This is a genomic window from Terribacillus sp. JSM ZJ617, from assembly GCF_044383785.1.
Classification (GTDB): domain Bacteria; phylum Bacillota; class Bacilli; order Bacillales; family Amphibacillaceae; genus Terribacillus.
Genome location: NZ_JBISEQ010000001.1, coordinates 461,373 through 692,058 on the forward strand (window position 1 = coordinate 461,373; position 230,686 = coordinate 692,058).

224 protein-coding genes, 2 riboswitches and 2 other annotated features (2 of these 228 only partly in view) are annotated in these 230,686 nt (G+C 44.8%); of the genes, 144 read left to right on the forward strand and 80 right to left on the reverse strand.

Annotation, left to right across the window (positions count from 1 at the left end; translation table 11 throughout):
• Window positions 1–379: the 3' portion of a solute:sodium symporter family transporter gene (locus ACH6C1_RS02275; protein WP_374074265.1), read on the forward strand. 1,412 nt of this gene lie to the left of the window's left edge; 379 of the gene's 1,791 nt are visible here — the last part of the coding sequence; the start codon falls outside the window, past its left edge; it ends in the stop codon at window positions 377–379.
• A 139-nt stretch (window positions 380–518) separates the two neighbouring features.
• On the opposite strand, the gene ACH6C1_RS02280 is transcribed toward ACH6C1_RS02275, so the two are convergent.
• The 3 genes from ACH6C1_RS02280 to ACH6C1_RS02290 form a co-directional block, all read right to left on the reverse strand.
• Window positions 519–1,511, reverse strand: coding sequence for a glycosyltransferase family 2 protein (locus tag ACH6C1_RS02280; protein WP_374074267.1), 993 nt, complete (start codon window positions 1,509–1,511; stop codon window positions 519–521).
• Window positions 1,512–1,524: 13 nt separating this feature from the next.
• The gene (locus ACH6C1_RS02285) at window positions 1,525–3,219 is read right to left on the reverse strand and encodes a DUF6044 family protein (protein ID WP_374074269.1); all 1,695 of its coding nucleotides are present in this window, start codon (window positions 3,217–3,219) and stop codon (window positions 1,525–1,527) included.
• 68 nt (window positions 3,220–3,287) lie between these two features.
• Window positions 3,288–5,645, reverse strand: a complete 2,358-nt coding sequence (locus ACH6C1_RS02290; RefSeq protein WP_374074271.1) for a putative bifunctional diguanylate cyclase/phosphodiesterase — start codon at window positions 5,643–5,645, stop codon at window positions 3,288–3,290.
• A gap of 126 nt (window positions 5,646–5,771) precedes the next feature.
• On the opposite strand from ACH6C1_RS02290, the gene purT reads away from it, so the two are divergent.
• The 4 genes from purT to ACH6C1_RS02310 all read left to right on the forward strand — a co-directional run bounded on the left by purT (window position 5,772) and on the right by ACH6C1_RS02310 (window position 10,381).
• On the forward strand, window positions 5,772–6,935 hold the full coding sequence (purT, locus tag ACH6C1_RS02295; RefSeq protein WP_374074273.1) for a phosphoribosylglycinamide formyltransferase 2: 1,164 nt from the start codon (window positions 5,772–5,774) through the stop codon (window positions 6,933–6,935).
• The gene (locus ACH6C1_RS02300) at window positions 6,932–7,273 is read left to right on the forward strand and encodes an avidin-fold protein (protein ID WP_374074275.1); all 342 of its coding nucleotides are present in this window, start codon (window positions 6,932–6,934) and stop codon (window positions 7,271–7,273) included. Before purT ends, ACH6C1_RS02300 begins: the two co-directional genes overlap by 4 nt.
• A gap of 82 nt (window positions 7,274–7,355) precedes the next feature.
• Window positions 7,356–8,750, forward strand: coding sequence for a vWA domain-containing protein (locus ACH6C1_RS02305; RefSeq protein ID WP_374074277.1), 1,395 nt, complete (start codon window positions 7,356–7,358; stop codon window positions 8,748–8,750).
• A 305-nt stretch (window positions 8,751–9,055) separates the two neighbouring features.
• A complete protein-coding gene (locus tag ACH6C1_RS02310) occupies window positions 9,056–10,381 on the forward strand; it encodes an MFS transporter (RefSeq protein ID WP_374074280.1) in 1,326 nt (441 codons plus the stop codon).
• On the opposite strand, the gene ACH6C1_RS02315 is transcribed toward ACH6C1_RS02310, so the two are convergent.
• Together ACH6C1_RS02315 and ACH6C1_RS02320 are read right to left on the reverse strand one after the other, a co-directional pair.
• Entirely contained in the window at window positions 10,378–10,731 is a 354-nt protein-coding gene (locus ACH6C1_RS02315; protein ID WP_095221317.1) for a hypothetical protein, read from the reverse strand. The two genes, ACH6C1_RS02310 and ACH6C1_RS02315, sit on opposite strands and share 4 nt — an antisense overlap.
• 182 nt (window positions 10,732–10,913) lie before the next feature.
• On the reverse strand, window positions 10,914–11,837 hold the full coding sequence (locus ACH6C1_RS02320) for a methyl-accepting chemotaxis protein (RefSeq protein ID WP_374075545.1): 924 nt from the start codon (window positions 11,835–11,837) through the stop codon (window positions 10,914–10,916).
• A 312-nt stretch (window positions 11,838–12,149) separates the two neighbouring features.
• On the opposite strand from ACH6C1_RS02320, the gene ACH6C1_RS02325 reads away from it, so the two are divergent.
• Together ACH6C1_RS02325 and ACH6C1_RS02330 are read left to right on the forward strand one after the other, a co-directional pair.
• Window positions 12,150–12,878: an AzlC family ABC transporter permease gene (locus tag ACH6C1_RS02325; RefSeq protein WP_374074283.1), complete on the forward strand. Its 729-nt coding sequence runs from the start codon at window positions 12,150–12,152 to the stop codon at window positions 12,876–12,878.
• Complete coding sequence (locus ACH6C1_RS02330) at window positions 12,875–13,198, forward strand: AzlD domain-containing protein (protein ID WP_374074285.1); 324 nt, start codon at window positions 12,875–12,877, stop codon at window positions 13,196–13,198. Before ACH6C1_RS02325 ends, ACH6C1_RS02330 begins: the two co-directional genes overlap by 4 nt.
• 48 nt (window positions 13,199–13,246) lie before the next feature.
• Here the strand turns inward: ACH6C1_RS02330 and garD are convergent, their stop codons facing one another.
• Complete coding sequence (garD, locus tag ACH6C1_RS02335) at window positions 13,247–14,776, reverse strand: galactarate dehydratase (RefSeq protein WP_374075547.1); 1,530 nt, start codon at window positions 14,774–14,776, stop codon at window positions 13,247–13,249.
• A 125-nt stretch (window positions 14,777–14,901) separates the two neighbouring features.
• Window positions 14,902–16,260, reverse strand: coding sequence for an MFS transporter (locus ACH6C1_RS02340; RefSeq protein WP_374074287.1), 1,359 nt, complete (start codon window positions 16,258–16,260; stop codon window positions 14,902–14,904).
• Between the two features lie 459 nt (window positions 16,261–16,719).
• On the opposite strand from ACH6C1_RS02340, the gene ACH6C1_RS02345 reads away from it, so the two are divergent.
• From ACH6C1_RS02345 to ACH6C1_RS02360, 4 genes are all read left to right on the forward strand, one after another.
• Entirely contained in the window at window positions 16,720–17,541 is an 822-nt protein-coding gene (locus ACH6C1_RS02345; protein WP_095221308.1) for an amino acid ABC transporter substrate-binding protein, read from the forward strand.
• On the forward strand, window positions 17,528–18,226 hold the full coding sequence (locus ACH6C1_RS02350) for an amino acid ABC transporter permease (RefSeq protein ID WP_374074290.1): 699 nt from the start codon (window positions 17,528–17,530) through the stop codon (window positions 18,224–18,226). The genes ACH6C1_RS02345 and ACH6C1_RS02350 overlap by 14 nt, the downstream gene beginning before the upstream one ends.
• 12 nt (window positions 18,227–18,238) lie before the next feature.
• Window positions 18,239–18,985: an amino acid ABC transporter ATP-binding protein gene (locus ACH6C1_RS02355; protein WP_366247969.1), complete on the forward strand. Its 747-nt coding sequence runs from the start codon at window positions 18,239–18,241 to the stop codon at window positions 18,983–18,985.
• A 120-nt stretch (window positions 18,986–19,105) separates the two neighbouring features.
• The gene (locus ACH6C1_RS02360) at window positions 19,106–19,873 is read left to right on the forward strand and encodes an SDR family NAD(P)-dependent oxidoreductase (protein ID WP_374074292.1); all 768 of its coding nucleotides are present in this window, start codon (window positions 19,106–19,108) and stop codon (window positions 19,871–19,873) included.
• A gap of 16 nt (window positions 19,874–19,889) precedes the next feature.
• Here the strand turns inward: ACH6C1_RS02360 and ACH6C1_RS02365 are convergent, their stop codons facing one another.
• The gene (locus ACH6C1_RS02365) at window positions 19,890–20,852 is read right to left on the reverse strand and encodes a LysR family transcriptional regulator (RefSeq protein WP_095221302.1); all 963 of its coding nucleotides are present in this window, start codon (window positions 20,850–20,852) and stop codon (window positions 19,890–19,892) included.
• A 127-nt stretch (window positions 20,853–20,979) separates the two neighbouring features.
• Between ACH6C1_RS02365 and ACH6C1_RS02370 the strand changes: the two genes are divergently transcribed.
• Entirely contained in the window at window positions 20,980–22,026 is a 1,047-nt protein-coding gene (locus ACH6C1_RS02370) for a 2,3-butanediol dehydrogenase (RefSeq protein ID WP_095221300.1), read from the forward strand.
• Window positions 22,027–22,060: 34 nt separating this feature from the next.
• Here ACH6C1_RS02370 and ACH6C1_RS02375 read toward each other — a convergent pair whose 3' ends face one another.
• The 3 genes from ACH6C1_RS02375 to ACH6C1_RS02385 all read right to left on the reverse strand — a co-directional run bounded on the left by ACH6C1_RS02375 (window position 22,061) and on the right by ACH6C1_RS02385 (window position 25,986).
• Window positions 22,061–22,993 (reverse strand): aldo/keto reductase, encoded by a 933-nt coding sequence (locus ACH6C1_RS02375; RefSeq protein ID WP_374074296.1) that lies wholly within the window; start codon window positions 22,991–22,993, stop codon window positions 22,061–22,063.
• Between the two features lie 113 nt (window positions 22,994–23,106).
• Window positions 23,107–25,305 (reverse strand): MMPL family transporter, encoded by a 2,199-nt coding sequence (locus tag ACH6C1_RS02380; protein ID WP_374074299.1) that lies wholly within the window; start codon window positions 25,303–25,305, stop codon window positions 23,107–23,109.
• 72 nt (window positions 25,306–25,377) lie between these two features.
• The gene (locus ACH6C1_RS02385; RefSeq protein ID WP_374074301.1) at window positions 25,378–25,986 is read right to left on the reverse strand and encodes a TetR/AcrR family transcriptional regulator; all 609 of its coding nucleotides are present in this window, start codon (window positions 25,984–25,986) and stop codon (window positions 25,378–25,380) included.
• Between the two features lie 111 nt (window positions 25,987–26,097).
• Between ACH6C1_RS02385 and ACH6C1_RS02390 the strand changes: the two genes are divergently transcribed.
• Both ACH6C1_RS02390 and ACH6C1_RS02395 read left to right on the forward strand, forming a co-directional pair.
• Window positions 26,098–27,033, forward strand: a complete 936-nt coding sequence (locus ACH6C1_RS02390) for an alpha/beta hydrolase (RefSeq protein ID WP_374074303.1) — start codon at window positions 26,098–26,100, stop codon at window positions 27,031–27,033.
• 162 nt (window positions 27,034–27,195) lie between these two features.
• Window positions 27,196–28,680 carry an aldehyde dehydrogenase family protein gene (locus ACH6C1_RS02395; RefSeq protein ID WP_366247961.1) on the forward strand — a complete coding sequence of 495 codons (1,485 nt, stop codon included), beginning with the start codon at window positions 27,196–27,198 and terminating at the stop codon, window positions 28,678–28,680.
• A 73-nt stretch (window positions 28,681–28,753) separates the two neighbouring features.
• On the opposite strand, the gene ACH6C1_RS02400 is transcribed toward ACH6C1_RS02395, so the two are convergent.
• The 3 genes from ACH6C1_RS02400 to pepT form a co-directional block, all read right to left on the reverse strand.
• Entirely contained in the window at window positions 28,754–29,359 is a 606-nt protein-coding gene (locus ACH6C1_RS02400) for an alpha/beta hydrolase (protein ID WP_374074305.1), read from the reverse strand.
• 14 nt (window positions 29,360–29,373) lie between these two features.
• Window positions 29,374–29,826: a MarR family winged helix-turn-helix transcriptional regulator gene (locus ACH6C1_RS02405; protein WP_374074307.1), complete on the reverse strand. Its 453-nt coding sequence runs from the start codon at window positions 29,824–29,826 to the stop codon at window positions 29,374–29,376.
• A gap of 102 nt (window positions 29,827–29,928) precedes the next feature.
• On the reverse strand, window positions 29,929–31,161 hold the full coding sequence (gene pepT / locus ACH6C1_RS02410; protein ID WP_374074309.1) for a peptidase T: 1,233 nt from the start codon (window positions 31,159–31,161) through the stop codon (window positions 29,929–29,931).
• Between the two features lie 110 nt (window positions 31,162–31,271).
• Between pepT and ACH6C1_RS02415 the strand changes: the two genes are divergently transcribed.
• The 4 genes from ACH6C1_RS02415 (at window position 31,272) to ACH6C1_RS02430 (ending at window position 35,226) form a co-directional block, all read left to right on the forward strand.
• Window positions 31,272–32,369: an NAD(P)/FAD-dependent oxidoreductase gene (locus ACH6C1_RS02415; protein WP_374074311.1), complete on the forward strand. Its 1,098-nt coding sequence runs from the start codon at window positions 31,272–31,274 to the stop codon at window positions 32,367–32,369.
• A 47-nt stretch (window positions 32,370–32,416) separates the two neighbouring features.
• Window positions 32,417–33,382 carry an alpha/beta hydrolase gene (locus ACH6C1_RS02420; protein WP_374074313.1) on the forward strand — a complete coding sequence of 322 codons (966 nt, stop codon included), beginning with the start codon at window positions 32,417–32,419 and terminating at the stop codon, window positions 33,380–33,382.
• Window positions 33,383–33,479: 97 nt separating this feature from the next.
• Window positions 33,480–34,730: an MDR family MFS transporter gene (locus ACH6C1_RS02425; protein WP_374074315.1), complete on the forward strand. Its 1,251-nt coding sequence runs from the start codon at window positions 33,480–33,482 to the stop codon at window positions 34,728–34,730.
• Between the two features lie 88 nt (window positions 34,731–34,818).
• Window positions 34,819–35,226 (forward strand): hypothetical protein, encoded by a 408-nt coding sequence (locus tag ACH6C1_RS02430; protein ID WP_374074317.1) that lies wholly within the window; start codon window positions 34,819–34,821, stop codon window positions 35,224–35,226.
• Window positions 35,227–35,297: 71 nt separating this feature from the next.
• Here the strand turns inward: ACH6C1_RS02430 and ACH6C1_RS02435 are convergent, their stop codons facing one another.
• The gene (locus ACH6C1_RS02435) at window positions 35,298–36,266 is read right to left on the reverse strand and encodes a cation diffusion facilitator family transporter (protein WP_095221278.1); all 969 of its coding nucleotides are present in this window, start codon (window positions 36,264–36,266) and stop codon (window positions 35,298–35,300) included.
• 18 nt (window positions 36,267–36,284) lie between these two features.
• Window positions 36,285–36,593 carry an ArsR/SmtB family transcription factor gene (locus ACH6C1_RS02440; RefSeq protein ID WP_095221276.1) on the reverse strand — a complete coding sequence of 103 codons (309 nt, stop codon included), beginning with the start codon at window positions 36,591–36,593 and terminating at the stop codon, window positions 36,285–36,287.
• 482 nt (window positions 36,594–37,075) lie between these two features.
• On the opposite strand from ACH6C1_RS02440, the gene ACH6C1_RS02445 reads away from it, so the two are divergent.
• The 3 genes from ACH6C1_RS02445 (at window position 37,076) to ACH6C1_RS02455 (ending at window position 42,929) form a co-directional block, all read left to right on the forward strand.
• Window positions 37,076–38,665, forward strand: coding sequence for a SulP family inorganic anion transporter (locus tag ACH6C1_RS02445; protein ID WP_374074320.1), 1,590 nt, complete (start codon window positions 37,076–37,078; stop codon window positions 38,663–38,665).
• A gap of 201 nt (window positions 38,666–38,866) precedes the next feature.
• Entirely contained in the window at window positions 38,867–40,741 is a 1,875-nt protein-coding gene (locus tag ACH6C1_RS02450; RefSeq protein ID WP_374074322.1) for a S8 family peptidase, read from the forward strand.
• Between the two features lie 109 nt (window positions 40,742–40,850).
• Window positions 40,851–42,929: a S8 family peptidase gene (locus ACH6C1_RS02455; RefSeq protein ID WP_483887688.1), complete on the forward strand. Its 2,079-nt coding sequence runs from the start codon at window positions 40,851–40,853 to the stop codon at window positions 42,927–42,929.
• 34 nt (window positions 42,930–42,963) lie between these two features.
• On the opposite strand, the gene uvsE is transcribed toward ACH6C1_RS02455, so the two are convergent.
• A complete protein-coding gene (uvsE, locus tag ACH6C1_RS02460; protein ID WP_374074325.1) occupies window positions 42,964–43,920 on the reverse strand; it encodes a UV DNA damage repair endonuclease UvsE in 957 nt (318 codons plus the stop codon).
• Between the two features lie 192 nt (window positions 43,921–44,112).
• Here uvsE and ACH6C1_RS02465 point away from each other — a divergent pair, with 192 nt between their 5' ends.
• The 5 genes from ACH6C1_RS02465 to ACH6C1_RS02485 all read left to right on the forward strand — a co-directional run bounded on the left by ACH6C1_RS02465 (window position 44,113) and on the right by ACH6C1_RS02485 (window position 48,061).
• Window positions 44,113–44,625, forward strand: a complete 513-nt coding sequence (locus ACH6C1_RS02465) for a DUF4178 domain-containing protein (protein ID WP_095221270.1) — start codon at window positions 44,113–44,115, stop codon at window positions 44,623–44,625.
• 23 nt (window positions 44,626–44,648) lie between these two features.
• Entirely contained in the window at window positions 44,649–45,317 is a 669-nt protein-coding gene (locus ACH6C1_RS02470) for a PspA/IM30 family protein (protein WP_095221268.1), read from the forward strand.
• A 95-nt stretch (window positions 45,318–45,412) separates the two neighbouring features.
• Window positions 45,413–46,063, forward strand: a complete 651-nt coding sequence (locus ACH6C1_RS02475; RefSeq protein ID WP_374074328.1) for a DUF4247 domain-containing protein — start codon at window positions 45,413–45,415, stop codon at window positions 46,061–46,063.
• 24 nt (window positions 46,064–46,087) lie between these two features.
• Window positions 46,088–46,483 (forward strand): DUF350 domain-containing protein, encoded by a 396-nt coding sequence (locus tag ACH6C1_RS02480; protein ID WP_095221264.1) that lies wholly within the window; start codon window positions 46,088–46,090, stop codon window positions 46,481–46,483.
• Between the two features lie 18 nt (window positions 46,484–46,501).
• Window positions 46,502–48,061, forward strand: a complete 1,560-nt coding sequence (locus ACH6C1_RS02485; protein ID WP_374074330.1) for a polyamine aminopropyltransferase — start codon at window positions 46,502–46,504, stop codon at window positions 48,059–48,061.
• On the opposite strand, the gene ACH6C1_RS02490 is transcribed toward ACH6C1_RS02485, so the two are convergent.
• The gene (locus ACH6C1_RS02490; protein ID WP_374074332.1) at window positions 48,055–48,498 is read right to left on the reverse strand and encodes an Lrp/AsnC family transcriptional regulator; all 444 of its coding nucleotides are present in this window, start codon (window positions 48,496–48,498) and stop codon (window positions 48,055–48,057) included. The genes ACH6C1_RS02485 and ACH6C1_RS02490 overlap by 7 nt on opposite strands.
• A gap of 145 nt (window positions 48,499–48,643) precedes the next feature.
• Between ACH6C1_RS02490 and ACH6C1_RS02495 the strand changes: the two genes are divergently transcribed.
• From ACH6C1_RS02495 to aguB, 4 genes are all read left to right on the forward strand, one after another.
• Window positions 48,644–49,324 carry a YitT family protein gene (locus ACH6C1_RS02495; RefSeq protein WP_374074334.1) on the forward strand — a complete coding sequence of 227 codons (681 nt, stop codon included), beginning with the start codon at window positions 48,644–48,646 and terminating at the stop codon, window positions 49,322–49,324.
• A gap of 59 nt (window positions 49,325–49,383) precedes the next feature.
• Window positions 49,384–50,199 carry a DUF2785 domain-containing protein gene (locus tag ACH6C1_RS02500; protein WP_374074336.1) on the forward strand — a complete coding sequence of 272 codons (816 nt, stop codon included), beginning with the start codon at window positions 49,384–49,386 and terminating at the stop codon, window positions 50,197–50,199.
• A gap of 77 nt (window positions 50,200–50,276) precedes the next feature.
• Window positions 50,277–51,308: an agmatine deiminase family protein gene (locus ACH6C1_RS02505; RefSeq protein WP_374074338.1), complete on the forward strand. Its 1,032-nt coding sequence runs from the start codon at window positions 50,277–50,279 to the stop codon at window positions 51,306–51,308.
• 5 nt (window positions 51,309–51,313) lie between these two features.
• Window positions 51,314–52,189 (forward strand): N-carbamoylputrescine amidase, encoded by an 876-nt coding sequence (aguB, locus tag ACH6C1_RS02510; protein WP_374074340.1) that lies wholly within the window; start codon window positions 51,314–51,316, stop codon window positions 52,187–52,189.
• 33 nt (window positions 52,190–52,222) lie between these two features.
• Here aguB and ACH6C1_RS02515 read toward each other — a convergent pair whose 3' ends face one another.
• The 5 genes from ACH6C1_RS02515 to ACH6C1_RS02535 form a co-directional block, all read right to left on the reverse strand.
• Window positions 52,223–52,549 (reverse strand): YnfA family protein, encoded by a 327-nt coding sequence (locus ACH6C1_RS02515; RefSeq protein WP_374074343.1) that lies wholly within the window; start codon window positions 52,547–52,549, stop codon window positions 52,223–52,225.
• A 68-nt stretch (window positions 52,550–52,617) separates the two neighbouring features.
• Window positions 52,618–53,517, reverse strand: coding sequence for a glycine betaine ABC transporter substrate-binding protein (locus tag ACH6C1_RS02520; RefSeq protein ID WP_095221560.1), 900 nt, complete (start codon window positions 53,515–53,517; stop codon window positions 52,618–52,620).
• Window positions 53,518–53,536: 19 nt separating this feature from the next.
• Window positions 53,537–54,286 carry an ABC transporter permease gene (locus ACH6C1_RS02525; protein WP_374074346.1) on the reverse strand — a complete coding sequence of 250 codons (750 nt, stop codon included), beginning with the start codon at window positions 54,284–54,286 and terminating at the stop codon, window positions 53,537–53,539.
• Between the two features lie 13 nt (window positions 54,287–54,299).
• Complete coding sequence (locus ACH6C1_RS02530) at window positions 54,300–55,271, reverse strand: ABC transporter ATP-binding protein (RefSeq protein ID WP_366247941.1); 972 nt, start codon at window positions 55,269–55,271, stop codon at window positions 54,300–54,302.
• A gap of 13 nt (window positions 55,272–55,284) precedes the next feature.
• Window positions 55,285–55,836, reverse strand: coding sequence for an ABC transporter permease (locus ACH6C1_RS02535; RefSeq protein WP_366247940.1), 552 nt, complete (start codon window positions 55,834–55,836; stop codon window positions 55,285–55,287).
• A 548-nt stretch (window positions 55,837–56,384) separates the two neighbouring features.
• Here ACH6C1_RS02535 and ACH6C1_RS02540 point away from each other — a divergent pair.
• The 3 genes from ACH6C1_RS02540 to ACH6C1_RS02550 all read left to right on the forward strand — a co-directional run bounded on the left by ACH6C1_RS02540 (window position 56,385) and on the right by ACH6C1_RS02550 (window position 59,303).
• On the forward strand, window positions 56,385–57,404 hold the full coding sequence (locus ACH6C1_RS02540) for a PTS sugar transporter subunit IIC (RefSeq protein ID WP_374074349.1): 1,020 nt from the start codon (window positions 56,385–56,387) through the stop codon (window positions 57,402–57,404).
• A gap of 97 nt (window positions 57,405–57,501) precedes the next feature.
• The gene (locus ACH6C1_RS02545) at window positions 57,502–58,449 is read left to right on the forward strand and encodes a bile acid:sodium symporter family protein (RefSeq protein ID WP_374074352.1); all 948 of its coding nucleotides are present in this window, start codon (window positions 57,502–57,504) and stop codon (window positions 58,447–58,449) included.
• A 110-nt stretch (window positions 58,450–58,559) separates the two neighbouring features.
• The gene (locus tag ACH6C1_RS02550; RefSeq protein WP_095221231.1) at window positions 58,560–59,303 is read left to right on the forward strand and encodes a ZIP family metal transporter; all 744 of its coding nucleotides are present in this window, start codon (window positions 58,560–58,562) and stop codon (window positions 59,301–59,303) included.
• A 194-nt stretch (window positions 59,304–59,497) separates the two neighbouring features.
• Here the strand turns inward: ACH6C1_RS02550 and ACH6C1_RS02555 are convergent, their stop codons facing one another.
• From ACH6C1_RS02555 to ACH6C1_RS02575, 5 genes are all read right to left on the reverse strand, one after another.
• Window positions 59,498–60,826, reverse strand: a complete 1,329-nt coding sequence (locus tag ACH6C1_RS02555; protein ID WP_374074355.1) for an ABC transporter substrate-binding protein — start codon at window positions 60,824–60,826, stop codon at window positions 59,498–59,500.
• A 19-nt stretch (window positions 60,827–60,845) separates the two neighbouring features.
• Window positions 60,846–61,601 carry a carbohydrate ABC transporter permease gene (locus ACH6C1_RS02560; protein WP_374075553.1) on the reverse strand — a complete coding sequence of 252 codons (756 nt, stop codon included), beginning with the start codon at window positions 61,599–61,601 and terminating at the stop codon, window positions 60,846–60,848.
• Between the two features lie 53 nt (window positions 61,602–61,654).
• The gene (locus ACH6C1_RS02565; RefSeq protein WP_374074358.1) at window positions 61,655–62,578 is read right to left on the reverse strand and encodes a carbohydrate ABC transporter permease; all 924 of its coding nucleotides are present in this window, start codon (window positions 62,576–62,578) and stop codon (window positions 61,655–61,657) included.
• A complete protein-coding gene (locus ACH6C1_RS02570; protein WP_374074360.1) occupies window positions 62,575–63,699 on the reverse strand; it encodes an ABC transporter ATP-binding protein in 1,125 nt (374 codons plus the stop codon). The genes ACH6C1_RS02565 and ACH6C1_RS02570 overlap by 4 nt, the downstream gene beginning before the upstream one ends.
• A 184-nt stretch (window positions 63,700–63,883) precedes the next feature.
• Window positions 63,884–64,135, reverse strand: a complete 252-nt coding sequence (locus tag ACH6C1_RS02575; RefSeq protein WP_095227770.1) for a GlsB/YeaQ/YmgE family stress response membrane protein — start codon at window positions 64,133–64,135, stop codon at window positions 63,884–63,886.
• A gap of 262 nt (window positions 64,136–64,397) precedes the next feature.
• Here ACH6C1_RS02575 and ACH6C1_RS02580 point away from each other — a divergent pair, with 262 nt between their 5' ends.
• Window positions 64,398–65,210, forward strand: a complete 813-nt coding sequence (locus tag ACH6C1_RS02580; RefSeq protein ID WP_374074363.1) for a glycerophosphodiester phosphodiesterase — start codon at window positions 64,398–64,400, stop codon at window positions 65,208–65,210.
• A gap of 35 nt (window positions 65,211–65,245) precedes the next feature.
• Here ACH6C1_RS02580 and ACH6C1_RS02585 read toward each other — a convergent pair whose 3' ends face one another.
• Window positions 65,246–65,386: a hypothetical protein gene (locus ACH6C1_RS02585; protein WP_176465621.1), complete on the reverse strand. Its 141-nt coding sequence runs from the start codon at window positions 65,384–65,386 to the stop codon at window positions 65,246–65,248.
• A gap of 197 nt (window positions 65,387–65,583) precedes the next feature.
• Here ACH6C1_RS02585 and ACH6C1_RS02590 point away from each other — a divergent pair, with 197 nt between their 5' ends.
• The 4 genes from ACH6C1_RS02590 (at window position 65,584) to ACH6C1_RS02605 (ending at window position 69,098) form a co-directional block, all read left to right on the forward strand.
• Complete coding sequence (locus ACH6C1_RS02590) at window positions 65,584–65,910, forward strand: MerR family transcriptional regulator (RefSeq protein WP_038563668.1); 327 nt, start codon at window positions 65,584–65,586, stop codon at window positions 65,908–65,910.
• Between the two features lie 490 nt (window positions 65,911–66,400).
• Window positions 66,401–66,509, forward strand: a riboswitch (SAM riboswitch).
• Between the two features lie 94 nt (window positions 66,510–66,603).
• Window positions 66,604–67,413 (forward strand): MetQ/NlpA family ABC transporter substrate-binding protein, encoded by an 810-nt coding sequence (locus tag ACH6C1_RS02595; RefSeq protein ID WP_095221219.1) that lies wholly within the window; start codon window positions 66,604–66,606, stop codon window positions 67,411–67,413.
• Between the two features lie 12 nt (window positions 67,414–67,425).
• Window positions 67,426–68,439 (forward strand): methionine ABC transporter ATP-binding protein, encoded by a 1,014-nt coding sequence (locus ACH6C1_RS02600; protein WP_374074366.1) that lies wholly within the window; start codon window positions 67,426–67,428, stop codon window positions 68,437–68,439.
• Entirely contained in the window at window positions 68,436–69,098 is a 663-nt protein-coding gene (locus tag ACH6C1_RS02605) for a methionine ABC transporter permease (protein ID WP_374074369.1), read from the forward strand. Before ACH6C1_RS02600 ends, ACH6C1_RS02605 begins: the two co-directional genes overlap by 4 nt.
• A 41-nt stretch (window positions 69,099–69,139) precedes the next feature.
• On the opposite strand, the gene ACH6C1_RS02610 is transcribed toward ACH6C1_RS02605, so the two are convergent.
• Both ACH6C1_RS02610 and ACH6C1_RS02615 read right to left on the reverse strand, forming a co-directional pair.
• Complete coding sequence (locus ACH6C1_RS02610; protein ID WP_374074371.1) at window positions 69,140–70,138, reverse strand: inorganic phosphate transporter; 999 nt, start codon at window positions 70,136–70,138, stop codon at window positions 69,140–69,142.
• Between the two features lie 10 nt (window positions 70,139–70,148).
• Window positions 70,149–70,766 carry a DUF47 domain-containing protein gene (locus ACH6C1_RS02615; protein ID WP_374074373.1) on the reverse strand — a complete coding sequence of 206 codons (618 nt, stop codon included), beginning with the start codon at window positions 70,764–70,766 and terminating at the stop codon, window positions 70,149–70,151.
• 185 nt (window positions 70,767–70,951) lie between these two features.
• On the opposite strand from ACH6C1_RS02615, the gene ACH6C1_RS02620 reads away from it, so the two are divergent.
• Window positions 70,952–71,248, forward strand: a complete 297-nt coding sequence (locus ACH6C1_RS02620) for a HesB/YadR/YfhF family protein (RefSeq protein WP_095221210.1) — start codon at window positions 70,952–70,954, stop codon at window positions 71,246–71,248.
• A gap of 40 nt (window positions 71,249–71,288) precedes the next feature.
• Here ACH6C1_RS02620 and ACH6C1_RS02625 read toward each other — a convergent pair whose 3' ends face one another.
• A complete protein-coding gene (locus tag ACH6C1_RS02625; protein ID WP_374074375.1) occupies window positions 71,289–72,533 on the reverse strand; it encodes a M20/M25/M40 family metallo-hydrolase in 1,245 nt (414 codons plus the stop codon).
• Window positions 72,534–72,745: 212 nt separating this feature from the next.
• On the opposite strand from ACH6C1_RS02625, the gene ACH6C1_RS02630 reads away from it, so the two are divergent.
• The 12 genes from ACH6C1_RS02630 to ACH6C1_RS02685 all read left to right on the forward strand — a co-directional run bounded on the left by ACH6C1_RS02630 (window position 72,746) and on the right by ACH6C1_RS02685 (window position 83,607).
• Window positions 72,746–73,552, forward strand: a complete 807-nt coding sequence (locus ACH6C1_RS02630; RefSeq protein ID WP_374074377.1) for a basic amino acid ABC transporter substrate-binding protein — start codon at window positions 72,746–72,748, stop codon at window positions 73,550–73,552.
• Between the two features lie 80 nt (window positions 73,553–73,632).
• Window positions 73,633–74,346 carry an amino acid ABC transporter permease gene (locus ACH6C1_RS02635; protein ID WP_095221204.1) on the forward strand — a complete coding sequence of 238 codons (714 nt, stop codon included), beginning with the start codon at window positions 73,633–73,635 and terminating at the stop codon, window positions 74,344–74,346.
• Window positions 74,285–75,007, forward strand: coding sequence for an amino acid ABC transporter ATP-binding protein (locus ACH6C1_RS02640; RefSeq protein WP_374074381.1), 723 nt, complete (start codon window positions 74,285–74,287; stop codon window positions 75,005–75,007). The genes ACH6C1_RS02635 and ACH6C1_RS02640 overlap by 62 nt, the downstream gene beginning before the upstream one ends.
• A gap of 377 nt (window positions 75,008–75,384) precedes the next feature.
• Window positions 75,385–76,161, forward strand: coding sequence for an ABC transporter ATP-binding protein (locus ACH6C1_RS02645; RefSeq protein WP_366247927.1), 777 nt, complete (start codon window positions 75,385–75,387; stop codon window positions 76,159–76,161).
• Entirely contained in the window at window positions 76,148–76,963 is an 816-nt protein-coding gene (locus ACH6C1_RS02650) for an ABC transporter permease (protein ID WP_095221199.1), read from the forward strand. Before ACH6C1_RS02645 ends, ACH6C1_RS02650 begins: the two co-directional genes overlap by 14 nt.
• A 10-nt stretch (window positions 76,964–76,973) precedes the next feature.
• Window positions 76,974–77,981, forward strand: coding sequence for an ABC transporter substrate-binding protein (locus tag ACH6C1_RS02655; protein WP_374074384.1), 1,008 nt, complete (start codon window positions 76,974–76,976; stop codon window positions 77,979–77,981).
• Between the two features lie 168 nt (window positions 77,982–78,149).
• Entirely contained in the window at window positions 78,150–78,950 is an 801-nt protein-coding gene (gene zupT / locus ACH6C1_RS02660; RefSeq protein ID WP_095221195.1) for a zinc transporter ZupT, read from the forward strand.
• 68 nt (window positions 78,951–79,018) lie between these two features.
• Window positions 79,019–79,969: an aminopeptidase gene (locus ACH6C1_RS02665; RefSeq protein WP_374074387.1), complete on the forward strand. Its 951-nt coding sequence runs from the start codon at window positions 79,019–79,021 to the stop codon at window positions 79,967–79,969.
• 114 nt (window positions 79,970–80,083) lie between these two features.
• Window positions 80,084–81,208 carry an ABC transporter ATP-binding protein gene (locus ACH6C1_RS02670; protein WP_095221191.1) on the forward strand — a complete coding sequence of 375 codons (1,125 nt, stop codon included), beginning with the start codon at window positions 80,084–80,086 and terminating at the stop codon, window positions 81,206–81,208.
• A 74-nt stretch (window positions 81,209–81,282) separates the two neighbouring features.
• The gene (locus ACH6C1_RS02675; RefSeq protein WP_374074389.1) at window positions 81,283–81,804 is read left to right on the forward strand and encodes a YfiT family bacillithiol transferase; all 522 of its coding nucleotides are present in this window, start codon (window positions 81,283–81,285) and stop codon (window positions 81,802–81,804) included.
• Window positions 81,805–81,903: 99 nt separating this feature from the next.
• Window positions 81,904–82,689 (forward strand): SDR family oxidoreductase, encoded by a 786-nt coding sequence (locus tag ACH6C1_RS02680; protein WP_095221188.1) that lies wholly within the window; start codon window positions 81,904–81,906, stop codon window positions 82,687–82,689.
• 18 nt (window positions 82,690–82,707) lie between these two features.
• Window positions 82,708–83,607, forward strand: coding sequence for an NAD(P)/FAD-dependent oxidoreductase (locus ACH6C1_RS02685; RefSeq protein WP_374074392.1), 900 nt, complete (start codon window positions 82,708–82,710; stop codon window positions 83,605–83,607).
• Window positions 83,608–83,845: 238 nt separating this feature from the next.
• Here ACH6C1_RS02685 and ACH6C1_RS02690 read toward each other — a convergent pair whose 3' ends face one another.
• From ACH6C1_RS02690 to ACH6C1_RS02705, 4 genes are read right to left on the reverse strand one after another with little or no spacing between them, the layout of a single operon-like run.
• Window positions 83,846–84,997 carry a mannitol-1-phosphate 5-dehydrogenase gene (locus tag ACH6C1_RS02690; RefSeq protein WP_374074394.1) on the reverse strand — a complete coding sequence of 384 codons (1,152 nt, stop codon included), beginning with the start codon at window positions 84,995–84,997 and terminating at the stop codon, window positions 83,846–83,848.
• Window positions 84,997–85,428: a PTS mannitol transporter subunit IIA gene (locus tag ACH6C1_RS02695; RefSeq protein ID WP_374074396.1), complete on the reverse strand. Its 432-nt coding sequence runs from the start codon at window positions 85,426–85,428 to the stop codon at window positions 84,997–84,999. The genes ACH6C1_RS02690 and ACH6C1_RS02695 overlap by 1 nt, the downstream gene beginning before the upstream one ends.
• Window positions 85,429–85,430: 2 nt before the next feature.
• A complete protein-coding gene (locus ACH6C1_RS02700; RefSeq protein WP_374074398.1) occupies window positions 85,431–87,521 on the reverse strand; it encodes a BglG family transcription antiterminator in 2,091 nt (696 codons plus the stop codon).
• Between the two features lie 16 nt (window positions 87,522–87,537).
• Window positions 87,538–89,028 (reverse strand): PTS mannitol transporter subunit IIBC, encoded by a 1,491-nt coding sequence (locus ACH6C1_RS02705; RefSeq protein WP_374074400.1) that lies wholly within the window; start codon window positions 89,026–89,028, stop codon window positions 87,538–87,540.
• Between the two features lie 316 nt (window positions 89,029–89,344).
• Between ACH6C1_RS02705 and motA the strand changes: the two genes are divergently transcribed.
• From motA to ACH6C1_RS02720, 3 genes are all read left to right on the forward strand, one after another.
• Window positions 89,345–90,142 (forward strand): flagellar motor stator protein MotA, encoded by a 798-nt coding sequence (gene motA / locus ACH6C1_RS02710; protein ID WP_095221177.1) that lies wholly within the window; start codon window positions 89,345–89,347, stop codon window positions 90,140–90,142.
• Entirely contained in the window at window positions 90,139–90,951 is an 813-nt protein-coding gene (gene motB, locus ACH6C1_RS02715; protein WP_095221176.1) for a flagellar motor protein MotB, read from the forward strand. The genes motA and motB overlap by 4 nt, the downstream gene beginning before the upstream one ends.
• Before the next feature lie 131 nt (window positions 90,952–91,082).
• Window positions 91,083–91,889: a hypothetical protein gene (locus ACH6C1_RS02720; RefSeq protein WP_374074403.1), complete on the forward strand. Its 807-nt coding sequence runs from the start codon at window positions 91,083–91,085 to the stop codon at window positions 91,887–91,889.
• Here the strand turns inward: ACH6C1_RS02720 and ACH6C1_RS02725 are convergent.
• Both ACH6C1_RS02725 and ACH6C1_RS02730 read right to left on the reverse strand, forming a co-directional pair.
• Window positions 91,881–92,672 carry a histidinol-phosphatase HisJ family protein gene (locus ACH6C1_RS02725; RefSeq protein WP_374074405.1) on the reverse strand — a complete coding sequence of 264 codons (792 nt, stop codon included), beginning with the start codon at window positions 92,670–92,672 and terminating at the stop codon, window positions 91,881–91,883. The genes ACH6C1_RS02720 and ACH6C1_RS02725 overlap by 9 nt on opposite strands.
• Window positions 92,673–92,802: 130 nt before the next feature.
• Window positions 92,803–93,735, reverse strand: a complete 933-nt coding sequence (locus ACH6C1_RS02730; protein ID WP_374074407.1) for a nucleoside hydrolase — start codon at window positions 93,733–93,735, stop codon at window positions 92,803–92,805.
• Window positions 93,736–93,833: 98 nt separating this feature from the next.
• On the opposite strand from ACH6C1_RS02730, the gene ACH6C1_RS02735 reads away from it, so the two are divergent.
• Window positions 93,834–94,778: a fumarylacetoacetate hydrolase family protein gene (locus ACH6C1_RS02735; RefSeq protein WP_374074409.1), complete on the forward strand. Its 945-nt coding sequence runs from the start codon at window positions 93,834–93,836 to the stop codon at window positions 94,776–94,778.
• 36 nt (window positions 94,779–94,814) lie between these two features.
• Here the strand turns inward: ACH6C1_RS02735 and ACH6C1_RS02740 are convergent, their stop codons facing one another.
• Window positions 94,815–95,069 (reverse strand): HPr family phosphocarrier protein, encoded by a 255-nt coding sequence (locus ACH6C1_RS02740; protein ID WP_038563758.1) that lies wholly within the window; start codon window positions 95,067–95,069, stop codon window positions 94,815–94,817.
• A 538-nt stretch (window positions 95,070–95,607) separates the two neighbouring features.
• Between ACH6C1_RS02740 and argC the strand changes: the two genes are divergently transcribed.
• The 7 genes from argC (at window position 95,608) to queF (ending at window position 102,333) form a co-directional block, all read left to right on the forward strand.
• Window positions 95,608–96,645 carry an N-acetyl-gamma-glutamyl-phosphate reductase gene (gene argC, locus ACH6C1_RS02745; RefSeq protein WP_374074411.1) on the forward strand — a complete coding sequence of 346 codons (1,038 nt, stop codon included), beginning with the start codon at window positions 95,608–95,610 and terminating at the stop codon, window positions 96,643–96,645.
• 14 nt (window positions 96,646–96,659) lie between these two features.
• Window positions 96,660–97,883, forward strand: coding sequence for a bifunctional glutamate N-acetyltransferase/amino-acid acetyltransferase ArgJ (gene argJ / locus ACH6C1_RS02750; RefSeq protein WP_374074413.1), 1,224 nt, complete (start codon window positions 96,660–96,662; stop codon window positions 97,881–97,883).
• Window positions 97,884–97,896: 13 nt separating this feature from the next.
• Complete coding sequence (gene argB, locus ACH6C1_RS02755) at window positions 97,897–98,697, forward strand: acetylglutamate kinase (RefSeq protein ID WP_374074415.1); 801 nt, start codon at window positions 97,897–97,899, stop codon at window positions 98,695–98,697.
• Window positions 98,690–99,868, forward strand: coding sequence for an acetylornithine transaminase (locus ACH6C1_RS02760; protein ID WP_374074417.1), 1,179 nt, complete (start codon window positions 98,690–98,692; stop codon window positions 99,866–99,868). Before argB ends, ACH6C1_RS02760 begins: the two co-directional genes overlap by 8 nt.
• 124 nt (window positions 99,869–99,992) lie before the next feature.
• Window positions 99,993–100,892: a formyltetrahydrofolate deformylase gene (gene purU / locus ACH6C1_RS02765; protein WP_374074419.1), complete on the forward strand. Its 900-nt coding sequence runs from the start codon at window positions 99,993–99,995 to the stop codon at window positions 100,890–100,892.
• Between the two features lie 12 nt (window positions 100,893–100,904).
• On the forward strand, window positions 100,905–101,795 hold the full coding sequence (gene rbsK / locus ACH6C1_RS02770; protein WP_374074421.1) for a ribokinase: 891 nt from the start codon (window positions 100,905–100,907) through the stop codon (window positions 101,793–101,795).
• Window positions 101,796–101,835: 40 nt separating this feature from the next.
• On the forward strand, window positions 101,836–102,333 hold the full coding sequence (gene queF, locus ACH6C1_RS02775; RefSeq protein ID WP_095221154.1) for a preQ(1) synthase: 498 nt from the start codon (window positions 101,836–101,838) through the stop codon (window positions 102,331–102,333).
• A 449-nt stretch (window positions 102,334–102,782) separates the two neighbouring features.
• Here the strand turns inward: queF and ACH6C1_RS02780 are convergent, their stop codons facing one another.
• On the reverse strand, window positions 102,783–103,790 hold the full coding sequence (locus tag ACH6C1_RS02780) for an NADP-dependent oxidoreductase (RefSeq protein ID WP_374074424.1): 1,008 nt from the start codon (window positions 103,788–103,790) through the stop codon (window positions 102,783–102,785).
• Between the two features lie 136 nt (window positions 103,791–103,926).
• Between ACH6C1_RS02780 and ACH6C1_RS02785 the strand changes: the two genes are divergently transcribed.
• The 3 genes from ACH6C1_RS02785 to ACH6C1_RS02795 all read left to right on the forward strand — a co-directional run bounded on the left by ACH6C1_RS02785 (window position 103,927) and on the right by ACH6C1_RS02795 (window position 105,841).
• A complete protein-coding gene (locus ACH6C1_RS02785; protein ID WP_374074426.1) occupies window positions 103,927–104,364 on the forward strand; it encodes a DUF2188 domain-containing protein in 438 nt (145 codons plus the stop codon).
• Window positions 104,365–104,504: 140 nt separating this feature from the next.
• A complete protein-coding gene (locus ACH6C1_RS02790; RefSeq protein WP_374074428.1) occupies window positions 104,505–105,416 on the forward strand; it encodes a DUF1002 domain-containing protein in 912 nt (303 codons plus the stop codon).
• A gap of 38 nt (window positions 105,417–105,454) precedes the next feature.
• Window positions 105,455–105,841, forward strand: a complete 387-nt coding sequence (locus ACH6C1_RS02795) for a RidA family protein (protein ID WP_095221146.1) — start codon at window positions 105,455–105,457, stop codon at window positions 105,839–105,841.
• 36 nt (window positions 105,842–105,877) lie between these two features.
• On the opposite strand, the gene ACH6C1_RS02800 is transcribed toward ACH6C1_RS02795, so the two are convergent.
• Window positions 105,878–107,101, reverse strand: a complete 1,224-nt coding sequence (locus ACH6C1_RS02800; protein ID WP_366247902.1) for an MFS transporter — start codon at window positions 107,099–107,101, stop codon at window positions 105,878–105,880.
• A 234-nt stretch (window positions 107,102–107,335) separates the two neighbouring features.
• On the opposite strand from ACH6C1_RS02800, the gene helD reads away from it, so the two are divergent.
• Window positions 107,336–109,648 carry an RNA polymerase recycling motor HelD gene (helD, locus tag ACH6C1_RS02805; protein ID WP_374074431.1) on the forward strand — a complete coding sequence of 771 codons (2,313 nt, stop codon included), beginning with the start codon at window positions 107,336–107,338 and terminating at the stop codon, window positions 109,646–109,648.
• Between the two features lie 39 nt (window positions 109,649–109,687).
• Here helD and ACH6C1_RS02810 read toward each other — a convergent pair whose 3' ends face one another.
• Window positions 109,688–111,121, reverse strand: coding sequence for an anion permease (locus ACH6C1_RS02810; protein ID WP_374074433.1), 1,434 nt, complete (start codon window positions 111,119–111,121; stop codon window positions 109,688–109,690).
• A gap of 305 nt (window positions 111,122–111,426) precedes the next feature.
• Entirely contained in the window at window positions 111,427–112,287 is an 861-nt protein-coding gene (locus ACH6C1_RS02815; RefSeq protein ID WP_374074435.1) for an NAD(P)-dependent oxidoreductase, read from the reverse strand.
• 103 nt (window positions 112,288–112,390) lie between these two features.
• Here ACH6C1_RS02815 and ACH6C1_RS02820 point away from each other — a divergent pair, with 103 nt between their 5' ends.
• From ACH6C1_RS02820 to ACH6C1_RS02830, 3 genes are all read left to right on the forward strand, one after another.
• Complete coding sequence (locus ACH6C1_RS02820) at window positions 112,391–113,389, forward strand: LLM class flavin-dependent oxidoreductase (protein WP_374074437.1); 999 nt, start codon at window positions 112,391–112,393, stop codon at window positions 113,387–113,389.
• A 63-nt stretch (window positions 113,390–113,452) separates the two neighbouring features.
• Window positions 113,453–113,565, forward strand: a riboswitch (SAM riboswitch).
• Window positions 113,566–113,669: 104 nt separating this feature from the next.
• On the forward strand, window positions 113,670–114,689 hold the full coding sequence (locus ACH6C1_RS02825) for an LLM class flavin-dependent oxidoreductase (protein WP_374074439.1): 1,020 nt from the start codon (window positions 113,670–113,672) through the stop codon (window positions 114,687–114,689).
• Between the two features lie 74 nt (window positions 114,690–114,763).
• Complete coding sequence (locus tag ACH6C1_RS02830) at window positions 114,764–115,354, forward strand: NUDIX hydrolase (protein ID WP_366247896.1); 591 nt, start codon at window positions 114,764–114,766, stop codon at window positions 115,352–115,354.
• A gap of 37 nt (window positions 115,355–115,391) precedes the next feature.
• Here the strand turns inward: ACH6C1_RS02830 and ACH6C1_RS02835 are convergent, their stop codons facing one another.
• Both ACH6C1_RS02835 and ACH6C1_RS02840 read right to left on the reverse strand, forming a co-directional pair.
• A complete protein-coding gene (locus ACH6C1_RS02835; RefSeq protein ID WP_374074441.1) occupies window positions 115,392–116,621 on the reverse strand; it encodes an aminopeptidase in 1,230 nt (409 codons plus the stop codon).
• Window positions 116,622–116,675: 54 nt separating this feature from the next.
• Window positions 116,676–117,182 (reverse strand): hypothetical protein, encoded by a 507-nt coding sequence (locus ACH6C1_RS02840; protein WP_374074443.1) that lies wholly within the window; start codon window positions 117,180–117,182, stop codon window positions 116,676–116,678.
• A 107-nt stretch (window positions 117,183–117,289) separates the two neighbouring features.
• Here ACH6C1_RS02840 and ACH6C1_RS02845 point away from each other — a divergent pair, with 107 nt between their 5' ends.
• Window positions 117,290–118,042 carry a 2OG-Fe dioxygenase family protein gene (locus ACH6C1_RS02845; protein WP_095221127.1) on the forward strand — a complete coding sequence of 251 codons (753 nt, stop codon included), beginning with the start codon at window positions 117,290–117,292 and terminating at the stop codon, window positions 118,040–118,042.
• A gap of 19 nt (window positions 118,043–118,061) precedes the next feature.
• Entirely contained in the window at window positions 118,062–118,571 is a 510-nt protein-coding gene (locus ACH6C1_RS02850; protein ID WP_374074446.1) for a GNAT family N-acetyltransferase, read from the forward strand.
• Between the two features lie 6 nt (window positions 118,572–118,577).
• Here the strand turns inward: ACH6C1_RS02850 and ACH6C1_RS02855 are convergent, their stop codons facing one another.
• A complete protein-coding gene (locus ACH6C1_RS02855; RefSeq protein WP_374074448.1) occupies window positions 118,578–119,126 on the reverse strand; it encodes a histidine phosphatase family protein in 549 nt (182 codons plus the stop codon).
• A 120-nt stretch (window positions 119,127–119,246) separates the two neighbouring features.
• Here ACH6C1_RS02855 and ACH6C1_RS02860 point away from each other — a divergent pair, with 120 nt between their 5' ends.
• From ACH6C1_RS02860 to ACH6C1_RS02880, 5 genes are all read left to right on the forward strand, one after another.
• On the forward strand, window positions 119,247–120,212 hold the full coding sequence (locus ACH6C1_RS02860; RefSeq protein WP_374075555.1) for a ring-cleaving dioxygenase: 966 nt from the start codon (window positions 119,247–119,249) through the stop codon (window positions 120,210–120,212).
• 189 nt (window positions 120,213–120,401) lie between these two features.
• Window positions 120,402–122,195, forward strand: a complete 1,794-nt coding sequence (gene ade / locus ACH6C1_RS02865) for an adenine deaminase (RefSeq protein WP_374074450.1) — start codon at window positions 120,402–120,404, stop codon at window positions 122,193–122,195.
• 141 nt (window positions 122,196–122,336) lie between these two features.
• Window positions 122,337–123,662, forward strand: coding sequence for a Na+/H+ antiporter family protein (locus tag ACH6C1_RS02870; protein ID WP_374074452.1), 1,326 nt, complete (start codon window positions 122,337–122,339; stop codon window positions 123,660–123,662).
• A gap of 62 nt (window positions 123,663–123,724) precedes the next feature.
• Window positions 123,725–125,125, forward strand: coding sequence for an amidase (locus ACH6C1_RS02875; RefSeq protein ID WP_374074454.1), 1,401 nt, complete (start codon window positions 123,725–123,727; stop codon window positions 125,123–125,125).
• Between the two features lie 180 nt (window positions 125,126–125,305).
• A complete protein-coding gene (locus tag ACH6C1_RS02880) occupies window positions 125,306–128,833 on the forward strand; it encodes a 5'-nucleotidase C-terminal domain-containing protein (protein ID WP_374074456.1) in 3,528 nt (1,175 codons plus the stop codon).
• A gap of 42 nt (window positions 128,834–128,875) precedes the next feature.
• Here ACH6C1_RS02880 and nhaC read toward each other — a convergent pair whose 3' ends face one another.
• From nhaC to ACH6C1_RS02895, 3 genes are all read right to left on the reverse strand, one after another.
• Window positions 128,876–130,273, reverse strand: coding sequence for a Na+/H+ antiporter NhaC (gene nhaC, locus ACH6C1_RS02885; RefSeq protein WP_374074458.1), 1,398 nt, complete (start codon window positions 130,271–130,273; stop codon window positions 128,876–128,878).
• A 109-nt stretch (window positions 130,274–130,382) separates the two neighbouring features.
• Entirely contained in the window at window positions 130,383–131,810 is a 1,428-nt protein-coding gene (gene aspA, locus ACH6C1_RS02890; RefSeq protein ID WP_095221111.1) for an aspartate ammonia-lyase, read from the reverse strand.
• Between the two features lie 25 nt (window positions 131,811–131,835).
• Window positions 131,836–132,831: an asparaginase gene (locus ACH6C1_RS02895; RefSeq protein WP_374074463.1), complete on the reverse strand. Its 996-nt coding sequence runs from the start codon at window positions 132,829–132,831 to the stop codon at window positions 131,836–131,838.
• Between the two features lie 161 nt (window positions 132,832–132,992).
• On the opposite strand from ACH6C1_RS02895, the gene ACH6C1_RS02900 reads away from it, so the two are divergent.
• Entirely contained in the window at window positions 132,993–133,325 is a 333-nt protein-coding gene (locus tag ACH6C1_RS02900; RefSeq protein WP_374074465.1) for a helix-turn-helix domain-containing protein, read from the forward strand.
• A gap of 32 nt (window positions 133,326–133,357) precedes the next feature.
• Here ACH6C1_RS02900 and ACH6C1_RS02905 read toward each other — a convergent pair whose 3' ends face one another.
• Window positions 133,358–134,191 carry an ABC transporter ATP-binding protein gene (locus tag ACH6C1_RS02905; RefSeq protein WP_095221107.1) on the reverse strand — a complete coding sequence of 278 codons (834 nt, stop codon included), beginning with the start codon at window positions 134,189–134,191 and terminating at the stop codon, window positions 133,358–133,360.
• A gap of 226 nt (window positions 134,192–134,417) precedes the next feature.
• Here ACH6C1_RS02905 and ACH6C1_RS02910 point away from each other — a divergent pair, with 226 nt between their 5' ends.
• Window positions 134,418–134,981: a nitroreductase family protein gene (locus ACH6C1_RS02910; RefSeq protein WP_374074468.1), complete on the forward strand. Its 564-nt coding sequence runs from the start codon at window positions 134,418–134,420 to the stop codon at window positions 134,979–134,981.
• Between the two features lie 39 nt (window positions 134,982–135,020).
• Here the strand turns inward: ACH6C1_RS02910 and phnE (ACH6C1_RS02915) are convergent, their stop codons facing one another.
• From phnE (ACH6C1_RS02915) to ACH6C1_RS02930, 4 genes are all read right to left on the reverse strand, one after another.
• A complete protein-coding gene (gene phnE / locus ACH6C1_RS02915) occupies window positions 135,021–135,833 on the reverse strand; it encodes a phosphonate ABC transporter, permease protein PhnE (protein WP_374074470.1) in 813 nt (270 codons plus the stop codon).
• Entirely contained in the window at window positions 135,830–136,621 is a 792-nt protein-coding gene (phnE, locus tag ACH6C1_RS02920) for a phosphonate ABC transporter, permease protein PhnE (RefSeq protein WP_374074472.1), read from the reverse strand. The genes phnE (ACH6C1_RS02915) and phnE (ACH6C1_RS02920) overlap by 4 nt, the downstream gene beginning before the upstream one ends.
• Window positions 136,618–137,400, reverse strand: a complete 783-nt coding sequence (phnC, locus tag ACH6C1_RS02925; protein WP_095221099.1) for a phosphonate ABC transporter ATP-binding protein — start codon at window positions 137,398–137,400, stop codon at window positions 136,618–136,620. Before phnC ends, phnE (ACH6C1_RS02920) begins: the two co-directional genes overlap by 4 nt.
• Window positions 137,401–137,536: 136 nt before the next feature.
• Window positions 137,537–138,463, reverse strand: coding sequence for a phosphate/phosphite/phosphonate ABC transporter substrate-binding protein (locus ACH6C1_RS02930; protein ID WP_095221097.1), 927 nt, complete (start codon window positions 138,461–138,463; stop codon window positions 137,537–137,539).
• 172 nt (window positions 138,464–138,635) lie between these two features.
• Here ACH6C1_RS02930 and ACH6C1_RS02935 point away from each other — a divergent pair, with 172 nt between their 5' ends.
• Both ACH6C1_RS02935 and ACH6C1_RS02940 read left to right on the forward strand, forming a co-directional pair.
• Window positions 138,636–140,213 carry a bifunctional metallophosphatase/5'-nucleotidase gene (locus ACH6C1_RS02935; protein ID WP_374074476.1) on the forward strand — a complete coding sequence of 526 codons (1,578 nt, stop codon included), beginning with the start codon at window positions 138,636–138,638 and terminating at the stop codon, window positions 140,211–140,213.
• 375 nt (window positions 140,214–140,588) lie between these two features.
• Window positions 140,589–141,431 carry a 3D domain-containing protein gene (locus tag ACH6C1_RS02940; RefSeq protein WP_095221094.1) on the forward strand — a complete coding sequence of 281 codons (843 nt, stop codon included), beginning with the start codon at window positions 140,589–140,591 and terminating at the stop codon, window positions 141,429–141,431.
• A gap of 96 nt (window positions 141,432–141,527) precedes the next feature.
• On the opposite strand, the gene ACH6C1_RS02945 is transcribed toward ACH6C1_RS02940, so the two are convergent.
• A complete protein-coding gene (locus tag ACH6C1_RS02945) occupies window positions 141,528–141,656 on the reverse strand; it encodes a hypothetical protein (RefSeq protein WP_374074480.1) in 129 nt (42 codons plus the stop codon).
• 109 nt (window positions 141,657–141,765) lie between these two features.
• Here ACH6C1_RS02945 and ACH6C1_RS02950 point away from each other — a divergent pair, with 109 nt between their 5' ends.
• The 10 genes from ACH6C1_RS02950 (at window position 141,766) to ACH6C1_RS02995 (ending at window position 152,198) form a co-directional block, all read left to right on the forward strand.
• Window positions 141,766–142,917, forward strand: coding sequence for a DEAD/DEAH box helicase (locus tag ACH6C1_RS02950; protein ID WP_095221093.1), 1,152 nt, complete (start codon window positions 141,766–141,768; stop codon window positions 142,915–142,917).
• 54 nt (window positions 142,918–142,971) lie between these two features.
• Window positions 142,972–143,183, forward strand: a binding site (T-box leader).
• Window positions 143,184–143,209: 26 nt separating this feature from the next.
• Window positions 143,210–143,454: a binding site (T-box leader), on the forward strand.
• A gap of 65 nt (window positions 143,455–143,519) precedes the next feature.
• Window positions 143,520–144,923 carry an anthranilate synthase component I gene (gene trpE / locus ACH6C1_RS02955; protein WP_374074482.1) on the forward strand — a complete coding sequence of 468 codons (1,404 nt, stop codon included), beginning with the start codon at window positions 143,520–143,522 and terminating at the stop codon, window positions 144,921–144,923.
• Window positions 144,904–145,506, forward strand: a complete 603-nt coding sequence (locus ACH6C1_RS02960; protein WP_374074484.1) for an anthranilate synthase component II — start codon at window positions 144,904–144,906, stop codon at window positions 145,504–145,506. Before trpE ends, ACH6C1_RS02960 begins: the two co-directional genes overlap by 20 nt.
• Window positions 145,487–146,506 carry an anthranilate phosphoribosyltransferase gene (gene trpD / locus ACH6C1_RS02965; protein ID WP_374074486.1) on the forward strand — a complete coding sequence of 340 codons (1,020 nt, stop codon included), beginning with the start codon at window positions 145,487–145,489 and terminating at the stop codon, window positions 146,504–146,506. The genes ACH6C1_RS02960 and trpD overlap by 20 nt, the downstream gene beginning before the upstream one ends.
• Window positions 146,503–147,285, forward strand: a complete 783-nt coding sequence (gene trpC / locus ACH6C1_RS02970) for an indole-3-glycerol phosphate synthase TrpC (RefSeq protein ID WP_374074488.1) — start codon at window positions 146,503–146,505, stop codon at window positions 147,283–147,285. The genes trpD and trpC overlap by 4 nt, the downstream gene beginning before the upstream one ends.
• The gene (locus ACH6C1_RS02975) at window positions 147,282–147,890 is read left to right on the forward strand and encodes a phosphoribosylanthranilate isomerase (RefSeq protein WP_374074490.1); all 609 of its coding nucleotides are present in this window, start codon (window positions 147,282–147,284) and stop codon (window positions 147,888–147,890) included. The genes trpC and ACH6C1_RS02975 overlap by 4 nt, the downstream gene beginning before the upstream one ends.
• 5 nt (window positions 147,891–147,895) lie before the next feature.
• Complete coding sequence (trpB, locus tag ACH6C1_RS02980; protein ID WP_374074492.1) at window positions 147,896–149,101, forward strand: tryptophan synthase subunit beta; 1,206 nt, start codon at window positions 147,896–147,898, stop codon at window positions 149,099–149,101.
• Window positions 149,094–149,873: a tryptophan synthase subunit alpha gene (gene trpA, locus ACH6C1_RS02985; protein WP_374074494.1), complete on the forward strand. Its 780-nt coding sequence runs from the start codon at window positions 149,094–149,096 to the stop codon at window positions 149,871–149,873. Before trpB ends, trpA begins: the two co-directional genes overlap by 8 nt.
• 176 nt (window positions 149,874–150,049) lie before the next feature.
• Window positions 150,050–150,955: an ABC transporter ATP-binding protein gene (locus ACH6C1_RS02990; protein ID WP_374074496.1), complete on the forward strand. Its 906-nt coding sequence runs from the start codon at window positions 150,050–150,052 to the stop codon at window positions 150,953–150,955.
• Window positions 150,948–152,198: an ABC transporter permease gene (locus tag ACH6C1_RS02995; protein ID WP_374074499.1), complete on the forward strand. Its 1,251-nt coding sequence runs from the start codon at window positions 150,948–150,950 to the stop codon at window positions 152,196–152,198. Before ACH6C1_RS02990 ends, ACH6C1_RS02995 begins: the two co-directional genes overlap by 8 nt.
• A 117-nt stretch (window positions 152,199–152,315) precedes the next feature.
• Here ACH6C1_RS02995 and ACH6C1_RS03000 read toward each other — a convergent pair whose 3' ends face one another.
• The 4 genes from ACH6C1_RS03000 to ACH6C1_RS03015 all read right to left on the reverse strand — a co-directional run bounded on the left by ACH6C1_RS03000 (window position 152,316) and on the right by ACH6C1_RS03015 (window position 155,772).
• Complete coding sequence (locus ACH6C1_RS03000; RefSeq protein WP_374074501.1) at window positions 152,316–152,744, reverse strand: VOC family protein; 429 nt, start codon at window positions 152,742–152,744, stop codon at window positions 152,316–152,318.
• A 131-nt stretch (window positions 152,745–152,875) separates the two neighbouring features.
• Complete coding sequence (locus ACH6C1_RS03005; protein WP_374074503.1) at window positions 152,876–153,640, reverse strand: NAD-dependent epimerase/dehydratase family protein; 765 nt, start codon at window positions 153,638–153,640, stop codon at window positions 152,876–152,878.
• 3 nt (window positions 153,641–153,643) lie between these two features.
• Window positions 153,644–154,099 (reverse strand): methylated-DNA--[protein]-cysteine S-methyltransferase, encoded by a 456-nt coding sequence (locus tag ACH6C1_RS03010; protein ID WP_374074505.1) that lies wholly within the window; start codon window positions 154,097–154,099, stop codon window positions 153,644–153,646.
• A gap of 53 nt (window positions 154,100–154,152) precedes the next feature.
• The gene (locus ACH6C1_RS03015) at window positions 154,153–155,772 is read right to left on the reverse strand and encodes an ABC-F family ATP-binding cassette domain-containing protein (RefSeq protein WP_366247862.1); all 1,620 of its coding nucleotides are present in this window, start codon (window positions 155,770–155,772) and stop codon (window positions 154,153–154,155) included.
• Between the two features lie 218 nt (window positions 155,773–155,990).
• On the opposite strand from ACH6C1_RS03015, the gene ACH6C1_RS03020 reads away from it, so the two are divergent.
• A complete protein-coding gene (locus tag ACH6C1_RS03020; protein ID WP_374074508.1) occupies window positions 155,991–158,171 on the forward strand; it encodes a DNA topoisomerase III in 2,181 nt (726 codons plus the stop codon).
• Window positions 158,172–158,204: 33 nt separating this feature from the next.
• Here the strand turns inward: ACH6C1_RS03020 and ACH6C1_RS03025 are convergent, their stop codons facing one another.
• Window positions 158,205–158,843, reverse strand: coding sequence for a LysE family translocator (locus tag ACH6C1_RS03025; RefSeq protein ID WP_374074510.1), 639 nt, complete (start codon window positions 158,841–158,843; stop codon window positions 158,205–158,207).
• A gap of 126 nt (window positions 158,844–158,969) precedes the next feature.
• Here ACH6C1_RS03025 and ACH6C1_RS03030 point away from each other — a divergent pair, with 126 nt between their 5' ends.
• From ACH6C1_RS03030 to ACH6C1_RS03080, 11 genes are all read left to right on the forward strand, one after another.
• On the forward strand, window positions 158,970–159,374 hold the full coding sequence (locus ACH6C1_RS03030) for an NUDIX hydrolase (protein WP_374074512.1): 405 nt from the start codon (window positions 158,970–158,972) through the stop codon (window positions 159,372–159,374).
• Window positions 159,375–159,478: 104 nt separating this feature from the next.
• On the forward strand, window positions 159,479–160,720 hold the full coding sequence (gene cypC, locus ACH6C1_RS03035; RefSeq protein ID WP_374074514.1) for a CYP152 family fatty-acid peroxygenase CypC: 1,242 nt from the start codon (window positions 159,479–159,481) through the stop codon (window positions 160,718–160,720).
• 39 nt (window positions 160,721–160,759) lie between these two features.
• A complete protein-coding gene (locus ACH6C1_RS03040; protein ID WP_374074517.1) occupies window positions 160,760–161,245 on the forward strand; it encodes an HXXEE domain-containing protein in 486 nt (161 codons plus the stop codon).
• 140 nt (window positions 161,246–161,385) lie between these two features.
• Window positions 161,386–162,639: an alcohol acetyltransferase gene (locus tag ACH6C1_RS03045; RefSeq protein WP_374074519.1), complete on the forward strand. Its 1,254-nt coding sequence runs from the start codon at window positions 161,386–161,388 to the stop codon at window positions 162,637–162,639.
• Entirely contained in the window at window positions 162,639–163,352 is a 714-nt protein-coding gene (locus tag ACH6C1_RS03050) for a DUF6320 domain-containing protein (protein WP_095221059.1), read from the forward strand. Before ACH6C1_RS03045 ends, ACH6C1_RS03050 begins: the two co-directional genes overlap by 1 nt.
• Before the next feature lie 640 nt (window positions 163,353–163,992).
• Window positions 163,993–164,295, forward strand: coding sequence for a lmo0954 family membrane protein (locus tag ACH6C1_RS03055; RefSeq protein WP_095221058.1), 303 nt, complete (start codon window positions 163,993–163,995; stop codon window positions 164,293–164,295).
• 17 nt (window positions 164,296–164,312) lie between these two features.
• Complete coding sequence (locus ACH6C1_RS03060; RefSeq protein WP_176465616.1) at window positions 164,313–164,477, forward strand: hypothetical protein; 165 nt, start codon at window positions 164,313–164,315, stop codon at window positions 164,475–164,477.
• 20 nt (window positions 164,478–164,497) lie between these two features.
• Window positions 164,498–165,121 (forward strand): PspA/IM30 family protein, encoded by a 624-nt coding sequence (locus ACH6C1_RS03065; RefSeq protein ID WP_095221057.1) that lies wholly within the window; start codon window positions 164,498–164,500, stop codon window positions 165,119–165,121.
• Between the two features lie 89 nt (window positions 165,122–165,210).
• Window positions 165,211–165,930 (forward strand): cell wall-active antibiotics response protein LiaF, encoded by a 720-nt coding sequence (liaF, locus tag ACH6C1_RS03070; RefSeq protein ID WP_366247851.1) that lies wholly within the window; start codon window positions 165,211–165,213, stop codon window positions 165,928–165,930.
• Window positions 165,927–166,970 carry a sensor histidine kinase gene (locus tag ACH6C1_RS03075; protein ID WP_374074523.1) on the forward strand — a complete coding sequence of 348 codons (1,044 nt, stop codon included), beginning with the start codon at window positions 165,927–165,929 and terminating at the stop codon, window positions 166,968–166,970. Before liaF ends, ACH6C1_RS03075 begins: the two co-directional genes overlap by 4 nt.
• Complete coding sequence (locus ACH6C1_RS03080) at window positions 166,967–167,599, forward strand: response regulator (RefSeq protein ID WP_374074525.1); 633 nt, start codon at window positions 166,967–166,969, stop codon at window positions 167,597–167,599. Before ACH6C1_RS03075 ends, ACH6C1_RS03080 begins: the two co-directional genes overlap by 4 nt.
• A 39-nt stretch (window positions 167,600–167,638) precedes the next feature.
• Here the strand turns inward: ACH6C1_RS03080 and ACH6C1_RS03085 are convergent, their stop codons facing one another.
• Both ACH6C1_RS03085 and ACH6C1_RS03090 read right to left on the reverse strand, forming a co-directional pair.
• Window positions 167,639–168,274 (reverse strand): YpmS family protein, encoded by a 636-nt coding sequence (locus tag ACH6C1_RS03085; RefSeq protein ID WP_176465614.1) that lies wholly within the window; start codon window positions 168,272–168,274, stop codon window positions 167,639–167,641.
• A gap of 14 nt (window positions 168,275–168,288) precedes the next feature.
• Window positions 168,289–169,194 (reverse strand): GDSL-type esterase/lipase family protein, encoded by a 906-nt coding sequence (locus ACH6C1_RS03090; protein ID WP_374074528.1) that lies wholly within the window; start codon window positions 169,192–169,194, stop codon window positions 168,289–168,291.
• Between the two features lie 217 nt (window positions 169,195–169,411).
• Here ACH6C1_RS03090 and ACH6C1_RS03095 point away from each other — a divergent pair, with 217 nt between their 5' ends.
• Together ACH6C1_RS03095 and ACH6C1_RS03100 are read left to right on the forward strand one after the other, a co-directional pair.
• Entirely contained in the window at window positions 169,412–169,609 is a 198-nt protein-coding gene (locus ACH6C1_RS03095) for a DUF2188 domain-containing protein (protein WP_374074530.1), read from the forward strand.
• An 80-nt stretch (window positions 169,610–169,689) separates the two neighbouring features.
• The gene (locus ACH6C1_RS03100; RefSeq protein ID WP_374074532.1) at window positions 169,690–169,941 is read left to right on the forward strand and encodes a hypothetical protein; all 252 of its coding nucleotides are present in this window, start codon (window positions 169,690–169,692) and stop codon (window positions 169,939–169,941) included.
• A 7-nt stretch (window positions 169,942–169,948) separates the two neighbouring features.
• On the opposite strand, the gene rarD is transcribed toward ACH6C1_RS03100, so the two are convergent.
• Complete coding sequence (gene rarD / locus ACH6C1_RS03105) at window positions 169,949–170,869, reverse strand: EamA family transporter RarD (protein ID WP_374074534.1); 921 nt, start codon at window positions 170,867–170,869, stop codon at window positions 169,949–169,951.
• Window positions 170,870–171,041: 172 nt separating this feature from the next.
• Between rarD and cls the strand changes: the two genes are divergently transcribed.
• Together cls and ACH6C1_RS03115 are read left to right on the forward strand one after the other, a co-directional pair.
• Window positions 171,042–172,481 (forward strand): cardiolipin synthase, encoded by a 1,440-nt coding sequence (gene cls, locus ACH6C1_RS03110; RefSeq protein WP_374074536.1) that lies wholly within the window; start codon window positions 171,042–171,044, stop codon window positions 172,479–172,481.
• A gap of 31 nt (window positions 172,482–172,512) precedes the next feature.
• On the forward strand, window positions 172,513–173,052 hold the full coding sequence (locus tag ACH6C1_RS03115) for an acyl-CoA thioesterase (protein WP_366247846.1): 540 nt from the start codon (window positions 172,513–172,515) through the stop codon (window positions 173,050–173,052).
• Window positions 173,053–173,092: 40 nt separating this feature from the next.
• On the opposite strand, the gene ACH6C1_RS03120 is transcribed toward ACH6C1_RS03115, so the two are convergent.
• Together ACH6C1_RS03120 and ACH6C1_RS03125 are read right to left on the reverse strand one after the other, a co-directional pair.
• A complete protein-coding gene (locus ACH6C1_RS03120; protein ID WP_374074538.1) occupies window positions 173,093–173,920 on the reverse strand; it encodes a methyl-accepting chemotaxis protein in 828 nt (275 codons plus the stop codon).
• Between the two features lie 95 nt (window positions 173,921–174,015).
• On the reverse strand, window positions 174,016–175,617 hold the full coding sequence (locus tag ACH6C1_RS03125) for an Eco57I restriction-modification methylase domain-containing protein (RefSeq protein ID WP_374074540.1): 1,602 nt from the start codon (window positions 175,615–175,617) through the stop codon (window positions 174,016–174,018).
• Window positions 175,618–175,857: 240 nt separating this feature from the next.
• On the opposite strand from ACH6C1_RS03125, the gene pdxK reads away from it, so the two are divergent.
• From pdxK to ACH6C1_RS03140, 3 genes are all read left to right on the forward strand, one after another.
• Window positions 175,858–176,667 carry a pyridoxine/pyridoxal/pyridoxamine kinase gene (gene pdxK / locus ACH6C1_RS03130; RefSeq protein ID WP_374074542.1) on the forward strand — a complete coding sequence of 270 codons (810 nt, stop codon included), beginning with the start codon at window positions 175,858–175,860 and terminating at the stop codon, window positions 176,665–176,667.
• Between the two features lie 66 nt (window positions 176,668–176,733).
• On the forward strand, window positions 176,734–178,626 hold the full coding sequence (locus ACH6C1_RS03135; RefSeq protein WP_374074544.1) for an ABC-F family ATP-binding cassette domain-containing protein: 1,893 nt from the start codon (window positions 176,734–176,736) through the stop codon (window positions 178,624–178,626).
• Between the two features lie 329 nt (window positions 178,627–178,955).
• Window positions 178,956–180,194 carry an aminopeptidase gene (locus ACH6C1_RS03140; protein ID WP_374074546.1) on the forward strand — a complete coding sequence of 413 codons (1,239 nt, stop codon included), beginning with the start codon at window positions 178,956–178,958 and terminating at the stop codon, window positions 180,192–180,194.
• Window positions 180,195–180,237: 43 nt separating this feature from the next.
• Here the strand turns inward: ACH6C1_RS03140 and recQ are convergent, their stop codons facing one another.
• The 3 genes from recQ to ACH6C1_RS03155 form a co-directional block, all read right to left on the reverse strand.
• Window positions 180,238–182,358: a DNA helicase RecQ gene (gene recQ / locus ACH6C1_RS03145; protein WP_374074549.1), complete on the reverse strand. Its 2,121-nt coding sequence runs from the start codon at window positions 182,356–182,358 to the stop codon at window positions 180,238–180,240.
• A 114-nt stretch (window positions 182,359–182,472) separates the two neighbouring features.
• Complete coding sequence (locus tag ACH6C1_RS03150; protein WP_366247839.1) at window positions 182,473–183,804, reverse strand: hemolysin family protein; 1,332 nt, start codon at window positions 183,802–183,804, stop codon at window positions 182,473–182,475.
• Window positions 183,805–183,927: 123 nt separating this feature from the next.
• Window positions 183,928–184,107 carry an SE1832 family protein gene (locus ACH6C1_RS03155; protein WP_095221023.1) on the reverse strand — a complete coding sequence of 60 codons (180 nt, stop codon included), beginning with the start codon at window positions 184,105–184,107 and terminating at the stop codon, window positions 183,928–183,930.
• A 64-nt stretch (window positions 184,108–184,171) separates the two neighbouring features.
• On the opposite strand from ACH6C1_RS03155, the gene ACH6C1_RS03160 reads away from it, so the two are divergent.
• Window positions 184,172–185,011 (forward strand): GNAT family N-acetyltransferase, encoded by an 840-nt coding sequence (locus ACH6C1_RS03160; protein ID WP_374074551.1) that lies wholly within the window; start codon window positions 184,172–184,174, stop codon window positions 185,009–185,011.
• A gap of 39 nt (window positions 185,012–185,050) precedes the next feature.
• On the opposite strand, the gene ACH6C1_RS03165 is transcribed toward ACH6C1_RS03160, so the two are convergent.
• The 3 genes from ACH6C1_RS03165 to ACH6C1_RS03175 form a co-directional block, all read right to left on the reverse strand.
• Entirely contained in the window at window positions 185,051–186,112 is a 1,062-nt protein-coding gene (locus ACH6C1_RS03165) for a bifunctional 3-deoxy-7-phosphoheptulonate synthase/chorismate mutase (RefSeq protein WP_366247836.1), read from the reverse strand.
• Between the two features lie 318 nt (window positions 186,113–186,430).
• A complete protein-coding gene (locus ACH6C1_RS03170) occupies window positions 186,431–187,639 on the reverse strand; it encodes an MFS transporter (protein ID WP_374074554.1) in 1,209 nt (402 codons plus the stop codon).
• Window positions 187,640–187,651: 12 nt separating this feature from the next.
• The gene (locus ACH6C1_RS03175; protein ID WP_374074556.1) at window positions 187,652–188,746 is read right to left on the reverse strand and encodes an AI-2E family transporter; all 1,095 of its coding nucleotides are present in this window, start codon (window positions 188,744–188,746) and stop codon (window positions 187,652–187,654) included.
• 173 nt (window positions 188,747–188,919) lie between these two features.
• Here ACH6C1_RS03175 and ACH6C1_RS03180 point away from each other — a divergent pair, with 173 nt between their 5' ends.
• From ACH6C1_RS03180 to ACH6C1_RS03205, 6 genes are all read left to right on the forward strand, one after another.
• Complete coding sequence (locus tag ACH6C1_RS03180) at window positions 188,920–190,638, forward strand: phospho-sugar mutase (RefSeq protein ID WP_374074558.1); 1,719 nt, start codon at window positions 188,920–188,922, stop codon at window positions 190,636–190,638.
• 259 nt (window positions 190,639–190,897) lie between these two features.
• Window positions 190,898–191,686 (forward strand): TerC family protein, encoded by a 789-nt coding sequence (locus tag ACH6C1_RS03185; protein WP_095221011.1) that lies wholly within the window; start codon window positions 190,898–190,900, stop codon window positions 191,684–191,686.
• Between the two features lie 116 nt (window positions 191,687–191,802).
• The gene (locus ACH6C1_RS03190) at window positions 191,803–192,258 is read left to right on the forward strand and encodes an OsmC family protein (protein ID WP_374074560.1); all 456 of its coding nucleotides are present in this window, start codon (window positions 191,803–191,805) and stop codon (window positions 192,256–192,258) included.
• Between the two features lie 30 nt (window positions 192,259–192,288).
• The gene (locus ACH6C1_RS03195) at window positions 192,289–192,702 is read left to right on the forward strand and encodes a Fur family transcriptional regulator (protein WP_374074562.1); all 414 of its coding nucleotides are present in this window, start codon (window positions 192,289–192,291) and stop codon (window positions 192,700–192,702) included.
• A gap of 109 nt (window positions 192,703–192,811) precedes the next feature.
• Complete coding sequence (locus ACH6C1_RS03200) at window positions 192,812–193,828, forward strand: metal ABC transporter solute-binding protein, Zn/Mn family (protein ID WP_374074564.1); 1,017 nt, start codon at window positions 192,812–192,814, stop codon at window positions 193,826–193,828.
• 192 nt (window positions 193,829–194,020) lie between these two features.
• Window positions 194,021–195,265, forward strand: a complete 1,245-nt coding sequence (locus ACH6C1_RS03205) for an aminopeptidase (RefSeq protein WP_374074566.1) — start codon at window positions 194,021–194,023, stop codon at window positions 195,263–195,265.
• Here the strand turns inward: ACH6C1_RS03205 and ligD are convergent, their stop codons facing one another.
• The gene (ligD, locus tag ACH6C1_RS03210; RefSeq protein WP_374074568.1) at window positions 195,266–197,050 is read right to left on the reverse strand and encodes a DNA ligase D; all 1,785 of its coding nucleotides are present in this window, start codon (window positions 197,048–197,050) and stop codon (window positions 195,266–195,268) included. It abuts the gene before it with no gap.
• Window positions 197,051–197,145: 95 nt separating this feature from the next.
• On the opposite strand from ligD, the gene ku reads away from it, so the two are divergent.
• Together ku and ACH6C1_RS03220 are read left to right on the forward strand one after the other, a co-directional pair.
• Window positions 197,146–197,994: a non-homologous end joining protein Ku gene (ku, locus tag ACH6C1_RS03215; RefSeq protein WP_095221000.1), complete on the forward strand. Its 849-nt coding sequence runs from the start codon at window positions 197,146–197,148 to the stop codon at window positions 197,992–197,994.
• Window positions 197,995–198,143: 149 nt separating this feature from the next.
• Window positions 198,144–199,103 carry an acyltransferase family protein gene (locus ACH6C1_RS03220; RefSeq protein WP_374074571.1) on the forward strand — a complete coding sequence of 320 codons (960 nt, stop codon included), beginning with the start codon at window positions 198,144–198,146 and terminating at the stop codon, window positions 199,101–199,103.
• 32 nt (window positions 199,104–199,135) lie between these two features.
• Here ACH6C1_RS03220 and ACH6C1_RS03225 read toward each other — a convergent pair whose 3' ends face one another.
• Window positions 199,136–199,873 (reverse strand): AraC family transcriptional regulator, encoded by a 738-nt coding sequence (locus tag ACH6C1_RS03225; protein WP_095220996.1) that lies wholly within the window; start codon window positions 199,871–199,873, stop codon window positions 199,136–199,138.
• Window positions 199,874–200,095: 222 nt separating this feature from the next.
• On the opposite strand from ACH6C1_RS03225, the gene ACH6C1_RS03230 reads away from it, so the two are divergent.
• The 3 genes from ACH6C1_RS03230 to ACH6C1_RS03240 all read left to right on the forward strand — a co-directional run bounded on the left by ACH6C1_RS03230 (window position 200,096) and on the right by ACH6C1_RS03240 (window position 202,305).
• Window positions 200,096–201,745, forward strand: coding sequence for an ABC1 kinase family protein (locus ACH6C1_RS03230; protein WP_374074573.1), 1,650 nt, complete (start codon window positions 200,096–200,098; stop codon window positions 201,743–201,745).
• 2 nt (window positions 201,746–201,747) lie between these two features.
• Entirely contained in the window at window positions 201,748–202,053 is a 306-nt protein-coding gene (locus ACH6C1_RS03235) for a phasin family protein (protein ID WP_374074575.1), read from the forward strand.
• A 111-nt stretch (window positions 202,054–202,164) separates the two neighbouring features.
• Window positions 202,165–202,305 (forward strand): hypothetical protein, encoded by a 141-nt coding sequence (locus tag ACH6C1_RS03240; protein ID WP_176465612.1) that lies wholly within the window; start codon window positions 202,165–202,167, stop codon window positions 202,303–202,305.
• On the opposite strand, the gene ACH6C1_RS03245 is transcribed toward ACH6C1_RS03240, so the two are convergent.
• On the reverse strand, window positions 202,279–202,488 hold the full coding sequence (locus ACH6C1_RS03245; protein ID WP_374074578.1) for a hypothetical protein: 210 nt from the start codon (window positions 202,486–202,488) through the stop codon (window positions 202,279–202,281). The genes ACH6C1_RS03240 and ACH6C1_RS03245 overlap by 27 nt on opposite strands.
• A gap of 146 nt (window positions 202,489–202,634) precedes the next feature.
• On the opposite strand from ACH6C1_RS03245, the gene ACH6C1_RS03250 reads away from it, so the two are divergent.
• Complete coding sequence (locus tag ACH6C1_RS03250) at window positions 202,635–202,952, forward strand: YwdI family protein (RefSeq protein WP_374074580.1); 318 nt, start codon at window positions 202,635–202,637, stop codon at window positions 202,950–202,952.
• 17 nt (window positions 202,953–202,969) lie between these two features.
• Window positions 202,970–203,338, forward strand: a complete 369-nt coding sequence (locus tag ACH6C1_RS03255; protein WP_374074582.1) for a DUF423 domain-containing protein — start codon at window positions 202,970–202,972, stop codon at window positions 203,336–203,338.
• A 31-nt stretch (window positions 203,339–203,369) separates the two neighbouring features.
• Here the strand turns inward: ACH6C1_RS03255 and gerQ are convergent, their stop codons facing one another.
• Window positions 203,370–203,858 carry a spore coat protein GerQ gene (gene gerQ / locus ACH6C1_RS03260; RefSeq protein WP_095220988.1) on the reverse strand — a complete coding sequence of 163 codons (489 nt, stop codon included), beginning with the start codon at window positions 203,856–203,858 and terminating at the stop codon, window positions 203,370–203,372.
• A 234-nt stretch (window positions 203,859–204,092) separates the two neighbouring features.
• Window positions 204,093–204,839, reverse strand: a complete 747-nt coding sequence (gene hemQ, locus ACH6C1_RS03265; RefSeq protein WP_374074584.1) for a hydrogen peroxide-dependent heme synthase — start codon at window positions 204,837–204,839, stop codon at window positions 204,093–204,095.
• Between the two features lie 262 nt (window positions 204,840–205,101).
• Between hemQ and pta the strand changes: the two genes are divergently transcribed.
• Window positions 205,102–206,076 (forward strand): phosphate acetyltransferase, encoded by a 975-nt coding sequence (gene pta, locus ACH6C1_RS03270; protein WP_374074586.1) that lies wholly within the window; start codon window positions 205,102–205,104, stop codon window positions 206,074–206,076.
• Window positions 206,077–206,189: 113 nt separating this feature from the next.
• Window positions 206,190–206,993: a YtvA family blue-light photoreceptor gene (gene ytvA / locus ACH6C1_RS03275; protein WP_374074588.1), complete on the forward strand. Its 804-nt coding sequence runs from the start codon at window positions 206,190–206,192 to the stop codon at window positions 206,991–206,993.
• A gap of 23 nt (window positions 206,994–207,016) precedes the next feature.
• Here the strand turns inward: ytvA and ACH6C1_RS03280 are convergent, their stop codons facing one another.
• Window positions 207,017–207,841, reverse strand: a complete 825-nt coding sequence (locus ACH6C1_RS03280) for a lipoate--protein ligase family protein (RefSeq protein ID WP_374074591.1) — start codon at window positions 207,839–207,841, stop codon at window positions 207,017–207,019.
• 184 nt (window positions 207,842–208,025) lie between these two features.
• Here ACH6C1_RS03280 and ACH6C1_RS03285 point away from each other — a divergent pair, with 184 nt between their 5' ends.
• On the forward strand, window positions 208,026–209,321 hold the full coding sequence (locus tag ACH6C1_RS03285; RefSeq protein WP_374074594.1) for an HD domain-containing protein: 1,296 nt from the start codon (window positions 208,026–208,028) through the stop codon (window positions 209,319–209,321).
• 12 nt (window positions 209,322–209,333) lie between these two features.
• Entirely contained in the window at window positions 209,334–209,837 is a 504-nt protein-coding gene (locus tag ACH6C1_RS03290; RefSeq protein ID WP_095220978.1) for a YwgA family protein, read from the forward strand.
• A gap of 38 nt (window positions 209,838–209,875) precedes the next feature.
• On the opposite strand, the gene ACH6C1_RS03295 is transcribed toward ACH6C1_RS03290, so the two are convergent.
• Window positions 209,876–210,610 carry a hypothetical protein gene (locus ACH6C1_RS03295; protein WP_374074598.1) on the reverse strand — a complete coding sequence of 245 codons (735 nt, stop codon included), beginning with the start codon at window positions 210,608–210,610 and terminating at the stop codon, window positions 209,876–209,878.
• 259 nt (window positions 210,611–210,869) lie between these two features.
• On the opposite strand from ACH6C1_RS03295, the gene ACH6C1_RS03300 reads away from it, so the two are divergent.
• Both ACH6C1_RS03300 and ACH6C1_RS03305 read left to right on the forward strand, forming a co-directional pair.
• Window positions 210,870–212,828 (forward strand): ABC transporter permease subunit, encoded by a 1,959-nt coding sequence (locus tag ACH6C1_RS03300; protein ID WP_374074600.1) that lies wholly within the window; start codon window positions 210,870–210,872, stop codon window positions 212,826–212,828.
• 49 nt (window positions 212,829–212,877) lie between these two features.
• Window positions 212,878–213,378, forward strand: a complete 501-nt coding sequence (locus ACH6C1_RS03305; protein ID WP_374074602.1) for a YwhD family protein — start codon at window positions 212,878–212,880, stop codon at window positions 213,376–213,378.
• A 41-nt stretch (window positions 213,379–213,419) separates the two neighbouring features.
• Here the strand turns inward: ACH6C1_RS03305 and ACH6C1_RS03310 are convergent, their stop codons facing one another.
• Complete coding sequence (locus ACH6C1_RS03310) at window positions 213,420–215,321, reverse strand: transglycosylase domain-containing protein (protein ID WP_374074604.1); 1,902 nt, start codon at window positions 215,319–215,321, stop codon at window positions 213,420–213,422.
• 43 nt (window positions 215,322–215,364) lie between these two features.
• On the opposite strand from ACH6C1_RS03310, the gene ACH6C1_RS03315 reads away from it, so the two are divergent.
• The 4 genes from ACH6C1_RS03315 to argS all read left to right on the forward strand — a co-directional run bounded on the left by ACH6C1_RS03315 (window position 215,365) and on the right by argS (window position 218,628).
• Window positions 215,365–215,505 (forward strand): hypothetical protein, encoded by a 141-nt coding sequence (locus tag ACH6C1_RS03315; protein ID WP_374074606.1) that lies wholly within the window; start codon window positions 215,365–215,367, stop codon window positions 215,503–215,505.
• Window positions 215,506–215,637: 132 nt separating this feature from the next.
• The gene (gene speE / locus ACH6C1_RS03320; RefSeq protein WP_095220968.1) at window positions 215,638–216,465 is read left to right on the forward strand and encodes a polyamine aminopropyltransferase; all 828 of its coding nucleotides are present in this window, start codon (window positions 215,638–215,640) and stop codon (window positions 216,463–216,465) included.
• Window positions 216,466–216,520: 55 nt separating this feature from the next.
• Window positions 216,521–216,961, forward strand: a complete 441-nt coding sequence (locus tag ACH6C1_RS03325; RefSeq protein WP_095220967.1) for a YwiB family protein — start codon at window positions 216,521–216,523, stop codon at window positions 216,959–216,961.
• On the forward strand, window positions 216,958–218,628 hold the full coding sequence (gene argS, locus ACH6C1_RS03330) for an arginine--tRNA ligase (protein WP_366247811.1): 1,671 nt from the start codon (window positions 216,958–216,960) through the stop codon (window positions 218,626–218,628). The genes ACH6C1_RS03325 and argS overlap by 4 nt, the downstream gene beginning before the upstream one ends.
• 42 nt (window positions 218,629–218,670) lie before the next feature.
• On the opposite strand, the gene ACH6C1_RS03335 is transcribed toward argS, so the two are convergent.
• Complete coding sequence (locus tag ACH6C1_RS03335; protein WP_374074609.1) at window positions 218,671–219,858, reverse strand: phospholipase D-like domain-containing protein; 1,188 nt, start codon at window positions 219,856–219,858, stop codon at window positions 218,671–218,673.
• Between the two features lie 275 nt (window positions 219,859–220,133).
• On the opposite strand from ACH6C1_RS03335, the gene rsgA reads away from it, so the two are divergent.
• From rsgA to prfA, 11 genes are all read left to right on the forward strand, one after another.
• The gene (gene rsgA, locus ACH6C1_RS03340; RefSeq protein ID WP_374074611.1) at window positions 220,134–221,192 is read left to right on the forward strand and encodes a ribosome small subunit-dependent GTPase A; all 1,059 of its coding nucleotides are present in this window, start codon (window positions 220,134–220,136) and stop codon (window positions 221,190–221,192) included.
• A 109-nt stretch (window positions 221,193–221,301) separates the two neighbouring features.
• Window positions 221,302–221,847, forward strand: a complete 546-nt coding sequence (gene rpoE / locus ACH6C1_RS03345) for a DNA-directed RNA polymerase subunit delta (RefSeq protein ID WP_095220959.1) — start codon at window positions 221,302–221,304, stop codon at window positions 221,845–221,847.
• Between the two features lie 179 nt (window positions 221,848–222,026).
• Window positions 222,027–223,634, forward strand: a complete 1,608-nt coding sequence (locus ACH6C1_RS03350; protein ID WP_374074615.1) for a CTP synthase — start codon at window positions 222,027–222,029, stop codon at window positions 223,632–223,634.
• A 142-nt stretch (window positions 223,635–223,776) separates the two neighbouring features.
• A complete protein-coding gene (locus ACH6C1_RS03355) occupies window positions 223,777–224,154 on the forward strand; it encodes a response regulator (protein WP_176465610.1) in 378 nt (125 codons plus the stop codon).
• A gap of 122 nt (window positions 224,155–224,276) precedes the next feature.
• Window positions 224,277–225,140, forward strand: a complete 864-nt coding sequence (locus ACH6C1_RS03360; RefSeq protein WP_095220953.1) for a class II fructose-bisphosphate aldolase — start codon at window positions 224,277–224,279, stop codon at window positions 225,138–225,140.
• A gap of 324 nt (window positions 225,141–225,464) precedes the next feature.
• Window positions 225,465–226,106 (forward strand): fructose-6-phosphate aldolase, encoded by a 642-nt coding sequence (gene fsa / locus ACH6C1_RS03365; protein ID WP_374074618.1) that lies wholly within the window; start codon window positions 225,465–225,467, stop codon window positions 226,104–226,106.
• A 62-nt stretch (window positions 226,107–226,168) separates the two neighbouring features.
• Window positions 226,169–227,455, forward strand: coding sequence for a UDP-N-acetylglucosamine 1-carboxyvinyltransferase (locus ACH6C1_RS03370; protein ID WP_095220951.1), 1,287 nt, complete (start codon window positions 226,169–226,171; stop codon window positions 227,453–227,455).
• A gap of 478 nt (window positions 227,456–227,933) precedes the next feature.
• Window positions 227,934–229,220 carry a transcription termination factor Rho gene (gene rho / locus ACH6C1_RS03375; RefSeq protein WP_093880588.1) on the forward strand — a complete coding sequence of 429 codons (1,287 nt, stop codon included), beginning with the start codon at window positions 227,934–227,936 and terminating at the stop codon, window positions 229,218–229,220.
• 135 nt (window positions 229,221–229,355) lie between these two features.
• On the forward strand, window positions 229,356–229,601 hold the full coding sequence (locus tag ACH6C1_RS03380; protein ID WP_038564035.1) for a type B 50S ribosomal protein L31: 246 nt from the start codon (window positions 229,356–229,358) through the stop codon (window positions 229,599–229,601).
• A 188-nt stretch (window positions 229,602–229,789) separates the two neighbouring features.
• On the forward strand, window positions 229,790–230,359 hold the full coding sequence (locus tag ACH6C1_RS03385) for a thymidine kinase (RefSeq protein ID WP_095220949.1): 570 nt from the start codon (window positions 229,790–229,792) through the stop codon (window positions 230,357–230,359).
• 192 nt (window positions 230,360–230,551) lie between these two features.
• On the forward strand, window positions 230,552–230,686 hold the 5' end (the start) of the coding sequence (prfA, locus tag ACH6C1_RS03390; RefSeq protein ID WP_366247804.1) for a peptide chain release factor 1. The gene runs 936 nt beyond the window's last position; the window shows 135 of its 1,071 coding nt (coding positions 1–135); it begins with the start codon at window positions 230,552–230,554; its stop codon lies off the right edge, out of view.

The window sequence follows — 230,686 nt, forward strand, 5'->3', positions numbered from 1 at the left end:
CATTCATGTCTACGGAATCTTGTTAGCTATCGAGGTTGTATTCATGCTTATCATGGCAAAAGTAAAACCATTGAAAGTGATCAAACCGGTCTTTTATGCGGAGAATGGGGAAGATCATCTTGTTCCTTGGAAGCACGCTATTCCTGTGTCCATTACGTTGATTTTCTCGATTGTCATTTTCTATGTCATTTTCTCTCCAATTGGACTGGCTTACGAGGAAGCTGCGGTTTCGAACTGGTTCTGGCCGGTTATCGCCATACTCATTGCGGCAAACGTTGTTCTTTATATCGTATCTATTAAAACTTGGCATCGGAAGTATCATAATTATGTTGAAAAGCAAACGGAGACTGCCCGTAAGACAAGACTAAGCGGGGATTGATAAAAGCAAAAAAGCCACTCAAATGAGTGGCTTTTTTATTGCTACTGAGCACACAGCAGCAAACAAAACAGAAATATTTTGGGGGTATCCTGTTTGTAAGACATTCTAACAGAAAAACTGCAGCAATGCAAAATATTTGTTAAGTTTTTGTAAAATGCGTACTGTCTTGCGGATGCATTTGCTTCAAAATACTATCAATTGTATATAAAGGCCGCTTTTTTACTTCTGCAAAAATCGTACCAATATACTCACCGATAATACCGATTGCCATGAGCTGCAAACCTCCGAGAAGCCAGATAGAAATGATCAAGGAAGTCCAGCCGGCATCGGGGTCACCAAATACTTTCTGGACAGCTGCATAGCAAGCTGCGAGCAAGCTGATAAGAAACAGACAAAAGCCAACCAATGCTATAAGACGGATAGGAGCAACGCTGAATGAGGTGATACCTTCAAAAGCGAAACTAAGCATCTTCTTTAGTGGGTACTTCGTTTCCCCGGCCAGCCGCGGTTTTCGCTCATAAGTCACAATATCGGACTTGAAACCGATTTGCGGGATGATACCACGGAGGAATAATTTTGATTCACCATAACGCGTCAACTCTGAAAGAGCCCGGTTATTCAGCAGCCTATAGTCGGCATGGTTGGAAATGAGTCTGATACCCAGCATCTCCATTGTCCGATAGAAGAGTGCAGCAGTATTACGCTTGAAACCGGTATCTGATGTGCGGTCATTGCGCACGCCATACACAATCTCGTAGCCTTCGAGATAACGCAGTACGAATGTACGGATGACAGAGATGTCGTCCTGCAAATCAGCGTCCAGCGTAATGACACAATCGGAATAATCCTTTGCATGGAGCATCCCAGCGAGAAGCGCTCGCTGATGTCCTGCATTAGCTGCGAGCTTTATTCCCGTGACGAACCGATTGGCTAGATGCTCTATTTTGATCAGCTGCCATGTATGGTCCTTGCTGCCATCATCCACGAATAAAATACTGCTTGCTGGTGATATAAGCTGCTCCTGCATCAAGGCAGCCAGTGTCGATGTGAGCTTAGAGCAAGTATCTGTCAAGATTTCTTCTTCGTTATAACAAGGAATCACTAATGTAAGGACAGGCAAAGATGTATTCAATGGATTCCCTCCTTTATGGTTGTACCCGGTATAGATGGACTTTCCAAGCAGAGTCGGCATGATCGAAACTTCGTTCATAGTGTAAATCATTCTCGGCCGCATTCTCGATCCAAACGGAAGACAAAATGAAGGCACCGCCAAGCTCTCGTAAAGCCTCTGCATTCAAATCAAGATTCTGGATGCTGCGGTCGGAATCTTTCCGAAAGTCATAATGCTTTCCTAGCTCTGCCGAAAAAATATACAGCCGGCTGCCCCATTCATCGAAGTAACGTGTCAGGTTCTTACTTTTTGCCAGCTCTCCTGCAATGACTTCACGGAACTGATGCTTGTAGGTCAAAGGGATAATATTGTTGTATGTATCGACAGTGTAGAAACCGTTGTATTGGGCAATAGCAGGATGCAAACCGATGCTTGCCACCTTATATGTGTCTTGAGACTTGCCGATATAGTCACGGATTTCCCGGAATTGATCGACAGCATAGAAGGCCTCGACAGAAGGTGTTTGCTTATATAGGCCATAAACGATCTCTTCGTTGGATAGCGCCAATACGACAAGCTGGAGACAGAGGCAGGCATACACAAAAACGCGTATGCTGCGCTTTCCAAGCCGCCATAGCAGGTAGCATGCCAACCCGAAACTAACATAAATTACGAGCGGACGAAGGAAATGGAACCGGGCAAAATTAAATGCAGAAAGTATATCGACATGTTCTTTTGGTATTCTCCAAATCTTATTGAACCAAAGGGCGTACCAAAAAGATAACAGCAAATTCAATCCGGTGAGGCCGAGATAAATGTTCATTGGCCTTGTCCGACCTCGACTGAAGAGGACCAGCAGCAAAGCAATCGTCAGTACAGGCAGGATCACAAAGGTGTGTAGTGTCATAACGTGATTATGCCCCAGCATAAAGTTTTTCCAGAACAAACGGAGTGTTTGAGCAAAATCCTGTCTCGAAGACACGAATTCAACACGATGCATCGTTTCGGAACCGGCAATCATTGTATAGACGAGCCGGTAATCCGTTGCCAGGAAAATAGCTGTCATCCAGATGATGCTTGCTAGGAATAGCAGATTCAGCCTGCGATACCGAAGCAGGTCGACCAGCCATACAATCCCCATGAGGGCGAGGAAGAAGAAAAATCCTAGAACGAAACTAGCATATAGCGGTAATAAGGTAATAGCAGTCCAATGCATCCAATTTGCTTTTTTGGATCTGATAGACAGGAAAGCCCAAAGTGCTAACGGGTGCCCCATAGTGCTAAGCATGCCGGAGGGCCAGAACGGTGTGAGAGCGAATGCTAGTGAAACGAGAGCTGTAATCCAATGCGCTTTGACATTCCGTATGACATGGGTGCGGAGCAGCAAATACATACCAAGAAACGCAATCAGTCGGGTAAGCAGCTGACTGATTGCGTAAGCGGTCATTGTCGGAAACCAAGCGTGCAGCCAAACGATGAGTGTCCATTCTGTGCCGACAGCATCCCGGGGCAGCCCCCCGATAATCTGTGGAATTACCGCATGGACGCCGCCGAACATTTGCCCGCTTTCAGCAAGTACTTTATACCAAGCCAGATTGGAGTCGAGATTATCATGTACCCGGATATGGGCGTGATCTCCCCGCAGGAATAGGGGAGAGACGAAGACCAGTATCGCTGCCACGCACAGCAAAATGGCTTTTTTGTCAGCATAGTTCCGCAATATTCCCACATCCTCCCAAAGTAATGCTGTTAGTATGCGGCAGCAGGAAAAGATCTATACAAAAAATACCCGGAATGCTAGGCATCCGCGGGTATTTGCAAAATATAAGCTGACTCAAAATCAGATTGGGGAAGCGGCTTGGAAAACAGATAACCTTGTACCTCTGTGCAGCCAAGTCCGCGAAGTGCTTGCAGCTGTGCTTCCGTTTCGACCCCTTCGGCTATTGTGTGAAGCTTGAGGTTTTCAGCCAGCGACAGGATGGTGGCAACAATGGATTGATTATACTCGATATGTTGAATGAACGTTTGATCAATTTTTAAAATATCGACCTGGAGTTTATCCAGGTAGTTCAAGGAACTATATCCTGTACCGAAATCATCGATACTAATCTTAACGCCTGTTTCGCGCAGTTTCTGGAGGGTGGAATTTATTTTGGTTTCGTTCTGCATGACAACACGTTCTGTGATTTCAAGCTCCAGCATGTTCCCATTCAGATTATAATGCTTCAGTCGCTCCCGAAAGAAACTAGAGAAATCATCCTGCAGGAATGTAATCACAGATACGTTGATGGAAATGCACGGGATAGTGCATTCGTCTGTTTCTTTCCGCCACTTCGATAAGCAAGCCATTACACGTTCAATAACACTGCGTTCAATTGCGACAATCAATCCGCTCTCCTCAGCAATCGGAATGAACACATTTGGAGGTATGAAGCCGCGCTCGGGGTGATGCCAGCGGAGCAGCACCTCCGCTCCGGTTATGGTACGTGTGAAGCTGTGGAACTTTGGCTGGAAGTACAAATCAAAAGCCTGTGTTTCGATTGCTTCCTGCAGCTCATGCTCAATCTCGAAACGAAGCACCTGTTTTTCTGCCATTTCCGGCTGAAACACAGTGTAATTATTTCCGCCGTTTTCTTTCGTTTGATACATCGCTATATCAGCGTACTTATAGAGATTATCCATGTCTTCCGCATGTTCCGGGAAGGAAGCAATACCGATACTTGCCTGCAATACGAGTTCATAATCCTGAAGCCGCATCGGCTGCCGGAACTGCTCGACAATGACTTGAGCCAGTCGATTGGAGGGCTTTCCAGGAACGATAAGCAGGAACTCATCTCCGCCGACCCGATTGACGGTGCCTTTGCCATCGAGGATTTTTTCCAGTCGATTTGCTGTTTCAATTAATACCTTATCCCCAAAGGAATGTCCGAAAATATCATTGATGCGTTTGAACAAATCGTAATCAATCAACAGAATACTGAAAGTGATGCCTTTGTCTGCATAGTCCTGCATTTGCTGCTGCATAAGGCGGCGATTGGGCAGTTTGGTCAGATCGTCATGATAGACAAGGAATTCAACTTGTTTGGCTGTTTCAATCATATGTGAGATGTCTTTGATGACGAGAAAGTAACCAACGATATGATGCTTCACAATAGTAGGTATGCCAGTTATGTGTACATCTTTTTGAACACCGGAACGGTTGACTAATTTAGTGTCCCATTGATGTGATCCGCCATTTTCAATAATACTTAGGTAATCACGGAATGTCTCCTTATCGAGGAACAGAGCCGCTGCATCCATCTTTGTGATAGTGTCCTCATCATAACCAGTCAAAAACTTGCTTTCTTTATTGGCATGCTGAATCGAACCATCACTCTTGACTGCCAATACAGCATTAGGATTGTCATTGAACAGTGATTGATAGAGCTGATGTGTCATCAGCAGTGCTCTGTTTCTATAAAGCAACGGAATGACAGTCAAGACTGTATTGGAAGTCAAAACGATAACTGTTGGAATTAAAAAGTGAAAGCTATGGGACGCTGCTGAATGATAAGAAGTCAAAGCTGCAAAGATGCAATAACCTAAACCGACAATGGCAATTCCTGACATCAGGCTTCCGAATGACAACAGCAGCTTGCTCCACTTCATTTGTTCTCCATTTGTGTACATATTGACGAAACGGAATAAGCTGAATATAGTCGATTGTGTCATAATTATGGAAGTAAGTACTTCTACAAGGTGGACATCACGCAAATCCGGATATAAGAAAAACGGTGTCATCATGTGCAAAAGATATATCAAAGCGGCCAATAAAAGGCTGATAAGCAAATCATGTTTGGTATTTCCAATAGGACTGCGAACGACAAGCAGAATAAGAGCACCGCTAATGGAACTTACACAAAAATTGAGTACGAAAAAAAGCCAGGTTGCTTGCGGCGCAGGATCCGCATCAATTGATAGGGTAAAAGAATATGTAGCCAGTACAGCACTCAAGCCAGTTCCTAATGATACTAGAATTACTTTCCAGGTACTGACTGCAGTCCGCATCATTTGCTGGCTCACATATAATACTAGCCTGGTGAGTACGCTTATGAGCAATACGCTGGTAATTGTATAAAGAAAATGGATACCCGGTATATCATTGATCGGAAGCAACGTTTTTCCTCCTGCGGCAAAAGTAAGGATTACCTGAATTGGACAGGCATGGTAACATAAGTTTATCAGATAAAGTCGAATCATGGCGCAAAACTTTTTACTAATTGCAACTCAGGAGGCGATAGTATGTATCAAACGAAAAAACTGCTGCTGCTCGGATCTGGAGAACTGGGAAAAGAGGTTGTGATCGAAGCACAGCGGCTCGGTGTGGAGACAATAGCGGTAGATCGGTACGACGGGGCTCCGGCAATGGCTGTTGCTGATCGCAGCTATGTCATCGATATGCTTGATCCAGAAAAGCTCAGACAGATCGTAGATTGGGAGAAACCAGACTTTATAGTTCCAGAGATCGAAGCAATCGCTACAGACGAATTGATTGAGCTGGAGAAGGAAGGTTATCTTGTCGTACCTACTGCAAAAGCTGCACAGCTGACGATGGATCGTGAAGGCATTCGCAGATTTGCTGCAGAAACATTGGATCTTCCGACAGCAGGCTATCGTTTTGCGGATACATATGAAGCATTTCAGGAAGCGGTAGAAGAGATCGGGTTTCCATGTGTTATCAAGCCGTTGATGAGTTCTTCTGGCAAAGGACAAAGTGTCTGCCGAAAAACAGAGGATATCGAACGAAGCTGGCAAATTGCCATGGAAGGCGGAAGGGTGCAGAAACCACGTGTCATTGTAGAGGAATTCATTCGTTTTGACGCGGAAATCACCCTGCTGACAGTCCGGGCGGTAAACGGCACTTTCTACTGCGAACCAATTGGGCACGAACAGGAAAATGGTGACTATATCGCTTCCTGGCAGCCGCATCAGCTGACAGATTATCAGCTGGAAGAAGCAAAGGAGATAGCCGAGCGTATCACAACAGGATTAGGCGGCTACGGCTTGTTTGGAGTAGAACTTTTCCTTGCTGGGGATCAAGTCTACTTCAGTGAAGTATCACCACGTCCGCATGACACAGGCATGGTGACAATGGTGACACAGCAACTGTCTCAGTTTGCCTTGCATGTACGGGCAATATTAGGCTTGCCGATTACAGAGATCAAGCTTGTGCAGCCTGGTGCAACTAGTCCGTTAAAAGCAGATACAGCATTGGAATCTTATCGTATCTCGGGTTTAAGAGAAGCGCTGCAGGAGCCCCAGACGCAGATCCGTGTCTTCCGTAAACCAGTGACAACAGTAGGCCGCAGAGTTGCTGTAGCATTATCCGTTGCTGAAACAGTGGAAGAGGCAAGGTTGCGCGCTGAACAGGCAAGGAAACGGCTTAAAGTGGAGGGACAGAAATGAATTATCATAACCTGACTTTCCGCGCTGTCACGAACACAGATAACGGAGAAACATCCAGTGAAACTACCTTTCATTATAGGCAAGAAGGTCAGATCCTTACTGCGGATTATGCGGGCGGATCAATTCTGGAAGGAAGGCTGATCGGCTTGGTGGAACCAGATGGGAAGCTTCGTTTCCGTTACCATCATATTAATGATCAATATGAGCTTCGGAGCGGGCAGTGTGTCTCCATACCAGAAATTTTGGCCGATGGCAGGATACGTCTGCATGAACAGTGGCAATGGATGTACGATGATGATTCGACAGGGCATTCCATCGTGGAACAAGTGACGGAGTAGTGGGGATTCTGTTTCATTAAACTTGAAACCTAGCTGGTGATGATTCGTACTGATAGCAATAGAGGAGAGGAGTGAAGTACGGATGAAAAACACTTCCATTTTTTTGCTTTTGGTTTCACTTATCCTATTGGCAGCATGCAGTTCGAATAGTGCTCCAGTTGAAGAATCTGCTGCTAAAGAGGTGACTGAAGAAGCAGACGGTAAATTGGATGTAAACGCGATACAGGAAGTCAGCACGGAAGGGTCGCTTTCAAAGCTTAAAGAACAACAGGGCGGAAAAGAGACTTCTGAAATTCCAATAGAAGCTGAAACAGCAAAAAACGAGGAAAACGTATCTGTAACTGACTTTGTTGATGCAGCGGTTCCATCCTTAAAGGAAACAATCGAGGCTGATGACGACCCTGAAACACTGCATAAGGCTTTAATAGCTTTTCTGGGAAGTCCGCATTATGGGGAAACGATTCAGGAGGCAGAAGATCTGGAGCCTTCTTTCGATGATCCGTATCTGCCGCAGCCGAAAGCTTCAGGAGATGCTGGTGCATCATCTGAAGCTGAAAACGCCATTATTTTGCTGGATGCCAGCTCCAGTATGCTTCTGGAAGTAGACGGAGAGCAAAAGATGAAAGTTGCCAAGGATGCTGTGAAGAGTTTCGCTAAAACACTAGGCAATTCAAGTAATATTTCCCTGATTGTCTATGGGCATGAAGGATCTGAATCAGATGCAGATATGAATGAATCTTGTTCGGGTATTGAAGAGGTATATGCCTCAGGTGCTTATGACAACGAGAAATTTAGTGAAGCAACAGATCAAATCGAGGCAAGAGGCTGGACGCCGCTGGCAGGAGCAATTGAAGAAGCAGCTGATAAAAGCAGTTCAATGGATGGTGCAACCGCCATCTATATTGTCAGCGATGGTAAAGAGACTTGCGGCGGTGATCCGGTTAAAGCAGCCGAACAAGCAGCATCGGATAAGACGGGCATTATTAATGTTATTGGGTTCGATGTCGATGAGGAATCGGAAAATCAACTTGCTGATGTAGCTAACGCGGGCAGAGGTGAATATTACGCTGCTAATAGTGCAGCAGATCTGCAAACTACCATTGAATATGAATGGCTGCCATCCAACTTGGACTTGGCATGGGCTCCTGTCAATATACCTCCGAATGGGTGGGAAGTAGGCGATGAATATGATCGCCAGCGGCAGGTACTCGCTAATATAACAAATATAATGGGTAATGAAGAGGTGCGGTACGAAGCTGCACTTACAAGACTTGCAAACGAGGGAGTCATCACAGAGGAAATGAGCGCTGCTGTATCGCAGCTTATCCAGGAACGCTTTGTTACAGCGAAACAAGAGTTGAGCAAACTGGAAGCAGAAAAGATTGACCAGGTAAATGAACGGCAAGAAGAGATCCGTGCCGAAGTAATGGCATGGGTAGAAGAAATGAAGAAGCTGAAGGAGAACGTCTCTCAGTGAAAGACACGGAAACAATTACGATATTGTTTCCGTGTCTTTTTGTATGCCGTGTTTAATGCCTAACCGTACCAATCGAATTAACAGGAAAACTGACAGTCAGCATGGCAATTAGTTCATAGAAGCTTTATCCTTTCTCTTTTAAACGAAAACGAAAGCGAATCACACATATCCACCAGCTTATAATTAACATTAATCAATCACAGCCGCATTGGAAGCAGGAACTTTTCGGCAAACTGTAATTTTTTTGTAAATAGACATGCGGGTAAACAAGCATGAGGTATAGTGGAAGAAAAAGGAGGTTTCCTATGGAAAGTAAACGTTTAAGGCGGACATCCGATCAAAACCGGGGCTTTGGTTTTTTGCTGTCTCTGCCTATTTTGTCGTGGGCTTTATATGACTTTGCCAATACGATTTTTTCATCAAATATTACAACCGTCTTCTTTCCATTTTATGTAACCGATACAATTGGCAGTACTGCAGAACTGGAACAGCTAGGCAATACGCTGATTGCCTATGCGAATGCACTGGCTAGCTTCTTTCTCGTCATCTTCTCCCCATTATTTGGGGTGTGGATAGACAAGACTGGTTATAAACAGCGTTATATCATCCGGTTCGCGGCGGTCTCGATTCTGTGTACAGTTTTAATGGGTTTATTTGCAGGGTGGGATTCGGAAAGAATGTTATGGGGAATGCCAGTACCGTTTGTAGCAACTGTTCTTGTATTTGTGCTGGCCAAGTTCTTCTATAACAGCAGCCTTATATTTTATGATGCGAAAATCAGTGATTTGGTACCGCGGAATCGTCTATCGACATTATCAGGGTTTGGTGTAGCTGTTGGTTATATGGGTACGCTTGTAGGCTTACTTGTTTATTTTTGGCTGGATGAAGGATACGAATATGTATTTCTTGCTACGGCAGGTCTGTATTTAGTGTTCACACTTCCGATTGTATTCTTCCTCAAAGAAAAAAAGTCGGTACAGAAACAGGCTAGTGTCAGTCCATTAACTGGTTATAGAGAAATTGTCGCCACCTTCAAGGAAATACGTAAGCATCAATCCATTTTTAGGTTCATGGTAGCTTATTTCTTTGTTAATGATGCGATAGCGACAACTATTGCTGTCATGAGCGTATATGCTGTCACGGTTGTTGGGTTCAGTTCAGGACAGTTCATCATTCTCTATCTTGTATCCACCGTTACGGCTATCATAGGTTCCTTTTGTTTTGGACAGATAGCTGGCAGGGTAGGTGCCCATCGATCATTCTCATTTGTGGCTTTAATCATGGTAATTGCTTTGACGATAGGAGTATTGGCAACAGCGGAATGGATGTTTTGGATAGCAGGCAGTCTTTTCGGGATTGCATTGGGATCAATTTGGGTTACATCGAGGATTTTAATTGTAGATCTATCTCCAGTTGAAAAACAAGGGCAGTTCTTTGGCTTGTTCGCCTTTTCGGGAAAGGTATCTTCGATCATCGGGCCGATGATTTATGGTAGTATTACGCTGGTTTTAAGGGGATACGGAGATTTGGCTAGCAGAATTGCATTGACCTCACTTATCGTGCTCACTCTGATAGGTCTGCTTGTCCATATGGCAAAAAAGAAAACTCCGGACGGGATGGCGGCGCGTTAACGCGTCCGCCATTCCTCCAGTGAATCTACGAAGGTGCCAGTAAAATGCACACTTCTTGCGATATTAAAAAGCTGTACTTTCGCTAAAATGGAAATTGGATTGATGATGACAATATTACGGAAACCGAGCTCGTCATATAACTTAAAAGCATCAGCAATTCGATAAACCAGATTCTGCTTTATTACATTCAAATGAATAAGGTCGACAATTAAGTCGTATTCGGTGGCTTGGATAGATCCGAATGTTTCATAAAGTGTCTCCATGAAGGCCGCGGATTCATTATTTTTAAAGAACCCTTCTGCCGTAATATGGAGCACTTTCTGTTTGTCATCAATCTCAAATTTATACATACTGAATTACTCCCCAAACTTCATTCCTTAACGGGATTTAAGCGTACTAGCTTTGCTGATTTATGTCAATTAACCATTCGCCCTCTTGGTAATCAGATGTTTCAGTTTCGACAAATAATACATGTGAGTATTATACTAGTCTACTTTTGGGCAGGTGAAAAAGCCCACAATAAAGCGGTTCTTTAAATAAGAAGGCTGAGCTCGTTTGCTTGTTTATCCAGATTCTGGGCTGCTTGCTCAAGGGTATAAAGTTCTTCTATAACCTCCTGAACTCGCAATTTACCATCCATACTCCGTTGCTGAGCCTGATGTGAGACAGATTCAATCTGATGAATATGCCCAGTCATCTTCCCAATATTCTCCTGAGCCTGCTTTGCTGCTTCTGCTGCTTGTGATGCCAGTTTCCGTACCTCATCTGCAACAACATTGAAACCTCTGCCATGTTCGCCTGCGTGAGCTGCTTGAATGGCAGCATTCAATGCTAGTAGATTCGTCTGGTTTGCAATGTCTCTGATAGTTTTGACAAGTGATTGAATAGAGCCTGCTTGTTTACTTAAGGCTTCCGCTGCATCGATATTAGCGGTCGTGGCAGCAACGATGGAATCGATCGAATCTGCAGCGCCGTTGTTTTTTTCGATACCGGAACCAGTGCGGGCACGAAGATGATTTGCCATTTGCTGCAGGTCGGATGTAATGGTCTTAGTTCCAATTTCTCGTGCTGTAATGTCAGTTGCAACTTTCAGGACAGCTTGCACTCCGCCATTCTCATCATGAACAGGCATGTATGTAGCTTCGAGCCAGATTACATCACCATTCCTTGCAATTCGCATGATCTTATCCTGGAAAGAATGACCACTGCGCAGACGGCTCCAGAACTGGTTATAATCTGTGCTATGGGCAAAATCCGGAGCACAGAATTGCCGGTGGTGCTTACCTGGCAGCTCTGTCTTTGGATAGCCTATGGTTGCAGCGAAGTTCTCATTAGCCCACAATACTTCGCCGAACGGCGTGAACTCTATCATAGCTAAAGACTTCTCTGCTGCGGTTAAAACGGCATTGTCATCCAGGACTTGTGTCGTAGATTGCTGGTTAATTTTTATTGTAATCTTCTCCTATTCTTTTTAGAACTAAGTATTTATACCCAGATTCTGCGGTTGGAAAACATATTATAGTTATATATATATCATCCTAAAAAAAGTTAATTCTGACTGATAATATACTTTGTTATTAATAGCGCATAGAGAAAGACTATGGGAATATATAATCTTGACTAGATTCATCGTAATCTATACAGAGAAAGAATATAATGCTAAGACTCTTTTTAGGAAGTTTTTAAGAGGCTTTGTGTTATTCCCATTAAGTACCTCCCTTTGATATACTGACAACCAATACTAGAGAAGTTTGAAGGTGAGAGCAGAATGGCCGATGTACAAGCATCTATTGGTGCGGAGGAGAATAATGATATTACTTTCAGGCAGGGGGTAAGAGATTGTGTCCCTACACTGCTTGGATATATCAGCATAGGTATTGCTGCTGGAGTAGTAGGTATTGCAGCAGGACTCAGTGCGCTGGAGGTAGTGTTACTGGCAGTACTTGTATATGCTGGGTCGGCTCAATTTATATTTGCTGCCTTAGTGCTTGATGGAAGTCCGGCTGCCGCAGTTATTTTAACGACCTTTATTGTGAATTTACGCCATTTTCTTATGAGCGCGACACTGGCACCGCATTTTACGCAGTATTCTGTTTGGCAGAACATCGGATTTGGCGTGCTGCTGACAGATGAGACTTTTGGTGTGGCTTCCAGCAAGGTGCAACAGAAGCGGAAAATGACGGCAAGCTGGATGAATGGGTTGAACGTGACAGCTTATATATGCTGGATTATTTCTTGTGCTTTCGGTGCATTGTTTGGTAATTGGATAGCAGATCCAAAGGCATTTGGTCTGGATTTCGCATTGACCAGTATGTTCATTGCACTGCTTGTTCTGCAGCTGGATGCAATTGAATCGACGAAATTAAAGCACTACATTCGGTTAATATTGTGTATCGTCATACTGATGATAGGTTTCTCATTTTTTGTCAGTTCCCATATGGCTGTACTGCTGGCTACCATTCTTGGCGCAACGATAGGGGTGGTGACGGAGAAATGAACGTATCTTTTTCCATGCTGCTGCTGATTGCAGCTTGTGCGGCAGTGACGATAGTACCGCGTGTATTGCCTTTTTTGATCATCAGAAATCTAAAACTGCCAGTGCTTGCCTTGAGGTGGCTGTCTTACATCCCTATATGTATACTGACTGCACTTGTTGTTTCGAATGTTCTAGGGGAAAACGGACCACTTTCCTTCGACTGGCAGGTCATCGCAATCATGATTCCTACCATTCTTTTCGCACTTTGGACCAAGAATCTATTATTTACAGTAATAATTGGTGTTGTGCTCATGGCTGGTTTGCGCTTTTTCATAGGATAAAAGAAAAACCCCGATGCTCTAGTCTCAATGCATCGGGGTTTTTCTCTTTCACGTAACTGGAGCAGGGTTGAATAGAGCTAGATCATTATGGGTTCCCCAATGATCTGCCCAGGTCTGTTTTCTTCCGCTTGCTACATCCAGTATAAAGTTGAAAATCTCCCAGCCAACTTCTTCTAATGTTGCTTCTCCAGTAGCAATTGTACCAGCATTGATATCAATTAAATCCTTCCATTGCTGGTGAAGGGCAGTGCGTGTTGATATCTTTACGACAGGGGCCATCGCCAGACTGTATGGTGTGCCGCGGCCAGTTGAGAAGAGCTGCAGGTGGATGCCGGAAGCGAGCTGGAGCGTACCGCAGACAAAGTCGCTGGCTGGAGTGGCAGCAAATAATAATCCCTTCGTTTCAGCACGTTCTCCAGGTGCGAGGACATCTGCAATTGTGCTTTGTCCAGACTTGGCGACAGAGCCTAAAGCTTTTTCTACGACATTGGATAAACCGCCTTTTTTATTCCCGGGTGACGGATTGGCGCTCCGATCTGCCTGACCAGAAGCTAAATAACGGTCATACCAATCCATTTCGCGAACTAGTTTTTCGGCAACTTCCTTGCTGGCGGCTCGAGGTGTAAGTAAATGGATTGCATCCCGAACCTCCGTCACTTCGGAAAACATTACTGTTGCTCCGGCGCGGACAAGCAAATCCGATGCATAACCAACGGCAGGGTTTGCGGTAACGCCGGAGAAAGCATCACTTCCGCCGCATTGTGTGCCAATAACCAAGTCAGAGACAGGACAAGTTTCCCGTTTTCTTTTATTCAGCATAGTTAGCTTTGCTTCGGCCTTTTCTATGATTTTGTCCACCATTGCATGAAAGCCTTGCTGATCCTGCAGCATAATAATATCCTCATCGTTTCCGCTAGGATTGACTCGTGATGGAATGAGTTTCTCACAGCCCAGACCGATGACTAGTGTCTCACCGCCAAAGTTCGGGTGATGGGCTAAGTTCTGTACAGTGCGAATCGGGATGATTGCTTCTGGTGCCTGGATAGCAACCCCACAGCCATACGCATGATGAAGACCGACAATATCATCCACATTTGGATAGTTCGGCAGAATATCCTGTTTCAGTCGCTTAACTGCGTGATCCATGACACCGACAACACATTGGACACTTGTTATAATGCCAAGTATGTTCTTGGTGCCGACTGATCCATCCGGATTCCGATAACCTTCGAATGTATACCCTTCCAATGAAGGAAAGTGGACAGCAGGAGCAGGGGAAAGAGAGAGTTCATCCAGCGGCGGTGGGGTGGGCATGAGCAAGTGACGTTCTTGGACCCAGCTGCCGGTAGGAATATCTGTTGTGGCATGCCCGATCACTTCACCGTAGCGGATGACAGGTTCGCCTGTTTGGATGGGCTGTAAAGAAATCTTGTGGCCTTGGGGAATGTGCTCCTGTGTGACAATATCATCTGCAATGGAAGTTCCGCCAGCAAGACCACCATCGGCAACTGCGATTGCAACATTGTCTTGTTCATGTACTTTAACAAAATAAGGGTTAGTCGTGGATTTCAATTGTATTCCTCCTCTTTTTGTAAGCGATTTCAATTAGAAGCAATAAAAAAGAATGGGACTATTTGTTATTTTGTATAATTGTATGACCATTAACGGATGCTGTCAATAGGATATGGAAGAAGCAGCCGAATTCATCCAGTTGCTTCTTCCAGTTGTTTTGAATAGACAGCTGTGATTAAGAAAGTCACTCCGGTGATGACGAGGACAATCATTAGAAACCGGAACCCAGGCAGCGACAAGTCAGAGCCGAATACAATCGCTAAGACAACAGAAGAAAGAATGGAACCAAGGTATCTGCATGTCTGGAAGAGGCCGGAGCTTGTCCCGACAATAGATTCTGGGGAAGCGTGCAGCATGGCTGCTTGCAAGGTGACATTACCTATGCCGTAGCTAATTCCAAGAAAAATGAGGACAGTACCAATGTTTCCGAGAGTCAGGTGCTGGGAGATGGCAGCTAATGTTGCGGTTCCGCCAATCATGAGCACAGAACCGACAATCGTAGGAATACTTGTACCGGAACGATCGATCCAGCGCCCCATCAAGAATGACACAAGCGTGCTTGCACCAGAAAGGAAAATCATCATCAAACCGCTCGTCTTCAGGCTGTAATGCAAAACATCCTGGAAGAAGCTCGGCAGTCCGAAGAAGAGACTGTAGTTGAATATGTTCAATAGTATGAACTGGATGTAGACAAGCGTCAGGCGTTTATTGCTCCGCAATAGACGGACGTCGATAAAAGGGAAGGCAGTGTGTAATTCACGCACAATGAATGCTGCAAGAAAAATAATGCCTATACCCAATGGCAGCAAATGGATGCCATGCTCGAAAGACAGCAGAAAGTACAATAGAAAGCTCATACCGATTGCAAATAGGATAATTCCAATGGTGTCGAGTTGTTTCCAGAACTCCCGGAAAGTGTAGTGCGTAGTTTCTGGATCCTTTGGGACAGCGAACCAAGTCAGCAGAAAGCTAAGCAAAATGAATGGAGCATTCACTGTAAAAATGGACTGCCAGCCAGCAAAGTCGATCAGGAATCCGCCGGCGGTTGGACCAAATGCTGACATGGACGAAGTGAAAATGGATAGTATGGCAAGTGCTGACGCTTGTTTCTCATGTATATGGGTACGCACAAGTGCCATACCAGCTGGAAAAATGGAACTGCTGCCAACTGCCTGGAACAGCCGCATGCCCAATAAAATAAGGAATGTGCCTGCAAATGGGGCACCAACAGCGGAAACAGCAACAAGCAGCAGGCCGATCAAAAGCATCTTACGCCGTCCAATAAGATCTCCGACCTTGCCGGCAATTGGAACAACAATCGCACTTGCTAAATAGTAAGTAGAAATAAGCCATGAGACTGTGGCAAAGCTTAGTGAAAAATCATGCTGGATAGCATGAAGTGCCAAAGAAATCATCGAAGAATTCAGTGGATTGAGCATTGTCCCTGTTGCGATAGCTGTCAGGAAAAGGCCGCGTTGCTTTTTATTCATTCCACTATACCGAAAGAGGCCTCTTTAATCAGGCCGATAGAAGGAAGAACGAATTTACAAGCAGCTTTATAGTTTTTTTTCACGATATTGGTCATGTCTGTTACCTCCAGCTTTCACTCTGGTGTTAATGTGACCATTCTGCGTTTTCTTTACACATATTCGCCTTCATGTACTTTCTTCCACATGGAATGAAAGCATTAGATGTTTAATTTGCCGCGAAATAAGTTCCATCCATTTGCTGGCTGGGTATTGTAACACGGAACGTCTTAAATTTCCTTTTGGGAGGATGTGTGGATTACTACTTGAATTAAGCGGAATGGAGAGCTGCAGTTACGTTTATAATAAGCGCATAGCATGTGATTTAATCCTGATTAGTTTACTCAGACTTTTTTCTTTACTTTTCCTGATGTTGGCCTTAAACTGATGAAGTTAAAAATTATAGAAAAGTGGGTTTGGTACATGAAGAAAGCACTATTAGGTCTACTATTTATGTCGATATTTGCAATTCTTGCTGCCTGTGGCAACGGAGATGATTCTGCTTCCGATTCTGGTGATAAAGGCGGCAACGCTGATCTTTGGCAAGAAGTTCAAGATAAAGGTGAAATTACAGTAGGAACAGAAGGAACATACTCTCCGTTCACATTCCATGATGATAACGGTGAACTTACAGGTTATGACGTGGAAGTGATGAAGGAAGTCGGTAAGCATTTGGGTCTTGAAGTGAAATTTGAAGAGACACAATGGGATTCCATGTTTTCTGGTTTGAACAGTGATCGTTTCGATGTGATTGCGAACCAAGTGGGTAAAGGGGAAAATGACGAACGTGTCGGTCAGTATGACTTCTCAGATCCATACACAAAATCTCAGTCTGTTGTCGTAACAGCTGCAGATAACAATGACATCAAATCGATTGAAGATGTAGAAGGTAAGACATCCGCACAGTCTCTAACAAGTAACTACAATGCATTGGCTACTGAAGCTGGCGCGGAAATTGAAGGTGTGGAAGGCTTGGCTCAATCCATTCAGCTGATTGAACAAGGTCGTGTTGACCTTACTTTCAACGATAAGCTTGCTGTGCTTGACTATCTGAATAATACGGATAAGGAAGCACCTGTGAAAATCGCTTTCGAAACTGGCGAACCTTCCGAGACATACTTCACATTCCGTAAGGATAGCGGTGAAATTGTCGATCAGTTCAACAAAGCACTTGATGAGATGCGTGAAGATGGTACATTAGCGGAAATCTCAACGAAATGGTTTGGCGAAGATGTTAACAAATAATATGGTATTCGGCGGGATTGTCATCCCTTGGGAGCTGCTGCAGCAGTCATTCTGGCCGATACTGATCGAGGGGATCAAAGTCACGATCCCCTTGACTCTTATTTCGTTCTTTCTAGGCATCATCATCGCACTCATCACGGCACTGGTTAGGATCTCGAATATCAAGCCTTTGCGGTGGATTTTTTCTATTTATGTCTCTGCTATCCGCGGCACACCGCTGCTTGTTCAGCTATTCATTATTTTCTACTTACTGCCGGAATTAAATATTATGATAGATCCTTATCCGACAGCAATTATTGCTTTTTCCTTAAACGTCGGAGCATATGCTTCGGAAATCATCCGGGCATCCATTCTCTCAGTTCCTAAGGGGCAGTGGGAGGCAGGCTTTACAATCGGGATGACTTATCGGAAAACATTGTTTCGTGTCATTCTGCCCCAGGCGCTGCGAGTTTCCGTACCGCCTTTATCCAATAGCTTTATTAGCTTAGTGAAGGAAACATCATTGGCATCTCAGATTCTCGTAACCGAGCTGTTTCGTAAGTCACAGCAAATCGGTGCAACGAATTTGGATCAGATTGTTTACATCTATATCTTGGCTGCCTTCATTTATTGGATCATCTGTTTTGTCCTGTCGCTGGCGCAGCACCAGCTCGAACGCAGATTAGACCGCTATACAGCAAGGTAAGGAGGGGTGGCTATGCTAGCAGTAAAAGGTTTAAAGAAAACTTTCGGTACAAATACAGTACTGAAATCAATAGATATGCAAGTGAATAAAGGTAAGGTAATCGCAATCCTTGGACCATCCGGTTCTGGTAAGACAACCTTGCTTCGCTGTCTGAATGCATTGGAAATACCGGATGAAGGTATTGTCGGCTTCGAAGACCATCAGGTCGATTTCGGCCAGAAGGTTAAACAGCAGGAGTTAATCAAACTGCGCCGTAAATCAGGGATGGTATTTCAATCTTATAATCTATTTCCGCATCGCACTGTTCTGGAGAATGTCATGGAAGGGCCTGTTCAGGTTCAGAAACGGGACAAACAGACTGTTAAAGCGGAAGCAATTGAATTGCTTGATAAAGTAGGATTGAAGGATAAAAAGGATCTTTATCCGTATCAGCTATCCGGCGGACAGCAACAGCGTGTAGGTATAGCACGTGCGCTTGCAATCAAGCCTGAATTGATGCTTTTTGATGAACCTACTTCAGCACTGGATCCTGAGCTGATTGGGGAAGTGCTCCGTGTCATGAAGGATCTGGCTAACGAAGGCTGGACGATGGTTGTTGTCACGCATGAGATTAAATTCGCACAGGAGATTGCGGATGAAGTCATCTTCATCGATGGCGGTGTCATTGTGGAGCAAGGACCGCCGGCGGAAGTTCTGTCTCATCCAAAAGAGGAGCGTACGCAGCGCTTCCTGCATCGCATTTTGAATCCTACAGAGTAACAGGAGAACATCATGTTCTCCTGTTTTTTTTGTAAAGTTATAAGCATTCTAATTGAAAATAGTAAGAAGGTTACCGATAATAAGTAGTGATAGTACATATTCTGAGAGGGGACTTAAGAGATGGAATTCAAAGATAAAGTGGTACTTATTACAGGCGCAGCAGGCGGAATTGGAATCGCAGCTGCTAAGAAATTTGCAGCAGAAGGAGCTAAACTGGCTCTTGTCGATCTTTCACAGGAAGCACTTGAGAAAGCTGCAGCATCCATTGATGCAGAGAAAATCTTGCTGGCAGCAAATGCTGCGAAAGAAGAAGACGTAATTGATTACGTGCAAAAAACGAAGGAACAGTTCGGCCGTATTGATGTGTTCATCAATAATGCTGGTATCAACGGAGAGTTCAAGAATATCGTTGATTCAACTGTCGAGAACTTGGAAAAAGTATTGGCTGTCAACGTTGTAGGCGCCTTCCTTGGATTGAAGCATGTATTGAAAGTAATGACAGAACAGAAGAGCGGCGCTGTCGTGAATACAGCTTCTAACGGCGGCTTGCTTGGTGCTCCAGGCATGAGTGCTTATATTGCTTCAAAACACGCCCTTATCGGAATCAATAAAACGGCAGCTTTGGAAGTAGCGGACTATGGCGTACGTGTCAATGCAGTTGCACCATCTGGTGTAGATACAGCGATGATGCGTTCTATAGAAACAAATGCAGCTAAAGGACATGAAGAAGAAGCTAGAAAAGGCTTTGAAGCGAGTGTACCGATGAAGCGCTATGCTACAGCGGAAGAGATCGCTGATTTGATGCTATTCCTTTCTTCTGAAAAAGCATCATTCATCACGGGTTCTTATTATCGAATCGATGGCGGACAAGGAACAACATCTGCTTAATTTTAAAACACGCCTGTCAAAGGACAGGCGTGTTTTTTATATGCGTGTATAGTGAAGGATCTGACTTTACGTGTAGCTCTTCCTTAGCAAGGATAGTTTCTTCCAATTCACGTAAGAATGTTCTAGCTACGCGGGAGAGTGTATTGTTTCCGTGATAGACATAGCCGAAAGAGTAGGTCTGAAAAAATGGCGGAGCAAAGTGAAGAAGTGTGATGTCTTTGCTTCTCGAAAGCTCAGCATCGGTCCGAAAAGCATAGTCAAAGCCGATATTGATAGCTGTTTCATTCTCAACCATATTTCGTATTGTTTGCACGTTGTTCGTGGTGAACAGGATATCGTATTGTAGCGATTTGAACTGGCGCATGAATGCCTGGATATAAGCGTCATTATAAAGAACGATCGGCTGCTTAACAAGCATCTCTTCCGTAATCAATTTTTCCTTAGCTAGCGGATGCCGGTTATTGACAGCTGTCACCATATGTCCATCAAGCAGTTTCTTAAAGACAAGATTACGATATTTTTGAACTTCCTTCTCTGTATAAATGACAAGTCCGATATCTACAGCTTCGGCATCAACTTTTCTCATGATACGCTGTGATGTGTTCTCAAATAATGAAGCTTTAATATTTGGATGAAGCTTGCGGAACTCAGAGAAAAGCTCAACTAAAATTTCCATTGGGCCAGGGAAACTTGCAATCTTCAGCTCTCCATTCAGAGATTCTGTATATGTCTCTGCTTCATCAGTGAATTCCTGCAGTTTCTCTAAGACAGCCTCTGCATGCTGTATAAGCTTGCTGCCTTCCTCGGTTGGCGTCGTGCCTGTGCGGGAACGGCGGAAAAGACTGATATTCAACTCTCTTTCCAGGTTGGTAAGTGCTTGGCTCAGTGCTGGGAGAGTGACATGCTGTTCAGCGGCAGCTGCTTTTAACGAGCCAGATCGTGCGATGGCTACTATATATTTCAATTGTTCGATAGTCATGTCGATCCCTCATTCATTTAGTTAAGCAAACGTTTATTTAAGTTAAATAACCCGAAATTTATTATAACATTTTCCAGCAGTATACTAGAAATGTAGAAATAAATGCTGCTAAAAGGGGATGGAACAAATGAAAGCATTACGTTGGCACAATCAGAAAGATGTGAGATTGGAAGAGATTGACGAGCCTGTCATCAAACCGAATCAAGTGAAAATGAAGGTTAAATGGTGCGGTATTTGCGGAAGTGACTTGCACGAATATCTTGGAGGACCGATTTTTATTCCAGTTGATAACCCGCATCCGCTGACTGGTGAAGTGGCTCCAGTGACAATGGGACATGAATTCTCTGGTGAAGTAGTTGAAGTAGGACCAGAAGTGAAAGAATATCAGGTTGGCGATCGCGTTGTTGTAGAACCTATCTTTGCAACACATGGACACCAAGGCGCATATAACTTGGACAAGCAAATGGGATTCCTTGGGCTTGCCGGTGGGGGCGGCGGCTTGAGTGAATACGTAGCAGTCGATGAAGAGCTGCTGTTCAAGCTTCCGGATTCTTTAAGCTATGAGCAAGGTGCATTGGTGGAGCCTTCAGCGGTTGCGTTATACGCAGTACGTTCCAGTAAGGTAAAAGCAGGGGACAAAGTAGCTGTATTCGGATGCGGTCCAATCGGTTTGCTTGTTATAGAGGCCTTGAAAGCAGCAGGTGCAACGGAAATTTATGCTGTTGAACTTTCACCGGAACGTCAAGCAAAAGCGGAAGAGTTAGGTGCAATTGTCGTCGATCCAAGCAAGGTGGATGATACAGTTGAGGAAATCAGAAGATTGACAGATGGTGGTGTAGAAGTTGCCTTTGAGGTAACAGGCGTACCAGTGGTCTTGCGTCAGGCGATTCAGTCTACAGATATAGGTGGCGAAACAATGATCGTCAGCATCTGGGAAAAACCAGCTGAAATCATGCCAAATGATATCGTGATTCAGGAGCGTTCTATTAAAGGTATCATTGGTTATCGGGATGTATTCCCGCAAGTGCTTTCCTTAATGGAAAAAGGCTACTTCTCAGCTGAGAAGCTTGTCACAAAGAAAATCAAGCTGGATGAAGTAGTCGAAGAAGGATTCGAAACCTTGATCAAAGAAAAGAACCAAGTGAAGATTCTTGTTCAATCTGAACAAGAATAAAGGAAAAGCGGATGCCTGAGCATCCGCTTTTTTCTTATCTGAAGATCTTGTCGATCGCTTCGATATCATCTGCTGATAGCTTCACGTCGAGTGTTTTCAGGTTATTCAGTACTTGTTCCGGACGTTTCGCTCCAGGGATGATCGCATCGATGCTGTCTCGTGTCAGGTACCAAGCGAGCACGACATGCGCAACCTCCGCATCCTTCTTATAAGCAATATCGCGCAGCTGATCAACTTTTTTCAGGTTTTGCTTGAACGTTTCACCTTGGAATAGTGGATCATTCGCACGCAAATCATCAAACGTCGTATTTTCGTCGTATTTACCGCCCAGCAAGCCAGATGCAAGCGGGAAGTAAGGTACGAAGGAGATATTATTTTCAGCTGTATACGGTAGAAGATCGTTTTCTGCCCCGCGTTTGAACAGATTATATTCAGACTGCAATACATCTACATAACCATCAATATTCGCTTCTTTCAGCTGTTCGATCGAGAAGTTGGAAACCCCGATGCTTTTGATTTTGCCTTGATCCTTCAATTCCTTCAACGCACCGACAGCTTCTGCTTTCGGTGTATCTTCGTCAGGGAAGTGGATATAGAACAAATCAATATAATCTGTTTGCAGGCGCTTCAATGCGCTATCCACAGATTCCTTCAAGAATTGCGGAGAGTTGTCCATCAGTGTTTCACCATTGATGATTTTGTGGGCTGCTTTCGTTGCGATTACAATGTCATCGCGTTTGCCGCTTTCTTTGATAACCTGACCGACAAGCTCCTCAGATCTTTCCGGACCGTAAATATAAGCTGTATCAAAGAAATTCATCCCATTTTCAATCGCTTGGCGGACAACCTCCTTGCCTTGATCCTCATCTAAGTTTGGATAGAGATTATGGCCTCCGACTGCATTCGTACCGACTCCAATCGGGTTAACATACAAACCGGATTTTCCTAATTGTACACGTTCTGTCATTTCTTGCTCAGCTCCTTTTTATAAGTCTGTCCTAACTGTAGCAAATAGACATGTGTATATGGAAAAGATTTGCTTGAAGAAAAGAAACGGGACAGCATAGCTGTCCCGCATTTTTAGGCATGCGCCTTTTGTTCATTTTCTTCTGTTTGCTGAATACGCTTCTTCCAAGGCCAGAAAGCCCATTTACCGAGAATCGCTGTTATAGCAGGTACAAGGAAAGGACGGACTAAGAAGGTGTCGAGCAGCACACCTATTGCTGTGATTGTTCCGAAATGGACAAGTATTTGAATAGGCAATGTCGTCAACACAGCAAATGTTGCTGCCAAAATCAGGCCGGCAGACGTGATAACACCGCCTGTATGTGCAACACCGTCAGCAATTGCTTGCTTAAGCGGCATCGTTTTACTTCGTTTCCAAATGCTTGAGATCATGAAAATGTTATAGTCTTCTCCAAGCGCAACAATGAACACAAAAGCATACAACGGGATAAAGCCTTGGATTGCTTCAACACCGAATCCGTAGTGCAGGATAAGCCAGCCAAGGCCCAATGCACTAAAGAAGGAGAGTAAAACAGTTGCGACCAAATAGATCGTAGCCGTGATTGATCGCAAATAGGTGAGCAAAAGTAAAGTGATGAAGCCGACAACGATTGGGATAACCCATTTTTCATCATGCTTTGTCACTTGCTGTGTATCATACTGTTCTGCTGTTTGACCACCAATCCAAACACTATCGGCATCTCCGGTTGTATCCGATACGGTTTCCTTTATGTCAGGTATGTGTGCCATTGCTTCATTTGAGTAAGGATTTTCATCCAGTTCAAGCTGGATACGGATCAGTTGATCGTTTGACTCTGACTGCTCCGGATCCATTACAGCAGCTGCATAAGGCAACTCTTCCAAGGCGCTCCGGACAGCCTCTGGATCACTTGTCTCAGCAAGGACGGAAACAGGTGCAAGCTCACCAGCATTTACGTGATCTGTCAGTATTTCAAATCCTTCTTTTGATGGCATATCATCCGGGAAGGATGACAGCGTATCATACGTATACGTGATACGGGATGAAATTCCGGCAAGAATTCCAAGTACAACAATTGTAATGATAGCTATCTTCCATGGGTGGCGAATGACAAGTCCGCCCACGCTATTGCCAATCTTATTGTGCGGTTTCTTCGTACGAACTGGCTTTCCTTTTTCTTTTGCGCGCTTCTCTTGCATATCTTCTGTTCTAGGGATGAACGGGAAGAAGGAGGCGCGTCCAATAATAGTGAGCAAAGCTGGCACGAGTGTAAGACTTGCAAGCAGCATAATAAAGATAGCGATTCCGAATGGAATAGCAAATCGATTAATCGATCCATAATCAGCAACAAGTAAGACTAGCATGGCAACGATTACGGTTAATCCACTCATGGCAATTGCTCCGCTCGCAGAGGAAAGGGACCGGACGATTGCTGTCTTCTTGCTCTTTATCTCCCAGAGATTTTCCCGGAAGCGAGTGATGAGGAATAAGCAGTAATCGGTACCAGCACCAAAGAGCAGTACAGTCATGATTGCAAGTCCCTGCGAATCAAATGAAATCAATTCGGCTTTTCCTAATGCACCAAGGATTGGGCTTATGACTAAATAAGCAAAACCTACACCGATAAGAGGCACGAATGCCAATATCGGAGATCGATAGATAACGAGAAGGAAGATAAGCACAATCAGTACGGTTCCAAATAGAAGTGTCGTATCTCCTTGAGAGAAGAGGCCGACAGCATCAACGGAAATACCGGCAGGACCCGTCGCTCGGACGAGCAGATCGCCGCTATTCAAATCTTGTCCAAATGGATTTTGCGTGAATGCTTCATTCGCTGTATCTTGGATTTTTTCAAGACCAGCTTCGACTGTCTCTGTTGCTGTACCATTATCAAAAAGGATCGGCATGACGAGCGTCGTACCGTCATCGGAAAGCTGTTCTTTTAATGCTGGAAGCGGAATATCCTGAAATGGTGTCACCGTTGCAGCTTCCAAGTCAGCTTCCTGCAAATCAGCGCTGAACTGCTGAATCGACTGCAGGTCTTCATCCGACAGCCCATCCTCCTGATACCACGTCAGCAAGGCAGGCAGACCGCTATTGTCAGCGAATTCCTCTTCTATGATACGAGCTGCTTCCTCGCTGTTCGTATCGTTCAGGAATGTTTCTGCTTGCGCATCTTCCTGAGAATTTGCCTGCGGCAAGGTAAGATTTAATACGAGTGCAAGGACAATCCAAGCAGCCAGAATGATCCAGCGCCCAGATTTGCCGCTAATAAAAGCACCTAATTTTTGCATGAATGATCCTCCTAATTAATTTATCAACTGATAAGTTATACCCAAAAAATAAAAGATTATGCACATAATCTTTTATTTTTTCCGGATTCCGTCAAAAAGGATGTCTACAAGCATCTTCGATTTCTTGTCTGCGAATGCACGCCGGGCTTCATGATCCTCCTTGGATGGAGGCAGGAAGGATTTCATCATTTCAAGTACGAAAAATGTCAGCTCCATTGGCGGGGCAGAAGACATAGAAGATATATCACCTTTTGCGATTCCTTCTGTCAGTGTCTGCATAACCGGATTGAAGTAGCTGCGCATCCACCATTCTTGAATCGTTTTCCGGTGCTGTTCATCGATCTCGTATTGCAGATCATGAAACATCTGCGTCATGTCACCTTGATGGTTCATAATCATAAAAGAGGCTATCTTCCGAATGCGCTCCTTGCTGTCAGCATGATCCTGCAGCACATGTGCCATTGCTTCCTCCGTCTGGACCATGATGGAACGGACAACTTCAAGATAGATGGCCTGTTTATTTGGGAAATGATGATATAAAGCTGGCTGTGTAATGCCGCATTCCTCTGCTATCCGGCGAGTTGAAATCGCCCGGTAGCCGTGTGTCATGAAAAGCCGTTGAGCTGTCGCGATAATAGTGCGCTGGGTCTGTTCAGCGGAAACTTCTTTTTTTCTAGCCATAATGCCTGCCCTCTTCAATAACTTATCACTTGATAAGTTAACTCATTTTGTTTGAAAAAGCAATGATTGTCTTACTTATTGTAAAATAGAATATAAAAAGGGGGTAGTGATATGGGGGGAAAAGGGTTATTTCTTTCCGTTGCCGGCTTGCTTGGAGGGTACACAGCTATTGTTGCGACACTGGTGAACAAAGAACTGCGGCAAATGAAAGCCTTCACCGAGGAAGAGACGATCAGCCGTGAGGTGGAGGCTGGCCGCTACAACAAAGCGGCTTATGATGCACTGCGCAAGGAGGAATTCAGTGTACCTTCAAGTGAGGGGAAGATTTATGGTACACATTATGTAGGAGATCCAGATTCCCGGCATGTCATGGTCATCTCGCATGGAGTAGCAGTTAATAAATATAATAGCATCAAATACATGAACGTATTTCTGGAACTGGGTTTCAACGTTGTATTGTACGATCAACGCAGGCATGGACTTTCCGATGGCAAAAGTATTACGTATGGCTATCAGGAAAGGCACGATCTTGCCCGGGTGATACAATGGACGAAGGAAAGATATGATTACGACTTGAAGCTTGGTGTGCATGGCGAATCAATGGGTGCAGCAACTGCTCTGCTTTATGCGGGTACAGTGGAGGATGGGGCAGATTTCTATATCGCCGATTGTCCTTACAGTGACTTTGCAGAACAGGTCGCTTACAGGCTGAAAGTCCAATTCCGTCTGCCGCGGCAAGTGTTCCTGCCAGCTGCAGAATTAATCGTGCGTAAATTGGATGGCTATCGTTTCCGGGATGTTTCCCCGATCCATTCTGTTGCGAATATCGAGAAACCGGTACTCTTTATCAGCAGCTTGCCAGATTCCTATATACCTGTTCAGATGACGAAAGACTTATATGACAGGAAACGAAGTGGGTACAAGCATTTGCATCTGTTCGAAAAGGGTGATCATGCGATGTCGCTTGCCGATAACAAGCAGGAATATGAACAAGCTGTAAAGCAGTTCCTGCAAAATATCAGGATGGAGGCTCAGCCTGTCGGTTGAGCTTTTTTTATGTCGAAATATAGCGTACTATTCTTCCGTGCTATCAATTGCTTTCTATAACCTTAAGATGCTACCATATCAACTGTAAGCGGTTTCCTATAGTCTATTATCTCGCATCATGACGCTTAGACAAAACTAGAATACAATCTGAGGAGGATTTCTATGAGTCAATTAGCAGCAGGTATGCACGAGAAAGTGGAGCGTTTTCTGAATGGGACGAAGAAGCTGTATATCAATGGGGAGTTCGTGGCAAGTGCAACAGAGAAGACTTTCGATTCGTATAACCCGGCAACGGGCGAAGTACTAGCAACTGTTTATGAAGCTGGGTCCGAGGATATCGACCGTGCAGTGAAGGCGGCGCGACTTGCATTCGATGAAGGTCCTTGGTCAACAATGACGGCAGCAGAACGAAGCAGAATCATGTATAAGCTGGCGGACTTAATGGAAGAAAATGCAGATGCATTAGCCCAGCTCGAAACATTGGACAATGGGAAACCGATCAGGGAAACGACAAATGCGGATATTCCGCTGGCAATTGAACATATGCGCTATTATGCAGGCTGGTCGACTAAGATCGTCGGACAGACGATTCCTGTTAATGGCCCATATTTCAACTATACAAGACATGAAGCACTAGGCGTGGTGGGGCAGATCATTCCATGGAACTTCCCGCTCTTAATGGCGATGTGGAAGCTCGGAGCAGCACTGGCTACCGGATGTACGGTTGTACTGAAGCCTGCTGAGCAAACGCCATTGTCTGCATTATACTTAGCTGAACTGGCAGAGGAAGCTGGATTCCCTGCTGGTGTCCTCAATATCGTACCAGGCTTCGGGGAAACGGCAGGTCAGCCGCTTGTCGATCATCCGCAGGTTGATAAGATAGCATTCACGGGATCCACAAGCGTCGGGAAACAAATCATGGCGAATGCATCTAAAACACTCAAGCGAGTAACATTGGAGCTGGGCGGAAAATCACCGAATATTGTTCTGCCAGATGCCGATTTGACAAAAGCAATTCCTGGCACATTGAATGGTGTCATGTTCAACCAAGGACAAGTTTGCTGCGCTGGATCGCGTGTTTTCATCCAGAAGAAGCAATTCGATAATGTGATTGCCGACATGGCTTCCCATGCAGAGAAAATCAAGCAGGGTGCTGGTATTCATGCAGATACGGAAATCGGTCCGCTCGTATCATTGGAGCAGCAGGAGCGGGTGCTTGGTTATATCGAGAAGGGGAGAAGTGAGGGAGCAGAGCTGGTCACTGGGGGCGGTAAGCCGCAGGAGCAAGGCTATTTTGTCTCACCGACGATCTTCGCTGATGTCCGTGATGAAATGACGATTGCCAAGGAAGAAATCTTCGGACCAGTCATATCGGCGATGCCTTATGACGATCTGGATGAATTGATACGCCGTGCGAATGCTAGCGAGTACGGTCTTGCTGCAGGAGTATGGACGCAAGATGTCACAAAAGCACATTATATCGCAAACCGTCTTCGGGCTGGAACAGTATGGGTGAACTGCTACAATGCTTTCGATGCCGCTTCTCCTTTCGGTGGATATAAACAATCCGGTATTGGAAGGGAAATGGGATCTTACGCATTGGATAACTATACGGAAGTAAAGAGTGTTTGGATCGGGATGGAATAATGCTAAAAGAGCCTGCGCTTAGTAGTGCGGGCTCTTTTAGTGCAAAAAAAAAGCATACGCCATAGACGTATGCTTAAAAGTGTTTACGGTACCATTCGGCAGCTGTCTGAACCTCTGTATGGGTTAGACTATGACTATTACTTTCCCAATGTATGGATGCATCAGCACCAGTTTCCTTCAGCATCTGCTCAAGCTCAATTGCTTCGGATCTCGGGCAGATTGGATCGTTATCTCCAGCTGTGATGAACACAGGTGTTCCTTGCTGCTCTGCAAGTGTGATATTTCGTCTTGGCACCATTGGATGGTGTAAGATTGCGCCTTTGAGTGAACCAGTATAGTGATACAGGAGGCTGGCTGCAATATTAGCACCATTGGAATAACCGATTGCGATAATATTGTCTCGATTGAATTCGTATTTCTCAGCTGCTTCATCAAGGAAGCTGCGCAGTTCTTCTGTCCGGAAAATCAAATCCTCTTCATCGAAAACGCCTTCAGCAAGACGTTTGAAGAAGCGCGGCATGCCATTTTCAGTAACATTTCCCCGGACACTTAACACGGCTGCATCAGGATCGATCAAGTCAGCCAGCGGCAAAAGATCCCTTTCGGTTCCGCCAGTACCGTGCAGCAGCAGGAAGGTCGGTTTGTCTGCTTGTTTAGCAGCTTTGAAGACATGTATCATGTGTGTTCCTCCTTTTATTTGTCAGTCGAAGAGCCCTCGGCATACAAGCCTAATGTTTTAATATGTTCGATGACTTGGGCTTTTTCATCGTCGTCAAGACCTGCTAAAATGCTGTGAATCGCTTGTTCATGCTTTGGAAAATAATCTTCCATGAAAGCACGTCCTTTTTCGGTCAAAGTTGCGAACGTAATGCGTCGATCCTCTGGGCAGGGACGTCTTCGTATCATTTCTTTTTGAACAAGGCGGTCTACTACATAGCTGATGCTGCTGCTGGATAGCAGTACTTTGCTGCCGATTTTCTGGATCGGCTGATCTCCTTTATGGAATAGCAGTTCCATCACAGCGAATTCCGTCAAATTGATTCCTTGCTTCTTAATATCTTCCTCGACCCTTTTCTTGATGGACTGGAGAGCTCTTGTCAGTACAATGAATAGTTTTAACGATAAGCCTACGTTATCAGTTGCCATAGTCTTTCACGCTTCCTTTTTATCTCGAATTCGAGATAATTATATGCAATAAATGACTGAATGTCAATAATAGAGGAGCCGATAAAACCGGCTCCATGTTCATTAAGCTTGTTCCTCGAACAGTTTTGCGATTTCTATGATAACCTTTGTTGCTTTTTCCATATTGTCGACGGAGATATATTCGAACTTGCCATGGTAGTTTTCACCGCCTGTAAAGACGTTCGGTGTCGGCAAGCCTTTATAAGAAATTTGGGATCCGTCTGTCGCACCGCGAATGGGTTTGATTACAGGTTCAATGCTTAGGCGCTTCATTGCATCGGATGCAATATCAACGATTTCCATGACAGGTTCAATTTTTTCACGCATGTTGTAATATTGATCATGCATATCAAGCTGGATACTCTTGTCGCCGTATTCTGCTTTGATTTCAGCATTAATTTCTTCGAACAATGCTTTTTTCGCCTCGAATTTGTCCCGGTCATGGTCCCGCAGAATATACTGGAGCTTCGTCTGTTCAACATCTCCTTGAATAGAAAGCAGATGGAAGAAACCTTCGCGTCCTTCTGTATACTCTGGTGCTTCATCTTCCGGCAGCTTGGCGTGGAATTCCATCGCGATTTTCATGCTATTGACCATTTTGTTTTTAGCTGTGCCTGGATGCACGTTATTACCATTGAAGATAACTTTGGCTTGAGCTCCATTGAAGTTTTCATACTCCAATTCACCTAGAGGACCGCCATCCATTGTATACGCGTATGTAGCGCCGAAAGCTTCTACATCGAATTTATGCGGTCCACGACCGATTTCTTCATCAGGTGTAAAAGCAATTCGGATTTTGCCATGCTTGATTTCAGGATGCTGAATCAAATATTCCATCGCGGTCATGATCTCTGCGATACCAGCTTTATTATCTGCTCCTAGTAGCGTCGTTCCATCTGTCGTCATCAGCGTATGCCCTTTGTAGCCAGGCAATTCTGGAAATTCAGCTGCGGACAAAACGACATCAAGCTTTTCATTGAGTGTGATATCATTTCCGTCAAAGTTCTCGATCACTTGCGGATTGACATTTTTACCAGTGAAATCTGTTGCTGTATCGACGTGTGCCATAAAACCGATAACTGGTACGTCTTTATCTGTTGTGGCCGGCAGTGTCGCCATTACATAGCCATTTTCATCGATTGTGACTTCTTCCATCCCAATCTGTTTCAGCTCATCAACAAGCATATTAGCAAGCTCAAGCTGTCCCGGTGTGGATGGGGTTGTTTCGATGTCTTCATTGGATTGTGTATCCACTTTTGCATATGTAGAAAGGCGGTCGATCAATGTTTGCTTCATTATCTTCATCTCCTTGAAGTTTATATTACTAGTTTAGCATGAAAGGTATACACTGAAACAGATGATGCATGCGTGTATAATGGGGAGAAAAAGAAATAGGGGGAAACGTAATGCATATTGTCGTTGTGGGCGGAGGAATTGCCGGAGCCAGCACAGCCTATCATTTGGCCAGAGCTGGAGCCGAAGTGACGATAGTCGATTCAAAAGCAAAAGGGCAGGCTACCGCTGCTGGAGCAGGTATCATTTCTCCGTGGCTGTCAAAGCGGGTAAGAATCAAACCTTATTTCCGTTTAGCCAAAGCAGGTGCTATCTATTATCCTGAGCTGCTTGAGCTGCTGAAAGAGGATGGTCAGAATAATGTAAGTTATAAGCAAGTGGGAGCATTGTATGTGAGTGCAAGTAAGAAACGTCTGGACGAGCTGGAAAAACTTGCTTATAAACAGCGGGTTGAGACACCGGAAATAGGGGAAATCAGAAGACTGAGTACAGAAGAAGCTCGGGTTAAATTCCCGCCGCTGCGGGAAGATATGACAGCCCTCTTTCTCGAAGGAGCCGCTCGGGTTGATGGACGGCAGCTGCTTCAAGCTTTACTGGATGCAGGAGAAGCACGCGGTGTACGGTATGTGCAGGGAGAAGCATCATTGCTCCATGAAGGAAGCAAGGTTACCGGTGTGTGTGTCGACGAGGAAACTATCGAAGCAGATACTGTTGTAGCAGCAGCTGGAGCGTGGATCAATAAACTGCTGGAGCCGGTTAGCATCAAACTGCCGGTAGAGCCGCAAAAAGGGCAGATCATGCATATGCATGTGAATGCCGATACAAGCAACTGGCCCGTCATTCTTCCGAAAAGCAGTCATTATCTGCTCGGTTTCGATGGCGGGAAAGTTGTGGCAGGGGCTACGAGGGAAGTCGGGTCAGGCTACGATACAAAGCTGACTGCGGCCGGCATGCAGGAAGTGGTACGGGAAGCGTTGAAGGTAGCGCCTGGTCTCGCGGATGAAGAAGTGACAGAATTCCGTGTCGGCCTCCGCCCTGCAGGTCCGAACCCTTATCCGATTCTTGGTCCGGTCAAGAATGTGGACGGACTTCATTTGGCTGCTGGATTTGGTCCTGCGGGGCTTAACCTTGCACCGTATTCCGGCAAGCTGGTGGCAGAGGTAATACTTGGACGGACGCAAGACTTGGATATTACACCGTATTTATTATAAGCTAATAGAACAGCGTATGAGCAGACAGAGGGGAGGAAAGAGATAGCATGTTGCGGAGAAAAAGAGCTTGGGTTATAGGTATTGTCATTTTGGCAATTGGTATCCTGCTCCTCATCGGCAGTCTCTTTTCTTCCGAGATTAGAGCATTTATGGCAATTGATCAAAGCAATAAACAGCCGAATATACCTAATCCGGAAAATGTTGTAGCTGTGAAGGATATTGCCTATCCGACCGAAAATTATGATGGCAAATTAGACTTCTATTATCCTGAAGATGCCGAAGGATCGCTTCCGATCGTCATATATATTCATGGCGGCGGATGGATCGGAGGAGACAAGGAGGCCCAAAATCCATTCACGATGTGGATTGCATCGAAAGGCTATCTTGTTGTGAACGTTAATTACGGGCTGGCACCGGAATATAATTTTCCGACTCAGCTTTATCAATTGAATGATGCCATCAGCTTTGCGCTGAGAGAAGCACCCCGTTACCATGGTGATACGGAACAAGTATTCGTCGGCGGAGGATCAGCGGGTGCAAATCTTGCCGGCATGGTCGTTGCAATGGCTACCAACCCAACGACAGAATCTGTAATTGGCGAGAATTCAGCTCTTCAGCCGGAACAGGTTCGGGGTACATTGCTTTACAATGGGGTATTGAATCTTGAAGAAGCCCAGCAAACGGGTTTCAGCAATATGACGACATTCCTTTGGTCGTATACAGGAAACAAAAACTATAGCCATGACCCACGACTGCGAGACATGTCTCCGGTATTTCAGATTACGGACGATTATCCTCCTACTTTCATTTCATCCGGTGAGTCTGATAAACTGCATCCCCAAAGTGTGGAAATGGCAGATGAACTGGAGAAGGTAGGGGTGGAAGTAGAAAGGATGTTCTTTGACACTTCCCATCCGGCGGCCGGGCATGAATACCAACGGAAATTATATTTAGAAGAAGCGCAATACAGCTTTGAGCATATGATCGACTTTTTGCAATCACATTCGGAATGACCTCTGGCTTAGCCAGAGGTCATTTTTTCTTCCAATCCCCATGGAATTTCCTGTAAAATATCTATATAATTAGAAAATATAGAAAAGGGGGAATACGATGCGATTTAGGGATTTTCATCCAAATATAAAGATAAGGCTTGTGGAATCCTTCGTGTCCAGCTTGATCGGCAGTATGGTAACCCCATTCATGACCATCTACTTAGCAATGCATTTCGGAGCAAAAGTGGCAGGACTGCTGCTTCTTGTCAATGTATTCCTCGGAATCGGGATGTCTTTGCTTGGCGGTTACTTTAGTGATTTATTCGGACGGCGCAAGATCATGCTTATCGCTGAAACACTCCGGCTGGTGGCATTTTTCATGATGACGGTGAGTAATTCACCATGGTTCGAATCAGCTGAGATAACGTATGCAATGATCATGCTGAATAGTATTTGCTGGGGATTGGCTGGACCAGCTAATGACGCCATGCTGATTGATGTCAGTACACCAGATCAGCGACGTTTGATTTATTCTATCGGGTATTGGGCTAGTAATTTATCTATCGCCTTAGGTGGTATTGCTGGTGCGTTCATGTTTGAGAACTATTTATTCCAATTATTCATGGCGCTGACGATCGCAGCAGCAGGAACGTTGTTTGTAGTCTATTTCTTTATTACGGAGACGCATTTTCCAGAAAAAGTGGAGATTAAGCCGCTTCAGCACATCACCCAGATTTTCGGCACCTATCAATCGGTCATGCAGGATCGGCTGTTTGTCTGGTTTATTGCAGGTGGGATCCTTGTCCTGAGCATGGAATTCCAGCTGACAAGCTATATCGGAATCCGATTGTCTGAAGAGATGCCGACACAGCAATTCCTGTTTTGGGAAGTGGATGGCGTGAAGATGATGGGCTTTTTGCGGAGTGAGAATACCATTCTGGTTGCTTTGCTTGCCTTATTTGCCGCCAAGCTTATTGTTGGGATGAAGGACAGATTCGTTCTTGTTGCCAGCTGTCTTATCTTTACAATGGGATACGCAGCGCTGACTTTCTCGAATAATATCTGGATGCTTTTCATCATGATGGCAGTACTAACAATCGGTGAAGTATTCAGAGTGCCAGTGGAGCAGTCCTATATGGCAGCAATTCCGCCGGATGACAAGCGCAGTGCATACATGGCATTCGGTGGTCTCCAGTATAATCTCTCCATGTTGATCGTTTCCTTGACCGTTACGCTCAGCGGATTTCTGTCATCCCTCACCATGGGGATATTGCTTACGATGATCGGGCTGGCTGGTACTTTCATTATGTATTTGATTACGCCGCAGCTTGATATCAGGAAGCTGCATGCCGAGCAAAAGGCAGTGTAGTACGGCAGGAGCGGACACAATCGGACAGAAAAGTACATGCATACTATAAAAACAGGAAGGAGCAGGCTGAAGAGAGGGGCAGAAGAGGTTGGATCCCGAAAAGAAGAGCGAACAAATCTCGCGTGCAGAGCTCTTGGAAATACAGCTGAAGCTTCGGGGAGATTTCCAACAGGAAATCGACAGTATCAAAGAAGACTTGGTTAGCATCAATGAGAAGCTGCTTCCTTTGGGAAGATGGCTGGAAAACATTGAGAGCCACACTGGAAAGATGGCAGATACCTTGGAAAAGCAAAAGGAAGCACAGGATAAGTTTATGGAAAGACTATATGAACAGGAGAGCAATATACAAGAACTCCAGTCCAATATGACTTTCAAAAATGAAATGCTACGTGTCAGTGGTGCTATCTTGATCAGCATCATATCTGTGCTTGGTGCTGGTTCCGGTGTGGTCATGCTATTTGGAGAACGTTTAGCAGAATTTTTATTTGGTAACTAGTTACACCGAACAACTAGATAGAGGTTTGCTCCTTCCATTAAAAAGACGAGGATACTAGTATCCTCGTCTTTTTAATGTGTATGAACATGCGCATGGGAGCCGGCATCATGCTGGCACATGAGTGATTCTTCATGTGTGTGGGCGGCTGTTTCCATTTGGATAGTCACATGACCGATTCCTAAGTGCTCTAGATCATGCTCAATTTTGCGCAGCATGGCCTGACTCTGCTCTATTAGCAAGTCGCCTTCCACTACCGCGTGGCAGGAAAGGGCATTCTGGCCGCTGGTAATGCTCCATACATGCAAATCATGAATGGCAATGATACCAGGGGTTTTTTCTATACAATCAATGATCTTAGTCATTTCGACGTTCCGTGGCGTCCCTTCCATAAGTACATGAATGGCATCCTTTGTTACTCGCCAGCCACTTATTATTACTAGAGCGGCTACAATGACACTCGCGACTGGGTCGGCCCAATTCCAACCGAACAGAAGCACGAGCAATGCAGCTGCGATAGCACCGACAGATCCGAGCAAATCCCCGATTACATGTAAGAAGGCTGCGCGTACATTCAAATTTTCACTCGTATCACCTCGCATCAGGATCCAGGCGACTAGAATATTAACAAGAAAACCAATGACAGCAATGATCAGCATACCGCCGGAAGCAATCTCCGCTGGATCTCGGAAACGCTGGACTGCTTCATAGAAAATGTAGAGGGATACAAGGATGAGAGTGACGCCATTGAATAAGGCAGCCAGAATCTCGAATCGCTTATAGCCATATGTTTTACTATAATTAGCTACTCGTTCGCCGAGTATAAATGCAAACAGGCCGACTCCGAGAGATACAGCATCACTAAGCATATGTCCGGCATCCGACAGCAAGGCAAGGCTGTTCGTAAGAAAACCCCCGATTGCTTCCAGCACCATGAATCCAGCTGTCAGGATAAAACTTATCAGTAAAGCTTTTTTATTCGCATTATGTCCGTGATGGTGGTGATGATCATGTCCATGATCGTGTGCATGTCCGTGTCCCATACATATTCCTCCGGTTTATTAGTTATGGCAGGCGTGGTTGATGGCTTCTGTCAGTAAATCGATGACATGTTTGTCATCGTGGGAATAATAGATCGTCGTGCCTTCCCGCCTCGATTTGACGAGCCGGATTTTCTTCATTGAGCTCAGCTGATGAGAGACGGTGGACTGATGCAGCTCAAGCTTCTCCGCTATTTCATTGACACTGTACTCCTTATCGAGCAGTAAGTGCAGGATTCGGATTCTAGTCGGATCGCCGAGGGCTTTGAAGATTTGCGAAACATGTGTCAATCGTTCTTCTGTCAGTTCCGGGTGTGTGTCGTACTTCATATGCAGACGCTCCTCTTATTTGCTTATATGCATATATTAGCATATATAAATACTCTAAGCAAATTCTAATCTTTCTCTTATTTATAAGAATTCTAACAATCTAAAGAGGAGATTAGGATGATAACCAGCTTCTAAACATGTGATTAGTCACAGGCAGAAAAGGACAGGCAGAAAGTATTGATAGGAAGGATTAACTTACAAACATTTTACAAACAAACCTCTATATAACGGCGTTTACTAATATTTTACGAACCTAGCTTCTATGTGAGCAGGAAGATAGTTAGGATTAAGAAACTAAAGTAAGTAAAGACGCTTTTATGAGAATAGCAGGATTTATAGCCAATGGGTATGATATACAAATTTCAGCTTTTGTCGAATACTTGATTCCAACGAATCTGTAAAGGAGGTTGCAGCAGGACGCTTCTTGCAATGTATGCAAACTGAAAAGGCAAGGTGACAACAAAAAGAAGGGTAGTGATGAAATGAAGAGACTTGGAAGATATAGCGGCTATAATTTACAAGCGCTGCGTCGGGATATCATTGCGGGAATCATTGTCGGTATCGTGGCCATCCCGCTTGGAATGTCCTTTGCTATTGCATCAGGAGTGAATCCTGAATATGGACTGTATACAGTCATCATCGGCGGTCTGCTTATTTCATTGCTTGGTGGATCGAGGTTCCAAATCGGCGGACCAACTGGAGCATTTGTTCCGATTCTCTTAGGTGTTGTCATTCAATTTGGCTATCAGGATCTTCTGGTGGCAGGCATAATGGCTGGGATATTGCTCGTCATTTTCGGCCTGCTCAAGCTCGGGAGTTTGATCAAATTCATACCTCGGCCAGTAGTAGTCGGTTTTACAGCAGGTATCGCGGTCATTATCTTTTCTGGGCAAATCGGGAATTTCACGGGGATACAGGCTGAACAAGAAGAGGGATTCCTCCCGAAAATGCAAGCTCTGCTTGCAGCCGCGGATACAATCAATCTATACAGCTTGATCATTGCAGGTGTATCCCTTGCTGCCATTCTCCTCACGCCTAAGATCTTGCCAAAAGTACCAGGAGCACTGGCGGGCTTGATTGTATCGACAGTTGTAGCAGTCCTGTTTTTCCAGGGACAGGTGGCAACCATCGGCAGTGTGTACGGTGATATACCGAGCCAGCTGCCGCAGCTCCAGTTACCCGCTTTCACATTGGACAAGATTATCTACCTGCTGCCATCTGCAGTGGCCATAGCCTTGCTGGGCGGAGTAGAATCACTCCTGTCTGCTACAGTTGCTGATAATATGGCGAAAACGAAACATCACAGCAACAGAGAATTAATCGGTCAAGGAGTGGCGAATATCGCTGTCCCGCTATTCGGAGGTATTCCAGCGACTGGAGCAATAGCCCGGACCGCTACCAATATACGGAGTAATGCATTTTCTCCGGTATCCGGAATGGTGCATTGTGCCTTTGTCCTGATCATTCTGCTTTTGCTAGCTCCTTATGCTTCTGCTATCCCGCTTGCCAGCATGGCTCCGATTCTAATGGTAGTTGCATGGAATATGAGTGAACGTAAAGAGGTCGCCCATATTATCAGGATGCGTACATTTGATTCCTTCATTTTGATTGTTACCTTCGCGTTGACAGTCCTTGCTGATTTGACTGTCGGTGTGGGGTGCGGATTATTACTAGCATTTGTCGTTTTCGTCAAACGCATGAGCACTGTACTATTTGTAAAAGACGAACAAATTCAAGTAAAAGAAACCAATGGTGTACGGATGTGGCAATTTGAGGGGCCATTGTTCTTCGGATCTACAGATATCCTGGAGGAAGTTGTGGAAAAGACGATACATGAGGAACCAGATTCCCTTATCCTTGATTTGCAAAAGGTTTCTTATATGGATACATCCGCTGAAGCGGCTTTGCATAAACTTGTCGATCATTATGAAGCGGATGATAAGCAGCTGCTTTTCCTTGGTGTCCACGGACAGCCGAAGCGTTTGCTGCATAAAACCGGTTTGCTGGCAAAGGTCGGGGAGGAGTTTACAGTCAATAAGAGGGAGGAAGCTGTCCGGATTTGTACTTCCTGAGGATAACCTCTGTATAAAGATTTAACAAAAAACAGCAAGCAACCCGCATGTTTTACTTGATGTGGATTGCTTGCTTATTTCTTGTTGAAAAATACTAATCTCTTAACCAAAATTCTGATTGATTCGGTGTCAGACATTTTATATTGGCTAATCTGTACCGATATAAATAGCAGGATTCTATTATTGAGGGGAATATTGCAAATGAATAAATTTTTAATGAAGCAAAGTATCTTTGCTTTGCTTCTAGTCGGTTTAGTGTTCCAACTGCCGACTGAGAAGGTATATGCGGAAGAAGAAAAACGGATGGTCGTCGTTTATGAGAACGAACAGGGTGAAAAAGCAGTTGAGGCAAGTGATGCTGCGATTGAAGAACAATATGAACACCTTTCGGCTGCAGCAATAGCTGCGGATACAGCTACAATCGATAAATTGAAGAGTGATCCGGATATTAAATATGTGGAACCAGACAGCAAGATTAAAATTGCTGAGAGCGGTGACACGCAGCCGGACGAAACAGTGGTTTCGGATCAATGGAATCTTGCTGCCATTGGGGCTCCTGTGGCATGGCATGACGGGCTGACAGGAAAAGGTGTCAAAATTGCCATCATGGACAGCGGGATTGCTGCCCACGAGGATTTGCAAGTAGCCGGAGGTATTTCGACTGTCGATTACACAGAATCCTTTGAAGATGATGAAGGTCACGGAACACACGTAGCGGGAATCATCGGAGCAAAACACGATGAAAAAGGAACAGATGGTATAGCACCGGATGCAGATCTTTTTGCTGTCAAAGTACTTGATGATACCGGGGAAGGATATCTTTCCGATTTATTGGAAGGAATCGATTGGGCTATTTCCAATGACATGGACATCATCAATCTGAGCATGGGTACTGCAGATGAAAGTGATGCGCTGGAAGAAGCTATGCAAAAGGCATATCAAGCAGGCATTTTGTTAGTTGCCGCCAGCGGCAATGAAGGAGCTGGGTATCCAGTGGATTATCCTGCTGCTTATGAGCCTGTCATTGCTGTTTCTGCTACCGATTCTGAAAACAATATCGCTGCGTTTTCATCGGTTGGGGAGAAGGTGGAGTTTTCGGCACCAGGAGTAAATATCAAGAGTACATTGCCGGGCTCCGGTTATGGAATCATGAGCGGCACATCCCAGGCAACGTCTCATGTATCTGCTTTGCTTGCTATATTGAAGCAGCAGTCCCCTGCTGATACAAATGAACAATTAAGGGTACGGCTGCAGCAGTATACCAAGGATCTCGGGCAGGAAGCGCGTGATCAGCTGTATGGTTACGGCTTGATTCAATACCCTGCCCCAGTACAGGACGAAAAGCTTCTCTCAAATGACTCGGAGGGAAGCATGTCAGGAGATACAGGAGATGAAGTAAAGGAAGATAGAGTCACAGCTGGGGAACTCCGTATTTTGGCAACTAAATTAGAAATGACAATAAATGAACTGGCAGATTTGTTTGCTGCACATGGCTTCGATTTATACAACTACCAAAACCTTGGTGAAGTTAATGACGTAATCTATCAAAATATAAATGGAGTGTCTGTACATTTCCTATTAGAAAAAGCGGGATTGGCTCGAGAGCAGCTTGATCAGCAGCTTGCAGCTGAGGATCTAACACTTGATGATTTTAATACCCTCGAAGAACTGTCAGCATATATGGATGAATTGGAGCAGCATATTGAAAACGGAGAAAATCAGCTGGGTACACCTGAAGGGAATGACGAAGAAGGTGATACAATTCAGGACATTTCCGTTAATGACGATCTGACTGATGGGAATTCAATCCATGTACCAGTTGAGTCTGACTCTGCTGAAAAGGAGAATATTGATTCAGGGGCTGTGCAACAGATTGACGAATCCAATAGAGCAACAGACGAGATTATTTTCACATATAAATCAGCTGGCAAAGCAAATCCAGAAGACCAACAAGCAAAGCAGCTGCCGGATACAGCCTCCCCGATTGGGAATCTGATTGCGGCAGGGGGCATGTTAGCTGCGGCCGGATTGGTACTTTATATGAGGAACCGACGCACTAAATTTAGAAGCAGGTAATGGAAGCTATCAATCTTTTTTGAAACTCTTGTATTAGCTATTATGTTTTCCTGGTTTGGACCGATATAAGTATCATGAAATTCACTTAATCGAGAGGAAAATTATGCGAATGATGAAGGTTTCGATAAAGAGCCTATTTCTTGTTTCGTTGTTGCTGAGTCTGACTTTCCTGTTTCCGGCTGTTAAAACATATGCTGAGGAAGAAAAGCAGATGATTGTCGTGTATGAAAATAAGAAGGGAGAAGAAGCAGTTCAGGAAAGTGATGCAGCAGTCGAAAAGGAATACGATCATTTGCCGGTGGCTGCTATCGCCGCTGATACCGGAACGATCGAGGAATTGAAGGAAGATCCGGACATTAAGTATGTCGAGCCGGACGTTAAGATTTCAGTTTCCGATAACGGAATTACAAGTATTCGAGCTGTAAAAGAAGCTGCATCTCCAATTTTAGATCAATGGAACTTAAAGCCAATCCAGGCGTCCTTTGCCTGGAACGAAGGCTTAACTGGCAAAGGTGTCAAAATTGCCGTAATAGATAGTGGAATATATCCACATGAGGATTTAAAAATAGCAGGGGGATACTCCGCTGTAAGCTATACGTCCTCTTATAAAGATGATGAAGGGCACGGGACGCATGTGGCCGGTATCATTGGAGCGAAGCATAATCGATATGGAACCGATGGTGTTGCACCGGATGCACAGTTATATGCAGTCAAAGCGCTGGATAATGCCGGCCAAGGAAATCTCTCGGATCTGCTGGAAGGTATCGATTGGGCAATGTCCAATGATATGAACATTATCAATATGAGCATGGGAACTGCTTATAAGAGCATGGCATTACAGGATGCTGTGGATAAAGCATACCAGAAAGGCATCTTGCTGGTTGCAGCAAGTGGGAATGAAGGGGCAGGCCGACCATTGGATTATCCGGCAGCCTTCGACAAAGTGATTGCTGTTTCTGCTTCTGATTCGCAAAATAACATCGCTTCCTTCTCTTCAGTAGGAAGTAAGGTAGAACTATCTGCGCCAGGAGCAGATATTACAAGCACCTATCTTGGTACCTATTATGCGATGATGAGCGGAACTTCACAAGCCACCCCGCATGTGACAGCAATGCTTGCGCTATTGAAACAGCAATACCCGAATGAAACGAATGATCAGCTGCGCACACGTTTGCAGCGATATAGCAAGGATCTTGGGGAAAAAGGCCGGGACAGTCTATTCGGTTACGGGCTAGTCCAATATCAGTCTGAGAAAGATAAAGGGTATCAGCCGGCCTTGGAGGCCGTTGAGCTAGCTGAGAAGACTAGCAATCAGGGAAACTATGATACAGCACAGAAACTCGTAGCGGCCTTATCGAATAATAAGGACAAGCAGAATTTGCAAAAGCGGCTTGATAAAGTAAAACAAGCGCTAACGCTACAGGAAACAAAGGATAAGGTAACCAAAGCGGAGAAGAGCAAGAAGAAAACAGATATCGATGCAGCACAAGCTGCCATCAATAAAGTGACAGATAGCACTGAAAAGAAAAACCTTCAGAAGCGGTTGGATAAAGTAAAACAAGCTCTAACGCTGCAGGAAGCGAAGGATAAAACAGCCAAAGCGGAAAAGAGCAAGAAGAAAACAGATATCGATGCAGCACAATCCGCCATCAATAAAGTGACAGATAAAACCGAAAAGAATATTCTGCAAAAGCGCTTAGATAAGGTAAAGCAAGCTCTGCTAGTACAGGAAGCAAAAGACAAAACCAGTAAAGCGGAGAAAAGCAAGACTAAAAAGAATGTTGATGATGCCCAGCAATCTGTGAAAAAACTGGTTAATGGCAAAGACAAAACAGATTTGCAGAAACGCCTTGATAAGGTGAAGCAGGCCCAAATCAAGTCAGCAAATGATCTGGTAAAGGCAGCGGAGAAGAACATTAACGATTCTAATATTCAGAAGGCACAGAATGCACTCAAGGAGCTGCAATCCGGCAAGGATAAGGATAATCTGCAAAAGCGTCTTGATAAAGTGAAGGTAAAAGCGGCGGATGCAAAGAAACTGAATGATGCTAAATCGAAAGTGAAGAAAGCAGAGAAAGACAAAACGAAAAAGGCAAAGCAATCTGCTCAGTCGGCAGTTGATAAGCTGAAATCCTCTACTGAAAAGAAAAAATTACAAACCCGTATTAAAGCAATCAAAGTGAAATGAAAACAGGCATTCCAATAATGGAATGCCTGTTTTTTTATAATTCTACGGTGGCCTCGCCGATTCTTTTTACACCTCTAATGCGAGCGACATCCTCTGCCAGCTGTAACGCAGCTTTATCCTTTTGTTTTGCTTCAATCATGAAATCCACTGATTGGTCGATTTCCTTCAAATGCTTGACCAAAGGCATCAGGAATTCCACATCTACATAATCAGCATGACTGCGATATGCCTTCTCTGATTTAGGAGAAGACGTATGGATTTTTGGTACATGTTTACGTTGTTTCCATGTGGCCATAAAACGCGGAAGAATGTCTTCTAATGGTTCTTCTCCTGTATGATTTGCCATGTAATGATGGATATCGAACATCATTGGAATGTTATGTCTCTCGCATACTTCCAACGTTTCAGTTGTTGTATACGTTTTGTCATCGTTCTCCAGCGTCATCTGTCTCTTGATCGGATCAGGAAGCTGCTTGATATTTTCGTGGAAACGCTCCAGGGCAAGTTCTTTGTTTCCGTATGCTCCGCCTACATGGATGTTGATATATGCTTCGTCTTCTAATCCCATAGCAGTCAGCATATTGTAATGGTATTGCATATCTTTAACAGCATTTACAGTAATATGCGGTTTATCGCTTGTAAAAAGGGTAAACTGATTCGGATGAAAGCTTACACGAATACCGTAATCCCGCACGAGCCTTCCGATCTCCTCGTACAAGTCAGTGAAGGGTGTAATATAATCCCATCCTACTTCCTCATGTGTCGCCAGTGGCGCAAGAGAGGAAGAGAAACGGTAAAGTTTGATCTGGTGGGCAATATTATAGTGAAGGATTCGAATCGTCCGCTCCAGGTTTTCCCTTGTGAGTGCTTGCAGCTGTGCCAATCTTTCTTCTTTCTCAAGCTTGGACCACCTGGCGAATGTCATGGTTTTTGCTGGCGATGCTTCATATAAATTCAATGCGGTAGATACGTAGCCGAAACGGATGATCATAAAATTTCTCCTTTGTGACAATCTGTAGCTATTTTCCCCTTCTTTTGACATTGATAATCCTGTTTCGCCGTAGCAAGTACATGCATGTATGACTGTACACCTGTATAATTAGAGACAAGCAGGAAAAAAGTTTGAAACCTTCTGTATCCCTGCCCGTATATAAGATACAAGATAAGAGGATGGTGAAAGGTTTTGGGTATTCTTTCCCGTATATTCAAGAAAAAGTCCCCTGAGCGTCCTGCTGTAAGGGAACGCAATGCACTGTCCATCCAAGTGGGCGACATTGTCGAATACGACTTGGTCACCTATGAAGTAGTCGGAAAAATCACTTCCCGTCAAGGGAGCTATGAATGGTTCGACTACCAGCTGGTGGAAGGGGATACGATCCTTTGGCTCTCTGCTGAGATGGATGATGAACTGGAGCTGGGTATATATAAAAAAATTCCGCTTTCGGTATCAAAACCATATCCGAAGCAGCTGACGCACGAAGGCCGGACTTACTTCCTTGATGAGCAAGGTGAAGCTCGAGTCGTCGGTGAAGGAAGAAGTCGTAATGTGAATGGCTCAATCGTCCATTTTGCCGATTATTATGATGAAGATGAAGAGCATTTCCTTGGTCTGGAAGGCTGGGGGAGCGAAATTGAAGTCAGCTATGGTTATGAAATCAAACCGCGTGAAATTAAAATCATTGCGGGTTCAAATTAAATTAATTAAAGGGAGCGAATTGTATGTTTAAATTTTTTAACCGTGTAAAAACAGTCGTAAACTCAGAATTGAATGCAATGCTTGATAAAGCAGAAGATCCGGTGAAAATGCTTGATCAGTTCATGCGTGACATGGAAGCAGATATCCGTGAAGCAGAAACTGCGGTAGCGAAGCAAATTGCAAACGAAAAGATGCTGAAACGCAAATACGATGATGCCAAGGCAATGGCTGATAAACGTCAGCAGCAAGCGGAGACAGCGATTGAAGCTGGCAATGATGATTTGGCGCGCCGCGCTTTGGAGGATAAGCAGACGCATCAGCAGACAGCTGATTCACTTTACGCATCATGGGAGCGTGCATCAAGTGATGTAGCGTCCATCCGTCAGAAGCTGGATGAGATGAAAAAGGAATACGGGGAAATGAAACTGAAAAAAGATTCCCTCAAGGCACGTGCAGAATCTGCCAAAACACGTACAAAGATGAACCGTACAATGTCCAATATCGGCAGCGACGAGTCCCGCGGCGGTTTCGAGCGCATGGAAGAAAAAGTATTGCAGTATGAAGCGGAAGCTGAAACGAGCGAGGATATGTCCCGATCTAACCGATCCTTGGATGATGAATTCGCTGCTCTTGAGAAGAATGGTGTAGACGATGAGTTAGCTGCCCTGAAAAAGAAAATGGGTAAAGAATAAGCAGCCATAGCCATCGGCAGGCTGACCCTTGCGTGAAGCAAGGGTTTTCGTCTGTCTGCTTTACATAAGGAAATCGAAAGAAGGGAGGAGCCTTCATGAAATACTGGCTGGCGGGTCTTTGCCTTGTATTTGTTGTTATTCTGGCCGGGTGCGGTAATTCGGATGAGCAAACCGCTTCTGTCAGCGAAATACCTGATGAACCGGATAAGGAGACAGTCACGTCTAAATTTGAGAATAGTGCAGGTGAATCGATCGAAACATTGATCGACAACAACTTTTATTTGCTTGATGTTGTTTCCGGTGAAAGACGCGGCAGTGCAAATGTGTATGCGACACGCCTTTATACAGTAGATGAATTGGAAGAGTTATTTAAGCAAGCCGAAGGTCCGGATGAAATCAGCGACAAGAAAAACGGACAGCTGATGATGATTTATGACGATGTTTTCATTACCTTGAAACCGAGTGACGAAGATAGCGATGTCACATTGATGGAAGTAGCAGATCGTACATTTGTCCGAAATAACTACTCACCGAACTATTTGAATACATTCTTTACATTTGCTCTGTTGAATTCCCTCTTCGGCAGTAACTGGAGCCAGAACAGAATGGATACTTGTCAGAATGGCGGCTGTTATGGCGGCTACACGTCAACATATCGGTCGAATGATGATAGTGGCGGTTCGGGCAGCAGTACGAGACGCGGTACGTCCAACTATCGAGGCGGCGGACCGGATGCAGGTAAATAATCAAAATTAAGGAGGCATAGAATCATGAATCCATTTTTATCGACTTTTCTATACTTTATCATTGCAGTTGTGATTGTCATTATCGGACTTATCATCTTTGAACTGATCACACATAAGTACCGGGACTGGGAGGAAATCGAAAAGGGCAATACAGCTGTAGCTTTATCTATCGGCGGTAAGATCATCGGAATCTGCCTTGTTCTGTCATTCTCCATTTACCACAGCAGTGAACTTTGGGAAACACTCATCTGGGGCGCTTACGGTGTTGTCCTGCAGATGATTGCCTACTTCGTATTTGAAGGTGTGACACGCCGATTTTCTGTTCAATCCAAGCTGAAAGAAAACAATATTGCGGTCGGAATTATTTCCTTAGCGGTTTCAATCGGTCTTGGGTTCGTCATCGGTGCGTCCATTACGTAAGCTAAAAGCAGTTCGGAGATGAAAGACATGCAGCAAAAAGTAACAAATAAAACCTCATTTATTTATTGGGCTTCAGGTATCGTTTCCATATGCGGTATTATATTTGAAGTTTTGTTCGGGGCATTAGGTTCCTATATTCTCGGAGATGGTGTGAAGCAATATACACTCACCATCTCTTTGTTTTTGACTGGTATGGGGATTGGTGCCAGCATAAGTGAGCGTGTGACGAAGCGACTCATTCTAGCATTTATTTATATCGAATTTTTCGTAGCTTTGATTGGTGGCTTTTCTAGCTTTACGATGTTCGGGATCACAGCATATACCCCTGATGGGACTGACGCGTTCTATCTCTATTTCGTCACAATTATCGTTGGTGCGCTAACCGGAGTGGAGCTGCCGATTCTGATTAGGAAGGCGAATGAGATTGGTGAGACGATAGGTCGGAGTACAGCACGTGTTCTGTTCAGTGATTATGCAGGCGGACTGATCGGCGGTCTGCTTTTTGCCTTCTTGCTGCGTCCGCAGTTCGGAATCGTTAAATCAGCTTTTCTAGTCGGTCTAGTTAACTTAGTAGTTGCACTGGTCGTACTGTGGTTATTCCGGGAAGAAGTGAAGCGGGTTGCCTTGCATGCTGCAGTCGGTATATTCATCGGGATATTGCTCATTCTTGGTGTCTTTTTCGGAGAGGAAACTGCATTTTCGTTCGAGCAGAAGCTTTACGAGGATCCGATCATCCACATGGAGCAAAGCCAATATCAGAAAATAATTCTTACCCAGGATGGAGATGACCTGCGGCTGTATTTGAATGGCGGATTGCAGTTCAGTTCATTTGATCAGCACCGCTACCATGATGCACTAGTGCATCCGGTCATGTCCCAAGCCAAAAAGCATGATCATGTGCTCATACTTGGCGGAGGGGATGGATTAGCAGCAAATGAAATCCTGAAATATGACGACGTTCAAGACATTACCCTGGTCGACCTCGACCCTGCTGTAACAGAAATGGCTAAGACAGAGTCGAGACTGCTGGATTTAAACAATCGCTCTCTGCTGAATGACAAAGTCACTATCCACAATCAGGATGCCTTCACTTATCTGAAGGAAACGGACCAGATTTATGATGTGATCATCGTTGATTTGCCCGATCCGAATGACGAGAGCTTGAACAAGCTATACACCGAGGAATTCTACTCTCTAGTGCGAAATCATATGCATCCGGAGGGGGCAATGATTGTCCAAGCCACTAGCCCGGTGTTCGCAACTGAATCTTATTGGACAATAGACGAAACGATCCGCGCAACGGGGCTTGAAACAGAGAATCTGCATCTGGATGTGCCAAGTTTCGGTAACTGGGGATTTGTCATGGCCAGCAGAAATCCGATTGACCCAGATAATCTAGAGGTTACCGTGCCAACCGAATACTTAAAATCTTCCATGATTCCTGGAATGACAGAATTCGGAAAGGATGAGGATAAGGAAATCACTAACGCGGATGGAGAGAAAGTCAGTCTTCGCCCAAATACATTGGTTGATCCTCATTTGATTGAAATCTATCAACAGGAATGGAAACATTATTGATCTTCCCTAGGCAATAACGCTCTATAAGCTACTGGAGATGTCAATACTGTTGAAGTATTAAATGCGCCATACGGAATCAGCCGGTCGATCAATTCCCGCATGCCATTCATGTTAGGGACTGCTGCCTTCAGCAAATAATTGATCGGTCCGGTCACCCTGTGGCATTCAAGTACTGCTTCTTCCTTTGCAATCAGATTTTCAAACTCCAAATGGGGGATCTTCAATTCACTAACCTGGATAAACAACAGGATATCCAATCCAACCTTCGCATGCGCAACTCGGGCTGTGTAATGCTCGATGACACCGCGCTCCTCAAGCCTTGCCATCCGCTCTGAAACACTCGGCCTGCTCAGTGCTAGCTTCTTGGATAATTCGCTAATTGTGATTCGGCCATCATGCTGCAGCAGCTCCAGCAGTGTGCGGTCAATGTGATCCATATAAACGCTCCCTTTCACATTGCAGGTAAGTTCTGCATATAATTTTCATTATGAAACTCGAATCAAGCTATTGCCTGCAAATATCTATTCATTTCTCGTGTTATTTATTCTAACATAGAAAGTGAAGAAACAGGATGTCGTGATTATGTTCGCTCATATTGTCCATTATGGACGTGTTTCAACATGGATTTTAACTTTGAGAGGAGCAATTCGTTTGCCGCAAAAATATCTGAAAATCGTTCTTGGCTGCTTCCTAGCCAGCATCGGCTTGTATATGCTCAAAAGTGCAGAGCTGGTAACAGGCGGAACAGCAGGGCTTTCCTTAGGATTATCCTATATACTGTCTATGCCTTTTGGTGTCGTCTTCTTTATCATTAACATTCCATTCTATATCTTTTCATTTATTAATATGGGATGGCGTTTTACGGTAACAACCATAGTATCCGTATCAATTTTGACGTTGTTCTCATTTCTCCATCCGTTTTATCCCGCTATTGAACTTCCGGGGATCGTTGCAGCTGTGGCAGGCGGCCTGATTGTCGGATTTGGCTTGATCATCCTTTTTGCGAATCAAGCATCCTTAGGGGGAGCAAATATTCTTGCGTTGTTCCTGCAGAAACGTTTTGGAACAAATCCTGGAACGATCAACTTTATATTTGATTTCTGCGTGGTCATGGTCAGCCTTTATTCAGTTGGTCTTATCAAAGGTATCTATTCCATTGTTTCCATAGCAGTTACTTCATTTGTTATCAGCTACTTTAAAGAAAAATTCGCCAAACCACTTCCAAAACCGAATGCAGTACCAGTTGCCCAAGCAGCAGAGTGAACGAAGGAGAAATCCTTCGTTTTTTAATGGTGTAATTTAGGTGATAAGGGGGTAGTGAAATGGAAAGAGAAGTCTTAAAACAAAGGCTTGCAGATCTAGCTGAAAATGAAAAAGCTCCAGCTCCTATAGAGGATTTACTATTATCTATGCTCCCGTATATCGGTGATCATGATCCAGTGCTACGTGATAAATTGATTTATCGCTTGGCAGGCAATTGGGTCACAGAAGGTATGGTTCCTCCTGCAGTGATGATTCAAATTCTCGAAGAGCTTTTAACAGAACGATTCCTATTCCAAAAAGAGAAATACACAAGAAGTTTTACAACACTGTGGATTGCTGCTCTTTTATATCAACATAGAAGAGAAGCCTTCCTGAGTGCTGAGCTGACAGATCGAGTTTATCTAGTGTTCCTTGCTTATATCAAGCAAGAGACTGTAGGAGAAGGTTATGATGAAACATACGGATGGTCTCATACATTAGCGCATGCAGCTGATGCTATCGATGAACTGATTCAGTTGACGGAACTGTCGAATGATCAGCGCCGGCAGCTTGTAGAGGAAATGATAAACAAAATGGCTTTTCCGTATGATGTCCTTTCTCATGAGGAGGATGAGCGTATGGCCATAGCGATTCATTCTGCCTTGGAAAATGGACTGTCTCCGGATATAGTTGGATGCATGGTAAAGGAAAAGACATCGGAAGTCATTGCCCTCTGGCCGGAAGTGACCGAAGCGAACCTGCGTATCCGCGCAAATTTTAAGCAGTTCATCCGCAGCCTTTATTTTTGTTCATCAGACTACCCATCCCTAAAGAAAACGTTACATGAATGTGAACAGTTATTTTCTGGTATCTATCATAAAAAGTCCTCTTTCTGATTGTTGTTCAGGTGCTTTTGTTATATGATATTCCGGAAAGTCTGTTTTAAAGAATCTATAATGAAGAGTGATGCGAAATGGAACAACATTTGACATATACAATGCCTCCTGAATGGGAGAAACATGAGCGTACGCTGATCAGCTGGCCTGTGAAGGACTCAATGGTCTATCCGGAGGATTGGGAAGCTGTATGTAAGGGTTATGCTGAGCTGATTCTTGCGATTGCAGAATTCGAGCCGATCACCGTATTGGTGAACGCCAAGGATCGCGATGCAGCAGCTGCTCATGTAGGACAAGATGAAAATGTAACACTGCTTGAGGTTTCTCATAACGATGCATGGCTTCGAGATAACGGCCCGACATTCGTCCGGGACGAAGCTGGCAAACTGGCTGGTGTAAACTGGCGTTTTAATGCATGGGGTGAAAAATACTTCCCATGGGATCTGGATGATGCAGTAGCTCCGGCTGTTTTGAATCACTTCGGTGTGAAGCAATTGGATGCTCCATTAGTGTTAGAAGGCGGATCCATTCACGTGGACGGGGAAGGGACACTAATTACAACAGAGGAGTGCCTTTTAAACCCAAACCGCAATTCAGACCTTTCCAAGGAAGATATAGAAGCATATCTTCGAGAGTATCTTGGTATTGAAAAAGTGATTTGGCTGAAGCGTGGTGTCGCTGGGGACGAAACGGATGGACATGTCGATAATATCGCCTGCTTTGCCGCACCTGGTAAACTGCTGCTGCAGGTGACAGATGACCCGGAAGACGAGAACTATGACATCACTCAAGAGAATCTGCGCATTCTTGATGAGACGAAAGATGCGAAAGGGCGTCAGATTGAAGTGATCGCTATCCAACAGCCGCCTAAGGCTGCCTGGAATGACACGCGTTTGACTTTGAGCTATATTAATTTCTATTTTGTAAATGGAGGCATTATCCTTCCTGTTTTCGGTAATACCGCAGCAGGAACGGATGAACGGGCAATCAAGCTGCTGCAGGAGCAGTTCCCGGATCGCCGAATCCGTACAATTGATGGCCTAGCTATCATCAAAGAGGGCGGAAATGTACATTGTACAACACAGCAGATGCCTGCAGTGAAGGAGTGAAGTAAGTGAGAAAGGTAACTTTAGCAGCTACACAAATGGCTTGTTCCGGTGTCGTTGAAGAGAATATCGCCAATGCCGAGAAGCTTGTCCGCCAAGCGGCAGCTCAAGGTGCGAATGTCATCCTGCTGCAGGAGTTGTTTGAAACACCATACTTCTGCCAAAAGGAAAAGCCTGCTTACTACGCGTTTGCGACTGAGCTGGATCAGAACAAAGCAGTGCGGCATTTCAAACAAGTGGCGAAGGAGCTTGGAGTAGTACTTCCAATCAGCTTCTATGAGAAAAAGAACAATGCAAACTATAATACAGTCGCTATGATTGATGCCGATGGCTCGGTGCTTGGCATTTATCGGAAAACGCATATTCCGGATGGACCGGGCTATGAAGAGAAATATTATTTCAGCCCTGGGGATACTGGCTTCAAAGTGTGGGAGACGAAATTCGGAAAGATAGGCGTGGGCATTTGCTGGGATCAGTGGTTCCCGGAAGCAGCGCGCAGCATGGCGCTTCAAGGAGCGGAAATCCTGCTTTATCCTACAGCAATCGGTTCCGAACCGGAGGATGCAAGCATTGACTCGAAGGATCACTGGCAAATGTGTATGCGAGGACACGCAGCAACCAATTTGATGCCTGTTTTGGCTTCAAACCGGATTGGTGTGGAAACGGATGAGGATTCCTCTATCACGTTCTATGGTTCTTCGTTTATCGCTGGACCGCAGGGGAATTTGCTGGCGGAAGCAGGACGTACAGAAGAAGAAATCCTTACTGCTACGTTCGATTTGGACGAGCTGGCTATGCAGCGTGTGGAATGGGGGCTGTTCCGTGACCGCCGTCCTTCCATGTACCGTAATATCTTAAGCTCTGATGGTTCAACAACTGTATAAAACAAAAGCTGCCAGTCTATGCTGGCAGCTTTTTTAATGTCGCGGAGCCCAGAGCATGACAGCGACGCCTGCCACACATAAGCCGGCGCCTATCCAGTCATACATATCCGGTGTTTCTTTGTCGATGAACCAGCCCCATAGAATGGAGAGTACAATGAAAACACCGCCATATGCTGCATACACACGACCGAACGTCGGAAATGTCTGGAAAGTGGCAATCACACCGTACATGATCAAGGCGATACCGCCTAAAAATCCAAGATAACCTGCTCTGCCATCACGCAGCCACATCCAGATCAAGTACCCGCCGCCAATTTCGGCAATTCCTGCAAGCAAAAAAATGAATATCGATAATAACATTCTTTCGTCTCCTGGTTCGTAATACATCTATGATAGCGTAAAAAAACGACCCTGTCCGGGTCGTTTTCTTAGTTCTTGAGTAAATTATTTTCGTCGAGGAAGTCCTTGGCTACACGTTCTACACTCTTTTGCTCAATATCCACTTGGTAGTTCAGTTCACGTAAAGTATCCTCTGTCAGAGCATTCTGGAGCGGTTCCAGTAATTCTGTCAGCTCTGGGTACTCATCCAAGGTTTCTTGATTGAAGGTGGCAGCATAATTGTAGGAAGGGAAGAATTTTTGATCGTCTTCCAATATCTTTAAATCCATCGAATTAATTTGCGGATCAGTTACAAAAGCTTGAGTGACATCAATCTCATCATTTTTCAATGCTGTATAATAAAGACCGATTTCCATTTCACGGATATTGGGATCAGGAACCTTGAATCCATAATATTCTTCTAATCCAGGCATTCCATCTCTCCGATTTGCGAATTCCGTCTCCATCCCGAATCGAAGGTCTTCTGGATTTTCTTTCGCGTAAGCTGCCAAATCACTTAAAGTTTCAATGCCCAACTCATCGGCTTTTTCTCTTTCCATAACCAAAGCATAAGTATTATTAGCATCGGTTAAGTTTGTCCAGGCAATGCCGTTCTCCTTATCCAATTCCCGAACCTTTTGCATTGCCTCATCTTTATCTGCAATCGGTTCTTGATCCAAATAGGTGACAAGTGCTGTACCAACATACTCCCAAGACATATCAACCTGGCGGGTTTCGATTGCTTGACGCATGGCAGAGGAGCCGAGATTTTGAATCTCTTCAACATTATAACCGTTATCCTCCAATATGAAGGCTGTCATTTTGGCTATTACCAGCTGCTCGGTGAAAGTTTTTGCTCCGACGGTAACGGTTTTTCCGCCCGGACCGCATGAACTTAGCACAACTAGTAAAGCAGTTAATAAAGCAAATAGGGTCAATCGTTTTCTCATCAATTCAGGTATCCTTTCTTTACGAATTTTGTGCTTTTCTAGCAAGACGGAGTCCTTTTGGCACTAAGGCGAACTGCAGCCACTTGAATAGATAGTCAATCACGATAGCTAGCAGTGTGACAGGAACGGCTCCGGACATTAAGAAAGCATTATCGAAGAGACGGATACCAGTGAAAATCCATACACCTAGTCCGCCGGCACCGACTAGATAGGCAAGTGCAGCGGTCCCGATATTGATGACCAATGCTGTCCGCACGCCCGCAATAATCGAGGTGAGTGCATTCGGCAGCTCGATCTTCCAAAGGATTTGCGAGTTTGTGAGTCCCATTCCTTTGGCTGCATCAATCATGTTGTCGTCAACGGAATCCAGGCCAGCAATCGTATTTTGTAAAATAGGCAGCAGGGAATAGACGAATAGGGCAACTACTGCTGCGCTGATTCCAATACCTAGGAAGCCCATGGCGAGCGCAAGCACAGCTAAACTCGGAATAGTCTGCCCAAGATTCGCGATGCCTACGATCAGCCATTCGGATTTACGGAACTTTGGCCGTGTAACGAAGATGCCTAGTGGTACTGCAAGCAGCACAGCAGCAGCTCCTGAAAGGAGTACAATCGTAATATGCTCCCCGAGTAAGCGCAGGAAAGTATCCGGCTGTTCCCAGATATTGCTGAACATATTGTTGGCGAATGCCCACACAAAGAAGGCAATGAGCAGTGCCCAGAAGATAAGCTTGATAATCAAGGCGATGGTCTTGTTTGTCCGGTCCATGATTACAGCCCCCTCAGACGCTCTCCTTGATCTCACGGTGCAGGAACTGCTCGATCAAGTCCAAAGTAATACTTCCTTTGCGAGTACCGTTGTCGTTCTCAACAATCAGCTGATCAGCTTCTTGATTTAAGATTTTCGATATAGCCACACGCAGGGAAAGGTTTTCGTTGATATCCTGAGAATCAGGTGATTCCATAACAGGCTTTAATGTAATTGCATCGGCAAGGTCTTTCACTGTATAGAGACTCATGCTCTTCAGTACGCGGTCCTGACCGACGAATTCAGCAACAAAGCTGTTGGCTGGTTTGTTCAGCATTTTGGCCGGCTCCGCGTATTGCATCATTTTGCCGCCTTTGAGCAGGGCGATTTTATCTGCCATCTTGACCGCTTCGTCAATGTCATGGCTGACAAACAGAATCGTTTTCTTTAGCTCTTTTTGAATTTGCAGGAATTCTTCCTGGAGATGAGTGCGGATGATCGGATCCAGTGCACCGAAAGGTTCATCCATCAACATGACTGGCGGATCGGCAGCCAAGGCACGGGCCACGCCGACACGCTGCTGTTGACCTCCTGAAAGCTCATGCGGATATCGTTTCCGATATTCATCTGGTTTCAAGCCTACAAGCTCCATCAGCATATTGAAGCGATCACGCATTTTTTTTCTGTCCCAGCCAAGCAGATTAGGAACAATCATGGCATTGTCCTCAATGTTCATATTGGGAAATAGTCCGTTGGATTGAATGACATAACCAATATTGCGGCGCATTTCTATTTTATTGGAATGACGCACGCTTTTACCGTTGAGCATAATGTCGCCGTCTGTAATGCTCTCCAGCTGGTTCACCATCCGAAGCAAAGTCGTCTTTCCGCAGCCGGAAGGGCCCAGCATGATGACTAGTTCGCCATCTTCGACTGTGAAATTCATATTTTCAATAGCTTTTACATTGCCGTTGTATACCTTTGTTACATCGTTGAAATGAATCATAATGTCACCCTTATTATTTTTTTACACCCTTTGGCGTAAATAGATTTTCGATTAAGCGCAGGAACAAATCAGCAATCAATGCTAAAACAGCAACCGCAATTGCACCCGCAAGGATCATTGTGTTGTTGGTCCGAAGGATTCCTTGATAGATGATACCGCCAAGACCTCCAGCGCCGATTAACGTAGCGATGGCGCCTACACCGATATTTAAGACAGTAGCAGTGCGGATACCAGCCATAATTAATGGCATGGCGTTTGGGAGCTCCACTTTATAGAGGCGCTGGAATGTAGTCAGCCCAATGCCATTTGCCGCATCACGTATGTCGGGATCGACATTGCTGATCGCTGTGTACGTATTCCGGATGATCGGCAGCTGTGAATAAAGTACAAGTGCGATAACAGCCGGTAACGTACCGATTCCTTCGTTGATGAGTGAAAGAATTGGAATCATGATTCCAAATAAAGCGAGGCTTGGAATAGTCATCATGATAGAAGCAATTTGGAGAATAGTGGAGGCAGCGTATTTATTGACGGAGCAATAAATACCTAATGGGACACCGATCACAATTGCGATGATAATTGCTAAACCGACAAGCTTGATATGATCCCATGTATATCCAAGTATGAATGTAAAATTAGTAGTGAAATATTCGATTAAATCCGTAATGGGAGGGCACCTCCTAAATTTGTCATGCTAAAGGTCTTATCAGACTTTTACTACCTATTGTTATACCCAGATAAACCAACATCCTAACATGAAAAAATAACCATTACAAAGACAGGATTCACTTATAACACTAAGTATGGTGGAGTAATCGGGAGGATATTAGGCTTGAAGGTGGCTGAGCATAATATATCAATGGATTTCCTTCTCGACATAAGGGGAAAGTTTTGGCTACGGGAAACCATAAGATAACTGAAAAATTAAATAATATTACAAGAAATATATTTACTTCCTCCTAAAAATGATGGTAGTATATCTAAATACTAATATGTACTCATATAAAATGTACTAGAGTGTAAGGAGTCACGCCCTTATACAAAAAAAGAGAGAATGGAAAGCTAAATAGTCTGAATTGACAAACTATTTAGCGATGAGAGGGAGCGAGAAGAATGAAGGAATACTTAATCGAGCGAATGTACAAAGCATCACAAGGAATGGCAAATGCAGTCCTCGTGACCCTCGGTATCGGTCTATTGATGGAGACTTTTGGTGAATTTCTGAACTGGCCGACATTGATTGCTGTCGGTACTGTTGCTAAAGCATTGTTGGCACCCGCTTTAGGTGCCGGAATCGCTGTACAGCTGGGCGGTAACACATTGGTTGTTTTCAGTGCAATGATCAGTGCGACGATCGGCGGAGCTGCAATGACTGTAGGCGATGACGGCTTACTGACATCGATGGTATCGGGACAGCCGATCAGTGCAGTGCTGGCTGCTGTCGTTGCGACATTTGTAGGTAAACGGGTATCAGGGAAGACACCGCTTGATATGATGGCTATCCCGTTTGCGGCAGTACTTGTAGGAGGGATTGCTGGAGCGGGACTTGCTGCAGTTACAACACCGCTGCTAACATGGATGAGCGGACAGATTGCCAACTCCGTTACTGGCTCACCGCTGCTTGCATCGATCGTCATTTCATTAGTGTGGAGTATCCTATTGATGACACCAGCTTCTTCTGCAGCTTTGGCAATTGCATTACAGCTGGATCCGGTATCCAGTGCGGCGGCTTTGATCGGCTGTACGGCACAGTTTGTCGGGTTTACGTTCATGAGCATCCGTCAGAACGATTTAGGTGGTTTTCTGGCACAGTTTGTCATTACACCAAAAGTACAATTCCCTAACCTAATAAAGAATCCAGCGCTTGTCATCCCGCCATTTGTAGCGGCAGTTGTTTGTGCACCGATCGCAACAGTGCTGCTAGGGTTTACAACGTCCTACGAGCTGGCAGGTTTGGGCTTGAATTCATTCATTGCACCGCTTAATATCCTAGCCAGCCAAGGCTGGGAAGCTTTCTTGATTTATTTAGTAACAGGCGTCATCATGCCGCTGATCATTTCACTTGGTCTTTATCATGTGATCAAATCGATCGGATGGGCCAAGGTCGGCGATTTGCGTATGGAAATTCAATAATCAAAACCGCAGCTGTGAAGCTGCGGTTTTTTCATGCAGCTAACAATATTATTGTTATACTGAAAGGAGAAACAAATTAGAAAGAAGGATATCCTTCATGGATCAACTCAATCGCATACTTGCTAGATACATGCCTTTCTTGACTCCTGTGAGCGTCCTGGCAGGATTTCTTCTAGCGGATTATCTGCATCACGGAGAGGTCTTGGTGCCTTGGATATTTGCATGTATGACATTTGCCGGAAGCTTATCAGCAAACTTTAACAGTCTGCTGCATGCTGTTAAAAGACCCGGACCGATGCTGCTTGCTTTTGTTGTGCTTCATTTTATCATGCCTTTAATTGCACTAGGTTTTGGACACCTGTTCTTTCCTGGAGATGTCAACACGATTACAGGCCTTGTGCTGCTGACAGCCATCCCGACTGGTATTACTGCATTTGTCTGGGTTGCCATGCAGCAAGGGAATATAGGGCTTACGTTATCGACGATTCTCTTAGGAACATTGCTTTCCCCAATGTTAGTTCCTTTGACTTTGCATCTCTTAGTAGGAGGTGACGTCCAGCTGGAGATACTTCCGATGATGAAAGGCTTGTTATGGATGATCGTCATACCATCAATAGCAGGTATGCTAGTCAATCAGCTTTGCAGCAAGAGTGTCACAAGCACATTAAGTATGAATCTGGCGCCTTTTTCGAAATTAGGTCTCATAGCTGTTGTTTCCATAAATGCTTCTGTTGTAGCCCCTCATTTGAAGGGAATGGATATGACAATCTTAGGTATTGTATTGCTCGTATTTGGTATATCTTTTTCCGGTTATTTGTTAAGCTGGCTGCTCGGGAAAATATTCCGTTACGATAGAGCGGAAATTGTGAGTGTAACTTTTGTTGGGGGAATGCGGAATATCAGCGCGGGTGTGGTCCTTGCTGTAAGTTTCTTTCCGGCTCCTGTCGCTATCCCGGTTGTAATAGGTATGCTGTTCCAGCAGGTTTTGGCAGCAGTGTTTTCCAGCCTTCTGAAAAAATATGAACCGCAGCAAGCAGCTGCTTGAAAAGAAGACCGTTCAGACGGTCTTCTTTTCTTTATAACGAACACTTCACACATGTTTAATTTCTCCTCATTTTGGCAATGGCTCTACAAGACACGGAAAGGAAGATGAATATGTGGGAAGCAATTTTATGGGGTGCCATCGCAGGGTCTGCCAGTTTAATTGGTGCTGCCGTACTGATGCTCGTACCTGTAAAGAAGCGAATTATCGGGTTTATTATGGCTCTAGGTACAGGAGCACTGATTGGTTCTACCTCCTATGAACTCTTGGAGGAAGCATATGAAATCAGTGGCGGGTTGCAGGAAGAAGCGATTGGATTTCTTGGGGGCGCAGTTATTTTTACTATATTGGATATCCTTATATCCCGCAGTGGCGGGAAGAATCGTAAAAGCAGCCGACTGCACGAGACACATCATAAAGACGAGAAGGGTTCAGGACTAGCAATATTTGCAGGTACAGTAATGGATGCAATACCGGAATCAGCCATGATCGGCTTGAGCTTGGCGAGCGGGGGCGGTGCTAGTACTGCTTTGATCGTATCCATTTTTATCAGTAACTTTCCAGAAGGTCTCTCCAGTACTTCGGGGATGCAAAGCAGCGGCTATAGCCGGAAGCGCATCATTTTCATGTGGATAGCCGTAATCGTGATTTCCGCTTTGAGTGCACTAATAGGAGCTGTTTTACTTCAGGATACGAGTGCTAGTACAAGAGCTATACTAAACTCATTTGCAGGGGGAGCAATTATTGCCATGGTCGCATCCACCATGGCTCCTGAGGCATATGAAGAGGGCGGTCCAGCTGTAGGGATTGTAACAGCAATAGGGATGTTCATCGCCTTTTCTTTGGCACATGTTTAAGTAACGCTCATGCAGGGGATATACAAACAAAAGAATGGAGGCGTTTCAGCATGAAAAACCTTATTCGAAAAGCGATTAAGTATGGACCTGTTATCTATCCGATCGTTAAGAAAATTATCAATAAACGCAAAGCAAAGCGTTCTGGAAGAGCTTCATATTAAAAAGACGTGAGAGCAAAATGCTCTCACGTCTTTTTATCTGCTGCGACTGCCTTTTTCAAGGACAGTGTCCACCTCGGTTGCTGCTTTATCCAATGCAGTTTTAGGATCTTCACCTTGGTATAGACTCTCCATACCAGTTACAATCTGCTGACGTGCTTCTGGGAAGATGGAAATCAAAGCACCTTGTGTTGCTGTACTTGGCACTGTATCGTGCAGCTGATCAACAGTTACTTTTAACTGCGGATATTTTTCCCACTCCTGCTTTACGATATCTTCTTCATATGCAGCTGGGTTAATGGCGAAATAACCAGATTCTACATGCCATTTTGCCTGAACTTCTGCTGTTGATAAGTATTTCATGAAGTCCCATGCAGCTTGCTGTTGGTTCTCATCAATATCCTTCGCCATCCAGAGGGATGCTCCGCCGATGATGACCCCTTGAGGATCCACATCATCCGGATGCGGCAAATAAGCTACGCCAACCTCGAAATCAGCATTATCGACAAGCCCTTTGATGCCTGCAGAGCTATCAAGCATCATCGCCATCGTTCCTGTCTGGAACGATGCCCGCATATCATCCCAATTTTGGCCGCTGTTATAGAAGGTTCCAGCTTCATACATATCACTGATCAATTCAAATACCTTCTGACCTTTTTCATCGTTGAAGGAAGCCTTTGTCGCTTCGCCTTCTCGACCATTTTCATTATCGACGAACATTCCGCCCTGTGTGGCAAGCAATTCCTCGAAGAACCAGCCATAATTCAAGATGGAAAGACCATATTGTGACGTTTTATCTCCTTCTTTGATCGTCAGCTTTTCTGCAGCTTCCTTCAGCTCGCTGTAAGTGCGAGGCGCTTGCTCAGGATCAAGGCCAGCTTCCTTGAATGCATCTTTGTTATAGACAAGCACAGGAGTGGAGGAGTTGAAAGGCATAGAATACTGCTCTCCATCCACTTGATAGTAGGAGGAGATATTTTCTTCCCATTGTGATGTATCGTAGTTTTCTTCGTCGATGAATTTTTGGACAGGCTGGATGTTTCCGCTGTCTATCATTTGTTTTGTACCTGCTTCAAAAATCTGTGTAACTGCTGGAGCATCCGCAGTACCTGCAACAGTATTCAATTTTGTTAAAGATTCCTCATAGGAACCTTGATAAACTGGTTTTACAGTATATTTATCCTGTGAATTGTTATATTCGTCTACGATTTCATTGACACTCGCTTCCAATTCTCCGCCCATGGCATGCCAGAAGATGATTTCAGTCTTGCCATCCCCTGTCGTACCGCTCGCAGAATCCGTACTGGAACAAGCAGTGAGGAACAGTACAAATAAAACAGATAAACCAGCTAATAGTCTTTTCATCATATAACCTCTTTCGATTTTATTTGATTGCACCTTGCGTGAGACCTTTTTGCAGTTTTTTCTGTCCGGCGAACAACAGCAGCAGTGTAGGCAGAATGACGATGACGACACCGGCCATGACGATACCCCAGTCAGATGCGATTTCCTGTGTTTGCAGCTGTTTAAGCCCGATCTGGACGGTTCTTGCAGATTCCGTATTTGTTACTAGCAACGGCCAAAGATACATATTCCAATTGGTAAGAAAGCTGTAAATACCTAAGGTGATTAAGCTCGACCGGCTGATAGGCAGGATGACATTCCAGAAGAAACGGAATCTGGAAATACCAGCTACCTGAGAAGCTTCGTATAGTTCCTGCGGTATTGTCTTGAAATGCTGGCGCATTAGGAAGGTTCCGAATGCCAAAGCAAAGAACGGAACTGTCAAACCAAGATAGCTGTTTGTCCAGCCTAAACCTTGTATGGTCATGAAGTTCGGTACCATCGTTGCTTCCCAAGGTATCATCATGGTCGAAATGAACAGGAAGAAGACGAAATCCCTACCTTTGAATTTCATGAAAACAAAGGCAAAGGCGGCTAAACTGCTGACTAGCAGCTGGCCAATCATAACAATGGCTGATGTGACGAAACTATTGAGCAAGTAGGTTAGAAGCGGCACTTTTTGAAATACCTCGACGTAATTATCCAGCGATAGACTGCTAGGAAGAAGCTGGCCGCCCATCACTTCCCCGCCATCCATGAACGAGATGCTGAAAGCATAGAAAATCGGAAACATCATGATAATGGCACAGATGATCAGGACCGTATAAAGGCTGATACGCTTTGCGAGTATCACTGATAATGCACCTTCCTCTCGCCAAGCTTAAACTGCAGTGCTGTCAGCAGCAGGACGCAGAAGAACAGGATGACTGCCTGAGCACTCGCAGAGCCGACATCATTATTGATGAAGGCATCCTTATAGATGGAATAGACGATTACATTGGTTGATTCTACCGGTCCGCCCTTTGTAAGGATGTCAATTTGTCCGAATGTCTGAAAGGCATTGATGAACGATACTGTCACGATAAAGAATAAAGTGGGGGACAGCATGGGCAGCGTAATTCGGCGAAGCTGATAAAGATAGCTAACTCCCGCCACTTTTGCATTCTCGTATAGGTGTGTATCGATGTTCTGTAATCCTCCAAGTATGATCAGAAATGCGAAGCCGGCATTCATCCAAATCGTGGATAATGATACTGCAAGCAAGGCATAGTCGGGATCCTGCAGCCATTGGACGGCTGGAAAGCCCAGCCACTCGGCAATTCTGCTGAATACGCCGATTGAAGGATTATACATGAACATCCAAATGACGCTGGATGCTGCAACGCTCATCCCCATTGTGGAAGAAAACAATGTACGGAATATGCCGATTCCTTGGATCTTTTCATTTGTCAGCAAAGCCAGGAAAAGAGCGAGCAGGATGCCTGCGGGTACTGTGTACAGCACAAAAAGAATGGTAGCTTTTACACTGCTCTGAAAACTGTCAGAGCTTAGGATATACTGATAGTTTTCCAATCCGACGAATTCGAATGGACCCATTTGGTCAGCTAAAAAGAAACTCAAGTATATGGTTCGGAACATTGGGTAGAAAACGAACACGCCGAACAAAATGATAGAAGGAAGCAAATAGAGCCAGCCCTCCAAAAAGGAAAATAGATTCCGCTTTGGTACGCTTTCCTGAGGGGGAACAGGCTGTAAATCCCGGGAAGCGTTCATCTTAGCACCTCTCTGGCTGTCTGCTTCGGTTGTCCATCACTAGCTGACCATAGAATCCGTCCATTGTCTTTTGAGAAGAGATGGATAGCATCCAAATCAAAACGAATCGGAATCCGATCTCCGACAGAGAATTGCCATTGTCCGTTCCATCGGGCAATCCACTGCTCATTGGAATCATCCAGAATGAAAGTAATGAGCGTTTCTGTACCAAGAATCTCAGTATTAACGATCTCTACTATAGCATCGGCTTGTTCTGGAGCAGCAAATAGGATGTGCTCTGGCCGTATACCGACCTGGACATTCTTGCTTGCTGCTTTTACATTACCTTTCATTGGGTTAGGCAAGGTGCAATTTGGTGATAGAACAATACCGTTTGGAGAAACGCCTGCATCCATTACATTCATGGCAGGTGATCCGATAAATGACGCTACGAATGTATTGGCAGGGTTATTATAGATATCAAGCGGCTTGCCGATTTGCATCGCTTCGCCTTCATGAAGGATCATCATCCGGTCTGCCATCGTCATCGCTTCGGTCTGATCATGTGTAACATAGATCATCGTAATCCCGAGCTTCCGCTGTATCTGCCGGATTTCCGAACGCATCCGCGTCCGCAGTTTCGCATCCAGATTTGATAATGGCTCGTCCATCAAGCAAAGAGGAGCTTCTGTCACAATCGCACGGGCTAGGGCGACACGCTGTCTCTGGCCGCCAGATAGCTCACGTGGTTTGCGTTTTAAGTAATCAGCTAATCCGAGCATGTCGGAAGCTTCGAGAGTGCGGCGTCTTTGTTCCTCGCGTGAAATTTTTTTTGTATGTAAGCCGAAGGTGATATTTTGTTCCACATTCAAATGCGGATACAATGCATAATTCTGAAAGACCATGGATAAATCCCGTTTATTCGGTGGTGCATCATTCATCTTCTTGCCATTCACAAACAATTCCCCGCCCGTTATCGGCTCCAAGCCAGCTATCATGCGGAGAATAGTGCTTTTCCCACAACCTGATGGACCGACAAGCACGAAGAACTCGCCTTGCTCCAGCTGCAGGTCCACTTGCTCAATAACATTTTTTCTGCCATCGTAAGACTTTTTCAAACCAGCCAAGCATACATGTGTCATAATCTGCTCCTTTCTGTGAATTCATCTATACTATATCGAGTGAAAATTGAGTTAACGTGAAGAGTGGGTGAAAAAGCGTTTACAGAGAAGAGGGAAATGACTGTTTATTTTACAAAGCTCATACAATCCCGGCACAAAAAAAGGACTAGCAGGCAATATTGCCTGCTAGTCCTTTTGTGTTCTATTACTTTCTGCGCATTTTGCGTAGAATTAGGCTTAATACAAAGACGAAGATAATGGCACCGATCAAAGCAGGGATGATTGCTATACCTGCGAGGTCAGGACCGAAGTCTCCGAAGATAAGTCCGCCAAGCCATGCCCCGATAATACCTGCAATGATATTACCAATGATACCACCTGGAACGTCACGTCCAAGGATCAAGCCTGCCAGCCAGCCGATAATACCACCAACAATTAGATATAAGATGAAACTCATAATACCTACCTCCAAACAATGATGTGATTTAATGTGTTGTGATAATAGCATTCCCCATCTTACAAGATTACAAACATCTAAGCTTTGTGGCATGTTTACACGTTCTTAAGATAAGCTGCATCATTCTACACAGCAGCTCAACATCTGCTTAATAAAAAGTCGCTATATTAAAGTCAAGAAGATAACAAAGATCACCGTCCAATTCATGTACTCTGCATAGAACAAAGATTACAATCCAGATAACTACAGGGAGATGATCCGAATGATGAATCAGATTAATCCATCGTATGAGTCCGTAACTACAAGGTCGCTTGATAGTCAGTACGTGCAAAATGGAATCCTTCCTGTCATCGCTCATCGCGGCGCTTCCGGATTTGCACCTGAAAATACAATCGCTGCTTTTGATCTGGCTGTAGAGATGCAAGCCGATTTCATCGAACTGGATGTACAAATGTCCAAGGATGGTCAGCTTGTCGTCATTCATGATACATCTATAAATCGCACAGCTGTCGATGCCCCTGAAGAGGCCGTGTACGTGAAGGACCTTACGTTTGCCGCCTTACAGTCTTATGACGTAGGTGCTGGGTATGATTCGGTGTATGAAGGTCAGCGAATCCCGTTGTTAGAGGATGTAATAAGAAGGTATAAAGGAAAAACAAAGTTCCTGATCGAATTAAAATCGCCAGAGCTTTATGATGGAATAGAGGAAGCGGCAGCTGAGCTGCTGGAAAAATATGATTTGGCTAATGTTCTTTATGAGGAAGTGATTCTGCAATCCTTCAATTTTGGATCAATTGCGTATCTTTCCCAGCTGTTGCCGCATGTACCGCTTGGTGTATTGACGTCAAGAAGTGCTGACCTCACAAATCGTAAACTTGATAAAATATCTACGTATGCAAACTATGTAAATACGCATTTTACAAATGTCACACAGGATGATACATTAGTTGGCAGAATCCATACACGTGGAATGCGAATTATGCCATGGACAGTACGGGCACCTGGTGAAGTCCAGCCTTTAATCCGAGCTGGTGTTGACGGAATCATTACAGACTACCCGAATTATGTGAAATAAAAAAAGGAGACCTTTTACAGGTCTCCTTTTTCATATTATCTATTCTGAACGAGTCGCAGCAGTTCGAATGCTCTGTCTCCTGCAAGTGCAGCAAGATCCTCCCAGCACTCGTCACGCTTCAGGTCGAGTTCTACGATTTGTTTGGCTAAATCAAGGGCTTCCTGATCATGTGCCACGTGCTTGACGCTCCTTTCTGATGTTCCCTTTTTACTGTTACGCTCAGTATACTTATAGCCGAATAACTTTGCATCAAACATGTTAGCGATGCTGACGAACTATTTTGTTGTTTGTCAGGTTTCCTCACACAACACTAGGATGAATGGATAAATACGGTATAATGTGGAGTAACAGCACATGGTGATGAGGTGAACAGATGAGTAACGAGCCTTCTTACAAGAACAGGAAAGTAATCACAATAGGTATTGTGAGCGAGCTGACTGGTCTGACTGAACGCAAAATTCGTTATTACGAGGAACGCAAGCTCATTTTTCCTGAACGTTCAGCGAAGGGAAATCGCAAGTACTCTTTTTCGGATGTAGAGCAATTGATCGAGATCGCCAACAAAAGGGAAGAGGGTGTGCAAACCTTCGAAATTCGTCAGCAGATGCTGAGAGACAAGAGGAAAGAAGCGGAACGAGAAAGCCGCCAGCAAATGCTGAGAGGGCAGATCAATGCCCGCTTTGGTATACAGAGAGAGTAAGTGTGTGTATGTATGTGTTGGGAGGCCTAGTACACAGGAGAGCCGGGTGGTTATCATCCGGCTTTTTATATTGTCAAAAAAGTCTACTCCATAAATAAATGGATAACTTTCTGACATGCTGTTATCTAGCCAGTTTAAATGATTTTAATTAAAAATAGGATACGTGAAGTAAAGTATTCAAAACGTATATACAACTAAAAGGTAATCTGCCGAATTCGTCATAAATCACTTAGTAGACAGCATTATCAAAGTGATTCACAAAGAATAAATGTAGACTTCTGTCGGCAATTGCAGCTTGATCAATCGTTTGTTTTAAAGATATGCAGTCATATTCTCGTATTATTAGACTGGGTTGAATGCCTGCAATACTCTCCAGCAATCATAATAGAAAAAATCAGATTGATTTTTCTATAAATTTTAAAATTATATTGACAATAACTAGTTTGGAAGGTAAAGTAACAAACAGATCAACAACAAATGTATAATGAAATTCTTATCAAGAGCGGCGGAGGAACAGGTCCTATGAAGCCCGGCAACCAGATCGATGATCTAGGTGCTAATTCCTGCAGACAGCGAACAGCTGTACTGAGAGATAAGAGAATGAGTGCATACGGATACCATGCGCCTCTCTTAATCTAGAGAGGCGCTTTTTTTATTGTAGTTGATAACAGCGAAGAAAAAGGGGAGAGCAACATGAAAAAAATCTTAAGCTTTGGACTTATCGGATTATTAGCATTATTCTTAGCGGCATGCGGCAATGACAAATCTGCTGCACTGGCAAATGACAAAATATTGGTCGGCGTCAGCGGCGGACCGCATGAGCAAGTAATGGAAAAAGTAAAAGAATTAGCAGCAGATGAAGGTATCGATGTCGAAATCAAAACATTCAATGATTACAACACACCAAACAGTGCGTTGGATGATGGAAGCCTTGATGCGAACAGCTATCAGACACTTCCTTTCCTAGAAGACCAAGTAAAGAACCAAGGTTATGAATTAAAAGAAGTATTTAAGACGCTAACGTTCCCAATGGGTATTTATACAGATAAGATTTCGGATATTTCCGAATTGAAGGAAGGCGACAAGATCGCTGTACCGAATGATCCAGCCAACGAATATCGTGCGTTGAAGCTCTTTGAGGCAGCAGGAGTATTGAAAGTTGATCCAGAAGCAGAAAACTCTGCCACGGCAAAAGATGTCGTAGAAAATCCACTGAACCTGGAAATCGTTGAATTGGATGCTTCCCAGCTTCCAGCCCAGCTTCCAGAAGTAGCAGCAGCGGCAATCAACACGAACTTTGCGATGGGTGCTGACTTGAATATCAATGATGATGCAATCTTTGCAGAGGAATCAGAAAACAATCCCTGGTCCAACTATTTTGTTGTAAGATCAGCGAACACGGAAGATGAGGTCGTCAAGAAGCTTCAAGAAATCTACCAATCTGATGAAGTGAAACAGTTTGTGGAAGATGAATTCCAAGGATCCGTTGTTCCAAGCTGGTAAGGGGGAAGCAATATGATTGAACTAAAAAATGTATCGAAGACCTTTACCACTGGCAAGAAAAAAGTGGAGGCGCTGAAAAACGTCTCCTTGAATATCAATAAAGGTGAAATCTATGGCGTCATCGGATTCAGCGGAGCAGGGAAAAGTACCCTGATCCGCTGTGCCAATTTACTGGAACGTCCAACTGAGGGCGAAGTATTCATCGACGGTGTAGACCTCACGAAGCTTAAGAAGTGGCAGCTTCGTAAAGCAAGAGGGAAAATCGGTATGATATTCCAGCATTTTAATCTGCTGACGACTGCAACAGTATACGAAAACGTCGCTAGACCACTCAAGCTGAGTAAGGTGCCGAAGAATGAAATCAAGGAACGCGTTGATAAGTATCTGAAAATTGTAGGTCTGGAAGAAAAGAAGAATGTTTATCCGGCTCAATTATCTGGTGGTCAGAAGCAGCGAGTGGCTATCGCACGAGCACTTGCGCAAGAACCGGAAGTGCTGCTAAGTGATGAGGCAACAAGTGCTTTGGACCCGAATACGACGTCTTCCATTCTTGAACTGCTGCTCCGAGTGAATAAGGAGCTTGGCATCACCATCTTCTTGATTACACATGAGCTGGATGTCATCCAGCGTATTTGTGATCGTGTCGGTGTTATGCACCATGGAGAGCTGGTGGAAGAAGGGGCTGTCATCGATGTCTTTACCAAACCGAAACATCCGCAGACTCGGAAATTTGTCTTTGATGATGCGAATTTCCAAGTACCGGACAGCGTGAAAAAAGGACTTTCTGCTACAGGGCGTCTCGTCTCACTGACGTTTATCGGAGAAGCTTCCAATGAGCCATTCCTTGCGGCCATCACAAAGAAATTTGATGTTGTTCCAAGTATACTGGCAGGTGGAATTGATCAGCTGAAAGCTAGCTCCGTTGGTAAATTGCTTATCCATTTGCAAGGGGATCCAGCAGAAGTGGAGAAGGCAATTTCTTACTTGGAGTCGCAGCAAGTAACGGTTGAGGAGGTGGCGTCATGATTGAGTTCTGGACAGAATGGGGTGCAGACATCACCGAGGCGTTTTGGCAAACGCTGCTGATGACTGGTATTTCGCTAGCTATTTCAATCGTGATCGGACTGCCGCTAGGTATTTTGCTGGTCATGACAAGAAAAGGCGGCCAAGCAGAGAATCGAGTATTTTATTCAATCGTGAATACGATCATAAACGTAATCAGATCCATTCCTTTTATCATCCTTTTATTCCTGCTTTTACCTCTGACAAGAGCTTTGGTCGGAACTACAATTGGCGTAGAAGGTGTTATCCTTCCGCTTGTTGTCTATACAGCTCCTTATATTGCGCGTTTAATGGAGTCTGCGCTACTGGAAGTGAATAAAGGTGTCATCGAGGCATATGAATCGATGGGGATATCGACTAATAAAATAATCTGGAGTGTAATCATCAGGGAAGCACGTTCTACGATGATTCTAGGATTAACAATCGCAACAATCGGATTGATCGGAGCCACAGCGATGGCTGGTTTAGTCGGTGCTGGCGGTCTTGGAGATTTGGCATATCAATATGGGCATTTGCGCTTCGAGCCTGTCGTTATGTATGTCGTTATCATCATCCTGATCATACTTGTACAAGCAATGCAGACATTCGGGAATGTATTGGCAAGAAGATTGCGAAAAGACTAAAAAAGCACGCTTGGTTAATTCCAAGCGTGCTTTACTATATATTAGAAGAAAATGTTTAAGATGTAATAGATCAAGCCACCTAGGGTAGCAGTGATCGGTAAGGTAATGAACCACGTGATGACCATGCGCTTTGCAGTACCCCAGTTAACACCTTTGCGTCGGTGAGCTGCACCAACCCCCATGATAGAGGAGGAAATAACATGTGTCGTACTTACCGGTAAGTGAATATATGTGGCACCAAAGATAATGAACGCTCCAGTCAAATCAGCTGCAACACCGTTCACTGGACGAATCTTCATGATTTTACCGCCGACAGTTTTGATGATTTTCCATCCACCTACTGAAGTACCAAGTCCCATTGCAGTCGCACAGGCAGCTTGTACCCAAAATGGAATATCAGATGTTGTGTGCAGGCCTGCTGTGATCAATGCCATCGTGATGATCCCCATTGCTTTTTGGGCATCGTTTGTACCATGGGTAAATGATTGCAGCGCTGCAGTCAAGATCTGTACGCGACGGAAATTCTTGTTTGTCTTCGGCAAGTTCTTTTCCCGGAAAATCAGCTTGATGATGTTATATAAAATAAAACCTACAACAAAAGCCAGAATCGGGGAAATGATCAACGCTTGCAGGATCTTCAAAAATCCGTCTACATTGAGAATTGCAAATCCGCTTGATGCTATAACTGCGCCTGCAAGAGAACCGATGATGGCATGGGAAGAACTGCTCGGTATACCGTAGTACCACGTAATTAAGTTCCATGCAATCCCTGCAATCAGTGCAGCTAGGATAACGACAGATCCGTTGACGATGTCATTCGGATTAGCAATATCGCTTGTAATTGTCTTTGCCACACCAGTAAAAGTCATGGCGCCAACAAAGTTCATGACTGCTGCCAAAATGATAGCGTGTCTTGGTTTCAATGCTTTAGTTGATACAGATGTTGCAATAGCATTGGCCGTATCATGGAAACCATTGATAAAGTCAAATGCAAGGGCGAAAATGACGGTTAAGATGGTTAGTACTAATAAAACATCCATTGTTTACGCCTCACGAATTCTTCATGATGATTGTTTCAAGATTGTTCGCAACAGACTGACAGCTGTCGGCGATTTCTTCAAGGATGTAGTACAACTCTTTGTACTGAATCACCTTGATTGGATCTTTTTCGTTCTGGAAGAGCTGTTTCAAGGATTTACGGAAGATCGTGTCACAGTTTTGCTCATGCTCCTTGATTTTGATTGCATGTTCTTGTATTTCTTTCAGTTTGTTGTGTGAAAGCAAATCGATTGTAATCAAGATTTCCTTTGCACAAGAACGGATTTCTTCTGTAAACTGGTCGATGAAGCTATCGGAAGAATAGATACCATAAGTGTCCATCATTCCAGAAAATTCTTCTATCCCATCAAGTACGTCATCCAGGCTGTTCGTCAGCTGAAGGATGTCTTCGCGTTCGATTGGTGTAATGAAGGCATGATTCAATTCCTTGATGATCGTATGTACAAGCTGATCACCCTTTGTCTCGCATTCCTTCAATTTATTGGAGAACTCGGATAAAGTTGCTGCATCTTTCACTTTATACGTAACAAAAAAGTCAGCAGTCTCATCAATATTCTTTGCTATATCAGCTAAAAGCAAAGAGAATTTGTCTTGTTTCTTCTTGAACATTACAAAACCTCCGAATGGTGTTTGAATAGGGTTGTTCCTGGGAACATATAATGATAATTTTTTGTAAACTATCCTCTAGAGATTGTAAACTTTTTATTAATAATTATCAATGTTTTCGTTTGATTTTTGTCGAATGAGGTACACTTTGTCACTATTTGTTATAGTTGTATAGAAGGGGTGAAATTATGCAGATCTCCATTACAAAGCCCGCATCAAACTGGTTTGTTCAAGAAATGGACCTTGAACCTGGCAGTGCTGTGCGTTTTTATGTTCGCTATGGCGGGATGGGCGGCATTAAAGAAGGATTTTCACTTGGTATTTCCGCGGAACAGCCAAATGATCCAATTACAAGTGAGGAAGTACAGGGTATAACATTCTTCGTCGAACGTTCAGATGCATGGTATTTTGAAGGGGTAGACTTGAGCGTTAAGTATTCTCGTAAATGGGACGATATCCAATATGAATATCCTCCGCATAATTGAAAAAAATGAGCAAGAGCCGGTAGCGGCTCTTGCTCATTTTTTAATTTCGGATAGGAAGCATTGGAGCGGTCGCATCCTTAACGCCTACCATTCCAAGCAGGGCAAGCAGAATCCGCTGCGGCCCGTAGAAGGCATCCGTCGGATCGAAGAACTCCTCCAGTGTATGGTGTCCGCCGCTGTTACCGCCGCCGCCTAGTGTTAGGGCTGGAATACCCAAGCTGATAGGAACATTTGCATCGGTACTAAGCGGTTCCTCCCGTTCTACTTCAATACCAAGAACTTCAGCCGCCTGTAGTGCAATGTGACGAATCGGTGCATCTTTTGGCTGGCTGCCAGCAGGTCTGTCTCCTACAAGCTCTGTCGTAACGGAGATGCTGCCCGGCTGCTTTCGTGCTTCGCCTTCTGCCTGTGCCGCTTCTTCAATGATAGCTAGTGCGTTGGCTTCCAACTCTGCAAGAGCGTCGCTGGATACAGAACGTAAATCCAGCTGGAATCCTGCGTGTTGTGCGATGGTGTTGATGGATGTACCACCATGAATCGTGCCGACGTTATATGTTGTCTTCGGATCATTTGGAACGGTCAGATCTGCTAACGCAGCGATAGCGCGTCCAGCTGCATGAATGGCACTTGAAGTACCAAAGTCCCCAAAGCTGTGTCCGCCTTTTCCTTTGAAGGTTACATTGTAGCGTTTGCTGCCGACACCGCAATAAATTAAGTCACCAGGAGAACCTGGTTCCACAGAAATGAAGCCATCCACATATGTATTATCCCGGAAATATGCTTTCATTCCGCGCAAGTCTCCCAGACCTTCTTCTCCGACATCAGCAAGGAAAACGATATCTCCTTCCGTTTCAATCTTATTTTCTTCCAAAGTACGCAGTAAAGTCAGTAAAACTGCCAAGCCGCGTCCGTCATCCCCGATTCCGGGAGCATAGACGATTCCATCTTCAATTTTTGCTTTCACATTTGTTCCAGCAGGGAAGACGGTGTCCAAATGGGCTGCGATGACAACCGTAGGTCCTTCACCGCTCCCTTTTCGTATGCCATATACATTTCCTTCGTCATCTGTTTTCAAGTCCTCCAAGCCAAAAGCTGCCAGTTTCTTTTTGAAAAAGGCTGCGCGGTCTTCCTCTTTGAAGGGAGGTGCTTCCACTTCTGTCACTTCTATTTGATCCTTTGTCGTCTGTTCATTATCCTGCTTGAGAAAATAGAGGGCGTCACGTACTTGCTGAAGATCTAAAAGCTGCTCAAACTCCTTTGCGAATACTTTGCTGGTTGATGTCATATATTCCCCTGCTTTCCTATGGTATACGTGTACTGTAACATAAAATCTCAATATACTGACAATTTAAACCGCGTAAATAGTCGAAAAGTAATGATTTGTTCTATTTTTATATTTACAAGGCATAGGATGTTATGTAAAATAAATGCACCGGAAATGAATAATTATAGATTTTATTGCAAGTTTAAAATATAGATAGAAAAGGGAGATCAACTATGAAATCAGTAAAGAAGCTCATGGCAGCAGCGGGACTTTTTAGCGTTTTATTCTTAAGTGCGTGTATATCCAATAATGAATCAAGTGGTTCTGGTGAAGAGAAACTCACTATCGGAACAGAAGCAACCTTCGCTCCTTTCGAATCCATGGAAGGTGATAAAATTGTTGGATTTGATGCAGATTTGCTAGATGCGGTCATGAAAGAAGCAGGTCTCGATTATGAATACGAAAACACTGGCTGGGATCCGATGCTTGTCGGAGTAGAGGATGAAACGCTGCAAGCTGGAATGGCTGGTATCACAATAACGGATGAAAGAAAAGAAACGTATGACTTCTCAGCACCTTACTTCGAGGCAACGCAAGTTATCGCTGTACCAGAAGGAACGGATATTCAATCAGCCGATGATCTGCAAGGAATGAAGATCGGCGTACAGAACGGTACGACTGGTGATGAAGCTGCACAGAAACTTGTTGGAGAGAACAGCAGTGATCTTTCTAAGTACGATTCATCTGCAGCAACTATGATGGCTTTGCAAAACGGTGATGTAGAGGCTGTTGTTACCGATATCGCAGTAGCTCAGCATTATGTGAAAAATAATCCTGATGCCAATCTTACTTTAGTTGAAGACGATGAGAACTTTGAACAGGAATACTACGGTATGCTGCTTCCGAAGGACAGTGAATATAAAGAACAAATAGATGAAGCTATTCACACGATCATGGAAAACGGAACGTATGAAGAGATTTATCAGGAATGGTTCGAAGGTACACCAGATATTGAAGGTCTGGAAAGCGCACAGCCATAAGAAGAATCATATAGCGTAACGATAATTACCGTTACGCTATATTTATGTGTTGATTTATCAGCTATACTGAGGTGAGAGAAATGGATTTTAGATGGGAAATTATTAGTGAATATTTGCCTTTCTTCATGAGAGGATTAGGTTATACAATCCTGGCGTCTTTGATAGGGTTCCTCATTGGGGCTTTGATTGGATTAGTGATCGGAATGGGAAAAAGCTTGAACAATCCGATCCTCAGGCTGCCGTTCATTTGGTATGTGAATATTTTCAGAGGCACCCCGCTGTTAGTGCAGATCTTTTTGATCCACTTTGCGGTGATGCCGATTTTCATTAAGCCGCCGGAGCCGCTTATATCATTGATCGTTGCTTTGGCTTTGAATTCTGCAGCTTATATTGCAGAAATCTTCCGTGCTGGTATCAACTCAATCGATAAGGGGCAGCGGGAGGCTGCGTACAGTCTCGGTATGAACCATGCGCAAGTGCTGCGGCATGTCGTGCTGCCGCAGGCATTCAAACGGATGATTCCGCCGCTTGGCAATGAATTTATTGTGTTGGTGAAGGATTCCTCACTTGGAGCCGTCATTGCTGCACCGGAACTGTTTTACTGGGGCAGAGTAGCGGTAGGCGCGACTTCCCGAATTTGGGAGCCGTATTTGGCTGTTGCCGTTTTATATTTCGTCGTTTGTTTAGTATTATCATATGTACAGAGCTTTTTAGAAAGGAAGTATGCAACAGATGATCAGCGTAAAAAACCTAAAAAAGTCGTTCGGCGATCTCGAGGTGCTGCGGGACATTAACGTCGAAATAGAGGAAAAGGAAGTGGTCGTCGTTATCGGCCCTTCAGGTTCCGGCAAGTCCACTTTCATTCGGTGCCTCAACCGGATCGAGGATATTACGGGTGGTCATGTTTATATAGAAGGAACAGATATCTCCCAGAGAAAAGTAAACATTAATAAAGTGCGTACAGATGTCGGCATGGTATTCCAGCAGTTCAATCTGTTCCCTCATAAGACAGTACTGGAGAACATCATGCTTTCTCCGATGGTTGTCCGCAAATGGAAAAAGAAAGATGCGGAAGAAAAGGCTCTTGCACTGCTTCGTAAAGTTGGTCTGGAGGACAAAGCAGGCGTATATCCTGAATCGCTTTCAGGCGGACAGAAGCAGCGTGTCGCAATCGCTCGTGCTTTATGCATGGAACCGAAGGTGATGCTGTTCGATGAACCAACATCTGCACTTGATCCAGAGATGGTCGGTGAGGTGCTCGAAGTTATGAAGCAGCTTGCGAATGAAGGCATGACCATGATAGTTGTAACGCATGAAATGGGCTTTGCGCGCGAAGTAGGTGATCGGGTGCTGTTCATGGATGGCGGTTATATCGTAGAGGAAGCGAAACCGGAGGAAATTTTCAATAATCCGAGGGAAGAACGGACAAAAGCTTTCTTGAGTAAAGTTTTATGACACGTACAGCCAGTGCATTTATGCACTGGCTGTTTCTTTGTAAAAAGGGCGTCATATTTTCTTACAAGTTTGCTGTTATCCTATATTCCCTATGCTAAAGTAAGGGTAAGATTTTCGGGTAACAAACGAACTGTAACCTATAGGCAACATTCGTCATGTTCTCGGTTAATCCCTCTCATTTGCAAGCAGAATGCATTGTTCGGCTTGTCTTACAGCTTGTACAGGTGATATGTTGCGTGGCATATCCGACTGTGCAGGCTGTTTTTTTTGTGCTTTTTGCGGAAATAAGGAAAATTGTGCTGGACATGCTATTAATTTGTAATCATTTAGCACGCTCCTGCGTATGATGGGTCTATAGAAATGACAGGAGTGGCGCAATGTATAAATTAAAAGTCGTAGATGCTAGCAAGATATTCAGACGCGACGGACAGGAAGTTGTTGCATTGCAGGAGACTACAATGCAAATACCTGCTGGACGATTTGTCAGTATTATTGGCCCCAGTGGCTGCGGCAAGTCGACACTCTTCAATATGATTGCCGGGCTTATTAAACCGACCACTGGAAAAATCCTATTGGATGGGCAGGATATTGTCGGCAAGAGTGGTTATGTCGGATATATGCTTCAAAAGGATCTGCTGCTGCCATGGCGGACAATCTTGGATAATGTGATTCTAGGTTTGGAAGTCAAGGGTGTTTCGAAGCGGGAGGCTAGGAAGCGGGCTCAGCCATTATTAGAGAGATATGGTTTGCAAGGCTTTGAAAATAATTATCCGCCAGAGTTATCAGGCGGTATGCGACAGCGGGCAGCATTATTGCGGACGCTGCTGTATGACCAGGATGTGATCCTGCTTGATGAGCCGTTCGGGGCGCTTGATGCACAGACGAGACTGCAGATGCAAGGATGGCTGCTCCGCATTTGGGAGGATTTTCAGAAAACTATTTTATTCATCACCCATGATATAGATGAAGCAATTTACTTATCAGATGATATTTATGTCCTCTCGCATCGTCCCGGCAAGCTTAAAGCAAAAATTCATGTGGAATTGGAACGGCCGCGCGGGGAAGAGACATTGTTGTCGGACAATTTTATATCATTAAAGCAAACATTGCTGGATTTGCTTAGAGAGGAACCGAAAGACAATGGCACAACCTGAAAAGAAACGCTACATCGAGGATGAGAAAAAACGCCTGCAGCGCATGAAACGTATAGTATTCGGCGGTCAGATTGGTCTTGGGATTCTGATGATTGTGCTATGGGAGGTCCTGACACGATACGAAGTGATGGATCCTTATTATTGGAGCAGTCCAAGTACAATCTATGAAACTGCCAAAGTCGCATTTTTGGAAGGCACGCTTTGGGATGACTTGGTCTATACATCGCTTGCCACACTTGCTGGTTTTGCATCAGGAACCGTAATTGGCTCCCTGGTCGGTCTGTCTTTTTGGTGGTCTGCTTACTATTCAAGAATATCAGAGCCCTATTTAATTGCATTTAATGCCATTCCAAAGCTTGCGCTTGGGCCGGTCATTGTTATTCTTTTCGGCATCGGATTCTTTTCCAAAGTGATGCTCGCATTCCTGATGACAGTTATCGTAACTGCACTGGCTGCTCATAGCGGCATTAAAGCAATTGATAGAGATCTGGAAAAGCTGCTTTATTCTTTAGGAGCGAAACGCAGACATGTTTTTACAAAAGTAGTTGTCCCGACAACGATGCCTTGGATTGTCAGCAGTCTGCGGATCAATATCGCATTGGCGCTTGCGGGAACCATCGTCGGAGAATTCATCAGTTCCCGTCAAGGGATTGGCAGGATGATCCTTTATGCAGGACAGATTTTAGATATCGACCTTGTTTGGGTAGGAGTTGTCGTATTGTCACTATTGTCTTTGCTCATGTACGCAGGGACAGTCAGCTTGGAAAAGTTATTGCTTCGCGGTCAAGAGCCGAAACAATAGGAGGTGTCCAATGAGTAAAGCACGCTTGTTTGGTGTGATTTGTTTGGCAGTTTTGCTTGGTATCCTGGCAGGATGTACAGGTGGCGGTGAGGAAGAGAAGCTGAAGAAAATCACTATTGCAGAACCAGTGCACCTGACTGGCTATCTGCCGCTGTATGCAGCAATCCATGAAGGGTATTTTGAGGATGAAGGACTGGATGTAGAAGTAGTAACCGCAACTGGCGGAGCACATGTGACAACCGTTGTAAGCGGAGATGCCTGGGGTAATATCGCCGGTCCGGATTCGAATGCCCTAGCCAATATCGACTCAAATGACCCAATCGTATCTGTCGTCAACGTGGTTAATCGAGCGAATGTCTACTTGATGGCAGGCGGAGACACACCTCCTGCAGGAGCATCAGAGGAAGAGTTGGCAGCATACCTGGAAGGAAAAACAATCGCTGCTGGGCGTTATGGCGGCAGTCCGAATCTGCTGACACGTTATTTGATCATGGAGCTCGGTATGGAGCCAGGCAAAGACGTTTTACTTGAGGAGCCTGCCGACGCAAGTGCAGTCGTATCATTAGTGGAAAACGGCCAGGCGGATATTGCCAATGGAGCTGAACCGCAAATATACGATGGTATTGAAAAAGGGGTATGGAAGGAACCTTTTTACGGATTTCCTAGTTTGGGAGATTATCCGTATAGTGTCATCAGTGTAAAGCAATCTACCATTGACGAAGATCCCGAAACTGTCCAGAAATTCGTGACTGCTATTACAAAAGCTTTGAAAGCAGTAGATGAGGATGAAGAGCTGGCGATGCGGGTATTAAAGAAGGAGTTCCCGACAACGGAGGAAGCGAGTCTGCAAGCATCATTGGATCGTGCGTATGCGGATGAGCTATGGAGCAAGGACGGCTATATAACGGAGGAAGCAACAGATAAGACGATGGATGTAGTCACGAAGACAGGTGTATATAAGGGAGATTATAAATACGAAGAGCTGGTAAATATGGAGTTTGTTGAGGCATTGGAATAAGGAGAGGCTGGCGATCATTGCCGGCCTTTTTCTTGGAAACATAGGCGGGTGATGCACATATAGTAAGGGAAGATAGGTTTCTGCTGTTTAAAAGTTGCCAATGGGAAACTTTATTGTTATAGTGCATGATAAGAGAAAATAAATTGTTAAAAATGAGGAGGGCAATAAATGGACGGAAATGTATTACTAGCTTTAGGGTTAACTTTAATGGCAGGCCTTGCAACAGGTATAGGAAGTTTAATGGCGTTTTTTACTTCTACAACAAATACAAAGTTCTTATCACTTAGCCTAGGTTTTTCTGCTGGGGTAATGATATATGTTTCAATGGTGGAAATCTTCGTCAAGGCAAAGGATTCCTTGACAGGTGCCATGGGTATCCAGGCTGGTAACTGGGCAACTGTAGGTGGATTTTTTGGCGGTATGCTTCTTATTGCACTAATTGATAAAGTGATACCAAAACAATCCAACCCGCATGAAGGCAAGAAGCTGGAAGAGATGGATAATCCAGCTCAGAATCAAGCCTTGCTCAAAATGGGTACTTTTACTGCATTAGCTATTGCTATCCATAACTTTCCAGAAGGTATTGCCACCTTTACGTCTGCCTTGCAGGATCCTTCTCTAGGTATAGCAATAGCCGTAGCCATTGCGATCCATAACATACCAGAGGGTATCGCTGTTGCGGTGCCAGTGTACTTTGCGACGGGAAATAAGAAAAAAGCTTTTCGTCTTTCGTTCTTATCCGGTTTATCCGAACCAGTAGGTGCGATTCTTGCTTTTCTAGTTTTGATGCCATTTTTAAACGATATCATGTTCGGAGTTATCTTTGCTGCCGTAGCAGGCATCATGGTCTTTATCTCACTTGACGGTCTCTTGCCAGCCGCTAAGAAATACGATGAAGGTCATACCTCTATTTACGGATTGATCAGCGGTATGATGGTGATGGCTCTTAGTTTGCTCCTATTCATTTGAATGGGGAACCGTCTGCTTAAGCAGGCGGTTTCTTTGTGTATAATAGGAAGAAACAGGAGGGATACCCTATGGGAAGCAAATTAGTGGAGAATAGCCGGAATGTATTAAGCAGCAGTTTAGCGCTGAAAAAAGAAGAAACACTGCTTATTGTGACAGATGACAGTAAGAAAGAGCTTGCGGAAGCGCTCTATGCAGCTGGCAGATCAATTGGATCGGAAACACTGCTGCTTGTTATGCAAGACAGGGAGAAGTCTGGTCAGGAACCGCCGAGCAGCGTGGCAGAAGCAATGAAGCATTGTGATGTTGCGGTTTGTATTACAGAGCATTCCCTGACGCATACACAAGCCAAAAAAGAAGCTGTGTCTGCTGGAGTTCGCGTTGCGACGATGCCGGGGATTACATATGATATGTTTTTGGAAGGCGCAATAAGTGCAGATTACGATACAGTTGAAGAAATGACATTTGCAGTAACTGAAAAATTGAGTGAATCGAAACGAGTAACAATCCAAAAAGACGGCGAAGAACTAAGCTTCTCCATCCAAGGCCGCAGCGGCGTACCAAGTACAGGTATTTATCGGGAAAAGGGGCAATCCGGAAACCTGCCCTCTGGTGAAGCATATATCGCGCCATTGGAAGGTACAGCTTCAGGCCGTTTATGGATTGATGGCTCGATTTCAGGTTTAGGCAAAATTGAGGAACCGATTCTTCTTTCAATAGAAGAAGGGCGTTTGACAGAAGCTACTGGCCGGCAAGGAGAAATGCTGCTGCAAATGCTTGGGAGCGGTGATGGACGCAATGTAGCTGAATTCGGTGTTGGTACGAATGACAAAGCCAGAATCACTGGCAATGTCCTGGAGGATGAGAAAGTATATGGAACGATCCATATCGCTTTTGGCAGCAACAACACCTTCGGAGGCATGGTGGCTGCGGGTGTCCACATCGATTGCGTTGTAAAAGCTCCGACGGTCTATTTGGACGATACAGTGCTCTTGGAAGAAGGAGAGATGAAGCGTAGCTAAAGCTGCGCTTCTTAGCATATCGCACAATAAAAGCGCTTACATTTTGTGCAAGTGACAAATGGAAATAAACTCCGAAACAAGGTAAAGTAAAGGTATACAAAAGGAGGCGCTTACATGGCTAAAATACAGTTGAAGAATATCCAGAAAGTCTATGATAAGAACGTTACGGCAGTTGAAGATTTCAACTTAGAGATAGATGACAAAGAATTCATCGTTTTCGTTGGTCCCTCCGGCTGCGGGAAATCAACAACTTTACGTATGATTGCTGGTCTGGAGGAAATTTCAGGCGGTGACTTCTATATGGACGGAGAACGAATGAACGATATCCCTCCAAAGGATCGGGACATTGCAATGGTATTCCAAAACTATGCGCTATATCCGCATATGAACGTATACAATAATATGGCATTCGGTCTGAAGCTGCGTAAATTCAAAAAGGACGAAATAGACAAACGAGTGCAGGAAGCAAGCCGGATTCTTGGATTGACAGATTACTTGAATCGGAAGCCAAAAGCCCTTTCCGGCGGTCAGCGTCAGCGGGTTGCACTAGGACGTGCGATTGTCCGTGATGCGAAAGTATTCCTCATGGATGAGCCGCTTTCCAACTTGGATGCAAAGCTGCGTGTGCAGATGCGTGCGGAAATCCAAAAGCTTCACCAGCGTTTGCAGACGACTACAATTTATGTAACGCATGACCAGACGGAAGCGATGACGATGGCAAGCCGCCTTGTTGTCATGAAAGACGGTATCATCCAGCAGGTAGGTGCACCGAAGGATGTGTATGATAATCCAAATAATATGTTCGTAGGCGGCTTCATCGGCTCTCCATCTATGAACTTCCTCAACGTGACTATCCAGGATGGCAAAGCGAAACTCGGTAATGTTACTTTCCAGCTTCCGCCAGCAAAACGTAAAATGCTGCAAGAGGCAGGCTATGGCAGCGGCGAGGTTGTAATGGGAATCAGACCGGAGCATATCCACGATGCCGATTATGAAGAAAGCCTGGCGCATGCGCATGAAGTGGAAGCGACAATCGATGTTGTCGAATTGATGGGTGCTGAAAGCTTCCTTTATGCGGATATGGCTGGACAGGAATTTGTTGCTCGCGTTGACGCCCGGTCGGATATTAGGAACAAGGATAAGCGCACGCTATTATTCGATATGGATCAAGTACATTTCTTCGATAAAGAAACAGAAGCCCGGATTACAGAAGCAAACGCAGCTTCACAAGTATCTTGAAAAAAGCCTGTGCCCAATGGGTGCAGGCTTTTTCTATGGTAAAATTATCTAAAATGAAGTGAAGGAGGGGTTCGATGGACAGGAAATATCCAATTGGTCAGTTTCGACAGGAAGGACCTATAGCGGAGGAGCAAGTGAAGCGGTGGATAGAAGAAATAAACCAGCTGCCAGAGCAGGTAACATCATTAGTGAGGGGGCTGTCAGAGTCTGATCTCCAGCATACATATCGGGAAGGTGGCTGGACTATCAAGCAGCTTGTACATCATTTAGCTGACAGCCATCTTAACTCCTTCATCCGTTTCAAATTGGCATTGACGGAAGAAAATCCAATCATTAAATCATACGAAGAAGCAGAATGGGCCAAGCTGCCAGACTATGACATGCCAGCTCAAGCTGCTTTGAATCTGCTTGATTCCATACATCATAAATGGGTTATTCTGCTGCAATCACTTACTGCAGAACAGCTGGATCGGACATTCCGGCATCCGGAATCAGGTGAGGTGAGCTTGAAAGAAAATATCGGCATCTATGCTTGGCATGGCAAACATCATTTGGCTCATATTCGCTTGGCGCTGAAAAACGAAGACGAACACTAATGGAGTATCCTATACGGATACTCTTTTTTGATGGATGGGGTTTTACTTCAGGATTAGTAAGGAAATAACTAGTAAATAGATGAAGGAGTGGATGACGGAATGGATGCATCATTGAATGGTAAGGTGGCGGTTGTGACTGGAGCGGGATCTGGTATCGGAAAGGCAGCTGCAGCCATGCTAGCTGAAAAGGGTGTCCGGGTAGGGTTGTTTGATATGGACGCTTCTGCTGTAGAGAAGACAGCAGCAGAAATCGAATCAGCTGGAGGAGCGGCGATAGCAGCCAAAGTCGACGTAGCAGATAGCAGTCAGCTGCAGGAGGCGTACAAGCAAGTGCTGGATAAGTTCGGACAGCTGGATATCGTCTTCGCTAATGCGGGCATCAATGGCACGCTTTCTCCGATTGAACATTTGCCTGAGGAGGATTGGGATAAGACCCTCGGAACGAATGCGAAAGGTACTTTTCTGACAGTGAAATTCGCCATTCCTTACATGAAAAGCAATGGCGGGAGTATCATCATTACCAGTTCAATAAATGGAAATCGTACATTTTCTGGTTTTGGCATGAGTGCGTACAGTGCTTCAAAAGCTGCAGAAACTGCTTTCGGTAAAATGGCTGCATTGGAGTTATCGGCTTATCGTATTCGGGTGAATGTCATTTGCCCAGGTGGAATCGAAACGAATATTGAAAAACGGACGAACAAAGACGAGGAGCATCTGGCAGAAGTGGAAATACCCAAAATCTTTCCCAAAGGTCAGCATCCTTTAAAAGGGGAGCCTGGTAAGCCGGAAGATGTAGCATCTATTGTCTGCTTTCTCGCATCCGATGCTTCCGGGCATATGTCAGGAAGTGTCCTTTATGCGGACGGTGCAGAAACATTGCTATAAATTTTAGGAGGCAAGTTAATGTATGATGTAATTATTATTGGCGGCGGAATCGCAGGTATTCAAGCTGCTATACAGTTCGGCAGATACAAGCGTGATGTACTTGTTCTGGATAAGCGTAATGACGGAAGATCGCATTGGTGCAAAAGCTACCATAATTTAATTGGGTGGCCAGATGGGGTATCAGGAAATCATTTGCTGGAGCTGGGCAGGAAACAGATTGATTCGTATGGCTGTATTAGTATTGAACAGCAGGAAGCAGTGGAAGTGGAGAAGTGGAAGGAAGGCTTCACAGTCAAAACAGCAGACGGAAATACGCATGATGCAAAACTTCTGTTGTTCTCGACAGGAATAACAGACCGTATACCAATCAAGGAGCTGTATCCGCTGCTGGGTACGGATGTGTATGTGTGTCCTGATTGTGATGGCTATGAAATAAGCGGCAAGCGGACAGTTGTTGCTGGTTCAGGAGAAGCAGGAGCGCATTTAGCCATCATGCTTCATTACTGGTCGGATGATATAGTCTTTGTTAATCATGAGCAGGAGCCGGTGTCCGAGGAAACTTTCGAGAAATTGAAAAAGCACTCGATCGAATATTATGACCAGCCGATCCAAGAAGTCGTATTAGACGACGAGGATAAATTGGAAGGCTTCCTAGTGAATGGCGAGAAGCTATGGGCGGAGAAAGCTTTCGTTGCTTTTGGTAAGAACAAAGTGAACAGCGAGCTGGCAGAATCATTAGGTGTGGAACTTCATAAGAATATGCATATCGAAAACAATCCCCGTACAAAGGAAACAAGCGTAGAAGGAGTCTGGGCAGCCGGAGATATTACGGTTCATTCTGAGCAGGTCAGTATCGCGATGGGGGATGGCATGCAGGCAGCTATCTGGATGCAAAAGCGTTTATTGAAGACAAAATGAAAAAAACAACTTAAGGCAATAGGATTTGTATTTGTATCTATGCCTACAGTAAAACCCATCGAACATAACATTTAAACAGTTCAACGATTCCTTGCAGAGATAGAAGGCTAACGACGGTAAAAGGTATGCAGAGGTCTTGCTGGAGGCGCATCATAAAGTTAATGAAAGATATAACATAAAAAAAGAGGATCAGTCCGTTCGAAATGGAACGGATTGATCCTCTTTTTTTGGTCAGGCTTTACGCTCTGTCTTTTTGTTGTTCATATTTTTCGATAGCTTGCTTTACTAGCTCGCTGTCTTTAGGCTGTCCGCTAATATGCGATAAAGCGGAAGCTGCTCCTTCCGACTTGATGCGTTCCTGCAATTCTTTCGCTTCATCATCGCCTTCTGGATCGAATTCCAATGCAAAGGCGATTGTCGTAAGCAGCGCATCAGCCGATTTGCCTTGCTCCAGCAATGCTTGTGCTGGGTAGACCAATCTATCCTTAGGTCCAAGCTTACGGATCGGTCCGCGTCCCACGCGTGTCACCATATCTGAAATGTATGGGTTTTGGTAACGCTGTAGGATTTTTGCGATATAGTGGGACAGGTCATCTTCCTCGAAGCCCCACTTTTCTTGTAATAGAGAGCTTGTTTCTTGCAGCGCCTGCTTAGCTAAAGTAAGAATCTCTTCATCTTTAATAGCGTCGATGATTGTGTCGTAGCCTTTTGCGTAGCCAGCATAGGCAATGGCAGCATGACCCGTATTAACTGTCAGAAGCTTTCTTTCAATATAAGGCTCCAGATTATCAACAAAAGTGATAGCATCTATTGCTGGTAGTTCGCCCTGCCAATTCTTCTTTTCCACAACCCATTCGAAATAAGGTTCCACTTGGACTGTCAGCAAATCCTGCTGCTCCTGAATCGGAACAATCCGATCAACAGCAGCATCGCAGAATGCTGTATAGCTTTCTACATTTTCCATATCCTGTTCATCGATGTGAGAGATGACAAACTCACGCAGCTGGCTTGATCCTCGGATCATATTCTCGCATGCAATGACATGGACCGGTTTGGGCTGTTTTGCCCGTTTGACGAGTCCTTTGGCGATTACAGGCGCAACATGCGGCAGGATGGATGGGCCCACTGCAGTCGTAACAAGATCAGCTTCTGCAATTGCTTTGATGACAGCTTCTTCTTCTGTGGCGCTATTTAAACCAGTAACACCGGTTATGGTTTCGGAATGTGCTTCTTCCTGTGCATAGACGACTTCATATTGCTGCTTTTCCTTCAAAGCGGAGATGATGTCACTGTTCACATCAGCAAAAGTAACATGTACATCCGCATGAGAGAGAAGGGCGCCGATAAAGCCTCTGCCGATATTGCCGGCACCAATGTGTACGCTCTTCATTACGCATCCACCTCAGAGAACATGTCAATGATCTCCTGTTTGCTTGTTGCATTCACAAGCTTTTCAATGTTTTCCTCCTCGGAGCAAACGATAGCAATTTGCGAAAGGATATCCAAATGTTCATTGTTTTTACCGGCAATACCGAAAACGAGCTTCACTTCATTGCCATCGAATGTAACGCCTTCTGGTGCCTGGATGATAGAGATACCGGAAGCGATAACTTCGCCTTTTGCATCTTCTGTACCATGCGGAATAGCTACGAAATTACCCATATAAGTAGATGTCAATGCTTCTCGTTCGATCATTTTATCCACATACGTTTCATTAACATAGCCATTATCCACAAGAATTTGGCCGGCTTTCCGGATAGCATCTTCCTGATTCTCCAATGTCGTGTTCATCAAAATATTTGCTTCTTGTAATACTTCCATGATTACCCTCCTAAGTGATCTGTGAATTGTTGGATGTGGGCAGTGAGCAGCTGCGCCAATTCCTTGCTGAGTGCATCCTGATCCGCAGAGCGAATCATGTGCTGAATATGCTCTTCTAAAATAAGGATACTGATCTTACTGAACAGCTCGTAACAGCTCGCAGGCAAATTGTCCGGTGCAGCAAGGATGAAAAGGCGATCAGCCTCCATCACTTTGTTGTCCATCCCCTTGATCATAATAGGGGAGGATAGCGCCATCATCCAAAATGCGGGCTGCTCGATTTCTGTACTGCGGCTATGATACAAAGCCATTCTTGTATCAGGGATACCCATTCCTCCGAGCTCATCACGTTGTCGGAGAAGGGTTGCAAGCGTTCCTTGTTTCTTGATGACAGCATGATTAGCTGCACGCTGATCGATATGGGAGAACAAATCTATCTGCGATTGATATGTCTCATCGATCATAAAGTTATTCCATACAGTTCGGGTAGCCGCTGTCAATGTCTTCAATTCCTCTAATTTTGAATCGAAAGCTGAAACTGTAGGGAATGTTGCGGGTGAAGCTTTAGCGGGTGCTATATGTTTTCTTTTCTTATAAATAGTCGGAAGTTCCTGTTGGATGAATGCATCTACTCGTTTGACATCCGGTCCAGGCAGGAGTGGATTGACAAGCAAGTATTGACGGTGGAATTGGTCAAGGCTGATTGTTGAAATAAGCAAATCAAAGCTTTCCAACTCCATATCCTTCAACTCCAGAAAAGATGACAGCGACACCTGGGTGATTTCGGGAAACTCATTCTGCAGCCTGCTGGCAAGCATCTTGGAAGTGCCAATCCCGCTTGCGCAAACGACTAAGGCATGCAATCGTTGTCTGCTGCGCTGCCTTTCCCTTGCAGAAGCGAAATGCAGTGCCAGGAAGGCAACTTCTCCTTGTCCGAAACGAAAAGTAGGAAACACCGTTTCAAGAGCTTCTCGAACTGCGGCTACAACTTCTTGATAATCTTGTTCAATCTTCTCTGTAAGCGGATTGTACGTTTGAATACCTTCCCTCGCTCGGCTGATAGCCGGTTCGATATGAGCGAGCAGTCCATCAGTAAAAGTTTCGTCCTTTTCCAGCTGCGGCAGCTGTATCGAAGCAGCAACCAATTGGATGAAAGCTTGTACTTGCAGCTCAAACAGCGGATCAGAGCGATGTGTCGTTTCGTTCCGCTTTGCACCTTGGATCTGTACGGCAATATAACCGATCTCAGAAGCTGAAAACGTTACAGGGAAGGTATCTTCCAATTCCCTGCTGAGTGCCGCGGCAATCGTATATTCTTCCGTTTTTTGTAAAGATTCGAGCAGCGGGGGAGATAGTGTAACGCTCTTGGCCTGCTGTATTCTTTTGATCGTAATACTGATATAGGTGATCAGTGCAACGTAGGCATTATCCGCAATGGAATACGACAGTTTGGTCAAATGATCCATTACGTATTTTTCGACCATTGTCATACGCTGATCTTTTATGATGTTTTGAAGGAACTGATGCAAATTCTGTTCTTCATGATCATTTGTAAAAGTATAGATGGAAGCCTGATCCAGCTGTTCCATCATGAGCTGGACGAGTACCTTCCTTTTTTCGTTCTCTTCTCCATCCAGCTCAACTCCAACACCTCGACGCCTTATGATGGACAGCGAATAATCGGCTAATCTTGCTTCCAATGCATCCAAATACACGGATAAAGCCGTCTTCGATAATTGCACTTCATTTGCCAAATAAGCTACTTTAACAGGTTCGGCAGCCTCAACTAGTAGATAAAGCAAATGAAGCAGCCGCTCTTCCTGGGTCGTATCTACCTCGACCGCATCACGCAGCTGCTCTTGCAATGCTTCCATCTGTTCCCTTTCTCCTTCAATCCGGATACCGGATCCGGTAACACGCAGCAGGGACAGCTTATTCTCGGCAAGTGTCCGTTCCACTTGCTTCAATTCCCGGTGAATAGTTCGAGAGCTGACATGTAATAGCTCTGCCAGCTCTCGAATGGAGATGAATTGGTTTCTGGAACGCAGCAATTGCAGGATTATTCTTCTTTCTCTGCTGCTAACCAATTCCAAATCAATCACTCCTTGCTTATTGGTGCTTTTTAAGGTTTTCGATCAGTTCAGCGTACCGCGGACTGTTCAAGAAGTTTTCCACTGAGATATGCTCAGCGTCCGGACGTTTGTTGCGGGCACGGTCCGTCAGATTCTTCTGTGTGATGACGATATCAGCATCATTCTGGATATTGGAGATGGCTGCATTATCGACCTTGATTTCAGTCAATCCAGCATCCTTCATCTTCTTACGCAGAAGGGAAGCACCCATTGCACTTGATCCCATGCCTGCATCACAAGCGAATGTTATTTTGTTTACATTGCTGTAGTCGAAAGAATTACTGCTCGTTTCATCGTGCTGTGCTTTTGTATCAAGTGTTTCTGCAGCTTCATCTGTAGCACCGCCAGCTTGGTTGATACCGACAGCAGCAGCTGGTTTTGTACCTTTCATTTCTTTAGATTTCGCAGTTGCTTCCTCAATATTCGTTTCGGAAGCTTTACTGCTCTTCATGATGACAGCAGAGATGGCGAATGATACGGCAGCAGCACCTAGGATACCAAGTGCCAAGCCAAGGTAGTTAACTGCACTAGGATAGCTCATTAGGAAGATTGCGATAACACTACCTGGTGAAGCTGCGGCACGAAGACCTACATCCATCAAAGAGAAAATTAGTGTTCCGGTTACACCACCGCCAATTGCCGCAATAATCAATGCTGGTTTCATAAGAATGTACGGGAAGTAAATTTCATGAATACCACCGAAGAAATGGATGATCGCTGCACCTGGTGCTGATGCTCTTGCGCTTCCTTTTCCAAATATCATAAAGGCAAGCAGGATACCTAAACCTGGACCTGGGTTAGCTTCCAAAAGGAATAGAATCGATTTACCGACTTCAGCTGACTGCTCAAGACCAAGAGGTGTGAAAATACTATGGTTGATTGCGTTGTTAAGGAATAATACTTTCGCTGGTTCAATCAATACGTTGACAAGAGGAAGGAGTCCGAGTCCTACAAGCCAGTCAACACCTGATGCTAATACATTTGTTAATCCTTCAAGAAGTGGTCCTACAAAATAAATTGCTGCGATTGCCAATCCACCGCCGATGATACCGGCAGAGAAGTTATTGACAAGCATTTCGAAACCGGAACGTACTTTAGAACCGATATACTGGTCAAACAATTTGATGGCATATCCGCCGAGCGGACCCATTGCCATTGCACCAAGGAACATCGGAGTATCCGGAGAGCCTACAATTGCCCCCATGGTGACGATTGCCCCAACGACACCGCCTCGGATATCGTGGACGAGACGTCCTCCAGTAAAACCAATTAATAATGGCAGTAAATACGTGATGGACGGACTAACGATCGCAGCGATCGTTTCATTTGGAAAGTATCCATCCGGAATGAATAAAGCGGTAATAAGACCCCAAGCAATAAATGCACCGATGTTTGGCATAACCATGCTGCTCAAATATGAGCCAAACTTTTGAACACGAGCGCGGACACTGGCTTTTTCCTGTGCCATGCTTTTTCCCCCTTTTTATATGTGAAAAAATATTGTATAAAGTAGTGCTTGCTTCTATCTTACGTGGTATGTATGCGATTTCACAACAGAAACAAACACCACCTTTGTCACGTGTCTTCCTGCCAACTGTGTCTTTTGCAATGTTTTTAGCTTAGGTAAAAGGCCGCAGACTATACTGTCGAATATAAATTTGACACTTTTGTTACTGATAACCTTCTCTGCTGGAAAAGAAACGTAAAGTTTATGAAAAAGTATACAGATTTTATAATTGCATCCGATATTAATGGTAATCAAACTTTTTTAGGAGAATGGAAATATGGATAAATCATCAATCATTGGTGTTATATTGGGCTTGGTTGCAGTAGGAGTCGGTATGGTATTGAAGGGTGTGAGTCCTGCAGCACTTATTAACCCTGCTGCCATACTGATCATCATCGTAGGTACAGCAGCTTCTGTTGTACTGGCTTTTCCGGGAAATGAATTGAAACGATTCCCTAAGCTGCTTGGCGTTGTATTTAAGAATAAACAGGAATTCAATACAAAAGAGCTTGTCCGTATGTTCTCGGAATGGTCACAGATCAGCCGGAAAGAAGGATTGCTTGCATTGGAGAACAGTGCTCGTGATGTAGAAGATGATTTTCTTCGGAACGGATTGAGCATGGCTGTTGATGGAGAGTCACCAGAATATATCCGTAATGTTTTAAATGAAGAGGTTGATGCGTTGGAAGATCGTCATGCGGTTGGTGCATCTATTTTCACACAGGCCGGCACTTATGCACCATCATTAGGTGTACTGGGAGCTGTTATCGGCCTTATTGCGGCACTTGGCGACATATCAGATATCGATAAGTTAAGTCATGCTATTGCTGCTGCCTTTGTTGCAACTTTAATGGGGATATTCACAGGCTATGTCATCTGTCACCCGATCGCCAATAAATTGAAGCGGAAGACACAGCAGGAAGTACAGCATAAGCTGCTGATGGTGGAAGGTATCCTCTCCATCTTAGAAGGCGAGACACCGCGCATGCTCGAACAGAAGCTGCTTGCTTACTTGCCAAGTAAAGAAAAAGCTGAGTTTGCTGAGGCTGAGACGGAAGAGGAAGTGGCAGTATGAGCCGGAGGCGCAAGCACAAAAAGCATGAAGAACATGTGGACGAATCCTGGCTGCTCCCGTATGCCGATCTTCTGACACTTCTGCTGGCGCTTTTCATCGTCTTGTTCGCCACCAGCTCGATCGATGCGCAGAAGTTCGCCAAAATATCTGACTCCTTCAGCAGTATCTTGCATGGCGGAGAAGGTTTATTGGAATCCAATACAAGCATGACTCCAGGAAACGATACTAGTTCAACTGCTATTGATCAGAATAATGAAGAAGAAAAGAAAGAAGAGACAGCTGCATCTGAAGAGGCTGATAAAGAGAAAGCTAATGAAGCTGACTTGGAAGCAGCCGAACAGGAAGAGCTGCAAAAGATTCAGGAGAAGATAGAGACATATATCAAGGATAAAGATCTGAGTGATAAGTTCTCAACTGCGTTGACAGACGAGGGCTTGCTGCTGACTATCAACGACAATGTCTTGTTCAACTCGGGCAGCAGTGAGGTCAGTGTAAGTGATGAAGAGATCGCAAGAGAGATTTCGGATCTTCTTGTGATGGATCCGCCGCGCGAAGTAATCATCAGCGGTCATACCGATAATGTGCCGATAAGCACATCATCATACAATTCCAACTGGGAGCTTAGTGTGATGCGTTCTGTTAATTTCATGAAAGTCGTATTGGAAAACGAGGAGCTTGACCCACGCTGGTTCAGTTCAAAAGGATACGGTGAATTTAAACCGATCGCTTCAAACGATACAGCTGAAGGCAGGGAAAAGAACCGCCGAGTGGAAGTCTTGATCCTGCCTCGAAAAGCTGAGACAGAATAACAGTCCTATCAGGGCTGTTATTTTTATTATGGAATGAAAATGCTTACATAAGAATAGGGGAATAAGGTAGGATTGAGTTAGATAAATTTGTGAAATACTAGATATAAGCAGGAAAGAACGGAGGAATACGGATGATTACGAAAGAGTTGTTACCGCAGCAGGTGAGTGAAGCGGCCGAGCGCAATCGGAAGCAGGATGATGAACGTATGGATGTATGTCCTGCTGTATGCAAGGACAATAACATACCAGTGCATTATTATTTTACATTTATGCCCAGCAATGAACGGCTGCTTATTGCAGAGGACGGCAGAGTACCTGCGCAGCATGAAGTGGAGGATCTGGCTGCTCGTTACTATAGCTACATGACCAGTGTGCAGATGATTCGGAGGTTGACTTCAGATGATGGAGTTAAACTGACGGACACTCGCTATCATTCTTTTCGTCAGCTGCTTGAGGCTGTGGAGAAGAATGTGATGCGTCTTGCTACCGATATCATCCAGCAGGCATTTTCTAGATTTTTTGATCTGTTGGATACAATTCGGCAGGAGCAGGAATCAATATTGAAGCATACAGCAGAAGCCGAGAAGCTGATGAATGATACCATCAGTAAGGGAACATTCACAACTGCTGAACAGGAAGTGATGCAAGAGCATCTGAATAAGATCGTACAAGCGCAGTATACGATTGCACAGAAGAAAGAGGAGACAACAGCAAGTCAGGCGGAAGTATTTGAGTTCTTCAAAGAAGAAATGTGGCTTGATCTGAAGCTGATGACGTATTATGTAAGACTGCGAGTGCTGAGGAAGGAATTATGGAGTGAAGAAGAATCCTATATGCAAAATCCTGACAATCCAGCATTAGTGCCGGACAGTCAGGATGAGCAATTCAAAGCTTTTATCAAGCATAAGCTGCGTAATGAAAAGGAAGTATTAGCTTAAAGGTAAAGGCACAGCACGCGGTTCGCGCTTATCAAATTGGCAGATATGAGTGAATCCGCATTGTCTGGCAATTAGTGCAGCCTCTTTTATACCTGCCCCGACTGTCTCTGCTTTATGGGAATCAGAGCCAAGTGTCAGGATCTTCCCGCCTAGATCACGATATAGAGAAACGATCTGCGGTGTAGGCAGAGCCTCTTTAAGTGAGCTCCGCAAACCGGAAGTGTTGATCTCAATACCGATACCGCGCTGTATCGCTTTTTCCAAAATCGCGGCAATTTGATCTTTATGTTGTTCGAATAGATAAACATCATGCCCTTCTTGGACTGCGTACCGTTTCATCAAATCGATGTGAGCAAGTACGTCGATATCGGCATCCGAAACGAGCTTGTACATCTCTGCGAAATAGTCACCGTAAAAAGTGTCCTCATTCGCACGAAGATGTAGACGCAGCTTCTGGTTGCCGATGTTATGAACAGATCCCATGATGAAATCAAATGGAATGGAGCTGAGCTCTGATTGATACTCATCCTTCATAAGATGCGGTTCACAGAGCTCAATTCCCATTTTGATCGTTAGCTGGTTACCATAGGAATCCTGAGAGTCATTAATATCCTGCTGATATTTAGCGAAATCCATATGACCATATGTTGGCGCAGATGGATTTACGGAAAAATGCTCGGTGAAACAGATTTCTTTGATTACTTTGCTGATAGCTTGTTCACACACGTCCTGCATGACAGCTTTGGAATCGATTGAGTTATTCGTGTGATGATGGTAATCCATATACATAATCTCTAATCTGCCTTCTTTCCGTTCGTACTTTTTAGGTTATCCACATGTGGATAACAACCCCGGAATAGTATAACAAATTTATTGTATATATGCGATACCAATTATATGAAAATGCAGTGTATTATGCTTTCATCAATGACAGGATGTAAGAGAAGAAAGCATCATGATCGACATCATGAACCAATTGAATTTCTTTCCCGTTTTTATCCTCATATGTACGTCCTTGTGATGGACCATCAGCCTCTACACTGACATGAACAGGCTGCTTTTTAACTAAGGAACTATTGCCGACAGAAGCTGTTGTAAGTACATCCCACAGATAATACGTCGAGTTCGTTTCGAAATGAACGAGCGGCGGTACAGCAGCATAACTCTGACCGACAAAATCCACACCTTCATGCTTGCGGTTGCGTGCCCATTCCTCGCGGATATCCACAGTAAGAGGAACTTGATTTGTACTCTCCAGCGCTACCATATCAATTAGTATGTCACTTTTCCAAACAGTGTCCATTGCTTCTGGATCCCAGAAGGCATTCCATTCAGCTGTACCATCGTGTTCTGGTTCTTCCACATTCCCTGTTGAAAGCAATGTGCCGCCCATCCATACAAGCTTTTCGATATGCTGTTCAATAGACGGATCCATTTCCAATGCTCGTGCCAAATCAGTCAGTGGTCCGATGAAAATGAGAGTTGTTTTCTCTTCCTGAGCTTTCAATTTATCTATGATATCCAAGTGGGCAGGTTTTTCAGCAACCTTTGTACGCACCGGAAGATGTTCATTCAAAATTGGCAATGCATCAACAAAGAAAGCATGCATCCGCCAGTCTTTCGGGAACGGATTTTTACCTCGGGAAGTGGAAGCAGCAATTTCAAGTGTGTCCGGATTGCCGAAGCGATCATTGATTTTCCGGCTTGCTGACAGTGCAGGTTCCAAATAGCAATCTGCTGGAATGACGGAACAGCCGATAAGGCGCACATTCTCCATTTTCAATAAAAGATATAGCGAAATAAGATCATCGACTCCGCCATCATGATTTAAATAGACGTTTTTCATTTTATGACTCCCTTTCTTCTATGCTGTCTGACTTTCTTACTATATCATAGAAAGAGAGAGTCAATTTTGAGTATTCGCATAAAAAGGAGAGGGTTTGGATGAAGCTAGTAGCTTATAAAGTTGGCAGAGACCTTAATCCGTATCGAATCGGAAGCAGAGTAGAAGGGCGTATAATCGATTTACAGGAAGCGTACCGGCATTATTTACTGTCAGAGAACGAGATAGATTTGGCGATGACAGTCGAGAGTTTGCTGCCAGCTGATCCGAATGCTTTCTATGAAATGGGTCCGCATGCAATGAAGCGTGCATTACGTGCGGAGGCATTTGCGCTTGCGGAAGGGCTGGAGGAGGTCCAGTTTAGAACAGAAGAAATCATACTTGGACCACCTGTGCCGAAGCCTGGGAAAATTGTCTGTGTTGGTTTGAATTATAAGGATCATATCGAGGAAATGGGCCGGGAACTGCCAGATTACCCAGTTCTTTTCGGTAAATTCGCTAATGCGGTATGTGCGCATGACCAAGGTGTATACCATTCAAAGCTTACCGAAAAGCTTGATTATGAAGGAGAACTTGCGGTTGTAATCGGTAGAAGGGCGCAGGAGGTAACAGAGAGTGAGGCAATGGACTATATAGCAGGGTATACCATTGCCAATGATGTGTCCGCTCGCGACTTACAGCGCCGGACTCCGCAATTCCTTCAAGGAAAGACATTAGATCGCAGTGCCCCTATGGGTCCGCACCTTGTTACTGCGGAAGAAATCGAAGACGTATCCAATCTTTCGATCCGTACGTTTGTGAATGGGGAAAAACGACAGGATTCCAGTACAAAACATCTGATTTTCTCAGTACCTCATTTGGTTTCTTTCATCTCAGGCATCATGACATTGGAACCAGGAGATGTCATCATGACAGGGACTCCGAATGGCGTTGGCTTCGCAATGGATCCGCCGCAGTTCTTAAAAGACGGAGATGTGGTTGAGATAGAAATCGAAGGAATCGGTCAGCTTCGCAACAAGATCATTCCTAAACCATCCCGAATCTAATAGAAAAGACAGCTTCGGTTATCCGAAGCTGCCTTTTTATTTATTGCTGATTTCCACTGGCAGGCCATTACTTAGGAATACATCCCGCATTGCCTTCTTCGCTTCTTCAGCGTCCTCGCCATATATCTCCAAGCGGAAAAAATCGGATGTCAGTACACTATTGGAAAGTCCGAGCATACTTTTGGCATCTACCACTTTGTTATCCATTACTAATACAATACTTGATTTGAACTGGTTTGCAGTTTGATTGATATCTACTGCAGCGTGGATGAGTGTTTTCTTTGATCGCATATATCATTCTCCTTTGTCTAGCAGTTTAGCATACCAAATTTTACAGCAGTAGCAGAAAAGTGCAAGATGAACTTATTGGTAGCGCTTACACATTACTTGATAGCAGTATAACATATTGTATGGTGAGTGCAATGATTTTGATAAGTATATGCATGAAAGCGCACAACGGGTGCGTGCTTTCCCTATCAGAGATATTCGAAGTTCTTTTTGCTCAGGAAGAAGGAAATTTTCATCAGGATGAAACGCTCTCACATAACAGCGTAGGCAGGCCAATTTTGTCATCTCAGAATCTCCTCTATTTTCAATAAAGAAGTAACAACTTTTGCTTGCTCTTAATAGTATGCGACGTAATAAAACTAAAAGAATGCACTTGAGATAAGGAATATTCCCCTAAAAAGTAAATGTATTTACAACGTATAACACTGGGATACGGAGAGACAGCAGCAAGTGTATAATTTTCACCTTTCCTATTGAATAAAAATACATACTAAAGTATAATTACTAACTAATTCGTACTTGTTTATAGGAGGTTACGTCCGTGAAAGTCGCAATAATAGGCGGTACAGGTTATGGAGCGGTGGAATTACTAAGACTTCTGCATATACATCCATATGCAGAAGTGAAGGCGATTATCTCCCATTCTAATGCGGGAAACTCATTAACAGCATTGTATCCGCATACGGATGGTTTTGTAGAAGGAACTATGGAAACTTTTGATGTTTCGGATTTGAAAGAGCAAGTGGACTTTGCATTCTTTGCTGCTCCTCCTGGTGTGAGCAGGGATCTTCTGCCGGAGCTTGTGGGAGCTGGTATTCGATGTGTAGATTTAGCAGGGGATTTCCGTTTGAAGGATCCAGCAGTCTATAAGGAATGGTATAAGCTGGACGCGGCTTCAGCTGACCTGCTGGAAAGAGCTGTTTACGGATTGCCTGAGCTGAATAGCGAGGAGGTTGCAGGCGCTGCATTTGTAGCTAATCCGGGCTGTTACCCGACAGCCACGCTTCTCGGTCTGCTGCCGGCAGTACATAATGGTTTGATTGATCCATCTTCCATTATCGTTGATGCCAAATCAGGTCTTTCCGGAGCAGGCAAGTCATTAAGTTCTGTTACGCATTATAGTGAGATAAATGAAAATATGAAAGCTTATAAATTAGGTGCACACAAGCATATCCCGGAAATAGAACAGGTTTTGGCAGGTGTCGGCGGTACGCAGAAGCCTATTACCTTTTCCACGCAGCTTGTTCCGATGACGAGAGGGATTCTCGCTACCATTTATGCAGATCTTCAAAAGGACTTATCAGAAGCTGAATTATTGGAATCATATGAAAATTATTATCGATCACACCCATTTGTACGTATCAGACCGCAAGGAGAATGGCCGGCGACAAAGGAAGTAGCCACAAGTAATTTCTGTGATATCGGGCTGCATCTGGATAAGCGGACAAACAGGCTGACTATCGTATCGGTTATCGACAACCTGGTAAAAGGAGCGGCAGGCCAAGCTATCCAGAATATGAATATCATGCAAGGCTGGGAGCAGACTGCAGGATTGTGGATGCTGCCGGTTTATCCATAAAGGAGAGGGATCTAATGATAAAGACAGAACAGACTGCATATACAGTCATTGAAAATGGCAATATCACCAGTCCGAGCGGATTCCAGGCGGGCGGTGTCGCAATTGGCCTTCGCAAGCATGACAAGCTCGATATGGGTTGGGTCTATTCAGAAGTGCCAGCAGCTGCTGCTGGAGTATACACATTGAATTCTTTTCGGGCAGCTCCGCTTCTTGTGACAGAGGAAAGTATTAAGCAAGAGGGGAAGCTGCAGGCAATTGTAGTGAATAGCGCCAATGCAAATGCATGTACAGGAGAAGAGGGTTTGACAAATGCTTATGCGATGCGCAAAGCTTTCTCTGAGCAGCTCGGAATTCAAGTACAGCATGCGGCGGTAGCATCAACTGGACTGATTGGCGTCCAGCTGCCGATGGATAAGATAATGTCGGGTATTCATTCAATCTCAGGAGAAGGCAAGGCAGAGGATTTCGCTCAGGCTATCTTGACAACAGATACTTGCACAAAGCAAATTGCAGTCAGCGTCGAAATTGATGGTGTACCAATAACGATAGGCGGAGCTGCAAAAGGATCTGGCATGATTCATCCGAATATGGCGACTATGCTAGCCTTCGTGACAACGGATGCCGTCATTCCGGCTGATGTATTGGAGCAGCAGCTGCGGAAAACGACGGATAAATCCTACAATATGATTACGGTAGATGGAGATACGAGTACAAATGATATGGTACTTGTTCTTGCAAACGGAAAAGCAGGCAACAAGGAGCTTAATCCAAACCATCCGGAATGGGAAAAATTCTGCGGGGCCTTCCAATATGTTTCACAGGAATTGGCCAAAAAAATCGCTCGTGACGGAGAAGGCGCGACGAAGCTTGTAGAAGTTCGTGTACGTCAGGCGCAATCGGCAGAAGAGGCGCGGAAAATAGGAAAGTCGGTAGTTGCCTCCAGTCTGGTGAAAGCAGCAGTTTATGGAGCCGATCCAAATTGGGGCCGTATCATTACGGCAGCAGGTTATAGCGGTGCAGCATTTACTCCTGAAAAAATTTCGGTTTGGCTCGGAGATGTATTGGTCGTAAAGGAAGGAACACCCGCTTTATTTGATGAGTTGGAAGCTAGCGAACATTTAAAGCAGGACAATGTCGTAATCACGATCGATTTGCAGGAAGGAAACGGAGAAGCGACCGCCTGGGGCTGTGATTTGTCATATGATTACGTCAAAATCAATGCTTCTTACCGGACATGAAGGGGGCGGCGAAATGAATTATCTTATTATAAAATGCGGCGGCAGTATAATCGATAAGCTGCCGGATAATTTCTATGATAATATCGCTGCTATTCAAAAGCAGGGTGATTGGAAGCCTGTCATTGTCCATGGTGGCGGCAAGCTGATCAATGAGCTGCTGGAACAAACAGGTGTGAAGCCGGAATTCGTCGATGGTTTAAGGGTGACAACCGAAGAGGTGCTGGATGTTGTCGAGATGGCGCTCAGCGGAGCAGTGAACAAGTTCCTGGTCCGCAAGCTGATGAGCAGAACAGATGCTTATGGGGTCAGCGGACTGGATGGTAAGCTGCTTTACGCGGAACCTGTTGCGAATGCAGATAAACTCGGACTTGTCGGTACTGTCACAGAAGTAAATACGGCGCTTATCGAGCAAATTGTCTCTCAAGACAACATCCCGGTCATATCACCGCTCGCTGGAGGTGAGGGCAATTCCAGATTCAATATAAATGCCGATTTAGCGGCATCAGCCATCGCACGGGCGTTGAATGCGGAGCTGTGCTTCATAAGTGACATTCCGGGCATTTATCGGCAAGTGAATGGTCAAAAACAGATGCTCACAAATGTAACAGACAGTGAATTGAACCAAATGATAGCGGAAGGGTTCATCAAGGATGGTATGATCCCGAAGGTGCGGGCAGCGCTGGAAGCATTGGAGCATGGAGCAGGAAAGGTTACGATCGTCAACGGACTGGCTGATGACAGTTTGCTGCAGTTAGTGGAAGGTAAAGTCGCAGGTACTACCATAACATTATCGGAGGAGGCTCATCATGTCTGAAACGAATGCAGCAGTATCATCTGTGATGCCAACGTATAGCAGATTTCCGATCTCTATTGCAAAAGGAGAAGGAAGCTATGTCTGGGATGCTGACGGTAAGCAATACCTTGATTATACTGCAGGAATTGCTACTTGTAATTTAGGTCACGCCCCCGCAGCAGTAAAGGAAGCTGTCAAGGAACAGCTGGACACCATTTGGCACTGTTCCAATCTATACCATATTCCGATTCAAGAGCAGTTGGCGGAGCTTTTGACTGGTCATACATTCGCTGATCAAGTATTCTTCGCCAATAGCGGGGCAGAGGCAAATGAAGCCGCAATCAAGCTGGCGCGCAGCTACGCTCAGAAAGTGAGAGGGACAAATGCCTATGAGGTGGTCACATTCAGTCAGTCGTTTCACGGCCGGACATTAGCGACGCTGGCTGCAACAGGTCAGGAAAAGATACAAAAGCATTTCGCACCGCTGACAAAAGGCTTCCGGCATCTTCCTTATAATGATGTGGAAGCACTTGATGAGCTGATCGGTCCGGATACATGCGGCGTATTATTGGAGCTTGTCCAAGGGGAAGGCGGTGTCATCCCGGCTGATCCTGCTTGGGTAAAGGAAGTGGAGCGCCTTTGTAAGGAGCACGATGTACTGTTTATGCTGGATGAAGTACAAACTGGAGTCGGTCGAACCGGCACCCTTTATGCTTATGAGCAGTACGAGCTGAAACCAGATGTGCTGACAACGGCAAAAGGATTGGGTTCAGGTATCCCGATCGGGGCAATGATCGCGACGGGCAAAGCTGCTGCGGCATTTGAAGCAGGCAGTCATGGCAGCACCTTCGGAGGTAATCCGGTGGCTGCGGCAGCGGGCAAATCAACACTGGAAGTAATCACGAATCCTCAATTTTTGATTGAAGTTCAAGAGACAGCTGACTATTTCCGTAGTGAACTGGAAGGAATCGCAGCAGCATCACGTGCATTCACTGATGTACGGGGAAAAGGATTGCTGCTTGGTCTCGGTACAACAGGAAAAGCGATTGACCTCGTCAATCAGGCTCGAGATCTCGGTTTGCTCGTGCTAGTAGCTGGAGAGAGCGTACTACGGATATTGCCGCCGCTCAATACAAATAAAGCGGAAGTTGATTTCTGCATCGAAACACTGAAACAGATTGCGGGTGAATAAAGCTGTTCTTCGCTCATACAATACATACGATTCCAATCATTTGGGATCGTATTTTTTTGTCACAATTCTCTGTTGTAGAAACAAGATACAATCGTTAAGATAGAAGAATATTAGGAGGTTAGTCATGGCCGCACATTATCTAGAAAAAATCAAAACTTTCCAGCAGAAGAACGAAAACAGATATAGAATCGTCATTTCCTGTCCTGATCAGCCGGGGATTGTTGCAGCAGTTTCCGAGTTTCTTTTTAATCAGCAAGCAAATATTATGGAATCAAATCAATACACAACGGATCCAGATGGAGGGAGCTTCTTCCTTCGGATCGAATTCGAGTGTCAGCAAGATGGCGACACACAGCAGCTGCTGGAGCAAGGCTTCCAGCACATAGCAGCCCATTTTAAGATGGAGTGGCAGCTAGTGCGCGTACGGGATATGAAGAAATTGGCACTCTTCGTCTCCAAGGAGCTGCATTGCTTGCAGGAGATACTTTGGGAATATCAGAGTGGAAATCTCATGGCTGATCTCTCGGTTATTGTGAGTAATCATGAAGACGCAAGGGAACTAGCGGAATCCTACAATATTCCTTTCCATCACATTCCAGCAAACAAAGATATCCGTCTGCAAGCAGAGCGTCAGCAGCTTGACTTATTGGAACAATACAACATCGATACAGTCATTCTCGCAAGGTACATGCAGATACTCACACCTGGATTCCTGGAGAATTTTAAAAATAAGATTATCAATATTCATCATAGCTTCCTGCCGGCTTTTATCGGTGCCAAGCCTTATGAACGCGCATATGAACGCGGAGTGAAATTGATTGGTGCAACAAGCCATTACGTGACTTCCGACTTGGATGAAGGCCCAATCATCGAACAAGATATACATCGGGTCAATCATAAGGATAAAGCGGAAGATTTGAAACGTGTCGGACGTCTTGTCGAGCGCAGTGTATTAATGCGGGCGATTAAATGGCATATAGATGACCGGGTAATCGTATTCGGCAATAAAACGATTGTATTTTAAGGGGGACTAGCTATGTCGCAACAGCCAAAGATAACCGTGATCGGCAGTCTCAATATGGATTTGACAGTAACTTCAGCTAAACGTCCTGCAGCAGGGGAAACGATACTTGGTGAACGTTTTGAGACGTTTCCTGGCGGTAAGGGTGCCAATCAAGCTGTAGCGGCAGCGCGTCTGGGAGCAGACGTTACGATGATCGGCATGGTCGGCCAGGACCCTTTCGGGGATGAATTAATGCAAGTCCTTCGGCAGGAAGGAGTAAAAACAGAGCACATTGGAAGAGCTGACACATCATCTGGTGTAGCTGTCATCCAAGTAGTGGATGGAGATAACAGCATTACAGTCATTCCAGGAGCCAACTTTAAGCTTATGCCGGATTATATAGAGGAAAAAAGGGATGTCATCCAAAACAGTGAGATCGTCCTTATCCAGCTAGAGATTCCACTAGAGACAGTAGCAGCTGCTGCAAAGTGCTGTGAAGAGGCAAACGTGCCTTACATATTGAATCCAGCTCCAGCGCAGCCGCTTCCTTATGAAATTATCAACCAGGCTGCTTACATTACGCCGAATGAGTCAGAAGCGGCAATCCTATTTGAAGATACGGATAAAGCATTACAGGAATTCCCCGACAAGCTTGTCATTACAAAGGGTGAGGAAGGCGTTGTCTACAGTGGCGGTCATGTGGCAGCATTCCCTGTCTCAGCAGTAGACACAACAGGTGCGGGCGATACATTCAATGCAGCACTTGGACTGATGCTGGCAAGCGGCAGCCCGTTGGCGGAAGCATGCAGCTATGCAAATGCAGCTGCTGCCTTACAGATCGGATCACACGGCGCACAGGCAGGAATGCCGACTGATGCAGAAGTCATCGCCTTCATGAGACAAAAAGAAGAAAATCCTTTATAATAAGAATCGCTTGTGTAAAAGTTTGCAAGGAGGAATACAAATGGCAGGAAGAAATCCTGAAGAAATGACAGACGTAACATTGCTTGGCAACCAAAACAATGTTTACGACTTCGATTACAAACCTGAGGTTCTCGAAACCTTTGATAATAAACACACATACCGTGACTATTTCGTGAAATTCAACTGTCCGGAATTCACGACGCTGTGCCCGATTACAAACCAGCCGGATTTCGGTACGGTTTACATCAGCTACATTCCTGATGAAAAGATGGTGGAAAGCAAATCACTGAAGCTGTATCTTTTCAGCTTCCGTAACCATGGTGATTTCCATGAAGACTGCATCAACATCATCCTGAACGACCTGAAAGAACTGATGAACCCACGCTATATCGAAGTATGGGGCAAGTTCACACCGCGCGGCGGCATCTCCATCGATCCATACGTCAACTACGGCCGTCCAGGCACGAAGTATGAGCAAATGGCTGATCATCGCATGATGAACCATGATATGTATCCGGAGAAAGTGGATAATAGATAAAGTGAAATAAAAGAAAAGAAAAGACATCTCTTGAAAGAGGTGTCTTTTCTTTTTCCTGAAAAAGTAAAAGGGGTATATTGTTTGATGGGAATCACCGTTAATCAATAGTAAATATAGTGATTGTTTATAAACCAGAGTTACTGTTATTGTTGCTATTTGAGTGGTTCTTCGCGTCAATCTTGGCTTCTTCTATACTTTTTCGATAATTATCCATTGGTACATTTTTTTGATTTCTTGTTACAAATAATGCAATCAGTATAACAAGAGCAAGGATGCCGAATAGTATTATAAATATCATAGTAGGACACCTCTTCTTCTAGTCTGAAAAAAGGATACAGACTATATTATATAATGTATGCTTGAAAACACTACTACGATGAAGAAAAAAATTGTTAATAACCGAAAAAAGCTAGTGAAGCCCAAAAGGGGAGCTGCACTAGCTTTTTCTTTTATTCCGTTTCTGCTACTTTCACTAACTGCTTCCCAAGATTCTCACCCTTAAACAGTCCAAGAAAAGCATCAGGCACATTCTCGAAACCTTCTACAATATTTTCTTCAAAGGTAAGCTTGTCTTGGCTGAACCATTCGGACAGCTGTATCTTTCCTTCAGCATAGCGGTCGCTGTAATCACCTACGATGAAGCCTTGCATTTTGGCTTTGGATTTGACGAGATAGCCGTGGACGCGAGGTCCTTGGTCTTCTTTTTTATTATAAGAAGAAATGCTGCCGCAAAGAGGGATACGTGCGTGCGCGTTGAGCAGTGGGTAAACTGCGTCGGATACGGGTCCGCCTACGTTGTCAAAGTAGACATCCACACCATCCGGACACGCTTTTTCCAATGCTTCTGCTATATTGTCTTCCTTATAGTTGATTACTTCATCCGCACCGAGCGTGTTTTTTACATAGTCAAGTTTCTTCGGGGAGCCTGCGATGCCGACAACGCGCGCACCGAGAATTTTAGCGATTTGGACAACGGTGGAACCAACCGCGCCGGCTGCACCCGATACGACGACTGTTTCACCGGATTTCGGTTCGCCAATATCAGTCAACCCGAAATATGCGGTTAAACCTGGCATACCCATCACACCTAATGCAGTGGAAATCGGTCCGAGCTCTGGATCTACCTTTTGCAGATTTTCAGAATTCGCTGCGTTGTAACGAGCCCATGGCAGGTTGCCGAGTACATAATCACCTTTTTGGAATTGAGCGGATTTGGAATCCGTCACTTGGCCGACGATGCCTCCTGAGATGGGAGCATCCAGTTCATATGGCGGGACATAGGATTTCGTATCGTTCATTCTTCCGCGCATATACGGATCCACGCTGATGTAGATGCTCTTGATGAGCACCTGTCCATCTTCAAGTTCAGGAATTTCTGTTTCGACAAAGCGGAAGTTCTCTTCTGTTGGTGTGCCTTCCGGACGTTTAGCCAATTGAATTTCTTCGTTTTTCGCCATGTGCTATCATCTCCTCTTAGGTAATAGGGCAATTGTAAGACGGGAAAACTGCGCATACAACTCTTTTGCTTATGGAGTTTCATGGATGTAGCAGGGGGAATAGTATGTTTATAAAACACGCAAAGGAGTTTTTAGCATGCCATGGACGATGGAGGATTATCCTGCTTCGCTTAAGAATCTGGACAAGCCGATAAAAAAGAAAGCGATAGAAATAGCCAATGCGATGGTGGATGAAGGCTACGACGAAGGCAGGGCTATTCCCATTGCGACCAATCAGGCCAAAGAGTGGAAGTCGAATGCTTCTGAAAAGGAAGTGAAGGACTTCTTGAAGAATGATGATCCGACAAAACGTGACTCAAATGCCTCACATAGTAATCCGGATTTGATCGATAATGCTGAGGAAGTTGTTCCGCATGAGGATGGCTGGGCAGTGCAATCTAAAGGTTCAAAACGGCCGTCGCAGGTCTTCGATAACAAACAGGACGCAATCAAACGAGCGAAAGAGATTGCGGATAATAAAGGAACAGAAACGATTATCCATAAAAAAGATGGTTCTGTTCAGAAGCGTTCTTAAAGGGAGAGCTGTATCACTTATGATGCAGCTCTTTTTGTATGTCCGCTTTTCCTGCTTGTCAGGATAATGCTTTATTTATTCTTAGAAAAGCTTATAATGGGGAAAGCAAGACCATATTGAAGAAAAGGTGGATCATTTCCATGAGAGGGTTAACCAAATGCATAGCGGCTTGTTTCACAGTTGCTTTGATGTTCAGCTTTGCCTTTTCCGATGTTGTATCCGCGAGTACAGGAAAGAACACGGATAGTATCAATGAAAAATTCGGCTTGCCGATTGTCGTAGTTGGAGATTCATTATCAGAAGCACAAAAAGAACAAGTCAGAGAAGACCTTGGTGTCACAAATACGGATAATATAGAAGAAATTCCGGTTACAGCCGATGATATCGTGAAATACATAAATGGAGATGCAAATTCCAGAATGTATTCCTCGGCGATGATCACAAGAGAAGACGAGGGTCATGGGCTGGATGTCCAAATCGTCACACCTGACAATATCACACAGGTAACAGTGGATATGTATAAAAATGCGCTGCTGACAGCTGGTATTGAGGATGCAACAGTAGATGTAGCTTCCCCGGTTAAGGTTAGCGGACATTCCGCTTTGACAGGCATCTACAAGGCGTACGATACAGCCGATGGGAACCTGGATACGGAGCGGACAGAGGTAGCTAATGAAGAGCTTGATCTGGCTACAGATCTTGCGCAAAAAGAAGGCTTGGATAACGAAAAGGTTACCCAGCTCTTAACAGATATCAAGCAAGAAATCGCAGAGCAGAATCCTGCAACACGGGAAGATGTGGAGCAGATCGTAACGGATCAGCTGAGCAAGCTGGAAATCAGCCTTAGCGATGAAGACCGTCAGCTGCTTATCGATCTATTCGATAAGATGCGTGAGCTGGACATCAATTTCGATGGCGTGAAATCACAGCTTGATGACATCGCTACTACAATCCAGGATAAGATCGATGAAGTGGCTGGAAATGATGGTTTCTGGCAAAGTGTGAAGGATTTCTTCAAGTCGATAGGTGACTTTTTCAAAAATCTGTTTTAGACTTCGTAATTAAATCTGTTTAAATAGGAGAGATACGAATGCGTAACATCATCCAAACTGACAAAGCACCACAAGCAATCGGACCTTATTCTCAAGCGGTGGAAACTGCAGGGACGGTTTATATTTCTGGTCAGATCCCATTGGATCCGGCAACAGGAGAGATGGCAGGGACGATTGAGGAACAGACAGATCAGGTAATGAAGAATCTGTCCGCTATTTTGGAAGAAGCAGGATTGTCATTTGATCAAGTCGTGAAGACAACAATCTTCCTTACATCCTTAGATGATTTTGCAGCGGTGAATGAAGTATACGGGCGTCATCTGTCCGAGCCATACCCGGCACGTGCAACAGTAGAGATTTCCAAACTACCTAAAGGTGCGAATGTTGAAATCGAAGCGATTGCCGTACGAAGCTTTAATATGTAAGAAAAAAAGATTGCCGATTTGTTCGGCAATCTTTTTTTAAATGGAAGAAGTTCGTGTTTGTGCACGAGCATTCCGGATATGGGCAGTGAGCAAGGTAATGCCGCAGATGATGAGCAGCGCACTTGTCATGTAGAATACAGCTGAGAATCCGAAGTATCCAGCCATCATCCCGCCAAGTATCGGACCGATGAAGTTTCCGAGGAAGCGGAGGCTGTTATTATATCCGAGTACTTCTCCTTGCATCGTAAGCGGAGCAGCTTGCCTGATATAGGCGACGCGTAAAGGAATGATGCCGCCTATCGCCATACCGAGGAGCAGGCGGATAGCAGCGAGTTCCCATACGGAGCCGACCAGTGCGCCGGGTATATAAACGATACCAGCTGCAAAAATAAGCCCAATCAGAATCTTCACATATCCGATACGGTCGCCAAGCTTCCCCCAAGTCCTTGTCATGAGCAGATTGCCAAGGCCAGCCGCTGAAAAGGCGATACCAGAGTAGAATGCGATATTCTCAGGTCCGTGCAGTTCTTGCACATACAAGGATAAAATAGGCTGTACACTGAAATTGGCAATTTGAATCAATGAACTTAAGATGAGTACGACCAATAAAATCGGGTCCCGCAGAATATGTGCGAGCACTTCCTTAGAGGTATAGTGTGACTTTTCGCCTTTTTGAATCTTGACCGGATATTCCTTTGTTCCGAAGGTGACCAAGAGAGCAGAGGTGAAGACACTTATCGATACGAGCAGGAACGTACCGTGGAAGCCGATACTGTCTGCGAGTATGCCGCCAATCATTGGTCCGAAAAGCATACCGGTGATGCTTCCGGTCTGTAAGGTGCCTAGCACACGTCCAGCAATGTGGCTGGGCGTCTGAGTCGAGATGAATGCTTGAGATATACCGATGAAGCCTGTAAAGATCCCCATGAACACACGAAGCATGAATAGCTGCCATACATTTTCGGTGAATCCGAGCAGGAGAATGGAAACCCCCATGCCGAAGGAAGATATAATCAGGATCAGCTTTCGTCCATACCGATCGCCGATTTTACCCCAGAATGGCGAACAGATGAATGCGGTAACAAAAGTTACGCCGAAAATGATACCTGACCAGCTCTGAACCTCCCGTTCAGATAATGTGCCGAATGATGAAATATATAAGGATAGAAATGGCATGATCATACTCAGGCTTGCCGAGATGAAGAAGTTCGCGAACCACATGATAAACAGATTACGCTTTGCGAGCTGTTCGTCCGTCATGAATGAAAAACACTTCTTTCGCGTTAATATTTCGATTCCCTAACTAATTATACACACGAATAGAAAGGATATGCAAAAGGATAGCTTGGAAATGACAGGATAGAGAAAAATTGCAGGGGAACAATGAACATGATAAAATAGAGGATGTTCTGCTAATATAACATAATTTAGCAAACCATTTAAAATTATACATCATTTATATATAAATGTCAATTGTTTTGGAGGGACGCCGCTATGACCGAAGATGAAAAGGATTTGAAGGACGAACAAGCCCGTGTGGCCCGTGTCCAGGAGACGATCGAAAAGAAGCGTGAAAAAACGGCAGGCATGATACAAGGTCTGCGGGAGAAAGTAATTGATCTTCGGAAAAACTTCTGGGAGGATGTGACCGTAAACCTGGATGAACCGGATGATGTGAACGAAACACAAGCCAGCTTGAAGCAGCAAGCAGAGCTTCTAGGGGAGCGGGAACGAACGCATCAGCAGATTCACAATGAAGTGAAGACGCTGGATCGGCTGCAGCGCAACCCTTATTTTGGTCGTATCGACTTCCGGGAAGAGGGTGCTGATCAAGACGAAGAAATCTATGTAGGCTTAGCGAGTCTGATGGATGAGAAGGAAGAGGATTTCCTTATTTATGATTGGCGTGCACCAATCTCCAGTATGTACTATGACTTCTCTCCTGGTGGTGCTTCGTATGAAACGATAGAAGGCAAGATTCAGGGTGATATGACACTCAAACGTCAATTCATCATCCGGAATGGCAAGCTTGTAGCCTTGTTCGATACTGGAGTGACGATAGGAGACAGTCTGCTGCAGTATGTTTTGGGCGGTAATGCCAGTACAGAGATGAAAAGTATTGTTGCCACGATTCAAAAGGAACAAAATCAAATCATCCGTAATGAATCAGCAGCTAATCTGATCGTACAAGGTGCGGCAGGCAGCGGGAAAACATCAGCAGCACTGCAGCGTGTTGCTTACCTGCTATACCATTATCGTGACCGCATTACGGCTGAGAATATTGTACTGCTGTCGCCGAACCCGCTGTTCAATAGCTATGTTTCCAATGTCCTGCCGGAGCTTGGCGAAGATAATATGAGGCAAGCCACCTTCTATGCCCATATGGATGCCCAGCTGGAAGGCAGAGAAACGATCGAAACACCATTTGAACAGATGGAGTATATGCTGCTTGCTTCCAGTGAGGAAAAAGAGCAGCGGCTGGCTGGAATCCAGTATAAAGCAAGCCTTGATTTTAAACAGTATATCGATGACAAGCTGGATGAATTCAAGCGCGCCGGCCTTATATTCAAGGACGTCAGCTTCCGCAAGCAGCGTATAGTGAGCAAACAGGAGATTCAATCTTATTTCTACAGCCTATCCAACACTTTGCCGATTTCGAACCGAGCAGAGCTGACGGCAGCTTGGATCGTAGAAAAGCTGCAGCTTTGGGGTGATTGGGAGACAAGGAAAGATTGGGTCCGGGAAGAAGTGGAGCTGATGGAGAAGGAAGACTATGTCGAGGCCTTTTCCGAGCTTCAAAAGAAAGACCGCACAGAAACAGATGATTTTGAGGAAAACAAACAGGAAGAAGAAATCCTTCGCAAATGGGTTGTAGAACGAAAGCTTCGCCCGTTGATCAAGAAAGTGCGCAAGCATGCCTTCATCAATGTGAAAAAATCCTATTTACGTATGCTGACAGCTGAAAGACGTCCGGAAATGCCAGCATCATGGACGGAACTATATGAAACAACCAAGCAAAATCTCATCCGCAAGTACATGAGCTGGGAAGATGTGACGCCGTTTGTCTATTTCCGTGATAAAGTGCTTGGTGACCGTTCGGATAAAACCATCCGTTATGTGCTTATTGATGAAGCACAGGATTATTCTGCTTTCCAATTCGCTTACTTACAGCAGGCGTTCCCTAATGCTAGGATGACATTGCTTGGGGATATCAATCAGGCCATTCAGGCGCATGCGCTGACAGGGGAGAATGTGCTTTCCGGTAACACAGTTGACAGCCATCGGATCGAGCTATGGCGCAGCTACCGTTCAACGAGGCAGATTGTTGATTTTACAAAGGAGCTTTTGGATCATGCAAAGCGAATCCAGCCATTCAACCGTGATGGAGATCTTCCGACGCTGACGAAAACAGCTGATGATACAGAGAGACGGAAGCTGGTCTTGGTGAAAATCCACTCCTTGAAGGAAGCAGGTTATGAGACGATTGCTGTTATCGCCAAAACTAGTAAAGAAAGCAAAGAAGCGCATAACTGGATCAAGGATGAAATGGAAGCAGATTTGATTACAGAGACAACTTCCCAGTATAAAAAAGGGTTATCGGTCATTCCTGCATATTTAGCCAAAGGTATCGAATTCGATGCTGTCATTCTGTACGATGTCTCAGATGAGGCGTATGGCCATGAATCAGAACGTACCTTGCTTTATACAGCATGTACACGCGCGATGCATGAATTGCATATGTACAGCATTGGTAACTTGAGTCCGTTTATTGAAGCAGCAGATGCAGCTACTTATACAAGCAATTAAAAAAACAGGAATCCACGAAGGATTCCTGTTTTTATTTATTTACCATAGACCAATCAGTTTCCACCAAAGTCCGCCGATACCGATCCAGACGACAAGATGGATGATGGAGATGAGGAAGCCAAGTCCCCACCATTTTTGCTGAGTGACGAAGCCTGCTCCGAAGAATACAGGTGCAGGACCGCTGCCGTAGTGTGTCAAACAGCCGAACAAGTTGCTGAAGAAAGCTAACAGTAGGGCTGACAATAATGGCGGCGCGCCGGCAGCCACAACTACTGAAAGAAAGGCTGCGTACATAGCGCTGACGTGTGCTGTGTTACTCGCAAAGAAATAGTGGGAGTAGAAGTACACGATAGCTAATATGAGCAAAGCGACAGGCCAGGAAAGTGTACTTACGACATTTCCCATAATGTCACTGAACCAAGGGACAAGGCCAAGTTCGTTCAAGTAATTTGCCATCATGACAAGTACAGCGAACCATACAAGTGTGTCCCATGCACCTTGTTCCTGCTTGATATCAGACCAAGTCAAAACTTCAGTCAGCAATAGTACGACTAGTCCGATGAAAGCTGCAGTCGTAGAGCCGATTCCGAAGCTCTCACCAAAGATCCACAATACGAGCAGCAATAAGAATACGCCGATCATATACCATTCAGAACGCTTCAGTTTACCCATGCTTTGCAATTTTTCTGTTGCCATTTCAGTCGCCTTCGGTGTCTCCTTGATTTCAGGAGGATACAGCTTGAAGATGACGAATGGAATAACGATCAAACTGATGATACCAGGAACGATGGAAGCGAGAATCCAGCTGCCCCAAGAGATGGATTGGCCAGTGACGCTCTCTGCAGCACTAGCTGCCAATGGGTTTGCTGCCATTGCTGTCAGAAACATTGCGGAAGTAATCCCGTTTCCCTGATAGGAAGCAAAAGTCAGGAAGGAACCGATTTTGCGCTCCGTACCATCACCGCTTTTAGAGCCATATGAGTTTGATAACGACTGGATGATCGGGAAAATGATACCGCCGGCACGAGCTGTATTGGATGGCATAGCCGGTGACAGAATCAAGTCACTGCCAATCAACGAGTAAGACAAGCCTAAAGTCTTCTTACCGAATAGACGTACGAACAAATAGGCAATTCTGGATCCGAGGCCGGTTTTGATGAAACCTCTGGAAATAAAGAATGCAATGACGATGAGCCAGATTGTACTGTTCTGGAAGCCGCTCAGCGCTTCTTCTAATCCAAGTGTCTTCGTCAAAACGATAGCCGTCAGCGAAAGGATGGCGACACTGCCCATTGGCATCGGTTTAATGATCAGACCGATGATCGTAGCAACGAAGATAGCGAATAAATGCCATGCTTCTGCTTTAACACCATCTGGTGAAGGGACGAACCAAAGAATTACGCCGATCAATACAGTGATCAGGAGCGGAATCCACTTGACCTCCCGTTTTGGTTTGTTAGATGAATCAGCCATGATGAAGACTCCTTTTAAAAGTAATTAAATTAATAAAACCATAATTATATTAGCATAAAAATATTGATATGAAAGTATTCTGACCAGTCATAGCATGCCTTTATCTGATTTAAAAAATTTAATAAATTGATCAGATGATAATGATTATAATTTGGTGAAAATATGCAAAAAAATTACTTCACACAAATTAAGTATCTCAGAGCTTGATACCCTGTGCCTCTTGTTAATATGCCAATGTTAATTAAAAAAATAAATGAGAATAAAAAAAGAATCCGAAAAAATTCGGATTCTTTGTCTGATTCGTCTCAATCTCTTGCTAAAAGTGCATAAACGGCAGCGACATCCTGTTTGCCATAACCATTTTTCTTCGCTAATGCATACAGTTCTTTCACACTGTTTGTCATTGGAAGAGGAGCGCCTGCTTCATAAGCTGTTTCGGAAATCTGCTGCAAGTCCTTGTAAGCATGCTCCAGAGGGAATTGCGGTTCAAAGTTCTGCTGGAGAATCGTATCCCTTTTGCCTGCTTGAATATCGCTTGTAACAGGAAGGGCAAGCAATACATCCATCAGATGCTCTTTATCAAGGCCGACTGCTTCGCCGAAGCTGATTGCTTCAGATAGACCAGTCAAGGATTGAACAAGCAGCATATTCACTGCCAGCTTAGTAGCTGAGCCATTCCCATTGGCGCCCATATGCTGGATGCTTTGTCCCATTTTCTCAAGCAGAGGAGTGACCTCCTTGACATCTTGGTCGTCTCCGCCGACAAGGAAGTGCAGTTTACCTTGCTGTGCCGGTGCCTTTGAACCAGATACAGGAGCATCAACAAAACGGATATGGTGCGCACGAGCGGCTTCTGCCATCTCTTTTGTGAACGCTGGCTTAACAGTACTGACATCCACCCATAAACTGTTTTCCTGCATCCCGCTGAAAAGCCCATCTTCTCCGTAAGCAACTGCTTGAACAGCTGCAGGATCTGTCAGCATCGTAAATACGATATCAGCTTGTTCTCCGACTTTCCGGGGGGAATCTGCCCAGACAGCACCTTTGTCCAATAGTGCTTGAGCTTTTTCTTTTGTACGATTATAGACAACTAACTGTTCGCCCTTTTCGAGCAGATTAGCTGCCATGTTTTGACCCATGATTCCTAATCCGATAAATCCAATCATATGAGCACCATCCTTTTTATTCAGTCAATTCTAGCATACAGAAAAACGGATTGTTTTTAAAAGTCTTTCGCACAGGATATGATACAAAGAAGGAGTGGATAGTATGAAGCTTAGTATATTGGATCAATCCCGAATCAAAGAAGACGGTAATGCAACAGAGGCATTGGAGGAAACAGTGCGGCTGGCCGAACTTGCAGATCAACTTGGCTATGTGCGTTTCTGGGTGTCCGAGCATCACGCCGGCAGCCTCGCCCATAGCAGTCCAGAGCTTCTGATGGGGCATCTTGCTGCTAAAACATCCCGTATCCGTATCGGCTCAGGCGGTGTTATGCTGCCTCATTATAGTGCGTATAAAGTTGCTGAAAATGCAAGATTGCTCGAAGCGCTTCATCCAGGAAGAATCGACCTTGGTATCGGGCGTGCGCCAGGAGGAATGCCGGCAGCGAAAAGAGCGCTGCAAGAGCATAGAGCTGTGCCGGAGGATTGGTATGATCGGCAGATACGCGATTTGCTTCATTATTTGAATATAAGAAAAGAAGAAAAGCATCGGTTCGGGGACTTGGTAGCGATGCCGAGCATTGGCACCGCCCCATCTGTCTGGCTGCTGGGCGGCAGCGCTGGCAGTGCAGGTCTTGCTGCATATCATGGAATCGGATTCGCTTATGCCCAATTCATACGGGGAGACAAGGATGCGGCAGTGCTGGATGTGTATCAGAAATCCTTCCGGAAAGGGAAGCAGCAGCCGCAAATGATGGTCAGTCTGTTTTTGTTCTGTGCAGAGACGACAGAAGCTGCAGAAGCACTGGCAAAGAGCCATGAGGTTGCATCGCTGCTTCAGGAACAAGGAAGGCCCGTCAAAGGGATGCTGCGTCCGGATACAGCAGCAGATTATAAAATGTCTCCTTATGAAAAGGAGCGTCTTGAGGACAATCGTCCAACCATGGTAATCGGAACACCAGCTGAGGTGCTGCAGCAGCTTGGAGAGCTGGAAGACTACTACGGCGGGGAGATTGAGTTCATGCTCACCAGTCCTGTTTATGAAGAAAAAGCAAGACAGGATGGGTTCCGCCTTTTGATGGAGGCGTACATGCAGCAGGCATAGCAGTTGTTCTGTTTGAATCTGACACTGCAAATCTGGTATAGTAGGAAGTACAATTCATAAGAAATCTTATAACGAGTGGCGGAGGGAAAGGCCCGATGAAGCCCGGCAACCCACTGCAGGAGGGCAGTCCTGCAGGAAGGTGCTACGACCTGCAGCGAAAAGCTGCGTGATAAGATGACGACGGCTGCAATACAGAGCTTCTTCCTCATCGAAGAAGCTTTTTTAGTAGAATCGATGTGTCGTTCGGTAGGATTTCCTATGTGCAAAAGGAGTAATAACAATGAAATATGCATACTGGCAGCCAGTTTCAAGCAGCTGGCTGCGTCATGTGGAGGATGGTGGACCGCTAAGTTTGTCAGATGTGCAGGAAACGGCGCATCTGGCGGAGGATTTAGGGTTCGATGCCGTCTTTCTTCCAGATACCTACCTATACCAAGGGAAAAATGCCGATCAGCAGCTTAACTTTTGGGAAGCAGCTGGTGCTATTGCGGAAGCAACCGATAGACTGCACATCATGGCAGCAGTCCGGCCGAGCATTGATCAGCCCGTGGAAGCCGCGAGACAAGCAGTAATGATTGATCAGGTAAGTAATAGCCGTTTTTCCTTGGCAGTTGTTTCTTTCTTGCGCGAAGAGGAACAAAAGCGCCAAGATGGCGATATAGCGGGATCAGAGGATTTCTATATGCAAACCGAGGAATTTTTCGAAGTGCTGCGCGGAGTTTGGACAGCTGGCAATTACACCTATGATGGTTTGTACTATCAAGTTCAGCACGTCGATTATTTACCAGCTGGCAAGAGCAAAGAGATCTCGCCATTATACGCAGGCGGCGAGAGTGACTATTTACGACAGACAATTGCCGAGACATGCGATGCCTATGTAATGAAGGGCGGTACTGTACAGGAAGTGGCCAGTATGATCGCTGATATGCAGATCCGCCGTGAAGCAGCCGGCAAGTCTCCGTTTACCGAATTCGGCATGACAGCTTATGTCATTTGCCGCGAAACGGAGGAAGAAGCTTACCAGGAATGGGAAAGAATTACCGGTGCGGATTACGAATCATATGTAACAGAGGAAGAGCTGGCACAAAAAAGCAAGATCAGCGATGATGCTGTTTCTGCAAGGGGCTTGCGGCCGCATCTGGTTGGGACGCCGATGCAAATTGCGCAGCGGATACTTGCCTACGAGCATGCCGGCGTCAGTCTTCTGCTGCTTCAATTTTCGCCGCACAAGCAGGAAATGGAACGTTTTACCAAGGAAATCATGCCATTAGTCGAGGAAATGCGCGATAACTCGATCTGATTGGAAATATACGGTAGACAAGCCTGGCGATATCGCTTACATTAGAAAAAAAGGAATAAGTATGGGGGCAAAACATGGAGCTATTGACGATTTTCGATGAGCAGCATCGGGAGCTTGGGGTGAAGGAAAGAGAGGAAGTCCATCGTGATGGAGACTGGCATGAGACTTTTCACTGCTGGTTCGTGGAACATGATGGTACAGAACTATACATTTATCTACAGCAGCGTTCTTTCAATAAAAGTGAATTTCCCGGGAAATACGACATTACCGCAGCTGGTCATCTGGAAAGCGGCGAAACGCCTGTGGTCGGAGGTTTACGTGAAGTGCAGGAAGAATTGGGTGTGACGCTCCAGGAGAGCGATCTTTTTTATAAAGGAATCATTCAAGAAGAGTTATTTGCTAAAAACCTGGTTGATCGAGAGTTCTGTCACCAATTCTTTTACTATTTGGAGGAACTCCCGGATATTCTTCTGAATGAAGAAGTGGTACAGATCGTGCGGATGCGGGTTAATGATTTGGAGAAGCTCGTCGAAGGAAAAGCAGCAAGCGTAGAAGCGGAAATTGTTGCAGGAGCTCCACGTCAGCGGATCGAGGTTGCACATGAAGAACTTTGTCCTCATCAGCTTGGCTATTACCGAGAAGTACTCATGATCTGCCGTACATAGAAAAGGAGCAGCGTAATGCTGCTCCTTTTCTATATTCTTAAAAAGCCCAGTTTCCATTTTCGAAGATTTGTTCCACGGTGCCATCTGGTGTTTCGCCCGTGATGGATAATTCCCCAGAGCCAACCATGAAATCAACATGTGTGAGACTGTAGTTGAAGCCGATTGCCTCTAGTTCTCCTTTTGATTTCTCGCGGGCATCCTTCACGCACATGCCAATCGCTTGTCCGAGAGCCAAATGACACGAAGCATTCTCATCGAATAAGGTATTATTGAAGACGATTCCCGACTGGGAAATCGGTGATTGATGCGGTACAAGTGCAACCTCTCCAAGAAATTGTGCGCCTTCGTCCGTTTCCAGCAAGTTCTTCAATGTTTCATAGCCTTTTTCGGCTTTGAAATCTACTACTTTTCCATTTTCGAATGTAAGGGAGAAGTTCTCCAGCAACGTACCAGCATAATTCAATGGCTTTGTACTGCTAACTGTTCCGTTTACTCCATTTTTAACTGGAATAGTAAATACTTCTTCTGTAGGAAGATTCGGAATATATGTAGAGCCATCTTCTTTCATGAATTCTGCGCAAGTCCAGAAGGAATCAGGATGCAGTTCAATCGTTAAATCAGTACCTGGCCCCGTATAATGGAGCTTGCGATAGTCGCGTGCATTTAAGTGGTCAGCATTCTTCTTCATGGCTGCAACATGCTGTTCCCACAGCTCGACTGTATTTTCCTGATCGGAGCGAGTTGTGAAGAAGATAGCATCCCACAGCTTATCGATAGCTTCCTGTCCCTGTGAGTCGGGGAAGACAGACTCTGCCCATTCGACAGTTGGTACCGAAGCGATCAGCCAATTAATACGACCATTTGTTTTGTGAGCTTGATACCCTTGTCTGGCAGCACCCACTGCTTTTGTATAGCGTGCAACCCTTGCTGGATCAATTCCGTCAAAAAGAGATGGATTCGGTGTCTTGAGCTCCAGGAAAGCTGTGTCCGCTGCTGCTAGTTCTTCATACACACGGCCTCGGAATGGGGTGAAGTAATCCAAATCTTCTTCTTTTGCATGCTTCACTTTTGCTTTTGTAATATTATCATCCTGATAATCGACAATTACGTCCCGCATGCCGGCTTCGTATGCTTTCTCAGCTACGACCTTTGTAAAAGGTGCAGCAGCTAGATCAGCTACAATCATCAAGTCCTGTCCTTGCTTAACTTTCAAGCCGATATGCAGCAGCAGCTCGGCATATTTCTCTAATTTCTGTTCAAATTGCATGTCAAGATCCCCCTTTAATTATACTATCTTCATCATTTTACCAGAAAATTATGACTAGAGCCGATACTCAAGAGAGAATTTTGCAATCGGCTCAAAATGGGTGGAGTGCTTGATATGGTGCGGAAAGATCCAGCGTTTGAGCAGCTGTTTTCGCGCACTGGTCAAATCGGTGCTGGCGCCGCTCCAAAACGCCTGCCAGACGAATTTTGTGCAATAATTCCAAGCAGGGTCTGCCAAGGTGCGGCTGAAACGGTATCCTTTCATCAAGCTGATGGAACGTTTTGCCCAATCTGCTGCACCAGACGGATCTATTTTTGGCCGGAGCAGCGTGATTGTTCCGCCGTAGCGGTGCGGGGACAGATACACTGTCAATGATTCGGTGATACCGCCTGATGGGTGTGCATGGAAAATCCGCCCGTCACTGCCGACTATACCAGCGTGGCTGAAGAAGAAGGTGGAAGGACCAATAGAACTGTACAGTACGTCACCAGCCTGCAACAGCTTTTGGAGGTTGGAAGCTGTCTGGAATAGCTTTTCAAATTCTGCTTTTGATTTTCTCAAATGGTCCACTCCTTTTCAAATGTCACAAAATCGCAAACGAAATCATGTTCCTTTATCTCTGCATGTATTATGATAGAGAAAGATTATAGTTTTGTGGAGGTTTAAGCATGAATGCATTAGAGAAACAAGGATACAGCATATATGATTTACAAAAGGATCTGGCATATGAGGGGATGGAACAGGATTTAGCTGAAATACAGGCAGTTTTCGATACATTGCCGGCAGATAGCTATGCGCTTGATTTAAATCGTTACCGTCGCTATTCACGGGCAATCATCTTCGACAAGGATGACCGATTGGAATGGCTGCCGGGTATCGAACGGGAAAACGGAAGCATGGCGCAGTATTTCCAGGGACGCTTCAATCCGGAGTATGTGGATTCTTACCGTGAATTCCCGGCCCTGCCGGATCATATCCTGGAAAACAAATTATTACAGAAAATCATCATGCATGATTATCACGAAACATTCTGGCGTAAAGAGGATTTGATTTTACCGGTTCATGCGGGCATTCATTTTGTGAAGCTGGAAGTGACTGAAAAGGGACAAGAGGGCGTATCTTCGCCGAATCTGATTCATCAGGATGGCGAACCATTCACATTTGCCCATCTTATCAAGCGGGATAATGTCGTTGGAGGGCTTAATATCATTGCGACTCCTGCTTGTGCCGGAAAGCTGCCTAAAGACGCTGACTCCAGTCAATTCCACGAAAGCTTTGAAATCCATAAGCCGTTGGAATCCTACGGAGTACATGATGAGGCGGTCAGTCACTATGTCAGCCCAATCCAAAAAGGGGAAGCAGATCGCCCAGGTGTACGAGCTGTTTTATTGATAGATTTTCAGCCTACTGTATTAGCTTAATCTAAAAAGGGGGATCAGGATGACAGTTACCATACGTGAAGCAAGAAAAGCTGACTGTAATAGGATCGGAGAAATTAGTATGCTTGGCTGGCAATTTGCCTATCAGGATATATTGCCTGCTGATTATCTAACTGCCATTCGACCGGAAGAAAGAGCAGCTCGGTTTGAAAGGGTGCTGAAGTCCGGATCCTTACTGCTTGTTGCAGAAGAAGGTGAGACGGTTGTCGGCTTCATCAGCGGAGGCAGATGCCGGGATAATATACATCCGGATTACGATGGCGAGGTATACGCAGTTTATCTTGATCCTGCCAATAAGAATCGTGGGATCGGAAAGATGCTTATTCGAGCTTTGGAAAATCGGCTTGCGGCCGAAGGAATGACAGGCGTGGTGGCATGGATGCTCGTCGGAAATGATGCCAGGCATTTCTATGAAGGCTTAGGCGGAGTGAAAATCGCTGAAGACAAGCTTCAGATTGAAGGGGTATCTTACCCTGAAATTGCATATGGATGGAAAATAGCGGACAGATAATGTCCGCTATTTTTGTATGGATAAAGGCTCGGCCTGTATGTATTGCTGGCCATCGAAGGTTAGCTTCCAGATAGCGGGCATGTTCAGCTGTTTCCAGAAATCATAATTGAATCGGGTGTCGTAATGGCCCATTGTCAGCACCATCAGATTACCGTGGGTTCCGATAGCGATTCGTTTGCCAGCATAAGCAGCGAGTATATCCTGAAAGGCATCTACGCCTCTTGCTCTAGCGCTCCTATTCGATTCACCTCCCGGAAACTGATATTCCTCCTGTGACCATAAACGGTCCATAGCTCCTTGGAAGTCTTCAACCGGTGCAGCGGCAACTTGCCGCTCTCGCAATCTTTCATCCAGAACAGCAGCGGAAGCATTACGCACGATCGTTTCCCAAGCACGCCGATAGGGACTGGAGATATAGGTATCTACTTGTTCGGCTGCTAAAAGCTTCTGAACTATCCTCGCATCACGATATCCTTCCTCGGATAATGTCCGGTTCCGTTCATCGGGTGTATAAATAGTATGCGCATGACGCACAACATAAAGAGTTGTCAGCATAATTGTCCTCCTTCCCTTTAATTCTATCAATAATGAGAGGGGGCATTTGCATTTTTATTTGAACTAGGTTACATTTTGTAAGTAACTAATACATTGTACGTTTAGGGGGCGAAGCAGATGATGGAGCTTCACGGTATTCACCACGTTTCAGCCATAACAGCAAACGCAGCGAATAACTATGATTTTTATACAAAAGTGATGGGGATGCGTCTTGTCAAAAAGACAGTCAACCAGGATGATACGTCGATGTATCACCTTTTCTATGCTGACAAGTTTGGCAGTCCGGGAACAGATCTAACTTTTTTCGAAATTCATCGTGCTGGCCGCACGTATACGGGAAACAACAGTATCTCCCTCACATCCTTGCGTGTCGCATCAGATGAAGCAATTCGCTATTGGGCGAATCGTTTGGAGGATTATGATATCCAATCACAGCAGGTGGAACTGCAGGGGCGCAAGGTTCTCTTCTTTGAGGATCCGGAAAAGCAGCGGCTCATGCTTGTTTCGGATGAACAGAACGAAGGGGTCCCTGCAGGAGTTCCTTGGGAAGATGCCGATGTACCGGCGGAGTTTGCCATCATTGGTCTTGGGCCTGTAAAGCTGACTGTGCCGGAGCTTGCACCGACAGAACATGTCTTAGTAGAACTAATGGGGTTCCGTAAGAAAACAGAGGCACAGCTTGCTGATGGAACGAATTTGCATATATATGAAGTTGGCCAAGGAGGCACAGGCGCGGAAATAATGGTAGAAGTTGTACCTGAATTACAGCGGGAACGTCCTGGCCGCGGAAGTGTGCACCATGTAGCTTTCCGGGTGAAAGACAGGGACGAATTGGAGCGCGCAAAGAAAATCCTATATGCTGATCACTTACCGAATTCGGGACTGGTGGACCGTTATTATTTCCAATCTCTTTATTTCCGGGAGCCGAATGGTATTTTGTTTGAGCTTGCCACAGACGGACCTGGATTTGCAACGGATGAAGATCCGGATGCTTTAGGTGAGACATTGGCGCTGCCGCCGTTTCTCGAAGGTGAGCGGGAGAGTATTGAAGCTAAGCTGACACCGCTTGATACGAGAAAGAAATAACAACTGGAAACCGCCTGACAGGGCGGTTTTTTCGTATGTCGGGGTTGACGCAAGCATCTGATATATGATTCTATAAATAGAAATAAATGCGTATAAGAAAGAGAGTTTCCCGAGCTTGAGTTCCACGATGCCGGGAATTTTTTACACGTTTATGGGCATAACGTATAAGGATAATAGGAGTTGAACACAGTGGGAAAAAGAACGAAATTATATGAAGCAGCAAAGCGATTAGGTGAGGTTGTATTAGGAAAGCGTCCCGCTGATTTGATTATCCGAGATGGTGTGCTAGTCAACGTATTCACAGGAGAACTGCTGGAGCATACCGATGTTGTCGTATCAGGCGACCGGATAGCACTGGTCGGAAAAGCACTGAAGGAGCATGAAGGACCTGATACAAAAGTGATAGAAGCAAATGGACAATACCTAGTACCAGGGCTGATCGACGGTCATATGCATGTGGAAAGTACGATGCTTTCCGTGACGGAATTTTCCAAGGCAGCACTTGCAAAAGGTACGACGACGGTATTCATGGATCCCCATGAGATAGCGAACGTATTCGGGATTGAAGGTGTTCGTTATATGCACGAGGAAGGGCAGCAGCTGCCATTGAAAGTGTATACGACGTTCCCGTCATGTGTACCGGCAACGGATGATTTGGAGGATGCGGGAGCAAGCCTCACTGTAGCAGATATACAGGAAGGACTTACGTGGGAGAATGTCCAAGGACTGGGAGAAGTAATGAACTTCCCTGGTGTCGTTTATGGAGATAGCAAAATGCATGGCGAAATAGCGGAGACGATCAAAGCAGGAAAGACAGTTACCGGTCATTTCCCTTCAGAGGATCCATATGCGCTGCAGGCATATATCGCAGCAGGTGTCACATCCGATCATGAAACGATTGCCAAAGAAGATGCATTGGCTAAGCTTCGTGCGGGCTTGCATGTGCAGATTCGTGAAGGATCGGCATGGCGAGATGTAAAAGAAGTGATTAAGGTGATTACGGAATATGACGTCGACACACGCAATATTTCGCTGGTGACGGATGACGTTTATCCAGAAACTTTGATTACAAAAGGACATATGAATCATGTTGTCCGCCGTGCGATCGAGGAAGGGCTTGATCCTGTGACAGCAATTCAGCTGGCTACGATCAACTCGGCTCGATATTTCCATATGGAAAATGATATTGGTAGCATCAGTGCTGGTAAATTTGCTGATTTGCTTCTAATAGAGGATTTGCAGCAGATGGAAGCAGCTACTGTTATCGCGGATGGAAGCATCCAGTTTGAAAATGGAGAGCTGCAGCAAGCATTCCCAGCGTATACGTATCCGGATGCTGTGCGAAGCTCCGTGCATCTGGCACGTGACATGCAAGCAGATGATTTCCTGCATCATACAGATCGTCCGGACGGTGACGTGCAGGTGAATGTCATCAAAGCAATTGAAGGAAGTGCGCGGACAGAGAAGATGACCGCTTCACTGCATGTCAAGGATGGAGCAGTGCAAATAGATAAGAAACAGGACATCATCCATTTATCTAATATTGAAAGACATAAAGGAACCGGACAGATATCCAATGTCTTCGTGCATGGGTTCCAGTTCCAGCGGGGAGCAGTCGCTTCGACTGTTGCACATGATAGCCATAATCTGCTTGTCATGGGTGTCGATCGTGAAGATATGGCCATCGCTGCTAATAGGCTGGCGGAAATCGGAGGCGGCCTTGTGGCTGTTCTGGACGGCGAGATCTTGGCAGAATTACCGATGCCGATTGCCGGATTGATGTCTGATCAGCCTTTGGAAACAGTTGTCGGTCAAGTAGGGGAGCTAGTAAGAGCATGGGAAAAGCTGGGCTGCAGCATTACAGACCCAATTATGACGTTCTCCTTGATTGCTTTACCAGTCATTCCGGAGATTCGTGTGACGAATCGCGGACTTGCCGATGTTACGACATTCAAGCTGATTGATGTAATCATATCGGAATAAGAGGGAGGGGAACCAGCAGGAATGCTGGTTTTTCTTTTGTCTTGAATATTCCGATTACTTCAGATTACATTGACAAAAAGCTGGATTATCTGTTATTGTACTTTAATACTTTACCATAATAAAGCGATGGAGGAATTTGAAGTGAACGCAGTTGTTATAGCAGTTATCGCAGTGCTGGTCCTCAGTTTACTGCGAATCAATGTCGTTTTTTCTTTAATATTAGGCTCTCTTATCGGCGGATTAGTCGGAGGGCTTGGAATAGATGGAACGCTTAGTGCGTTCACAGACGGTGTAGGAGGAGGCGCAAATGTCGCCTTAAGCTATGCGATGTTAGGAGGATTTGCTGTCGCAATTGCTAGCACAGGTCTTCCAGAGGCGATGGTGAGAGGCATCATTTCCATCAGTGGAAAGAAAGACACAGCTTACGCTAAAAAACGTACGCGCGCACTCATTCTTATTTTGATTTTAATCATGGCCTGCTTCTCGCAGAATGTGATTCCTGTGCATATCGCTTTTATCCCATTATTGATTCCGCCGCTTTTGAAGATCATGAATGAATTGCAAATTGACCGCCGCTTGACGGCTACCATTTTGACATTTGGTTTGGTAACGCCATATATGCTTCTGCCAGCAGGCTATGGTCAGATTTTTCATGAAATCGTAGCAACGAATATGACAGCAAGCGGTTTGGAAGTGAATCCGGATCAAATCCCGACTGCAATGCTTATTCCATCCTTGGGAATGGTGGCAGGTCTGATTATTGCACTATTTTCTTATCGAAAACCAAGACAGTATCAAACTGTCGAACTGCCAGTCCCAGATGAAGTGAAAGAAGAGAATGTGAATCTGGAACGTTCTACCTTAATCTTTTCCATTTTATCCATTGTTGCAGCACTAGCCGTTCAGATTTGGACTGACTCCATGGTATTCGGTGCTTTGGCCGGTATTATCGTGCTCTATGTTACAAGAACACTCAAATGGAAAGAAGCGGATACAATCTTGACCAACGGCATGCGCCTGATGGCTTTTATTGGATTCGTAATGATCTCCGCTTCCGGCTTCTCCAGCGTAATTGGTGCTACCGGAGATGTTGAATCGCTGGTCGAGACTGCAGCAAAAGCAATTCATGGCAGCCAGGCTCTTGGTGCATTGATGATGCTAGTTGTTGGCTTGCTTGTAACTATGGGAATTGGGTCTTCATTCTCAACAGTGCCAGTAATCGCAACGATCTTTGTACCTTTGGCAATCGAACTAGGCTTCAGTCCGATGGCGATCATTGCACTTGTTGGTACAGCAGGTGCCCTTGGTGACGCTGGTTCACCTGCCTCTGACAGTACGCTCGGACCAACGTCTGGTCTGAATGCGGATGGACAGCATGACCATATGTGGGATACAGTCGTCCCGACATTCCTCCATTACAACCTGCCTGTCATCGTCTTCGGCTGGATTGCAGCGATGATCCTCTGACGGTTGAACGCTGGACATGCTAGCGTTATGATACGTGTAGAGGATAAAAAGGGGCGATGACAGTGGAAGGCAAAACAGTACGCGAATTAGTGACGGCTATCAAAGATAAGGAAATCTCACCAGTTGAGGTTGCTTCTTATTATTTGGATCAGACAGAGAGTAAAAACGGCGAGATCAATGCGTTCGTTACCATGAATGATGAGCTGCTTGCGGAGGCGAAAGAGGCAGAAGCGGCAGTGATGCGCGGCGAAGAGACAGGGCTCTTGCATGGTATTCCAGTCGGGATCAAAGATCTTACTCCGGTAAAAGGTATGCGTACCACTTTTGGTTCACCGGCTTATAAGAATCATATTGCTGATCGGGACGCTACAATCGTCAAGCGTCTGCGTCAAGCGGGTGCTCTGATCATGGGCAAGACGAACACGCCTGAATTTGGTCATAAAGGTACGACGGATAATATGGTCTTCGGTGCGACTGTGAATCCTTGGGATCATACCAAGACAGCAGGCGGATCAAGCGGCGGGGCCGCTGCCGCTGTTGCAGCAGGAATGGTGCCGCTGGCAGAGGGAAGCGATGGAGGAGGCTCCATTCGAATTCCGGCCAGCCTTTGCGGTGTATTTGGCTTTAAGCCGACATATGGCCGTATTCCGATGGATAACAATCTAGGTAATGTATTTGGATCAAGTTCTCCGTTCGTCAATCATGGACCGCTCTCCAAACATCCAGATGACAGTGCGCTTTTCCTTGAGGCAGTTCAGGGTCCCTCCACAACAGATCCTTTCAGTCTGCCACTGCTGGATAGTCATATCGGCTCTTCCTATTTGGAAGAACAAGCTCAAGGTTTGCGTATCGCCTATACACCTGATTTCGGCATGTATGCTGTGGATCCAGAAGTGAGGAAAGTTGTCGAAGCAACATTTGATAATTGGCGGTCGCTCGGAATGTCTATTGAGACAGTAGACCTTAATTTTGATATGGATAGACATGAATTCAATGGGTTCTTTACAAGTATGTGGTATGCGTCTTCAGCGGCAGGCAGTGCCAAATTGCTTGAAACCAATCCAGAATGGGTGTCAGATTCCTATCGCGATATGATCGAAAAAGGCAAGCCATTGATGGCCTCGGATTATCGTGCATACGAAAGAAATCGCTCGACAGTTTGGAACAGGCTGCAGACGGTACTCCAGGATTACGACTTGGTGCTGTCGCCGACACTGGCAGTTCCAGCATTCGACTATCATTTGTTAGGTCCGTCTGTCATTGATGGGCAGCAAGTAAAGGAAGATGCAGACTGGATGATGACACATGCTTACAATGTGACTGGTCTTCCAGCAGCTTCCCTGCCAGCAGGTCTATCACAAGGGCGCTTGCCGATCGGCATGCAGCTAGCTGCCAACCGATTTCAGGATGCTCGTGTGCTTCGTGCAGCCAAAGCTTATATGGACGCCTATCCACTACGTTAGAAAAGCAGCTTCGGCTGCTTTTTTTCTTTTTGCCCAAAATACCCCGGTTGCTTTACAGAAAATTAACCAGAATCAAAACTATCCTCCTATATCAGGAAAGCGGCATTCCCGCTAGTATGGTAAATGACGGAGTTCGACGGTATTTGCCGAACTTACTAATATTTTGGGGGAATCAAGTAGATGGGCAAAAGGATCATATCTGTTTTTGCAATAGTCACACTTATTTGTTCCGGGATTTTGCCGAGCTTCTCTTTGGTACAAGCTGCAGAACGTGCTGCGGCACCAATTCTATCGGAATACGTAGAAGGAAGCTCTTATAATAAAGCGATCGAGCTTTATAATCCGACAAGCGAGCCGATTGACCTAAGTCAATTCGAACTGGCAGGATATTTAAATGGCAATACGGAAGCGACTGCTTCCCTGACATTATCGGGTACATTGGAATCTGGTGCTACATATGTGATCGCCAACCCGCGTGCTGGCGAAGAATTGCTTGCAGCAGCGGATCTGACAAACGGGAGCGTCATTAACTTCAATGGAAATGATGCAGTTGCTCTCCAGCAGGATGGTGCTGTTCTGGATGTGGTTGGTGAAATCGGGAATGATCGGGAAACAGCCAAGGATATCGGCCTTATCCGGTCCACTGAAGTGACCGAAGGCAGCACAGTCTTCGTTTCAGAGCAGTGGGAGGTAACGGAAAAGGATACGTTTAACACCATCGGTTCTCACGGGCAAGAGCAGCCTGGTGAGAATCCTGAAGAAGAGCCGGAGGCAGGTACAGTCCAGCCGATAGCCGATGTGAAGGGCAAGGCTGGTGAAACGGTAACAGTGGAAGGAATTGCTACAGCAGATAATGCTAGTATCGGCGGTGGGAGGTTATCCACATTCCTTCAAGACGATACAGCTGGTATCAATATCTATCATACGGATACAGCTGCTTTTCCGGATATCAAGGAAGGCGACCTTATCCGCGTTACTGGGAAAATTACGAGTTATAAAGGACTAACTGAAATAGAACCAGCAGTAGATGGCGTCACAATCGTTTCTGTCGGTAATGAGATACCTTTAGCTGAAGAAATGACAATCAGTCAGCTTCAGGATGAAACATCAGCTGAACCGGCTGAAGGAAAGCTTGTCCAGGTGACAGGTTACATCAAGGATATTCCGGAAAGCCCAGCTGGCGGTGGCTACAATGTGCAGTTTATCAATGAAAACTATGAATCTGTTACATTGCGTATCATGGAATCCGCGTTGGATATTTCGACTATCGAAGAAGGTAAGTGGTATGACGTTACTGCTATCCTGAGCCAATACGACAGCTATCAAATTCTTCCTCGTAGGCAGGAGGATATGCAGGTTGCGGCAGAACAGCCAGAAGCACCTCATACGGAAGGTACGTACAAAGCAATTGTGGAATCTGTCACAGACGGAGACACAATCCGTCTTCAAGACCCTGTTTTAGGCTCGGATCGTGTGCGTTTTGTAAATGCGGATACGCCTGAGACATTCCACTCTGTAAAAAATGAATTGGATCAGAACCAGCTGGATCATGGAAAAGCTGCGTCTGATTATTTGAAGACAAAGCTTTCTGCAGGCGAGGAAATTACCCTGAAAGTGGGTGAAGAGCCGACAGATAACTACGGCCGTTTGCTGGCACAGGTCATCACCGATGAAGGCGAAAATATGAACCTCGAATTGGTGAAAGAAGGACTGGCAGTCACTTATTTCATCGCACCAATAGGGGATACAGACGAATATGACATCTTCCAGCAAGCTGTTGCGGATGCAAAAGAACAGGAAAGAGGTATCTGGAATCCTGATTCGCCGCTGGAGGAACTGCCATTTGAATTCCGGGCCCGCTATGATGGCGGCGGTCTGGATAAATATGTTGGAAACTCGGATACAAAGGAATATGTAGTTCCAACTGAATGGGAATCTATTCCGGTTGATAAGCGTATCTTCTTCTGGACAGAGGAGGATGCCATTGCAGAAGGCTATACTGCAGATGATGGTACAGAGCCTCCAGCTAATGAAGATAACTTGGCGGTGCAGCTGCTTGGTATGAATGATCTTCACGGTAAGATTGATCAGCAATACGAACTTGATACAAACGAAGATGGTACGATGGATGGTACATTCGGCCGTATGGATTATACTGCTGCCGCTATCAAACAGCGGGAAGCAGAGAATCCAAATAGTTTGTTAGTACATGCCGGAGATATGATCGGCGGCAGCTCACCTGTATCAGCTCTGCTTCAGGATGAGCCGACAATCGAGATTATGGAAGCGATGGGCTTCGATGTCGGTACAATTGGCAACCATGAACTGGACGAAGGAACAGAAGAGCTGCTGCGTATCGTGGAGGGCGGGGAGCACCCGAATGGGACTCCTGGCTATGATGGTACGAACTTTGCCATACTTTGTGCGAACTGTGTCTACAAAGACAGTGGTGAGACAATTCTTCCTCCTTACAGCATTCAGGAAGTGGACGGAGAAAAAATAGGCTTTATCGGAGTAAATACGACAGCATCCCTTGGTATGGTCATGCCGGAAGGAATTCAAGACATTACCATTACAGACGAGGTAGAAGCAGTCAACAAAGCAACAGCAGAACTGAAGGAGCAAGGTGTGAAGGCTATTGTAGTTCTGTCTCATATGCCAGCGGAGCAGAGCGGAGATAGTGCTACAGGTGACGCAGCTGACATGGCAAACGCGGTAGATGACGAAGTTGATATCATCTTTGCAGCGCATAACCATGCTGTTGTCAACGCAACTGTAGACAATAAACTTATAGTACAAGCATCTGAATACGGTAAAGCTTTCTCTGATGTGGACCTGGAAATCGACCGTGAAACTGGCGATATCGTATCCAAGCAAGCTGAAATTGTCTGGACAGATCAAGCGGCCTACACACCTGATCCGACAGTCGGAGCTATACTGTCTAAATACGCAGAAGAAGTGGCGCCAATCATGAACGAAGTTGTAGGTGTCGCAGCTAATACGATGACTGGCGGTTATGCTGTAAAAGGGGAAATAGGTGATAATGCACTTGGCAATTTGCTTGCTGATGGCATGAATCATGCAATGAATAGTGATTTCGCTATGATGAATGGCGGAGGAATCAGGGATGATTTATTGGAAGGTGACATTACTTGGGGTGAGCTTTTCAATATCCAGCCTTTCAATAATACACTCATGACGTTTGAAATCGATGGAGCTGATTTGGCACCTATATTGAATGCCCAGATCACTTCCTACGGTCCGGATTACAGTATAAGCGGCTTTACGTATACGTGGGATGGAGAAACAAATCAGGTTGTGGACATCAAGCTTCCTGATGGTTCACCTATTAACGAAGATAAAGTATATACGCTGACAGTGAATAACTTCATGGGCACGTCATTAGGAGATAAGTATCGTCCAATCAGCGAGCTGGGGCGTAATCCTGTAATGGGACCAGAGGACCTGGAGGCTACTGTGGAGTATGTACGCAGCTTCGAAATGGAGCCGATAAGCTATACAGCAGAGGGACGTATTTCCGAAGTGAGCGGAGATACACCGACTGATCCTCCTACAGATCCAGAGGAGCCGCCGACTGAACCTGATCAGCCGGATGACGAAAAACCAAATCATCCGATTGTGGACATTGTCAAAGACATTATCGGAACAGTGTGGAATTGGGTGAAGAACCTGTTCTGGCGCTGGTAATGCAAAAACACCTTCAAGCAATAATTGCTTGAAGGTGTTTTTTTAGCTTTCAGCTGCTGTTTTTTCTTTGTTGTACCAGATGAATTTTCCAGTGTAACCGTAGATGATAGCGAGTCCGATTGCTACAAAGCTCAGCCACATGAAAGGCAGATAGGATAATGTAGAAACGCCAAGAATACCAGCCATGTATATGCCATTGTCTGACCAAGGTACCATACCGGATGTCAATGTACCGCCGACTTCTGTGTTACGGGACAGAACACGACGGTCAAGCTGCTGCCTGTCGTACGTTTTTTCCATCATTTTTGGTGTTAGGATCAAGGCAACATACATGGCACAGCCAAGTACATTACCAAGGAATGCAACTATAAGTGTAGCGACTGTCGTATTGCCTGCTGATACAAGTTTCTTTTCGAAAGTGGAAACGATAACCTGCAGGACGCCAAGCTTCTCAAGTAATCCACCGAAACCAAGACCGAAGATGATGACCATCAGTGTGTCGAGCATACCCATTACGCCGCCTCGGTTGAGGATGCCATCAATGAAGTTTACACCTGTGTCTATTGAGAAGCCATTATAAGCAGTGCCAAGCGCTTCTGCGAAATTCATTCCCTGGAATAAGGATGCCCAAATCGCACCCAGCAGGGCTCCGGTAACGATTACCGGCAAGGATGGTTTCTTCATGGCCAGTAAAACAAGTACTGCTATCGCTGGGATCAGCATAAGGATGCTGATATCAAAGTTATTTAACAAAGCAGTTTTGAGTGAATCTACCCTTGCTTGGTCAATATCATCGCCAGCATAGAGGAATCCAGCCCCTGTAAAAAGAATAGCCGTGATGACGAACGCTGGTAGTGACAGGAACAGCATAGCTCGAACATGCTCCAATACATCTACCTTGGAGAGAGAGGCAGCAAGCACTGTACTATCAGACAAAGGGGAGAGCTTATCCCCGAAATAAGATCCGGACAGTACTGCTCCAGCTACTAGCGGCAGCGGCATACCTAATCCTTCGCCGATCGCCATCATCGCGATACCAGCTGTACCAGCGGTTCCCCAGGACGTTCCTGTAGCGACGGACATGATGGAACAGATGATCAAGGTTGCAAGCAGGAAGATACTAGGGTGAATGAATTCAAGACCATAGTATATCAATGTCGGTACGACACCACCTGCGATCCATGTACCAATCAATGCTCCAACGGCAACAAGAATCAGGATTGCTTCCAATCCGTTCGATATACCGCCCATAATCGATTTCTGCAAATCCTGATATAGGTGACCAAGTCGTATGCCAAGTATGATGACAACAAACCATGATATGAAAATTGCCAGCTGAATCGGCAGGTCAAGATAGACTGTGAATGATAATACAAGCGCTAGAAAGATTCCTAGTATGATGATTATCTCAGTAATTGTTGGTAATCTTGCTTCTTTCAAAACCAGTCCTCCTAAAAATAATAATGAACCCGCTTACAAATAGAAACGGATAAACATGCGCCCTGTGACCTATTTTTTTTAAGAAATAGGTCGCACGCACATTTTTCTATTATCTATCAAAAAGCTCCTCGCCTGCAATACCCGGTTTGGTCATTTCGTATGGATTTAAGATAATATCAAGCTCTTCTTCCGTTAAGACATCATATTGGAGGCAAAGTTCACGGATAGATTTACCAGTAAGGATCGCTTCACGTGCAATCCGTGCTGCAACTTCATAGCCTAAATGCGGATTGACTGCCGTTAGCAAGCCAACACTTTTATCTACGTATTCCTTCAATAATGCTTCATTTGCCTCAATGCCGATCAAACAGTTATCAGTGAAGGAGCGGAAGCCGTTATTCATGATGCTGATGGACTGCAATAGGTTGAACACAAGCACAGGTTCCATTACATTCAATTCCAGCTGTCCAGCTTCGGATGCCAGGCAAATCGTGTTATCATTGCCGATTACTTGGAATGCGATTTGGTTGATCATCTCAGCCATGACTGGATTCACTTTCCCAGGCATGATGGATGATCCTGGCTGACGTGCCGGCAAGTTGATTTCGTTCAGTCCTGCTCTCGGGCCAGAAGCCATCAAGCGTAGATCATTGGCAATCTTGGACATGTTCATCATACAAACCTTCAGAGAAGCGGAAACCTCGGTATATGCATCCGTATTCTGTGTTGCATCGACCAGATTTTCAGCAGTTACAAGCGGCAGGCCGCTGTTGGCAGCCAAATGTTCGACAACATGTTCGATATATTTCGGGTTTGCATTCAAACCTGTACCGACCGCTGTTGCTCCCATATTGACCTCGTACAGATGCTGACGGGACTGCTTGATTCGTTTGATATCTCTTTCCAGCACACGGCTGTACGCTTCGAATTCCTGTCCCAAACGAATCGGCACTGCATCCTGAAGATGCGTACGCCCCATTTTGATGACAGAATCGAATTGTTTTGCTTTCTTCTTGAATTCCTGCTGCATATATTCCATCGTATCGAGTAATTTCTCAAGCATGTTCAATGTCGAGATATGGATGGCTGTCGGAAATACATCATTGGTCGATTGAGACATATTTACATGTGTGTTAGGGCTTAAATGCTGATAATCGCCTTTTTCATGACCGAGGATTTCCAGGGCGCGGTTCGTGATAACTTCATTCGCATTCATATTAATAGAGGTGCCAGCACCGCCTTGGATTGGATCTACGATAAATTGATCATGCCATTGACCGTTAATGATTTCATCTGATGCTTGAACAATTGCATTGCCGAGTCCTTCATACAAGCGTTTTACATCCATATTGGCAAGTGCAGCTGACTTTTTCACGATACCAAGTGCTTTGATCATTTCTTCATGGATGCGGTAACCCGTTATAGGGAAATTCTCTGACGCACGCAGCGTTTGAATGCCGTAATAGGCATCCTTTATAATTTGTTTTTCTCCCAGAAAGTCTTTCTCAATCCGGTAGTTCTCTTGTAAGTCTGCCATGAACTGAACCTTCCTTTTCACTTATTTAAGAGGGCCATATAGTAATATCTTCAGCGATCGGTGTTTCCATCATGCGTTTCACTTCTTTAAGATCGGTTGATTGGCCTAGTGCCCACATGAGTTTCGGTACGATTGCCTCTGTGTTCATATTGCTTGAACGAATCACCAACTCCTGGTTGATGCGCCGGCCGACTTCGTAGATACTCATGTCTTCGCCTTCTTCCAGGCATTGTGTAGTGATGACGACGATAATGCCTCTTTCCACCAATTCGTTTATCTTTTGGAGAAGGTCGCGTCCCTCGAATGGAATACCACCGCTGCCATAGCTCTCGATTACTATTCCTTTATACATGCTTCCTAAAGCATCCAATATCTCGGGCTTCAAGCCCGGATACAACCTTAATAAGAGTACATCAGTACAGAGGGAAGTATCAACGGTAAACGGGACTTTTTCGCTTTGAATTTTTTTATTGTATTCGACCTCATCTTCATGGATGAAGGCGATGTACGGGTAATTGATGCTTTCAAATGCATCATAGCTTTTCGTCCGCAGCTTGATTGCCCGTGTTCCTTGTATCACACGGCCATCAAATACAACATAGACACCGCCAACTTCTTCACAAGCAAAGCGGATGGCATCCTTAATATTCTTTTTCGCATCTGTTTTCTGGAACGTAATCGGGATTTGCGAGCCAGTGATCACAATCGGTTTGTTTGCGTTTTGCAGCATATAAGACAAAGCTGCTGCCGTATAAGCCATCGTATCGGTTCCGTGCGTGATGACAAAGCCATCGTAAGCATCATAATGTTCTTTGACTGCCTCTGCCATCGTCACCCAATCTTCCGGCTGCATGTTTGTGCTGTCCAGATTCATAAGCGAGATTGTTTCCATTGTATAATCATTATCCATATTGGAAACATAGCTTAATAATTCATTCGCATCTACAGCCGGAGACAGGCCATTTGTTCCTTCGACTGATGCAATGGTGCCGCCGGTGGTAAGTAATAATAGCTTCTTCATTCCCTGCACCTCTTCTATCTATTTCAAAATGTTATTCGCTAATTGCGTACTTTAACCCTAATTATAGAGAAGGTATTAGGGTTAATCAAGATTATATTATTCGTATCGCGTACGAAACGATGCTATAATAATAGGAAGGAAAAATGAGCGGGGGAAGTAGGATGAATCTGGATCGGTTATCTGAATTAAGGAAAAAGAAAAATTGGTCGCTGCAAGATACCGCAGACCGTCTTGGTATAGCCAAGAGCACATATGCAGGCTACGAATCCGGATATCGGCGTCCGTCATTTGAGGCACTGATTATGCTGGCAGACTTATTTGGAACAAGCTGTGACGATTTGCTGGGACGTCATTTTGATAGAAGCCTGGAGCTGACAGAGCGGGGGAATACAGAGCTGTCAGTCGATCAAAGAAAGCTGACCGAAAAGGAGATAGGCGGAGCAATAGCTTTTATCCGGGCAACAAGACAAATCGAAGAAGAGCAGGCATTATAAAACGCGTTGCAGAAAGCTGCAACGCGTTTTATTTATGCTAAAGTTTTCTCCATCATACGTTCTGGCTCAACAGGAGCGGTACTTCCGAGAATATTATATGGCAAGCAAAGAGGCACTCCTGAACGCGGGTCGATGATCACATCTGCTTCGATATTGAATACTTCCCGCAGGTTTTCTGCAGTAACGGTTTCAGCGGGTGAACCTTCACAAATGACCTGTCCCTTTTTGATAGCAATCATATGATCTGCATAACGTGTCGCATGATTGAGATCATGTACGACCATGACAATTGTGCGATTTTCTTCACGATTCAGTTTATGCAGCAGCATAAGCACTTCCAGCTGATGCGCCATATCAAGGAATGTCGTCGGCTCATCAAGGAAGAGAGTCTCTGTTTCTTGTGCCAATGCCATTGCAATCCAAGCGCGCTGACGCTGTCCGCCGGAAAGCTGATCGACCGCACGCTGTGCGAAATCTTCCATTGCAGTCACTTCGATTGCCCAAGCTATGACTTCCTTATCATAAGAAGTAAGTGTGCCGAAGCCTTTCTGATGGGGATAGCGGCCATATGCAACAAGCTCAGACACTGTCAAACCCTCGGGTGCAACAGGATTCTGCGGCAGGATGGCAAGCTGCTTCGCGACAGCCTTCGTTGATTGTTTATGAATACTTTTCCCGTCCAATAGTACCGTGCCGTTCTTCGGTTTCATGACACGTGCCATCGTTTTAAGTATAGTGGATTTGCCGGAACCATTCGCTCCGACAAGAGCTGTAATCTTTCCTTTAGGTATTTCTATAGTCAAATCTTTTACGATTGATTTATCTCCATAGGCTACTTCGAGTAATTCCGTCTGTAAACGTCCCATTACTGGTACCCCTTTCCTCTTCTCGTTGCTTTGAGAATGAGATTCGTTATCATTTATATTGTCATAAAATTGGTGTCTGTTCAAGCGTTATCCGAAAAGTTTCATAAAAAAGTAAGATTTTTTCCAAATTACTAGCACATTGACAGTGTATGGAATATTCAGATATGATATTGATAATGATTTTCAATTAAAGAAAAGCACGGAGATGGGAAGAGGAGTGAGACAGATGCAATTGGAGCAGCTGATTAAGGACAGAAGATCCATAACGAATTATGATACGAGTAAAAGGATCTCTTACGAGGAGATACAGAAATTGCTTGATATAGCAGTTTGGGTGCCAAATCATAAGATGACGCAGCCATGGCGTTTCATCCTGATTGATGGCGAGACGAAACAAAAGCTTGGTGAAATCAATGCGAAGCAAGGAGCGAAAGGTGCCGCAACGGCTGAAGAGAAAGAGAAAAAAGCAGAGGCGCTGAAAAAGAAAATCACTGATGTCCCGCTTTGGATAGCTGTTGTATTAGAGGAAAACACGCAAATGAAATTCCGGGAAGAAGATTATGCTTCTGCCAGTATGCTGATCCAGAATTTCAGTCTGCTTGCTTGGGAAAAAGGCATCGGGACGATCTGGAAGACTAATGCATTGCTTGAGAATGCAGATGCGAGGGAATTACTGCAAATTAAACCTGGGGAGCGTAATATCGGACTCCTGCAAGTCGGATTTATCGGGAAGGAACCGAAAGTGAAGCCAAGAGTACCTGCAAGCGAACGTACAACTGTATTGAACTAAAAAACAGCGATTCTGTTTAAAGCAGAATCGCTGTTTTCTTTATACGATCTTTTTACGTAAATAGCCGGAGATTAAGTCAATAACGGATACCAATATAATGATACCAAGCAAAATGACACCAACTCGCGGCCAGTTACGGGAAGTCAAAGCGAAAATAAGCGGAGCTCCGATACCACCTGCGCCGATAATACCGAGGATGGAAGCTCCACGGACATTCAGTTCGAAACGATAGAGTGTATAGGAGATGAAACCAGGCAGTACTTGCGGCAAAACAGAATAGACAAGTACCTGGATCCGGTTAGCACCTGTTGCGATCAAGGCTTCACGTGGCCCATGATCGATCGCTTCCACTTCCTCAGCAAATAGTTTACCGAGCATCCCGATGGAGTGCAGACCCAAGGCAAGTACCCCGGCAAATGATCCAGGGCCGACTGCTTTAATGAAGATAATCGCCAGGACAACCTCTGGGAATACCCGGATGAAGCTAAGTACGAATCGGCCCACACCAGTAACGAAGAAGCCGGATTTATCACGGCGGCTCGCGGCCCAGAAACCGAATGGTATCGTGAGAATGGCAGAAATGAACGTACCAAGGATGGATATGGCAAGTGTATCGATCAATCCGAAGATAAGTCCTTCCTCTTCATTGACGAATGCCCAGTCCGGATGGATGATACCATCGAAAATCGCTTTGGAAATCTGACCGGCAGTTTCCTTGATTTCAAATTCTTCTATCCCAGAAAAAGCCCAAACATAGATGGCAGCCAGGATAACTAGGATCAACACACGGTTGAAGACCTTCTTACCGCGGCCTTTCGGTTTATCGACAGTATGTGTAGGTAATTGGCTCATAGTAATTTCTCCCGTAGTTTGTTACTCACATAATCGATGATCAACACAACGGCAAGTGTCGCAATGATCAAGGTATTGACACGTGGATAATTCAAGAAACCAAGGTTGCTGTCGTAGTAAAGACCGATACCACCAGCTCCTACAAGGCCAAGGATGGCAGCGGCACGGATATTCACTTCGAATGTATACAGCACATACGAAACGAAATAGGCAGCAGCCTGCGGAATGATAGCGAAAGTGATCCACTGGACTTTATTCGCACCAACCGCTGTCATGGCTTCCATAGGTCCCTTGTCGATTCCTTCGACAGATTCATATGTCAATTTTGCGATAATCCCCACGGAGAAGATTGTCAGAGCGAAGATACCAGGAATCATACCTAAACCAAAAATTGCTACGAAGATTGCGGCTAGCAATAGTTCTGGAACTGTTCTGATCAAGTTCAGTACAAATCGCGCCGGATAAGAAATCCAAGGGATCCGGTTTACGTTATTGGCACAGAGCAATATTACTGGTACGGAGATGATAGCGCCGAATGTTGTCCCGATGACAGCCATGCGGATCGTCTCGAGCATCGGTTCGATGATGTTTTCAAAATAAGCCCAGTCTGGCGGGAACATATCGATGATAAGGCTGGCCATTTGATCACGGTTCGTAATCAAATCCATGAAGCTTGAGCCAGTTTGAATATAACTTAAGACAAGCAGGGCAAGTACGATTGCCACTGTCAGATAATGCTTAATTCTGGTAGGCGGTTTCGGAATCGTCTTCTTCGGAGGCTGACTCATTCGGTACCCGCTCCAATTGGACCTCGCTGCTGTTCTTTTTCCAGCTGCTGTCCGTAGATTTCCTGGAATTTCTCATCAGTCGCTTCTTCTACTGGTCCGTCGAACACGACCTCCCCAGCATTCAAACCGATAATGCGTGTTGCATATTGACGTGCAATATCAATGAAGTGAAGGTTGACGACAGTCGTGATGCCAAGCTCTTGGTTGATCTTTTTCAAATCATCCATTACTTGTTTTGTTGTCAGCGGATCAAGGGAGGCCACTGGTTCATCAGCAAGGATGATTTTAGCTTCCTGTGCCAAAGCTCTGGCAATCGATACACGCTGCTGCTGTCCGCCAGAAAGCTGATCCGAGCGCGTGTACGCTTTATCGATGATATTTACACGATCCAGAGCGTTAAGGGCCAAGTTGACATCTTCTTTTGGGAATAAGCCGAAAACAGTTCTTAAAGTAGAATGGTAAGCGACACGGCCAGAAAGTACGTTCCGCAGAACAGTAGAACGTTTAACGAGATTGAAGTTTTGGAAAATCATGCCGATATCACGGCGGATATGACGCAAGTTCTTCCCTTTTGCAGCTGTAATGGATTCATTATCGATCATGATTTCGCCTTCGGAAATTTCATGCAATCTATTAATCGAGCGCAGCAATGTAGACTTACCGGCACCGGAAAGACCAACAATGACAATAAACTCGCCTTTTTCGATAGTCAAGTTGATGTTTTTCAAACCTTTGACGCCATTCGGATATGTTTTCGAAACGTTGCGAAATTCTATCACTTTCTATACCAACCTTTTTATGTAGTTTAATAGTAAAGCAGAAAAAATACGGTTAAGAAAAGATATACATACAGACAAAAGCCCAGCCAGTCTAAGGAAATCTCAGGCTGGCTGGATTGAAAGCTTGATTATTCAATTATTCTTGTGCGAATTTTTCGGAATACTCGCGAACAACTTCGAATTTACTGTCATCGGATTTTACGTAACCTTCATGTGTGTAAACATCGCGGATGATTTCCAAGCCTTCCGGATCTTTACCGATGTTGATGAAGGCATCCGTGATTTTTTCTTTCCACTCGTCATTGATTTCAGGAGTGACTGCGATCGTATCATTCGGGATCTTTTCAGTAGTAGCAATTACTTTTGTATCCTCGAATACAGTTGGGTAGTCAGCTTTAACGACGTTACGTGCATCCTGGAATGTTACAGCAGCATCTGTGTCGCCATTCAATACGCTGATGATACCAGCATCATGACCTTTTACAGTCGTTGGAGTCAAGTCGGACTGAATGTCCAAACCAGCAGCATCAAGTGCACCGGCAGGCCATACATAACCTGCAGAGGATGTTACATCCTGAACAGCAATCGTCTTGTCTTTCAAATCTTCAAGAGAATCAATACCAGAATCGCTCTTCACGACGAATTGTGCTAAGTAGAAATCTACTAATTCGTCAGTTGGCGAACCGTCTTCTGGATTGACACCGTAACGCTGGGACTGGAGGATAACATCTGCAGCACCTTTGTCATGTGCCAATACATATGCTGTAGGCGGTAGGAAACCGACATCTACTTGTCCGGAAGCCATTGCCTCAATGATAGTGTTGTAGTTAGTAGATACACTTACTTCAACAGGAATGTCCAGTTCTTCTTCGAGAAGATCTGCAAGCGGCTCTGCTTTTGCCTCAAGTGTTTCTGCATTCTGAGAAGGAACGAACTGCACACGCAATTCTTTCAAATCTCCGTTGCTGCCGCCATCTGCACTGGAATCGTCAGATCCGCACGCACTTAGCAACCCTGCTGCAAGAAATAGAGTCGCGCCAACACCTGCAATTTTCTTAAACATGATATACCCCCAAAAATTGTTTAATTTGCACTGCATGAACAACTATATCACGACTTGTTCCAGTTTATGTTAACTTACTGTAATAAGAATGTAAAGATAGTTTTGGCATGTTATGATAGATAATAGCAAAAACTGTTTTAATTCTGAAAAAGAGGTCGGAGGAATCAAAAGTATGTCTGAAAAAGTGACAAATATCACCATGCTAGTCACTAGTGATGTGCATGGAAATATCTTTCCTACTACATACCGTGATCACGAACCAGCTCCCCAGGGACTGGCGCGGGTGGCTACCTTGATTAAGAGAATAAGAGAAGAAAAGAAGCATGTTCTGCTGCTGGATAATGGGGATATGATTCAAGGGACACCGCTGACATATCATCATGCTAAATACCAAGCAGATAAGGATAACCCCTTGATCAGATGCATGAACGAGCTCAAATATGATGCTGCGGTAATAGGAAATCATGAATTCAACTATGGCATGCCGTATCTGCAGTCAGCAATCCAGCTTGCAGAATTTCCTTACCTTTGCGGCAATATACTTGATGAGACGAAAAAGGAACCTGTATTTGGCAGACCATATGAAATCAAGCAGATTGATGGCGTGAAACTGGCGGTCATTGGTGTCACCACTCATTTCATTCCAAACTGGGAAGATCCAAATCACATTGAGGGGCTTACGTTCGAGCATGTCCTGGAATCGACGAGAAGATGGGTGAAGGAAGTTCGGGAAAAAGAACAGCCTGATGTCCTTATCGTTGCTTATCATGGCGGGTTCGAACGTGATCTGGAAACCGGAGAACCAACAGAATCACTTACTGGTGAAAATGTAGGCTATGAAATTTGCCATTCAATAGAAGGAATTGATATTTTGGTCACCGGTCACCAGCATCGATCTCTTGCTGAAAAGGTGAATAATGTGACCGTTGTGCAGCCTGGATCCAATGGTGCATTCCTAGGGGAAGTCTCGATTGCTGTCGAGCATCTGTATAATAGTAGAAAACGTGTCACATCAGAGACGAAATTACATACGATCACGAATGAAATTCAGCCTGATGAAACGATTCTGAGACTAGTTTCTTCCTATGAAGAGGAAACACAGAAATGGCTGGACCAGCCGATCGGGAAAATAAATGGAGATATGATCATCCATGATGCCTTTGAAACGAGGGTGAAGGAGACACCATTTATTGAGTTCATCAATAAAGTTCAGATGGATGCAGCAAATGTTGCCATCTCCAGTACAGCATTGTTTCATAATGCTTCGCCTGGTTTTCCGCAGGATATTACGATGCGCGATATCGTCTCCAATTATATCTATCCAAACACGTTAAAGGTGATTGAGATTTCTGGAGCAGATATGAAGCATGCACTCGAACTCTCTGCCACTTACTTCAATTTGGATCAAGAGGGTGAGCTTGAGGTGAGCCGCTCCTTCCTGGAACCTAAGCCGCAGCACTACAATTATGACATGTGGGAAGGAATAGACTATACATTGGATATCAGCCGCGAAATTGGAGACCGTGTACAGGAATTGACCATCAAGGGCACACCTGTCATTGCAGATGAGATGTATGAGGTAGTAATGAATAATTACCGGGCAGCTGGCGGTGGAGATTACGTCATGTTCAAAGGAAAGCATGTTGTCAGGGAGATCACAACAGATATGACGGAACTAATTGCAGATTACATCAGCAAGCGAAATGTAATTGAAGCAACTTGCAATCATAATTGGGTAGTGAAGAAGTAGAAAACAGGAGCTCCCGCTCCTGTTTTCTACTGTAATTGGAATAAAAAAGGGAAAGCAAGGATTGATTTTGTAACATTTGTCCCAATAAAGCCGGAAAAACGACAAAAACCGAATGAAAAAAAGCGAGTGCAAACAAAGTCAACAAGAAATTTAATTTTGTTATTTTACAATTAATGGAATAAACAGAGGCCTTTTATTACAAAAAAGCCCCTAAAAGCTTGGTTATCGAATGTTTTATTACAGAAAGATTACAGTGTAACAATAGTATTGCTGGAGGCCTAGCCTGTAATATAACCTTAAACTTCCTGTAACCCACCTGGCTAAGCCCATGTGATACCATAAGTTCTGTTAGAAATTTAAGGAGGTAAACGACGTATGAAAAAAACAGTCGTATCTTTAGCTACAGGACTAGTAATTGCGGGGGCATTCAGTACAACAGCTTCAGCTGCTGAATATAATGTTCAAACAGGGGACTCTCTTTGGAAAATCGCAGACAAATACGAAGTGAGTGTAGATCAGCTTAAAGAGCTTAACCAACTTGATTCTGACCTAATCTTTCCTAATCAAAAATTAACTATAGATAAAGAAACAAACCAAACAGACTCATACACAGTACAAAAAGGCGATTCTCTTTCTAAGATCGCAGGGAAGTTCAATATATCGGTAGGCGAGTTGAAATCTTGGAACAGCCTTAATTCCGATTTGATTGTAATAGGTCAGCAACTAGCTGTAACTGGCGGGGCTGTAACTGAAACAGCACCAGTGAAGCAGGAAGCTGCTAAGACAGAAGCTCCTAAACAGGAAGCTCCTAAACAAGAAGAAAAGCAAGAAGCACCTGCACAAACAGAACAAAAAGCAGAACCTGCTAAACAAGAAGCAGCTCCTGCCCAAGAAGAAAAAGCAGCTACAAGTACTAGCCAAGAAGCAACGAAAGAATTGACAGTATCCGCAACTGCATATACTGGCCAATGTGAAGGCTGCTCTGGTGTAACAGCAACTGGTATCGATTTGAACGCTAATCCTAATGCGAAAGTTATTGCAGTAGACCCTAGTGTCATTCCTTTGGGATCCAAAGTATGGGTTGAAGGCTATGGTGAAGCAATTGCAGGCGATACTGGCGGTGCAATCAAAGGTAATAAGATCGATGTACACGTACCTGATCAAGGAACTGCTTTGAACTGGGGACGTAAAACTGTAACAGTAAAAGTACTAGACTAATACAAATAGCGTAACAGGTGGAGCAAATGGCGGTTTGCTCTGCCTGTTTTTATTTATATTATAGTTTACCCGCATGTGTGCAGGATAAACGCATCACTATTTTAAATTTACAGAAGATTTACTTGTCTCTTTAATGCTTTGGATATTTCCTTCCCCTCGAAAAAGACCGATTATGCTGAAACTGATGATCAGCAGGACAAAAATGCCGATCAGCCACTTTTGCATATAATTTCCCCCTTTTTATGTGTATACTAGTATCTTACAAACTTTCCGCGCGTACTTCTATGGAAACTTCACATAATAATTATGGAAAAAGTATGAAAGAGGGAACAACATGAACGTGTTCAATGATCTGAACTTACAAAATAATCGTTTGGAAATATTACATAAATTAGGTCTGACAGAACCAACACCTGTTCAAAAGCAAGCTATTCCAGAAATTTTGGCTGGAAAAGATGTGATTGCCAAAGCACAGACAGGTACTGGTAAGACACTTGCATTCCTGCTGCCGATATTGGAAATGCTGGAAGCTGATAGTGCTGGCATTCAGGCACTTATTCTGAGCCCGACGAGGGAGCTGGCTATCCAGATCTATGATGAACTGGCGAAGCTGATTCATCCGGAAGAAGAAATTGGTACGCTGGCAGTCTATGGCGGTCAGGATATCGTCAAGCAGCTTAAGAAGCTGGAAGGCAGAGTGGATATCGTTGTCGCGACACCGGGACGTCTGCTCGACCATATGCGGCGCGGCACAGTGGATCTTTCCCATGTCCGGACATTCGTGCTGGATGAGGCAGATCAGATGCTGCATATGGGATTCTGGCATGATGTAAAGGACGTTGCAAATGCATTGCCGAATACGAAACAAACACTGCTGTTCTCTGCTACAATGCCGAAGGAAATCCGCCAGCTGGCATCCTCCCAGATGCAAAAGCCAAAGGAAATCACCATTCAAACAACCAATGTGACTCTGAAGGAAATAAAGCAGATTGTCCTGGAAATGTCTGATCGTGAGAAGCGGAATGCGTTGAAGGTGTTATTGCAAATGTATCGTCCATTTGCTGCTATTATCTTCTGCCGGACAAGAAGACGTGCTTCTGAGCTGCATGGATATTTGCGCGCGCAGGGTTTCGAATCGGATGAACTGCATGGTGATTTATCACAGGCAAAGCGGGAACGTGCTATGAAGAATTTCCGGGAGTATAAGACGCAGTTCCTTGTTGCAACAGATGTAGCAGCTCGGGGGTTGGATGTTGAAGGTGTGACCCATGTATTCAATTACGATCTTCCGGAGGATACTGAAAGCTATATCCACCGCATCGGCCGTACAGGCAGGGCAGGCAGTACGGGCTTAACGGTAGCCTTTGTGACACCTCGCGACAGACATCAAATAAAACAAATTGAAAAAGAAACAAAACAGCATCTGCCGCGAAAAGAACTTGTTTTCGGAGAGAATGGCAAGCCTGATTTACTGGATGCAGAGTAAATTGCCCTTGACAAACGAAAACAAGGGTAATACAATGAATCCAACATATCTGATACGTGAGCGAAGACGAAGAGTAGTAGCTTATGTGGTCACTTCAGAGAGCCGGTGGATGGTGGAAACCGGTGTGACACATACGTGAATGGACTTCCGAGCACCATAGCTGAAATGACCAGTAGGCTGTGGCGGCAACTCCCCCGATAGCAGGAGCAAAGTGAGCTAGTTCGCTAGCTAACAAAGGTGGTACCACGGGTAATCTCGTCCTTTATTGGAGAGATTGCCCTTTTTTTATACACATAACTCGTTGATGAAGAGGAGTACATGCTGTTTGATTTGCACAGAGAGCCTGGTGTGGTGAGATCCAGGTCAAATCGGCAGCATGGAATGGACTTCAGAGAGATTCCTTGAAACATAGTAGGGGAATCCGGCTTCCCCCGTTACCGGGATAGGATATCAAGGCTAAAGCTTTCGTATCCGAATGAGAGGAAAGCAAAAGAGCTTTCAATAGAGGTGGCACCGCGGTGTAAAACCGTCCCCTATGCACATGAACCAATCATGTGCATAGGGGACGGTTTTTTTATTTCAAAGAAAAGGGAGCGAGAAAGATGACGGTTACGGATAGTGTTCGATTTCAGAAGAAGCAATTGAACGGAGATACACTCACACCTGTCGTAATTTATAAACGGCTGGCAGGAGAAAAGAAGTTTTTGCTGGAAAGTTCGGTACACCATACAGGAAAGGGTCGCTATTCCATCATTGGAGCTAATCCTTATAAAGAATTGATTGGAAAGGGACAGGAAACAACGCTGAAGTCTTCAGGACAGGAAGAGAAGCTGGCAGATAAACCGTTAGAGGTTCTGAAGAAACAGATAAGTGGAATGGAGCTGCCGCTTGAGTTTCCTTTCTATGGCGGTGCTGTCGGATATATGGCATATGATTCGATCCGGCAATATGAAGTGATTGGAGAAGTGCCTGAGGATCCGATTGGTATGCCAGAAGTTCATTTTATGTTTTATGAGGATATCATCATTTATGACCATAAGCATCAGCAGATCACTTTACTGGCTATTGATGGTGCAGGAAACCGGTCGGCGGATATGCTCCAGGCTCGTTTGGAGGTTATGGAGCGAGAGATTACAACCTTCAAGAACATACCCGATGCAGTATTGAAGCCAGTCTATTTCCAGCCTGAGACGGATCAAGCAACATTTATGCAGATGGTGGAAGATGCCAAGGCGTACATCAAAGCCGGTGATGTATTCCAGATAGTGCTTTCGCAGCGGTTGACAGCAGACTTCCATGGAGATGCTTTCAGCTTTTACCGAAAGCTTCGGGCTAGCAATCCTTCGCCGTATATGTTCTTCCTCGATTTTGAGGACTATACCGTACTCGGTGCTTCCCCTGAAAGCTTGATCAAAGCTAGCGGCAATAAAGTGACAGCTAACCCGATTGCTGGATCAAGGCCCCGTGGTAAAACGACAGAGCAAGATGAACAGCTGACGACTGAACTGCTGACCGATGAAAAGGAATTGGCAGAGCATCGGATGCTTGTCGACTTAAGCCGCAATGATCTGGGACGTGTGTGTAAGGTCGGCACCGTCGAGCTGACAAAGTATATGACGGTGGAAAAGTACCAGCATATCATGCACATCGTCTCTGAAGTACAAGGAGAACTAGCAGATAATATGACTGGATTGGACGCACTGGTTGCAGCACTTCCTGCTGGAACCGTATCAGGTGCTCCTAAGATTAGGGCAATGGAATTGATCAATCATTTTGAAAAGAAAAAAAGAGGGCTCTATGCTGGGGCGGTAGGCTATATAAATATGAATGGCGATCTCGATCTGGCGCTTGCTATTCGAACGATGATCATAAAAGACAACAAGGCGTATGTACAGGCGGGAGCCGGACTAGTGTATGATTCCGACCCCGAGACAGAATATCACGAGACGCTGCATAAAGCGAAATCTTTAACGGAGGTCGGATTACATGATACTGCTGATCGATAATTATGATTCTTTTACGTATAATCTTTTCCAATACACAGCGGAGCTTGGGGAACAAGTCAAGGTTGTACGTAACGATGCCATCTCCATCCAAGACATCGAAACGTTGAAACCTGAGGCAATCATCGTCTCACCTGGTCCGGGCAGACCGGAAGATGCAGGAATATGTGTCGATGCAATCCGCCACTTTGCAGGAAAAATTCCGATACTCGGCATATGTCTTGGTCACCAGGCAATCGGTACAGCCTTCGGTGCGGACATTATCCGTGCAGGGCAAATCAAGCATGGCAAGACATCGACGCTTCGATATGAGGGAGCACCTGCAATCGAAGGGATAGTAAAGGATTTGCCGATCATGCGCTATCATTCTCTAGTCATCGATAAGCGCAATATTCCGAATGAATTGAAAGTTACCGCTTATTCAGAGGATGATGAGGAAATCATGGCTGTCCAGCATATCAGATATCCGGTTTACGGACTGCAATTCCACCCGGAATCAATCGGAACAGAAGCAGGTAAGGAGATCGTGAAGCATTATATCCTAACCATGAAAGAAGGGGAAAGTAATGGAACCATTATTGGCTAAGCTTACGAATACACAGGCTTTGACGTATGCAGAAACGCTGCAGGCATCCCGGGAATTGCTGGATGGCAGTATGCCTGATGCTGTGGCAGGTGCATTTCTTTCGATGCTGCAAACCCGTGGGGAAACAGCGGATGAAGTAGCTGGTATGGTGGCTGCAATTCGGGAAAAAGCACAGACAATTCCCCTTCAGGCAGCAAATGTGATGGATAACTGCGGTACCGGAGGCGATGGATCGCAAAGCTTCAACATTAGTACGACGGCAGCCTTTGTCATTGCTGGAGCGGGTATTACGATTGCCAAACATGGGAATCGCAGCGTATCAAGCAGAACCGGAAGTGCGGATGTACTGGAGAAGCTGGGGATCCCATTGTATTTGCCGGCAGAGGAGATGACGCATCTGCTTGAGGAGAATGGTATCGCCTTTTTATTCGCGCCTCATGTTCATCCGGGTCTGAAGCAGGTGATGCAGCTGCGTAAAGTACTGCGAATTCCTACGATCTTTAATTTAATTGGACCATTGACGAATCCGGTCCAGCTTGATTCACAGCTGCTCGGCATCTATCGCCGCGATATGCTTGGGATGATGGCCGAAGCGCTCTATAAGCTGGGACGCAAAAGAGCGATTGTCATTAATGGAGCAGGATATATGGATGAAGCATCACTTGCAGGAGAGAACCATCTTGTCCTGCTGGAGGACGGTAAACAGACAGCTTTCACTCTTCATCCGGATGAGGTTGGCCTGCCGGTTTATCCGCTTGAAGCAATCAAGGGCGGTGATGCAGCTGAGAATGCAGACATTCTGCTGCGTGTGTTGAATGGGGAGAAAGGTGTCCATCGGGACACAGTGGTTTTGAATGCAGGACTTGGCATATCTGCGAACGGAAAAGTGGCTTCTATACAGGAAGGCATCGAGCTTGCTAAGGAAAGCATTGATAGCGGAGCTGCTAGACAGAAACTGCAATACTTGATCGATTATAAACAAAGGGAAGTGAGATCATGACATTCTTAGCAAGGATACTAGAAGAGAAGCGAACGGAAATTAGTACAATGAAGCAAACATATCGACCGACAGCAGCGCAGCGCAAGCCGATATCGTTATATGAACGATTCCAAGAACAGAAACAGCTGCAGATTATCGCAGAAATCAAGCGTGCTTCACCTTCCAAAGGAATGATCAATCCCGATGTTGTACCTGCGGACCAGGCAAAGATCTACGAAGCAGCAGGAGCGGGTGCAATTTCAGTGTTGACTGATACACCGTTTTTCAAAGGCACGATGGATGATTTGGCAGCTGTCCGGGAGGCAGTGGAAGTACCGATATTGAATAAAGATTTCATCCTTGATGAAATTCAGATAGACCGAGCAGCTGATTATGGTGCTGATGTGATTCTATTGATTGTAGCGGCATTGGAAGAAGATCGATTGCGCGCTCTCTATCAGTATGCAAAATCCAAAGAGATGGATGTGCTGGTAGAGGTGCACAATGAAGAAGAATTAGAGCAAGCGCAAAAGCTTGGTGCCAATATCATCGGCATCAATAATCGGAATCTAAAAACCTTCGAGGTGGATTTGGGTGTAACGGAAAGATTGATAGAAAGAATTGACGCCTCAGATACTCTTGTTATCAGCGAAAGCGGCATAACGGTATCAGCTGATGCATCTCGTGCAGCAAAAGCAGGGGCAAGGGGAATCCTTGTTGGGGAAACACTTATGCGAGCTGACGATATAGCAGCAGTACTGGAGACACTCCAAGTTCCGGTAGGAGAGGAGCAGTCATGATCGTCAAGATTTGCGGCATTCAGTCGGTGGAGGCTGGGCAGACAGCGGTGGAAGCAGGAGCTGACATGATCGGATTCGTTTTTGCGGACAGCAGACGGAGAGTATCACCTGAGCAAGCTGCCGGCATTGGGAAAAAGCTTCCAGCTCACGTCAAAAAAGTAGGTGTATTTGTCAATGAGCCGATCGAGAGTTTGCTGGTCATAGCTGAGACGGCAGAACTGGATTATATTCAGCTGCATGGCGATGAAACACCAGACTACATTAAAGCTATCCGCAAGCCTGTCATTAAAGCTTTTTCGGTAGGTTCAGAGGATGACCTGAAGCAGCTGGCTGATTACCCATGTGATTACTATCTGCTGGATAGTCCGGCTGAAGCATATAGGGGAGGGAACGGCACCACATTCGACTGGTCGCTGGCAAGCTCCGAAACAATTCCGAGGGAAAGGCTCTTTCTTGCAGGCGGATTGCATGCTGGCAATGTACAGCAGGCGATTGAGGAAGTGAGTCCTGCTGGGGTCGACGTCAGCAGCGGTGTGGAGACAGATGGACAAAAGGATCCGATTAAAATAAAACAATTCATTACAGCGGCAAAGAGAGGACAGTGAAAAACATGGCAACATATCCGACAGAAACCGGGCATTATGGAAGCTTTGGCGGCCGATTTGTACCAGAAACACTCATGCCAGCCATCTTGGAACTAGAAGAAGCATTCAAGGAAGCGAAGGAAGATCCTGCCTTCCAAGAAGAGATGCGCTATTACTTGAAACAGTATATCGGACGGGAGACCCCGCTTTATTTTGCAGAACGTTTAACAGCAACTCTTGGCGGACCGAGGATCTATTTGAAAAGAGAAGACCTTAACCATACAGGGGCACATAAAATCAACAACACAATCGGGCAGGCGCTGCTCACACAGCGGATGGGCAAGAAAAAGGTTGTAGCTGAAACAGGCGCTGGCCAGCATGGTGTTGCCACTGCGACAGTCAGTGCGTTGCTAGGATTGGAATGCATCATCTTCATGGGAAAAGAAGACGTCAGACGACAAGCATTGAACGTGTACCGGATGGAGCTCTTAGGCGCTCAAGTCGTATCCGTCGATCAGGGTAACGGCACCTTGAAGGATGCAGTAAACGAAGCGATGCGCTATTGGACGGCGAATGTAGAAGATACACATTATATTTTCGGTACAGCTGCCGGCCCGCATCCATTCCCGCAAATCGTCCGCGATTTCCAGCGGATTATCGGCGATGAAACCCGCAAGCAGATCATCGAGGCAGAAGGCAAGCTGCCGGAAGCAATTGTTGCCTGCGTTGGAGGAGGAAGTAACGCAATTGGCATGTTCTATCCGTTCGTGGATGATCGCGATGTTAAAATGTACGGTGTGGAAGCAGGGGGTATGGGGCTGCCAACAGGTAAGCATGCAGCCTCTCTTACAGAGGGGAAAGCGGGAATTCTGCATGGATCATTATCCTATTTGCTTCAAAATGGAGACGGTCAGGTACAGGAGCCTCACTCCATTTCGGCCGGATTGGATTATCCAGGCGTCGGTCCGGAGCATAGCTATCTAAAAGATGCTGGTCGAGTTACGTACGATGCTGTTACCGACGAAGATGCGCTAGAGGCTGTGCGACTCCTATCCAGAACAGAAGGAATCATACCAGCACTGGAAAGCGCGCATGCAGTTGCATACTGTAAAAAGCTGGCGCCAGTGATGGATGAAGAGGATGTGCTTGTTGTCTGTTTGTCCGGACGCGGGGATAAGGATGTAAACACAATCAGGGAAGCGCATGAAACAGGAGGAGATCTGCATGAGTAAAGCTATGCTGGATAATGCATTTCAAACAGTATCACAAGCTGTGGAAAAAGCTTTCGTACCATATATAATGGCTGGTGATGGTGGCTTGGAGAGTTTGAATGAACGCATTCAATTTCTTGCTGATAGTGGTGCAACAGCAATCGAGCTTGGTCTTCCTTTTTCAGATCCAGTCGCAGACGGGCCAACTATCCAGGCAGCTGGAATTCGCGCATTGGAGGCAGGCACGACTGTCCGTGCAGTACTCGATGAGGTTGCTAAGGAAAAAGCCAGCCGCAATGTGCCGCTTGTTATCATGACTTACTTGAATCCAGTCTTCGCCTTTGGTGTGGAAGACTTCGCGTCAGCCTGTGCTGCAGCAGGGATATCTGGCCTTATCCTGCCTGATCTGCCGCTTGAAGAGGAAGGACTTGTTGTCGAAGCTCTTCAAAAGCATGAAATAGCTCTGATTCGTTTGGTCGCTTTGACCAGTACACCAGAAAGGATCCGGGCACTCGCTGAGCGCGCTGAAGGCTTTCTTTATGCCGTGACAGTTGCAGGTACGACGGGGGAGAGAGCGACCTTCGTCGATCAGCTGGGAACACATCTGCAGGAGCTGAAAAAAATCAGTAACGCACCAGTACTGGCTGGTTTCGGGGTTTCTACACCAGCGCATGTGAAGGAACTGAGCCAATATTGTGATGGAGTAGTGGTCGGAAGTAAGATTGTCGATGCATTGCATCAAGGAGACAGACAGCAAGTGGAAGAGTTGATTAGATCAAGGAAGCAGGTGTAAATGACTTGCTTCTCCGAGTTGGAGTGCAGGGAAATCATGATTTCTTTGCACTCTTTTTTTGTGTTTAAGAGACGTAAGGGCTGTTGCCCCCTGACCGAAACTCATAGTTCAAACTTGTGATACAGTGAAACATTTCCAGCAACCATCCGTAGATTCATTAAGAGGAAAAAGAAAGGATGGTGCTAGTGCTTGAACTAAAAGATGTGACGAAGAGGTTCGGCAAGCATACTGCTGTCGACCAGCTGACATTGTCGATACCAGTGGGAGAAATTTTTGGATTCCTAGGAGCTAACGGTGCTGGTAAAACGACTACTTTCCGTATGATTCTTAACTTATTGGAGAATACAGAAGGAGAAATATTCTGGCGTGGTAAAAAGATTACGTATGACCAAAGTGATGAAATTGGCTATCTTCCGGAGGAACGCGGACTTTATCCAAAGCTTACCGTAAAGGATCAGCTCGTGTATCTAGCCAAGCTTAGGGGGATGGCAAAGGCAGACAGTGTGAAAGAAATAAAGAACTGGCTTGATCGATTTAATATAACAGAATATGAAAACAAGAAAGTGGAAGAGCTCTCTAAAGGAAACCAGCAGAAAATACAATTCATATCCGCTGTATTGCACAATCCTCGCCTATTGATATTGGATGAACCATTCTCAGGACTCGATCCGGTTAATGTGGAAATGCTGAAGCAGGCTGTAATGGACCTGAAAAATAATGGAACATCAATCATCTTCTCGTCTCACCGAATGGAGCATGTAGAAGAACTATGTCGTTTTCTTTGTATTATGAAGCATGGAAAGCCGGTCGTAGAGGGCGACTTGATCGAAATAAAGCGATCCTTCCGTAAGAAGAATATTACCATATCAGCAGACTATGACTTATCCTTTTTAAAAGAAGCACCTGGTGTGGTGAAGTACCATCAGACGCAGCAGGGATGCCGACTTCAGATTGCATCATCAGAAGATGCCGTTTCAGTATGGAAGCAGCTGACCGAGAAAGGATTTGTCAGCAAATTTGAAGTGGAAGAGCCAACGCTGAATGATATCTTCATTGAAAAGGCAGGTGAGTCTTATGCGTAAGTTTTGGACTGTGTTTTCGCATACCTATCTCTCTCGTGTAAAAACAAAAGGTTATGTCATTTCGAGTGCGATATTTTTGCTTGTTATCTGCGGAATCTTTTATGTGCCGGATATTATCGACCGTTTTACCGGCGATTCTGATGAACCGGTCGTAGCTGTTATAGATGAAACAGAAAATCAGCAGACCTATGAAGCATTACATGCCAGTGCAGAAGAATATCAGCTTGAATTATTTAATGGAAGTGAAGAAGAAGCGAAAGATGCAGTAGAGAATGAGGAATATGAAGGACTGCTCGTTTTAAGTCAGTCTGAACAAAGCTTGCCAGAAGCCGCTTTTTACAGTATGCAGCTCACGAACAGTACCAGTGAAACAATAGAAGCACAGCTGCAGCAAATCAAAGTTGCCCAAGCAGCTTCTCAGGCAGGCGTTGACGAAGCGACGATGCAGGATATATATGCACCAGTGTCTTTCCAGCGGGATGCCCTTGATGATAATGCAAAAACGGAAGAAGAATTGGCAGGATCATATGGACTTGTTTATATTTTAGTTTTTGCTCTATATATGAGTGTGATTGTTTACGGCATGATGATCGCAACGGATATCACCAATGAGAAATCATCAAGAGTGATGGAAATCTTGATCTCCAGCTCCTCGCCAGTCGGCCAAATGTTCGCCAAGATTCTGGCGATAGGAATGGTGGGACTTACACAAGTCGCTTTAATCACGGTGGCTGTGTATGCAATGGTGCAGATCCGCGGGGAAGAACTGGGCGGAGGCTTCTTCGATTTTATAGGTATCGCAAATGCATCGCCGGTCACATTAACGTTTGCGTTGATTTTCTTTATCCTAGGCTACTTCTTATATGCCACAATTTGTGCAGGGCTCGGATCGGTTGTAAGCAGAATGGAGGATGTCCAGCAGCTTGTTAGTCCGGTTATCTTCTTGGTGATGGGAGCATTCTTTCTATCTATCTATGGACTTAGCTCACCCGATTCACCACTCATAGTCGTGACATCTTACATTCCATTCTTCACACCGATGATTATGTTTTTACGTATTGGAATGCTTGGCGTTCCTGCCTGGGAAATAGCCCTTTCCATCGCAATCCTTGTAGCAACCATTTCGCTGATTGCTTGGATTGCTGCTAAAATTTATCGCGGCGGCGTATTGATGTATGGTAAAGGCGGATCATTCAATCAGCTGAAGGAAGCGTTAAAGCTGTCAGGAAATATAAAAAAATAGAGATGGTAAGATTGTTGAGCGTGCAGAGAACTTCTTGTTTTCTGTACTTTTTTTGCTAAAAAAATAAGCTCCCGCTTAGGCGGGAGCTATAGCTGCGCTTTATACCTTGCCACTCTTCTATTGCGCCTCATCTGCAGTAGATACCTGCCATGTTACACCGAATTTATCTTTGACCTGCCCATATAAAGGACTCCAGAAGGTCTGCTGCAGTTCCATAATGATTTGGCCGCCGCCTGACAGCTTCTCAAATACATCCTTTGTTTCTTCCGGAGCGCTGGTAATGACGGCAATTCCTACTTGGTCCCCTAACTCGAGCGGCTGACCTGGGAATGTATCAGATAGCATCAAGTAATTGCCGCCCACTTTTAAATGCGCATGCAAAACGCGATCCTTTGCTTCAGCCGGAATTGGGTGGTTAGGATCCTCCGGCATCTCACCAAAAGTTTGTATATGCAGTACTTGAGCCCCTAAGGCCTCCTCATATAATTTGACTGCTTCTTGTCCATTGCCGTTTGTCACAATGTAAGAATTGATTCCTTGTACCATGTCAGTTCATCCTTTTCTATGTTTTATTCCATTCCTGTAAGAATTTCGCGGCAGATTGCGAGATTCCTTTACTATCTATGTAAAAAAGAACTATCCTATCCATCCAGACTGGACGGATAGGATAGTTCGAATCATCTTCCGAAGTTGGTAAATATACCTCCAACAAAGTCAGTCACATTTTCCATCTTCACATTTTCTATTTCTTCCCGGTAATCCTCAGGATTGTCTTCGGGATCATAGCCGATTTTGGCTGCATCTCGATTATCAAAGTAGTCATTATGCAAGGAAGACACGCCATAAAAGACACTCGTGCCGATTTGGTCCGCCTCCAGACAACAGACAATCAGCTGATTCATATCCCGGACACTGATCCATGTATTCAGGTTGCGATGCTCCGCGGGTTTCTCCAAATAGCTGCCGATGCGTAGGCTGGCCGTTTCAATGCCATGCTTTTTGTGATACATATTCGCCAGGTTCTCGCCGAATGCTTTGCTGGAACCGTAGTATGTATCTGGCAGGTGAGGGGCATCTGGTCCGATCGATTGATTGATCGGGTGGAAGCCGACAGCGTGGTTGCTGCTGGCGAAGACGATGCGTTTGATACCGTGCTTCCGGGCTGCTTCGTATACATGATAGGTTCCATTGAAGTTGTTTCGGTTAATCTTCTCGTATGTGCTTTCTGTTGCAATCCCTCCCAAATGGACGATTGCATCCACACCTTCTGCCAGCTGTTCGACTTCTTCTGCTACAGCAAGATCAGCTTGTTTGAATGTACCGAATTGATTTAAGTCTTCGTCTTGTTTAATATCGGTCATCACTAGATCATATTGATCGTGGATAGCTTTGACTAAATTCTTGCCAATATGACCGGCAGCTCCTGTCACAAGTACTTTCATCTTTCATCTGCTCCTTTGTTGTTCGAATTCCAACAGCCAGTTCTTACGCCACGGCTCCCAGCGGTAACCTGTTACAATCCTGTTCCTGCCGACAACCCGATGGCAGGGGATGACGATCGCGAATGTGTTTCGCCCGACCGCACTGGCTGCTGCCCGAACGGCTCGTCCATTACCTGCATCTTCGGCAATTGTGCTATAAAAAGCGGAACTGCCATATGGTATTTGATTGACCTGTTCCCACACACGCTGCTGAAACGAAGTTCCGTTCATCGCCAGTGGCAGCTGGAAATTGGTAAGTTCACCGTTAAAATAAGCCTGCAGCTGAGTTTGAGCTAGTTTTGTCAGCATGTTTTCGTTAGCAGGCAGCTGTTCACCGAATAGGATGCTTGTTATGAGTTGATCTGTTGCTGTAATCTGTACATTACCTAAAGGCGTCTCGATATTACTTGTATAAGACATGATTGCCTCCTAAGAAATAAGCTCCAAAGCGGAAAGCCTTGGAGCTTGATAGATTAGCTGTACATTGCTGCAATTTCTTTCTGCAGCTTTTTGTCAGAAACATATTCATCATACGTCATTTCTTTATCTACGATACCAGCTGGAGTGATCTCGATCAGACGGTTCGCTATACTGTTCACAAACTGTTGGTCATGGGAAGTGAAGAGAAGAACACCTTTGAATTTGATCAATCCTTCGTTCAAGGACTGGATGGATTCAAGATCCAAGTGGTTCGTCGGTTCATCCATTACCAATACATTCGATTTGCTGAGCATCATCTTCGATAGCATACAGCGTACTTTTTCTCCTCCGGAAAGCACGTTCGCTTCTTTCAGTGCATCTTCACCACTGAATAGCATACGTCCAAGGAATCCGCGAAGGAACGTCTCTGTCTGGTCCTCAGGAGAGTACTGACGAAGCCATTCTACTAAAGTCAAATTCACACCATCAAAGTATTTGGAGTTGTCTTTCGGGAAGTACGATTGGGAAGTAGTGATACCCCATTTGTACTCACCAGCGTCAGGCTCCATTTCACCCATGATGATTTTCAATAGTGTTGTTTTCGCGATCTCATCGCGGCCGACAAGGGCAAGTTTGTCTTCGCGGCCGATTGTGAAGCTGACGTTATCGAGTACTTTGACACCGTCGATTGTCTTCGAAATGCCTTTGACAGTAAGTACATCATTACCGATTTCGCGCTCTTGCTGGAATCCTACATACGGATAGCGGCGGGAAGAAGGCTTGATGTCTTCCAATGTGATGTTATCAAGCATCTTCTTACGGGAAGTCGCTTGCTTGGATTTCGAAGCATTCGCACTGAATCGCGCGACGAACGCTTGTAATTCCTTGATTTTCTCTTCTTTTTTCTTGTTCTCATCCTGTGCCATTTGTGTAGCTAACTGGCTGGATTCATACCAGAAGTCATAGTTACCGACATAAAGCTGAATTTTACCAAAATCAACATCCGCGATATGTGTACAAATCTTGTTTAAGAAGTGACGGTCGTGGGATACGACGATAACTGTGTTATCGAAATTGATCAAGAATTCTTCCAGCCACTGGATCGCCTGCAAATCAAGTCCGTTGGTAGGCTCATCCAGAAGCAAAACATCCGGGTTGCCGAACAAGGCTTGTGCAAGGAGCACTTTCACTTTCTCGGAACCAGTCAATTCAGCCATTTTTTTATCATGCAAGTTTTCAGAAATACCTAAGCCTTTTAATAGAACAGCGGCATCAGATTCTGCTTCCCAACCGTTAAGCTCTGCGAATTCACCTTCAAGTTCAGCGGCACGCATGCCGTCTGCTTCAGAGAAGTCGGCTTTTGCATAAAGCGCATCTTTTTCTTCGATGATTTTGAATAGACGCTCATGACCCATCATGACCGTTTGCAGAACTTCATGCTCTTCATAACCGAAGTGGTTCTGTTTCAGGAAGGCTAGACGCTCTCCATCACCAATCGCTACGTTACCTACCTGCGGCTCAACATCACCAGAAAGTACTTTCAAGAAAGTGGATTTTCCAGCACCGTTTGCACCTATAACCCCATAGCAGTTTCCAGGGGTGAACTTTATATTAACTTCTTCAAATAGCTTTTTGTCGCCATATTGTAGACCTACATTATTTACCGTTATCATGTATACCTTTTCCTCCATGATCAAAAATGTCACGCATGCCTTAAGCTTACGGGAAATAAGAGTGTAAGTCAATGTTCAAAAATTTGTAAAAGATATAGGTAAGGTTAGAATGAAAGCAGAGAAGTGACTCCTTTAGAAACTGCTGCCCATGCCGCTTGCTCCCGAAAAAAGCCGCCATGTGCTAAACTATAGGAAGTGATTCGAGAAAGGATGTTTTCATGGGTAAAACGGTTGTACTGGCAGAGAAGCCATCTGTCGGCCGCGATATAGCGCGTGTTCTTGGCTGTACGAAGAAGACGAACAGCTATATGGAAGGAAAAGACTATATTGTAACGTGGGCGCTTGGTCATTTAGTGACATTGGCAGACCCGGAGACATATGACGATAAATATAAAACTTGGAAAATAGAGGACTTGCCGATGCTGCCGGATAAGCTGAAGCTTGTTGTGATCAAGCAGACTGGCAGGCAGTTCAGCACAGTAAAAACGCAATTGAACAGAAGCGACGTCAGTGATATTGTCATTGCCACTGATGCCGGGCGTGAAGGGGAGCTTGTTGCACGCTGGATCCTAGAGAAAGCTCGTGTGAACAAGCCTGTGAAACGGTTGTGGATATCCTCGGTTACGGATAAAGCGATCAAGGACGGCTTTAAAAACCTGAAAAGCGGCAAGCAGTTCGAGAACCTCTATAAAGCAGCGGTAGCCCGCTCTGAGGCTGATTGGTATGTCGGTCTGAATGCAACACGTGCATTGACGACGAAATTCAACGCACAGCTGTCCAGTGGACGCGTGCAGACGCCGACTTTGGCGATGATCCATCACCGGGAAGAAGAGATAAAGAACTTCAAGCCAGAGACATTCTATGGCATCGAAGCAAAGACTCAGAAAGGCTTGCGCCTCGTCTGGAAGGATCAGAAGCATAACAGTACACGGACGTTCTCTAAAGATAAGGTAGAGCAGGTGCTTCAGAAGCTGAATCAGGTCAAGGCTACAGTGAAGGAAGTGGAGAAGAAGCTGAAGAAGAGCTATGCTCCACAGTTGTATGATCTGACTGAACTTCAGCGCGATGCGAACCGTCTGTTTGGGTTTGGCGGTAAAGAAACACTCAATATCATGCAGCAGCTGTATGAGCGTCATAAGCTTCTCACATATCCGCGTACGGACTCACGTTATCTTTCTTCTGATATCGTTCCTACGCTGAAGGATCGGGTTAAAGCTGCAGGTGTAGGAAGCTACGGCCGTCTGGCAACGAAAATTACGAACGCACCAATTAAAGCGACAAAAGCATTTGTTGACGACAAGAAGGTATCTGATCACCACGCAATCATTCCAACCGATCAGAATGCGTATGGTGCTGACCTTTCCGATAAGGAACGGAAAATCTATGATTTGGTCATCAAGCGTTTCTTCGCTGTCCTGTTCCCGCCGTTTGAATATGAACAGACAACATTGACTGTTGAGGCAGCTGGAGAAACCTTCACTGCCAAAGGTAAAATCGTACAAAAGCAAGGCTGGAAGGAAGTCTATGCGAACAGCTTTGATGACGAGGAAGCCGATGACGATCAAACGTTGCCGAACGTCGAAAAAGGCGAGGAGTGGTCGCTTGCGTATCGGATGACGACGGGCGAGACGAAACCGCCGGAACGATTCACAGAAGGCACCTTGCTTCATGCGATGGAAAATCCGGTCCGTTTCATGGCTGGTGAGAACAAGGATCTTATCAAAACGATCGGCCAGACTGGCGGACTTGGCACAGTTGCGACACGCGCCGATATCATTGATAAACTGTTCAATACATTCTATATCGAGAAACAAGGCAAGTATCTGAAGATGACTTCCAAAGGCCGACAGCTGCTTGAGCTTGTACCGGAAGACTTGAAATCACCAGCATTGACTGCAGAATGGGAAATGAAGCTAAGTGCCATCGCGGAAGGCAAGCTGAACCAGCAGCAATACATTTCTGAAATGAAAGAGTATGCGAAAGAAGTCGTTACCGAAATCAAGAACAGCGAGCATAAGTATAAGCATGATAATATGACGGGTACACAGTGTCCGGATTGCGGCAAACTGATGCTTGAAGTCAATGGCAAACGTGGTCGTATGCTCGTTTGTCAGGACCGGGAATGCGGACATAAGAAAAATATCGCCAAAACGACGAATGCCCGCTGCCCGAACTGTCATAAGCGTTTGGAATTGCGCGGTGAAGGGGAAGGTCAGATTTTCTTCTGCAAATGCGGACATCGTGAAAAGCTGAGTACGTTCAACGAACGCCGCAAGAAAGAGAAAACCAATAAAGCGAGTAAGCGTGATGTACAGAAGTATCTGAAGAAGAATCAGCAAGATGATAGCTTCACAAATACTGCATTGGCTGATGCACTTGCTAAATTTAAGAAACAATAAACGAAGAAGCCCTGCCATTTGGCAGGGCTTCTTTTAATACAGGCGGGGAGAAAAGGTGATTTTGCGCAGCACATCATCCCAGACGATTTTTCCGCCATAGATGAGGAAGACAAAGCCAAACACTACATCCAAGTATGATTGAAATTTAACGACAATCTTACGGATTTGTTTCATGCCGACAAGCAGCAATGTCCCAACGTACCACGCACTGTTGCCAAGCAGGAAGCAGATGATAAGCAGAAATGGATTTTGCAGCTGGTCGGTACTAGCGAATTGGGGGAAGATACTCAGGAAGAACAAGCTGACTTTTGGATTCAGGAAGTTGCTTAGGAACCCCATCCGGAAAGCCTGCACTTTTGTGATGGTAAATGCTGCGCTATCATGCGTGCTTTTTTTGCTGCGTAAAAGACGAATGATTTTCTGGATGCCAAGATAAATCAAATAACATGCCCCAAGCAGCCGGATGCTAGTGAACAGGATTACAGATTCCTGCAGAATCATCGATAGTCCGAATAAGGCAAAACCGATATGAATGAGCAGGCTGCAGCGGTTGCCGAGCAATGTGATGAACCCGAATCCTTTGCCATGCGACAAGGTGTTTCGTGTCATAAGCAAAAAATCAGGGCCTGGCGTAGCAGCTAAAGCGAATCCAAGAAGAATGATCTCAGGCAATTGAATGGCCTCCTTTTTTTAGATTCTACCATTAACGGAAGATGGGAGAAATGCTCATAAAAAATCTTTATAGCAGCAGGAACCGTCGTCCCTGCTAGGGAAAGAAACAAGAAGGAGGAGTTTAAGATGCCACCAAAACATATTGTTTCCGCCGCAGCAATTGTTCGGAACGACCAAGGACATATTTTACTGATTAAAGGACCAAAACGAGGCTGGGAGATGCCGGGAGGGCAAGTGGAAGAAGGGGAATCACTTGAACAGGCAGCAATTCGGGAAGTGAAGGAAGAAAGCGGAATCGATATAGAAGTGAACAGGTTTTGCGGAGTCTATCAAAATACAGAAAAAAGTATCTGCAATACCCTTTTCCTAGGCAAACCGATTGGCGGTGTTTGTACGCCTTCGGAAGAAAGTCTGGAAGTTGGCTATTTTCCGCTTGAAGAAGTAAAGGAAATGGTAACCTGGGGAAACTTCCTGGAACGGATCGAGAGCTGCCTTGATGAGAATCAGCACCCATTTTATGTAGCATTTTAATACATAGGAAGTACCTTGCTTAGAGAAAATAAGCAAGGTACTTTTCGTTTTCATCCTGCAATCCAAGGGAAATAGACAAACTAAACAGGGAAGGGTGACATGATATGTCCATGCCGAAGGAAGAAGGATTAGATCATAGTCTAGCTTTTTTAAAAGAAGGCTATGAATTCATCCTGCATAGGAGAAAAAGCTTTCAGTCAAATGTGTTTGAGACTACATTGCTCGGAAAAAAGGCTATTTGTCTTGGTGGAAGAGAAGGTGCAGCGCTCTTTTATGACCCAGATAAGTTCATTCGTGCTGGAGCTGCTCCGAATCGGCTTGTTAAAACACTATTTGGCGAAGGCGGTGTTCAGACGCTGGATGGGGAACAGCATCGTAATCGCAAGGGGATGTTCATGTCCATCATGTCTAAGGCTCAGCTGCAGCAGCTCGATAAATTGTTGGAATCGGAATGGGAGAAGGCTAGCGAGCAATGGGAAACAAACGATCAGATAACGTTATATAAAGAATCACAGAAAATCCTGATGAAGGCCGCATGTGATTGGGCAGGGGTGCCGCTGGATGATGAGGAAAAAAGGACAGATCAAATGCGACACCTATTCGAATCGCCAGCAGCCGTAGGACCCGCCCACTGGAAAGGACGAACATCCCGTTCTGATGCGGAGAACTGGATTGCCGGACTTGTCGAGCAGGTAAGGAATGGGAATCTGCATGCGACTAAGGAAGGCGCACTCCGCGTTTTTTCCGAGCATCGGGATAGTGATGGGAAGCTGCTTCCTGAAAAGATAGTTGCTGTAGAAGTGCTGAACGTACTGCGGCCTATAGTCGCCATCAGTATTTATATTGCTTTTGCTGCACTTGCCCTGCATCAGTTTCCAGGAGAAAAAGAACGGCTGAAAAAGGGGGATGGCAGTATCCGCAGGTTCGTACAAGAAACCCGCCGCTTCTATCCATTCTTCCCCGCAACCATGGCAAAAGTGAAAAAGGATTTCGAATGGGAAGGCTATCAATTCAAGGAAGGTACCATGACCTTGCTGGATCTGTATGGTAACAATCATGATCCGCATTTATGGGAGCAGCCGGATCTATTCAATCCAGACCGATTCCTCGATTGGAAGGAAAGCCCATTTGACTTTATCCCACAGGGCGGCGGGGACTTTGACATGGGACATCGCTGTGCTGGAGAATGGGTCACGATACAGGTGATGGAAGTTAGCATTGACTTTCTTACAAACCGCCTGCAATATAATGTTCCAAAGCAGGATTATAGCTATAGTCATTCTGCCATGCCGAGTATGCCGAAGAGTCAAATGATACTAGCTGATATTCGGAAGTTAAACAACTGATTTGGTTATTATGCGATAATGAAGGGGAGGGGGGTATATATGGAGGTCCTGCTTTTCCTTATCGCAGTTACATTACATAATATAGAGGAAGCTATCTTTTTGCCTGCTTGGTCTAAGACAAGCAAGTATCAAAAGACAGTGGAACCAAAGGTATTCCATTTTGCGGTAACTGTCATAACATTACTTGCATGTTCCATTGGTACATTGTATCTGCTCTGGCCATCTAATATATATTTTCAGTACCTTCAGATCGGTTTGATTGGCGCTATGCTTCTAAATGTAATCGTGCCCCATGCTATTGCAATGATTGCAGAGCGGAAATACGCTCCAGGCATTGTCACAGGTCTTATCTTGATTTTTCCGTTTGGAGGCATAGCAATGTATCATATCCTTCAGGTTACGGAGATTGCCATTTCGGCAGTTGTCTTTTCTGCTGTTGGTACCGGTATTTTACTATTAGGTATAATACATATATTACTTGTTATCGGAAAACGTTTCTTCCACAAAGAGCACCATTCAAAATGATTAGCGAGTTTTTTAATGTCTGCCAGTTTTAACTGGGAGAGAAGAATAGCATTCAAGCCTGAGTAAACTAAATAACAGTTTTATGGTTAAGTTGATCTTATTTATAACTAAGAAACCGAGCACAAAAAGGAGATAGTAGTATGGAAACAGATTGGTACAAACTAGATAGTGCTGGTAAGCTTTATGCTTCTACTGTTTCTTCCAGGGTATCCACTGTCTTTCGTCTTTCTGTAAGTATGTACAAATCTGTCAATGCTGCATTTCTTCAAGAAGCTTTAGAGGAAACATTGGAAGAGATATCTTCCTTCAAAGTTATCGTAAAAAGAGGTGTATTTTGGTACTACTTCGAAAAGACAGCCACTATTCCTACTGTATCTGAAGAGCATTATTATCCTTGTTCCAATTTATTTTTCAGAGGTCGTAACACATTTCCTTACAGAGTGCTTTACTATAATAAAAAAATCTCTTTAGAGCTTTCCCATATGCTGACCGACGGTACTGGAGGAATAGAATTTCTAAAGCTGTTGGTAAGAAACTATTTGAAAAAAGAAGGTGTTGACCTGCCTTGTATACGGGAAAAGCTTAATGGCTTTAATTTTGATAACGCCTTTTTCCAGCATTACGAAAAGATGGTTCCAAACTGGCAGGATACTCTGGATAGAGCCTATAAGCTGCCATTAAGATTGGACAAAAGAGGCGTGTATCACGTTACGACTGGTAAGCTTGGGATTCAAGAATTGAAGAAGATAGCAAAGCAATACCAAACAAGTATCACAACCTATTTGCTGGCATTATATGCTGAAATATTGATTGAGATTCAAGCGGAAAATGCGAAAACAAGAAGGCCTATTACAATAAATGTTCCCGTTAATTTACGTAATTTCTTTAAAACGAATACATTGAAAAATTTCTTTGTAAGTGTTCCGGTAACGATAGATCCTCGACTTGGTACATATAGTTTCGAGGATATCATTGAAACGATTAGTATAGAGCTAAAACGATATCTAAATGATAAACAGTTAAAAACATTAATTGCGCGCGGAGTGAGGGGAGAACGTAATTTTTTGCTGCGGGCGCTGCCTTTGTTTGTAAAAGATTGGATCTCTCCAATGGTGCACGCCAGGTTTGGCGAAAACTTATACACAAGCTCGATCTCCAATCTAGGAGTAATATCACTTGATACAGAATTAGAAAAACATGTGGAGCGCTTTGAATTTTATCCTCCGCCAAGTATCGGCAACAAGATAAAAGCTGGAGTAATAAGCTACAAGGATGATATGTATATTACTTTTGGTAATTTATCGAATGACCGACTGGTAGAAAGAATGTTTTTTAGGAAATTAGTTAAAGAAGGCGTACAAATAAAAATCGAAACCAACAGGAGTGCATATTAATGGCTTACTGTCCTAAATGCGGGGTGAGTGTTGAAAAGGACCAAATTCCTTGTCCGCTATGCTTTACATACATACCGAAAATTGTAAGCGATGAAGAATTGCTGGATGCGAACGGGTTTCCAACATATTATAGTTTATATGAAAACCTGGTGAATTTTTTCATACGTGTTGTGTATCGTGTTCTATGTGTTCTGATGATCCTGGGATTCCTTATTCCTACACTTATAGATGTCATATTGAATAAAGAGTTGACATGGTCTTTATACAGCAACTTATCTATTGTTATATGCTGGAGTTTTCTATATGTTGCCTTTGGTTATGTGAAAGGAACTAGAGATAAAATTATCGTCTTACTCATAACAATATGCGCTGGTTTAGTAGGTTTTGACGTAATCAATGGATATACAGGATGGTCAGTCGAAACGGCATTCCCGCTCCTGGGTATTTCTCTGTTGCTGCTGGTAATAAATATAGCTATTTTTAAAAGGAATAGAAGCTGGTTTCGCCAAAGCGGCTATATCATTTTCTCTATTCTTATACTCCTCATCGGAATTGAGTTTATAGTAGGCAGGTATGCAGATACAGAAAACATAGTTTTTCATTCTGTGGATGAGCTTCTTCCGTCTACTTTACTAGGTTCTATTTTGCTCCTGATTTCATATAGAATGCCTAAAAAGTGGGTAGAGAAGTTGAAGCGGAAGTTTCATATTTGATTTAGATGTTTAGTTAATAAGGACGTTCGTGAATTATCTCGATAATTTACGAGCGTTTTTTTGTTTGTTTTTATTGGAGCAATATGATTAGTTACTGCGATGAAAGGACACCCTCCGGGCTTTCTCGCTTCCTTCTCCGTTCCTAACCGGCTTTTTCCGCCTTTCAATGTTGTCTAGCTGCGGTGACCAGAAACTGTGCTGTAAGCGATAAATCCCTGCGTGGGTAAGGGCGCCCACTCCGGGCTTTCTCACTAACCGCTCCGTTCCTAACCGGCTTTTTCCGCCTTTCGTATGTGATCTAGTTCCAGAAACCAGAAACTGCGCTGTAAGCAATGAATCCCTACTTGGGGAAAAGCGCCCCACTCCGGGCTCCCTTACTTACCTCTCCGTTTCTAACCGGTTTCTTACGCTTTTCAATGTTGTCTAGCTGCGGTGACCAGAAACTGTGCTGTAAGCGATAAATCCCTGCGTGGGTAAGGGCGCCCACTCCGGGCTTTCTCACTAACCGCTCCGTTTCTGAACGGTCACCTCCGCTTTTCTTTCATAAGACCAAAGTCTTATTCAAGTTATGGCTGGGGGTCGTTATGGGGGAGCGGGGATAGCGGTAGACTAGGAGTATGAAAGGAAGGAGAGAGGCTTGATGAAGAAGGTGTTATTGATCATCGGTGCGGTTATTGCTGCGGCAGTGCTCTTGGCTAATCTTGGCTCGCTGCTTGTGCTGGCTATCAGTGTAGCAATTGGCTATTACGGGTTGAGGAGGTTCATCCTGACAGATAGTGTCGGTGCCAAGATTGGCTGGGGTGTAGTGATTGGAATCGGTGTATGTATTTCACTTTCCAATTTGCCGGCGTTGATCGGATTGGTTGCTCTTGCAGCTTTGTATTACATGTACCGGGCTTGGAAGAAGGAAAAGGAAGCTGAGAAGTTCGATTATACTCTGTAAATGGAAGGAAGAGCATAGTGGACGATTACTTGGAGCAGCGAATACGTGTGCTGGAATTGGAAGTGGAAGAGCTGAAGGAGCAGGCAAAGCCGAATAGGCAGGATAATACGTGGATTTGGGCATTTATCCCGATTTTGGCACTGCTCATCCCAGTATTGGCTCTTGTTGATGACATATTTTAAACAAAAAAGGAGAGGTACACATGGAAAACATTTTTACTCGTATTAAACAGGCGGTAGCAGCGGATTTTCACGAAATCTTGGATAAGAAGGAAGAAAAGAATCCAACGGTTCAACTCAGTCAATATATTCGTCAATGCGAGCAGCAAGCGAAAAAGATTCGTGAATTGATCGAAAAGCAATACCAGCTCAAGCATGATTTCACGAAGGAATATCATGCAGCGCAGGCAATGGCGGATAAACGGGAGAGACAGGCGAAGCTTGCTGCCGAGCAAGGGGAAGCAGAACTTGCTGAACAAGCGCAAAACGAACGTGAGCAATATCAGGAACGCGCAGACAAGATTAAAGCAATGATGGATAAAGCAAGTTCTGACCTGCAGGAGCTTGAGAAGAAGTACGTGCAGATGAAGCATAAACTAAAAGACCTTTATGTAAAGAAAATGGAGTTCGCGGAGCGTGAGAATGTCGCAAAAGCGCATCGAAGCATGAATGAAATATTGAAACATAAACCTGAATTCGAATTTGCTACAAACAAATTCAATGATTTGGAAGGCTATATTGACCGTTTGGAACGGAAAGTGGACGCAGATTACAGGAAAATGACATTGGATGCCAAGCTTGCAGAGCTTGAGAAGAAATCTAGTTAAAATAGGCACATCATGGTAATCTAGGAAGGACACAGGCGGCTGTGTGCTTCCTTATTTACACTTGCCGCATGAAAGGGAGTGCCTCGGAATTGAAGCCTAACGATATGATCCGCTGGCTGCTGATCACAGCAGCTGTCGTTTTTGTGGCTGAATTATTGATATCAGGCACAGGTGTCCTGATAGGGATCGGAATCGGGATATTCTTCATTTATCTTGGAAAACGGAGGCTTTCCAATGGTAAAAGACCAGTCATGTTTTGGATAGGGATAGTCATTGTTGCCTTCAGTTTATTGCAATCATTTGCTTTTTATCTTGTGCTGACAGCAGGCATTATCTATTACTTTTCGAAAATCCATGACAGTGCGGCAAATAAACCGCAAACCTATCAGCCTTCCTTTGACCAGGCTGCGTCGGAGGAGCAAGTATTCGAACAGAAATCTCTATTCCAAAACAGCTGGTTTGGTGCGCAGTCGGCAGGGAGTGGCGTTTATGAGTGGCAGGATACGAATATCCAATCGTTCATAGGCGATACAATCATTGATTTGAATTATACTGTGCTGCCAAAAGAAGAAGCCGTCCTGATGGTGCGTAAAGTGCTCGGAAATGTACGAATCATAGTGCCATATGATATAGAAGTCGATGTCCATCATTCAGTTGTGTATGGCTCAGTCACAATTTTCGACCACAGGGAACAGAACTGCTGGAGCAAAGTGATCCATTTGCGTACGAAAGGCTATCAGCAATCCTCCCAGCGCATCAAAATCGTTACCAGTGTAGTAGCCGGTAAGCTGGAGGTGGTGCGCGTATGAGTAATATCGTGAAACGCCATGTTGGCTTCGGTATGCTGTACAGTGTGCTATTGCTGGTCGGATTAACTATTCTGTATATTATCGATTTTCCTTTGGATGATTGGAAAGATATCTGGACGATGCATGAAAGCACCCTGCCATTTTTAGTTGCAGCCCCGCTCTTTGTCCTTTTTTCTGGGGCTATTCTTGGATTGTTCTCCGGGCTGTATTGGCGCAAGCGCTGGCATCAGGCGGCGAGGGAAATGGAAAGCATCCGGGAAGGTCAGCAGCCGTTGAAGAAACGCAGCTTCAGCTTAACCGAGCTGCAGCAGACATGGGCTGAACTCGAACGTCTTCAGACTTATATGAATGAACAGGCTAAGCTTGCCCAAAAGCTGACAAATGAGCGAGTGATCGATCGTGAGGAAGAGGTCCAGCGTATTGTATCAGAGGAGCGGAATCGCCTGGCAAGGGAATTGCATGACTCAGTCAGTCAAGAGCTGTTTGCAGCATCTATGCTGATTTCTGCTTTGACGGAATCCGAGGGAGAAGAGACAGCTCTGTTTAAAGCACTGAAGCAGCTGGAGGCAATGGTACAGCAATCACAGCTGGAGATGCGTGCACTGCTGCTGCATCTAAGACCGGCTGCACTGAAAGGGAAAACGCTGCAGGAAGGGATGGAGCTGCTCCTGGAAGATTTGCGGGCAAAGGTACCCCTATCGATCGACTGGGAGCTGGACACATTTCCTGTAGAGATAGGGATCGAGGACCAGCTGTTCCGAATCGTGCAGGAGTCGGTATCCAACACGCTGCGTCATGCGAAAGCTGAAAGCTTGTCAATCAAACTGCTGCAGCGCGACAGCTTTATTATCCTGCTTGTTGCAGATGATGGTATCGGTTTTGAAATAGGTACCGAACAGCCAGGTGCATACGGTTTACAAAATATGAAGGAGCGGGCAGCGGAAATCGGCGCTCATCTGCGTGTGGTAAGTGTGCCGAAGCAAGGCACACGCTTGGAGGTACGCGTTCCGATGCTTGACAGAGAGGAAGAAGAAGCATGATCAAGGTGCTTTTTGTAGACGATCATGAAATGGTCCGAATCGGAGTTTCAGCCTATCTATCCACCCAAGCTGATATCGAGGTGATAGGTGAAGCAGATAATGGAGAGGAAGCGGTGGAGCTTGCACTTGATTTGCGTCCGGATATCATCTTGATGGATCTTGTAATGGACCGTATGGATGGAATAGAGGCTACCAAACAAATCATAGCTGCTTGGCCAGAAGCCAAAGTAATCGTCGTCACAAGCTTCCTGGATGATGATAAAGTATATCCAGCCCTGGAAGCAGGAGCTGCCAGCTATTTGCTGAAAACATCCAAAGCTTCTGAAATAGCGAAGGCAATCAGATCTACATATAATGGCACGTCAGTCTTCGAGCCTGAAGTGACGAATAAAGTGATGGCACGCATGCGAAAGCCCCAAGCTCCCATTTTACACGATACATTGACAGCCAGAGAGCAGGAGGTGCTGCTTTTGATAGCGAAGGGCAGATCGAATCAAGAGATTGCCTCTGAACTGTTCATAGCTTTAAAGACAGTCAAAGTGCATGTCAGTAATATTCTAAGTAAGCTCGAGGTGCAGGACCGGACACAAGCAGCAATTTATGTCCATGAGAATGGGCTTCTTCCATAAAAAAACAGGGCATCCCTATAAGGGAATGCCCTGTTTTTTTTACAAGCCGAATGTATCATTCGGGATATACAGCTTAAAGCTAAGATTATCATTCGGTAAATCGAATTGCTCTACTTCCACGTGGAAATTGTTCTCTAATTCCATTTGGGTAACAGCAACATAAATGGATTCTTCATCCGGATTGATAGTTACCCACTCTGGCATTTTATAATATCTATCTATATATTTGAGAACTTTATCATTCGGCAGGGAAAGACTGCCGAGGGAGATATCACGCTGTACAAGCAATAGATCTCCGTTATCCTGTACCTGCGGCTCGAGTGTCATCTGCAGCGGAATCCGCACGCCGAATGCGGTAATACCTCCGCTTAGCTCTACAGCATCATCACCTAGAACGACAGCATAATTATCGGAATTATCATTAAGCTCTTTATCGATATATGCGTTTATCAGTTCATTAACATTTGCTTTCGTTGAGCTGATTGTGAACTCCGAGGAGTCAGAGCTGTCAAATTGTGCTTCCTTCGGAGGCTCCGGTGCCGGACTGAATGCCGGAAGGAAAATGAGCAGCAATAGAAGCAGCAGGACGATACCATTCGCAATAGCTAATATTTTAAAGTATTTTTTCCAGTCACGCTGCTTCGGTGGCTGAGATTCGTTCTTCCTGTTTTCCACGATACATCACCTGCCTATTCATCGTCTTCCTGTATTACGGGCTTGATGCTTTCCAATACCCTTTCTGCAACTTTACCATACCCGACTTCATTCGGGTGGAAGTAGTCTTCAGATAATAAATCAGCTGTTTTATTTTCGAATAAATCAGTGGTTTCGATATAATGCTGGTCGTTCTCTTCTGCGACCTGCTTGCCTATGTCATTGTACTCCTTGATGATTGTTCCGAGCTGGTCTTGTAATTCTGGGAAGTTCCCCTCGAATGGGTTATAAAAGCCGATCAAATATACCTCGGCATCTGGATTCAACGTATCAATTTTATTGAAAACATCATTCATTCGTTCCTCATAGGCTGGCATGGCAGCACTATAGTCCTCATAATCCAAGTCGGTGAAGTGCTCCTTTGTCACTTTCATAATGTCATTGGCACCGATTGTAATCAGGACAACATCAGCATTCTTGATGGAAGCTGAAATGATAGGATCATCCAGTCTTTTCAGCAGCTGATCTGTTCGATTTCCGCGTTTACCGAAGTTATCAATCTTCACACGATCATCTGTCTGTTCAAAGGTTTGCTGAAGAATACCGACATAACCGCCATTCTCCGTCTCATCACCGACTCCTTGAGTCAAACTATCACCAACAGCCGTAATATGCAAATCTTCCTTGATGAAGAGGCCGAGTGTATCCTTAAGCAATCGCTGGAAAGCATCTTTTATGTCAGAAGAACTATCCGCTTCTTCTTCCGATGCGGCAGCGTCTTCATCAGGATTTCCGGAGGAATCAGTTTCAGATGGAACGACCTCTGCAGTGGAATTGGTGACTGTTGTTTTTTTTTCGGATGCAGCAAGGACAATCATTGTGCCGATGATAATGGCAAGCAGGAATGATGCGATAATCAAGTAGATTTTTCTTTTTTGCAAGCATCATCACCCTCGTTTGGTAGAAATATAGTTACGTATTCCCGCTAGCAAATTCCTTAGACAGCGGTATACGATAAAATACAATCGTGAATTGAATGTAAAATTATATCTTACTAGATTTAAAGGGAGTTGAATAGTGGGAACAGCTGGCATGTCATGTTTCACGAGATGAACAGCTGGGAACAAAATTTGTAAAGTTATGAAGGAGGGACATGGTATGAAAGGATACAGTGGTGTCCCGAATAAGGATGTGTCTGGCTGGTACGTGAAGATAGAAAATGTGGCACCGGCTGAATATCATAGTTCGCGTGATGATGCTGTTCTGGAAGCGGAAGGACTTGCCAAGGATAATGCGCCTAGCAAAGTTGTCATCTATGATGCTCACCAGGAGATTGGGGAGGAACGGCAGATTTAAAAAAATCCCGGCAGGAATTGCCGATATGTTATAACCGATTGGGCAGTTCCTGAATAAGCTGAACAGCAGGAGGTGCAGGTATGGATTTTTCCTTGCTGCTGTTAGCTTTTTCTGGAATTGCACTGCTTAGTATCGGAGTGCTGCGACATTTCACGAAGGACCCGTTCGTCTTATTCATCCCGGCTGCTGTAACGGCTTTGCTGCTGCTTGTTACCAGTGTATTCTCCTTCTTGTTTCAGGAGGAGATCATCAAAGGGACATTATACATCTTTGCTACTATCTTATGTGGATTATTTGTGTTATTGCTTTTCTTGCCACCTTTTCGTAAATAAAGGTGGCTTATTTTGCAGCTTGGGCTTGTTTTAGCTGCTTCGTCGTCAGGCGCTTCAGCCGGATACCCGAAATGGTGTAGAGGACTAGAGCTCCCCAAATACATGAAAAAGCGATCAGGTGTGCATGTGTGAATGCTTCGCCGAATAAAGTGACACCTAAGAGAAGCATGAGTGTCGGGCCGATATATTGGAGCAAACCGATTTGTGTCAAAGTAAGCCTGCGGGCTCCATGGGCAAACAGCAGAAGCGGTGCGGCTGTGGCAGCCCCAGACAAAAATAGGATGATAGCTGTACCTGTAGCTATCGGTTCGCTATGTGCTGCTGGTACAAATAGCAGATACAAAATGGCCAGAGGTGTGACGAACATTGTTTCGATTGTCAGTCCGAACATTGGCGGAATGGTAACGACTTTTTTCAACAGGCCATAAACAGCGAAACTGATTGCGAGCAGGAATGATACCCAAGGAAACACACCATAACTGATAGTCAGATAGAGTACCCCAAGAGCGGCAAGGATGAAGCTGACAATTTGCAAGCGAGTACTTTTTTCCTTCAAGACAATCATCGCGAGCAAAATGCTGATCAGTGGATTTATATAATAACCTAAGCTGGACTGCAGGACATGTCCGGAATTTACCGCCCAGATAAATACGAGCCAATTGAGGCTTACGGTCAAGGAAGCAGCGAACAGACCCCAGAACGCACGCTTATCTGAAACTAAATCCTTAACTTGTTTCAGGAAGGGCCGGATTTTCCCTAGCAAAAGAACTACAAGGATCATTGTCACAAAGGACCAGACGATTCTGTGAGCCAGCAGATGACCTGCGTCTATTTCCCCTAATAAGTTCCAAAAAAGCGGCAGTACGCCCCACATCACGTATGCGATTGCTGCATACACGACGCCGGACTTGGATGATTGCGATTGCATATTATTATGGCCTCTCTTTCTTTCTCTGTATGATTCAAGTGTAAGGTTGAGTTTGACGCTTTTCAATACTTTTGTTTCTTTTGGGGTTACAAGAAGTTGTCAATGCTTGCTGTGATACTATATATTAGTATGGGTAATTGGAAATATGCTACATATGAAGGGAGACGCTCATGTGCATATATTTGCGTATTTATTAGGATTATTAACTATCATAAATATTCTCCTGGCATTAGCGATTGTTTTCCTGGAAAGGCGCGATGCCAGTGTCACATGGGCATGGCTGCTCGTACTCGTCTTTATTCCGGTAGCGGGCTTCGTGATTTATTTGCTTTTCGGCCGCAAGCTCTCGGGTAAGATATTCACCTGGGATACGAAATCCAGACTTGGCGTGAAGAAGCAAGTACAGGCCCAATTACGCGCTATCGAGGAAGATACATTCGTCTATAAACAGGAGGCGGTTAAGGAATACAAAGACCTGGCCTACATGCATTTGCGGAATGATGATGCAATTTTGACGCAGGGGAATGATGTGGAGCTGTTCACGGATGGCCAGAAGAAGTTTCATGCGCTGCTGCATGATCTTTCGCAGGCAAAGGACCATATCCACCTTTTGTATTATATTGTGCGAAGCGACAAGCTTGGCGAACGGTTGGCAGATGTATTGATTATGAAGGCACAAGAAGGCGTCAAGGTGCGCTTTTTATATGATGATATGGGCTCGCGAAGTATCAAGAAGAACTATGTTCGCAGACTCGTAAAAGCTGGTGTTGAAATCGAAGCTTTCTTCCCGTCCTTCATTCCGAAAATCAATCTGAAGCTCAATCACCGAAATCACCGTAAATTGGCTATCATCGATGGGAAGGTCGGCTATATTGGCGGCTTCAATATCGGGGATGAGTATTTAGGTTATGATAAAAAATTCGGGTACTGGCGTGATACGCATCTGCGGATCACTGGAGAGGCCGTAAGAGCAATGCAGACACGCTTCATTTTGGATTGGAACCAAGCTTCCCGGCATGATATCGAATATGAAGACCGCTATTATTTATCTGAACCAGTCGGTAATGTCGGGGTGCAGATCGTTTCAAGTGGACCGGATTCTGAATGGGAGCAGATCAAGCATGGCTATATCAAGATGATTCTCTCTGCCAAGAAGTATGTATATATCCAGACGCCATACTTCATTCCGGATGAGAGTCTGGCGGATGCACTGAAGGTTGCTGTGCTGTCAGGGGTAGACGTCCGGATCATGATTCCGAACAAGCCGGATCATCCATTTGTTTATTGGGCAACTTACTCGAATGCGGGTGACTTGATCAAGGCCGGTGCCCAAGTTTATATTTATCAAAATGGCTTCCTGCATGCGAAGACGATTGTGGTGGATGATAAGATATCTTCGGTCGGAACAGCTAATATCGATGTCCGAAGCTTCCGTCTGAATTTCGAAGTAAATGCATTTTTATATGATCAAAATACGGCAGGGGTATTGAAAGAAAAATTTGAAGAGGATATCCTATTATCAACACAGCTTTCACATAAACTATATAAACAGAGGTCAAACTGGATTCGTTTCAAGGAATCCATTTCGCGTTTGATCTCCCCGATCTTGTAGCCTAAAGTCTGGCGGAAAGAAGGAACCCATAGTGAAATCGAAACCATGTATCGCATCTTTGACAGTTAAAACGTCCCATGTACTTCCTCCTGATACGAACAACCACGGTACGCTGTTCGGAGGGACGCTCATGGCTCATATCGATGACGTAGCAGCAATCGCTGCATACCGCCATGCTAGGCAGCTTGTTGTGACAGCTTCAACCGACAGTGTGGATTTCCTTGCACCGGTGAAAGTAGGAGATACAATCTGTGTAGAAGCATTTGTTACGTGGACAAACAATACCTCCATGGAGGTTTTTGTCAAAGCAGTGACAGAGGATTTGCGCACAGGAGACAGAAAGGTATCGGCAACAGCGTTTTTAACGATGGTTGCATTGGATGACAACAAACAGCCGGTTGTAGTACCAGAAGTATTTCCGGAAAGCCCGGAAGAGAAGTGGCTGCATGATGGTGCGCCGCAGCGTGCTGCCTATCGAAAGGAACGGTTAAAGCGATCCAAGGAAATGGCAGTGGCATTCGGAACAGACTATCCATGGTACCGTAACGATGGCCGTAATTTCGAAGAATAATAAGTAAGACGAGCCTGCTTTCATGCTAGGCTCGTCTTTTTTATGTCAATATATTCTTTTCTGCATATTCCCGCAGGTCGGCAGCTGTTTTTGTCAGTGTTTCAATTTCAGTCATAAACTCAGTAACAAGCTTGGCTTCCTCCTGGGAAGAGCTTGCAATTTCTTGGAAATCATTTTGCATCCGATTGATAGAATCCTTTATTGCACGAAGTGTTTCTTCGATACTGACAGTTGCATTCTTTGATTCAATACTGAGCTTGCGGACTTCTGTAGCCACAACTCCGAATCCGGCGCCAGCACTGCCTACGCGTGCTGCTTCAATGGCTGCGTTGAGGCCGAGAAGATTCGTCTGCTCACTGATACCTTTTATCGTTCCTGCAATATCAGTTATTTTAGCAGAGTGTGCCACTGTATTGCGTGTATTCTCGGAGATTTGCTCAGTCGTTGCAGATAACTCCTCAGAATGCGCTGCAATATGCTGTATCTTTCCTAGTAAAGCATCGGTTGCGCTTTCCATACTGCTGATAATGTCCTTGAACAGATCTTGTTTGGCTGTCGTCACTGCACAATTCAAACCGCCAATCATCTTCCCATCATCGTCTTTTATCGGGATGGAAATGCTATCAAATGGTACGCCGAATTGTTCTTTCGGTACTTTTACGATAGTAACGCCGTCTGGATTGACTTGCTTGAATTGCTTGTAGTCTTCAGGTAATGGATCTCCAGCTTTATGGTGGAAGTTTAGATCTGCACTTGGAGAATAATACAGATACTGCTCTGCATCAAAAATGGTGATCATTGCTTCTTCTCTAAGGATTGCTTTTATATATGGCACTGCTGTTATGATTGCTTCAATTTTATTTTCCAATGTCATCCCCCTAGTAGCTATACATGTACATTCGTATCTATCGGAGGAATCCAGGAATAGTTTAGCGTTTTTAATCAAAAAAAGAGGAGCTTTTTTTACAGCTCCTCTTCCTCATATGGTTGAATCCAATCATGAAACAACTCGTTCAGCAGCCGATAGTGGTGCTCCAATTCCCGCTGATCTCCGTCATGTGTCGTTAAATATTCGATTCGTCCGTATAGACTGCGGATTTCCTGCTTCTGATCCTCAGAAAGTGCGTGAACATCCAAGACAAGGGATGAGTTCAGATCATCAGGCTCCAGTTTCTTCAGATCCTTACCGTATTCCTTGTGAGGATTTGCCATTAGCTCCTGCGCTCTGTCACTGAGGAAATAAGCCATGAAAAGATCTGCATCTTGTTCATATTCCTCATAAAAATGAATACCGATTAACTGGTCCAGATGGCGGACATTGGTTTTATTTCGTACAAACTGTATCTGCTTCCGGTTGAATACACTTACCAAGATCGAAGCTGCGTCCAATACAGGATACCGGTACCATGGTTTGCGGGATCGGATGAGGTGGCGCTGATCTACGCGGTGGGCCTTGCCATCCTCCAGATACTGTACCAATGCATGATCTAATTGTTCATCATCAGCGTTCAGCAAAAGCATTTGTTCATCCTCTTGCACGAGCTGTTTATAATCAATATACGTAAAAAAGGGATTTTTCAATTGTGCTGATTTAGAAATACAAGGCAGAAAATGCTGCTTGCCGATGTTCCACTGGCGCATCTTGCTATTATTGAAGCAGAAATACTGATTTGATCCAGTTTTTATACCCTGTTTAGCTGCAGCAAAATGGTTAAGCGGCTGGACGTTCTTGAAACGTTTCTGGTCTTCCTGATAGAAATGTAATCTCCATTTATCAGCTGGGGCCAGATCCTGTTGGCGGCGAATGATACCCAGGGGCTTTTTCCGATCAGACAGCATATATGCTGCTGCCTGCTGAAGCTCCTCATTGGATTGCGTTCGAATAAACTCAATTGTGCCACTTCTGTTTGACTTATCGAATAGCAGGAGAGAGCTGGTAGTCGCTGCCCCTTTGAACCAGCCCATCTGGATGTCAGTATTTATGATCATTTCCAAGCCGCTATCATTCAGAAGGTATTCTTTTATTTTCGTCCCATACCGTGCATTCAAAAAGTCTGACGGTACAATAAATGCAGCGCGTCCGTGTTCTTCTAACTGATGCAGTGCTTTCAATATAAATAGACCGTACAAATTAGTATATGTAGAAAGCGAGACGCCCATATTCTGCCGGAATAGGTTTAAGTAGATTTCCTTCTCATCTTCGTTTCGGAAAGGAATATAGGGAGGATTGCATATAATACCGTCATATGTTTTGTCCCATCCATCTACAAGGAAATCATGCTCATATAGCTGAATGGACGAATGGGATGAGAAAAAGTGCCTGTTAGCTTCCAGAATCTCTAAGTCTTCATCGTAAGCGTCTATATCATATGTAGTTGGTATATCTTTAACCAGCTTCCCCATACCGACAGCAGGATCAAGCAGCCTCCTGCCCTCCAGATTATGCAGCACCCACTGTTTCATCATGTGTGCAATATAATCGGGGGTGAAATACTGACCATAATGCCGGCGATGGAGCGCAGAACTCTTATTTAAATATGATTCTTCCAATCCATACTCTTCCAACAGGGAACACCTCCTTAATAAAATAGGTAAAAACAACTAGATTCATTGTATTACAAATCCAACATAGTTTTCCAGTAAAAGGAGAGAGGATTGACGAAAAACCTTATATAATGCAGAATTCCTCAAAAGTTAACTCCATCTCTTTGCTTATATGCAGGCTGGTTGATAGTCATGGAGGAAAAGGAGTATAATAAAACTAGTGAAAAAAATGACAGCATGTGTGCAAAAGGGGTAACGGACATGAAAAAAGCTTTGACAATTGCAGGCTCAGATTCCTCTGGCGGAGCAGGTATCCAAGCGGATCTGAAGACAATGCAGGAATTTGGCGTATACGGAATGTCTGCTGTGACGACAATCGTTGCAATGGATCCTTATAATAACTGGCATCATAATGTATTCCCGGTTGATGTGAATACTGTAAAGGAACAGCTCAATACGATCGTAGTGGGTGCTGGTGTTGATGCAGTGAAAACAGGAATGCTAGGTTCTCCGGAAATCATCGAATTGGCTGCAAACATGATCAAAGAAAACAATATACCAAATGTAGTAATTGACCCGGTTATGGTATGTAAAGGTGCGGATGAAGAACTGCAGCCGGAAAACACAGTTAGTCTCCGTGAGAAACTGGTCCCGCTTGCGACTGTGATCACACCTAACTTGTTCGAGGCTGCTAAACTGGCGCAAATGCCACTGATTCATTCTGTGGAAGAAATGAAAGAAGCAGCACAGAAAATCCATGCACTCGGTGCGAAATACGTCCTTGTAAAAGGCGGCAGCAAGCTTGAGACAGATAAAGCAATTGATGTGCTTTATGACGGAGAAAGCTTTGAAATACTTGAGAGTGAGAATGTCGATACGACTTATACTCACGGTGCTGGCTGCACAAGTTCTGCAGCTATCTGTGCGCTGCTGGCGAACGGCAGCAGTGTGAAAGAAGCGATTTATGAAGCGAAGACATTCATTACAGAAGCGATTCGCGGAGGCTTCAAGCTTAATCAATATGTAGGCCCTGTCAATCATGGTGCCAGAAAGTCCATGCCGCAGCAATAAGCAGGGATGGATGAGGAAAAGCCGCCTGTACGGGCGGCTTTTTCCTTGTCCGGGAAGGAGGAGTACATGCGTATTTTCAGTGTAGAGAATCTTACGAAGACATATGGAGATAAACAGCTGTTTCAGGAAATCGAATTCCACATCGAAAGCCGCGAAAGAATTGGTCTGGTAGGTGTAAACGGAACTGGAAAATCAACTTTGCTGAAGGTATTGGCTGGTATCGAAAGTTCGGATGGCGGAAACATCGACCACAGCAAAACATTTCAGCTGGCTTATTTGGCCCAGGAGCCGGAATTGACTCCGGGTAAAACTGTTCTGGAGGAAGTTTTTAGCGGTACTAGTCCAATCCTGCAGACAATTCGTGCATATGAGGAAACACTCTCAAGCTTGGAGAAGGAGCCAGATAACGCAAAGACGCAAAATCGGCTTTTCACCCTTCAAGCTAAAATGGATGCAGAAGATGCATGGGATGCAAGTACGCAGGCGAAAACAATTCTGACGAAGCTTGGAGTAGATTATTATACAGCTCTTGTCGACACTTTATCAGGTGGACAGCGTAAACGGGTAGCATTAGCAAAAGCGCTTATTCAGCCTGCTGATTTGCTGCTTCTGGATGAGCCGACAAACCATCTGGATAACGAGACAATCGAATGGCTTGAAGGCTATCTGCCTAGCTATCCTGGAGCTCTTATGCTTGTAACACATGATCGGTATTTCCTGAATCGGATAACGAGCCACATCTTTGAATTGGAGATGGGCAGTCTCTATCGATATGAAGGAAACTATGAAACATATTTGACGAAAAAAGCAGAACGGAAGGCTCAGACACTGCTGGATCAGGAAAAGCACCAGAATACATTGCGCCGGGAACTTGCATGGCTGCACCGCGGAGCAAAAGCCCGGACAACCAAACAAAAAGCACGGATCCAGCGAGTAGAGCAAATGAAAGAAACCAAGTTTCAGACACAGGAGAACGAACTGGACTTACAGGTTGGAGCAGCCCGTTTAGGAAAGAAAGTGCTGGAGGCAAAAGGAGTAACGGTCGAATTCGGGGATAAGCCGTTATTCAGTCATTTCGACTTCCTGTTCAAACCAGGAGATCGTATTGGAATTATCGGTCCGAATGGGAGCGGGAAGACGTCCCTTTTGAATACACTTGCAGGCAGAATTCAGCCGACAGCAGGGGAGGTTGAGACCGGAGAGACAGTAAAGCTGGGGTATTATACACAGCTGCAGCAGGATATGGATCAGCAGCTGCGCATTATTGACTATATTAAGGAAGTAGCCGAAGTTATCCATACTGCAGATGGAAACATCATCACAGCAGAACAGATGCTGGAGCAATTCCTATTCCCGCGGAATCATCAATATACGTATATCCACCGTTTATCAGGCGGTGAGCGAAAAAGGCTGTATTTACTTCGTGTATTGATGCAGGAACCGAATGTCCTATTTCTAGATGAACCGACCAATGACCTGGATACGGAAACATTGGGCATTCTGGAAGATTATCTGGAGAGCTATCCAGGTGTCGTCATAACGGTTTCCCACGATCGTTATTTCCTTGACCGTGTAGTGGATCAGCTAATCCTTTTCGAAGGAGCAGGGGAAGTCTCAACGTTCTATGGCAACTATAGCGAGTACCGGGAAAAGGTTCAGGAACAGCCGAAACTGCAGCAGACAAAGGCAGAGCCCGTCCAAGCGCAGAAAGAAAAGAAAAAGCAGAAGCTTTCTTATAAAGAACAGCAGGAATGGAACTCTATAGAAGACGAAATTGCTGATCTGGAAGAGCGACTGGAAGCGTGTGCCGAAGGGATAACCGAGGCAGGCAGTAACAGTGAGCGTGTCCAAGAACTGTTTACCGAGCAACAGGAGCTGGAACAGCAACTGGAACAAAAGATGGAGCGATGGGAAGAATTATCCCTGCTAGTAGAAGAAATCGAAAGCCAGAAACAATAGAAAAGCGGAAAAAGCCGATTAGGAACGAAGAAGGAAGTGAGAAAGCCCGAAGAAAGGTGTTTTTTCCTTTCGTAGGGATTTATCGCTTCCGGCGCAGTTCCTGGCTTATGAAGCTAGACAATAGAAAAGCGAAAGAAACCGTTTAGAAACGGAGCGGTAAGCAAAGGAGCCCGGAGTGGGGCGCTTTTCGCCATGCAGGGATACATTGCTTACATCGCAGTTCCTGGTCACCGCAGCTACACATCCAAGGCATATTTCGTGCCAATTTGCGCATACTTTACTAGAATGGAAGAATAGTCTGAATTTAATGACGGGAAGGATTGATTCCAATGCCAGATAAGGAATTATTAGAAAAATATGCTGAGGTCGCTTTGCGCACAGGAGTAAATATCCAGAAGGATCAACCACTATTCATCATGGCACCGCTTGACGGAGCGGAATTTGTCCGCTTGATTGCAAAACGTGCTTATGAGCTGGGCGCAAGTGAGGTACATATCAATTGGTCAGATGATACTCTCATGCTATTGAAATATAAGCATCAATCCGAGGAAGTACTGTCAGACATCCCTGATTGGCTGGTAGAGCAGCGTGCTTATTATATGAAAAAGGGTGCAGCCCTTCTGCAGATCCGCTCCACTGACCCTGATCTCCTTAAAGATGTGGATGGAAATAAAGTAGCGCAGGCAACGAAAGCTACCGCACAAGCATTGCAGCATCTTCGTCACTATACAATGAATGATATCGTTCCATGGACGATCATAACTATTCCGACAGACGCCTGGGCACAAAAAATCTTCCCGGGGAAATCTGCTGAGGAAGCAACGAAGCTTCTTTGGGATTCTATTTTCAAGATTGTCCGTATTGATCAGGACGATCCGATTCAGGCGTGGGAGGATCATAATGCTACGCTGCACAATGCCCGCGACGTACTGAATGGTAAACGGTACAAGAAGCTGCATTTTAAATCTGAAGGAACAGATTTGACAATTGGCTTACCAGAAGGTCATATTTGGAAAGGCGGTTCTTCTACTACCGAAGGCGGTATTGAATTCAATCCGAATATGCCGACTGAGGAAGTGTTCACGATGCCGCATAAATACGACGTTGAGGGAACTGTTACAAGTAAAAAACCATTGATTTATGATGGAAATACAATCGATAACTTCACACTTACCTTTAAGGAAGGAAAGGTTGTCGATTATAAAGCCGAGGTAGGTCAGGAGACATTGAAGCACTTGCTTGAAACAGACGAGGGAGCTTTGCGTCTTGGGGAAGTTGCATTAGTACCGCATGAATCTCCAATTTCCCAGTCTGGTCTCATTTTCTACAATACGCTATATGATGAAAATGCTTCCTGTCACGTTGCTTTAGGAAAAGCTTATCCGACTACACTGGAAGGCGGAGCTTCCATGAATGCGGAAGAGCTTGATAAGCATGGAGTTAACGACAGTTTGACACATACTGATTTCATGATCGGATCAGCAGACCTTTCCATTGACGGCATTTTTGCAGATGGATCATCCGAACCTGTTTTCCGTGATGGTAGCTGGGCAATCAAATTCGATTAAATAAAAACCCGCATTACTGGAGTAAGCCAGTAATGCGGGTTTTTCATTGATCTAGAATACCATGGTGCACGAGTACAGCACGAATGGCATGGTAGTCACACGCTACATCCATTTGTTCCTTGATTTCCCGAAGCTTTGGAAGTGTATCATGCTGCTTCAGTACATCCAGAACTGCTGTTTCCTGCTCTGATGTGAAAAATTGCTGCAGGTCCAGCGTTTCTCCATCTGCATAGGCTTTGAAAAGATGATTGCTGACAGTCATTGGAGTCAAGCCTCTATCCTTTGCTATTTCTTCCATGGAACTGCCTTTCTCAAAGGCTTCATAACTGATTAGATGACTTGGAGTATCTTGCTTTTCCTGGAGTAATGGCTTTTGATCACGGTTAGGTACAATCGCTGTCTGCTCATGCTGCTTTAGCACTTCAAGGAATTGATCGCCATACTGTTCCATCCGTCTTTCCCCGATACCTTTGATCCCCAGCATCTCATCTTGCGTATGCGGAATGTATCGGCATAGCTCTTTTAGTGTTGCATCCGAGAAGATGACGTATGGAGGCAGTCCTTCTGCTTGGGCAATCTGCTTGCGCAATTCCCGCAATTCTTGGAATAACGCTTCATCATAATCCGCTTCGGCTGTCTCCGTAGCTTTGGCAATTTGCATCATTACTTTCTTTTCACCTTTAAGAATTTGGACAGCTTCATCTGTTAGTGTCAGAACAGGATATTTATCATCAGTTGGAGCGAGAATCATTTCAGCAGAAAGATAATGAATGAACTGTGTGATATCCTTTTCTGTCCGATTTTTCATGATTCCGTACGTGGAAAGACTTTCGAGACCGAATTGTTTGATTCGTTTGTCCTTGGAACCTTTCAATACCTTCGCAACCAATACAGCACCAAAGCGCTCATCCATCCGTTTGATGCAGGAAAGTACCATCTGCGCTTCTCGTGTCATATCCGTTTTCTCGAATTCATTCAGGCAGTTGCTGCATCTGCCGCAATCCTCTGGGATGTGCGGATCTTGAAAATAATGAAGCATATACGTCTGGAGGCAGTTCTGTGTATGGCAGTAATTCATCATCTGCTGCAGTTTTTGATATTCCGCTTGTGTATCGGAAGATGAATTTTCAATTAGGAACTTCAGCAAATGTACATCCTGCCCTGAGAAGAGCAGTACACAATCACTCGGTTCACCGTCACGACCTGCACGGCCTGCTTCCTGATAATAGGCTTCCATATTCATAGGCAAGGCATAGTGCAGAACATAACGTACGTTACTTTTATCGATACCCATTCCGAAAGCATTCGTTGCAATCATGACACTGACTTCATCTTGGATGAAGGAAGATTGTGCGTCCTGTCGGTCTGCCTCGCTCATGCCGGCGTGGTATTTGGCTGTTTTGATTCCTTGTCGGTCAAGGAACAGGGAAAGCTGATCGACTAGCTTTCTAGTAGGTGCGTAGATGATACCGGTATCCTGCTTGCGTTTTTGAATGAAATCCAGGATGTAGCGCTCCTTATCTGCACCTTTAACTACTTGAAAGCGTAGATTATCACGAGCAAAGCCTGTGCGAGTCGTGAAGTCTTCTTGGATATTCAAAAGTCTCTGGATATCGTCTGCTACCTGCGGCGTAGCGGTAGCGGTCAGAGCCATGACAGGCGGTGTCTCTGTCAGTTTATCCAGTATGCTGATAGCGGATCGGTAGCTTGGGCGAAAATCATGTCCCCATTGAGAAATACAGTGAGCTTCATCAAAAGCAATCAGGCTTATCGAAAGGCGACGGATCATGTGCAGGAAACGAGAATTCTCCAGTCGCTCTGGTGCCACATAAAGGAAGGTAAAGGCACCTTCTGCAGCTTGCTGCATCGTCCATTCCATTTCGCCAGCTTCGAGTGTGCTGTTTATATAAGCGGCAGGTATATCCATTGCCGTCAGTGCGTCGACCTGATCCTTCATTAGGGAGATAAGCGGAGAGATGATCAGTGCGGTACCACGGCGCATTAAAGCGGGCACCTGGTAACAAATCGATTTTCCTCCGCCTGTCGGCATGATCGCTAATGTATTTTCATTCTTCATCACGTGCTCGATTACTTCGGCTTGTCCTTTACGGAAGGTATCGTAGCCGTAATAATCCTTCAATATTTGCTGCGCTGTAGCTTCCACGTTCAAAACCCTTTCCTATTTCTCGTTATATACAGCATAACATGATTAGAGGCTTCCTCGCTTTTTAGACGAAAAATAAGAAACTGCCTGTTATGGAACAGGCAGTTTCTTATTTTAAATCGTTGCCTCGCTATGCGGGCGCTTCAATTCAATTTTAATTTTCTCCAGTCGATTATCCCGTACAGATTCTACAGTGAAGAGCATGTTTTCATATTCCACAACTGTATCGGAATCCTCATCAGGGATCGAACCGATGCGGCTTAGAATGAAGCCTGCAATCGTATCAAAGTTCGGTACATCGATATCTGTATCAAAGAAATCATTGAATTCATCAATTTGAAGGGAACCGCTCGCCATATACGTATTATCATCGATACGGGTCAGCTCTCCTTCGATTTCATCGTATTCATCATCTATATCTCCGACAATCTCTTCAATCATGTCTTCCATCGTGACGATACCGGAAAAGCCGCCATACTCATCGATCAGGATTGCAAGATGATTATGTGTCTGCTGCAATTCTTTTAAAAGGTCATCAATGTATTTAGTCTCGGGCACGAAATGTGCTTCCCGCAAAATAGCTTCGAGTCGCACTCCATCAAATCCATATTCTCGTACTGCTTTGAAATAATCCTTCATGTTCAGTATACCGACGATAGTATCGCTGTCTGTCTGGTAGACCGGAATTCTGGAATATTTCTGTTCGAGCAGAATATCTGCAAGTTCTTCAGCTGGAGTATCGATGCTTAGGGTGAATGTATCCGTCCGCGGCGTCATGATTTCACGTGCAATTTTATCATCAAGGTCGAAAACACCTTTGATCATATCGAATTCATCCGCGTTCAGGATTCCTTCCTCCTGTCCCGTCTGAGCCAGAAGTTTGATCTCTTCCCTGGAGACCTTTTCAGCTTCTGCATCATTTCCTACACGTGTGATTTTCACAAGTACATTCGTGGAGAAGGAAAGGAATTTGACGAATGGCATTGCGATTTTACTGATAAATAGAATCGGTGTGACAGAGAATCTGGCAATCTTCTCCGCGTTTTGAAGGGCAACCCTTTTCGGGAATAATTCACCGAATACAAGTGTTACATAAGACAGCAAGACAGTAATGACCACCACGCTGATTTGCTGTGCGTAAGGAATATCTCCAAGTACACCAGCGAATCGATCTGCAAGTCCGGTAGCAGCTGAGGCACTTGAGAAGAAGCCTGCCAGCGTAATACCCACTTGGATAGTTGCGATGAACTTACTTGGATCAGCAATAAGTTTTTGCAGCATTGCCGCTTTCTTATCACCGTCGTCTGCTTGCTGCGAGATGCGGTTCTTATTCAGTGAGACCAATGCAATTTCTGCTGCAGCAAAAAAAGCATTCAGTACTGTTAAAATACCAATCAATACGAGTTGGAGTAAAACTGGACTCCCAGGATCATCCGGACTATTCATGTATAAAATCTCTCCCTTAAAAAAATAAACGCAAAAAATGCGTTTTCATTATACCCATTATACGCTTTTTTTATGTGTAATCCAAATACTCTGCATGTATTAGTATATCCGGGAACTGTGGAATTATTCCAGTGCCCGGATCTGCTGGCGAAGCGATTTGATCTCGATTTCCATCTCCTCAAGCTGTCTTTCCATGTGGGCTGCGCCAGCACCGCTTGATGCCAGTTTATCAGCGTCTGCCTGCACGCTTGCATACGTCATTTTCAATTCAGCCAGTTTGGTTTCCAGCTCTTGTCTATTCATATCATCACCTCTACACTAAGAATAGGAAAGAAGAAGTCTAAACGTCAAGCGAGGAGGGGAAAGGATGCGTTATATCCAAGAACAGGATGTGTATCGGCTGCTGGCAAAAGCTGAATCATTTTTATTGGAGCGTGAAGCAGAAAATAATCTTCTGTTGGGTTTGCTTGGCAGAATGGCTGAGGGAGAAGATATGGGTGCGGTTTTTGGGTATGGAGAGGACCATGAAGGAATTCGAATAGTCTTTTTGAATACAAAAGGAAATCGGATCATCCTGTCTGAGGGCGCAGTCTGGACTGATGAAGAAGCTGCCCAGCTGGCTGAACTTGTTCAAACATTGACACCCAATCTGCCCGGAGTTGTCGGCCCAGTAAAACAAGCGAATCAATTTGCGCAAGCTTGGCAGCAGCTGAACGAAACACAGGTAAAAGTACACATGAACCAGTTCATCTATCAGCTCGATAAAGTAACAGATATAAGTACTGCCAGAGGGGAGATGCGTGCAGCCGTTAATGATGATTTCGTCCTGTTACGTGATTGGCTAATGCAATTTGGAAAAGTTACTGGAGAACATATGACAGAGGAACGAGCGGATACAGTAATCGGCAGACTGATTGCGCAAAAGCGGATGTACGTCTGGACGGTTGATGGTCAGATCGTAAGTATGGCTGGCTGCTCAAGAGAAAGCCGGAACGGGATTGTGATTAACGCGGTATTCACTCCTGAGGAACAGCAGCGAAAGGGATATGCTCAGACGCTCGTAGCAGCACTTTCTGCGAAATTGCTGGAGGATGGGAAGCAATTCTGCTGCTTGTTCACAAATGCGGATGATCCCGGACCCAACAAGCTGTACCAGAAAATTGGCTATCGAAGAATCGCTGAGAGCTGTGCAATCGACTTTAAATAAAAAGAGGACCGTCACAAAATAGTGACGGTCCTCTTCCTATTAGATCTTGCTTTGGAAGGCAGCAAGTTCTTTGTAGAATTTATCGAATGCTGGAATATCCATTTGCTGACCTGCATCAGACAATGCAACAGCAGGATTTGGATGAACTTCAGCCATGACTCCATCTGCACCGACAGCCAATGCAGCTTTCGCGCATGGAAGCATGATATCTTTTCGGCCAGTAGAGTGTGTTACATCAACCATTACAGGAAGATGCGTTTCCTGTTTCAGGATTGGTACAGCCGAAATATCCAATGTATTCCGTGTCGCTGTCTCATACGTGCGGATACCGCGCTCGCAAAGGATGATTTGGCCATTGCCTTCGGAGTGGATGTATTCAGCTGCTGCAATGAATTCTGAAATAGTACCAGACAGGGCACGTTTAAGCAGGATAGGTTTGTTGGTACGTCCTGCTTCTTTCAGTAATTCAAAGTTTTGGGCGTTACGTGCTCCGATTTGGATGACGTCGACAAAATCAAGTGCTTTCTCGATGTCATGCGGAGTGACGATTTCACTGATCACTGCCAAATCGTATTCATCCGCTGCACGCTTCAGAATTTCCAAGCCTTCTACACCTAAGCCTTGGAAGTCATAAGGTGATGAACGGGGCTTGAAGGCACCGCCGCGTAATAATTTAAGTCCTTTGTCTTTTAAGGATTCCGCTACCGCAGCCACTTGCTCGTAGCTTTCCACAGAACATGGTCCAAAGACGAAGCTTGCTTTACCAGTACCGACCTTTTCACCTTTCAAGTCGATAACTGTATCTTCGTTTTTATAAGCACGGGATACAAGCATCGGACGCTTGCTCGCGGCCTCTTCTTCTTTCGTCTTCGCTTGCAAAACAGCCTTGAAGATCGAATCCATCGTGGAATCTCCAAGCACACCAGCTTCATTCTGTGCTTTTAGTTCTGCCAGAAGGAGTTTCTCGGACTGGCTGCGTTCACTTTCAGGAAGATCCTTCAGCTGCTGCTTAAGGCTTGCCTGTTCGTTCAACAATTTCAACAGCTCGAAATGTGTCTGTTCGTACTGTTTTTTCAGCTCCAAAACATTTGTAGTCTGCATAAGTAGATCCTCCTTATAAGTATGGAATACCCTAAAATACTCTTCAATAGCCCATTCAGCCGGAATCAGTTATCTTGCAAGCCTGAATTCCCGGTTCCCGGGGAAATCCCTTGCAAACCGCTGCCGCTCTGAAACGGGTTATGGAAGAAACACAACATCAACATCGCTATCCGAAATAAATACAATGTTGAAAATATTATCCCTATACTACATGCTTTTATAAATAAATACAAATGAAAGCACCAAAGTATGCAGAAAAAAGGACGATAGTACCTGTTTACCCGTGATTACCGATTTATCTCATTTTTGTTGTATTCTTTATAATTTCTTTACATTTAAAGCGAGCTGCTGATCTCTTCGACGCTTGATAACAAAATCAGTCAACGTGAACAAAAATACGAGCAAAAATAGGAAACTCGACATTTGGAACAGGGTAGATGTCGAAACGAATTGATGCAGAATGCCAAGGATGATGGCACTCAAACCGATGCCAAAATCAATAGATGAATAATACATACCATTGGCAATGCCGCTTCTTTCTACATCTGTCTTGGAAATTGTCCACGCTTGCAAAGCGGGGATCATAGACCCATAACCGATTCCGAATAAGGCACCGGAGACGATGAAATACCAGTTAGCTGATGCTATGCTGAGTATCCACATGGCAAGGAAAGCAACAACGGAACAACCCATGATCAGCACCCAAGGTCCCTTGGCATCGAACAATCGGCCAGTAAATGGTCTGGAAACCGTTGCGCATAAAGCATTGGCTAAATAAAAAAGAAATGTTCCAGTAAGCTGCTGTTCCTGTCCAAAAAGGACAAGATAAGTGACGATAGAACCGTACCCGAATGATGTAAGAAACGTAATGAATACAGGATAGGCACTTTTCTTTTCGATCAATGACTTGAAAAAAGAAAATTTAGGCGGCTGGGCTTGGTTTCGTGACAATGCTTCAGGTTCAGCATATCGAGTTAGTGCCAGAAATAGAAAAGCAACCATGCCAAGTACGATCGATACGAGAATTAGCGTCCGAAAGTTATAAGTTTGATAGAGGAAGATACCGACACTTGGTGCAATGATCATACCGATAGTAATAGAAAGACCGAAATAACCCATGCCTTCTCCGACACGCCTTCTTGGTACAAGGTCAACCGCGGCTGTGCCATTTGTGGTGGTGCTCCATCCCCAAGCTGCTCCATGCAGGAAGCGGAATATTAATAGAAGTGTAACGATTTGGGTGAAGGGATATAGAATTGCACAGACGAGCAAAAGGAAAGAACCGATCAGTATCGGCGTTTTCCTTTTCTTCGTCAGCAGGAGATGGCCAATAAATGGCCTGATTAGAATTGCGGCAATCGAAAATGCTGTTGTTACCAATCCAACCTGTAAGCTGCTGCCGCCAATGGAGGCGATATACGGCGGCAGATTCGGCAGCAGCATCTGGAAGCTCATAAAAGTGAACAAATTCCCCAGCAATAAGAAAATGAAGGCTCTTGTCCATAAGGGAGGCTGATTGTTTACCATATAGTTGACCTCCTATTCTGCTTGAACTCCAGCAGCAGATTTTTTCTTCATCCTATAATCGACCCATTCATGGTAGAAGTGGGAGATGATAGTCTTGCACACGGCATAGAATGGGATGACGAACAGAAGACCGAGGAAGCCAGCAATGTTTCCGGCTGCTAGAATAAGCGTGATAACCGTCAGCGGATGGATACTCAGTGCTTTTCCCATGACATTCGGAGAAATCAGGTTTCCTTCAATCTGCTGGGCAATGAGCATGACGACTGCAGCTAAGATAGCTAGTTTTGGTTCTTGGAATAAAGCAACAAGAATAGCAGGTACAGCAGCTAGGTACGGACCGAGAAACGGAATGACGTTAAAGACCAGTCCGATAATAGCGAGAGTGAAGGCATACTTGAGATCGATAATCACATATCCGATAAATAACATCGTGCCGACACAAACCGATACAATGAACTGACCTTGGATGAAGGATGCTAACGTATGATTCAAGTCCTCCATCAGTTTTTTTACACTTGCTCCTTTCTTCTTATCGAAAAATTTTGTTAAAAATGGAATCAATTTTTCTCCGTCTTTAAGCATAAAGAATAAGAAAAAGGGTATCAAAACCAATGTGAACAGGAAGTTGACCAGGCTGGAAATGAATCCGATCAGATAACCTGGAACATCCTGCAAGCTGGATTGTAAGGTTGCTGCGAAATTTTGAATGGATTCCTCCACTTGATCAGGTAATGCAGAGTGATTCTCCTCCCAATAGTCCACAATCGACGTGAGTTGATTTGTGATGCCCGGGATGTTATTCACCAATGCCTGATATTGGGTTTGCACGATTGGTGCAGCGAATTTGTAGACGAAATATACCAGCGCAATCAAGAGCAGGAATATCGTTAGGATGGCTACCCATTTTGGGAAGCGGATTTTCTCCAGGAGCCGGACGAGCGGTTTGGTGATATAGAATAGAAGGCCGGCTGCAATCATCGGGAATGCAATCGCTCCTATGTATGTAGCCAGAGGCTGGAAGATGAAATCGACTTTCGCAATCAACAGTATAAGTGTGAAAGTCAGAACAGCGGCCACAAGGCCTTGGAACCATTTTTTCTGAGTCAACTTAGATCAGTATCCTTTCCAATTATTGATATAGCTTAGCATAGCATAGCCGGGCTATGGCGTAACCCTTTCCCCAAGTATTTATTAAATTTCCAGCAGGATGGGATTCTGCGCCAATTCAACTTATAAATGTGATAGGATATCACTATACTTATTTTTCAGGAGGAAAGCTCATGGTATGGCAAGATACATATAAGAAATGGACTGCATTCAAAGCACTTGATCCGAAATATAAAGAGGAGCTGACGAAGCTTGCTGATGATGAAGCAGCTTTGGAGGATGCTTTCTATAAAGAATTAACATTTGGTACAGGTGGTATGCGTGGTGTGCTTGGCGCGGGTACAAACCGGATGAACATTTATACTGTCCGCAAAGCTGTAGAAGGTTTGGCTGTATATATGGAAAAAAACATTTCTGATTACAAGGAGCGCGGCGTAGCTGTTGCATATGACTCTCGTTACATGTCTCCAGAGTTCGCGGATGAAACGGCACGTGTTCTTGGAGCACATGGTATTCGGGCGCATGTATTCGAATCCCTGCGACCAACTCCGCTTCTATCATTCGCAGTACGTCATCTTAACGCTGCTGCTGGTATCATGATTACAGCAAGCCATAACCCACCTGAATATAATGGCTTTAAGGTGTATAACGAAGATGGCGGCCAAATTCCTCCTGAACAGGCAGAAGCTATTATTGCGGAAATTGCAAAGGTGGAAAACGAACTGGCGGTGGAGGTTGAAGATCTGGAAACTATCCGTGAAAACGGTTTGCTGCATTCGATCGGGGAAGATGTGGACAGTGCCTACCTGAAGGAACTGAAAACAATCTCTAATATGTCTGATTCTGCGAGAGAGCAATTGGACAAGCTTCAAATCGTGTTCACTCCGCTGCATGGTACATCCCATGATCTTGTTTTGCGTGGTTTGGACCAGCTTGGCTTCCAAAATGTTCATGTGGTCAAAGAACAAGCAAAGCCGGATCCAGAGTTTTCTACAGTTGAATCTCCAAACCCAGAGGAGCATCAGGCTTTCACACTCGCTATGGAGCAAGGAAAGGAAATTGGAGCAGATGTTCTGATTGGAACCGATCCGGATGCAGACCGTCTCGGAGTTGCTGTACAGGACGGAAATGGTGCTTATCAAGTGCTGACAGGAAACCAGCTTGGTACATTGATGCTGGATTACGTGCTGGCGAATGCTTCAGAAGCTGATTTGCGTAACGGAAAACTAATCAAAACAATCGTAACGACTGAAATGGGACGTGCGGTAGCAGCTTCTTATGGTGTCGATACAATCGATACCCTTACTGGTTTCAAGTATATCGGTGAAAAAATCAAGCAATTCGAAACAACAGACGAGAATTTCTTGTTTGGCTATGAAGAGAGCTATGGTTATTTGATCGGTGACTTTGTCCGTGACAAAGATGCTGTACAGGCTGCTATGATCGCTTGCGAAATGACTGCGCATTGGCGTGCTCAAGGGAAGACATTGCTTGAAGCATTGCATGTATTGTATGAGAAGCATGGCTTCTTCCTGGAAGATCTTCATTCCATTACATTAAAAGGCAAGGATGGCGCTGAGAAGATTGCCGCTATGATGGATGCTGTACGCGCAGACACACCACAAGAGCTCGGCGGCCTGAAGGTACTTACAGTGGAGGACTATTCCACACAAACACGCCGTATTCTCGAATCCGATACGGAAGAGAAAATCACACTTCCACGGGAAAATGTAATCAAACTATTCCTCGAGAAGGATAGCTGGGTATGCCTGCGTCCATCCGGAACAGAGCCGAAAATCAAGAGTTATTATGGTGTAAACAGTTCAAGCCGGGAAAGCAGTCTGGAGCTGTTAGAGAAGCTCAAAGCAGATCTTGGCAAGTACCTGCAATAAATTGTTGACATCCGCCTTATATTCCACTAAACTGAATGTGTGATAAGCGCAATATGCTTTTAAAGGGGAGTAGCTGTACAGTAAAGTCGTCATTCCGAGAGAAATCTCCGGCTTTATTGGCAACTCAGACGTTGTTAGCGAGACCTTTACCTTCTTGGTAAAGGTCTCGCTTTTTTTTAGTAAAAAGTGTTACGCCTTTACTAAGATGGGGTATGATTGCAAAGATAATCGCATACTACACTTAAAGGAGCGTAACTACATGGATGCACAATTACTTCTCGAGTATGGCTGGGTTCTGATTGTCCTTGTCGGACTTGAAGGACTGCTTGCAGCGGATAACGCATTAGTACTCGCAATCATGGTAAGGCATTTGCCTGAAGATCAACGTAAAAAAGCACTTTTCTATGGATTAATGGGCGCGTTTGTATTTAGATTCTTATCCCTATTCGTCATTTCTTTCCTTGTCGATGTATGGCAAGTACAGGCGATTGGTGCTGCGTATCTATTGTTCATATCCATAAAGAACCTGTACGACAAATTCAGTGCCAAGAACAATGATGTGGCAAACAAGAAGCCGAAAAAAGAGAGTGGCTTCTGGATGACTGTTTTGAAAGTCGAGCTTGCTGACATTGCTTTTGCAGTTGATTCCATTCTTGCTGCAGTAGCACTCGCTGTTGCACTTCCTCCGACTGGCTGGGGCCAAGTAGGAAGCATGGATAGCGGACAGTTTTATGTAGTCTTTGCAGGCGGTATCATTGGTCTGATCATTATGCGTTTTGCAGCTAACATTTTCGTGGACCTTCTCCACTCTAGACCAGCTTTGGAGATTGCAGCCTTTATTATCGTAGGTTGGGTAGGGGTTAAGCTCACAGTTAGTACACTTGCTCATGATGCGGTGGGTGTGTTGCCACATGACTTTGCTCATTCCACTACTTGGAAACTAATCTTCTATGGTGTATTGGTTGCAATTGCAGTAGTCGGCTGGATTGTGTCCGGTAAAAACAAAGGCGATCATAAAAAAGAGGATTCCGCTGGCGGAACTGAATGATTTTAAAAAACCTTCTACCTTTTGGTAGAAGGTTTTTTGATCAGACATTTTGTTTTTCCTGCTTAGAAGCGTTAAAATGGAAGATAGCACAACGATAGCAGAAGGGGACGAGTACCATGTCAGAACATCATTTTCATTTAGCGGCAGCCTGGCCGGGAGGCAGAAACAGCTCCGGTACAATAGAAGCAGGGAACCTGAAGACGGAAATCAGTATTCCGCCAGAAATGGGTGGTCCCGGCACCGGTACGAATCCAGATGAGATGCTGCTCGGAGCAGCGGCTACTTGCTATATCATCACGTTAGCAGCAATGATCGAACGTGCGAATCTGCCACTATCATCAATGAAACTGGAATCAGAAGGTATTGTTGACGAAACAAATGGCGTAATTACGTATAAGCGAATTATCCATAGACCTACAGTAAATTTGAAAGAAGAAGCGACAGAGAAGCAATTCCAGATGCTGGAGAGGCTTGCCGTCAAGGCGGAAGAAAGCTGTATGATCACAAGAGCGATTAAAGGGAATGTGGAAGTAAGCTTAGAGGCAGACCTGAATATCGAGAAGAAATCATAATAATTTTGCAAGATAAAGGACGGAAAGCGTATGAATAATGAACGTGCGATGCATATTCTGAAGGAAAATGGCTTTAAGCAGACAAAGCAGCGCGAAAAACTACTGGATATTTTCCAGAAACGGTCCCAGTATTCTGCGGTGAATGATCTTTGGAAGGAATTTCGTGAGGACTTTCCGAGTGCCAGCTACGATACCGTGTACCGTAATCTTTATACGATGGCCGAACTTGGTATCCTGGAAATGACAACTATTGACGGTGATAAGCATTTCCGCTTCCATTGCAATATAGAAGGCCATCATCATCATTTCATCTGCAAACAATGCGGCATTACGAAAGCTATTGATGTTTGTCCTATAGCAGATGTGCAAACGGTGCTGCCAGGTGGCTATACAATAGAAAACCATAATTTCGAAGTGTATGGCATTTGCCCTGCCTGTCAATAATTGATAGGCAGTATTTTTTTGTGAACGAAACGTAATTATTACTGTTTACAAATAGTAATGGTTACGATATAATCTCGATTAGAGCTTATATGTAACGGGAGGAATCATTTTGAAGAAATCATTATTTTTAATCAGCACGGCCTTGCTTTTGGTTCTGCTTGCAGCTTGTGGAAATGTCGACAGTCAAAAAAGCACAGAAGATGGAAAGCTTAAGGTTTATACAACGATTTATCCAATTCAGTATTTTGCTGAACGAATTGGCGGCGACCAAGTGGAAGTGGAATCCGTACTTCCGCCTGGAAGTGATGCACATAACTTCGAGCCAACGTCGAATCAGATGGTGGATATCGCGAAATCAGATGCATTCCTCTATTCGAGTGATGAGCTGGAAACATACGCTAAAACGATTGCCGATGCGGTAGGGGACGAAGATGTTAAGATAGCCCAATTAGCAGATGGTATCAACCTGCTTCCGTTCGACGAAGAGCATGATCATAGTCACGAAGCTACGGAAGAAGAGCACGATCACAGCCATGAGGCTACGGAAGATGAACATGATCATGAAGAAGAGGCAACAGAAGAAGAGCACGACCATGGAAGTATCGATCCGCATTACTGGCTTGATCCGGAACGTGCAAAGCAGATGGCGGAGAATATGAAAAATACACTTGTTGAGCTTGACCCAGATAACGAAACAACATATGAAGACAACTATGCAGCGGTAGCGAAAGAATTGGACGAACTTGATCAAAAATTCCAACAAGCTGTAGAAGGCAAGGATAACAAGAAAATCATCGTTTCTCATGCAGCGTATGGATACTGGGAAGATCGTTATGGTATCGAACAAATTGCTATAACTGGTCTTTCACCGACAAATGAACCTTCACAGCAGGAATTAGAGGAAATCATCCATACTGCAGAAGATAACAAGCTGAATTATGTATTGTTCGAACAGAATATCTCGCCAAAGGTTGCAACCATCGTTCAAGATGAAATCGGAGCAGACGTACTCAGAATCCATAACCTGGAAACGGTCACGGAGGAAGAAATCGATGCAGGTGAAGATTACTTCAGTCTGATGGATAAAAATATCGAAACATTGGAGCAAGCTTTGACGAATAAATAATAGTGGACTAAATCGAAGGCCCGAACTTTGACATGAATCTTCAAAAAAAGATTTGTGTGAGTTCGGGTTTTTGACTGCTCAGGAAATTAATTATTCTTACGCAAAACATTCAGTTATGTCTAATGTTTCGTGAATATTCTAATTTTACGATATAATAGGTGGGTATATTTGTTTTAATGGAGGGGTATTCAAATGAAAAAATTCGAAGAACAGCTTCGGCAATTCGCCAAACTGGCTATCCAGACCGGTGTTAATCTGCAAAAAGGACAAGGACTACTGCTTGTAGCACCGATTGAATCTGTTCGTTTCACTCGCATGGTAGCAGAAGAGGCGTATAAAGCAGGTGCTAAAGATGTACATACAGAGTGGTTAGATGATGAGTTGGTCGTTCAGCGTTATACACATGCTCCGATAGAAGCTTTGGAGAATGTACCTGCATGGAAATTTCATGCGCGTAACGAAATGGTCAAGGACAATTACGCAGTTCTGAATATTCTTGGTGAGAATCCTGATCTTTTGGAAAAAGTAGATGGATCCAAAGTTGCGGCTTATATGAAAGCTGCTGGAAAAGGATTAACACCATATCGTGATTACATGATGAAGGACAAAATGCAATGGTCAATCGTTGCTTATCCGACCGTAGCATGGTCCAAGAAAGTGTTCCCGGACAAATCGGTCGAGGAAGCACAGGAAGCAATGATGGAAGAAATCCTGCGCATCAGCCGCGTGACGGGGAATGAAGATCCGAATGCTGCCTGGAAGGCGCATAATAAACAGCTGCACCTAGCTGCCGATTATATGAATAAGCAGCAGTTCTCCAAATTGATTTATAAAGCAAAAGGTACAAATTTATCAATCGAGCTTCCAAAAGGGCATATTTGGAGCGGCGGTTCTGGTCCGACAGACGCAGGGGTCGATTTCAATGCCAATATACCAACTGAAGAGGTATTCACAATGCCGCACAAGAATGGTGTGAACGGTACAGTCTCCAGTACACTGCCTTACAATTTCAATGGCCAGCTGATCGAAAATTTCCAGCTGACTTTCAAGGATGGCGAAGTGGTTGACTATAAGGCAGAAAAAGGCCAAGAAGCGCTGAAAAACCTTCTGGAAGCGGATGCTGGTGCTAAACGACTTGGCGAGGTAGCACTTGTTCCGCATAAGTCTCCAGTTTCACAATCCGGTTTGATTTTTTATAATACATTGTTCGATGAAAATGCTTCCTGCCACCTTGCATTAGGAAAAGCATATCCGACTTGTATTGCAGGCGGGAATGATATGACAGCCGCAGAACTCGAAGCAGCAGGCGTGAATGACAGCATCATGCATGAAGATTTCATGATCGGATCTGCTGATCTGGATATCGATGGCGTGAAAGAAGACGGCACTACAGTCGCAGTCTTCCGCCAAGGAGCATGGGCGTTCGAATTCAAATGATCATACCAATTGGATGATAGAATCCAGCCTTTGGCTGTTCCGGGCTTCCCCATAGGAAGCAAAGGGGCAGCCTTTTTTGCGTAAGCGCTCTGGCACAGTGAAAATGGTGAAGTCCTCAAGTAAGAGACCCTCTTTTACTTCCTCCCAAAACAATGGAGTACTGACAGTGCCGCTGCTGCGTTTTCGTGCCGTGTATGGAACTGGCAGTGTTTTTCCCATACCGAACTGAACATAATCGATATACAAACGCTCATGGCGATTTTTCTTCATTCTTTCAATTGTGAAAAGATCTGGATGCTGCTGTACGAGCAATCTTGCCAATGCTTCTGTAAAGGTGCCTGCATGTTCGTAAGTAAGCTGGTTTTTAGGTAACGGGATGTACAGCTGCAACCCTTTGCTGCCAGAAGTTTTGATAAACGAAGAGAGCTGCATTTGATCCAGCCAGTTCTTAAGCAAATTTGCAGCCTTGATGGCCAGAGGAAGTGCATCATCCATTGGTGGATCAAGATCAATCGCGATTTCCCGGGGAAACTCATTTCCGATATGGTGAAATGGTGCATGAAATTCGATACTTCCGTGGTTTGCGAACCAAATCAACGTCTGCAAGTCCGGACACTGCAATGACTTCGTATCTGGAATAAAATCAGGTGCATAATCAGGTCTGTGCTTCTGATAGAAAAAGTCCGCTTCAATTCCGTCGGGGCAGCGGATAATCGTCATCTCCCGATTTATCATATGAGGCAGCATGAATGGTGCGACGGTCCGGATATAAAGCAGATAACGCAGCTTATCAATATGTGCTTCTTCCCAATATAGCTTGTCCAGTTTGCTCAGCTCGACTGATTGCGGAAACTGGGCAAGATCTATGGCTGCTTGCTGTTCTGTGCAATCGGCTGCTGCCACTGTGGGGGCTAAACTATGGAATCTAGGTTCGCGTAATTCCTCGTCCGCCTGCCCTAGGCAATTTATCTTGGCGCAAACTGCTGGAGGGAGAAGCAGGAGATTATTTTCTGTTTTTCCATTTTCCTTAAAAAAAGCAGTCAGTGTGCTTCGCTCTGTTTCTTCCATCCCATGCTTGCATTTTCCTATCGGCACGAAATGACCTGTTCCATCTGAAAGCTGTGCATGGAAATAATCATTTTCCTTATCATATCCTGTCAGGACCGCAGTAATTGTACGCCAATTCTTGATCTTATACCAGTCATGATGCTGCTCTCCTGTCTTATATGTACTCGCTGAGCGTTTAGCTATGATGCCTTCACCCTGATGCAAAATGACAGAATCCATCAAAGCAGTTGAGTCTAAGGAATAATCCACGTACCGTATAGCTCCTGAATGATTATCGAATAGGTCGATCAGCTCCTGTAATGCTTGCTTCCTGGAAGTCAGCCGCCGTTTTTCCTGATTCTTACCACGGTCAATCAGCAAATCAAAGGCCATCAGCACAGCAGGGCGGTTAGACGCAATCTGGTTGATCCGATCAGCTGATTTCAATCTGCCGCGTGTTTGAAGCAAACCAAAATCACCGCTAAGTGCATTTTTAGGAATGATCAGTTCACCATCAATTGAGAAAGGGATGTGCTTATCCACTAAATCCATCTGCTGTTCAGCATACGAGATGATCTCGGGAAATTGGGGAGATAAATCGATTCCATTTTTGCTTGTCAGTGTCACACTGTCATTTGCAACTGTCAGAACTGCTCTAAATCCGTCATATTTCACCTCATAAATCCATCCTTCCCCGACCGGACAATCATCTCGATAGATTGGTTTCATTACCTGCATCGTATTCCACTCCTTTCTTTCTTAGTTTGAAGCATTGCACCGGAATTAAACATGGAACAGACGTACAAACTAGGATAAAAAGGAGTGATTAGTTCATGCATACGATGTGGAAGGGAACAATCAGCTTCGGGCTTGTGAATATTCCCGTGAAAATGCATGCTGCTACGGAAAATAAAGATGTGAAGCTGCGGCAGCTGCATAAAGAATGCAACACACCGGTAAAGTATGAAAAAGTCTGTCCGCATTGTGAGAAGGAATTACAGACAGAGGATATCGTCAAAGCCTATGAATACACGAAGAATAAATTTGTCGTGCTGGATGAGGACGAGCTGCAGGCGTTGCAGAAGGAGCAGGAAGACAAAGCAGTGGAGATCGTCGATTTTGTCAGCTTAGAGGAAATTGACCCAATCTATTTTGAACGCTGTTACTACTTGTCTCCAAATGAAGGCGGAACAAAAGCATACAGCTTATTGCGAAAAGCACTTGAAGATACAGGGAAAATCGGTGTTGCCTCTATGGTCATCCGTTCGAAGCAGCAGCTGGCTGTTATACGTGTGTATAAGAATGTGCTCGTTGTGGAGACGATCCATTATCCCGATGAGGTTCGAAATGTCGCTGATGTGCCGAATATCCCTGCAGAGGATGCTATTGTCGATAAAGAGCTGAAAACAGCTAAGCTGCTTATTGAACAGCTGACAGCTACATTCGATCCGGAGAAGTACAATGACGATTACCGCGAAGCACTGCTTGATTTGATTCAGGCGAAGCGGGATCATGAAGAAGTTCATATTCCTACAGCTAAGAAACAGCCTAGCAATGTAACCAACTTGATGGACGCATTGCAGGCATCTCTCGATAAAGCTAAAAAAGATAAGCCCGCAGCCAAGAAGACCACGAGGAAAAAGACGGCAAGCCGACCTAAAAAGAAACCGGAAGCTGGATAATTCTGCCCTTCTTTTTACACATGGATGTCGTATATGACAGCGTCTTGACAGCTGGCTAACAAGTAGATGAAGAAGCCGCGTCTGCTATAGCGTTTTTGCTCCGTGCTCCTTACTATGGAAGAATACATCCGGAAGAAGGAAGCGATAGAATGGAACGCGATGCGTATTTTGATAATGCAAGATTGCTTATGATTGCCTTTGTCGTATTCGGACATCTAATTCAGCCGTATCAGGACATGTTATTCCTGCAATGGAGCTATACAATGATATATACCTTTCACATGCCTATTTTTATCTTTTTGGCTGGTTTTTTTGCAAGGGGGGCAGGCAATAAAGCTGCCATTGAAAAACTCGCGAAAAAGCTGCTTTTACCGTTTTTGTTTTTCCAAGTCATCTACACGTTTTACTATTACATGATCGGAAAAGAGGGCTGGATGGAATCCATTCTTGTGCCGCAATGGGCGCTGTGGTTTTTACTTAGCTTGTTCTGCTGGCATATACTGCTTATTCCATTCAAAAGGATACGTCCCAGCCTTGGTATACCGCTAGCAGTGTTCATAGGTTTGTTAGTGGGTTACTTTAATGAAATTGGAGGAGCAATGAGCCTTTCCAGGACATTTGTCTTCTTTCCGTTTTTCTTAATCGGATATTGGGTGACAAAGGATCAGCTTGCCGTACTTCGGCGCATGCCTGTCAGGATAGGAGGCGGACTGCTGCTGCTGGCAGCAGGTGCTTTATTTTATCTCTATCCTGACTTCCCGACTGACTGGCTGCTCGGATCGAAATCTTATGCAGTTTTAGGGGCCGGGGAAGCAGGCGGATTGATCCGCTTGTCGGTCTATATGTTTTCAGGGCTGATGATGATTAGCGTACTGGCGCTTGTACCAAACAAAGAAATGGCTTTTACGAAGTATGGACAGCGAACACTGTATGTTTATCTCCTGCACGGATTCTTCATTCAGTGGATCAGGGTGGATGATTTGTTCGAAGTAAGCAATAGTCTGGATGTGTTAGGTCTCCTGATTGTCACACTAAGCATTGTACTGGTACTTTCCCAGCGCTGGATGCTGCGGATATGGAAACCGTTGATAGAGCTGAAAAGCCCATAAAAATACCGCACAGGTTATCCTGTGCGGTATTTTTAGATTGCGCGTGAGTCGCGGAATTGTTTTGGAGTCATGGATGTATAGAACTTGAATTGTGCCGTGAAATAGCTTTGGTTGCAGAAGTTGAACTTCTTAGCCAAATCAGCAATCGATTGGTTCGTATGAAGCAGGAAGTATTTGGCCTCCTCAATCTTCTTTTGATTGATGAATTGGACTGTGGAAACGCCAACTTCTTTTTTGAATAGATGGGAAAGGTAGCTCGGATTCACATTGCAGTGGGAGCTGATTGCCTGTAAGCTCAAGTCTTCCAAAATATGTGACTGAATATAGCCGATAGCTTCATTGATGATGTTGGAGTATTGTGTAGCTCTGCTTTTATTCAAGCCTTCGATGAAACGGACGAGCATATCATATTCCAATTCTGAAAGTTCCTGCTCTGTCTGGCAGTTCTCGATTTCAAGCATATAAGTCATATTGAGGCTCGATGCCACTTCTTGGGAAGCACCGCCTCTTAAGATAGCACGTGTGTATAGCGTACAAATGCTGATTAATTGGTTCTTGGCAGAACGTAATGGTTGAAAGGCATACTTCGGGCGTTCAGAAGTGGATAGGCTTTCAATTATAGATAATGCCCCGTTCAAGTCACCATCGGATACAGCATCCATCAGCTGGTTTTCAAGCAGGTAAGAAGGGTACAAAAATTGTTTGTTTGACTTAGTATTTTCGACGGAACGTTTTTCAGGCAGAACAGCATTTTTAGATATGCTAGACATACTATACCTCCGTTAAGGGTTTTTGGTTTACCATCAGTCTTATATATCAATATTGTAAGCGTTTTCTGAGAAAAAATAAACTGTTTTATTAAAAAATATTTATAAAACTACTATTTTTACATTTTTCGACACAGCCGCAGGTTAATAGACAAGCAAGAGAAGTACTAGCTATAATAGAAAATAGCAAGAAAGAAGGCAATTGTCTGAAAATGAGGTGTGTACATGCGTGTCAAATCCACCCGTCGTATTATGGCTATCGTGTGGATGGTTATCCGATTTATGGTGCAGATCTATTGGTTTTACCTGCTGCATAGCCGTGTATGGGATGAACAGGATAAACAGGAATGGGAAGCATTACTGACCAAGCAGGCGCGGGAATATCGGAAAATGGCTGAGAAGAAGGGCGGATTGCTGATCAAGTTAGGCCAGTTTCTCAGTTCGCGTGCTGATTTGCTGCCAAAAGTGTTCATCCGGGAGATGGAAGGCCTCGTCGACAGGGTAAAGCCGACATCATTTACACATTCGGAAGCAATATTAAGGGAAGAGCTTGGCAGCCGCTATGAAACGGAGATTGTGCGTCTGAACCCTAAAGCAGTTGCTTCTGCTTCTATCGGCGAAGTGTACGAGGCATACTTGCAGAACGGACGGAAGATTGCAGTCAAGGTCCAGCGGCACAATGTCAGGCAGATTTTCCATATGGATTTCAAAGCGCTCCGAATCATTTTTTTCCTCCTCCGAAAATTTACGAGTATCGGTAAGAAATCGGACATGAAGGCTTTATACGCGGAAGTAGTAACCATTATCAGCCGGGAATTGGATTTCAGGAAAGAACTGGAGCATGCGGATTATTTCCGGAAACGGTACAAAGGAAATCCGGATATCAGAGTACCTGATTATTATCCTGAGCTCTGCACAGGCAGAGTACTTGTGATGGACTGGGTAGAGGGGCGGAAAGTGACGGATACAGATTATCTGGATGCCCAGAAGATCCCCCGTGAGCAGGTGGCCAAAGCACTTTTTCAATTCTTTTCAGATCAGTTTCTGAACAGCGGTATATTCCATGCTGATCCTCATGCAGGCAATATCATGGTTCAGCCTGACGGGAAAATCGTACTGCTCGATTTTGGTATGGTCGGTGAGATTAGAGCAACGGACACGGAGTACTTACGGGAGGCTATCCAGGGCATCGTACTCGATGATTATGAGGCTGTCATTCAAGCCCTTTACAAGATGGAGTTTTTGCTTCCGTCAGCTGATACGGAGAAAGTGAAACGGATACTTCGGAAAACAGTGGACCTGTATAAGGGCGGGCAACTGGATGTAGGTGATACTGAATCCTTCTTGCAGCTGATGGAGGAGCTGCAGGTGATCGTAAAGGAACAGCCGATCCAGCTACCGGCAGATTTCGCTTTCCTCGGACGGGCAGTTTTCCTGGCAATTGGCCTGGTGGCTGTCATTTATCCGCAAGCAGATTTAGTAGAATGGGGAAAACCGGTCATCCTGCGGTGGATGAGAGGGTCGAAAAAACATAGCTCCATTTATACTGGTATCATTACTAATTCACTTCGTCCATTCCTGTCGATGCCAAGAGCACTCGTCGACTGGCTCACTGACGGAGAGAAGCAGCGCGGCTGGGAAAGGGATAAGCAAAAGAACCAGCTGCTGCACCAATTTTACTTCTTTTATACGGTTCTGTTACTCGCTTTGACGGCAGGTTCGACATACACTGGCATCCAAGGAATCATCCACCATACATTATGGCTCGTCCTCGTCGGGTTCATCCTGACATTCATTTTCTTTGGTTTATGGTTAATTCTCTTCATCAAGCATGTTCTGCTGCTTATATCCATAAATAAAACTAGGAGGTTATGATAATGGCAGATTTGTTACGAAAGGGATTTCTTTTAGGTGTTGGTGCTGCTTTGGCTGGGAAGGAAAAGCTGGATGCTAAATTGAAAGAGCTTGTGGCTAAGGGAGAGATAACACCACAGCAAGCGAAGGATTTGATTCAGCGCTTTGTGGATAAGGGAGAAGCCAAATCCAATGAATGGAACGAGAAGAATCAAGAGAATATGCAGAAAAAAGTCCATGACCTGGGACTTGCTACGAAAGCAGATGTTGATGCCTTGAAGCAGCGGATCAGTCATTTGGAGCTGCGTTTTCAAAATAAAGAAGATTGATAGATTGTATAGAACTATTAATTTGTCGTGAATATTTTGAAAATTTGTTGTCAAGCATCCAATTCTCGATTAGAATGATGATAGAGGTATAACCAGAGGAGGTAATTAGCAATGATTAGCTTTTTATCTTTTGTCGACCAGGTGGAACAGGACATGAAGCGCCCTTCCACAGCCACAGAATATGATTTCTTGAAATGGATGCATGAACAATATGTCGCCGAACAATTAGATATACTGAAGCAAGCGCAATAACAGAAGACCCGCCATACGGCGGGTCTTTTTATTTTCTGGTTTGGGTGGAACGTTTATATTAGCTGCTTCCTTGTCACTTGTTCTCATAACGGGTTGTAAGGAATGACCGGCTTCCATATAAGCCATACTGAATTCTGTAATTCCAGAGGAGGCCATCAGTTTTTTTACATCATCTGTCTTCATTTCTTAAGGCTCTAATTTATGTATATGTTATGAACAGTATACCAGTTTTTCACCAAAAAGGAATGTACGTTCTCGTTTCGGGATTAAATATTTCCTTTTATATCTGTTATAATGCATGTAGCAGCAAAACGATGGAGGTGTTCGACTTGTTAAGTGAAGAAGCAGTGCTTCGGCATATGAAAGAGGAGCTGGAAAGGGCATTGGACCTTAAGGATGTACAAAAGCAGCGGGAGCACGTCCGGGCGGTCCGTTCGATGTGTGACTTGTTTTTGCAAAGTGAGCGTTCAGAGCATCCGGTCAAAACGCAGGTGTCTAAGGTGTCTAAACCGTCAGAAGCAGCAGTAAGCCCATCAGCAGCTGAATGGGTAGCGATGACAGGGGAATGGCCAGCCCAGCAGCCGCCCAAAAAAGCATTTGAAGATGATGATGAAGAATCGAACGGTAAGTCATTGTTCGATTTTTGATATAAAGGAGTAGAAAAATGAAAGCATTACTCATAATCGGAGCCATAAGTGGGTTCCTTACTGTAGCACTTGGAGCATTCGGAGCGCACGGACTGGAAGGAAGATTGTCAGAGAAGGCAATTGCCACGTGGGAAAAAGCAGTTCAATATCAAATGTTCCATACAGTGGCGATCATCGGAGTAGCATTATTGCTGCAAAAGATCCAAACAGGCAGTTTGACGACTGCCGGCGGTTTCTTTATCGCGGGCATCCTGCTATTTTCAGGCACGCTTTACATATATGCTGTCAGCGGAATCACGATCTTTGCTATCATTACACCGGTCGGTGGTGTGGCATTCCTGATTGGATGGGTGCTGCTAGGCTATTCAGCAATTAAATATTTATAAGGAAAAAACCTCTGCCGAAGCAGAGGTTTTTTTATCGTGGTGGATAAGTTGCAGTGCCGCCTGGATTACCAAAAGGGTAACTATAATTAAGCGGTTCATCGAATGTTACATAATCGAGATAGACCATCAATAATAAGTAACGTCGGTTGTTCTCTGGATCACGTAAGATTAGATGATCACGTCCAGCAGCCTCGATCACGCCTTTGAAGATTTTTGCGTTCCAACGGTCATTGTTTTCGAAGGTCATATACACGGTGGCGAGCTTATTTCGATTCAGACGCAGAATGTTCTCGATATAAGACTGCTCAACTGGCAGTCCTGGTCCTGCTGGCCCTCCGCCTTGAACTTGTGATGGGACTTGCTGCTGTTGTTGCTGCTGCGGGAAAAACGGTTGGTTTTGCTGACGAGTTGGGTAGCTATAGTTCGGGACTTGCGGATAAGTATAAGCTGGGCTCTGTTCCTGATACTGCGGGGTGCTCGGAGACTGGTTTTCTTGATTCGGGTTCTTGCTCATTTTCATTCCCCTTTCCTATATCCTTTCAGAAGACATTTTGGTGGCTAAAACTGTGAAGGCAGGAATTGTGTTCGATCGTACGACCACCATGAATACAAGAAATGCTCCAGCCTTCATTAACTGTTATCGCCTTACCTCATGTCTAAGGAACTCATGCCTGTTCTTTGACAAGATATGAAGCCTGGAAGGGGAGTAGAACAAAGGAATAAAAAAAGCCGGACCAAGTTGGTCCAGCTTTCATCAAATATGAAAGTAGTCGGATACTGCTTCTTTATCCAGCTTATTTCCGAAATAGAAGTCACCGAATTCGCCGTAACGTGCGCTCACTTCGTCGAATCGCATTTCATACACTAGCTTTTTGATTGGCAGTGGATCGTGTGCAAACAATGTAACGCCCCATTCCCAATCATCGAAACCAAACGAACCTGTGATGATTTGTTTGATTTGCCCAGCGTATTTACGTCCGGTTTTGCTGTGCTCATACATAAGTTTTGAGCGAGCATCTTTTTCGAGTGAATACCAGTTGTCATCATTCATACGACGTTTATCCATTGGGTAGAAGCACATATAATCCCAGCGAGGAAGAATTGGTTTCAAACGTGCTTGTACTTCTGGTTTCTGTTCGATATCAACACCAGGTTTGCTCATATATTTGGAGAGCTCGACGACAGATAAGTAAGAGAAGCTTTTCGTCATGAAAGATGCGATCTGCATCTTATCGAAAACTGTTTCGATCTCCTGCAATTCATCCATTGTCGGTCGCATAATCATAAACATCAGGTCAGCTTTATGACCAATAATTTTATAGACAAGCTGACTGCCGTTTTTTGCTTCCTCAACTTGTTCCATATTTGAAAGCCAGTTCTGATATTCCTCGATTGCTGCTTGACGCACATCCTCGGAAGCCAGTTTCCAGCTTGTCCAATCCATTACACGGAAATCATGCAGGCAATACCAGCCGTCCATGGTTTCTACTGCTTCTGCCATGCCTAAACACTCCTTTTTCGTTCACATTCTTTGTATAGTGTAACACAAACGACATCTCATCATGCTAGTCGCTGCTTTCTAGTTCCCGCCTCTATTATATCAACTGTTCCGTATGCCTGGTGTGTATACTTTGACAGAAATGGGAACATCTAAAGAAGCGGTTATTTTAATTAAAAAAATCAGCATCAGCTGATATGACTTTAAAAGTAAAACAAAAAGATTTACTATAGAAAATGCAGACATATTCTAGGAGGGTTTTAGGATGAGTGATTTATTTCAAACATTGCGGGAAAAAGTAACAGGTCAAAATAAAAAGATCGTCTTGCCGGAAGGCTTGGATGAACGTATTTTGGAAGCAGCAGGAAAGCTTGCCGAAGAGGGGATTATTGCACCGATTTTGGTCGGCAATAAAGAGCAAGTGGAACAGAAGGCAAAAGAAATGTCTATCGACTTGCACGGCGCAGCAATTCTTGATCCAGATACGTATGAAAAATTCGATGAGCTGGTTGCAGCGTTCGTGGAACGCCGCAAAGGAAAAGCGACAGAAGAAGATGCAAAGAAATTACTAAAAGATGAAAATTATTTCGGTACAATGCTTGTTTATATTGGTGAAGCTGATGGTCTTGTGAGCGGAGCGGCTCATTCTACTGCGGATACAGTACGTCCAGCATTGCAAATCATCAAAACGAAGCCAGGATACAAAAAGACTTCTGGAGCATTCGTAATGGTAAGAGAAGATGAGCGCTATGTTTTCGGTGACTGTGCCATCAACATCGCACCTGACAGCCAGGATCTTGCAGAAATTGCTGTAGCAAGTGCTGAAACAGCAGCTATGTTTGGTATTGATCCGAAAGTTGCATTGCTAAGCTTCTCCACAAAAGGTTCTGCTAAATCTCCGGAAACAGAGAAAGTAGCAGATGCGCTTGCGATTGCAAAAGAGAAAAACCCTAACCTAGTGGTCGATGGCGAATTCCAATTCGATGCAGCTTTCGTACCATCCGTTGCTGCGAAAAAAGCGCCGGATGCTGTATTGAAAGGTGATGCGAATGTGTTCGTATTCCCTAGCCTCGAAGCAGGTAACATTGGTTACAAAATTGCTCAGCGTCTAGGTAACTTCGATGCTGTAGGTCCGATCCTGCAAGGCCTGAACGCACCAGTAAACGATTTGTCCCGCGGCTGTAATGCAGATGATGTGTACAAGCTTACACTTATCACTGCTGCACAGTCTGTAGAATAAGCATATAGGAAAGAAGCCTCTCATAAAGGAGGCTTCTTTTTTGTTTGTTTTGTTTTTCCAGCGCAAGTATAGTAGAATAGCCTTGTCTCAGATGCAAAAGGAGTGAGTATTTGTTGGGCAAAGATATCCGCTATTCATCCGAAGTAACAGATCAGTTTGTGAAGCATGCCATCGATTACGTAGGAGCAGGAGTGGTAATCACAGACCCCTCACTTCCTGATAATCCGATTATTTATACAAACAAAGGTTTCGAAGAACTTACCGGTTATCCTTCTGAAGAGATTATCGGCCATAATTGCCGTTTTCTTCAAGGGGAAGATACGAAAAAAGAAGATGTTGCTGCTGTTCGGAATGCAATACGAAATGAAAAAGCAGTCGTGGTCGAACTTAAAAATTACCGCAAGAACGGTGAGATGTTCTGGAACGAGCTGGAGATCTATCCTATCTTTTTGGAAAGTGAGCAGAAGACGTTCTTTGTTGGTGTCCAGAAAGACGTGACACAGCGAAAGCAGAACGAAGAGCTTGTTTCCCGTTACTTGGAGGAAGTTTCCCGGTTATCCACACCTATTGTTCCAATTACGGATACGACATCGATCCTGCCATTGATTGGGGATGTCGATGATCGCAGACTGAATCAAATATTGGAACGGGTAGGAGAGCATGTTCAACAGTCAGGAGAGCGTAATTTCCTTCTTGATTTGCAAGGAATCAGTCGCTTCCATAGCGGAGTTCATCATGGTGTGCTGCGCTTGCATCAGCTGCTGGATATGATGGGTACACGTCTGATTGTCACTGGCTTCCATCCGAAGATGGCCATGGATAGTGTACGTCAAGCAGATTTCAGTGATCAGAACATTAAGTTCTATTCTTCGGTGAAACAAGCCTTAACCTTTTTGGAAAAAGAAGAAAACCGCTGAACCGGTAATCGGTCAGCGGTTTTTTATTGGAAATTCTCATTACGGGCACGCATCAGCTTCATCCGTTCCTGCTGCAGCTGAACTTCTCGTTCCGTCATCTCAGCAGTAGGATTGATGTTCGTGATAGATGCAAGGCCATCAGCAATCCGCTTACAAACTTGTTCGCTAGTAAGCGTAACTTGGAGCAATTCTTCCAATGATGCCATCGTTTCCGGCACTACATCAGGGAAGGTGAAGCGAGTTTCCGCTTTCTTTTTAGCCCTTTCATAGAATCCTCTAACGATTTCTGCACGTGACGCGCCGCTTCCATCTACACATAAGTAAATTTGGACGGCAGAACCGTCTTTCACCCTGCGCTGGGAGATACCGGCAAATTTCCGGCCGTCTATGCTCAGATCATAGGTTCCGGGACAATAAGAACCGACTACCTCGAATGCCTCGATTTTATCGGTAAGATCCTGGAAGATATATTGGATGAAGGAAACCATTGCTTGATACCCGTCATGGATTCCGATGTGCTTGGCATCCGGGAAAATGAAGGATAGGTTGACAACGCCTTTATCCAGCAGCACAGCTAGTCCGCCAGAGTTTCGGACGACTGCTTTATAGCCCTTTTCCTGCAAATAAGATATTCCCTCCTTGATGTAAGGCAGACGGGAATCAGGTATGCCGAGCATAATCGTGCGGTCATGGATCCACAGCCTTGCAGTTGGCGGAGCCAAATTTTCGCCGACAGAGATAGCCAATGCATCGTCTATCGCGAAGGAGGCAATCGCCTGTTCGGGACCATCTTCACCGGAATGATCAATAATACGGAATTCAGGTGTTTGAAGTAATGTATGTAACACGTAGAACGCGCTCCTTTTCAGCTGAATGGCGTTAAACGCCAATACATAGTATAGCAAAGAATAGGGTAGACAAGAAACGAGTAAAAATTACTTTTGGTTATTTACTGGGGAGCCGATATTTTATAAACTAATTCTATTGGACAAAAAAATACGAGACAGAATGACATAAAGTGAGGCAGAGGAAATGGCGTATCGAGATGAAAAGCTAGATGAAGAAAAAGTTTTCAAAGATCCTGTGCATCGTTATGTACATGTCCGTGACAGGGTGATATGGGATCTGATTGCGACGCCAGAATTCCAGCGGCTTCACAGAATCAAGCAGCTTGGAACCTCTTATATGACGTTTCATGGTGCCGAACACAGCCGGTTCAATCATTCCCTAGGGGTTTATGAGATAGTCAGACGGATTGTGAACAACTTCGAGAACCGCAAGAATTGGAAAAAGGAACAGCGGCTGCTGCTTTTATGTGCTGCTTTGCTTCACGATCTTGGTCATGGCCCTTATTCCCATTCCTTTGAAAAGGTTTTCGGATTGGATCATGAGGAATTCACCCGCAAGATTATCCTGGGGGATACAGGAGTCAATCATGTGCTGCGGAAAGTGAGTGCAAGTTTTCCTAAAAAAGTAGCCGAAGTCATTAATAAGACTTATGATGACAAATTGATTGTCAGTATCATCTCAAGCCAAATTGACGCAGACAGGATGGATTATTTGCAGCGTGACGCTTATTTCACAGGTGTCAGCTATGGACATTTTGATATGGAGCGCATACTTCGTGTGATGCGTCCACGTGAAGATCAGGTCGTAATCAAGGAGTCCGGCATGCATGCGGTCGAAGATTATATCATGAGCCGCTATCAGATGTATTGGCAAGTATATTTCCACCCTGTAACACGCAGTGCGGAAGTGATTCTGACGAAGATATTACATCGTGCAAAAGCGCTCTATAAAAGTGATTATACATTCAAGCTGCGACCGCAGCACTTCATTTCCTTGTTTGATGAAAAAGTTACCTTGGACGATTATATACGGCTTGATGAAAATGTCACATCCTTCTATTTCCAGGCTTGGCTTGAAGAAGATGATGATATACTAAGAGACTTATGTGAAAGATTCCTCAATCGCCGACTATTCAAGTATATCGAGTTCAATCCGCTCCTGCATATGAAAGAGATGGTCGAGCTGTCCAGGCTCTTCAGCGAAGTAGGAATCGATCCGGAATATTATCTGATTGATGATTCTTCATCTGATTTGCCTTATGACTTCTACCGTCCAGGCGAGGAAGAGGAGCGCTTGCCGATTCACTTACAATTGCCTAATGGAAAATTGAAGGAATTATCGCGTCAATCGGATATTGTAGAAGCGATTTCGGGTAAGAAACGAACAGACCATAAATTATATTTCCCACAGGACATTCTGGAAGCCCTGCCGGATGACAGTCAACAGAAGCAACGGATTTATGAGATTTTATTCCAATAAGGAGGAGCAGCTATGCTAGCCAACCACGCAAATCTCCTGCAATTCTTTTCTTCCGTGGAAGAAGTGGTAGGAAGAAAGAAACTACAGAAGATGATTTACATACTGAAGAAAAATGGTATTCCGTTCGGTGAAAAATATGAATTCCATCTTTTCGGTCCCTATTCGGAGGAATTATCCCTGCGTGTGGATGAACTGAGCAACCTCGGTCTGATCAAAGAGACAAAAGAGGATAAAAGCAGCTATTTCCAATACCGTTATACAATTACGGAGGAAGGCCAACAGTTTCTCACACATTATGATAATCAATTCCCTGATTATCAGGAGGCTATCCGCCTGCTGAAAGAAAAGAGCTCCCGATTCCTGGAGCTGGTTTCCACGATGCTGTATTTCGAAGAGCTTCCGCAGGATGAAGTAGAGGAAAAAGTACGGACAGTGAAAAAGAAACAAAATTATACAGACGAAGAGATGACCCAAGCCTGGGAATTCATCCATACGCTAAAAAAACAGCAAGCATAAAAAGAGCGAAGGATCCTCATGATCCTTCGCTCTTTTACTTAAACCAGTAATAACAATATGGTATAACCGACTGCACCAATCAGAAAGCTTCCGATACTGCTTTCCCGTTCCTCAGGAAGCTCTTCCTTCAGTACATTCAATACGATACCGCCTGCAATAAAGGCATTGAGTATCGAGATTGCAGCTTCGTTCAATTCGGTTAAAATACCGATCAACCATCCTATTAGAATTGCTCCAGTGAGAAGTAATCTTCCATATCTATCATAGATATGCTTGTGGTCACTCCGCAGGCTCCGGTCATTGGTAATGAAGTGGACACCTAAAGCAAGAAAGTAAAACAGCATCCCGAGGGGAGACTCATACTCTTCCCGTACCAGCAAGTAGCCTATAATAGCGTTATATAAAAAGAAAGAACTGATATGCAGCCAGAAAATACCCGATCCTGCCGCTTCGGGATCTTTGAGTCTATTTGTATGTTTCGATACCGTCACCATTCTTTCCAATCCATAGAAAAGTACCAAACCAATCAAAGCAACAATATAAATATGATGTTCTGCATATCGCCATACACTATCTCCAAGTTCAGCTTCCAATTTTTCCTGATAAGTATTCAACTCAGGGAGAAGATGCACAAATACATACGCGACAGCAATTCCCGCAGAAACCGACAGGAACTTGCTCTGAGGTGTTTCCTTTAGAAAACTCATATATTTAGAACAGTAATGAATAAGTGCAAACCCCACTGCGAAAATCAAGCTAAGCCAAAAATACATAAAATTCCCCTTTCAATCGCTGCTGCGAGAGTACTTTTCCCGATTTGAACTTGCCATAATCCTACTGTGGTGCTGATCCATATTTAGATGGCTTACATGCAGAAGGGCTTATTGAATTGTGTCTTTCTGCCGAATATTAGTCCATTTTTGCACATTCCTGTTTAGTAATCTTACATTTTTGTATATAATTAACAGAAAATTATAATATAATAGAATTTTGAAAAGGCACTGAATTTCATGAGGAAGAAGAGTGGGATGAATGCGAGCTGTCTCTTTTGTAGGTTATCTGTTTGTTGGTTTGGTTGGACTTATCATGATAAGCTGTGTCCCATCAGTATTCATGCCGGATTCATCGGGATATTTCCGTGCGGTTGCTGTTTTAGTTGAGCAAGTACTAGACCCTTCCCGTTGGGTATATGATCAAGGGTATGGACGGGTTTATCCATTATTCGATTATCTTGCTCCTGCGATGTCGTATTCCATGACAATCCTGTTTGGAGCATTGTTGACTGGATTTATTGGAGGGTTGCTGTTTGCAGTCGTTTCTTGTCTGCTGCCAAACAAACTCGTCTTCCCATTTAAGCGGCTGGGTTATGTGCTTGAATCCATCCCGGATGTCATATTAGCTTTCGGTATCCAATTATTTGTTGTTTTCTTTTATAAACAATTCGGGTTTTTATTATTCCGTTTCAGCTCTGTAGGACAAGAAGAAATCTATGTTCTGCCGATTCTGATATTAGCGATTCTGCCTTTTGTAACCTTCTACCGCATCGTACTGTCTATGCTGGAAGAGGAGCAGCAAAAGGACTATGTACTATTAGCAAAAAGTAAGGGGATAGGAAGAGAGGCTATTCTATTCCGTCATGTCTTACCGAATATCCTGCCATCTGCTTTCCTGCATACAAAGGTCATTACTTGGGCTACGCTCTCAGCACTGCCAGCGATTGAATATTTAATGAATCTGTACGGTATTACAAGTATTTTGAAAGAGATGCTGCTGCAGCCTGTACAGAGTATCATTTTTTTCTTTATCCTAGCAGCATTCTTTGTGCCATTCTATTTCATCTATTCCATTGCTGAAATGATTTTCGGGGGAAAGTCAGGAATCTCCTCCGCACCTGCATGGAAGGCGGCACCGCTGTTTGGGACAAGGGGCAATGGAAACCGCATACCATTCGCTAGAGTTTCACATAATCAAAAAATCTATCGAAATAAAAAGTTCATCGTGGGTTTCGCGTTGATTGCCTTGCTGTTTATCGGCAGCTGTATATATACGCTAGCAGCGGATCCTGTTATCAATGTGGATCAATATCAATATGATGATGCGGGTAATATGGTACAAAAAGCGCCGTTTGGACCGGGAGAAGACTATTTGCTGGGAACGGATCGACTGGGGAGGCATTTGGATGATGTGCTGTTGGCAGGTGCTAAGTATACAATCGGATTCGCTTTGCTGGTCGCTGTATTGCGGATCGGAGGTGGGTTCTTACTTGCTATTCCCTACGTCCTGCTAATGCCAGCAAGGATCCGGAAGTTCCTGGACCAACTGGCGGATGGATTACATTATGTACCGCAGTCTTTGTTAGCGATAATGCTTTTAACGCCAATTATTGCGCCGGACTCGATGCTGTCATTTCCAGAGAAGATCATATGGCAAATAGTGATTCTGTTCCTGTTAGTATTACCTCTAACTACCATACTGTTAGGAAAGGAAATACATCAATCCCTATCGAGTGCATACGTAACAAGTGGAGTTGTCCTTGGAGCGAGCCGTTTGCAGCTTTTAAGAAAACATGTGTGGCCGCAGATCAAAATTAGAAGTTACATCCTTTTCGGCCAGCAAACACTTCAAGTAATAGTCCTATTCATCCATTTAGGTGTGTTTCAGTTATATTTCGGCGGTACGGTGCCTGGGGAAGAGGGCTTCTCTGGTTCTCCAGCCACTAGTGAATGGTCTTCTCAGATTTCCTTTCTCCGCTATATGCTAATGACGGGGCAAGGTTTTTATACAATCAGTATCTTACTGGCATACCTGCTATTGATTGGCTGTGTTCAACTGATGGTGGACGGATTGAAAGAGGTTGAGTTAAGGAGACTCGGGATTAATCTTCCAAAGAAAGAAAAGATATCGAAACCAATTCTGACCGAAGCTGCCGCATCAACTGTCGTCTCAACCAATGCTTTCCGCTTCCATGATGAAACAATTGAATTGAAGTAATAATCCGACACATGCTACTATAGAAGCAAAAGTCGAGGGAGCGGTATACGTGGAAAAGAAGAAAAATAATGCTTTCACGATCATGAAAGATGATTCTACAGATGGTCACGGGGGATATGGGGTCGGTTCCATCAGTCTGGAAAATATGAGTCCGGTCATCGTTGATCCGCACGAGAAAACAGCGTACGTGGACATGGCGGCGATGCACGCCCGCAGTCAAGTAGAAAGACGCGTGCGTTTCCAGCATGAGAAGGATAAGGTACAAGACGGGAAGCTGTATTGGATTGTCTGGGTAACCGTGCAAAATGGCGGGGATGGCCCTTATTATTTTGGAGCTGCTGCCAGCGAGATCCTCGTCGATCGGCCGAATCGTATCGCCTATAAATCAATGCCGGAGCATGTGAAGCATATGGAGCAGTCCATGAAAGGGAAGTACGTGCTCGAGCATATGGATGAGCTATCAAAGGGATTGCTGCTGGATTTCCTTAAGGACTATAAGCCGGAATTCTGGAGCAGGTCACCGAAGGATTTAGAAAATCAACTGCAATAAATGAAAGCCGCTGTCCTCAAGGAGAACAGCGGCTTTTCCTATTAAAACAGCCAATCGAACCAGCGTTTCCGTCTATTCATCGGTTCTTCCTGATCTTGCCGGAGAGGAAACTCATCCAAATCAGGCCGGCAGTATAGCTTTGGCTCCGTCCCTCGTACAAAGTAAGTGAATCGGCGCTTTTCACAATACGACGTAGAAAGGAAGCCGGAATCAGGATCAACAAACACACCGCGTACGCCTGCAGGAGGGCGGAATGCTTTGATTGGTTTGCCCTGATGGGCTGCTTCCATAAAGCCTGCCCAAATTTCCTTGCTGTAGGCCAATTCCTTTACTTTCTCCATGGAGCGGTTGTCATCATAGCCGGTCCAGACCGCTGTCACTAAGTCAGGGCTGAATCCGACCATCCAGCTATCCGTCGTTGTCGTTCCAGATTTGCCTGCGTATGGCCGGCTCAGCTGATCCTTGATCGATGCTCCTGTGACGCGCATATAGCTGCTAAGCGAATCATCGAACATACCTGTCATGAGATCCGTGAGCACGAACAGTCTTTTTTTATCCAGCTTGCTTTTGGTTTTCTGCGGTTTATGCGTATAGATAGTCTTCCCGTTGCGATCGACGATTTTTTCAATCGTATAGCTCTCTATCTGTTTACCGCCGTTGGCTATCCGGCTGTAGGCAACGCCCATTTCTTCAACAGATACCGGCGAAGTTCCGAGGGCTAGGGACGGTACCGCCTGTAAATCACTTGTGATTCCAAGCTTCTTGGCATCCGCAGCGACTTTCTCCGCGCCAACCATTAAATTCGTCTTCACCGCATAAATATTATCCGACATCGCGATAGCTTCTGCCATCGTGATTTCCTCATTTGCATAATAGCCATGAAAATTACCAGGAGCATATTCGCCGCCCTCTGGCAGCTCAAAGGTCGTTTCTTCGCTTCTTAACTGTGTCATCGGTGTAAAACCATTTTTCAAGGCAGTGTAATAGACAAAAGGCTTAAACGAGGAGCCCGGCATACGTTTACTAGTAGTAGCTCTGTTATATGTGCTCATCTTGTAATCTGTTCCGCCGACCATAGCTGTAATTGCACCAGAATCCGGGTCCATGGCAATGGCTCCTGTCTGCAGTTCTGTATCAGCCGGAATCGTATCGGCTATTTGCGTCTCGAGTTTAAGCTGGTGGTCAGAATCCATCGTTGTATAGACATGATATCCAGAAGCTACAGCCTCATCCTTATCCATACCCAGAACCTGGGCTAATTCATCTGTAATATAGTCCTGAAAATAACCGGCACGTCTAATTGTTTCCCGTTCCTGTTCTGTCGACAGAGACACAGCGGGAAGTGATTCGGGTTCTGTGATATAACCTGCATCCTGCAGCAGTCCGTAAATATATTCCTGCCTTTCATCAGCAAGCTCTTTATTTTGGAAAGGAGAATAGTAGGACGGCCCCTTTGGTATACCGGCAAGCAGTGCGGCTTCAGCAGCTGTTAAACTGCCGGGATCTTTATCCATATAATAATCGCTCGCTGCTTGGATACCATACATCCCATGCCCGTAATAAATCGTATTAAGATACCCTTCCAATATTTCATCCTTCGTGTAAAACATTTCTAAGCGGATACTGTATATTGCTTCCTTGAATTTTCGAGTCCATGTCTTATCATTCGTTAAGTAAAGGTTTTTGGCATATTGCTGGGTGATGGTACTGGCTCCTTCCACCTTGGCGCCAGCCTTGATATCTGACAGGGCGGCAGCAAATATGCGTTTCCAGGCAAAGCCATGATGTTTGTAGAAATTTTTGTCTTCTGCCAAGATAGTCGCATGAATCAAATGCGGAGAAACTTCGTCTAAGGCGATCCAGCGTTTCTGTGTGTTGCCATACTGTTCACCGAGGATTGTGCTGTCGTTCGCATAGAATGTTGTACTCCATTTATTTGTCATCGCCGGAGGGCCCATCAGATAACAAATGAGGAGCAGTCCGCCGATGGCAGTTATCATGCTTCCAAGAATGACAGCTGCCAGCCTTTTGGGCCGGAGCCACCTCTGCCATCTGGCTATCGGAATCCGAATCAAATCTATCGCCTGCTTCCTTCATGGTGTCAAAAACAGTATCGTCATCCAGTAGGATAATAAACGTTGGAAAGGGTTGCTTTTTTTCGGAATTTCTCTATAATTTGATTGTTTAAAGCTATAAAAATGACTAACACTAGTTGCGAGATGTTAAAGGATTTTACACATAGAGGAGTTTTGACAGCTAATGGAACTTTGGTATACAGAAAAACAGACAGACAGCTTCGGTATCACAGCAAAAGTGAAGCGTTCCCTGCACAGTGAGCAGACTGATTTTCAGAAATTGGACATGCTCGAGACGGAAGAATGGGGCAATATGCTGACATTGGATGGCATGGTCATGACTACAGAGAGGGATGAGTTTGTCTACCACGAGATGGTTGCCCATGTACCATTGTTCACGCATCCGAATCCGGAGAACGTGCTGATTGTAGGCGGAGGAGATGGCGGTGTCATCCGTGAAGTACTCAAGCATGACAAAGTGAAAAAAGCGACGCTTGTTGATATCGATGGCAAAGTTATCGAGTATTCCAAGAAGTTCTTGCCTTCCATCGCAGGTAAAATGGATGATCCGCGTGCAGATGTGCGCGTCGGTGACGGTTTCATGCACATTGCTGAAAGTGAGAATGCCTATGATGTCATTATGGTCGACTCGACAGAACCAGTAGGACCAGCAGTCAACCTATTCACGAAAGGCTTTTATGCCGGGATTGCTAAAGCACTCAAAGAGGATGGCTTGTTTGTTGCGCAGACAGATAATCCATGGTTCAAAGCAGACCTGATTTCACAGGTGTACAAAGATGTGAAAGAAATCTTCCAGGTTACGGAGCTGTATACGGCGAATATCCCTACTTATCCAAGTGGTCTGTGGACGTTCACGATGGGCAGCAAGGTGCATCATCCAAAAGAAGTGAAAGCAGAACGGTTCCAGCCTATCGAAACGAAATACTATACACCAGAGCTGCATCAAGCTGCTTTTGTACTGCCGAAGTTCGTACAAGATCTATTGAAATAAAAATGGAGAGGCGCTTCCGTGGGAAGCGTTTTTCTTACTGAAAGGGGAGAGCTGCATGCGTCAAACGAAAATTCCGGTATGGATCGAGATGGATACGGCAATAACGGAGGAAGATGATACGGAGTATACAACTCTTAGGGCAGCAGGTACCTATTCCGCCAATGGGGGATTGACAGTCGTCAATTTCACAGAGGAATCCGAAGAAGTCGGGGAAACGAAAACTATGATTACGATCTCGACTGATAAGGTGAGCATCAAACGCTCAGGCGGATTTGATATGAAGCAAGTTTTCATAAAGAATCAGCCGACAGAGAACGTATACCGCCATCCTTATGGTACAATGCATATGGAAACAAGCACACACGCGATGACGTTCTCGCCGCTGGCAGCTGGAAGCCCGGCGGAACTTACAATAAGCTATACAGTAACTTTGAATCAGGTGCAGTCTAGAAGACATGCATTGACGTTGCGTGTGCAGGAGGAGAGTAACGGATGAATATCGTACAACAAACAGAACAAAAATTGAAAACGGCGATTCAGGAAGCTGTTTTGAAGGCTGGTTTGGCTGATAAAGAGACAATTCCTGCTGTCATTTTAGAGCAGCCGAAGGATAAAGCGCATGGCGACTATGCAACGAATATCGCAATGCAGCTTGCTCGAGTTGCGAAGAAGGCACCACGCGCCATTGCAGAGGATCTGCAGAAGAACTTCGATTACGACCAGGCACCTGTGGAAAAGATCGAAATCGCTGGACCAGGATTCATTAACTTTTTCATGCGTAACAGCTATCTTGGCGAACTAGTATCTACTATTTTGGAAGCTGGCGATGATTTCGGACGCACGAACGCAGGTAAAGGAGAAAAAGTCCAAGTTGAGTTTGTTTCGGCGAACCCGACAGGTGACTTGCACCTTGGACATGCCCGTGGTGCGGCGGTAGGCGATTCTCTTTGCAACATCCTCGATGCAGCAGGCTATGAGGTTGGACGCGAATATTATATAAATGATGCTGGTAATCAGATCGATAATCTTGCACGCAGTGTACAGGCACGTTATCTGCAAGCACTTGGACAAGATGCTGAAATGCCGGAAGATGGCTATCACGGTAAGGATATCATCGGAATTGGGAAAGAGCTTGCCGAAAAGCATGGAGATAGCTATGCGTCTAAACCGGAAGAGGAGCGCCTTGCTTTCTTCCGTCAGTATGGTTTGACTTATGAGCTGAAAAAGCTCGAGAAGGATCTTGCTGATTTCCGTGTTCCGTTTGATGTGTGGTACTCAGAAACTTCTCTTTACCAAGACGGAAAAATCGATACAGCATTGGCAACACTTCGTGAAACGGACTATGTCTTTGAAGAAGACGGCGCTGTCTGGTTCCGTTCGACAGATTTCGGTGATGACAAGGACCGTGTACTCATCAAACAGGATGGCAGCTATACGTACCTTACTCCGGATATCGCCTATCATAAAACAAAACTTGATCGCGGATTCTCGAAACTGATCAACGTATGGGGAGCCGATCACCATGGCTACATCCCGCGTATGCGCGCTGCTATCCAAGCACTTGGCTATGATGCTGATACGCTGGAAGTTACGATTATCCAGATGGTGAACCTGTTCGAAAATGGCGAAAAGGTGAAAATGAGTAAACGTACTGGAAAAGCAGTTACACTGCGTGAATTGATGGAAGAAGTCGGTATTGATGCGATGCGTTACTTCTTCGTCATGCGTTCCAGTGATTCTCATCTTGACTTCGACATGGATTTGGCGAAATCCCAATCCAATGAAAACCCTGTTTTCTACGTACAGTACGCATATGCCCGGATCAGCACGATGCTCGCGCAGGCTGCTGATAAAGGATTCCAGACAGAAGGAGCCTACGATGCGAGTCTTCTGACTGCTGAGAAGGAATTGGATCTCCTAAAACGTCTTGGGGAATTCCCTCAAGTAGTGACAGATGCAGCTGAAAAACGTACGCCGCACCGTATAACGCAATATGCCTTTGATCTGGCTTCTGCACTCCACAGCTTCTATAATGCGGAGAAGGTATTGAACCCGGATAATCAAGAGCTGACAAAAGCTCGGATTGCGTTGATGAAAGCAGTTCGGATCACAATCAAAAATGCATTGCGACTCATCAGTGTGGAAGCACCAGAAAAAATGTAAAAAATAAAAAAGCCTGTCAGCGACAATGCTGGCGGGCTTTTTCTATAGGTAATTCCGTAATGGCCTAAACAGAATGCCGGTAACCTTAGCGATCCAAGGACGTTTTTGAATCGTCTTGATGGTTGCTGGAATACTGGATTGTTCATCTTTTTTCCAAAGAGCAAGCAGCTGGGCGTAAAAGAGGTCGTTTTCCCTGATGGTCACAGTAAGCTCCTTGTTAATCAGCAGGCTCCGACCATCAAGATTGGCGGAACCGACAGCGCACCATACACCATCGCTAAGCAGGATTTTCGCGTGATAGAAGCCATTATAATATAAATTGATTCGTATGCCATGCTGCAGCAGACGCCTTGCAAAATGGAAGGACACTTGATTGACAACATAATGATCCACCTTGGACGGAAGCATCAATCTTACATCGACACCCCTATCTGAAGCTCGCTTGAGGGCAGCTTCTACGCGTCTGGTCGGTGAACAATAGGGTGTTCCAATGTAAAGATATTCCTTTGCTTGATGAATCTGATGAAGCAGCCAGTCTTCATAGCCATCAGCTTCTGTAATTACTACTTCTATCTGGGCGCCATCGAGTGCAGGAGCTTGCTTAGGCAGTACGTGAAATGGATCACCCCAATCGGAAGCAAATAGCTGTACAAATGTGTAGACCGCTTCGCCTTCGAGCTTCACAACACAATCACGCCAGTAACCGAACCGGGGCTCCTTGCTCAAGTACTCCTTGCCGATATTGAATCCACCTATATAGACACTTCGCTGATCGATGATGGTGACTTTCCTGTGATTACGGAAATTCAGGTTATACAGAAGATAAGGAAAGCGTGGTGTATTAGCAAATCGGAGCATTACACCAGATTGGCGCAGACGCAGCCGTTCCTTCCGTGGCAAGCGATAGCCTCCGATTCTGTCCAGTAAGAAACGGATTTTGATTCCTTCCTGTGCGCGTTTTTGCAGTAATTCTGTCAGCTGTTGTGTAGGTTCGTCCCATTTCACAAGAAAGAATTGAATATCAACAGACTGCTGTGCAGCTTTTACGTCACGGATCAGTGCCTCGAAGAAACTGACTCCATCATCTAACGTGGAAACAAAGGCATGTTTATCGCCGACCAGCCGATTGACTGCTTTTCTTTTGCTGTACTTCCTGCCAAGCGACAAGTCCACCCATAGGAGAACTATTAGGAGGAACAGGAGAGCGAGCAGGAGGAAGAAGACATACATATACCGATCTCCTTTCCTAAGGTAATAATAGGCTTTACAAATATAGCCAATATCATGTATCATAAATACAAATCAAAGCGAACGGTAAAGCCGGACGCAGAAAGGGATGATGATTATGTTGACATTTACGATGACTCCAAAGCCGTCCGTCACTACGCACATCCCTTCTGCTTGTCTGGAATAGCGGATATTTCTGCTATTTAAACTTCTAGTGGGAGGGCTGTGCAAACAGTCCTTTTTATTATGGCCAAAAAAGATCCCACTAGGAGGAAAATATGAACGAAGCATGGAATTTATTAGGATGGAATGACCAATTGGAAGCAGCAAAGCAAGCATATGATAAGGCTTGGACGCCTGCACGTATCGTGCTTGAGCATAAACATATGTACAGAGTGCTGGATGACCGAGGAGAGATGCTGGCAACACCGTCAGGGAAGTTTCGGCAAAATGGGGATTTCCCAGCAGTCGGGGATTGGGTACTGGTAGATGCCCGGCATGAAGAAGGGAAAGCTACGATACACGTCTTGCTGCCAAGAAAAAGCAAGTTTTCACGGAAAGAAGCAGGAACGGTAACCAGGGAACAAATCGTTGCTGCGAATGTCGATTATGTTTACTTGGTTATGGCACTGAATCAGGATTATAATCTTCGCAGACTGGAACGCTATTTATTGGCTGCTTATGATAGCGGAGCATTACCAGTCATCATTTTAAGTAAGGGTGATCTGTGCCAGGATACAGAAGGAAGATTGAGCGAAGTCGAAGCAATAGCTCCGGGGGTTGACATTTATGTCACAAGCGCAGTTGACAGAAGGGGTGTCGATGCGATTAGAAGGCAGCTTACAGCAGGAATCACTGCCGCTTTCCTCGGATCCTCAGGTGCAGGGAAGTCCACTCTCGTCAACATGCTGTATGGAAAAGAAGTACAGCTGGCAGGGGAGATCAGGGAAGATGATGGAAAAGGCAAACATACTACTACGCATCGTGAGCTTGTACAGCTGCCCGGCGGCGGGATGATCATCGATACACCTGGTATGCGTGAGCTGCAGCTATGGGATCAGCAGCAGACTGGCGTGTCAGCAGCATTTTCCGATATCGAGCGATTTGGTGAGGTGTGCCGTTTCCGTGATTGCACACATAAGAACGAACCTGGCTGTCGTGTGCAGGAGGCAGTACAGACTGGTGAGATAGAGCAAGAACGGCTTAACAGCTATTTCAAGCTGCAGCGGGAGCTTCAGTATCTTGATAGAAAGTCCTCTGCCAAAGCCCAGCTGGAACAGAGGAAGCAGTTCAAGCAGCTGTCTAAAAACGTCAAACAAGTTAAAAAACGCCGCTGATCTGAAGAAATATTGCATTTTGATAGGCCTGGCAATATAATGTAAGGTATGGTTCTAAAACGGTAGACGTGAACATAACCAACTTATTGACAAAGGGAGTGCTGTGACAGTGGGTTTGAAAGAATACAGCCAAGAAGAGCTTGCTGATTTTTCCCTCGTGGAATTGACGAATCTGATTCTCGAGGAAGAAAACAAAGCAACCGATTATAAAGATTTATTCAATAAAGTAGCTGACATCAAACAATTGAGCTCCGATCAGCGTGAAGAATACTTGCTTCAGTTCTATACGGACCTGAACGTAGATGGCCGTTTCATGACAGCAGGATCCAATCTTTGGGGACTGAAAAGCTGGTATTCAGTAGATCAATTCGACGAAGACGTTACAGTCGAACCAACGAAGAAAAGAAAGAAACGTACTGCGGATGAAGATGAGGATCTGGATGATCTTGAAGAAGACTTCACTTTGGACGAAGAAGGCTTTGATGAAGATTACGGCGATGATGAAGAAGACGATGATCTAGCTGATGATGACGTAGCCGAAGATGATTACGAAGGCGATTATCAAAGCGATGATACAGACGAAGAAACTCGTGAAATCGTTGGAGAAGACATGCAGCTGACTGGTGACGAAGACGACGATGAGGAAGACCGCTAAGCGAATATATTCGCTGAATGTTATTGACTTTACACTAGAGAATCAGTAATATTTTATGTGGGCTCTTTAATTGTCCGAAGACGCGTTCCCTTAACAAAGGGAGCGCTTTTTATTTTTTCTTAAACTTTTTTTAAGGACATGGGTATTCTATAAATAAATGCTAGAAAAGAGGGATTGCGTTGACAAAGTATATCTTTGTTACAGGAGGAGTAGTATCTTCTCTGGGGAAAGGCATCACAGCGGCATCACTTGGCCGTTTGTTGAAAAATAGAGGTTTGCAGGTGACGATCCAGAAATTTGATCCATATATCAACGTGGACCCAGGAACAATGAGTCCATATCAGCATGGAGAAGTCTTCGTCACGGAAGATGGAGCAGAAACGGATTTGGACCTTGGTCACTATGAACGTTTCATCGACATCGATTTAAATAAATATTCAAACGTAACAACTGGTAAGATTTATTCCACTGTGTTGAAAAAAGAACGCCGCGGAGATTATCTTGGCGGTACTGTCCAAGTCATCCCGCATATCACGAATGAAATCAAAGACAAAGTATTCCGTGCCGGTAAACAAACGAACGCAGATGTTGTCATCACGGAAATCGGTGGAACCGTAGGGGACATCGAGTCGTTGCCGTTCTTGGAAGCAATCCGTCAAATCAAATCCGATATCGGACGTGACAATGTGATGTATCTGCATTGTACGCTTGTGCCTTTCATCAAGGCAGCTGGAGAATTAAAAACAAAACCTACACAGCATAGCGTTAAAGAACTTCGCTCGCTTGGTATCCAGCCGGATGCAATCGTTCTACGTTCTGAAATGGCTATCAGCCAGGATATGAAAGAAAAAATCGCATCTTCCTGTGATTTGGAAGTCAATGCAGTTGTTGAATGTATTGATGCAGATACACTTTACGATGTACCGCTTGCCTTGCAGCGTCAAAACCTGGATCAGTTTGTATGTGATCACTTCAAATTGGAGTGTCCGCCAGCTGATATGACAGAATGGTCCGCGATGGCAGCGCATGTAACAAATCTTAAGAAAACTGTCCGAATTGCATTGGTAGGTAAATATGTGGAGCTGCAGGATGCGTACATTTCTGTTGTGGAATCTTTGAAGCATGCAGGCTACCCTTATGACACAGATATCGAAGTGAAATGGATCAATTCCGAGGATGTAACAGCTGATAATGCAGAGGAATTGCTCGGCAATGCTGATGGTATCCTTGTACCTGGAGGATTCGGTGATCGCGGTATTCAAGGTAAGATTGAAGCAATCCACTATGCCCGCACAAGAAAAATTCCGTTCCTTGGCATTTGTCTTGGCATGCAGCTGGCAACTATCGAGTTCGCACGTAATGTTTTGCATCTTGAGGGTGCACATTCCAGTGAGATCGATCCGCTTACTCCGCATCCAGTTATCGACTTGCTGCCTGAACAGAAGGACATTTCCGATCTTGGCGGTACATTGCGTTTAGGCGTATATCCTTGCCGTCTGCAGGAAGGCACGAAAACAAAAGAAGCTTATGGCAATGAAGATGTTATTTATGAGCGTCACCGCCATCGCTTCGAGTTCAATAACCAGTATCGTGTACAAATGGAGGAAAAAGGCTTTGTCTTCTCCGGTACAAGCCCAGATGGACGCCTGATTGAAACTATTGAAATCAAGGATCATCCATGGTTCATCGCTTCTCAATATCATCCGGAATTCAAGAGCCGTCCGAACCGTCCGCATGCTTTGTTCCAAGGCTTTATCGGAGCATCTTTACAGCATAAAGAAGGCTGATTGATACGACCGTATACAATATTTTGAGTGGATAAGCAGGAATTTGGAGCTTTTTACTAGAAAAAGGTGTAATTGGGTCACAGCAGTGAACATTATGTCGAAGCGAGCAGCTGCTTGCTTCGTTTTCTAGGGGGAGATGCGGATGAATAAGCGCGTGTTGATCGTGGATGACCAGCCAGGTATCAGAATATTGCTGGAGGAAGTCATCCGGGAAGAAGGACATGAAGTGATTTCCGTCGGCACGGGAGCAAATGCTCTTGATCAGATAAAAAGACAGAAGCCGGATTTACTGCTGATTGATTATAAGCTGCCGGTGCTGGATGGACCAGCGGTACTGGACAGGCTGAAGGAACAGGGTCTGTCTATCCCGACAATCATGATGAGCGGATTGGCGGAGGAAGCAGAAACTTTCCTGCAGAATTATGACTTTCTAATTTGTGTGCTTGCTAAGCCTTTCGACATACTTAATGTGCGAAAAATGGTGAATCAAGTATTAAAACAAGGGTCGAATCTGGTATAAAAGTGCGGGAAATGTTGCACCATGACGGGTGAGTTGGTATTCTTATGTATGGAAGCGATAAATACACGACTTCACATAGATAGTTGCCGACCGTCGTGCAAATTTGAAGGAGGATTTTTGTTATGCCTTTAGTATCAATGAAAGAAATGCTAGATGTAGCAAAAGACAATCACTATGCTGTAGGACAGTTTAACATCAACAACCTTGAGTTCACACAAGCAATCCTGCAAGCAGCACAGGAAGAAAGCTCTCCTGTCATCCTTGGTGTATCCGAAGGTGCAGCGAAATATATGGGTGGCTTCAAGACAGTAGTATTGATGGTTAAAGGTCTTATGGAAGACTATAACATCACTGTCCCAGTAGCAATTCACCTTGACCACGGTTCCAGTTTTGAAACATGTGCGAAAGCGATCCACGCTGGCTTCACTTCCGTAATGATTGATGGTTCCCACCATCCTTTGGAAGAAAACATCGCACTTACGAAGAAGGTAGTTGAGCTTGCACACTTCCACGGCGTATCTGTAGAAGCTGAACTTGGCCGCATCGGTGGACAAGAAGACGATCTTATCGTAGACGATGCAGACGCAGCGTATGCGATTCCTTCTGAATGTAAACAACTAGTGGAAGAAACTGGCGTTGACTGCTTCGCACCTGCGCTTGGTTCCGTACACGGCCCTTACAAAGGCGAACCAAACCTTGGTTTTGACCGTATGGAAGAGATCTTCAATACAACAAGTCTTCCATTGGTATTGCACGGCGGTACTGGTATCCCGACAAAAGATATCCAAAAAGCAATCACGCTTGGTACTTCTAAAATCAACGTGAACACAGAAAACCAAATCTCTTCTGCTAAACGCGTTCGTGAAGTATTGGCAGAAAAACCAAATGAATACGATCCTCGTAAATACCTAGGACCAGCTCGCGAAGCTATCAAAGAAACAGTAATCGGCAAAATGCGCGAATTCGGCTCTTCAGGCAAAGCGTAAGCATATCAAAATAAAAAAGAAAACTGACCAATATGGTTGGTTTTCTTTTTTTTATTTAAACGAAAAGCAAAAAAACGTTCAGAAACAAGAGGCGAAAGCATAATCTCCTTCGTACTCAGCATCTTCGAAGGGTTGATTTAGAAAGCTCATAAGGTTTAGGAATGGGAAAATCGGTAACTTAACCTGTAGAGTGGAGTTACAGGAGTATGTACCTCCTGCATACAGCGCCGAAACCGAAGAAATTTACCGTAAGCTCATTTAATCCTTTGCCATATGAGGGAGTCCTGCATAAACTACTTCGGAATTACTTAAGGAGTGGAACAAATGAAGTTCTTTGTGGATACTGCGAACTTGGAAGAAATTAAGCTAGCCAATGCACTTGGTGTACTATCCGGGGTGACAACGAATCCGACGCTGGTGGCCAAAGAAGGTATATCATTTCACGATAGGCTGCGGCAGATAACGGAAGAGGTGTCTGGCTCTGTCAGTGCGGAGATTGTTTCCGAACAAGCAGATGAAATGGTGGAAGAAGGCAAGGAGCTTGCTAAAGTTGCCCCTAATATTACCGTGAGTATTCCAATGACCCTCGAAGGAATGAAGGCAGTTAAGGTTTTATCCGAGTTGAATATCAAGACGAATGTGACACTTATCTTTAACGTGAACCAAGCATTGCTTGCGGCACGTGCTGGGGCTACATATGTCTCGCCATTTATCGGAAGACTGGATGATATCGGGCATAATGGGATGGACCTGATTGGTACGATTGCGGAGATTTTCGATCGGCATATGATCCAGACGAAAATCATTGCAGCCTCCATCCGGCATCCGATTCAAATAACAGAAGCCGCTCAGCAGGGAGCGCATATCGCGACCGTTCCTTTTGATGTCCTGCGGAAATTAGTAGAGCATCCGTTGACAGATGCAGGTATCCAACGATTTCTTGCAGACTGGAACAGTCGTATATAGTATAATTATGGTAAAATAGAGGAAACTAACGTTGCTGTTATCCTAAATGTGAGGAGTTCCTTATGCAGAAAATACTAGTAGAGGGCGGAAACCTTCTTAAAGGAAAAGTGAAGATAAGCGGAGCGAAAAACAGCGCAGTAGCATTGCTGCCAGCTGCGATACTGGCTGAATCCTCCGTTTCGATAGAAGGGCTGCCCGAGATATCAGATGTTGAGACGCTGAGTCATTTGCTTGAAGAAATTGGCGGCAAAGTATCTAAAACCGGTCAAACAATTACGATTGATCCTTCCGCAATGACGTCCATGCCTCTTCCGAACGGAAAAGTGAAGAAACTCCGGGCTTCCTATTATTTCATGGGTGCGATGCTCGGACGGTTCAAGCAGGCAGTCATCGGCCTGCCTGGCGGCTGTTATCTTGGCCCTCGACCTATTGATCAGCATATCAAGGGCTTTGAAGCGTTAGGAGCTAAAGTGACGAATGAGCAAGGTGCAATCTACTTGCGAGCGGATGTGCTGCGTGGAGCGCGAATTTATTTGGACGTTCCAAGTGTTGGGGCTACGATTAATATCATGCTTGCCGCGGTGCGAGCCGAAGGGAAGACAGTAATTGAGAATGCAGCCAAGGAACCAGAAATCATTGATGTAGCGACGCTTTTGACGAGTATGGGCGCAAAGATCAAAGGTGCTGGAACAGATGTGATTCGTATCGAAGGTGTCGATCATCTTCACGGCTGCCGTCATACCATCATCCCTGATCGAATCGAGGCTGGTACGTATACAATCCTGGCTGCTTCCCAAGGGGAAGAAGTAGTTATCGACAATGTCATTCCGCAGCATCTGGAATCCTTGCTAGCCAAGCTGCGGGAGATGGGCGTAGAGATTGTAGAAGGGGAGGAACAGCTGACAGTCAGGCCTGGAGCCAGACTGAATAGTGTCGACGTAAAGACACTGGTTTATCCGGGCTTCCCGACTGATCTGCAGCAGCCTTTTACTGCTCTCTTGACCAAAGCACATGGTACTGGTGTCATTACGGACACCATCTATCAGGCACGTTTTAAGCACATTGATGAACTGCGCCGGATGAACGCCCAGGTAAAGGTAGAGGGAGGAGCCTCGATCGTTACTGGTACTGTTAAGCTGGAAGGAGCTAAGGTAAAAGCGAGTGATCTTCGGGCAGGGGCAGCACTTATCATTGCTGCCTTGATGGCGGATGGAGTGACAGAAATCACCGGCGTTGAACATATTGACCGCGGCTATGAGCGTATAACAGAGAAGCTGGTCGCACTAGGTGCCAATATTTGGCGGGAAGAGATGAGCGAGCAGGAAGTAGAGCAGTTTCAGAACTCTTGACCGGCTGCAGGGTAAGAGATGAAGAAATTTTAACCGATAGCTTATTCTTTATCTGTGCGGGCACCGCCCCGTAAAAGAAATCGAATCTTGTCATCTAACCTTCATCATGCAGAGACTGGCGTAAGCCAGTCTTTTTATATTTAAAAATTCCTTCGTTTCACGTGAAAAATACAGTTGAATATTCAAGTACGAAAATGTATGATTAGTTATGCTAAAAAACGCAGCAAGTTTAAAAAAGCTGTATTGTGGTAAAAAATGATAGTTATAATCTTCTATTCTAGTTATACACTACCATCCTTCCTTTTCTTCCAAGTGCTATGCATGGTCAAAAAGAATCCCTTGCAACCTCTTCGGTCATGAATGCCGGCCAATAGCTTGAATCAGATTCCACCAGTTTTGAAGCGCCAACGAAGGAAATGACAATAAACAGCCAAACAGATAAGGACAAGTCCTTAAATACAATAGGTGTGGTGATTTTGTGGCTGAACTATCTATTTCTCATCTAGAAACATTGACATTGAAAGAATTATACGCGATGGCACGCGAATACCGTGTTTCGTATTATGCGAAACTAACGAAACGCGAATTAATCTTTGCCATTCTGAAAGCACAGGCTGAAAAGGATGGTTTCCTTTTCATGGACGGTATCCTGGAAATCATACCATCCGAGGGCTTCGGATTCCTCAGGCCAATCAATTATGCACCAAGTGCTGAGGATATTTATATCAGTGCGTCGCAGATCAGACGCTTTGATTTGCGGAATGGAGATAAAGTTTCCGGTAAGGTTCGCCCGCCGAAAGAAAATGAACGCTATTATGGACTTCTGCATGTAGATGCGGTAAACAATGAAGATCCGGAAGTGGCGAAGGAGCGCGTGCATTTCCCTGCACTGACAGCTTTATATCCAGATAAGCAGATGAAACTGGAGACGGAGACTCGTAAAGTGTCTACACGTATCATCGATTTGATGACGCCAGTTGGTTTTGGGCAGCGTGGATTGATTGTAGCCCCTCCAAAAGCTGGGAAAACGATGCTGCTGAAACAGATTGCCAACAGCATCACAACAAATCATCCAGATGCCAAGCTTATTATTTTGCTAGTAGATGAACGCCCAGAGGAAGTGACGGATATCGAACGTTCCGTTCACCCGGATGTCGATGTTGTCAGTTCCACTTTCGATGAAGTACCGGAAAACCATATCAAGGTTTCCGAGCTGGTACTGGAACGCGCGATGCGCTTAGTTGAGCATAAAAAGGATGTTATCGTACTGATGGATAGCATTACACGTCTTGCCCGGGCGTATAACTTGGTTATCCCGCCAAGCGGACGTACGCTTTCAGGTGGTATCGATCCAGCAGCTTTCCACCGTCCGAAACGTTTCTTCGGTGCTGCTCGTAACATCGAGGAAGGCGGCAGCTTCACGATTCTTGCTACTGCGCTTGTCGACACAGGCTCCCGCATGGATGATGTCATTTACGAAGAGTTCAAAGGAACAGGTAACATGGAGCTGCATTTGGATCGTTCCCTTGCGGAAAGACGCATCTTCCCGGCAATCGATATGGTTCGTTCCGGCACAAGAAAAGAAGAATTGCTTGTCCCGAAAGGTCAATTGGATAAAATGTGGGCAATTCGTAAGACAATGCAGGATTCTCATGACTTCGCCGAGCGTTTCTTGCGCCGTTTGAAAGCATCTAAAAACAATGAGGAATTCCTTGTGAATATGGAAGAGGACATGAAACGAAAAGGCACGAATAAGCGCGTCTGATTACATGGATTTCCTCTTGCAATGGGCTAGACAGACTGTTATAATCACGTTATGTGAGCTTTCACGACAGTGTTATCGGTCTCTCACAATAAACTCTGTTTCCAAGGGATTCAGGGCAAAAAGGAGTGCTAACGCATGAAAGAACAAATCCATCCGAAATATAACAAAGTTGTATTTCTAGATACTAGTTCTGACTACAAATTCTTGACTGGTTCTACTCAGAGTTCTGACGAAACAATCGAATGGGAAGATGGCAACACTTACCCGTTGATTCGTGTGGAAATCAGCTCAGCTTCTCACCCGTTCTACACTGGTAAGCAAAAAGCTGACAAAGCTGGCGGCCGCGTAGATCGTTTCAAGAAGAAATACAACTTGAGCTAATAGCTTGAGATATGAAGAAGAAAACAGGCAAACACCCTTTGCCTGTTTTTTCTGCTTCTAACCCCTTTTTTAAAGCTTGCCATTACATGTACACTGACCATCCAGATATACATAAGTGGGATAGATATAGTATGGATAAAGATAGTGTAATGTGGCACTATCTTTTTTATTTGACAAGGAGAAATGACATGGCACAATTATTTTTCAAATATGGCGCAATGAACAGCGGAAAATCAATTGAAATACTGAAAGTGGCCAATAATTACGAGGAACAAAACAAATCGGTTCTTATCTTCACATCCGGCATAGATACAAGAGATGAAGTCGGCTATGTTTCCAGCAGGATTGGATTACGCCGAAAAGCAATTCCGATTTTCGAAGAAACCGACATCATGGAAATCGTCAAATCACACGAACCGACACCGCATTGTGTTCTAATTGATGAAGTGCAATTTTTAAGCAAAGAGCATGTGCTCCAATTGGCGGCCATCGTTGATACATTCAACATTCCTGTTATGGGCTTTGGACTGAAGAATGATTTCCAAAATGAGCTGTTCGAAGGAAGCCGTTATATGCTCATTTATGCGGATAAAATCGAAGAGATGAAAACAATCTGCTGGTTCTGTGAACGAAAAGCAACCATGAACCTGCGAGTCGACGATGGCAAGCCAGTGTATACAGGAGATCAGATACAGATTGGCGGCAATGACTCTTATTATCCTGTTTGCCGCAGATGCCACACCAATCCACCCCTGTGAAATGAACAAAAACTACATTATAGAATGAAGGGACTGGCAGAGATGAAGCGGCCAGATCCAGAATTCGATCAGTTTTGTGACATGATCATAGAGGCCCAAAAGAGAGCGGCTGAACAGATTCGCCAAAAGCTTAGCATGAATTGATAGGTTTGTTGGGAGAAGCTATAATAAAGCAAGGAAAGAGGTGTCGCTATGCTAGATCGTTTACAAGCACTAGAAGACCGTTATGAGAAACTCAATGAATTACTAAGTGATCCCGATGTGATCAGTGATACGAATAAATTACGTGAGTTTTCCAAAGAACAAGCAGGGCTGACAGATGTTGTG

Coding starts and splice junctions, on each gene's coding strand:
- ACH6C1_RS02720 (WP_374074403.1), top strand. CDS start 91,083: ATGATTACGAAAGAGTTGTTACCGCAGCAGGTGAGTGAAGCGGCCGAG.
- ACH6C1_RS02515 (WP_374074343.1), bottom strand. CDS start 52,549: ATGTTATTATCGATATTCATTTTTTTGCTTGCAGGAATTGCCGAAATT.
- ACH6C1_RS02545 (WP_374074352.1), top strand. CDS start 57,502: ATGGATCAACTCAATCGCATACTTGCTAGATACATGCCTTTCTTGACT.
- ACH6C1_RS03030 (WP_374074512.1), top strand. CDS start 158,970: ATGCCACCAAAACATATTGTTTCCGCCGCAGCAATTGTTCGGAACGAC.
- trpE (WP_374074482.1), top strand. CDS start 143,520: ATGACGGTTACGGATAGTGTTCGATTTCAGAAGAAGCAATTGAACGGA.
- ACH6C1_RS02655 (WP_374074384.1), top strand. CDS start 76,974: ATGAGTAAAGCACGCTTGTTTGGTGTGATTTGTTTGGCAGTTTTGCTT.
- ACH6C1_RS02650 (WP_095221199.1), top strand. CDS start 76,148: ATGGCACAACCTGAAAAGAAACGCTACATCGAGGATGAGAAAAAACGC.
- ACH6C1_RS03325 (WP_095220967.1), top strand. CDS start 216,521: ATGCGTCAAACGAAAATTCCGGTATGGATCGAGATGGATACGGCAATA.
- ACH6C1_RS02525 (WP_374074346.1), bottom strand. CDS start 54,286: ATGGACCGGACAAACAAGACCATCGCCTTGATTATCAAGCTTATCTTC.
- ACH6C1_RS03290 (WP_095220978.1), top strand. CDS start 209,334: ATGCTAGCCAACCACGCAAATCTCCTGCAATTCTTTTCTTCCGTGGAA.
- ACH6C1_RS03220 (WP_374074571.1), top strand. CDS start 198,144: ATGGAACGCGATGCGTATTTTGATAATGCAAGATTGCTTATGATTGCC.
- ACH6C1_RS03235 (WP_374074575.1), top strand. CDS start 201,748: ATGGCAGATTTGTTACGAAAGGGATTTCTTTTAGGTGTTGGTGCTGCT.
- ACH6C1_RS02640 (WP_374074381.1), top strand. CDS start 74,285: ATGATCAGCGTAAAAAACCTAAAAAAGTCGTTCGGCGATCTCGAGGTG.
- ACH6C1_RS02375 (WP_374074296.1), bottom strand. CDS start 22,993: ATGACAGAACGTGTACAATTAGGAAAATCCGGTTTGTATGTTAACCCG.
- ACH6C1_RS03310 (WP_374074604.1), bottom strand. CDS start 215,321: ATGACAAATAAATGGAGTACAACATTCTATGCGAACGACAGCACAATC.
- ACH6C1_RS02690 (WP_374074394.1), bottom strand. CDS start 84,997: ATGAAGAGCGTACACATTGGTGCCGGCAATATCGGCAGAGGCTTTATC.
- ligD (WP_374074568.1), bottom strand. CDS start 197,050: ATGCAGGTAATGAAACCAATCTATCGAGATGATTGTCCGGTCGGGGAA.
- trpC (WP_374074488.1), top strand. CDS start 146,503: ATGACATTCTTAGCAAGGATACTAGAAGAGAAGCGAACGGAAATTAGT.
- ACH6C1_RS02425 (WP_374074315.1), top strand. CDS start 33,480: ATGCGATTTAGGGATTTTCATCCAAATATAAAGATAAGGCTTGTGGAA.
- purU (WP_374074419.1), top strand. CDS start 99,993: ATGGCCGCACATTATCTAGAAAAAATCAAAACTTTCCAGCAGAAGAAC.
- ACH6C1_RS03355 (WP_176465610.1), top strand. CDS start 223,777: ATGAATAAGCGCGTGTTGATCGTGGATGACCAGCCAGGTATCAGAATA.
- ACH6C1_RS02760 (WP_374074417.1), top strand. CDS start 98,690: ATGTCTGAAACGAATGCAGCAGTATCATCTGTGATGCCAACGTATAGC.
- ACH6C1_RS02960 (WP_374074484.1), top strand. CDS start 144,904: ATGATACTGCTGATCGATAATTATGATTCTTTTACGTATAATCTTTTC.
- ACH6C1_RS03005 (WP_374074503.1), bottom strand. CDS start 153,640: ATGAAAGTACTTGTGACAGGAGCTGCCGGTCATATTGGCAAGAATTTA.
- ACH6C1_RS03045 (WP_374074519.1), top strand. CDS start 161,386: ATGGAAACAGATTGGTACAAACTAGATAGTGCTGGTAAGCTTTATGCT.
- ACH6C1_RS03385 (WP_095220949.1), top strand. CDS start 229,790: ATGGCACAATTATTTTTCAAATATGGCGCAATGAACAGCGGAAAATCA.
- rbsK (WP_374074421.1), top strand. CDS start 100,905: ATGTCGCAACAGCCAAAGATAACCGTGATCGGCAGTCTCAATATGGAT.
- ACH6C1_RS02400 (WP_374074305.1), bottom strand. CDS start 29,359: ATGATACATGTCTTCAAAGCTGCTAAACAAGCAGACAAACCGACCTTC.
- ACH6C1_RS02895 (WP_374074463.1), bottom strand. CDS start 132,831: ATGAAGAAGCTATTATTACTTACCACCGGCGGCACCATTGCATCAGTC.
- ACH6C1_RS02550 (WP_095221231.1), top strand. CDS start 58,560: ATGTGGGAAGCAATTTTATGGGGTGCCATCGCAGGGTCTGCCAGTTTA.
- speE (WP_095220968.1), top strand. CDS start 215,638: ATGGAACTTTGGTATACAGAAAAACAGACAGACAGCTTCGGTATCACA.
- ACH6C1_RS02825 (WP_374074439.1), top strand. CDS start 113,670: ATGAAATATGCATACTGGCAGCCAGTTTCAAGCAGCTGGCTGCGTCAT.
- ACH6C1_RS02680 (WP_095221188.1), top strand. CDS start 81,904: ATGGATGCATCATTGAATGGTAAGGTGGCGGTTGTGACTGGAGCGGGA.
- ACH6C1_RS03080 (WP_374074525.1), top strand. CDS start 166,967: ATGATCAAGGTGCTTTTTGTAGACGATCATGAAATGGTCCGAATCGGA.
- ACH6C1_RS03190 (WP_374074560.1), top strand. CDS start 191,803: ATGTCAGAACATCATTTTCATTTAGCGGCAGCCTGGCCGGGAGGCAGA.
- ACH6C1_RS03020 (WP_374074508.1), top strand. CDS start 155,991: ATGGGTAAAACGGTTGTACTGGCAGAGAAGCCATCTGTCGGCCGCGAT.
- ACH6C1_RS02725 (WP_374074405.1), bottom strand. CDS start 92,672: ATGGATTACCATCATCACACGAATAACTCAATCGATTCCAAAGCTGTC.
- ACH6C1_RS02530 (WP_366247941.1), bottom strand. CDS start 55,271: ATGATTCATTTCAACGATGTAACAAAGGTATACAACGGCAATGTAAAA.
- ACH6C1_RS02625 (WP_374074375.1), bottom strand. CDS start 72,533: ATGACATCAACCAGCAAAGTATTCGCAAAGGAGTTTGAGCAGCTTTTA.
- ACH6C1_RS02490 (WP_374074332.1), bottom strand. CDS start 48,498: ATGGATCACATTGACCGCACACTGCTGGAGCTGCTGCAGCATGATGGC.
- ACH6C1_RS03095 (WP_374074530.1), top strand. CDS start 169,412: ATGAAAGGATACAGTGGTGTCCCGAATAAGGATGTGTCTGGCTGGTAC.
- argJ (WP_374074413.1), top strand. CDS start 96,660: ATGATAAAGACAGAACAGACTGCATATACAGTCATTGAAAATGGCAAT.
- fsa (WP_374074618.1), top strand. CDS start 225,465: ATGAAGTTCTTTGTGGATACTGCGAACTTGGAAGAAATTAAGCTAGCC.
- ACH6C1_RS02575 (WP_095227770.1), bottom strand. CDS start 64,135: ATGAGTTTCATCTTATATCTAATTGTTGGTGGTATTATCGGCTGGCTG.
- ACH6C1_RS02880 (WP_374074456.1), top strand. CDS start 125,306: ATGGGCAAAAGGATCATATCTGTTTTTGCAATAGTCACACTTATTTGT.
- ACH6C1_RS02860 (WP_374075555.1), top strand. CDS start 119,247: ATGGAGCTTCACGGTATTCACCACGTTTCAGCCATAACAGCAAACGCA.
- trpA (WP_374074494.1), top strand. CDS start 149,094: ATGAGTAAAGCTATGCTGGATAATGCATTTCAAACAGTATCACAAGCT.
- ACH6C1_RS03240 (WP_176465612.1), top strand. CDS start 202,165: ATGATTAGCTTTTTATCTTTTGTCGACCAGGTGGAACAGGACATGAAG.
- ACH6C1_RS03100 (WP_374074532.1), top strand. CDS start 169,690: ATGGATTTTTCCTTGCTGCTGTTAGCTTTTTCTGGAATTGCACTGCTT.
- ACH6C1_RS02345 (WP_095221308.1), top strand. CDS start 16,720: ATGAAGAAAGCACTATTAGGTCTACTATTTATGTCGATATTTGCAATT.
- ACH6C1_RS02730 (WP_374074407.1), bottom strand. CDS start 93,735: ATGAAAAACGTCTATTTAAATCATGATGGCGGAGTCGATGATCTTATT.
- ACH6C1_RS02580 (WP_374074363.1), top strand. CDS start 64,398: ATGATGAATCAGATTAATCCATCGTATGAGTCCGTAACTACAAGGTCG.
- ACH6C1_RS02615 (WP_374074373.1), bottom strand. CDS start 70,766: ATGTTCAAGAAGAAACAAGACAAATTCTCTTTGCTTTTAGCTGATATA.
- ACH6C1_RS02820 (WP_374074437.1), top strand. CDS start 112,391: ATGAAGCTTAGTATATTGGATCAATCCCGAATCAAAGAAGACGGTAAT.
- ACH6C1_RS02405 (WP_374074307.1), bottom strand. CDS start 29,826: ATGGCAACTGATAACGTAGGCTTATCGTTAAAACTATTCATTGTACTG.
- helD (WP_374074431.1), top strand. CDS start 107,336: ATGACCGAAGATGAAAAGGATTTGAAGGACGAACAAGCCCGTGTGGCC.
- pepT (WP_374074309.1), bottom strand. CDS start 31,161: ATGAAGCAAACATTGATCGACCGCCTTTCTACATATGCAAAAGTGGAT.
- ACH6C1_RS02310 (WP_374074280.1), top strand. CDS start 9,056: ATGGAAAGTAAACGTTTAAGGCGGACATCCGATCAAAACCGGGGCTTT.
- ACH6C1_RS02440 (WP_095221276.1), bottom strand. CDS start 36,593: ATGAAGTACGACACACACCCGGAACTGACAGAAGAACGATTGACACAT.
- ACH6C1_RS03055 (WP_095221058.1), top strand. CDS start 163,993: ATGAAGAAGGTGTTATTGATCATCGGTGCGGTTATTGCTGCGGCAGTG.
- ACH6C1_RS02780 (WP_374074424.1), bottom strand. CDS start 103,790: ATGGCGAAAAACGAAGAAATTCAATTGGCTAAACGTCCGGAAGGCACA.
- ACH6C1_RS02855 (WP_374074448.1), bottom strand. CDS start 119,126: ATGCTGACAACTCTTTATGTTGTGCGTCATGCGCATACTATTTATACA.
- ACH6C1_RS02300 (WP_374074275.1), top strand. CDS start 6,932: ATGAATTATCATAACCTGACTTTCCGCGCTGTCACGAACACAGATAAC.
- ACH6C1_RS03195 (WP_374074562.1), top strand. CDS start 192,289: ATGAATAATGAACGTGCGATGCATATTCTGAAGGAAAATGGCTTTAAG.
- ACH6C1_RS02990 (WP_374074496.1), top strand. CDS start 150,050: ATGGTGCTAGTGCTTGAACTAAAAGATGTGACGAAGAGGTTCGGCAAG.
- ACH6C1_RS03155 (WP_095221023.1), bottom strand. CDS start 184,107: ATGAATAGACAAGAGCTGGAAACCAAACTGGCTGAATTGAAAATGACG.
- ACH6C1_RS02445 (WP_374074320.1), top strand. CDS start 37,076: ATGAAGAGACTTGGAAGATATAGCGGCTATAATTTACAAGCGCTGCGT.
- ACH6C1_RS03315 (WP_374074606.1), top strand. CDS start 215,365: ATGGCAGTTATCATGCTTCCAAGAATGACAGCTGCCAGCCTTTTGGGC.
- ACH6C1_RS03255 (WP_374074582.1), top strand. CDS start 202,970: ATGAAAGCATTACTCATAATCGGAGCCATAAGTGGGTTCCTTACTGTA.
- ACH6C1_RS03000 (WP_374074501.1), bottom strand. CDS start 152,744: ATGGTACAAGGAATCAATTCTTACATTGTGACAAACGGCAATGGACAA.
- ACH6C1_RS03160 (WP_374074551.1), top strand. CDS start 184,172: ATGCGTTATATCCAAGAACAGGATGTGTATCGGCTGCTGGCAAAAGCT.
- ACH6C1_RS02485 (WP_374074330.1), top strand. CDS start 46,502: ATGAAAGACATGCAGCAAAAAGTAACAAATAAAACCTCATTTATTTAT.
- ACH6C1_RS03245 (WP_374074578.1), bottom strand. CDS start 202,488: ATGAAGACAGATGATGTAAAAAAACTGATGGCCTCCTCTGGAATTACA.
- ACH6C1_RS03225 (WP_095220996.1), bottom strand. CDS start 199,873: ATGTCTAGCATATCTAAAAATGCTGTTCTGCCTGAAAAACGTTCCGTC.
- ACH6C1_RS02795 (WP_095221146.1), top strand. CDS start 105,455: ATGCGTAACATCATCCAAACTGACAAAGCACCACAAGCAATCGGACCT.
- rsgA (WP_374074611.1), top strand. CDS start 220,134: ATGAACGAAGCATGGAATTTATTAGGATGGAATGACCAATTGGAAGCA.
- purT (WP_374074273.1), top strand. CDS start 5,772: ATGTATCAAACGAAAAAACTGCTGCTGCTCGGATCTGGAGAACTGGGA.
- ACH6C1_RS02595 (WP_095221219.1), top strand. CDS start 66,604: ATGAAAAAAATCTTAAGCTTTGGACTTATCGGATTATTAGCATTATTC.
- ACH6C1_RS03050 (WP_095221059.1), top strand. CDS start 162,639: ATGGCTTACTGTCCTAAATGCGGGGTGAGTGTTGAAAAGGACCAAATT.
- phnE (WP_374074470.1), bottom strand. CDS start 135,833: ATGAGCCAATTACCTACACATACTGTCGATAAACCGAAAGGCCGCGGT.
- aspA (WP_095221111.1), bottom strand. CDS start 131,810: ATGGCAGACTTACAAGAGAACTACCGGATTGAGAAAGACTTTCTGGGA.
- ACH6C1_RS02435 (WP_095221278.1), bottom strand. CDS start 36,266: ATGGGACACGGACATGCACACGATCATGGACATGATCATCACCACCAT.
- ACH6C1_RS02935 (WP_374074476.1), top strand. CDS start 138,636: ATGTCTGAAAAAGTGACAAATATCACCATGCTAGTCACTAGTGATGTG.
- ACH6C1_RS03140 (WP_374074546.1), top strand. CDS start 178,956: ATGCCAGATAAGGAATTATTAGAAAAATATGCTGAGGTCGCTTTGCGC.
- ACH6C1_RS02540 (WP_374074349.1), top strand. CDS start 56,385: ATGAAGGAATACTTAATCGAGCGAATGTACAAAGCATCACAAGGAATG.
- ACH6C1_RS02390 (WP_374074303.1), top strand. CDS start 26,098: ATGGGGGGAAAAGGGTTATTTCTTTCCGTTGCCGGCTTGCTTGGAGGG.
- ACH6C1_RS02930 (WP_095221097.1), bottom strand. CDS start 138,463: ATGTTTAAGAAAATTGCAGGTGTTGGCGCGACTCTATTTCTTGCAGCA.
- ACH6C1_RS03285 (WP_374074594.1), top strand. CDS start 208,026: ATGGCGTATCGAGATGAAAAGCTAGATGAAGAAAAAGTTTTCAAAGAT.
- ACH6C1_RS02810 (WP_374074433.1), bottom strand. CDS start 111,121: ATGGCTGATTCATCTAACAAACCAAAACGGGAGGTCAAGTGGATTCCG.
- ACH6C1_RS02305 (WP_374074277.1), top strand. CDS start 7,356: ATGAAAAACACTTCCATTTTTTTGCTTTTGGTTTCACTTATCCTATTG.
- ACH6C1_RS02630 (WP_374074377.1), top strand. CDS start 72,746: ATGAAATCAGTAAAGAAGCTCATGGCAGCAGCGGGACTTTTTAGCGTT.
- ACH6C1_RS02450 (WP_374074322.1), top strand. CDS start 38,867: ATGAATAAATTTTTAATGAAGCAAAGTATCTTTGCTTTGCTTCTAGTC.
- ACH6C1_RS02520 (WP_095221560.1), bottom strand. CDS start 53,517: ATGAGAAAACGATTGACCCTATTTGCTTTATTAACTGCTTTACTAGTT.
- ACH6C1_RS02945 (WP_374074480.1), bottom strand. CDS start 141,656: ATGCAAAAGTGGCTGATCGGCATTTTTGTCCTGCTGATCATCAGTTTC.
- ACH6C1_RS02395 (WP_366247961.1), top strand. CDS start 27,196: ATGAGTCAATTAGCAGCAGGTATGCACGAGAAAGTGGAGCGTTTTCTG.
- ACH6C1_RS02645 (WP_366247927.1), top strand. CDS start 75,385: ATGTATAAATTAAAAGTCGTAGATGCTAGCAAGATATTCAGACGCGAC.
- ACH6C1_RS03150 (WP_366247839.1), bottom strand. CDS start 183,804: ATGAATAGTCCGGATGATCCTGGGAGTCCAGTTTTACTCCAACTCGTA.
- ACH6C1_RS03135 (WP_374074544.1), top strand. CDS start 176,734: ATGCGTATTTTCAGTGTAGAGAATCTTACGAAGACATATGGAGATAAA.
- ACH6C1_RS03360 (WP_095220953.1), top strand. CDS start 224,277: ATGCCTTTAGTATCAATGAAAGAAATGCTAGATGTAGCAAAAGACAAT.
- ACH6C1_RS03335 (WP_374074609.1), bottom strand. CDS start 219,858: ATGTATGTCTTCTTCCTCCTGCTCGCTCTCCTGTTCCTCCTAATAGTT.
- rarD (WP_374074534.1), bottom strand. CDS start 170,869: ATGCAATCGCAATCATCCAAGTCCGGCGTCGTGTATGCAGCAATCGCA.
- ACH6C1_RS02850 (WP_374074446.1), top strand. CDS start 118,062: ATGACAGTTACCATACGTGAAGCAAGAAAAGCTGACTGTAATAGGATC.
- queF (WP_095221154.1), top strand. CDS start 101,836: ATGGCAGGAAGAAATCCTGAAGAAATGACAGACGTAACATTGCTTGGC.
- ACH6C1_RS02910 (WP_374074468.1), top strand. CDS start 134,418: ATGCAATTGGAGCAGCTGATTAAGGACAGAAGATCCATAACGAATTAT.
- ACH6C1_RS02695 (WP_374074396.1), bottom strand. CDS start 85,428: ATGGAAGTATTACAAGAAGCAAATATTTTGATGAACACGACATTGGAG.
- ACH6C1_RS02830 (WP_366247896.1), top strand. CDS start 114,764: ATGGAGCTATTGACGATTTTCGATGAGCAGCATCGGGAGCTTGGGGTG.
- ACH6C1_RS02835 (WP_374074441.1), bottom strand. CDS start 116,621: ATGCAATTTGAACAGAAATTAGAGAAATATGCCGAGCTGCTGCTGCAT.
- ACH6C1_RS03165 (WP_366247836.1), bottom strand. CDS start 186,112: ATGCAGACTACAAATGTTTTGGAGCTGAAAAAACAGTACGAACAGACA.
- ACH6C1_RS02470 (WP_095221268.1), top strand. CDS start 44,649: ATGTTTAAATTTTTTAACCGTGTAAAAACAGTCGTAAACTCAGAATTG.
- ACH6C1_RS02620 (WP_095221210.1), top strand. CDS start 70,952: ATGCAGATCTCCATTACAAAGCCCGCATCAAACTGGTTTGTTCAAGAA.
- argB (WP_374074415.1), top strand. CDS start 97,897: ATGAATTATCTTATTATAAAATGCGGCGGCAGTATAATCGATAAGCTG.
- ACH6C1_RS02950 (WP_095221093.1), top strand. CDS start 141,766: ATGAACGTGTTCAATGATCTGAACTTACAAAATAATCGTTTGGAAATA.
- ACH6C1_RS02555 (WP_374074355.1), bottom strand. CDS start 60,826: ATGAAAAGACTATTAGCTGGTTTATCTGTTTTATTTGTACTGTTCCTC.
- ACH6C1_RS03295 (WP_374074598.1), bottom strand. CDS start 210,610: ATGTATTTTTGGCTTAGCTTGATTTTCGCAGTGGGGTTTGCACTTATT.
- motA (WP_095221177.1), top strand. CDS start 89,345: ATGGATAAATCATCAATCATTGGTGTTATATTGGGCTTGGTTGCAGTA.
- ACH6C1_RS02975 (WP_374074490.1), top strand. CDS start 147,282: ATGATCGTCAAGATTTGCGGCATTCAGTCGGTGGAGGCTGGGCAGACA.
- ACH6C1_RS02800 (WP_366247902.1), bottom strand. CDS start 107,101: ATGACGGACGAACAGCTCGCAAAGCGTAATCTGTTTATCATGTGGTTC.
- ACH6C1_RS03185 (WP_095221011.1), top strand. CDS start 190,898: ATGGATGCACAATTACTTCTCGAGTATGGCTGGGTTCTGATTGTCCTT.
- ACH6C1_RS03300 (WP_374074600.1), top strand. CDS start 210,870: ATGCGAGCTGTCTCTTTTGTAGGTTATCTGTTTGTTGGTTTGGTTGGA.
- cypC (WP_374074514.1), top strand. CDS start 159,479: ATGTCCATGCCGAAGGAAGAAGGATTAGATCATAGTCTAGCTTTTTTA.
- ACH6C1_RS02560 (WP_374075553.1), bottom strand. CDS start 61,601: ATGATGTTTCCGATTTTCTATGCTTTCAGCATCTCGTTCATGGATGGC.
- ACH6C1_RS03040 (WP_374074517.1), top strand. CDS start 160,760: ATGGAGGTCCTGCTTTTCCTTATCGCAGTTACATTACATAATATAGAG.
- ACH6C1_RS03205 (WP_374074566.1), top strand. CDS start 194,021: ATGAAAAAATTCGAAGAACAGCTTCGGCAATTCGCCAAACTGGCTATC.
- phnE (WP_374074472.1), bottom strand. CDS start 136,621: ATGAGTCAGCCTCCGAAGAAGACGATTCCGAAACCGCCTACCAGAATT.
- ACH6C1_RS03380 (WP_038564035.1), top strand. CDS start 229,356: ATGAAAGAACAAATCCATCCGAAATATAACAAAGTTGTATTTCTAGAT.
- ACH6C1_RS02940 (WP_095221094.1), top strand. CDS start 140,589: ATGAAAAAAACAGTCGTATCTTTAGCTACAGGACTAGTAATTGCGGGG.
- ACH6C1_RS02995 (WP_374074499.1), top strand. CDS start 150,948: ATGCGTAAGTTTTGGACTGTGTTTTCGCATACCTATCTCTCTCGTGTA.
- ACH6C1_RS02330 (WP_374074285.1), top strand. CDS start 12,875: ATGAACGTATCTTTTTCCATGCTGCTGCTGATTGCAGCTTGTGCGGCA.
- ACH6C1_RS02455 (WP_483887688.1), top strand. CDS start 40,851: ATGATGAAGGTTTCGATAAAGAGCCTATTTCTTGTTTCGTTGTTGCTG.
- ACH6C1_RS02590 (WP_038563668.1), top strand. CDS start 65,584: ATGAGTAACGAGCCTTCTTACAAGAACAGGAAAGTAATCACAATAGGT.
- ACH6C1_RS02415 (WP_374074311.1), top strand. CDS start 31,272: ATGCATATTGTCGTTGTGGGCGGAGGAATTGCCGGAGCCAGCACAGCC.
- ACH6C1_RS02565 (WP_374074358.1), bottom strand. CDS start 62,578: ATGAACGCTTCCCGGGATTTACAGCCTGTTCCCCCTCAGGAAAGCGTA.
- ACH6C1_RS02815 (WP_374074435.1), bottom strand. CDS start 112,287: ATGATTGGATTTATCGGATTAGGAATCATGGGTCAAAACATGGCAGCT.
- pdxK (WP_374074542.1), top strand. CDS start 175,858: ATGAAAAAAGCTTTGACAATTGCAGGCTCAGATTCCTCTGGCGGAGCA.
- ACH6C1_RS03010 (WP_374074505.1), bottom strand. CDS start 154,099: ATGTCTTATACAAGTAATATCGAGACGCCTTTAGGTAATGTACAGATT.
- ACH6C1_RS02685 (WP_374074392.1), top strand. CDS start 82,708: ATGTATGATGTAATTATTATTGGCGGCGGAATCGCAGGTATTCAAGCT.
- ACH6C1_RS02740 (WP_038563758.1), bottom strand. CDS start 95,069: ATGCGATCAAAGAAAACACTCATCCACGCTGCAGTAGATATCAATCAA.
- ACH6C1_RS03075 (WP_374074523.1), top strand. CDS start 165,927: ATGAGTAATATCGTGAAACGCCATGTTGGCTTCGGTATGCTGTACAGT.
- ACH6C1_RS03370 (WP_095220951.1), top strand. CDS start 226,169: ATGCAGAAAATACTAGTAGAGGGCGGAAACCTTCTTAAAGGAAAAGTG.
- hemQ (WP_374074584.1), bottom strand. CDS start 204,839: ATGGCAGAAGCAGTAGAAACCATGGACGGCTGGTATTGCCTGCATGAT.
- gerQ (WP_095220988.1), bottom strand. CDS start 203,858: ATGAAAATGAGCAAGAACCCGAATCAAGAAAACCAGTCTCCGAGCACC.
- ACH6C1_RS02570 (WP_374074360.1), bottom strand. CDS start 63,699: ATGACACATGTATGCTTGGCTGGTTTGAAAAAGTCTTACGATGGCAGA.
- ACH6C1_RS02380 (WP_374074299.1), bottom strand. CDS start 25,305: ATGCAAAAATTAGGTGCTTTTATTAGCGGCAAATCTGGGCGCTGGATC.
- trpB (WP_374074492.1), top strand. CDS start 147,896: ATGGCAACATATCCGACAGAAACCGGGCATTATGGAAGCTTTGGCGGC.
- ACH6C1_RS02475 (WP_374074328.1), top strand. CDS start 45,413: ATGAAATACTGGCTGGCGGGTCTTTGCCTTGTATTTGTTGTTATTCTG.
- ACH6C1_RS02420 (WP_374074313.1), top strand. CDS start 32,417: ATGTTGCGGAGAAAAAGAGCTTGGGTTATAGGTATTGTCATTTTGGCA.
- ACH6C1_RS02500 (WP_374074336.1), top strand. CDS start 49,384: ATGGAAAGAGAAGTCTTAAAACAAAGGCTTGCAGATCTAGCTGAAAAT.
- pta (WP_374074586.1), top strand. CDS start 205,102: ATGAGTGATTTATTTCAAACATTGCGGGAAAAAGTAACAGGTCAAAAT.
- ACH6C1_RS02370 (WP_095221300.1), top strand. CDS start 20,980: ATGAAAGCATTACGTTGGCACAATCAGAAAGATGTGAGATTGGAAGAG.
- zupT (WP_095221195.1), top strand. CDS start 78,150: ATGGACGGAAATGTATTACTAGCTTTAGGGTTAACTTTAATGGCAGGC.
- ACH6C1_RS02505 (WP_374074338.1), top strand. CDS start 50,277: ATGGAACAACATTTGACATATACAATGCCTCCTGAATGGGAGAAACAT.
- ACH6C1_RS02900 (WP_374074465.1), top strand. CDS start 132,993: ATGAATCTGGATCGGTTATCTGAATTAAGGAAAAAGAAAAATTGGTCG.
- ACH6C1_RS02785 (WP_374074426.1), top strand. CDS start 103,927: ATGCCATGGACGATGGAGGATTATCCTGCTTCGCTTAAGAATCTGGAC.
- ACH6C1_RS02905 (WP_095221107.1), bottom strand. CDS start 134,191: ATGGGACGTTTACAGACGGAATTACTCGAAGTAGCCTATGGAGATAAA.
- ACH6C1_RS02735 (WP_374074409.1), top strand. CDS start 93,834: ATGAAGCTAGTAGCTTATAAAGTTGGCAGAGACCTTAATCCGTATCGA.
- trpD (WP_374074486.1), top strand. CDS start 145,487: ATGGAACCATTATTGGCTAAGCTTACGAATACACAGGCTTTGACGTAT.
- ACH6C1_RS03230 (WP_374074573.1), top strand. CDS start 200,096: ATGCGTGTCAAATCCACCCGTCGTATTATGGCTATCGTGTGGATGGTT.
- ACH6C1_RS02480 (WP_095221264.1), top strand. CDS start 46,088: ATGAATCCATTTTTATCGACTTTTCTATACTTTATCATTGCAGTTGTG.
- ACH6C1_RS02610 (WP_374074371.1), bottom strand. CDS start 70,138: ATGGATGTTTTATTAGTACTAACCATCTTAACCGTCATTTTCGCCCTT.
- ACH6C1_RS02495 (WP_374074334.1), top strand. CDS start 48,644: ATGTTCGCTCATATTGTCCATTATGGACGTGTTTCAACATGGATTTTA.
- ACH6C1_RS02675 (WP_374074389.1), top strand. CDS start 81,283: ATGGACAGGAAATATCCAATTGGTCAGTTTCGACAGGAAGGACCTATA.
- ACH6C1_RS03015 (WP_366247862.1), bottom strand. CDS start 155,772: ATGATAACGGTAAATAATGTAGGTCTACAATATGGCGACAAAAAGCTA.
- motB (WP_095221176.1), top strand. CDS start 90,139: ATGAGCCGGAGGCGCAAGCACAAAAAGCATGAAGAACATGTGGACGAA.
- ACH6C1_RS02600 (WP_374074366.1), top strand. CDS start 67,426: ATGATTGAACTAAAAAATGTATCGAAGACCTTTACCACTGGCAAGAAA.
- ACH6C1_RS02340 (WP_374074287.1), bottom strand. CDS start 16,260: ATGAATAAAAAGCAACGCGGCCTTTTCCTGACAGCTATCGCAACAGGG.
- ACH6C1_RS02355 (WP_366247969.1), top strand. CDS start 18,239: ATGCTAGCAGTAAAAGGTTTAAAGAAAACTTTCGGTACAAATACAGTA.
- ACH6C1_RS02635 (WP_095221204.1), top strand. CDS start 73,633: ATGGATTTTAGATGGGAAATTATTAGTGAATATTTGCCTTTCTTCATG.
- ACH6C1_RS02605 (WP_374074369.1), top strand. CDS start 68,436: ATGATTGAGTTCTGGACAGAATGGGGTGCAGACATCACCGAGGCGTTT.
- ku (WP_095221000.1), top strand. CDS start 197,146: ATGCATACGATGTGGAAGGGAACAATCAGCTTCGGGCTTGTGAATATT.
- ACH6C1_RS02670 (WP_095221191.1), top strand. CDS start 80,084: ATGGCTAAAATACAGTTGAAGAATATCCAGAAAGTCTATGATAAGAAC.
- ACH6C1_RS02315 (WP_095221317.1), bottom strand. CDS start 10,731: ATGTATAAATTTGAGATTGATGACAAACAGAAAGTGCTCCATATTACG.
- ACH6C1_RS02350 (WP_374074290.1), top strand. CDS start 17,528: ATGTTAACAAATAATATGGTATTCGGCGGGATTGTCATCCCTTGGGAG.
- ACH6C1_RS02665 (WP_374074387.1), top strand. CDS start 79,019: ATGGGAAGCAAATTAGTGGAGAATAGCCGGAATGTATTAAGCAGCAGT.
- uvsE (WP_374074325.1), bottom strand. CDS start 43,920: ATGATCATCCGTTTCGGCTACGTATCTACCGCATTGAATTTATATGAA.
- ACH6C1_RS03180 (WP_374074558.1), top strand. CDS start 188,920: ATGGTATGGCAAGATACATATAAGAAATGGACTGCATTCAAAGCACTT.
- ACH6C1_RS02365 (WP_095221302.1), bottom strand. CDS start 20,852: ATGACTATCGAACAATTGAAATATATAGTAGCCATCGCACGATCTGGC.
- ACH6C1_RS02845 (WP_095221127.1), top strand. CDS start 117,290: ATGAATGCATTAGAGAAACAAGGATACAGCATATATGATTTACAAAAG.
- ACH6C1_RS02325 (WP_374074283.1), top strand. CDS start 12,150: ATGGCCGATGTACAAGCATCTATTGGTGCGGAGGAGAATAATGATATT.
- argS (WP_366247811.1), top strand. CDS start 216,958: ATGAATATCGTACAACAAACAGAACAAAAATTGAAAACGGCGATTCAG.
- ACH6C1_RS02705 (WP_374074400.1), bottom strand. CDS start 89,028: ATGGCACAGGAAAAAGCCAGTGTCCGCGCTCGTGTTCAAAAGTTTGGC.
- ACH6C1_RS02385 (WP_374074301.1), bottom strand. CDS start 25,986: ATGGCTAGAAAAAAAGAAGTTTCCGCTGAACAGACCCAGCGCACTATT.
- ACH6C1_RS03065 (WP_095221057.1), top strand. CDS start 164,498: ATGGAAAACATTTTTACTCGTATTAAACAGGCGGTAGCAGCGGATTTT.
- ACH6C1_RS03170 (WP_374074554.1), bottom strand. CDS start 187,639: ATGGTAAACAATCAGCCTCCCTTATGGACAAGAGCCTTCATTTTCTTA.
- ACH6C1_RS02790 (WP_374074428.1), top strand. CDS start 104,505: ATGAGAGGGTTAACCAAATGCATAGCGGCTTGTTTCACAGTTGCTTTG.
- ACH6C1_RS02360 (WP_374074292.1), top strand. CDS start 19,106: ATGGAATTCAAAGATAAAGTGGTACTTATTACAGGCGCAGCAGGCGGA.